Source organism: Xanthomonas sp. NCPPB 3174 (assembly GCF_056725205.1).
On record NZ_CM161517.1, the window covers coordinates 673,610 to 902,913 of the forward strand.

The 229,304-nt window shown below is 69.1% G+C and carries 181 protein-coding genes, 1 tRNA gene, 1 other RNA gene and 1 pseudogene (2 of these 184 running past the window's edge); 100 read left to right on the top strand and 84 right to left on the bottom strand.

The features are described 5' to 3' along the window. The 4 genes from AC1PK7_RS03070 to AC1PK7_RS03085 form a co-directional block, all read right to left on the bottom strand. Positions 1-276, bottom strand: partial view of an alpha-ketoacid dehydrogenase subunit beta gene (locus AC1PK7_RS03070; protein WP_019799772.1) — the beginning only. The gene continues 804 nt to the left of window position 1, outside the view; 276 of the gene's 1,080 nt are visible here — the first part of the coding sequence; its start codon is at positions 274-276; its stop codon lies beyond the left edge, outside the window. Next, positions 269-1,357 (bottom strand): pyruvate dehydrogenase (acetyl-transferring) E1 component subunit alpha, encoded by a 1,089-nt coding sequence (pdhA, locus tag AC1PK7_RS03075; RefSeq protein WP_481099840.1) that lies wholly within the window; start codon positions 1,355-1,357, stop codon positions 269-271. The genes AC1PK7_RS03070 and pdhA overlap by 8 nt, the downstream gene beginning before the upstream one ends. Before the next feature lie 528 nt (positions 1,358-1,885). Then, positions 1,886-5,467: a lamin tail domain-containing protein gene (locus AC1PK7_RS03080; protein ID WP_481099841.1), complete on the bottom strand. Its 3,582-nt coding sequence runs from the start codon at positions 5,465-5,467 to the stop codon at positions 1,886-1,888. Between the two features lie 42 nt (positions 5,468-5,509). Next, positions 5,510-5,585, bottom strand: a non-coding RNA gene (locus AC1PK7_RS03085) — sX9 sRNA. Positions 5,586-5,791: 206 nt separating this feature from the next. Between AC1PK7_RS03085 and AC1PK7_RS03090 the strand changes: the two genes are divergently transcribed. The 3 genes from AC1PK7_RS03090 (at position 5,792) to AC1PK7_RS03100 (ending at position 9,136) form a co-directional block, all read left to right on the top strand. Then, on the top strand, positions 5,792-6,703 hold the full coding sequence (locus AC1PK7_RS03090; RefSeq protein WP_481099842.1) for a tryptophan 2,3-dioxygenase: 912 nt from the start codon (positions 5,792-5,794) through the stop codon (positions 6,701-6,703). Positions 6,704-6,997: 294 nt separating this feature from the next. Next, entirely contained in the window at positions 6,998-8,521 is a 1,524-nt protein-coding gene (locus tag AC1PK7_RS03095; protein WP_420008855.1) for a peptide MFS transporter, read from the top strand. 15 nt (positions 8,522-8,536) lie between these two features. Then, entirely contained in the window at positions 8,537-9,136 is a 600-nt protein-coding gene (locus AC1PK7_RS03100; RefSeq protein ID WP_481099843.1) for a thioredoxin family protein, read from the top strand. A 133-nt stretch (positions 9,137-9,269) separates the two neighbouring features. On the opposite strand, the gene AC1PK7_RS03105 is transcribed toward AC1PK7_RS03100, so the two are convergent. Further along, complete coding sequence (locus AC1PK7_RS03105) at positions 9,270-9,752, bottom strand: MarR family winged helix-turn-helix transcriptional regulator (protein ID WP_010341302.1); 483 nt, start codon at positions 9,750-9,752, stop codon at positions 9,270-9,272. A gap of 182 nt (positions 9,753-9,934) precedes the next feature. On the opposite strand from AC1PK7_RS03105, the gene hppD reads away from it, so the two are divergent. The 3 genes from hppD (at position 9,935) to hmgA (ending at position 12,851) form a co-directional block, all read left to right on the top strand. Continuing rightward, entirely contained in the window at positions 9,935-11,002 is a 1,068-nt protein-coding gene (gene hppD / locus AC1PK7_RS03110; RefSeq protein WP_371183982.1) for a 4-hydroxyphenylpyruvate dioxygenase, read from the top strand. A 202-nt stretch (positions 11,003-11,204) separates the two neighbouring features. Next, the gene (locus AC1PK7_RS03115) at positions 11,205-11,534 is read left to right on the top strand and encodes an endonuclease domain-containing protein (protein WP_420010154.1); all 330 of its coding nucleotides are present in this window, start codon (positions 11,205-11,207) and stop codon (positions 11,532-11,534) included. An 18-nt stretch (positions 11,535-11,552) separates the two neighbouring features. Next, a complete protein-coding gene (gene hmgA / locus AC1PK7_RS03120; RefSeq protein ID WP_481099844.1) occupies positions 11,553-12,851 on the top strand; it encodes a homogentisate 1,2-dioxygenase in 1,299 nt (432 codons plus the stop codon). A gap of 72 nt (positions 12,852-12,923) precedes the next feature. Here hmgA and AC1PK7_RS03125 read toward each other — a convergent pair whose 3' ends face one another. Next, the gene (locus AC1PK7_RS03125; RefSeq protein WP_481099845.1) at positions 12,924-13,430 is read right to left on the bottom strand and encodes a hypothetical protein; all 507 of its coding nucleotides are present in this window, start codon (positions 13,428-13,430) and stop codon (positions 12,924-12,926) included. Between the two features lie 224 nt (positions 13,431-13,654). Between AC1PK7_RS03125 and AC1PK7_RS03130 the strand changes: the two genes are divergently transcribed. Then, entirely contained in the window at positions 13,655-14,341 is a 687-nt protein-coding gene (locus AC1PK7_RS03130) for a lectin (protein ID WP_481099846.1), read from the top strand. A gap of 149 nt (positions 14,342-14,490) precedes the next feature. Here AC1PK7_RS03130 and AC1PK7_RS03135 read toward each other — a convergent pair whose 3' ends face one another. From AC1PK7_RS03135 to AC1PK7_RS03150, 4 genes are all read right to left on the bottom strand, one after another. Next, entirely contained in the window at positions 14,491-17,610 is a 3,120-nt protein-coding gene (locus AC1PK7_RS03135) for an efflux RND transporter permease subunit (RefSeq protein WP_481099847.1), read from the bottom strand. Positions 17,611-17,758: 148 nt separating this feature from the next. After that, positions 17,759-20,992: an efflux RND transporter permease subunit gene (locus tag AC1PK7_RS03140; protein ID WP_010341586.1), complete on the bottom strand. Its 3,234-nt coding sequence runs from the start codon at positions 20,990-20,992 to the stop codon at positions 17,759-17,761. Positions 20,993-21,057: 65 nt separating this feature from the next. Continuing rightward, entirely contained in the window at positions 21,058-21,498 is a 441-nt protein-coding gene (locus tag AC1PK7_RS03145) for a hypothetical protein (RefSeq protein WP_420008862.1), read from the bottom strand. 103 nt (positions 21,499-21,601) lie between these two features. Next, positions 21,602-22,846, bottom strand: coding sequence for an efflux RND transporter periplasmic adaptor subunit (locus tag AC1PK7_RS03150; RefSeq protein WP_420008863.1), 1,245 nt, complete (start codon positions 22,844-22,846; stop codon positions 21,602-21,604). A gap of 289 nt (positions 22,847-23,135) precedes the next feature. On the opposite strand from AC1PK7_RS03150, the gene AC1PK7_RS03155 reads away from it, so the two are divergent. From AC1PK7_RS03155 to AC1PK7_RS03185, 7 genes are all read left to right on the top strand, one after another. Beyond that, the gene (locus tag AC1PK7_RS03155; protein ID WP_481099848.1) at positions 23,136-24,440 is read left to right on the top strand and encodes a M20 family metallopeptidase; all 1,305 of its coding nucleotides are present in this window, start codon (positions 23,136-23,138) and stop codon (positions 24,438-24,440) included. 325 nt (positions 24,441-24,765) lie between these two features. Then, positions 24,766-25,584, top strand: a complete 819-nt coding sequence (gene queF, locus AC1PK7_RS03160; protein WP_481099849.1) for an NADPH-dependent 7-cyano-7-deazaguanine reductase QueF — start codon at positions 24,766-24,768, stop codon at positions 25,582-25,584. Between the two features lie 335 nt (positions 25,585-25,919). Next, positions 25,920-26,213, top strand: a complete 294-nt coding sequence (locus tag AC1PK7_RS03165) for a LysM peptidoglycan-binding domain-containing protein (protein ID WP_209032196.1) — start codon at positions 25,920-25,922, stop codon at positions 26,211-26,213. A gap of 48 nt (positions 26,214-26,261) precedes the next feature. Continuing rightward, positions 26,262-26,786: a hypothetical protein gene (locus AC1PK7_RS03170; RefSeq protein WP_481099850.1), complete on the top strand. Its 525-nt coding sequence runs from the start codon at positions 26,262-26,264 to the stop codon at positions 26,784-26,786. Positions 26,787-27,288: 502 nt separating this feature from the next. Further along, positions 27,289-29,520: an NADP-dependent isocitrate dehydrogenase gene (locus AC1PK7_RS03175; RefSeq protein WP_481099851.1), complete on the top strand. Its 2,232-nt coding sequence runs from the start codon at positions 27,289-27,291 to the stop codon at positions 29,518-29,520. 258 nt (positions 29,521-29,778) lie between these two features. Next, positions 29,779-31,518: a bifunctional isocitrate dehydrogenase kinase/phosphatase gene (gene aceK / locus AC1PK7_RS03180; RefSeq protein WP_481099852.1), complete on the top strand. Its 1,740-nt coding sequence runs from the start codon at positions 29,779-29,781 to the stop codon at positions 31,516-31,518. 61 nt (positions 31,519-31,579) lie between these two features. Continuing rightward, positions 31,580-32,473 (top strand): energy transducer TonB, encoded by an 894-nt coding sequence (locus AC1PK7_RS03185; protein ID WP_481099853.1) that lies wholly within the window; start codon positions 31,580-31,582, stop codon positions 32,471-32,473. A 62-nt stretch (positions 32,474-32,535) separates the two neighbouring features. Here the strand turns inward: AC1PK7_RS03185 and AC1PK7_RS03190 are convergent, their stop codons facing one another. From AC1PK7_RS03190 to trxA, 3 genes are all read right to left on the bottom strand, one after another. Further along, on the bottom strand, positions 32,536-33,336 hold the full coding sequence (locus AC1PK7_RS03190) for a COG4705 family protein (RefSeq protein ID WP_481099854.1): 801 nt from the start codon (positions 33,334-33,336) through the stop codon (positions 32,536-32,538). Positions 33,337-33,462: 126 nt separating this feature from the next. Beyond that, positions 33,463-35,265, bottom strand: a complete 1,803-nt coding sequence (gene rho, locus AC1PK7_RS03195) for a transcription termination factor Rho (RefSeq protein WP_420008871.1) — start codon at positions 35,263-35,265, stop codon at positions 33,463-33,465. A 241-nt stretch (positions 35,266-35,506) separates the two neighbouring features. Further along, positions 35,507-35,848, bottom strand: a complete 342-nt coding sequence (gene trxA / locus AC1PK7_RS03200) for a thioredoxin TrxA (protein WP_420008872.1) — start codon at positions 35,846-35,848, stop codon at positions 35,507-35,509. Between the two features lie 202 nt (positions 35,849-36,050). Here trxA and rhlB point away from each other — a divergent pair, with 202 nt between their 5' ends. From rhlB to rpoH, 6 genes are all read left to right on the top strand, one after another. Continuing rightward, the gene (gene rhlB, locus AC1PK7_RS03205; RefSeq protein WP_481099855.1) at positions 36,051-37,808 is read left to right on the top strand and encodes an ATP-dependent RNA helicase RhlB; all 1,758 of its coding nucleotides are present in this window, start codon (positions 36,051-36,053) and stop codon (positions 37,806-37,808) included. A gap of 73 nt (positions 37,809-37,881) precedes the next feature. Beyond that, positions 37,882-38,568 carry a cell division ATP-binding protein FtsE gene (gene ftsE, locus AC1PK7_RS03210; RefSeq protein ID WP_160945586.1) on the top strand — a complete coding sequence of 229 codons (687 nt, stop codon included), beginning with the start codon at positions 37,882-37,884 and terminating at the stop codon, positions 38,566-38,568. Then, on the top strand, positions 38,565-39,509 hold the full coding sequence (ftsX, locus tag AC1PK7_RS03215; RefSeq protein WP_481099856.1) for a permease-like cell division protein FtsX: 945 nt from the start codon (positions 38,565-38,567) through the stop codon (positions 39,507-39,509). The genes ftsE and ftsX overlap by 4 nt, the downstream gene beginning before the upstream one ends. A gap of 7 nt (positions 39,510-39,516) precedes the next feature. After that, positions 39,517-40,359, top strand: a complete 843-nt coding sequence (locus AC1PK7_RS03220) for a response regulator (RefSeq protein ID WP_017909425.1) — start codon at positions 39,517-39,519, stop codon at positions 40,357-40,359. A 28-nt stretch (positions 40,360-40,387) separates the two neighbouring features. Continuing rightward, entirely contained in the window at positions 40,388-41,119 is a 732-nt protein-coding gene (gene ung, locus AC1PK7_RS03225; RefSeq protein WP_481099857.1) for a uracil-DNA glycosylase, read from the top strand. A gap of 219 nt (positions 41,120-41,338) precedes the next feature. After that, positions 41,339-42,217: an RNA polymerase sigma factor RpoH gene (gene rpoH / locus AC1PK7_RS03230; RefSeq protein WP_029562116.1), complete on the top strand. Its 879-nt coding sequence runs from the start codon at positions 41,339-41,341 to the stop codon at positions 42,215-42,217. A gap of 114 nt (positions 42,218-42,331) precedes the next feature. Here the strand turns inward: rpoH and AC1PK7_RS03235 are convergent, their stop codons facing one another. Together AC1PK7_RS03235 and AC1PK7_RS03240 are read right to left on the bottom strand one after the other, a co-directional pair. Beyond that, positions 42,332-42,949, bottom strand: coding sequence for a trimeric intracellular cation channel family protein (locus AC1PK7_RS03235; RefSeq protein ID WP_019801572.1), 618 nt, complete (start codon positions 42,947-42,949; stop codon positions 42,332-42,334). A 58-nt stretch (positions 42,950-43,007) separates the two neighbouring features. Continuing rightward, positions 43,008-44,312, bottom strand: coding sequence for an NAD(P)/FAD-dependent oxidoreductase (locus AC1PK7_RS03240; protein ID WP_481099858.1), 1,305 nt, complete (start codon positions 44,310-44,312; stop codon positions 43,008-43,010). Positions 44,313-44,504: 192 nt separating this feature from the next. Here AC1PK7_RS03240 and AC1PK7_RS03245 point away from each other — a divergent pair, with 192 nt between their 5' ends. Then, positions 44,505-46,238 (top strand): VanW family protein, encoded by a 1,734-nt coding sequence (locus AC1PK7_RS03245; protein WP_481099859.1) that lies wholly within the window; start codon positions 44,505-44,507, stop codon positions 46,236-46,238. A 392-nt stretch (positions 46,239-46,630) separates the two neighbouring features. Here AC1PK7_RS03245 and AC1PK7_RS03250 read toward each other — a convergent pair whose 3' ends face one another. Beyond that, positions 46,631-48,820 carry a primosomal protein N' gene (locus AC1PK7_RS03250; protein ID WP_481099860.1) on the bottom strand — a complete coding sequence of 730 codons (2,190 nt, stop codon included), beginning with the start codon at positions 48,818-48,820 and terminating at the stop codon, positions 46,631-46,633. Positions 48,821-49,517: 697 nt separating this feature from the next. Between AC1PK7_RS03250 and AC1PK7_RS03255 the strand changes: the two are divergent. From AC1PK7_RS03255 to sppA, 3 genes and pseudogenes are all read left to right on the top strand, one after another. Next, positions 49,518-50,477: pseudogene (locus tag AC1PK7_RS03255) on the top strand (hypothetical protein); the annotation flags it as partial. 655 nt (positions 50,478-51,132) lie between these two features. Continuing rightward, positions 51,133-52,503 (top strand): MATE family efflux transporter, encoded by a 1,371-nt coding sequence (locus AC1PK7_RS03260; protein ID WP_481099861.1) that lies wholly within the window; start codon positions 51,133-51,135, stop codon positions 52,501-52,503. A 76-nt stretch (positions 52,504-52,579) separates the two neighbouring features. After that, positions 52,580-54,478, top strand: coding sequence for a signal peptide peptidase SppA (gene sppA, locus AC1PK7_RS03265; protein WP_019800812.1), 1,899 nt, complete (start codon positions 52,580-52,582; stop codon positions 54,476-54,478). Between the two features lie 82 nt (positions 54,479-54,560). Here sppA and AC1PK7_RS03270 read toward each other — a convergent pair whose 3' ends face one another. Continuing rightward, on the bottom strand, positions 54,561-54,788 hold the full coding sequence (locus AC1PK7_RS03270; RefSeq protein ID WP_234006612.1) for a hypothetical protein: 228 nt from the start codon (positions 54,786-54,788) through the stop codon (positions 54,561-54,563). Positions 54,789-54,854: 66 nt separating this feature from the next. Here AC1PK7_RS03270 and AC1PK7_RS03275 point away from each other — a divergent pair, with 66 nt between their 5' ends. Further along, a complete protein-coding gene (locus tag AC1PK7_RS03275) occupies positions 54,855-55,628 on the top strand; it encodes an SDR family oxidoreductase (RefSeq protein WP_209032181.1) in 774 nt (257 codons plus the stop codon). Between the two features lie 247 nt (positions 55,629-55,875). Here the strand turns inward: AC1PK7_RS03275 and AC1PK7_RS03280 are convergent, their stop codons facing one another. From AC1PK7_RS03280 to AC1PK7_RS03320, 9 genes are all read right to left on the bottom strand, one after another. Beyond that, positions 55,876-56,526 carry a DUF4124 domain-containing protein gene (locus AC1PK7_RS03280; protein WP_420008883.1) on the bottom strand — a complete coding sequence of 217 codons (651 nt, stop codon included), beginning with the start codon at positions 56,524-56,526 and terminating at the stop codon, positions 55,876-55,878. Continuing rightward, the gene (locus AC1PK7_RS03285) at positions 56,526-57,281 is read right to left on the bottom strand and encodes a DUF4124 domain-containing protein (protein ID WP_481099862.1); all 756 of its coding nucleotides are present in this window, start codon (positions 57,279-57,281) and stop codon (positions 56,526-56,528) included. The genes AC1PK7_RS03280 and AC1PK7_RS03285 overlap by 1 nt, the downstream gene beginning before the upstream one ends. Before the next feature lie 848 nt (positions 57,282-58,129). Then, a complete protein-coding gene (gene tsaC / locus AC1PK7_RS03290) occupies positions 58,130-58,690 on the bottom strand; it encodes an L-threonylcarbamoyladenylate synthase type 1 TsaC (protein WP_420008885.1) in 561 nt (186 codons plus the stop codon). A gap of 288 nt (positions 58,691-58,978) precedes the next feature. After that, positions 58,979-61,465 (bottom strand): DNA topoisomerase I, encoded by a 2,487-nt coding sequence (locus tag AC1PK7_RS03295; protein WP_481099863.1) that lies wholly within the window; start codon positions 61,463-61,465, stop codon positions 58,979-58,981. 226 nt (positions 61,466-61,691) lie between these two features. After that, the gene (locus AC1PK7_RS03300) at positions 61,692-62,633 is read right to left on the bottom strand and encodes an RDD family protein (protein WP_481099864.1); all 942 of its coding nucleotides are present in this window, start codon (positions 62,631-62,633) and stop codon (positions 61,692-61,694) included. 39 nt (positions 62,634-62,672) lie between these two features. Further along, the gene (locus AC1PK7_RS03305; protein ID WP_481099865.1) at positions 62,673-63,392 is read right to left on the bottom strand and encodes a pilin; all 720 of its coding nucleotides are present in this window, start codon (positions 63,390-63,392) and stop codon (positions 62,673-62,675) included. A 21-nt stretch (positions 63,393-63,413) separates the two neighbouring features. Next, positions 63,414-63,887, bottom strand: a complete 474-nt coding sequence (locus AC1PK7_RS03310) for a DUF494 family protein (RefSeq protein ID WP_010340686.1) — start codon at positions 63,885-63,887, stop codon at positions 63,414-63,416. A 43-nt stretch (positions 63,888-63,930) separates the two neighbouring features. Beyond that, positions 63,931-65,085 (bottom strand): DNA-processing protein DprA, encoded by a 1,155-nt coding sequence (dprA, locus tag AC1PK7_RS03315; protein ID WP_481099866.1) that lies wholly within the window; start codon positions 65,083-65,085, stop codon positions 63,931-63,933. Positions 65,086-65,166: 81 nt separating this feature from the next. Further along, positions 65,167-66,303 (bottom strand): LysM peptidoglycan-binding domain-containing protein, encoded by a 1,137-nt coding sequence (locus AC1PK7_RS03320; protein WP_209231056.1) that lies wholly within the window; start codon positions 66,301-66,303, stop codon positions 65,167-65,169. Between the two features lie 138 nt (positions 66,304-66,441). On the opposite strand from AC1PK7_RS03320, the gene def reads away from it, so the two are divergent. The 8 genes from def (at position 66,442) to AC1PK7_RS03360 (ending at position 75,617) form a co-directional block, all read left to right on the top strand. Then, entirely contained in the window at positions 66,442-66,954 is a 513-nt protein-coding gene (def, locus tag AC1PK7_RS03325) for a peptide deformylase (protein WP_010340689.1), read from the top strand. A gap of 111 nt (positions 66,955-67,065) precedes the next feature. Then, positions 67,066-67,989: a methionyl-tRNA formyltransferase gene (gene fmt, locus AC1PK7_RS03330; RefSeq protein WP_481099867.1), complete on the top strand. Its 924-nt coding sequence runs from the start codon at positions 67,066-67,068 to the stop codon at positions 67,987-67,989. A 173-nt stretch (positions 67,990-68,162) separates the two neighbouring features. Next, positions 68,163-69,482: a 16S rRNA (cytosine(967)-C(5))-methyltransferase RsmB gene (gene rsmB / locus AC1PK7_RS03335; RefSeq protein ID WP_481099868.1), complete on the top strand. Its 1,320-nt coding sequence runs from the start codon at positions 68,163-68,165 to the stop codon at positions 69,480-69,482. A 25-nt stretch (positions 69,483-69,507) separates the two neighbouring features. Then, entirely contained in the window at positions 69,508-71,223 is a 1,716-nt protein-coding gene (locus tag AC1PK7_RS03340; protein WP_371183812.1) for an ArnT family glycosyltransferase, read from the top strand. 76 nt (positions 71,224-71,299) lie between these two features. Then, entirely contained in the window at positions 71,300-72,334 is a 1,035-nt protein-coding gene (locus tag AC1PK7_RS03345) for a glycosyltransferase (RefSeq protein ID WP_481099869.1), read from the top strand. A 54-nt stretch (positions 72,335-72,388) separates the two neighbouring features. Beyond that, on the top strand, positions 72,389-73,663 hold the full coding sequence (locus AC1PK7_RS03350) for an O-antigen ligase family protein (protein WP_481099870.1): 1,275 nt from the start codon (positions 72,389-72,391) through the stop codon (positions 73,661-73,663). Positions 73,664-73,746: 83 nt separating this feature from the next. Beyond that, positions 73,747-74,580, top strand: a complete 834-nt coding sequence (locus AC1PK7_RS03355; RefSeq protein WP_481099871.1) for a glycosyltransferase family 2 protein — start codon at positions 73,747-73,749, stop codon at positions 74,578-74,580. Continuing rightward, entirely contained in the window at positions 74,580-75,617 is a 1,038-nt protein-coding gene (locus AC1PK7_RS03360; protein WP_481099872.1) for a CDP-glycerol glycerophosphotransferase family protein, read from the top strand. The genes AC1PK7_RS03355 and AC1PK7_RS03360 overlap by 1 nt, the downstream gene beginning before the upstream one ends. 22 nt (positions 75,618-75,639) lie before the next feature. On the opposite strand, the gene AC1PK7_RS03365 is transcribed toward AC1PK7_RS03360, so the two are convergent. From AC1PK7_RS03365 to ribA, 3 genes are all read right to left on the bottom strand, one after another. After that, positions 75,640-77,178: a PH domain-containing protein gene (locus tag AC1PK7_RS03365; RefSeq protein ID WP_481099873.1), complete on the bottom strand. Its 1,539-nt coding sequence runs from the start codon at positions 77,176-77,178 to the stop codon at positions 75,640-75,642. After that, a complete protein-coding gene (locus AC1PK7_RS03370; protein ID WP_481099874.1) occupies positions 77,175-77,714 on the bottom strand; it encodes a PH domain-containing protein in 540 nt (179 codons plus the stop codon). Before AC1PK7_RS03370 ends, AC1PK7_RS03365 begins: the two co-directional genes overlap by 4 nt. A gap of 152 nt (positions 77,715-77,866) precedes the next feature. Then, positions 77,867-78,991 (bottom strand): GTP cyclohydrolase II RibA, encoded by a 1,125-nt coding sequence (gene ribA, locus AC1PK7_RS03375; RefSeq protein WP_481099875.1) that lies wholly within the window; start codon positions 78,989-78,991, stop codon positions 77,867-77,869. Positions 78,992-79,279: 288 nt separating this feature from the next. Between ribA and AC1PK7_RS03380 the strand changes: the two genes are divergently transcribed. Beyond that, positions 79,280-79,801, top strand: coding sequence for a GNAT family N-acetyltransferase (locus AC1PK7_RS03380; protein WP_152182280.1), 522 nt, complete (start codon positions 79,280-79,282; stop codon positions 79,799-79,801). A gap of 25 nt (positions 79,802-79,826) precedes the next feature. On the opposite strand, the gene AC1PK7_RS03385 is transcribed toward AC1PK7_RS03380, so the two are convergent. Beyond that, positions 79,827-80,741 (bottom strand): lauroyl acyltransferase, encoded by a 915-nt coding sequence (locus AC1PK7_RS03385; RefSeq protein ID WP_160945555.1) that lies wholly within the window; start codon positions 80,739-80,741, stop codon positions 79,827-79,829. Positions 80,742-80,915: 174 nt separating this feature from the next. Here AC1PK7_RS03385 and dtd point away from each other — a divergent pair, with 174 nt between their 5' ends. After that, the gene (dtd, locus tag AC1PK7_RS03390; RefSeq protein WP_481099876.1) at positions 80,916-81,356 is read left to right on the top strand and encodes a D-aminoacyl-tRNA deacylase; all 441 of its coding nucleotides are present in this window, start codon (positions 80,916-80,918) and stop codon (positions 81,354-81,356) included. Between the two features lie 114 nt (positions 81,357-81,470). Beyond that, complete coding sequence (rpoD, locus tag AC1PK7_RS03395) at positions 81,471-83,333, top strand: RNA polymerase sigma factor RpoD (protein ID WP_010340704.1); 1,863 nt, start codon at positions 81,471-81,473, stop codon at positions 83,331-83,333. Positions 83,334-83,573: 240 nt separating this feature from the next. Here rpoD and AC1PK7_RS03400 read toward each other — a convergent pair whose 3' ends face one another. The 3 genes from AC1PK7_RS03400 to AC1PK7_RS03410 form a co-directional block, all read right to left on the bottom strand. Beyond that, entirely contained in the window at positions 83,574-84,860 is a 1,287-nt protein-coding gene (locus AC1PK7_RS03400) for an AGE family epimerase/isomerase (protein WP_481099877.1), read from the bottom strand. A 90-nt stretch (positions 84,861-84,950) separates the two neighbouring features. After that, the gene (locus AC1PK7_RS03405) at positions 84,951-86,255 is read right to left on the bottom strand and encodes a sugar MFS transporter (RefSeq protein ID WP_481099878.1); all 1,305 of its coding nucleotides are present in this window, start codon (positions 86,253-86,255) and stop codon (positions 84,951-84,953) included. Continuing rightward, positions 86,252-87,301: a LacI family DNA-binding transcriptional regulator gene (locus tag AC1PK7_RS03410; protein ID WP_043094570.1), complete on the bottom strand. Its 1,050-nt coding sequence runs from the start codon at positions 87,299-87,301 to the stop codon at positions 86,252-86,254. Before AC1PK7_RS03410 ends, AC1PK7_RS03405 begins: the two co-directional genes overlap by 4 nt. 132 nt (positions 87,302-87,433) lie before the next feature. Here AC1PK7_RS03410 and AC1PK7_RS03415 point away from each other — a divergent pair, with 132 nt between their 5' ends. The 4 genes from AC1PK7_RS03415 to glgB all read left to right on the top strand — a co-directional run bounded on the left by AC1PK7_RS03415 (position 87,434) and on the right by glgB (position 99,164). After that, complete coding sequence (locus tag AC1PK7_RS03415) at positions 87,434-89,785, top strand: GH92 family glycosyl hydrolase (protein WP_481099879.1); 2,352 nt, start codon at positions 87,434-87,436, stop codon at positions 89,783-89,785. Positions 89,786-90,472: 687 nt separating this feature from the next. Then, entirely contained in the window at positions 90,473-93,634 is a 3,162-nt protein-coding gene (locus AC1PK7_RS03420) for a maltotransferase domain-containing protein (RefSeq protein WP_481099880.1), read from the top strand. Continuing rightward, positions 93,631-96,984 carry a maltose alpha-D-glucosyltransferase gene (treS, locus tag AC1PK7_RS03425; protein ID WP_481099881.1) on the top strand — a complete coding sequence of 1,118 codons (3,354 nt, stop codon included), beginning with the start codon at positions 93,631-93,633 and terminating at the stop codon, positions 96,982-96,984. Before AC1PK7_RS03420 ends, treS begins: the two co-directional genes overlap by 4 nt. Next, positions 96,981-99,164 (top strand): 1,4-alpha-glucan branching protein GlgB, encoded by a 2,184-nt coding sequence (glgB, locus tag AC1PK7_RS03430; protein ID WP_481099882.1) that lies wholly within the window; start codon positions 96,981-96,983, stop codon positions 99,162-99,164. Before treS ends, glgB begins: the two co-directional genes overlap by 4 nt. Before the next feature lie 49 nt (positions 99,165-99,213). Here the strand turns inward: glgB and AC1PK7_RS03435 are convergent, their stop codons facing one another. Further along, complete coding sequence (locus AC1PK7_RS03435) at positions 99,214-99,270, bottom strand: DUF6053 domain-containing protein (RefSeq protein ID WP_481100832.1); 57 nt, start codon at positions 99,268-99,270, stop codon at positions 99,214-99,216. A 243-nt stretch (positions 99,271-99,513) separates the two neighbouring features. On the opposite strand from AC1PK7_RS03435, the gene AC1PK7_RS03440 reads away from it, so the two are divergent. From AC1PK7_RS03440 to AC1PK7_RS03455, 4 genes are all read left to right on the top strand, one after another. Further along, positions 99,514-99,589 (top strand) — tRNA-Ile (locus tag AC1PK7_RS03440). A gap of 868 nt (positions 99,590-100,457) precedes the next feature. Next, a complete protein-coding gene (locus AC1PK7_RS03445) occupies positions 100,458-101,633 on the top strand; it encodes a hypothetical protein (RefSeq protein WP_481099883.1) in 1,176 nt (391 codons plus the stop codon). Between the two features lie 47 nt (positions 101,634-101,680). Continuing rightward, positions 101,681-103,423: an ATP-binding protein gene (locus AC1PK7_RS03450; RefSeq protein ID WP_481099884.1), complete on the top strand. Its 1,743-nt coding sequence runs from the start codon at positions 101,681-101,683 to the stop codon at positions 103,421-103,423. 12 nt (positions 103,424-103,435) lie between these two features. Further along, the gene (locus AC1PK7_RS03455; protein ID WP_481099885.1) at positions 103,436-104,680 is read left to right on the top strand and encodes a Shedu immune nuclease family protein; all 1,245 of its coding nucleotides are present in this window, start codon (positions 103,436-103,438) and stop codon (positions 104,678-104,680) included. 333 nt (positions 104,681-105,013) lie between these two features. Here the strand turns inward: AC1PK7_RS03455 and AC1PK7_RS03460 are convergent, their stop codons facing one another. The 3 genes from AC1PK7_RS03460 to AC1PK7_RS03470 all read right to left on the bottom strand — a co-directional run bounded on the left by AC1PK7_RS03460 (position 105,014) and on the right by AC1PK7_RS03470 (position 108,802). Further along, positions 105,014-106,321 (bottom strand): hypothetical protein, encoded by a 1,308-nt coding sequence (locus AC1PK7_RS03460; RefSeq protein WP_481099886.1) that lies wholly within the window; start codon positions 106,319-106,321, stop codon positions 105,014-105,016. A gap of 227 nt (positions 106,322-106,548) precedes the next feature. Next, positions 106,549-107,655, bottom strand: coding sequence for a hypothetical protein (locus AC1PK7_RS03465; RefSeq protein ID WP_481099887.1), 1,107 nt, complete (start codon positions 107,653-107,655; stop codon positions 106,549-106,551). 397 nt (positions 107,656-108,052) lie between these two features. Beyond that, on the bottom strand, positions 108,053-108,802 hold the full coding sequence (locus AC1PK7_RS03470) for an SDR family oxidoreductase (protein ID WP_481099888.1): 750 nt from the start codon (positions 108,800-108,802) through the stop codon (positions 108,053-108,055). A gap of 97 nt (positions 108,803-108,899) precedes the next feature. On the opposite strand from AC1PK7_RS03470, the gene AC1PK7_RS03475 reads away from it, so the two are divergent. Further along, positions 108,900-109,850, top strand: a complete 951-nt coding sequence (locus AC1PK7_RS03475) for an AraC family transcriptional regulator (protein ID WP_481099889.1) — start codon at positions 108,900-108,902, stop codon at positions 109,848-109,850. 14 nt (positions 109,851-109,864) lie between these two features. On the opposite strand, the gene AC1PK7_RS03480 is transcribed toward AC1PK7_RS03475, so the two are convergent. Then, positions 109,865-110,545 carry a TetR/AcrR family transcriptional regulator gene (locus tag AC1PK7_RS03480; protein WP_481099890.1) on the bottom strand — a complete coding sequence of 227 codons (681 nt, stop codon included), beginning with the start codon at positions 110,543-110,545 and terminating at the stop codon, positions 109,865-109,867. On the opposite strand from AC1PK7_RS03480, the gene AC1PK7_RS03485 reads away from it, so the two are divergent. Further along, a complete protein-coding gene (locus AC1PK7_RS03485) occupies positions 110,514-111,548 on the top strand; it encodes an NADP-dependent oxidoreductase (protein WP_481099891.1) in 1,035 nt (344 codons plus the stop codon). The genes AC1PK7_RS03480 and AC1PK7_RS03485 overlap by 32 nt on opposite strands. A gap of 85 nt (positions 111,549-111,633) precedes the next feature. On the opposite strand, the gene AC1PK7_RS03490 is transcribed toward AC1PK7_RS03485, so the two are convergent. Then, positions 111,634-112,050 carry a hypothetical protein gene (locus AC1PK7_RS03490; RefSeq protein WP_420008916.1) on the bottom strand — a complete coding sequence of 139 codons (417 nt, stop codon included), beginning with the start codon at positions 112,048-112,050 and terminating at the stop codon, positions 111,634-111,636. A gap of 492 nt (positions 112,051-112,542) precedes the next feature. On the opposite strand from AC1PK7_RS03490, the gene AC1PK7_RS03495 reads away from it, so the two are divergent. From AC1PK7_RS03495 to AC1PK7_RS03520, 6 genes are all read left to right on the top strand, one after another. Beyond that, positions 112,543-115,935, top strand: a complete 3,393-nt coding sequence (locus AC1PK7_RS03495; RefSeq protein ID WP_481099892.1) for a GH92 family glycosyl hydrolase — start codon at positions 112,543-112,545, stop codon at positions 115,933-115,935. Positions 115,936-116,232: 297 nt separating this feature from the next. Further along, positions 116,233-119,334, top strand: a complete 3,102-nt coding sequence (locus AC1PK7_RS03500) for a TonB-dependent receptor (RefSeq protein WP_481099893.1) — start codon at positions 116,233-116,235, stop codon at positions 119,332-119,334. 139 nt (positions 119,335-119,473) lie between these two features. Further along, positions 119,474-121,921: a GH92 family glycosyl hydrolase gene (locus tag AC1PK7_RS03505; protein WP_481099894.1), complete on the top strand. Its 2,448-nt coding sequence runs from the start codon at positions 119,474-119,476 to the stop codon at positions 121,919-121,921. 75 nt (positions 121,922-121,996) lie between these two features. Then, positions 121,997-123,178, top strand: coding sequence for a LacI family DNA-binding transcriptional regulator (locus AC1PK7_RS03510; protein ID WP_481099895.1), 1,182 nt, complete (start codon positions 121,997-121,999; stop codon positions 123,176-123,178). A 184-nt stretch (positions 123,179-123,362) separates the two neighbouring features. Beyond that, on the top strand, positions 123,363-123,806 hold the full coding sequence (locus AC1PK7_RS03515) for a DUF2231 domain-containing protein (RefSeq protein ID WP_481099896.1): 444 nt from the start codon (positions 123,363-123,365) through the stop codon (positions 123,804-123,806). Next, on the top strand, positions 123,799-125,103 hold the full coding sequence (locus tag AC1PK7_RS03520) for a PQQ-dependent sugar dehydrogenase (protein ID WP_481099897.1): 1,305 nt from the start codon (positions 123,799-123,801) through the stop codon (positions 125,101-125,103). Before AC1PK7_RS03515 ends, AC1PK7_RS03520 begins: the two co-directional genes overlap by 8 nt. Before the next feature lie 127 nt (positions 125,104-125,230). On the opposite strand, the gene AC1PK7_RS03525 is transcribed toward AC1PK7_RS03520, so the two are convergent. From AC1PK7_RS03525 to AC1PK7_RS03535, 3 genes are all read right to left on the bottom strand, one after another. Further along, the gene (locus AC1PK7_RS03525) at positions 125,231-127,783 is read right to left on the bottom strand and encodes a polynucleotide kinase-phosphatase (RefSeq protein ID WP_481099898.1); all 2,553 of its coding nucleotides are present in this window, start codon (positions 127,781-127,783) and stop codon (positions 125,231-125,233) included. Positions 127,784-127,800: 17 nt separating this feature from the next. After that, a complete protein-coding gene (locus AC1PK7_RS03530; protein WP_481099899.1) occupies positions 127,801-129,201 on the bottom strand; it encodes a 3' terminal RNA ribose 2'-O-methyltransferase Hen1 in 1,401 nt (466 codons plus the stop codon). A 258-nt stretch (positions 129,202-129,459) separates the two neighbouring features. Next, a complete protein-coding gene (locus AC1PK7_RS03535; protein WP_481099900.1) occupies positions 129,460-130,542 on the bottom strand; it encodes a macro domain-containing protein in 1,083 nt (360 codons plus the stop codon). A gap of 491 nt (positions 130,543-131,033) precedes the next feature. Here AC1PK7_RS03535 and AC1PK7_RS03540 point away from each other — a divergent pair, with 491 nt between their 5' ends. Further along, positions 131,034-131,246: a ParD-like family protein gene (locus tag AC1PK7_RS03540; protein ID WP_010340731.1), complete on the top strand. Its 213-nt coding sequence runs from the start codon at positions 131,034-131,036 to the stop codon at positions 131,244-131,246. Beyond that, positions 131,243-132,019 carry a type I methionyl aminopeptidase gene (gene map, locus AC1PK7_RS03545; protein ID WP_010340732.1) on the top strand — a complete coding sequence of 259 codons (777 nt, stop codon included), beginning with the start codon at positions 131,243-131,245 and terminating at the stop codon, positions 132,017-132,019. Before AC1PK7_RS03540 ends, map begins: the two co-directional genes overlap by 4 nt. 236 nt (positions 132,020-132,255) lie before the next feature. Here map and AC1PK7_RS03550 read toward each other — a convergent pair whose 3' ends face one another. Next, positions 132,256-135,387 carry a multidrug efflux RND transporter permease subunit gene (locus AC1PK7_RS03550; protein ID WP_481099901.1) on the bottom strand — a complete coding sequence of 1,044 codons (3,132 nt, stop codon included), beginning with the start codon at positions 135,385-135,387 and terminating at the stop codon, positions 132,256-132,258. Positions 135,388-135,402: 15 nt separating this feature from the next. Next, on the bottom strand, positions 135,403-136,611 hold the full coding sequence (locus AC1PK7_RS03555) for an efflux RND transporter periplasmic adaptor subunit (RefSeq protein WP_481099902.1): 1,209 nt from the start codon (positions 136,609-136,611) through the stop codon (positions 135,403-135,405). Positions 136,612-136,701: 90 nt separating this feature from the next. Between AC1PK7_RS03555 and AC1PK7_RS03560 the strand changes: the two genes are divergently transcribed. Both AC1PK7_RS03560 and AC1PK7_RS03565 read left to right on the top strand, forming a co-directional pair. After that, positions 136,702-137,433, top strand: a complete 732-nt coding sequence (locus AC1PK7_RS03560) for a response regulator (protein WP_481099903.1) — start codon at positions 136,702-136,704, stop codon at positions 137,431-137,433. Continuing rightward, complete coding sequence (locus AC1PK7_RS03565) at positions 137,430-138,509, top strand: ATP-binding protein (protein ID WP_481099904.1); 1,080 nt, start codon at positions 137,430-137,432, stop codon at positions 138,507-138,509. Before AC1PK7_RS03560 ends, AC1PK7_RS03565 begins: the two co-directional genes overlap by 4 nt. Before the next feature lie 10 nt (positions 138,510-138,519). On the opposite strand, the gene AC1PK7_RS03570 is transcribed toward AC1PK7_RS03565, so the two are convergent. Continuing rightward, a complete protein-coding gene (locus AC1PK7_RS03570; RefSeq protein WP_481099905.1) occupies positions 138,520-139,131 on the bottom strand; it encodes a cytochrome b in 612 nt (203 codons plus the stop codon). 40 nt (positions 139,132-139,171) lie between these two features. Then, positions 139,172-139,765 (bottom strand): TetR/AcrR family transcriptional regulator, encoded by a 594-nt coding sequence (locus AC1PK7_RS03575; protein WP_481099906.1) that lies wholly within the window; start codon positions 139,763-139,765, stop codon positions 139,172-139,174. 399 nt (positions 139,766-140,164) lie between these two features. Here AC1PK7_RS03575 and AC1PK7_RS03580 point away from each other — a divergent pair, with 399 nt between their 5' ends. After that, a complete protein-coding gene (locus tag AC1PK7_RS03580) occupies positions 140,165-140,320 on the top strand; it encodes a hypothetical protein (RefSeq protein WP_019796750.1) in 156 nt (51 codons plus the stop codon). A gap of 43 nt (positions 140,321-140,363) precedes the next feature. Here the strand turns inward: AC1PK7_RS03580 and AC1PK7_RS03585 are convergent, their stop codons facing one another. The 6 genes from AC1PK7_RS03585 to AC1PK7_RS03610 form a co-directional block, all read right to left on the bottom strand. Next, positions 140,364-140,603: a DUF1653 domain-containing protein gene (locus AC1PK7_RS03585; protein ID WP_420008932.1), complete on the bottom strand. Its 240-nt coding sequence runs from the start codon at positions 140,601-140,603 to the stop codon at positions 140,364-140,366. Positions 140,604-141,024: 421 nt separating this feature from the next. After that, entirely contained in the window at positions 141,025-142,014 is a 990-nt protein-coding gene (locus AC1PK7_RS03590) for an MBL fold metallo-hydrolase (protein WP_481099907.1), read from the bottom strand. Between the two features lie 118 nt (positions 142,015-142,132). Continuing rightward, the gene (locus tag AC1PK7_RS03595) at positions 142,133-143,431 is read right to left on the bottom strand and encodes a carbohydrate porin (protein WP_481099908.1); all 1,299 of its coding nucleotides are present in this window, start codon (positions 143,429-143,431) and stop codon (positions 142,133-142,135) included. A gap of 282 nt (positions 143,432-143,713) precedes the next feature. Further along, positions 143,714-144,643, bottom strand: coding sequence for a dihydrodipicolinate synthase family protein (locus AC1PK7_RS03600; RefSeq protein ID WP_010340742.1), 930 nt, complete (start codon positions 144,641-144,643; stop codon positions 143,714-143,716). Positions 144,644-144,752: 109 nt separating this feature from the next. Further along, a complete protein-coding gene (locus AC1PK7_RS03605; RefSeq protein WP_481099909.1) occupies positions 144,753-146,159 on the bottom strand; it encodes an MFS transporter in 1,407 nt (468 codons plus the stop codon). A gap of 103 nt (positions 146,160-146,262) precedes the next feature. Beyond that, positions 146,263-147,117, bottom strand: coding sequence for an IclR family transcriptional regulator (locus AC1PK7_RS03610; protein ID WP_481099910.1), 855 nt, complete (start codon positions 147,115-147,117; stop codon positions 146,263-146,265). Positions 147,118-147,500: 383 nt separating this feature from the next. Here AC1PK7_RS03610 and AC1PK7_RS03615 point away from each other — a divergent pair, with 383 nt between their 5' ends. The 4 genes from AC1PK7_RS03615 to AC1PK7_RS03630 all read left to right on the top strand — a co-directional run bounded on the left by AC1PK7_RS03615 (position 147,501) and on the right by AC1PK7_RS03630 (position 152,278). Further along, positions 147,501-147,971 (top strand): hypothetical protein, encoded by a 471-nt coding sequence (locus AC1PK7_RS03615; RefSeq protein ID WP_481099911.1) that lies wholly within the window; start codon positions 147,501-147,503, stop codon positions 147,969-147,971. A gap of 105 nt (positions 147,972-148,076) precedes the next feature. After that, on the top strand, positions 148,077-148,880 hold the full coding sequence (locus tag AC1PK7_RS03620) for a YiiX/YebB-like N1pC/P60 family cysteine hydrolase (protein ID WP_481099912.1): 804 nt from the start codon (positions 148,077-148,079) through the stop codon (positions 148,878-148,880). 120 nt (positions 148,881-149,000) lie between these two features. Beyond that, positions 149,001-151,283, top strand: coding sequence for a methyl-accepting chemotaxis protein (locus AC1PK7_RS03625; protein ID WP_481099913.1), 2,283 nt, complete (start codon positions 149,001-149,003; stop codon positions 151,281-151,283). A 353-nt stretch (positions 151,284-151,636) separates the two neighbouring features. Continuing rightward, positions 151,637-152,278 carry a DUF6766 family protein gene (locus AC1PK7_RS03630; protein WP_420008941.1) on the top strand — a complete coding sequence of 214 codons (642 nt, stop codon included), beginning with the start codon at positions 151,637-151,639 and terminating at the stop codon, positions 152,276-152,278. A gap of 106 nt (positions 152,279-152,384) precedes the next feature. On the opposite strand, the gene AC1PK7_RS03635 is transcribed toward AC1PK7_RS03630, so the two are convergent. From AC1PK7_RS03635 to fabR, 5 genes are all read right to left on the bottom strand, one after another. Further along, on the bottom strand, positions 152,385-153,287 hold the full coding sequence (locus AC1PK7_RS03635; RefSeq protein ID WP_371183874.1) for a manganese catalase family protein: 903 nt from the start codon (positions 153,285-153,287) through the stop codon (positions 152,385-152,387). Positions 153,288-153,415: 128 nt separating this feature from the next. Further along, positions 153,416-153,922: a YciE/YciF ferroxidase family protein gene (locus AC1PK7_RS03640; protein ID WP_481099914.1), complete on the bottom strand. Its 507-nt coding sequence runs from the start codon at positions 153,920-153,922 to the stop codon at positions 153,416-153,418. A 77-nt stretch (positions 153,923-153,999) separates the two neighbouring features. Then, positions 154,000-154,512, bottom strand: a complete 513-nt coding sequence (locus AC1PK7_RS03645; RefSeq protein WP_019795903.1) for a ferritin-like domain-containing protein — start codon at positions 154,510-154,512, stop codon at positions 154,000-154,002. Between the two features lie 455 nt (positions 154,513-154,967). Beyond that, a complete protein-coding gene (locus AC1PK7_RS03650; protein WP_481099915.1) occupies positions 154,968-155,834 on the bottom strand; it encodes an SDR family oxidoreductase in 867 nt (288 codons plus the stop codon). Positions 155,835-155,982: 148 nt separating this feature from the next. Then, entirely contained in the window at positions 155,983-156,627 is a 645-nt protein-coding gene (gene fabR / locus AC1PK7_RS03655; protein ID WP_017912841.1) for an HTH-type transcriptional repressor FabR, read from the bottom strand. 94 nt (positions 156,628-156,721) lie between these two features. Between fabR and AC1PK7_RS03660 the strand changes: the two genes are divergently transcribed. From AC1PK7_RS03660 to AC1PK7_RS03670, 3 genes are all read left to right on the top strand, one after another. Next, complete coding sequence (locus AC1PK7_RS03660; protein ID WP_420008946.1) at positions 156,722-157,798, top strand: ferredoxin reductase; 1,077 nt, start codon at positions 156,722-156,724, stop codon at positions 157,796-157,798. 11 nt (positions 157,799-157,809) lie between these two features. After that, positions 157,810-158,934 (top strand): fatty acid desaturase family protein, encoded by a 1,125-nt coding sequence (locus AC1PK7_RS03665; protein ID WP_481099916.1) that lies wholly within the window; start codon positions 157,810-157,812, stop codon positions 158,932-158,934. A gap of 168 nt (positions 158,935-159,102) precedes the next feature. Continuing rightward, positions 159,103-159,534 carry a low affinity iron permease family protein gene (locus tag AC1PK7_RS03670; RefSeq protein ID WP_481099917.1) on the top strand — a complete coding sequence of 144 codons (432 nt, stop codon included), beginning with the start codon at positions 159,103-159,105 and terminating at the stop codon, positions 159,532-159,534. Between the two features lie 80 nt (positions 159,535-159,614). Here the strand turns inward: AC1PK7_RS03670 and AC1PK7_RS03675 are convergent, their stop codons facing one another. Next, positions 159,615-159,842 carry a hypothetical protein gene (locus AC1PK7_RS03675; protein WP_481099918.1) on the bottom strand — a complete coding sequence of 76 codons (228 nt, stop codon included), beginning with the start codon at positions 159,840-159,842 and terminating at the stop codon, positions 159,615-159,617. Between the two features lie 199 nt (positions 159,843-160,041). On the opposite strand from AC1PK7_RS03675, the gene AC1PK7_RS03680 reads away from it, so the two are divergent. The 7 genes from AC1PK7_RS03680 (at position 160,042) to AC1PK7_RS03710 (ending at position 168,367) form a co-directional block, all read left to right on the top strand. Further along, a complete protein-coding gene (locus tag AC1PK7_RS03680; RefSeq protein ID WP_481099919.1) occupies positions 160,042-160,380 on the top strand; it encodes a hypothetical protein in 339 nt (112 codons plus the stop codon). A gap of 128 nt (positions 160,381-160,508) precedes the next feature. After that, positions 160,509-162,218, top strand: a complete 1,710-nt coding sequence (gene poxB, locus AC1PK7_RS03685; RefSeq protein WP_481100833.1) for a ubiquinone-dependent pyruvate dehydrogenase — start codon at positions 160,509-160,511, stop codon at positions 162,216-162,218. Positions 162,219-162,336: 118 nt separating this feature from the next. Then, positions 162,337-163,773, top strand: coding sequence for a sensor histidine kinase (locus AC1PK7_RS03690; RefSeq protein WP_481099920.1), 1,437 nt, complete (start codon positions 162,337-162,339; stop codon positions 163,771-163,773). Continuing rightward, on the top strand, positions 163,758-165,095 hold the full coding sequence (locus AC1PK7_RS03695; protein ID WP_481099921.1) for a sigma-54-dependent transcriptional regulator: 1,338 nt from the start codon (positions 163,758-163,760) through the stop codon (positions 165,093-165,095). The genes AC1PK7_RS03690 and AC1PK7_RS03695 overlap by 16 nt, the downstream gene beginning before the upstream one ends. Positions 165,096-165,379: 284 nt before the next feature. Next, a complete protein-coding gene (locus AC1PK7_RS03700; protein WP_481099922.1) occupies positions 165,380-166,177 on the top strand; it encodes a hypothetical protein in 798 nt (265 codons plus the stop codon). Positions 166,178-166,276: 99 nt separating this feature from the next. Next, complete coding sequence (locus AC1PK7_RS03705; protein ID WP_481099923.1) at positions 166,277-166,960, top strand: hypothetical protein; 684 nt, start codon at positions 166,277-166,279, stop codon at positions 166,958-166,960. 147 nt (positions 166,961-167,107) lie between these two features. Continuing rightward, complete coding sequence (locus AC1PK7_RS03710) at positions 167,108-168,367, top strand: MFS transporter (protein ID WP_481099924.1); 1,260 nt, start codon at positions 167,108-167,110, stop codon at positions 168,365-168,367. A 41-nt stretch (positions 168,368-168,408) separates the two neighbouring features. Here the strand turns inward: AC1PK7_RS03710 and AC1PK7_RS03715 are convergent, their stop codons facing one another. From AC1PK7_RS03715 to AC1PK7_RS03725, 3 genes are all read right to left on the bottom strand, one after another. Next, on the bottom strand, positions 168,409-169,662 hold the full coding sequence (locus tag AC1PK7_RS03715; protein WP_481099925.1) for an AbiU2 domain-containing protein: 1,254 nt from the start codon (positions 169,660-169,662) through the stop codon (positions 168,409-168,411). After that, positions 169,659-169,988 carry a DUF5076 domain-containing protein gene (locus tag AC1PK7_RS03720; protein WP_481099926.1) on the bottom strand — a complete coding sequence of 110 codons (330 nt, stop codon included), beginning with the start codon at positions 169,986-169,988 and terminating at the stop codon, positions 169,659-169,661. Before AC1PK7_RS03720 ends, AC1PK7_RS03715 begins: the two co-directional genes overlap by 4 nt. Positions 169,989-170,848: 860 nt before the next feature. Continuing rightward, on the bottom strand, positions 170,849-171,832 hold the full coding sequence (locus AC1PK7_RS03725; protein WP_481099927.1) for an NAD(P)-dependent oxidoreductase: 984 nt from the start codon (positions 171,830-171,832) through the stop codon (positions 170,849-170,851). Positions 171,833-172,158: 326 nt separating this feature from the next. Between AC1PK7_RS03725 and AC1PK7_RS03730 the strand changes: the two genes are divergently transcribed. Together AC1PK7_RS03730 and AC1PK7_RS03735 are read left to right on the top strand one after the other, a co-directional pair. After that, the gene (locus AC1PK7_RS03730; RefSeq protein WP_481099928.1) at positions 172,159-174,048 is read left to right on the top strand and encodes a PEP/pyruvate-binding domain-containing protein; all 1,890 of its coding nucleotides are present in this window, start codon (positions 172,159-172,161) and stop codon (positions 174,046-174,048) included. Positions 174,049-174,332: 284 nt separating this feature from the next. Beyond that, positions 174,333-175,949, top strand: coding sequence for an AAA family ATPase (locus AC1PK7_RS03735; protein WP_481099929.1), 1,617 nt, complete (start codon positions 174,333-174,335; stop codon positions 175,947-175,949). A 178-nt stretch (positions 175,950-176,127) separates the two neighbouring features. Here AC1PK7_RS03735 and glgX read toward each other — a convergent pair whose 3' ends face one another. The 7 genes from glgX to glgA form a co-directional block, all read right to left on the bottom strand. Then, the gene (glgX, locus tag AC1PK7_RS03740) at positions 176,128-178,293 is read right to left on the bottom strand and encodes a glycogen debranching protein GlgX (protein WP_481099930.1); all 2,166 of its coding nucleotides are present in this window, start codon (positions 178,291-178,293) and stop codon (positions 176,128-176,130) included. A 9-nt stretch (positions 178,294-178,302) separates the two neighbouring features. Next, the gene (locus tag AC1PK7_RS03745; protein ID WP_481099931.1) at positions 178,303-178,509 is read right to left on the bottom strand and encodes a DUF2934 domain-containing protein; all 207 of its coding nucleotides are present in this window, start codon (positions 178,507-178,509) and stop codon (positions 178,303-178,305) included. A gap of 14 nt (positions 178,510-178,523) precedes the next feature. Next, positions 178,524-181,139 (bottom strand): malto-oligosyltrehalose synthase, encoded by a 2,616-nt coding sequence (gene treY, locus AC1PK7_RS03750; RefSeq protein WP_481100834.1) that lies wholly within the window; start codon positions 181,137-181,139, stop codon positions 178,524-178,526. Further along, the gene (malQ, locus tag AC1PK7_RS03755) at positions 181,136-183,103 is read right to left on the bottom strand and encodes a 4-alpha-glucanotransferase (protein WP_481099932.1); all 1,968 of its coding nucleotides are present in this window, start codon (positions 183,101-183,103) and stop codon (positions 181,136-181,138) included. The genes treY and malQ overlap by 4 nt, the downstream gene beginning before the upstream one ends. A 147-nt stretch (positions 183,104-183,250) precedes the next feature. Then, positions 183,251-185,038, bottom strand: a complete 1,788-nt coding sequence (gene treZ, locus AC1PK7_RS03760) for a malto-oligosyltrehalose trehalohydrolase (protein ID WP_481099933.1) — start codon at positions 185,036-185,038, stop codon at positions 183,251-183,253. Positions 185,039-185,040: 2 nt separating this feature from the next. Next, entirely contained in the window at positions 185,041-187,287 is a 2,247-nt protein-coding gene (locus AC1PK7_RS03765) for a 1,4-alpha-glucan branching enzyme (protein WP_481099934.1), read from the bottom strand. Next, positions 187,284-188,912 carry a glycogen synthase GlgA gene (gene glgA / locus AC1PK7_RS03770; protein WP_481099935.1) on the bottom strand — a complete coding sequence of 543 codons (1,629 nt, stop codon included), beginning with the start codon at positions 188,910-188,912 and terminating at the stop codon, positions 187,284-187,286. The genes AC1PK7_RS03765 and glgA overlap by 4 nt, the downstream gene beginning before the upstream one ends. Before the next feature lie 379 nt (positions 188,913-189,291). On the opposite strand from glgA, the gene AC1PK7_RS03775 reads away from it, so the two are divergent. After that, positions 189,292-189,537: a hypothetical protein gene (locus AC1PK7_RS03775; protein WP_481099936.1), complete on the top strand. Its 246-nt coding sequence runs from the start codon at positions 189,292-189,294 to the stop codon at positions 189,535-189,537. A 59-nt stretch (positions 189,538-189,596) separates the two neighbouring features. Here the strand turns inward: AC1PK7_RS03775 and AC1PK7_RS03780 are convergent, their stop codons facing one another. Next, positions 189,597-190,073, bottom strand: coding sequence for a response regulator (locus AC1PK7_RS03780; RefSeq protein WP_420008966.1), 477 nt, complete (start codon positions 190,071-190,073; stop codon positions 189,597-189,599). Between the two features lie 25 nt (positions 190,074-190,098). Between AC1PK7_RS03780 and AC1PK7_RS03785 the strand changes: the two genes are divergently transcribed. Beyond that, positions 190,099-191,394 (top strand): two-component system sensor histidine kinase NtrB, encoded by a 1,296-nt coding sequence (locus tag AC1PK7_RS03785; protein WP_481099937.1) that lies wholly within the window; start codon positions 190,099-190,101, stop codon positions 191,392-191,394. Between the two features lie 6 nt (positions 191,395-191,400). Here AC1PK7_RS03785 and AC1PK7_RS03790 read toward each other — a convergent pair whose 3' ends face one another. Continuing rightward, positions 191,401-192,030, bottom strand: a complete 630-nt coding sequence (locus AC1PK7_RS03790) for a cysteine hydrolase family protein (RefSeq protein ID WP_481099938.1) — start codon at positions 192,028-192,030, stop codon at positions 191,401-191,403. Between the two features lie 306 nt (positions 192,031-192,336). Between AC1PK7_RS03790 and mdoH the strand changes: the two genes are divergently transcribed. The 4 genes from mdoH (at position 192,337) to hemC (ending at position 196,808) form a co-directional block, all read left to right on the top strand. Then, on the top strand, positions 192,337-194,286 hold the full coding sequence (gene mdoH, locus AC1PK7_RS03795) for a glucans biosynthesis glucosyltransferase MdoH (RefSeq protein WP_481099939.1): 1,950 nt from the start codon (positions 192,337-192,339) through the stop codon (positions 194,284-194,286). A 39-nt stretch (positions 194,287-194,325) separates the two neighbouring features. Beyond that, positions 194,326-194,991: an alpha/beta hydrolase gene (locus tag AC1PK7_RS03800; protein ID WP_420008970.1), complete on the top strand. Its 666-nt coding sequence runs from the start codon at positions 194,326-194,328 to the stop codon at positions 194,989-194,991. 88 nt (positions 194,992-195,079) lie between these two features. After that, on the top strand, positions 195,080-195,826 hold the full coding sequence (locus AC1PK7_RS03805; protein ID WP_010341065.1) for a LytR/AlgR family response regulator transcription factor: 747 nt from the start codon (positions 195,080-195,082) through the stop codon (positions 195,824-195,826). A 58-nt stretch (positions 195,827-195,884) separates the two neighbouring features. Continuing rightward, on the top strand, positions 195,885-196,808 hold the full coding sequence (gene hemC, locus AC1PK7_RS03810) for a hydroxymethylbilane synthase (protein ID WP_481099940.1): 924 nt from the start codon (positions 195,885-195,887) through the stop codon (positions 196,806-196,808). A 90-nt stretch (positions 196,809-196,898) separates the two neighbouring features. Here hemC and AC1PK7_RS03815 read toward each other — a convergent pair whose 3' ends face one another. Then, complete coding sequence (locus tag AC1PK7_RS03815) at positions 196,899-197,312, bottom strand: ester cyclase (RefSeq protein ID WP_481099941.1); 414 nt, start codon at positions 197,310-197,312, stop codon at positions 196,899-196,901. 280 nt (positions 197,313-197,592) lie between these two features. Next, positions 197,593-198,387, bottom strand: coding sequence for a DUF481 domain-containing protein (locus AC1PK7_RS03820; RefSeq protein WP_010341068.1), 795 nt, complete (start codon positions 198,385-198,387; stop codon positions 197,593-197,595). A 178-nt stretch (positions 198,388-198,565) separates the two neighbouring features. Here AC1PK7_RS03820 and AC1PK7_RS03825 point away from each other — a divergent pair, with 178 nt between their 5' ends. Then, entirely contained in the window at positions 198,566-199,537 is a 972-nt protein-coding gene (locus AC1PK7_RS03825) for a helix-turn-helix transcriptional regulator (RefSeq protein ID WP_010341069.1), read from the top strand. 226 nt (positions 199,538-199,763) lie between these two features. Here AC1PK7_RS03825 and AC1PK7_RS03830 read toward each other — a convergent pair whose 3' ends face one another. Further along, a complete protein-coding gene (locus tag AC1PK7_RS03830; protein ID WP_481099942.1) occupies positions 199,764-200,189 on the bottom strand; it encodes a winged helix-turn-helix transcriptional regulator in 426 nt (141 codons plus the stop codon). A 235-nt stretch (positions 200,190-200,424) separates the two neighbouring features. After that, a complete protein-coding gene (locus tag AC1PK7_RS03835) occupies positions 200,425-201,012 on the bottom strand; it encodes a lipocalin family protein (RefSeq protein WP_019801578.1) in 588 nt (195 codons plus the stop codon). Positions 201,013-201,137: 125 nt separating this feature from the next. Here AC1PK7_RS03835 and AC1PK7_RS03840 point away from each other — a divergent pair, with 125 nt between their 5' ends. The 3 genes from AC1PK7_RS03840 to AC1PK7_RS03850 all read left to right on the top strand — a co-directional run bounded on the left by AC1PK7_RS03840 (position 201,138) and on the right by AC1PK7_RS03850 (position 204,167). After that, positions 201,138-201,437: a hypothetical protein gene (locus AC1PK7_RS03840; protein WP_481099943.1), complete on the top strand. Its 300-nt coding sequence runs from the start codon at positions 201,138-201,140 to the stop codon at positions 201,435-201,437. A 69-nt stretch (positions 201,438-201,506) separates the two neighbouring features. Then, the gene (locus AC1PK7_RS03845) at positions 201,507-203,612 is read left to right on the top strand and encodes a prolyl oligopeptidase family serine peptidase (protein ID WP_481099944.1); all 2,106 of its coding nucleotides are present in this window, start codon (positions 201,507-201,509) and stop codon (positions 203,610-203,612) included. Between the two features lie 75 nt (positions 203,613-203,687). After that, positions 203,688-204,167 (top strand): hypothetical protein, encoded by a 480-nt coding sequence (locus AC1PK7_RS03850; protein WP_481099945.1) that lies wholly within the window; start codon positions 203,688-203,690, stop codon positions 204,165-204,167. A 9-nt stretch (positions 204,168-204,176) separates the two neighbouring features. Here the strand turns inward: AC1PK7_RS03850 and AC1PK7_RS03855 are convergent, their stop codons facing one another. Then, the gene (locus AC1PK7_RS03855; protein ID WP_481099946.1) at positions 204,177-205,388 is read right to left on the bottom strand and encodes a pyridoxal phosphate-dependent aminotransferase; all 1,212 of its coding nucleotides are present in this window, start codon (positions 205,386-205,388) and stop codon (positions 204,177-204,179) included. Between the two features lie 258 nt (positions 205,389-205,646). Between AC1PK7_RS03855 and AC1PK7_RS03860 the strand changes: the two genes are divergently transcribed. From AC1PK7_RS03860 to AC1PK7_RS03905, 10 genes are all read left to right on the top strand, one after another. After that, positions 205,647-207,737 (top strand): S9 family peptidase, encoded by a 2,091-nt coding sequence (locus tag AC1PK7_RS03860; RefSeq protein ID WP_481099947.1) that lies wholly within the window; start codon positions 205,647-205,649, stop codon positions 207,735-207,737. Between the two features lie 494 nt (positions 207,738-208,231). Next, positions 208,232-208,612, top strand: a complete 381-nt coding sequence (locus AC1PK7_RS03865; RefSeq protein WP_481099948.1) for a YbaN family protein — start codon at positions 208,232-208,234, stop codon at positions 208,610-208,612. A 61-nt stretch (positions 208,613-208,673) separates the two neighbouring features. Further along, the gene (lptM, locus tag AC1PK7_RS03870; RefSeq protein ID WP_010341226.1) at positions 208,674-208,925 is read left to right on the top strand and encodes an LPS translocon maturation chaperone LptM; all 252 of its coding nucleotides are present in this window, start codon (positions 208,674-208,676) and stop codon (positions 208,923-208,925) included. Beyond that, complete coding sequence (dapF, locus tag AC1PK7_RS03875; protein WP_481099949.1) at positions 208,918-209,775, top strand: diaminopimelate epimerase; 858 nt, start codon at positions 208,918-208,920, stop codon at positions 209,773-209,775. Before lptM ends, dapF begins: the two co-directional genes overlap by 8 nt. Beyond that, positions 209,772-210,437, top strand: a complete 666-nt coding sequence (locus AC1PK7_RS03880) for a DUF484 family protein (protein WP_481099950.1) — start codon at positions 209,772-209,774, stop codon at positions 210,435-210,437. The genes dapF and AC1PK7_RS03880 overlap by 4 nt, the downstream gene beginning before the upstream one ends. Positions 210,438-210,657: 220 nt before the next feature. Further along, positions 210,658-211,530: a tyrosine recombinase XerC gene (gene xerC, locus AC1PK7_RS03885; protein WP_481099951.1), complete on the top strand. Its 873-nt coding sequence runs from the start codon at positions 210,658-210,660 to the stop codon at positions 211,528-211,530. Positions 211,531-211,639: 109 nt separating this feature from the next. Then, entirely contained in the window at positions 211,640-211,870 is a 231-nt protein-coding gene (locus tag AC1PK7_RS03890; RefSeq protein ID WP_420008981.1) for a DUF3079 domain-containing protein, read from the top strand. 48 nt (positions 211,871-211,918) lie between these two features. Beyond that, the gene (hslV, locus tag AC1PK7_RS03895; protein WP_010341232.1) at positions 211,919-212,470 is read left to right on the top strand and encodes an ATP-dependent protease subunit HslV; all 552 of its coding nucleotides are present in this window, start codon (positions 211,919-211,921) and stop codon (positions 212,468-212,470) included. Between the two features lie 100 nt (positions 212,471-212,570). Beyond that, complete coding sequence (gene hslU / locus AC1PK7_RS03900) at positions 212,571-213,938, top strand: ATP-dependent protease ATPase subunit HslU (protein WP_026144567.1); 1,368 nt, start codon at positions 212,571-212,573, stop codon at positions 213,936-213,938. A 386-nt stretch (positions 213,939-214,324) separates the two neighbouring features. After that, positions 214,325-215,404: an NAD(P) transhydrogenase subunit alpha gene (locus tag AC1PK7_RS03905; RefSeq protein ID WP_481099952.1), complete on the top strand. Its 1,080-nt coding sequence runs from the start codon at positions 214,325-214,327 to the stop codon at positions 215,402-215,404. Between the two features lie 282 nt (positions 215,405-215,686). Here the strand turns inward: AC1PK7_RS03905 and AC1PK7_RS03910 are convergent, their stop codons facing one another. Genes AC1PK7_RS03910 through AC1PK7_RS03920 form a run of 3 tightly spaced genes read right to left on the bottom strand, consistent with a single transcriptional unit; the run spans position 215,687 to position 217,175 of the window. Further along, positions 215,687-216,190: a DUF3106 domain-containing protein gene (locus AC1PK7_RS03910; RefSeq protein ID WP_481099953.1), complete on the bottom strand. Its 504-nt coding sequence runs from the start codon at positions 216,188-216,190 to the stop codon at positions 215,687-215,689. Between the two features lie 5 nt (positions 216,191-216,195). Then, complete coding sequence (locus AC1PK7_RS03915; RefSeq protein WP_481099954.1) at positions 216,196-216,603, bottom strand: hypothetical protein; 408 nt, start codon at positions 216,601-216,603, stop codon at positions 216,196-216,198. Further along, positions 216,600-217,175: an RNA polymerase sigma factor gene (locus AC1PK7_RS03920; RefSeq protein ID WP_209249112.1), complete on the bottom strand. Its 576-nt coding sequence runs from the start codon at positions 217,173-217,175 to the stop codon at positions 216,600-216,602. The genes AC1PK7_RS03915 and AC1PK7_RS03920 overlap by 4 nt, the downstream gene beginning before the upstream one ends. Before the next feature lie 165 nt (positions 217,176-217,340). Here AC1PK7_RS03920 and AC1PK7_RS03925 point away from each other — a divergent pair, with 165 nt between their 5' ends. Together AC1PK7_RS03925 and AC1PK7_RS03930 are read left to right on the top strand one after the other, a co-directional pair. Beyond that, a complete protein-coding gene (locus AC1PK7_RS03925) occupies positions 217,341-217,652 on the top strand; it encodes an NAD(P) transhydrogenase subunit alpha part 2 (RefSeq protein ID WP_010341238.1) in 312 nt (103 codons plus the stop codon). Positions 217,653-217,783: 131 nt separating this feature from the next. Beyond that, positions 217,784-219,226 (top strand): NAD(P)(+) transhydrogenase (Re/Si-specific) subunit beta, encoded by a 1,443-nt coding sequence (locus AC1PK7_RS03930; protein WP_371183988.1) that lies wholly within the window; start codon positions 217,784-217,786, stop codon positions 219,224-219,226. A gap of 197 nt (positions 219,227-219,423) precedes the next feature. Here the strand turns inward: AC1PK7_RS03930 and AC1PK7_RS03935 are convergent, their stop codons facing one another. After that, positions 219,424-219,843, bottom strand: coding sequence for a hypothetical protein (locus AC1PK7_RS03935; protein WP_420008986.1), 420 nt, complete (start codon positions 219,841-219,843; stop codon positions 219,424-219,426). Between the two features lie 105 nt (positions 219,844-219,948). Between AC1PK7_RS03935 and sufT the strand changes: the two genes are divergently transcribed. The 3 genes from sufT (at position 219,949) to AC1PK7_RS03950 (ending at position 224,059) form a co-directional block, all read left to right on the top strand. Then, positions 219,949-220,500, top strand: a complete 552-nt coding sequence (gene sufT, locus AC1PK7_RS03940) for a putative Fe-S cluster assembly protein SufT (RefSeq protein ID WP_010341241.1) — start codon at positions 219,949-219,951, stop codon at positions 220,498-220,500. A 109-nt stretch (positions 220,501-220,609) separates the two neighbouring features. Further along, positions 220,610-221,710 (top strand): branched-chain amino acid aminotransferase, encoded by a 1,101-nt coding sequence (locus AC1PK7_RS03945; RefSeq protein ID WP_019800954.1) that lies wholly within the window; start codon positions 220,610-220,612, stop codon positions 221,708-221,710. A 573-nt stretch (positions 221,711-222,283) separates the two neighbouring features. After that, positions 222,284-224,059 (top strand): S8 family peptidase, encoded by a 1,776-nt coding sequence (locus tag AC1PK7_RS03950; RefSeq protein ID WP_481100835.1) that lies wholly within the window; start codon positions 222,284-222,286, stop codon positions 224,057-224,059. Positions 224,060-224,378: 319 nt separating this feature from the next. On the opposite strand, the gene ybaK is transcribed toward AC1PK7_RS03950, so the two are convergent. The 4 genes from ybaK to wrbA all read right to left on the bottom strand — a co-directional run bounded on the left by ybaK (position 224,379) and on the right by wrbA (position 226,376). Continuing rightward, the gene (ybaK, locus tag AC1PK7_RS03955; RefSeq protein ID WP_209249106.1) at positions 224,379-224,852 is read right to left on the bottom strand and encodes a Cys-tRNA(Pro) deacylase; all 474 of its coding nucleotides are present in this window, start codon (positions 224,850-224,852) and stop codon (positions 224,379-224,381) included. A gap of 9 nt (positions 224,853-224,861) precedes the next feature. Further along, positions 224,862-225,347 carry an asparaginase domain-containing protein gene (locus AC1PK7_RS03960; protein ID WP_010341245.1) on the bottom strand — a complete coding sequence of 162 codons (486 nt, stop codon included), beginning with the start codon at positions 225,345-225,347 and terminating at the stop codon, positions 224,862-224,864. Positions 225,348-225,426: 79 nt separating this feature from the next. Continuing rightward, positions 225,427-225,783, bottom strand: a complete 357-nt coding sequence (locus AC1PK7_RS03965) for a DUF2069 domain-containing protein (RefSeq protein WP_481099955.1) — start codon at positions 225,781-225,783, stop codon at positions 225,427-225,429. Further along, positions 225,780-226,376, bottom strand: coding sequence for an NAD(P)H:quinone oxidoreductase (wrbA, locus tag AC1PK7_RS03970; RefSeq protein ID WP_017909078.1), 597 nt, complete (start codon positions 226,374-226,376; stop codon positions 225,780-225,782). The genes AC1PK7_RS03965 and wrbA overlap by 4 nt, the downstream gene beginning before the upstream one ends. Before the next feature lie 76 nt (positions 226,377-226,452). Between wrbA and AC1PK7_RS03975 the strand changes: the two genes are divergently transcribed. Together AC1PK7_RS03975 and AC1PK7_RS03980 are read left to right on the top strand one after the other, a co-directional pair. Continuing rightward, on the top strand, positions 226,453-227,727 hold the full coding sequence (locus AC1PK7_RS03975) for a YihY family inner membrane protein (protein ID WP_010341248.1): 1,275 nt from the start codon (positions 226,453-226,455) through the stop codon (positions 227,725-227,727). Next, positions 227,724-228,365, top strand: a complete 642-nt coding sequence (locus AC1PK7_RS03980; protein ID WP_420008989.1) for a TlpA family protein disulfide reductase — start codon at positions 227,724-227,726, stop codon at positions 228,363-228,365. Before AC1PK7_RS03975 ends, AC1PK7_RS03980 begins: the two co-directional genes overlap by 4 nt. Positions 228,366-228,829: 464 nt before the next feature. On the opposite strand, the gene ppk2 is transcribed toward AC1PK7_RS03980, so the two are convergent. Next, a protein-coding gene (gene ppk2 / locus AC1PK7_RS03985; protein WP_371181155.1) for a polyphosphate kinase 2 crosses the window boundary here: on the bottom strand, positions 228,830-229,304 show its 3' portion. It continues 314 nt past the right edge of the window; only the last 475 of its 789 coding nucleotides appear in the window; its start codon lies beyond the right edge, outside the window; it ends in the stop codon at positions 228,830-228,832.

Sequence of the window (229,304 nt, forward strand, 5' to 3'; positions counted from 1 at the left end):
GTCCAGCGGGGTATCGAGCACGCGCTGGGCGCCGAAGCGCTGCTGCAGGCCGGCAGTGGCGCGGAACACGCCGCCGTTGACGCCCACGTCCTCGCCCAGTACCAGCACCGACGGGTCGTGCTGCAGTTCCCAGGCCAGCGCCTGCGTCACCGCTTCGATCAGGGTAATGGGCGTGCTGGTCATCGGAGTGTCTCCGCGCGACGTCGCCGCGCTGTGGGCGGTGCCGGCCGCAGACGCGGCCGCGTGGTCGGCGAGGCGAGGGCTGAGCTCATCCATGGCGCTGCTCCAGGGCGATGGCCTCGGCACGCTGCGCGAGCAGGTCCGGCGGCGGGTCGGCGTACAGGTAGTCGAACATGGCTTCCACCGGCTGCACCGGGGTCTCCAGGTAGGCGTTGAGCTCGATGTCGGCCAGGCGCGCGCATTCCTGCTTCCACGCCGTTTCCTCGTCCTCGCTCCACAAGCCCTGCGCGCTCAGCCAGGCGCGCAGGCGCAGCAGCGGCTCGCGTTCCCAGGCCTGCTTGACCTCGGCATCGTCGCGGTAGCGGCGCGCGTCGTCGGCGGTGGTGTGGTCGGACAGGCGGTAGGTCATGAACTCGATCACCGTGCCGCCGTGGCCGGCCAGCGCGCGCTCGCGCGCCTGACGCATCGCTTCCAGCACCGCGATCAGATCGTTGCCGTCCACCTGCAGGCAGTGCAGGCCGCCGGCCAGGCCCTTCTGCGCAAGGGTCTGCGCGCCGGTCTGGGCGTTGCGCGGCACCGAGATCGCCCAGCCGTTGTTGATCACGCACAGGATCAGCGGCAATTGGTAGGCGCCGGCGGAGTTGAGTGCGGCGTAGAAGTCGGTTTTGGACGACCCGCCGTCGCCGCAGGTGGCCACCGCCACCTGTTGCTCGCCGCGCAGCTTGAACGCCAGCGCGGCGCCGGCGGCGTGCAGGCACTGGGTGGAGATCGGCACGCAGATCGGGAAGTCGCGGGCGGCGTCGGAATCGCGCTGATAGTCGTTGCCGCGCTCGTCGCCGCCCCAGTACAGCAGCACTTCGCGCGGGCGCACGCCGCGCATGAACATGGCACCGTACTCGCGGTAGCTGGGCGCCAGCACGTCGCCGCGGCGCATCGACGCGCCGATGCCGACGTGGGTGGCCTCGTGGCCCAGGCAGGAGGCGTAGGTGCCCAGCTTGCCGGTGCGCTGCAGGGCCACCGCCTTGCTGTCGAAGGTGCGCACGTAGAGCATCTGCTTGAACAGCGCCAGCAGCGTCTGCGGGTTGGCCGAATCGGCCGGAAGCGCGTCGCGGACCGGCTGGCCGCCCGCGTCGAGGTACTGCAGGAACTCAATTTCGAACTGGGCGGCGATGGGCATGGCGATGGCGCTCTCGACAACAAGTTTCAAATGATATGAGTCGGCATGTTAAGGAAGCCGTGCACAAAAGCCGTCGTGCACCGCAGCACGCGGCGATGCCGTATCGCACAAGAAAAGCGTGGTCCTCTCGCGTTGCCGATTGATGGCGTTGGGTATCGACGATGTTGCAGTGCGATGCATGCCGTTCATGTGCGCGTGGGTGTCCACCGGTGGCGGTGGCAACGCCGTCGTCCTGGCGCGCATGCAAGCGCGCGGACGCCTAGGAACGGACAGGAGGCAGGCGTGCATGCGCGCCCCAGAGCAGCGCTCAGCGCTGGCGCCGCGCATGGCGCTTGTCCCGTAGGAGCGGCTTCAGCCGCGACGGGCCTTCCCGGGAATGCCCGGTCGCGGCTGAAGCCGCTCCTACGCGATGGCGCCTGGGAGCCGCTGAATGTCGGCAGCACGTGACCAGCACCGGGGTGGCATTGCCCCAAGCAAAAAGGGCGTGGCCTTGCGGCCACGCCCTTGCACTTGCACCGCTTGCCGCGATCAGCGACCGAACAGGCGCAGCCCCTCCACGTAGGTGCTGAAGCGCGCGCTGTTGTCGCTGGGATCGGCGTCGGCCGAGGTCGAGCCGGCGCTGGCGCCAATCACGATCTGGCGGTCGGCCGGCAGCGGCCGCGTCGCCAGGCTCAGGCGGAACGCGGCGCTGGCGCCCGGCGCCAGGTCGGCGCCGCTGCGGCAATGGAAGCGCGCGCTGCGCAGGCCGTGGTTCTGCCGCACGCACTGCCAGCCGCGCGGCGGCACCAGCGCGGTGAGCGCCGACAGGGTGCTGCCATCGATCTCCAGGCTGGCGCCCTGCACCGGCGCATTGCCGTGGTTGCGCACATCGATGCGGTAGTCGGCGAAGAACGCCAGGAACGGCAGCGTGGCCGGGCCGTCGATCGACACCGCCAGGTCGCCGGCCGGACGCGCCTGCACCGCCACCGTGGCGCTGCCGCCGTTGTCGCCAGGGTTGGGATCCTCGGTCTGCGAGGCCACCGACGCGGCCAGGCTCAGGCTGCGCCCGACCAGGGCGGCGCCGGCCGGCACCGCTACCTCGAAGCGCGGCGTGGTGCCGGCGGCGAACTGTGCGGTGCTGCAGGTGACCACGGTCTGCGCGGCCACCTCCGGCGCGGCGCAGTCCCAGCCCGGGGCGGAGGTCACGCTCGGGGTCACCGCCGCGTCCAGGGCGAAGGCGACCGCGGCGGCGCGCGCCGCGTCCGGACCGGCGTTGGCCAGGTCCACGCTGTAGCGGATGGTGTCGCCGGCGTAGACCGACGCGTTGGCGGCGCTCACGCGCAGGCTCAGGTCGGCGCGCTCCAGCGGCTTGAGCTTGATCAGCACCACCGCCGGGTCGTGGTCGGACAGCCGCGCCGGCGAGTTGGCGTCGTTGCGGGCCACGGCCGGGAAGTCGGCGTTGAGCCGCGCGTGGGCTTCGCTGAGGCCGGCGATCTGCACCGAGCGCATCAGCGCGCGGTTGGCCAGGATGTGGTCCAGCGACTGCACGTTGCCGTCGTAGGCGTAGGAGTAGCTCTGGTCCGGCGTCGACAGCAGGGTGAGGTTGTACAGCGCCGGATCGACCAGGGTGGCGCCGTCGCCGGGCACCACGGTCTGCGCGTCCGCCGCCGGCAGGCCGGTGATGGTGCCCATCGCATCGACGTAGCCGTCGTTGAACTCGAAGGCGTTGAAGTCGCCCATCACCAGCAACTGCTCGCTCGGATCGGCGGCCTGGCGCGCCTGCAGCAGGTTGGCCAGGAACACCGCCTGTGCCTGGCGCTTGGCGCGGATGCGCTGGCCGCTGGCGTCGTCGGTCTCGGCGCCGTTGAGCGAACGCTGGTGCACCTCGACCACGGTCAGCGGCAGCGTGCGGCCGTCGGCGAAATGCACCACCGCCTTCAGCAGCAGCGGCGGGCGGTCGTTGAGCAGGCTGACCGTACCGCTGGGCTCGGTCCAGGTGGTGGCCTTGCCTTCCTGGCTCACCGAGACCACCTCGACGCGGGCGATGCCGGCGCCGACCTGCGCGGTCTTGACCAGGAAGCCGACGTCGATGCCGCCCACGTCGTTGCCTTCCTGCAGGTAGGCCACGTACTGCGGATCGGGTTGGCCGGCGGCCACCGCATCGCGGTTGACGCGGTCGGCCAGGGTCTGCAGCACGCTCAGGTTCTCGATCTCCACCGTGCCGAGGATGTCGGGGGTGTTGAGGTAGTTGCGGATCGCCAGCGAGGCCTTGTTGAGGCGCGCCTGGTAGGCGGCCGCGGTCAGCACCGGTTCGCCGATCGCCGGATCGTTCTGGTCGTCGAAGAAGCGCTCCATGTTGTAGGTGGCGATGTTGACGTCGTCGGCCTGCGGCGCTGGGGCCGGCTTGGGCTGGTCGGCGCCGTTGCACTGCACGGTGGGCGCGGTTTCCGGATAGATCGTGTAGCGGCGGAAGCTGTAGTCCAGCGGGCCGCTGACGCCGAGCACGGTGCAGCCGGCGGCCACGTCGATGCGCTCGCCGCCGAGGCCGGCGCTGCCGACCGCGATCACCTGCGGGCTGGTGTTCCAGCGCGGCACGTCGCTTGGCGAGCCGGCCGGCAGCGCGTCGGGCTGCTGCACGCCGGCGGTGCGCCAGGCGCGCGGCAGGCCGGTGACCACGGCATGGAACACGCCGTTGCTGGTGGCGCTGGCGTTGGTCTCGTTGACGTTGCCCAGGGTCGGGGTGTTGACGGTCAGGCTGGGCACGGTGACGCGCATGCCTTCCAGGCGCTCGAGCTGGTCGTAGGCGCCGTTCGGGTCGGGGAAGCGGGTGGTCAGCTCGACCGCGGCCGGCAGCGGATTGCCGGTGGACTGCAGCAGCACCGTCGGCGAACTCAGTTCGGTCAGCGGCGGCTGGCTGGGGTCGGTGCTGGGCACGTATTCGACCACCGTGGCCTGCACCCGCACCGCGTTGCCCACTGCGGCCTCGGCCGGCGGCGCGCTGCCGGTGTAGACGTAGATGCCTTCGGAGGTGAGCGGGTCGGCGTCGGCCTGGGCGTCGGGCGTCTGCAGGAAGAAGCCGGCGCTGCGTCGCGCGGTGACGATGCCGCTGGTGGCGACCACCTGGCCGACCAGCGGCGAGCGCGCGCCGCTGCCCTGGATGCTGTGGATCGGCACCAGGTTGAAGTCGTCGTTGAGGATCACCCCGCTGGCGGTCAGCGTGGCCGGCAGCGCGCCGCTGACCCCGCTGATGTCGAGGTAGAAGGTTTCGTCCGGTTCGTTGCTGGTGTCGCCGTTGACCAGCACGCGCACCTCGGCGCTGCTTTCGCCGGCCGCGATGGTCACCTGGGTCGCGGCCAGCGCCTGGTAGTCGCTGCCGGCGGTGGCGGTGCCGTCGCGGGTGGCGGCGGTGAAGGTGACGCCGGCGCTGCCGGCCGGCTGGCTCAGCGTCACCGTGAACACGAACGCGGTGCTGCCGCTGTCGCCTTCGGCGCGGCTGACGTTGACCACGCTGGCCACCGGCAGGTTGCCGCCGCCGCACAGGCTGACCGGCGCGGCGCTGTTGCGCGGGTTCGGTGCGCCGGTGGCGAAATCGGCGTTGTTGTTGTCGCTGTCGGTGCAGCCGCCGTTGCCGCGCAGCACCGCCAGGGTGTTGCTGGGCGCGGCGGTCGGGGCGCTGCCTTCGGCGCAGCTGGCGCTGCTGCCGTAGCCGACGAAGTCGGCGTTGCCGGCCGGGCAGGCGCCGCTCAGCGCGGCGCTGGCCTTGCTCAGCGCGATCTTGCCGGCGGTGCCGCTCATGGCGATGGTGCCGGTGGCGTCGGGCGTGGGCAGCGCGGTGCTGCCGCCGCTGCCGTCGGCCTGCTTGACCAGGTAATAGCCGCCCGGCGCGATGCTGCCGCTCAGCGTGGTGACCTGCCAGCTGCTGCCGGCGGCCGAGGCGTACTGCACCGACCAGCCGGCCAGGCTCACCGCCTCGCTGCCGTTGTTGTGCAATTCGACGAAATCGCTCTTGTAGGTGGCGCCGCTGTTGCCGCCACCGCCATAGACCTGGCTGATGACCACCTGGGCCTGGGCGTACCCGGCACCCCCCAGCGCGCACGACAACACTGCAGCTCGAAGCAGCATGGTTCGCATGAACAAGATCTCCCCAATCCTTGAAGACGTGGACTCAAGAGTGGCTAACGAAACGTAGCGAGCAGTCGCCAGGTGGGTGCGGACGGCGCGGAGGAACCGCAGTGTACGAGTGGTACATGAGGATTCCGAGCACCGTCCGCGCCCGCCTGGTGGCTGCGCAGTCGTTTCGTTTGCCGCTCTTACGCAGATGACGTGACGGCGCCCCCCAGGCGCCGCCGACGATTGTGCCGGAGTTTGTCAGCCGGTGCTGACCAATGTGTGACATTCGTCGCTGCGGTACCCTTGCCGGCCCGGAACACCCGCGCCACCCCACGCCTGCCGCCCATGCCCGTCGAACAGAACCAGCGCCCGCTCGAAGCCGGCATCCACACCGACCTGGAAGGCCGGCTGACCTACGGCGGCTACCTGCGCCTGGATCGGCTGCTGTCGGCGCAGCAGCCGCTGTCCAACCCGCCGCACCACGACGAACTGCTGTTCATCGTCCAGCACCAGACCTCCGAGCTGTGGCTGAAGCTGCTGGCGCACGAGTTGGGGGCGGCGATCGCGCACCTGCAGCGCGACCAGGTGTGGCAGTGCCGCAAGGTGCTGGCGCGCAGCAAGCAGGTGCTGCGCCTGCTGACCGAGCAGTGGTCGGTGCTGGAGACCCTGACCCCGTCCGAGTACATGGGCTTCCGCGACGTGCTGGGGCCGTCCTCCGGGTTCCAGTCGCTGCAGTACCGCACCATCGAATTCATGCTCGGCAACAAGAACGCGCAGATGCTGCCGGTGTTCGATCACGACCCGCAGGGCCAGGCGGCGCTGCAGGCGGTGCTGGAAGCGCCCAGCCTGTACGAGGAATTCCTGCGCTACCTGGCCCGCTTCGGCCACGCGGTGCCGGCGCCGTACCACGCCCGCGACTGGCGCCAGCCGCATGTGAGCGACCCGCTGCTGCGCCCGGTGTTCGAGCGCATCTACGAGAACACCGACCGCTACTGGCGCGAGTACGCGCTGTGCGAGGACCTGGTGGACCTGGAGACTCAGTTCCAGCTGTGGCGCTTCCGCCACATGCGCACGGTGATGCGGGTGATCGGCTTCAAGCGCGGCACCGGCGGTTCCAGCGGCGTCGGCTTCCTGCAGCAGGCGCTGGCGCTGACCTTCTTCCCGGAACTGTTCGAGGTGCGGACCTCGGTGGGGCTGGAGGGCCGGGACGCGGGACCCGGGGCCGAGGTTCCGGGTGGAGCGACGACCCCGCTGTAACCCGGCGCGTGTGGCGAGTGCCGCCGGCATTGCTGCGTTGCAGGCACGGAGTCTTCTGGCGATGGCGGGGGCCATTGCCGCGCGAGCGCCGTTTTGTCATGGCTCCGCGTCGCGCTCGCGCCGCGTTTTTTCGGCTCAAGGCCCGCTGCTTTTCCGGGTCCCAGGTCCCGAGTCTCGGGACCCGCCTCTCTCGCCACATTTGACGCCACGCCGTCGCTCGGTGATCCTCGTCCGTTGCCCGGCCTGGCCGGCCGCACCGCCCCAGCCCATCCTGAATACGCAAGGGAACACCGCATGAGCGTTGACGTCGTCGCGTCGAACAATCCCGCCTCACCGCAACCGCCGTCAGCGCAACCGCCCGAATTCAAGACCCTGCTGGGCCATCCGCGTCCGCTGTGGCTGCTGTTCATGACCGAGTTCTGGGAACGCTTCGCGTTCTATGGCATTCGCTGGGCGCTGACGTTGTACATCGTGTCCGAGTTCTACCATGGCTCCGGCGCCGGCGAGGCGCCCGCCAACAAGCTCTACGGCGCGTATCTGGCGCTCGTCTACGCGTCGGCGCTGTTCGGCGGCTTCGTTGCCGATCGGTTGATCGGCTATCAGCGCTCTCTGTTGATCGGGGCCGTGGTCATGTCGGTCGGCCTGTTCCTGATCGCGGTACCGAACCAAGAGGTGTTCAAGATCGGCTTGGCCACGATCATCGCCGGCAACGGCCTGTTCAAACCGAACGTGTCCACCATGGTCGGCAAGCTGTATCCGCTCTCCGACCCGCGGCGCGATTCGGGTTTCACCATTTTCTACATGGGCATCAACGCCGGTGGTTTCCTGGCGCCGATCCTGACGGGGTTCCTGGCGGACAAGTTGTTCGGCAGCGAGGCGATGCCGGCCTACAAGTACGTCTTCATCGCGTCCGGCATCGGCATGTTGATCAGCCTGGTGTGGTTCTGGGTGGGTCGTCACCAGCTCGGCCCCGTCGGCAAGCCGCCGGTGGGCGGCGAAGGTATCGGACGTACCATCGGGGTGTTGGTCGCGACGCTGTTGGTCATCCCGCTGGCTTACGGCCTGCTGCTCATCGATGCCGGCATCCTCGGCTGGATTCTGACCACCCTGTTCGTGGCGCTGTGCGCCATGATCCTGGTCGAGGGTATCCGCGAGGGCCGGATACCGCGCGACCGCTCGATCGCGATGCTGATCGTCTTCGTGTTCAACGTCATGTTCTTCATGTTCTTCGAGCAGGCGGGCAGTTCGTTCAACTTCCTGGCGCAGAACATCGTCGAGCGTGACCTGGGCGGCTGGGTGTTCCCGGTCGGCTGGTTCCAGTCCGTCAACACGCTGGCGATCCTGGTGCTGGGGCCGGTATTCGTGTGGTTGTGGGTGGCGCTGAAGTCGGCCAATCCGTCGATTCCTCGCAAGTTCGGCCTGGGCCTGATCTTCAACGGTCTGGCGTTCGCGTTGTTGATGTACGCGCTGTCCTCGCTGGTCGATGGCAGCGGCAAGATTCCTTTCTGGACCTTGTTCATGGTCTACGTGATTCAGACCGTCGGTGAGTTGTGCCTGTCGCCGATCGGCCTGTCGATGACGACGAAACTGGCACCGACCAAGGTGGTGGGCTTCGCGATGGGCGGTTGGTTCCTTTCCACGGCCATCGGCAACAACCTGTCCGGCATCTTCGCCGCGGGCGTCAGCGGCGAGAGCGGCATGACCGTAGAATCGGCGTTGAAGGGCTACACGTTCGGCTTCTGGGCCTTGCTTGGCTCGGGTGTGTTGCTGTTCCTGATCGCGCCGTTGATCAACCGACTGATGCACGGTGTGAAGTAACGTGAGGACCAAGCAATGGCGATGAACAAGACGATCTGCGCTGCCCTGGCGGCGATCCTGGCCCTGGGCGGCTGCAGCCAGACGGCGCCGCCCGACGAGCAGGCGCCGGCCAAGCCGCTGGACACCTCGGTGCAGAAGCCGCCGGTGGCCGATCCCAACCAGCCGGTGGCCTCGGGCAATACCCCGGCCGCCGCCGACATCGCCGCGGCCAAGGCGCTGGGCGCGCAGTTCGACCCGCAGCGCAACCCGGCCGACGACCTGGAGACCGCCATGGTCGAGGCCAAGCGCGGCGGCAAGCGCATCTTGCTCGACGTGGGCAACGAGGCCTGCGACTGGTGCCACACCCTGGACACCTTCATCGAGGGCGATGCGGAGCTGCGCAGCTTCCGCGACGCCAACTTCGTCTGGGTCAAGGTCAACGTCAGCGACGCCAACAAGAACGAGGCGTTCATGGCGCAGTACCCGAAGATCGTCGACTTCCCGCACCTGCTGGTGCTCGACGCCGACGGCAAGCTGCTGCACTCGCAGATACTCGCCGACCTGCAGAAGGGCAAGGACTACGACCGCAAGAAGTTCTCGGACTTCCTCAAGGAATGGGCGCCGCCCAAGGCCTGAGCGGTCGCGAAGCGCGCTTTCGTGATTTCGTAGGAGCGGCTTCAGCCGCGACTGGGCGTTCCCAGTAATGCACGGTCGCGGCTGAAGCCGCTCCTACAGTGTTTCAGGCCCGCCGTTCGCGCCCCCCGACGCCTCAGCGCCCGGTCATGCTCGGCAGGCCCTCGGCCGCCAGGCGGTCGATCAGCCGATTCAGCAGGCGCTGCTCGTCCTCGCTGAAGGGCGCCAGCAGGCGCCGCTCGCACTCCAGCACCATCGGCGCCACCACCTGGTACACCTCCACCCCGGCCGCGGTCAGGTGCAGCACCGAGCGGCGGCGGTCGTCGCCATGGGTCTCGCGCTGGATGAACCCGCGCTCCAGTTGCCGCGCCACCGCCCGGCTCACCGCCACCTTGTCCATCGCGGTGCGCTCGGAGACCTCGCCAGCGGACAGGCCCGGATACAGCGCCAGCACCGCCATCACCCGCCACTCGGTCACCGCCATGCCGTAGCGCTCGCCGTAGACGCGGGCGATGTTGCTGCTGATGCGGTTGGACAGCACGCTGATCCGGTACGGCAGGAACCGTTCCAGATCCAGGGAGGGCGAGTCGGGCGTCGGGGCGGGCGTGGCGATCGTCATGCTGCATTGCACCTTGCTGGTGGTTTCACTTGTAACTATAACGGAGGATACTACGGTCCATTCTCGCGAGTCTGGCGCCCGTCCGCATCCGAAATTTCGGCCCGGCCGCCGCGACTCCCCCCACCAGGAGACGCGTCATGAATGCACAAGCGCAGCATCCGTCGCAGCCGACCAACCTCGGCATGCAGGTCACCACCTTCGAGAACCCGATGGGCATCGACGGTTTCGAGTTCGTGGAATTCGCCGCGCCGGCCGGGCAGGGCGAGCAGTTGCACGCGTACTTCCGCAGCATGGGCTTCACCGCGGTGCTGCGCCATCGCCAGCGCGCGATCACCGTGTACCGCCAGGGCGGGGTCAATTTCCTGGTCAACGAGGAACCGGATTCCTTCGCCGCCGATTTCGCTGCCGCGCACGGCCCCTGCGCCTGCGGCTTCGCGATCCGCTTCCGACACCCGGCCGACGAGGTGTTCGCCAAGGTGCTGGAGAACGGCGGCGAAGCCATCGCCGACAAGGCCGACACCCGCGCAGTGCCGGCGCCGGTGGTCAAGGGCATCGGCGACTGCATGCTGTACCTGGTCGACAAGTACGGCGAGAAGGGGTCGGTGTACGAGGGATTCGAGCCGGTGCCCGGCGCCGAGCAGCATCCGGCCGGCTTCGGCCTGACCTTCATCGACCACCTGACCCACAACCTGTACTTCGGCAACATGCAGCGCTGGTCGGACTACTACGAGCGCCTGTTCAACTTCCGCGAGATCCGCTACTTCGACATCAAGGGCGCCAAGACCGGGCTGGTGTCCAAGGCGATGACCGCGCCGGACGGCGTGGTGCGCATCCCGCTCAACGAATCGTCGGACCCGAAGAGCCAGATCAACGAGTACCTGGACGCCTACCACGGCGAAGGCATCCAGCACATCGCCTGTTTCACCGACGACATCTACGAAACCGTCGAGCGCATGCGCGCGGCCGGCGTCGAGTTCCTGGACACCCCGGACACCTATTTCGACGTGATCGACCAGCGCATTCCCAACCACGGCGAGGACGTGGCGCGGCTGGCGCGCAACAAGATCCTGATCGACGCCGACCCGGAGACCAAGCAGCGCAAGCTGCTGCAGATCTTCACCCAGAACTGCATCGGCCCGATCTTCTTCGAGATCATCCAGCGCAAGGGCAACGAAGGCTTCGGCGAAGGCAACTTCCAGGCGCTGTTCGAGAGCATCGAGCGCGACCAGATGAAGCGCGGCGTGCTTTGAGGGATGACGGCGAGCGGAGGCTGACGGCCAGCGTGCTCGAAGCCGGCAGATGCTGACAGCGCAGCGCGGAGACTTCCGACAGCCGTTGTAGCCCCTCTCCCACCGGGAGAGGGGTTGGGGTGAGGGTACGGTGGGGGTCATGACGATCAAACCGCCGCTACCCACATCGACACTGGCACACGCACGCCACCTACGTCGCACCATGACCGACGCCGAGCGCGCACTATGGGGTTGTCTGAGAAGCGGACAGTTGCAAGGTGCGAAGTTCCGGCGTCAGTACCCGATCCCACCGTATGTCGCAGATTTCTGTTGTGTGGCGGCAAAGCTGATTGTCGAAATCGATGGCGCGCAACATACCGGACCACGCGATGCCACAAGAACGCGTTGGCTCGAGTCGCAAGGTTGGCGCGTCATTCGATTCTGGAACAACGACGTGCTGCTTTCGAAAGATGCCGTGATCCAGGTGATTTGCGACGCCACTGGGTCGCCGTACCCTCACCCCAACCCCTCTCCCGGTGGGAGAGGGGCTTGATATCCAAGGCTCAAGCATATGCATGACCATCATCGCTACATGTCCGGCTTCGGCAACGAATTCGCCACCGAGGCGGTGCCCGGCGCGTTGCCGGTCGGGCAGAACTCGCCGCAGCGCGTGGCCCACGGCCTGTACGCCGAGCAGTTGTCGGGCACCGCGTTCACCGCGCCGCGCGGCGTGAACCGGCGCAGTTGGCTATACCGCATCCGCCCGGCAGTGATGCACGGCGGCTTCGTCGCCTACGACCGTGCCGGTGCGTTCCACAACGACTTCCAGCGTTGCCCGGTGCCGCCGGACCAGTTGCGCTGGAGTCCGTTGCCGCTGCCGGAGACGCCGGTGGACTTCGTCGATGGCCTGTACACGATGGCCGGCAACGGCTCGGCCGAGGCGCAGCATGGCGTGGCGGTGCACCTGTACGCGGCCAATGCCTCGATGCAGGGCCGCTTCTTCTACGATGCGGACGCGGAACTGCTGATCGTGCCGCAGCTCGGCCAACTGCGCCTGTGCACCGAACTGGGCACGCTGGAAGTAGCGCCGCAGGAGATCGCGGTGATCCCGCGCGGGGTGCGCTTCCGCGTGGAGCTGCCCGATGGCAACGCACGCGGCTACGTGTGCGAGAACTTCGGCGGGCTGCTGCGGTTGCCGGACCTGGGGCCGATCGGCGCCAACGGCCTGGCCAACCCGCGCGACTTCCTGACCCCGGTGGCCGCCTACGAGGAAGACGAGGGCGACTTCGAACTGATCGCCAAGTTCCAGGGCCATCTGTGGCGCGCGCCGATCGGGCATTCGCCGCTGGACGTGGTCGCCTGGCACGGCAACTACGCGCCGTACAGGTACGACCTGCGCCGCTTCAACACCATCGGCTCGATCAGCTTCGACCATCCCGATCCGAGCATCTTCACCGTGCTGACCGCGCCCAGCGACACGCCCGGCACCGCCAACATGGATTTCGCGATCTTCCCGCCGCGCTGGCTGGTGGCGCAGCACACCTTCCGGCCGCCGTGGTTCCACCGCAACGTGGCCAGCGAGTTCATGGGCCTGGTGCACGGCGTCTACGATGCCAAGGCCGACGGCTTCGCCCCGGGCGGCGCGTCGCTGCACAACTGCATGAGCGGGCACGGCCCGGACGCGGCCACCTTCGACAAGGCCTCGCAGGCCGATCTGTCGCGGCCGGACGTCATCGCCGACACCATGGCCTTCATGTTCGAGACCCGCGCGGTGCTGCGCCCGACCGCGCAGGCGCTGGACGCCGTGCATCGCCAGCGCGACTACCAGCAGTGCTGGCAGGGTCTGCGCCGGCACTTCCGCGTGCCCTGAGCACGCGCGGGCGCGGCCGCGCCGCTCAGGCTGGTGCCGAGGCAACCGCTGCCGCGGACGTCATCGCGACGCTCAGGCGGCCTCCGCCGCGGTCGCCAGCGCGCGGTGCAGCGATGCCGGCAGGATCTCCAGCACGCGCTCGCGGATGCGTTGCGCGTAGCGCTCGGAGGTCATCTCCGGCATCGTGCGCAGCGCCAGCCCGATCGCGCGCAGGGTGTCGTGTTCCTCGCGCGCTGCACGCAACTGCTGCTGCAGCGCCGGCGAGGCCGGATGGCGCTGCAATTGCAGCAGGTCCAGCAGATACATGCGCGCATTGAGCAGGGCGCGGCGCGGGTCGGCCGGTGGTGGAGGGGCGCTTGTCGCCATCGGTGCGGCGGCGCTGCTGCGGCCGTCGTCCAGATAACCCTGCTGCAGCAGCCCCTGCACGATCGCATCGGCCCCGCGGCCGCCCAGCGTGGCCAGTTCCTCTAGGCTGCGCTGGCCGTCGGCGAGGATCAGCACGCGTCGCTGGCGCATGTCCAGCGGCGCATCGTGCGATTGCAGTGCCGCAAGGGCGAGGGCGGTCTTGCGCGGATGCATGGCGGCGGGGTCGGTAGGCGCGCAGCTTGGCGCGCAGCGGTGAAATGCCGATGACAGGGGCGATGCGCTGGCGTGTCGGTGCCGGCGGCCGGCTTGCCGTCGGTGTGCTCTAACGCCGGTTCGGGACGCGGGTGCTCGGCCGCGTGCCTGGCAGTGTTTCGCCGCTGCCGTGCAGGGCGAGGGCATGCACGCTAGCCTATGCGCTGGTCCAGCGAGGAAGTGCGATGAAGCCGATTCAACCAGGCGTGGCGGTGTTGCTGCTCGCACTCGCCGCCTGCGACCGGCAACCACCCGCGTCGCCGGCCGCGCCTCCTGCACCGTCCGCGCCGGCTCCGGCTCCGACACCCGCCGCAGCCGACGACGGCGCCTTGCCGCCGCCGGACATCGACCAGCCCGACGGCGACGTGCCGCCGGCGCAGGCGCCGGCCTCGGCGTTGCCGCCGGAGCTGGCCGCCGGCGACCGGCAACTGGCGCGCATCGACGGCTACGGCGACCTGCGCCTGGGCATGCGCGCGGCGCAGGCCCGCGCGGCCTGGGGCGGTGAACTCGACGGCCAGCCCAGCGCCGGCAGCAGCTGCTACGTGCTGCGTCCGCGCTGGGCCAAGGGCAACCACCAGTTCGGCCTGATGGTCGAAGACGACACACTGGTGCGCTACGACGTGCGCACCGCCAAGGAAACCGCGCCGGGCGGCGGCAAGGTCGGCATGGACCTGGCTAACCTGCGCGCGCTGTACGCCGGCCGCCTGGAGGAGCAACCGCACAAGTACGTCGAAGGCGCCAAGCTGCTGCGCGTGCGTGGCGAGCCCGGCCAACCCGGCGTGCTGGTGTTCGAGACCGACGCGGCCGGCAAGGTCGTTGCCTGGCGCGTGGGTTTGCCGCCGCAGGTGGATTACGTGGAAGGATGTGGCTGAAGGGCCGGGATTTGGGATTTGGGATTCGCAAAGGCAGCTTTACCGAGTGCCTGAAAGACACGGGCTTACATAAGCCATAACGCTGCGTGTTCCCCGCTTTTACGAATCCCCAATCCCGACTCTCCAATCCCGGCTCATCTCCCGAATCCCTAATGCCGAATCCCGGCCACAAGCTGCCGGCGCTCGCGCCGCCGCGCGCGACGGGCGTACCAGCGTTCGCGCAGGCAGGAGAAGATCACGTACAGCGCCGGGGTGCTGAGCAGGGTCAGGCTCTGCGAGATCAGCAGGCCGCCGATCATCGCGATGCCGAGCGGGCGACGCAGTTCCGAGCCTTCGCCCAGGCCTACCGCCAGCGGCACCGCGGCCAGGATCGCCACCATCGTGGTCATCATGATCGGGCGGAAGCGCACGATGCAGGCTTCGCGTGCGGCCTCCAGCGGGGTCTTGCCATGTTCGCGCTCGGCGACCAGGGCGAAGTCGATCATCATGATCGCGTTCTTCTTGACGATGCCGATCAGCAGCACCAGCGCGATCATCGAGATCACCGACAGCTCGGTGCCGGTGACCCACAGCGCCAGCAGCGCGCCCATGCCGGCGGCGGGCAGGGTGGAGAGGATGGTCACCGGGTGCACCAGGCTCTCGTAGAGCATGCCCAGCACGATGTAGACCACCACGATCGCGGCCAGCACCAGCACCAGCATCGAGTTCGGCTGCAGTTGCACGCCGAAGCCGCCGCCGTCGGCGATGCGGATGTCGCCGGGCATGCGCAGCCCGGCCACCGTGGCGGCGATGATCGCATCGCCTTCGCCGGTGCTCACGCCCGGCGCCAGGTTGTAGCTCAGGTCCATGGTCGTGTACTGGTTCATGTGGCTGATCTGCGACGGCGCCAGGCCCGGGACCTGGCGCGCCACCGCGGTCAGCGGGATCATCGTGCCGCTGCGCGTGGGCACGTAGATGCGGTCCAGTGCCGCCGGCGTGGCGGTCTGGTCCGGCAGCGCGTTGACCACCACGCTGTACTGGTTGAGGTCGGAGTAGATGGTGGAGATCTGGCGCTGGCCGAACGCGCCGTACAGCGCGCCGTCGATGGCGCCGACCGATACGCCCAGGCGCGCGGCCAGGGCGCGGTCGATGACGATGTTCTGGCGCAGGCCGGCGTTGTCCACGTCGGTGCCGACATCGCGCAGCTTGGGGTTCTGCTTCAGCGCGGCCTGCAGCTTGGGCAGCCACTCCTGCAACTGCGCGTTGTCGTTGCCCTGCAGCGAGACGCGGTACTGCGCGCCCTGGCTGGTGCCGCCGCCGCCGTCGCTGGGCAGGTCCTGGATCGCGCGCAGGCGCAGCTGCAGGTCGGGGTAGCGGTCGGCCTTGGCGCTGAGCCGCGCCAGCACCTGCGCGGTGGTATCGGTGCGGCCTTCGTCGCGGCGCTTGAGCTCGATGTTGAAGCTGGCGCTGGAACCCTGGCGGCTGCTGCCCAGGCGTGCACCGACGATCTTCACCGCCGGATCGGACATCAGCATGTCGGTGATGCGGCGCTGGCGGGTGACCATGTCGGCGAAGGACACGGTGGCGCTGGAGGTGGCGCGGCCCCAGATCAGGCCGGTGTCCTGCGCCGGGAACGAGCCCTTCTTGACCGCGCCGGCCAGGAACACCGTGGCCGCGATCAGCAGCAGCGGGGTCAGCGCCAGCAGCAGCGCGTGGCGCAGCGAGAAGTCCAGGGCCACGGTGTACACGCGCAGCATGCGTGCATGCATGCGCTCCAGCCACGCGCCGAAGCGGCCGGGTTGTTCCGGCTCGGCGTGCGCGGACAGGAAGCGGCTGCACAGCGCCGGGGTGAGCGTGAGCGAGACCACCGCCGAGACGCAGATCGCCGCCACCAGGGTGACGGTGAACTCGCGGAAGAACACCCCGATCATGCCGCTGGCGAACAGGATCGGAATGAATACCGCCACCAGCGAGGCGGTGATCGAGACGATGGTGAAGCCGATCTCGCGCGCGCCGGCCAGCGCCGCGTCCAGCCGCGACATGCCCTCGTCGAGGTGGCGCATGATGTTCTCGATGACCACGATCGCATCGTCGACGACGAAGCCGATCGCTATCACCAGCGCCAGCAGGCTCAGATTGTTGAGGGTGAAGCCCATGACGTACATCGCCAGCGCCGCGCCGGCCAGCGACAGCGGCACGGTGGCCGCGGCGATCAGCGTGGGCGCCAGCCGGCGCAGGAACAGCGCCATGGTCAGCACCACCATCGCCAGGCTGATCATCAGCGTGGCCTGCACCTCGTTGAGCGAGGCGCGGATGGTCGGGGTACGGTCGAAGTACGCCGTCATCTTCGTGCCCGGCTGCAGGTAGCTGCGCAGCATCGGGATCTCGGCCTTGACCCGGTCCACCGTCTCCACGATGTTGGCGCCGGCGCGGGTGAACACGTACATCACCACCGCCGGCTTGCCGCCGAACCAGGCCGCCTGGTAGGCGTCCTGCTGGCCGTCGTAGACGTTGGCGATGTCGCGCAGGCGCACTGCGCGGCCCTGCTGCTGGCTGATCACCACCTGGCCGAAGTCGGCGGCCTTGGCCACCGCGTCGTTGGCGACGATGGCCGTGGTGGTGGCGCCGTCGCTGAGGAAGCCGGTGGGCGAGGTGACGTTAGCCGCGCGCACCGCATTGCGCAGGTCGTCCGGGGTCAGGCCCATGGCGTTGAGCGCGCGCAGGTTCACGTCCACCCGCACCGCCGGCGTGGAGGCGCCGCCGATGTCCACCGAGGCCACGCCGGTGATCTGGCGCAGGCGCTGCGCCAGCAGCGAATCGGCGACGTTGTACAACTCGTCGGCCGACTGCGTGTCCGAGGTCAGGGCGATGGCGATGACCGGGTCGTCGTTGGGATTGGCCTTCTGGTAGCGCGGCGTGGCCAGGCCGGAGGGCAGGTCGGCCTGCGCGGCGTTGATCGCGGTCTGCACGTCCTGCGCCGCCGAATCGATGTTGCGGCTGCTCTGGAACACCATGAACACCTGGCTGTTCCCCTCCGAGCTGGAGGAGCGCATGGTGTCGATGCCGGGCACCTGGCCCAGGTGCCGCTCCAGCGGCGCGGTGACCGTGGCGGCCATGGTCGAGGCGTCGGCGCCGGCCTGGCTGGCCTGCACGAAGATCACCGGGATCGAGATGTTCGGCAGCGCCGCCACGCCCAGGCGCAGGTAGCACATCATGCCGATCACGAACAGGCCGATGGCCAGCAGCGCGGTGCCGATGGGACGGCGGATGAAGGGCGCGGAGATGTTCATGGGGCGGGGATTGGGGAGTCGGGATTGGGGATTCGGGAAGCGGCATTCCGGTGTGCTGCCGGCTCATTCACTCCATCCGGGATTCCCGGGAACATGACGCCGCACGCGCGCCACGACTCCCGAATCCCGACTCCCCAATCCCGGCCCCTCACGCCCGCCCCTCCGCCGCCGTCGCGTGCCGCGCGGCGCGGCGCTCACGCCAGGCGCGTGCGCGTTCGGAGGCGCGTTCCATGTACAGGTAGATCACCGGGGTGGTGTACAGGGTGACCAGCTGCGACAACAGCAGGCCGCCGACGATGGAAATGCCCAGCGGGCGGCGCAGTTCCGAGCCGATGCCGTCGCCCAGCGCCAGCGGCAGTGCGCCGAGCATCGCCGCGGCGGTGGTCATCATGATCGGGCGGAAGCGCAGCAGGCAGGCGCGGCGGATCGCGTCGTGGGCGTTGGCGCCCTCGCGGCGTGCGTCGATCGCGAAGTCGATCATCATGATCGCGTTCTTCTTGACGATGCCGATCAGCAGCACGATGCCGACGATGCCGTCCACCGACAGGCTCAGTCCGCACAGCATCAGCGCCAGCAGCGCGCCGACGCCGGCCGGTGGTAGCGTGGAGATGATCGTCAGCGGGTGGATGTAGCTCTCGTAGAGCACGCCCAGCACGATGTAGATCAGCACCACCGAGGCCAGCAGCAGCCACACCACGTCGGTCTGGCTGCCGGTGAATTCGGCGGCCTTGCCGATGAATTCGGCATGCAACTGCGGCGGCAGCTGCAGCTGCGCGCGGGTTTCCTCGATCGCCGCCACCGCCTGCGACAGCGAGTAGCCCTGCGCCAGGTTGAACGACACGGTCACCGCCGGCAGCTGCTGTTGGTGGCTGACCACCAGCGGCGTGGTCGACTGCTTGGCCTCGGCCACCGCCGCCAGCGGCACGGTGCCGCCGCTGCCGACGGTGATGCCGGTGTTCTGCGCGCCGATGCCGGTGGCGGTGGAGGAGTTGCTGGAGGTGGTCTGGCCGAAGCTGGTGGCGTTGCTGGCGGTCAGCGCGCCGCTGCCGTTGCTGGCCACCGCCAGCTGGTTCAGCAGCGCGGTGCTGGTGCGGAACTCCGGCGCCACTTCCAGCACCACGCGGTACTGGTTGAGCTGGGTGAAGATGGTGGAGATCTGGCGCTGGCCGAAGGCGTCGTACAGCGTGTCGTCGATGGTCTGCATCGGCACGCCGAGGGTGCTGGCCTTCTCGCGGTCCACGTGCAGTTCCAGCGCACGGCCCTGGTTGGCCAGGTTGTTGTCCACGTCGGCCAGTTCCGGGCGCTTGCGCAGCGCCTCGGTCAGGCGCGTGGCCTGGGTCGCCAGTTCGGCGCTGTCCACGTCCGAGAGCGAGTACTGGTACTCGGTGGCGGCCACGCGGGTGTCCAGGGTCACGTCCTGCACCGGCTTCAGGTACAGCGCCACGCCGGGCAGCCCGGCCACCGCCTTCTGCAGTCGCGGCAGCAGGTCTTCCAGGCTGTCGCGGTCGCTGCGCGGCTTCAGCACGATGCTGAGCTGGCCCTGGTTGAGGGTGGGGTTCATCGAGCCGGCGCCGATGAAGGCGGCCACGCCGGTCACCGCCGGGTCGCGCCGCAGCGCCTCGGCCACCGCCTGGGTGCGCTGCTCCATCTGCGGGAACGCCACGTTCTGGTCGGCCTGGACCACGCCGGTGATCAGCCCGGTGTCCTGTTCGGGCAGCAGACCCTTGGGGATCACCACGTACAGCAGCACGGTCAGCACCATGGTCGCCAGCGCCACCAGCAGGGTCAGCTTCTGGTGGCCCAGCACCCAGTCCAGGCTGCGCTCGTACACGCCCACGGTGCGCGACCACAGCGTGGTCTTGCCGGCCGCCGCGGTGCGCTCGTGCGCATCCTCGCCCTCGGGCAGGGCGTCGGGCTTGAGCAGGTAGGCGCACATCATCGGCGTGAGCGTCAGCGACACCAGCATCGAGATCACCACCGCGATGCTCAGCACCCAGGCGAACTCGTGGAACAGGCGGCCGGTGACGCCGGGCATCAGGATCAGCGGCAGGAACACCGCCACCAGCGACACGGTCAGCGACAGCACGGTGAAGCCGATCTGGCGCGCGCCGATCTCCGCCGCCTCGCGGCCGCTCTTGCCCTGCTCGATGTAGCGCACGATGTTCTCGATCATCACGATCGCATCGTCGACCACGAAGCCGGTGGCCACCACCAGCGCCATCAGCGACAGGTTGTCCAGCGACATGCCGGCGAAGGCCATCACCGCGAAGGTGCCGGCCAGCGACAGCGGCACCGCCACCGACGGGATCACCGTGGCCCACAGCCGGCGCAGGAACACGAAGATCACCGCCACCACCAGGCCGATGGTCAGGATCAGGGTGAACTTGACCTCGTGCACCGAGGCGCGGATGGTCTCGGTGCGGTCGGAGAACACGTCCAGGTGCACGCCGGCCGGCAGCACGCCCTGCAACTGCGGCAGGATCGCGCGGATCTGCTCGACCGTCTGCACGATGTTGGCGCCGGGCTGGCGGCGCACTTCCAGCAGCACTGCCGGCTTGCCGTCGGCCCAGGCGGCGAGCTGGTCGTTCTCCACCCCGTCCACCACCTTTGCCACGTCCGACAGCCGCACCGGCGCACCGTTCTTGTAGCTGATGACGGTGTCGCGGTACTCGGCGGCGCTGGACAGCTGGTCGTTGGTGCCGATGCTGTAGGACTGGGTCTTGCCGTTGAGCGAGCCCTTCGGCGCGTTGACGTTGGTCTGGGTCAGCGCGCTGCGCAGCGCCTCCAGGGTCAGGCCCATGTTCGACAGCTGCGCCGGATTGACCTGGATGCGCACCGCCGGGCGCACGTTGCCGGCGATCGACACCAGGCCCACGCCCGGCACCTGCGACAGGCGCTGGGCCAGGATCGAGTCGGCGTAGTTGTTGACCTCGCGCAGCGGCAGCGTGTCGGAGCTGAGCTTGAGGGTGAGGATCGCCGCATCGGCCGGGTTCACCCGGTTGTAGACCGGCTGGTAGGGCAGCGACGAGGGCAGGGTGGCCTGGCGGATCGCCGCCTGCACGTCCTGCGCGGCGATGTCGATGTCGCGGTCCATCGCGAACTGCAGCACGATCGTGGACAGGCCCGCCGACGAGTCGGAGGTCATCATCTGCAGCCCGGAGATCTGCCCGAGCTGGCGCTCCAGCGGCGTGGTCACCAGCGAGGCCATGGTGCTGGCGTTGGCGCCGGGATATTGCGTGGTCACCACCAGGCTGGGCGCGTCGATTTCCGGCAGCGCCGACACCGGCAGCTGCCGGTAGCCGAGGATGCCGAGCAGCAGCACGCCTGCCATCAGCAAGGTGGTGGCGATCGGGCGGCGGATGAAGATCGTCGAAAAGCCCACGGGGAGATCCTTGCTGGTGAGATCCCGGGTCCGGACGCTGCCGGAACCCGGGAGAAAGCGTTACGTCAGTCGAGCGTCAACTGGTCGAACAGACTGGTGAGGTCGGTGTTCGGTGTCACCGTGACGAAATTGCCCTGGAATGCGAACCCGTTCGGCCCCCATTGGCCGTAGACGTCGGTGCTGGAGGCGATGACGTTGCGGTCGAGCGTATTGGCGATGCGCTCGGCCGGCGTCAGCAACTCGCTGCCGAAGTCCAGGCTGGCGGCGCTGCACACGATCAGCACCACCTCGAAGGCGACCTCCATCGGGAAGTCCGTGTTCTGCAGCAAATTGCTCAGAAATGCGCTGCCGTCGCCCAGTTCGCTGTCGTGGGCGACGATCCACAGTTGGTTGCCGTTGCCCAGCGGATCCAGCGGCGGGCCGGCGACGAAGCCCTGCTGATTGATCAGGAAGGCCTGCAGGCTTTGCGCGAGCGGATCGTTGGAGGCGATGACGACGTTGGTCATGGTGTGGTTCCTCTGGAGGGTGGGCGGCGGAGAGAAGCTTCTCCGCCGGCCATCCAAACGCGCCGCGACGCCAGATGTGAGGCGCTCGGACCGCGCGTCACGCTCAGCGTGGCCCGCCGCCGCCACCGCCGCGGCGTCCGCCGCCGCGCTGCTGCTTGCCCTCGGCGGCCTTCAGTTCGGCCTCGGTCGGCTCCGGCGGCGCCTCGCCCGGCTTCAGTGCGTTCACCTTGGTGCCGGGCTTGAGCCGGAACTGGCCTTCGGTGACCACCCGCTCGCCGGCCTTCAGGCCCTCGGTCAGCTGCACGTGGCTGTCGCCCACTTCCGCGCCCTGCTTCACCGTCTGCATCTTGACCGTGTTGTCGGCCTGCACCACGTACACGTAGTCGCCGTTGGGACCGCGCTGCACCGCCTGGGTCGGCACCACCACCCCGTCGGGCACGGTGCGCAGGGTCAGGCGCACGTTGACGAACTGGCCCGGCCACAGCGCACGGTCGTTGTTCGGGAACACAGCGCGGACCTTGAAGGTGCCGGTGTCGGCGCTGATCTGGTTGTCGATCACGTCGACCTGGCCGTCGCTGGCGATGGGGTGGGCGTCGGTGCGGTCCAGCGCGGTCACCGGCAGCGGCGCCGCCGCCTGCGCCTGGCGCACGTCCTGCAGCTGGATCTCGGGCAGGTTGAAGGTCACGTAGATCGGGTGCACCTGGGTGATGGTGACGATGGTGCTGCTGGTGCTGACGATGTTGCCCACGTCCACCCCGCGGATGCCGGCGATGCCGTCGCTGGGAGCGACGATGCGGGTGTACTGCAACTCCACCTGCGCCGCGCGCATCTGCGCGTCGTTGGCGGCGACGGCCGCCTCGTATTGCGCCACCTGGTTGCGCTGGGTGTCCAGGTCGGTCTTGGCCACGTACTGGCGGTAGGCCGGCGAGTCGGAGCGCTGGAAGGTGGAGCGCGCGGTGGCCAGCAGCGCCTGGTTCTGGCGCTTGCTCGCCGCGGCCTGATCGTAGCTGGCCTGCAGCGAACGCGGGTCGATCTGCGCCAGCAGCTCGCCCTTCTTCACTTCCTGGCCCTCGCGGAAGTTCAGGCTCATCAGCTGACCGCCGACCTGCGGGCTGACGGTGACGGTGCTCAGCGCGGTCACCGTGCCGGTGGCGGTGGCGTAGATCGGCACTGTCTGGCTGCTTGCGGCGACCACCGTCACCGGCACCGGCGCGTTGTCGCCGTCCTCGCCCGTGCCGTCGCCGCCGCCACCCTTGTGATGCCCGCCGCCGCGCATGAAACGCATGCCCACCAGCACCACGGCCACCGCTGCGAGGATCAGCAGCGCAATCTTCCAGAAACGCGACATCCGGGGAAACTCCTGTGGCGAGGCGGGGTGGGGGACCCTCCCGCGGTGGCTGGTGCAAACGGTCGCGAAAGCATATCGCCGGCGCGTTGCGATTGGACCATGACTGAAGGGACAGACCCCGCGGGCGGGCAAGGCCGGTCGTCCGTTCTCGCAACGCACCGGCGGCGCATCGGTTGACACGGATTCGCAAGGGTTTTTTCCCCGCAGCGGGGTCCGTGGCCGCCCCCTGCCGGTCGCCGATGCACTACAGTGACTGAACGCCCGTTGCGTCCCGATCTGGAGCCCTGCCATGCCGCGCCTGTCCCGCCTGCTGTCCGCCCTGCTGTTCGCCGTCCCCGCCCTGGCCTGGGCGCAGAGCGCCGAGCGCCCGGAAGTGACGGCCGCCGCGGCCAGGCTGCAGGCCAAGGTGGTGGAGTGGCGGCGCGACTTCCACCAGCACCCGGAGCTGTCCAACCGCGAGGAGCGCACCGCCGCCAAGGTCGCCGAGCGGCTGCGCGCGCTGGGCCTGAAGCCGCAGACCGGCATCGCCCATCATGGCGTGGTGGCGATCGTCAAAGGCGCGCTGCCTGGGCCGAAGATCGCCCTGCGCGCGGACATGGACGCGCTGCCGGTGACCGAGCAGACCGGCCTGCCGTTCGCCTCCAAGGCCACCGGGCAGTACCGCGGCGAGACTGTGGGGGTGATGCACGCCTGCGGCCACGATGCGCACACCGCGATCCTGCTCGGCGTGGCCGAGGCGCTGGTGGCGATGCGCGCGCAACTGCCGGGCGAGGTCATGCTGGTGTTCCAGCCCTCGGAGGAGGGCGCGCCGGGCAACGAAGAGGGCGGCGCCTCGCTGATGCTCAAGGAAGGCCTGTTCGGCGACTTCAAGCCGCAGGCGATGTTCGGCCTGCACGTGTTCTCCAGCGTCCAGGCCGGCAAGATCGCGGTGCGCGGCGGCCCGCTGATGGCCGCCTCGGACCGCTTCAGCATCAAGGTGATCGGCCGCCAGACCCACGGCTCGGCGCCATGGAACGGCATCGACCCGATCGTGGCCAGCGCCGACCTGATCGGCACCGCGCAGAGCGTGATCAGCCGCCGCGCCAACCTGTCCAAGCAGCCGGCGGTACTCAGCTTCGGCGCGATCAAGGGCGGGATCCGCTACAACATCATTCCCGACGACGTGGAGATGGTCGGCACCATCCGCACCTTCGACGAGGGCATGCGCCAGCAGATCTTCGCCGACCTCAAGACCGTGGCCGAGCACACCGCCGCCGCGCACGGCGCCAAGGCCGAAGCGCACGTGCCCGACCAGGACGGCAACCCGGCCACGGTCAACGACCCGGCGCTGACCGCGCGCATGCTGCCCAGCCTGCAGGCGGTGGTCGGCGCCGACAACGTCTACGAACCGCCGCTGCAGATGGGCGCGGAGGATTTCTCGTTCTACGCGCAGCAGGTGCCCTCGATGTTCTTCTTCGTCGGCGCCACCGGCCCCGGCATCGACCCGGCGACCGCGCCCAGCAACCACTCGCCGCAGTTCCTGCTCGACGAAACCGCCCTGGACGTCGGCCTGCGCGCGATGCTGGAGGTGACGTTGGATTACTTGAAGCAGTGATTGGGGATTCGGGATTGGGGATTCGCAAGAGCGTGGGTGCGGCGGCGCGGGCGGAATCGTCATAGGTCCGGCCCGATTGACGTCCGTAGGAGCGGCTTCAGCCGCGACGGGCGTTACCGGGAAGGCGGTCGCGGCTGAAGCCGCTCCTACGCCATGCGGCGCTCGATTGCCCCCCTGTGGGAGCGACTTCAGTCGCGACGCACGAAGCCCTGAATCGACGCAGGCGCATCGACGCAAGCAGCGCGATGCGCTTCTGCCAATCCCAAATCCCGAATCCCCGCCCCATACACCTGCCAGCCAGAACCCGCCCGCTACACTGCACCGCATGAACACCCCCCAGGATTCCAGCCTCGGCCGCGAGGTCGCTTACCCCTCGCAGTACGACCCCGCGCTGCTGTTTCCCATCCCCCGCGCCGCCGCGCGCACCGAGATCGGCCTCGATCCCGCGGCGCTGCCGTTCTTCGGCGTGGACCGCTGGCATGCCTATGAACTGAGCTGGCTCGATGCGCAAGGCAAGCCCTGCGTGGCCACCGCGACCCTGCAGGTGCCGTGCGCCTCGCCCAACCTGATCGAATCCAAGTCGCTCAAGCTCTATCTCAATTCGCTCAACGCCATGCGCTTCAACAGCGCCGAAGCGCTGCGCAGCTGCATCGTCACCGATCTGTCGGCGCGCGCCGGCGCCGACGTGGCGATGGAGTTCGGCCTGCCGCCGATGGACACGCTGGGCGAGGGCGAGTCGCTGGATGCGCTGGACATCGCCATCGACTGCTACGGTCCGCCGCGTCCGGACTTCCTGTCCGCCGCCGACGGCGAGGTGGTCGAAGAGACCCTGACCAGTGAATTGCTCAAGTCCAACTGCCCGGTCACCGGCCAACCGGACTGGGCCTCGCTGCACCTGCGCTATCGCGGCGGCCGCATCGACCGCGAAGGCCTGCTGCGCTACCTGATCAGTTTCCGCGAGCACGCCGGCTTCCACGAGCAATGCGTGGAGCGCATCTTCCACGACCTGATGACGCGCTGCCGCCCGCAGTCGCTCCAGGTGGAGGCGCGCTACACCCGCCGCGGCGGCCTGGACATCAATCCCTGGCGCGCCACCGCGGATGTGGCCGAACCGCTGAGCTTCCTGCGCGATCTGCGTCAGTAGGACACCTCCGAAATCGCGATTGCACCGAGCGTGCTGCGTCGGGACTGAAGTCCCTCCCACAAGGAGCGCCCTTAGGGTAGCGCTTTCGTCAACTTCTCTGCAGCAGACCGGGGTTCGCACAGTCGTCGGCTGGACGATGCGCGACATAGCGATGGTGGCGTTTGCTCGCGGTCCTGCTGGCATGCATGGTACTGACCGTGCGAGCGACGCATCTCGCCGCGTTGAAACGCTTGCGATGCGCCTGAACCGCAGCGGCGCAGTTCACGGCCGCGCGATCCTTTTTTAACAAATCCTGTGACACCGTGGCATCGTCCCATCACGCAGGGAGCCACGCGATGAACAGCGACAAGCGCGCCGATTTTTCGGCAGTCACCGCCAAGGTGGACACCACCGCCGACGTCGTGCAGAAGCCGGACTTCTCCGCCGTGCAGAGCAAGGTCGACAGCACCGCCGAGCAGGTGCAGCAGGTGTATGTGGTCAAGCCCGGCGATTCGCTGTCCAAGATCGCCAAGCTGCATTACGGCGACGGCAATGCCTGGACGCGCATCTTCGAGGCCAACCGCGATGTGTTGGTCGATCCCGACAAGATCTATCCGGGCCAGACGCTCAAGTTGCCTGCTGGCGCCTGAGCCGCTGCTGCCGCCTCTCTTCGTTAATCCGACAGGAGTCTTCTACCGATGAAGAATCGCACGATGTCCTCGTTTTCGCCCCTTATGCTCGCCCTGGTCGGCGCCCTGGCGCTGGCCGGCTGCAAGAAGCAAGAGCAGGAGCAGACCACGTCGCCCGATCCCACCTCGTCCGCCCCCACCGAGCAGATGCCGGGTCCGGCCGCCGCCCCGGCGGAACAGCCTGCGCCAGCCGCTGCGGGCGCCAATGCGGTCAACGTCGCTGCAGTCGCGGTCGGCAACACGGCGGCGGCGGACAAGTCGGTCGCACCGCTGACCACGCTCAGCAGCAAGGACAAGATCATCGTGTCGGTGAAGACCGAGGGCTCGGCCACCAACGCCAATGTCGGTGCCAAGCTGCTGTTCCAGGACGGCCAGACCGCTGGCGAGCGCACCGAGACGCTCAATACCAGCGGTGCCGAGACCACCAACTTCGAGTTCACCAATCCCAAGGGCTGGCCGGCCGGCCAGTACAAGGCCGAGGTCACCGTGAACGGCCAGGCGGCGGGCACGCCGCAGACGTTCGAGGTGAAGTGATCCAGGGCTGAGCCCGGGTCACGGGTCGCACGCGCCGCCTCTCTCCCGGCGCGTGCGGCACGCTGGCGCAGCCGTGAGGCTGCGCCTTTTTTATGCGGCTTGATGACGCATAAAGCCGTTGCCGTAGATCGCGCGCCTTGTGGGAGGGACTTCAGTCCCGACGCGGACGGTCGATGGCGACGTTGTCCGGCTTGCACACAGAGCCCTTGTTCGTTTCGATCCACGCCCTTCGTAGGGCGCCATGGCCCATCGCACTGACGACGGCATGCGGGACGTGCAGGTCACTTCGCTCACTCGGGCGACAGGCATCCGCCTGCAATCACGAGGCATGAACCCCGCATACGGATTGCACCACCCCGCGCTTTGCCCGCAGCCGGCAGACACGCGACAATGGACGGCCGATGTCCGGCGGTTGACGGCATCGCGAAACCTACAAGAAAACATACGCCGCCGTACTGTCGGTGCTGCCTATTTCCCCCTGCCAGAGGTCATCCGTCGCGTCATGTCGAATACGCCCAAGATCCTGTACACGCTCACCGATGAAGCCCCGTACCTGGCGACGCAGTCGCTGCTGCCGATCGTCGCCGCGTTCGCCGGCACCGCCGGCATCGCCGTGGAGACCCGCGACATTTCGCTGGCCGGCCGCCTGATTTCGCAGTTCCCCGAATACCTGCGCGACGACCAGCGCATCGCCGACGACCTGGCCGAGCTGGGCCAGTTGGCGACCACGCCGGAAGCCAACATCATCAAGCTGCCCAACATCAGCGCCTCGGTGCCGCAGCTCAAGGCCGCGATCAAGGAACTGCAGCAGCAGGGTTATGCGCTGCCGGACTACGTGGACGAGCCGAAGGACGAGAAGGAGAAGGAGGCCAAGGCGCGCTACGACAAGGTCAAGGGCAGCGCGGTCAATCCGGTGCTGCGCGAGGGCAATTCCGATCGCCGCGCGCCGGCCTCGGTGAAGAACTACGCACGCAAGCACCCGCACCGCATGGGCGCATGGAGCGCCGAGTCCAAGTCGCACGTGGCGCACATGGACGCCGGCGATTTCTACGGCAGCGAGCGTTCGGCGCTGATCGAACAGGCCGGCAGCGTCAAGATCGAACTGGTCGGCAAGGACGGCACGGTGTCAGTGTTGAAGGAAAAGACCGCGGTGCAGGCCGGCGAGCTGATCGATGCGGCGGTGATGAGCAAGCGCGCGCTGGCCGCCTTCGTGCAGGCGCAGATCGCCGATGCCAAACAGCAGGGCGTGCTGTTCTCGCTGCACCTGAAGGCGACGATGATGAAGGTCTCCGACCCCATCATGTTCGGCGTGGTGGTCGAGGCGTTCTACCGTGACGTGCTGGACAAGCACGCCGCCACGCTCAAGCAGGTGGGCTTCGACGCCAACAACGGCATCGGCGACCTGTACGCGCGCATCGCCAGCCTGCCCGAAGCGCAGCGCACTGCGATCGAGGCCGACCTGCAGGCGCTGTACGCGCAGCGTCCGGGCCTGGCGATGGTCAACTCGGACAAGGGCATCACCAACCTGCACGTGCCCAGCGACGTGATCGTCGATGCGTCGATGCCGGCGATGATCCGCGACTCCGGCAAGATGTGGAACGCCGAAGGCAAGCTGCAGGACACCAAGGCGGTGATCCCGGACCGCTGCTACGCCGGCGTGTACCAGGCGGTGATCGAGGACTGCAAGCTGCACGGCGCGTTCGACCCGGCGACCATGGGCAGCGTGCCCAACGTCGGCCTGATGGCGCAGAAGGCCGAGGAATACGGTTCGCACGACAAGACCTTCCAGATTCCGGCCGACGGCACGGTGCGCGTCACCGATGCTGGCGGCGCGGTGCTGCTGGAGCATGCGGTGGAAGCCGGCGACATCTGGCGCATGTGCCAGACCAAGGACGCGCCGATCCAGGACTGGGTCAAGCTGGCAGTCGAGCGCGCGCGTCTGAGCGCCGCCCCGGCAGTGTTCTGGCTGGATCCGCAGCGCGCCCACGATGCGCTGATGATCCAGAAGGTGGAGCGCTACCTGCAGGATCACGACCTCACTGGCCTGGACATCCGCATCCTGCCGCCGGTGGAAGCCACCGCGTTCTCGCTGCAGCGCATCCGCAAGGGCGAGGACACCATCTCGGTCACCGGCAACGTGCTGCGCGACTACCTCACCGACCTGTTCCCGATCATGGAGCTGGGCACCAGCGCCAAGATGCTGTCGATCGTGCCGCTGATGGCCGGCGGCGGCCTGTTCGAGACCGGCGCCGGCGGCTCGGCGCCCAAGCACGTGCAGCAGTTCGTCGAAGAGAACTACCTGCGCTGGGATTCGCTGGGCGAGTTCCTGGCCCTGGCGGCGTCGCTGGAGCATCTGGGCCAGCGCCACCATGACGCCGCCATCGGCGTGCTGGCGCGCACCCTGGACCAGGCCAACGGCCAGTTCCTGGACAACGACAAGTCGCCCTCGCGCAAGGTCGGCGGGCTGGACAACCGCGGCAGCCACTTCTACCTCGCCATGTACTGGGCGCAGGCGCTGGCCGCGCAGGACGAGGACGCCGCGCTGAAGGCGCGCTTCGCGCCGCTGGCCAAGCAGCTGACCGAGCAGGAAGCGGCCATCGTCGCCGAGCTCAACGGCGTGCAGGGCCAGCCGGTCGACATCCAGGGCTACTACCGCCCGAACCTGGACCTGGTCAGCAAGGCGATGCGGCCGAGCAAGACCCTCAACGACGCCCTGGCGACGTTGAACGCCTGATCGCCCGAACTGGATGTGACGCAAGGGCCGCCCCTCGGGGCGGCCCTTTGCGTTTCCGCCACAGGAAGCGTCCGGTAGGAGCGGCTTCAGCCGCGACAGGCCTTACCGGGAACGCCCTGTCGCGGCTGAAGCCGCTCCTACGGCCGACCTGCGTTCGGCTCGATCCTGGCGAAGCAGGCCGCTGGATGTGCCCACGAGGCGGCGCGTGGCAGGGTGCCCGACGCCCGCGTGACGCCACCACCTGGGTACACTGCAGGCATGCCCTCCACGCCGCTGCCGCTGCCGTCCGAACGCCGTGCCCTGGTCATCGGCCGCATCGTCTTCGAAGCGTTCGAGGACTACCACGCGCGCTTCGCGCAGATCTCGTCGCGTGCGCGCCAGCGCTTCGAGGCGCGCGACTGGAGCGCGGCGCGCGAGGATGCGATCGAACGCATCGCCCTTTACGACCAGTGCATCGCCGAATGCATGCTGCGCCTGCGCGCGGTGTTGCTGGGCCAGGCGCACGACCGCGCGCTGTGGATCCGCGCACGCGACCACTACGCCGAGCTGATCGCCGCACTGATCGACCAGGAGCTGTACAAGACCTTCTACAACACCCTGACCCGGCGCTTCTTCCGGACCCAGGGCGTGGACGCGCAGATCGAGTTCGTGGCGCTGGACATCGAGCCCACCGACGCCATCACCCACCCGGTGGCGCGGCACAACTACGTGGTGTCCGAGGCGCGGCCGGTGGACGCGTTCGTGCGCGTACTCGGCGACTACCGCTTCGACGTGCCGTACGCGCACCGCACGCGCTGCGCCGCAGCGATCGCGGTGCGGCTGCAGGACGACCTCGCCCACTGGGGCGAGAACCCGGTACGCGGCATCGAACTGCTGGAGACGGTGTTCTATCGCGAGCGCCGTGCCTACCTGATCGGCCGCGTGTTCGGCGAGCACCGCTTCTCACCGTGCGTGATCGCCCTGGTCAACGACGAACAGGGCCTGCGCGCCGAAGCGGTGCTGACCAAGCGCAACGACGTGGCGCAGCTGTTCGGCATCTCGCGCAGCTATTTCCAGGCCGACCTGTCGACTGTCGGCGACGCAGTGGTGTTCCTGCGCAGCTTGCTGCCGCACAAGCCGATCGACGAGCTGTACACCATGCTCGGCCGCGCCAAGCAGGGCAAGACCGAGCGCTTCCGCACCTTCTTCCGCCACTTCCAGGCGCATCCCAACGAACAGCTGGTGCATGCCGAGGGCACGCCGGGCATGGTCATGGCGGTGTTCACTCTGCCCAGCTACCCGCTGGTGTTCAAGCTGATCCGCGACCGCTTCGCCTATCCGAAGACGATGAGCCGCGAGGAAGTGGAGGAGAAGTACGCGCTGGTGTTCAACCTCGATCGCGTCGGCCGCCTGCTCGATGCCCAGCCGTACCGCTCGCTGCGCTTCCCGCGCGCACGCTTCGCGCCGGCGCTGCTGAAAGAGTTGATGGAGGGCTGCGCGCGCAGCCTGCGCGAGGACGGCGACGACCTGATCGTCGAGCTGTGCTACGTGCAGCGGCGCCTGCGCCCGTTGAACCTGTACCTGCGCGAGCAGGGCGCCGAGGCCGCGCGCGAGGCCGCGCTCGACTACGCGCAGGCGATCAAGGACATGGCCCGCAACAACATCTTCCCCGGCGACATGCTGCTGAAGAACTTCGGCGTGTCGCGGCAGGGCCGGGCAGTGTTCTACGACTACGACGAACTGTGCCTGGTCACCGACTGCAACTTCCGCGACTGGCCGCAGCCGCGCAACGAGGAGGAGGCAATGTCCGCCGAACCCTGGTTCCACGTCGCCCCGCGCGACGTGTTCCCGGAGCGCTTCGCGATGTTCATGGGCCTGCCTGCCGCTTCGCTGGAGGCGGTGCGCCATGCCCATGGCGAATTGTTCGATCCGCAATGGTGGCGCGATCTGCAGGCGCGGCTGCGCGAGGACGACTATCCGGACGCGCCGCCTTACCCGGATGCGCTGCGCCTGGCCTGAGTTGCCGGCGGGCCGCCAGTGCGTTGTAATCGGCGCCTCATCTCAGGCAAAGGAATGCGCGATGCACCGTCGATCCCTCCGTTCGTGGTGGCGCTGGAGCGCCGTGCTGTCGCTGCTGCTGGCATTGACTGCCGTCGCCGCCGACGGAGTCGGGCCTGGCGCGGTGCGCAAGCAGATCGAGAGCAGCATGCTGGTGAGCGGCACCATCGACATCGAGCCCAGCGGCGCGGTGTCGGCGCTGGCGCTGGACCAGCAGGAGCGCCTGCCCGAGGGCGTGGTTGGCCTCGTCCGCAACAGCGTGATGCAGTGGAAGTTCGAGCCGGGCATGCGCGATGGCAAGCCGGTGCCGGCGCGCGCGCCGATGACCCTGCGCCTGGTCGCCAAACGCCTGCAGGGCGATGACTATCAGATCGAGATCCGCAGTGCCGACTTCACCCGCTACGATCCGAGCGAACACAGCGTGGTGACCGCGATTCAGATGAAGCCGCCGGCCTATCCGCAAGCGGCCTACAGCGTCGGTGCCGCGGGCTCGGCGTATCTGGTGCTCAAGGTGGGCCGCGATGGCCGCGTGGCCGATGCCGTTGTCGAGCAGGTCAATTTGCGCGTGGTGGCGTCCGAGCAACAGATGCAGCAACTGCGCGAGGTGTTGGGCAAGAGCGCGCTCGGCGCGGCGCGCAAGTGGACCTTCCGCCCGCCGAGCGAAGGCAAGCACGTGGATGCGCCGTACTGGAACGTGCGCGTGCCAGTCGATTACGCGCTGCTCGACCAGCCCCGCCAGGGTGCGCCGTCGGCTTACGGCCGCTGGATGAGCTACGTGCCTGGCCCGCGCCAGCGCGCGCCATGGAGTGCCGAGGAGGATGCTGCCGGCTTCTCGCCGGACCTGCTGCCGGCCGGTGGCGTGTACATGGCCGGCAACGGCGGCCCGCGCCTGCTGACGCCGCTGCAGGGCAGTTGATCGGCGACGGTGTTCGCCCGGTCTTACAGGCCGGGCTGCCCCGTGTAGACCAGCCGCCGACGTTAGCGCGCCGCGCGGCGGTCGTCGTCGCGGCGTCGCGTCGAGGCGACCAGTACCGCCAGCAATAACGCGGCCAGCAGCAGCGACGCGCCGACCGTGCCCAGGTCCAGTCCGCCTTTGCCGGCTGGCTTGCTCAGCAGGTCGCCGAGAGTCGCGCCGAACGGGCGGGTCAGCACGAACGCCGCCCAGAACAGCGCCGTGCGCGAGATCCGGGTGAACGCATAGGCCAGGGCGATCGCCGCCAGCAACGCCGCGATCAGCAGCGCGCCGCCGGCGAAACCCAGCCCCGAGCTGTCGGCCAGGTAATCGCCCAGCGCGGTGCCCAGAGTGTTGGAGACCAGGATCGCCAGCCAGTAGAAGACCTCGGCACGGCCGCTGCCGATCCGCTCGACCGACAGGCTGCGTTCGCACAGCCACCAGGTCGCCAGTACCGCGACCAGCAGGCTGACCAGCAGCAGCGCGCCCTGCGCGTAGCCAAGGCCCAGGCTGCGGTCCATGTAGTCCGACAGCGTGGTGCCGGCGGTGCTGGTGGTCAGGATCACCCACCAGTACCGCCACGGCTGGAACCGCCGCGCGCGCAGCTGCGCCCATAGCGAAACCAGGAAGACCGCGAGCAGCAGTACGCTGCTCAACGCATAGCCGACATCCAGGGTCATCGACAGCAGATCGCCGCCGGTCTCGCCCAGGGTGGTGGCGCAGATCTTCATCACCCAGAAGCCGAGGGTCACCGGGGCGACCTTACTGACGGCGGCGTTGGCAGTGCTGGACATGGCGGCGGACGCGGCGGGGCGAATGCCGCCCATCTCACCCGCGCCCACGTCGAAAGACCGTCGGACCCACGCCAGTCAGCAGCTGGGCAGCGCCGCACCGCCGCCACAAACGCGAACGCCCCGCCGAAGCGGGGCGTTGCGGTCGAACCGGCGCAGGACTCAGCGCTTCATCGAACCGAAGAACTCGTCGTTGGACTTGGTGTTCTTCATCTTGTCCAGCAGGAATTCCATCGCCGCGATCTCGTCCATCGGATGCAGCAGCTTGCGCAGGATCCAGATCTTCTGCAGCAGTTCCGGCTCGATCAGCAGGTCCTCGCGGCGGGTGCCGGAGCGGTTGATGTCGATGGCCGGGTACACGCGCTTCTCGGCGATACGGCGGTTCAGGTGCACTTCGCTGTTGCCGGTGCCCTTGAACTCTTCGTAGATCACCTCGTCCATCTTGCTGCCGGTCTCGACCAGCGCGGTGGCGATGATGGTCAGCGAGCCGCCTTCCTCGACGTTGCGCGCCGCGCCGAAGAAGCGCTTCGGGCGGTGCAGGGCGTTGGCGTCGACACCGCCGCTGAGCACCTTGCCGGAGGACGGCACCACGTTGTTGTAGGCGCGGGCCAGGCGGGTGATCGAGTCGAGCAGGATCACCACGTCCTTCTTGTGTTCGACCAGGCGCTTGGCGCGCTCGATCACCATTTCGGCGACCTGCACGTGGCGCGCGGCCGGCTCGTCGAAGGTCGAGGAAATGACCTCGCCGCGCACGGTGCGCTGCATTTCCGTCACTTCTTCCGGGCGCTCGTCGATCAGCAGCACGATCAGGTGCACGTCCGGATGGTTGGTGGTGATCGCCGTGGCCACCTGCTGCATCAGCATGGTCTTACCGGCCTTGGGCGGGGACACGATCAGCGCGCGCTGACCCTTGCCCTGCGGCGCCATCAGGTCGAGGATGCGGCCGGAGATGTCTTCCGAGGAACCGTTGCCGCGCTCCAGGGTGAAGCGCTTGCGCGGGAACAGCGCGGTCAGGTTCTCGAACAGGACCTTGTTCTTGCTCGCTTCCAGCGGCTCGCCGTTGATGGTGTCGACGATCGACAGCGCGAAGTAGCGCTCGCCGTCCTTCGGGAAGCGGATGCGGCCGGACAGGTGGTCGCCGGTACGCAGGTTGAAGCGGCGGATCTGGCTGGGCGAGATGTAGGTATCGTCCGGGCCGGCCAGGTAGCTGGCCTCGGCCGCGCGCAGGAAGCCGAAGCCGTCCGGCAGGATTTCCAGCACGCCGTCGGCGGCGACGCCTTCGCCGTGGCGGGTCAGCACCTTCAGCAGGGCGAAGATCACGTCCTGCTTGCGCGCGCGGGCCACGCCGTCCTGGATGTTGAGCTGCTCGGCGATGTCCAGCAGCTTCTGCGCCGGCATCTTCTTCAGGTCGCTCAGCGAGTAGATCGGGAAGCCTTCCGGCACGCTGGCGTGCGGGCGCGGCACGAACGGCTCGTTGCCGCCGTTGTCGCTGGGCAGGCCGTTGTCCTGGAAGCGGTCGCCGCCGCGCTGGTTGCGGTCGCGGTCGCGGCGATTGCGGAAGCGATCGCGGCGGTTACCCTGCTGGTTGTTCTGGTTGTTCTGGTTCTGATTGTTGAAGCGGTTGTTGTTGCCGCCGTCGCGCGGCTCACGGCCTTCGCGTGGCTCGCCGCCTTCGGACGCCTGGCCGCCGCCGCCCTGATGGGCCGGCGCGTCGCCGCCGCCGTGGCTCTGGCCGCCGCTCGAGGCCGGGGCCGGGGCCGACTCCGTGGCCGCGGCGCGCGGCGCCTCGGTCTGGACGGGCGCAGGCGCGGGCGCGGGATTCAGCGGCAGGGTCGGCTGTGCCGGCGCGCCGTGCTCGGCGGCGCCTTCCGCGCCGCTCGCGGCCTTGCTGACGCGCGGCTTGCGCACGCGCTTCTCGGCGGGGGCGTCGGCGCTCCCGGGTTCGGACATGGTGTGATCGGACAAGTGGTGTTCCTCGCTAAGAGTGCGAGCGCCCAGCGTGGGGGCATACGGGGTTGGGAGGAGGTCTGGGAGAGAATCTTCCAGAGGGGGTGCGGTGTGCGAATGCCACCGGATGCATCGACACTATCACCGCCACGCAGGCACGGCAAGCAGGCGTTTGCGGGCGATTCAGCCGCCGGCGATGCAGCGCCGGCGGGACTGCCGCGGCGCCGCTCCGGTTGCGGGGCGGTGCCGGCAGCGGGCGTCAGGCGGCGCTGCCGCCCAGGGTCTTGTCGATCATCTGGGTCAGCTGGCCCTTGCCGACCGCGCCGATCTGGGTGGCCTGGATCTGGCCGTTCTTGAACAGCAGCAGCATCGGGATCGAGCGCACGTGGTACTTGATCGCGGTGGCGCGGTTCTCGTCCACGTTGACCTTGGCGACCTTGAGGCGGCCGTCGTAGGCGTCGGCGAGGTCGTCCAGCACCGGCGCGATCATCTTGCACGGGCCGCACCACTCGGCCCAGAAGTCCACCAGGACCGGCTCGTCGGACTGCAGCACCGTGGCTTCGAAATCGGCGTCGCCGACGTAAAGGACCTTGTCGCTCACTTTGGGGGTTCTCCTGGGCCAATGCGACTGGCCGGACCGGGTGGCCGCCGCATTGCGGTAAACTGGGGCATTGCGCGGCGATCTCAAGGGATTCCCCCTGTCGCGCGACCCGGCATGGAAGACGCCAGTGTGCGACGCTGCCGGGACCGATGCAAGCCGCGACCTTACGCTTCGGGCGGGGTGGCCTCACGAAGATGGAATGATGAGCGACAAACCGCTGACCGATGTGACTTTTTCCGCGTTCGACCTGCATCCTGCGCTGCTCGCAGGCCTCGAAAGCGCCGGCTTCACCCGCTGCACCCCGATCCAGGCGCTGACCCTGCCGGTGGCCCTTCCGGGCCGCGACGTGGCCGGCCAGGCCCAGACCGGCACCGGCAAGACCCTGGCGTTCCTGGTGGCGGTGATGAACCGCCTGCTCAGCCGCCCGGCGCTGGCCGACCGCAAGCCGGAGGATCCGCGCGCGCTGATCCTGGCCCCGACCCGCGAACTGGCGATCCAGATCCACAAGGACGCGGTGAAGTTCGGCTCCGAGCTGGGCCTGCGCTTCGCCCTGGTCTACGGCGGCGTGGACTACGACAAGCAGCGCGAACTGCTGCAGCAGGGCGTGGACGTGATCATCGCCACCCCCGGCCGCCTGATCGACTACGTCAAGCAGCACAAGGTGGTGTCGCTGCACGCCTGCGAGATCTGCGTGCTCGACGAAGCCGACCGCATGTTCGACCTGGGCTTCATCAAGGACATCCGCTTCCTGCTGCGGCGCATGCCCGAGCGCGGCACCCGCCAGACCCTGCTGTTCTCGGCGACCCTCAGCCACCGCGTGCTGGAGCTGGCCTACGAGCACATGAACGAGCCGGAAAAGCTCGTGGTCGAGACCGAGAGCATCACCGCCGCACGCGTACGCCAGCGCATCTACTTCCCCTCCGACGAGGAGAAGCTGACCCTGCTGCTGGGCCTGCTGTCGCGCAGCGAGGGCGCGCGCACCATGGTGTTCGTCAACACCAAGGCCTTCGTCGAGCGCGTGGCGCGTTCGCTGGAGCGCAATGGCTACCGGGTCGGCGTGCTGTCCGGCGACGTGCCGCAGAAGAAGCGCGAGACCCTGCTCAACCGCTTCCAGAAGGGCCAGCTGGAGATCCTGGTGGCCACCGACGTGGCCGCGCGCGGCCTGCACATCGACGGGGTCAAGTACGTCTACAACTACGACCTGCCGTTCGACGCCGAGGACTACGTGCACCGCATCGGCCGCACCGCGCGGCTGGGCGAGGAAGGCGACGCGATCAGTTTCGCCTGCGAGCGCTACGCGATGAGCCTGCCGGACATCGAGGCCTACATCGAGCAGAAGATCCCGGTCGAGCCGGTCACCGCCGAGCTGCTGGTGGCGCTGCCGCGCACCCCGCGCGCGCCGGTGGAGGGCGAGGCCGCCGAGGCCGAGGGTGACGAGAGCATCGGCGAGATCTTCCGCGAGGCCCGTGCCCAGCGCGAGGCCGACGAGCAGCGTCGCGGCGGCGGTCGCGGCAAGCCCGGCGGCGGCCGCAGCGGCCCGGGCGGCCGTGGCGAGTCGCGCAGCGCCGACGGCAAGCCGCGGCGCCCGCGCACGCCGCGTCCGGCCGATGCCACGGCTGCTGCGGCCGACGGCACTGCGCCGGCCGCCGCCGCGCCGGCGCCCGCGCCCAGGCCGCCGCGTGCCGCGCCGGCCGAGGGCGCTGCGCCTGCGGTCGAGGGCGAGCGTGCGCCGCGCAAGCGCCGTCGCCGTCGCGGCGGGCGTCCGCTGGAAGGCGCCGAGGGCGCACAGGTCGGCAACGGCAGCGCCGCCCCGGCGACCGCGGCCCCGGCCAAGCCGGTGCAGGTCGTGGCCACCCCGGTCAAGGCCGCGCGCCATGCCGAGCGTGGCGCGGCGGCGACCAACGATTCGTTCCTGACCCGCCTGGGCCGCAAGCTGCGTTCGCTGGTGTCCAGCTCCTGAGCCGGGCCATTCGTCCGCCGCGTGCGTCGCATGCGGTGGACGAACACCCCAGCCGCTCCGGCATAATCGCCGGATGAGCGTTCTGCGGTTCGACAATGTCAGCAAACAGTACGCCGGCGGCCACGCGGCGCTGGTGGACGTCAGCTTCGAGGTCGAGGAGGGCGAGATGCTGTTCGTCACCGGCCATTCCGGTGCCGGCAAGAGCACCCTGCTCAAGCTGATCCACCTGAGCGAGCGGCCCTCGCGCGGCGCCGTGCTGTTCGGCGAGCGCAACCTGCTGAAGGTGCGCGGCCGCCGCGTGCCGCTGCACCGGCGCGAGGTCGGCGTGGTCTACCAGGACCACCGTCTGCTCACCGACCGCAGCATCGCCGAGAACGTCGCGCTGCCACTGATCCTGCGCGGCACCCGTCGCGCCGAGATCGGCAAGCGCGTGCGCTCGGTGCTCGAGCGCATGGGCCTGGGCCATCGCGAGAAGGCATTGCCCTCGCAGCTGTCGGCCGGCGAGCAGCAGCGCGTCGGCATCGCCCGCGCGATGGTCGGCGAGCCGCGGCTGCTGGTCGCCGACGAGCCCACCGGCAACCTCGACCCGACCCTGGCCGCGGAAATCATGCAACTGTTCGCCGAACTGCCGGCGCGCGGCACCAGCGTGCTGGTGGTCAGCCACGATCTGGCCCTGCTCAAGCAGATGCGCAAGCGCGTGCTGATCCTGGATCACGGCCGCCTGATCGACGACATCTCGCCGCAGGACCTGGCCGAATGAGCGCGCGCAACGCCGGCGCCGCGGCGCCCTCGCGGCTGGGCGTGTGGTGGGACCACCACCTGCACAGCATCGTTTACAGCCTCGGTCGCGCCATGCGCAAGCCGTGGGCGACGCTGCTGACCATGGCGGTGATGGCGCTGGCGCTGACCCTGCCGCTGGGCCTGTCGATCGCCCTGGACAACCTCAAGCAGTTCGCCGGCAGCGTGCAGCAGTCGCGCGACATCAACGTGTTCCTGAAGACCGACGTCGACGCCGCCGCGGCGCAGGCGCTGGCGCAGACCCTCCGCGGCCGCGCCGACGTGGCCGCGGTAACGCTGCGCACGCCCGCCGAAGGCATGGCCGAGCTGCGCGACAGCGCTGGCCTGGGCGAAGCGCTGGATGCGCTGCAGGACAACCCGCTGCCGACGCTGCTGATCGTCACCCCGGCCGCGGCCGACGACACCCCGCTGGCGACGGCGCTGACCGCGCTGCCGCAGGCCGACCTGGTCCAGCACGACGCGCTGTGGCGCAAGCGCCTGGATGGCTGGCTGCATTTCGGCGAACGCCTGGTGCAGGTGCTGTCGCTGCTGCTCGGCGCCGGTGCGGTGCTGGTGGTCGGCAACACCGTGCGCCTGGACATCCAATCGCGACGCGAGGAGATCGGCGTGCTGCAGCTGCTCGGCGCCAGCGACGGTTTCATCCGCCGCCCGTTCCTGTACCTCGGCGCCTGGTACGGTTTCGGCGCCGGGGTGCTGGCGCTGGGCCTGCTCGCCGCCTCCGGCATGGCCCTGGGCCAGCCGCTGGCGGCGCTGGCCGACAGCTACGGCAGCCACTTCGTGCTGCACGGGCTGGACGCGCTGCATGCCGGCTTCGTGCTGCTCGGCACCCTGCTGCTGGGCTGGCTCGGCGCCTGGCCGGTGACCGGCCACTTCCTGCGCCAGACGCGGCCCACCGACACCTGAGGCGCACATGGCCGGGCACGAGCTCAAGCATCTGATCAGCGCCGCCCCCCGGGTGATGGTGGTCGATGGCTCGAAGCTGGTGCGCAAGCTGATCGCCGACGTGCTGCATCGTGAACTGCCCGACGTGACCGTGGTCGGCTGCGCCAGCATCGCCGAGGCGCGCGCCGCGCTGGAGGCCGGCCCGGTCGACCTGGTCACCACCTCGCTGGGGCTGCCCGACGGCGACGGCCTGACCCTGGCCCGCAGCGTGCGCGAAGCCGCCGGCCAGGCCTACGTGCCGGTGATCGTGGTCTCCGGCGACGCCCAACAGCACCTGGTCGAGCGCCGTTTCACCGAGTACGTCACCGACTACTTCGACAAGGCGCTCGGCCACGAGGCGCTGGCCACCTTCATCCGCGGCTACGTGCAGCCGCAGCCGGTGGCCGGCGCCACCGTGCTCTACGTCGAGGACAGCCGGGTGGTGGCCGAGGCGACCAAGCGCATGCTCGAGCGCCAGCAATTGCACGTGGTGCACGTGCTCAGCGCCGAGGACGCATTCGCGCTGCTCACCGCCGAGTCGCTGGGTCGCACCACCCGCCGCATCGACCTGGTGCTGACCGACGTCACCCTCAAGGGCGAACTCAACGGCCGCGACGTGGTCCAGCGCATCCGCGTCGACTTCGCCTACGGCAAGCGGCGCATGCCGGTGCTGGTGATGACCGGCGACAGCAATCCGCACACCCAGTCCGAGCTGCTGCGCGCCGGTGCCAACGACCTGGTGCAGAAGCCGATCGAAGAGCGCCTGCTGGTCACCAAGGTGCTGTTCCAGTTGCGCCTGGCCCGGCTCGACGAGATCGCCGTGACCTTTTGATTGATGTGATGTCCCGAGCCTGCAAGCGATGAGCAACAACGAAGACGAAAGCCGGATCCAGCTGGAGCCGTCGTGGAAGGCGCAGGTGGGCGACTGGCTGCTGCGCCCGGAGATGCGCGAACTGGCCACGTTCCTGCGCCAGCGCAAGGCCGCCGGCGCGCGCGTGTTCCCGCCGGGGCGGCAGATCTTCGCCGCCTTCGACGCCACCCCGTTCGAGCGGGTGGAGGTGGTGATCCTCGGCCAGGACCCGTACCACGGCTACGGCCAAGCGCACGGGCTGTGCTTCTCGGTGCTGCCGGGGGTGCCGGTGCCGCCGTCGCTGCTGAACATCTATAAAGAGATCGAGGACGACCTGGGCATCCGCCGGCCGGACCACGGCTGCCTGCTGCCGTGGGCGCAGCGCGGCGTGCTGCTGCTCAACGCGGTGCTGACGGTGGAGGAGGGCCGCGCCGGCGCACATCAGGGCAAGGGCTGGGAGGGCTTCACCGACCACGTCGTGGAGACCCTCAACCGCGAGCGCGAGGGCCTGGTGTTCCTGCTCTGGGGCAGCTATGCCCAGGCCAAGGGCAAGGTCATCGATACCCGCCGCCACCGCGTGCTGAAGGCGCCACACCCCTCGCCGCTGTCGGCGCACCGCGGCTTCCTCGGCTGCAAGCATTTCTCCGCGGCCAACGAGTACTTGAAGCGCCGGGGCGCCGCCCCCATCGACTGGAGTCTGCCGCCGCGCGCGGAGCTGGAAGCGGCCCTGCGCGGCGCCTGAACCCCGGTTGGACAGGGCGCGGCGTCCACCGGATGTGGACGCCGTTTTCGCGAACTGGATGGTAGTTTGGTGGTCAGAAGATGGAAGCCGCGATGCTTCCCGATTGTTTCAGTGGCTTGTGCTGCAGTGTCATTCCTGATTCATATGTTGCATAAACAGAACACAGGAACTTTTTACTGTACCCAGCAGTCCAATTAGTAGACTGCTAAGATGAGCCCTATGAGCCAGACTCTTACCTCCAACGCTTTGGTTGCCAACAACCTCCCGATTCCCAGTCCGCTCGGTTCGCTGGATGCCTACATCGGCGCCGTGCATCAGATCCCGGTGCTGACGTCCGACGAGGAACGCGCACTGGCGGTGCGGTACCGCGACCAGGAAGACCTGGATGCGGCCCGCGAACTGGTCCATTCCCACCTGCGTTTCGTGGTCCACGTTGCCCGTGGCTACAACGGCTACGGTCTGCCGCTGGGCGACCTGATCCAGGAAGGCAACATCGGCCTGATGAAGGCGGTCAAGCGCTTCGACCCTGACATGGGCGTGCGCCTGGTCAGCTTCGCGGTGCACTGGATCCGTGCCGAGATGCACGAGTACATCCTGAAGAACTGGCGCATCGTCAAGGTCGCCACGACCAAGGCGCAGCGCAAGCTGTTCTTCAACCTGCGCAAGTCCAAGACCCGCCTGGGCTGGATGAATGCGGCCGAGGTCACCGCGGTGGCCAAGGACCTCAACGTGTCCGAGCGCGAGGTGATGGAGATGGAGTCGCGCCTGTCCGGTCGCGACATCGGCTTCGACGCGCCGTCCGACGAGGACGACGACCACGCGCCGCCGTCGCCGGCCGCGTACCTGATGGCCAACGAGGAAGATCCCTCGCAGGCCTACGAACGCGCCGACAGCGAGGACAACCAGCTGCAGCTGTTGCGCGAAGGCTTGGCGGAACTGGATGCGCGTTCGCGCGACATCATCAAGCGCCGCTGGCTGGATGCCGACAGCAAGATCACCCTGCAGGAACTGGCCGATGAGTACGGCGTGTCGGCCGAGCGCATCCGCCAGATCGAGGCGAACGCGCTGAAGAAGATGAAGGCGCTGTTCGTCGCCTGAGTCGCCTGCGGCGATCGCTTGCAACGCGCGAAAGGGCCCGGCATTGCCGGGCCTTTTTCTGTTTGTTCCAGGGCTGGCTCGCGGATCGGCGACTGCGGGCGCGCCCGCGATCGGCTACGACTCCGGCGGCCGCGCCACCGGCAGGTGCCAGCCGTAGCGGATCGCCATGAAGCGCAGGCCGAAGCACAGCACCGCGCCCACTGCCAGGCCCCAGGGCTGCGGCAGGTGCAGCACCTGCGCTGCGGCGACCACGCCGCCGCCGAGCAGGGCCGCCACCGCGTACAGCTCGGCCTGCAGTACCACCGGCGTGCGCGCCACCAGCAGGTCGCGGACGATGCCGCCGCCGATGCCGCTGAGCATGCCCAGCAGGGTCGCGCTCAGCGGGCCCAGGCCGAACGCCAGCGCCTTGCTGGTGCCGTAGACCGCGAACAGCGCCAGGCCCATCGCATCGAAGATCTGCACCGGATTGCGCAGGCGCTCGACCGTGTGGTGGCGGTAGAAGGCCAGCAGCCCGGCCAGGCAGGCGACGCCGAGATAGCGCACGTCGGCCAGCGCTGCAGGCGGGGTGGCGCCGATCAGCACGTCGCGGGCGATGCCGCCGGAGACCGCGGCCGCGCACGACAGCACCAGCACGCCGAACAGGTCCAGGCGATGGCGCACGCCGACGGTGGCGCCGCTGATCGCGAACACGAAGGTGCCCAGGAGGTCGAGCAGGAACAGGAAGGTCGCCAAGACGGGCACTGCGCTGCAGCAAAAAGGCCGGCTAGGATCGCAGCCCGGCCCTGCAGTGTCACCTGTCCGTGGGGGGCGCGGCCTGTGCCTGCGTTGCCTCGGCTGCGGGTGGGTCGCCGAGGATGATGCGCGCAGCACGCTGGTAGCTCCAGTACGCCCAGGCCCAGTTGAGCAGCACCACCACGCGGTTGCGGAAGCCGATCAGGAAGAACACGTGCGCGGCCAGCCAGAACCACCAGGCCAGCACGCCGGAGAGCTGCAGCCGGCCCAGGTGCACGATCGCGGCCATGCGCCCGATGGTGGCCAGGTTGCCGTAGTCGGCGTAGCGGAACGGCACGCTGGCGGTGTCGCCGCGCAGCCGCCGGCGCAGGGTGTCGGCGACGTGCCGGCCCATCTGCTTGGCGGCCGGCGCCACGCCGGGAACCGGGCGGCCGTCGGCCTGCTGCACCGCGGCCAGGTCGCCGGCGACGAACAGTTCCGGATGGCCCGGCACGCTCAGGTCCGGCTGGACCTGCACGCGGCCGCTGCGATCCAGCGGCGTCTGCAGGGTCTTCGCCAGCGGCGAGGCGGCCACGCCGGCGGCCCAGACCACGGTGCGCGCCGGCACGAAGGTGCTGCCGAGGCGGTAGCCATGGGCGTCGATCTCGGCGACCGGCACGCCGGTCAGCACTTCCACGCCGAGCTTCTCCAACTGCTTCTGCGCCTTGGCCGAGAGGTGCTCGGGGAAGGAGGACAGCACCCGCGGGCCGGCCTCGATCAGCCGCACCCGCGCCTCGGCCGGGTCGATGCGGCGGAACTCGTGCTTGAGCGTGTGCCGGGCGATCTCGGCCAGGGTGCCGGCCAGCTCGACGCCGGTGGGGCCGCCGCCGACGATGGCGAAGCTCAGCCAGGCCGCGCGCGCGGCCGGATCGGTTTCCGCTTCGGCGCGCTCGAACGCCAACAGCAGGTGCCGGCGCAACTGCAGCGCGTCGTCCAGGGTCTTCAGGCCCGGCGCGTGTGCCGCCCACTCGTCGTGGCCGAAATAGGCGTGGGTGGCGCCGGTGGCGACCAGCAGGTAGTCGTAGTCCAGCGTCTGCCCATCGGCCAGGCGCACCTGTCGCGCCTGCTTGTCGATGTGGACCACTTCACCCAGGCGTACTTCGACGTTGTCCTGGTGGCGCAGGATCTGCCGCAGCGGCGCGGCGATGTCCGGTGCCGACAAGCCGGCGGTGGCGACCTGGTACAGCAGCGGCTGGAACAGATGATGGTTGCGGCGGTCGATCAGGGTGATGCGCAGCGGCGTCCTGGCCAGGGCGCGGGTGGCCCACAAGCCGGCGAAGCCGCCGCCGATCACGATCAGGTGCGGCACGCGTGTGTTGTCCATGCAGGACTCCAGGAGGGGGAGGGGAAAGGAGGCGTCCGGTGTCGGCGCGACGGTCGTGGGCGCGCGTGGCGCACCGATCCACGACAACGCGCGCGGCCAGTGGGGCGCTGCGCGATCGTCGAGGGCCGGACCTGCATGTCCGTATAGTAGCGCGATGCCAAGCGCGGTCAGCGACAGGGAGGACGCACGGTCATGCCAGCGACAGTGAAGCCGCGCGCGTCGGCGCCGCTCCAGGCGTCACTGCCGTCGCGCTGGCGCAGCCTGCTGTTCTGGGCCAAGACCCGCGCGCTGCAACTGCGCCGCGCACTGCACGATCTGCGCGACGGTCCGCGCCGGCATCGCCGCGACGCCGGCCTGGCGATCGCCGACGGCAGCTGTGCCGAATCGATCACCGCGCTGTGGCCCGACAGCGAGGAGACCGCACCGCAGCTGGTGGCCGGCAAGATCCACAACCTGCGCCTGGCCGCGCGTGCGCTGCACGGCGTGGAAGTACCGGCCGGGGCCACCTTCAGCTTCTGGCGCCAGCTCGGCCGCGCCACCCGCGGGCGCGGCTTCGTGGCTGGCCGCGAACTGCGCGAGGGCTGCCTGGTGCCGTCGATCGGCGGCGGCCTGTGCCAGTTGTCGAATGCGATCTACGACGCGGCGCTGCGGCAGGGCCTGGAGATCGTCGAGCGGCATCGTCACACCCAGGTGATTGCCGGCTCCTTGGCCGAGCGCGACCGCGACGCGGTGGTGTTCTGGAACTACGTGGACCTGCGCCTGCGTGCCGCCGCGCCGTGGCGGCTGGAGGTGTGGCTGGACGGCGCGGCGCTGCACGTGCGCATCCGCGGCGGTGCCGCGATGCCGGCGGCGCTGCCGTTGCCGCCACTGCAGCGACGCACCGCGCCCGCCGGCGTCGACGCCGCCAACGACTGCACCCGCTGCGGCCGCAGCGCCTGCCATCGCCATGTGGCGGCGGTGCCCGACGGCCTGCACCGTACCTGGCTGGTCGACGAGGACTGGCCGGAGTTCGCCGAGGACCGCCGGCGCCGGCAGCAGCCAGGCGACCGCGTGCTGGCGCTGCCGCGCATCAGTGTCGCGGCCTTGCACGCGGCGCTGCTGCGGCGCTGGTGGCTGTGGCGCGGCATGCCGTTGCCGCAGGCGCGTCAGCGTGCGCAGCGTATCCGTCTGCGGGCGCTGCGGCGCCGGCTGGGCGCGCGCGATGTCGATCTGGTGGTCCCGCAGAGCTTGTTGCCGGAGCTGTGGCTGGCCGGCGAGTTGCAGGGCCGACGCTGGGACGTGTGCATGACCGCCTTGCCGATGCACCTGCTGCAGGCGCGGCTGGACGTGGCCGCGCAGCGGCATCCGCACAGCCCCACCCTGCGCGATTTCCGCGCCGATCCGGCGCTGGTCGAGGCCGAGCGTGCGGCGCTGGCGCAGGCGCGGCACTGGATCACGCCGCACCGTGCACTGCTGGCGCTGGCCGGCAGCCGCGCGCTCGCGCTGGAATGGCAACGGCCCGCCGTCCCTGCGGTCGCGGCGGAGCACGCGGCGGTCACTGCGGACACGGCGCCGCGGGTGTTGCTGGCCGCCTCGGCGCTGGCACGCAAGGGCGCGTACGAATTGCACGAGGCGTTGCGTGGCCTGCCGGTGCTGTTGCTGCTGCCGCCCGGCGCGCAGGAGACGCCGGAGTTCTGGAACGGCGTCGCGGTGCAGCGTGTCGCCTCGATGGCGGAGGGCGTGCGTGCGGCCACGCTGGTGCTGCTCCCGGCCTGGATCGAACAGCAGCCGCGCGGGCTGTTGCTGGCGATGGCGCTGGGCAAGCCGGTGATCGCCACCGCCGCCTGCGGCCTGGCCGCGGACGACGGCGCGTGGCGCTGCGTGGAAGCCGGCGACAGCGCCGCGCTGCGCGCGCAGGTGGTCGATGCATTGGGACTGGCGGGTTGAGCGAAACCAGAGGGCGTGGCGGCCGCCCGCTGGGCCAGCGTTTGCTTCGCCACGTCGACGTGCTGTTCGTTAAAGCGGCTTTCAGGCAACCTTGAAGCAACCCCTTTGCGGCGGCCTGGCAACACACGCTATTGCCTCGTAGGAGCGGCTTCAGCCGCGACGGCTTTCCCGGTAACGCCTCGTCGCGGCTGAAGCCGCTCCTACGGAATTGGATCGCGCGGCATCGGATCGCGCATTGGATGGGGGCGATCTGCAGCGTCATCCATGCACGACGGGCACATCACCGGCTCGGCGACGCGCGTCGGCCTGCCGTGGGCGGCGCTGTCCATCGGCTGCGGCTCGCTGTTCTTCGACTCGCTCCAGCAGCTGTCTTGCAGAGATGCGCCGCCGCCTCAGTACAGATCCTGCGGATCCACATCCAGCGACCAGCGCACCCGTCGCGCCTGTGGCAGCGCGTGGATCGCCGGCACCGCTGCGTCCAGCACGGCATGCAGCGCGCGTCGCGTGTTTGCCGACAGCAGCAACTGGGTGCGCTGGAAACCGGCGCGGCGCGGCATCGGCGCCGGCATCGGACCGAAGCGCTGCACCTCGTCCTGTGCCGGCAGCAGCGCGCGCACCGCGGCGAGGAAGGCGTTGGCGTGTTCGACCTGCTTGGCCTCGGCGCGCAGCAGCGCCAGGTGCGCGAACGGCGGGAAGCCGGCGGCCTCGCGCTGCTCCAGTTCCGCCGCGGCGAAGGCGTGGTAGCCGCCGTGCACCAGGGTCTGCAGCAGCGGATGCCCGGGGTGGTGGGTTTGCAGCCAGACCTGGCCCGGCCGCGCCGCGCGGCCGGCGCGGCCGGCGACCTGGATCAACTGCTGCGCCAGCTTCTCGCTGGCACGGAAATCGGCCGAGAACAGGCCTTCGTCGATGCCCACCACCACCACCCGGCTCAGTTGCGGCAGGTCGTGGCCCTTGGCCAGGATCTGCGTGCCGACCAGGATGCCGGGCGCGCTGCCGAGCGTGGCCAACTGCGTCTCCAGTGCATCGCGGCGCTGGGTGGTGCTGCGGTCGATGCGTAGCACGGGAACGTCCGGAAACGCCTGCACCAGGCGTTCTTCCAGGCGTTCGGTGCCGATGCCCTGCGGCTGCAGCGCCAGGCTGCCGCAATCCGGGCAGGCCAGCGGCGCCGGCTGACGCGCGCCGCAGTGGTGGCATTGCAGGCGTCGGCCGCCTGCGTGCACGGTCATCGGCGTGGCGTGCAGCGGCGTGCTGCAGCGCTGGCACGGTGCGGTCCAGCCGCAGTCGTGGCACAGCAGCACCGGCGCATAGCCGCGGCGGTTCTTGAACACCAGCACCTGGCCGCCTTCGGCCAGTGCCGTGCCGATCCCGGCCAGCACCTCCGGCGACAGCCCGTCCTGCAGCGGGCGCTTGCGCACGTCGAGCACGCGCACCGTCGGCGGCCTGGCGTCGCCGGCGCGGCGGGTCAGACGCAGGTGCGCGTAGCGGCCGCCGGTGGCGTTGTGCAGGCTCTCCAGCGACGGCGTGGCGCTGCCCAGCAGCACCGGCACGTCCAGCGCCTTGCCGCGCACCAAGGCGAAATCGCGGGCGTGGTAGCGGATGCCGTCCTGCTGCTTGTAGCTGCCGTCGTGTTCCTCGTCGACCACGATCAATCCGGCCCGCGGCAGCGGCACGAACACCGCCGAGCGGGTGCCGACCACCACCTGCGCCTCGCCACGCCAGGCGGCGGCCCAGACCCGCGCGCGCTCGTTGTCGTTGAGCCCGGAATGCAGCGCATGCACCGGCACCCCGAGGCGGGCGCGGAAGCGCGCCAGGGTCTGCGGGGTCAGGCCGATCTCCGGCACCAGCACCAGCGCCTGGCGGCCGCGCGCCAGGCAGGCGGCGATCGCCTGCAAGTAGACCTCGGTCTTGCCGCTGCCGGTGACGCCGTCGAGCAGGAACGGGGCGAAGCCGGCGGCGCCGACCACTGCGTCGATGGCCGCCTGCTGCTCGGCGTTGGGCACCGGCCCGGGCTGCGGCTGCGGCGCCGCGGCGCTGGCCGGCACGGCGATGCGTTCGGCGTGGCCGCGCTTGGCCAGGGCGCGGGCGGCGCTGCGCCAGTCGTCCATCGCCTGGTCCAGCCGGTCCTCGTCCACGGCGCCGTCCGCCAGCAGCGCGGCGAAGCGGTGCGGGCGGGTGCCGGCGCGGGCGCGGTGGCTGGCGCCGGCCTCGGTCAGGCGCCAGGCCCAGGCGTGGGTGTCAGGCAGCGGTTCGCCGCGGCGCAGCGGCACCGGCAGGGCGGTCGCCAGCACCTCGCCCAGCGGCGCGTGGCTGTAGCGCGCCAGCCAGCGCAGCGACTCGGCCAGTTCGCCGTGCAGCAGTGGCGCCGGGTCCAGCCAGGCCAGTGCCGCGCGCAGGCCATCGGCGTCCTCCACCTGGCCGGTCGCCGCCACCACCCCGCTCAGTTCGCGGTTGCCGAACGGCACCTGCACCCGGCGGCCGACGTCGCCGTCGGCGACCGCGCCGCCGGGCGGCGGCAGGTAGTCGAACAACTGCGGCAAGGGGACGGGCAGGGCGACGCGGAGCGTGGCGACGGGGGAGGGCATCCACCTAGTCTAGGGCGTGTCACCGATCCCCGAGTACGCCGCGTTGGGTCTGGCAGGCGCGCTGCCGGCGTTGCGTGGCGCAGCGCCTGACTGGCCGTCAGGTCAAGCCGCGCGGCGTCGGCAGCGCGCCTGCCAGACCCAACCCGAAGGGCCGCGATTGCGCGCGCCTGTGGCCGCGTCATCGCTCGGGCGTGGACGCACGTCCACTTCCTCGCTCTTCCTTGCCACAAGCACGCGCAACCGCGGCGCGGCATGCTCGGGGATCGGTGACACGCCCTAGCGGCCGTGGCAAGTGGGTTCCGGGCGCCAGGAGTTGCGCGCGATTGCTGCCCGCAAAGTGATAAACCGGTCGTAAATAGCCGCCGCGCTTGGAGAATCGAATTTATCCACATCTGCTGTGGATAAAGCTGTGCATGACGGGCATGCTCCACGCCGTGAAGACGGACTCACAAGCCTCTGCCACGAGTTGGACAAAAAAGCGCCAATCGCATTTATTCTTTTCAGAACAACAACTTGGCCGTGAAACACAGATGCAACATGGTTTCGCGGGGGCTTGACAAGACCTGTCGCAGGCCAATTCCAGGCGCTGTGCACAACCCGCCGTCGCGGTGGCCGCGGATGAGCCGATCGCGGCGCGTCTGTCAAGCGCGCGATGCGGCGGCCGCCTCGCTATCATCGCGCCGATGATGGAGTTCCGATGACCGCCACGTCCCCTTCCGACGGCGTGGCCGCACCGCCCGCCCTGGCCGCGTTCCTGCGCGGGATCGAACGCCGCGCCGCGGTCCTGGCCGACCTGCAGAGCGGCCGTCCCGAACGCGGCCTGCCCGCCCTGGCGGCCGCGATGCGGGCCTTCCGCAGCCACGCCGCGTCGCTGCCGATGGCCGACTGGCCGCTGCGGTTCTGGAAGCTGCTTGGCGCGGTGCCGACACTGCGCCAGGCCGATGCCGCCGAGGGCGCCTGGCCGGTGCCGCTGGCCCATCTGCGCAGCCTGCAGCCGGCCGACCGCCTGGCGCTGCTGCTGCGCATCGTCGCCGGGCTGGACGAGCCGCTCGCCGCACAGGTGCTGCAGCTGTCCACCGAGGACTACCAGCAGGCGCTGGCGCGGGCCTGCCCGCGCGATGCCGCAGGCCGCCCGGATGCGGCAGGCTGGCGCGCGCTGGCCGATGCGGCGCAGCAGTGCCTGCGCGACCTGCCGCCGGCGCGGTTGCAGGCCCTGGCGCAGCTGCGCGATGCGGCGATTGCCGGCAGCACGGCGCCCGCTGCCGCGTCGGCACCCGCGTCGGTACCTGCCGCGGCCGCCTCGCGCCCGCGCCGCCGTGGTGCGCGCCCGGCCCTGCGCACGCGCCTGGCCGGGGCGGTGATCGCCGTGGTGGCCCTGGCCCTGGTCGGTACCGTGTTCTGGGATCGCCTGCCCTGGCACCGTTCCCGTGCCGCGGCCGCGGCCGGCGGCAGTGACGCGAGCTTGGCACTGGGCGATACCGGCCCGGTGCAGGTGGAAGTGCTGCCGCCGGAGTCGGATACCGCCAGCGCGCCGCCGCTGCCGGCCGAGCCGCCGGCGCCGCTGCCGGAGCCGGCGATCTACGACCTGGACTTCTATGCGTGGTACGCGGCCGGTGCGCCACCGCCGCGGATCGAGCGCAGCGCCCCCAGCGCCGCCGACCTGGCCGAGGCGACCGAAGCCACGCCGGCCGCCGCCGTGGCCACGGCCGTCACGCCCGCGGCGGCGACCACGCCACCGGCGCTGACCCCGGCGCAACTGCGCGCACGCCAGGCCGCCTGGGACGCGCTGCCGGCGGCGGCGCAGGCGCGGTTGCGCCAGGTCGCCACGGCCTTCGCCGGCCTGCCGATCGAGCAGCAGCACAGCCTGCATGCGCAGTTCGCCGAGATGGACGTACTGGAGCGCCACGGCTGGTTGCTCGGCCCGGAACTGGGCGCCGAGTTCTGGGCGCTGCAGCCGCTGTTGGGGTACGTGCCCGAGGCGCAGCGGCAGGCGCTGCTGGGCCTGCTGCGCAGCCTGCCGCCGGACCAGCGCGAGCATCTGGCGCTGCTGTCGCAACGCACCCCGCCGCAGGACCGCGCGGCCCTGCGCCGCGACCTGCTCGCCCAGGCCGCCGACAGCCGCGGCGCTTGGCTGAAGCAGCGCGCCGCACGTTGAGGCGACGCTGCGCTTGGCTTTCGCGTGCGCCTGATTCCAGCCGCGGGGCGCGACTCCCAGCAGTCATCCGCCACAGCGGGTAGAATGCGCGGCCTCCGCCACCCGGTGCCGGCGCTGTCTGCGCGGCCGCAGTCGGCGGGATCGCCAGAGTCTTGCAATGTTTTCGTCTTCCACCCCGGCCTCGGTCCGGGGCCGCGAACTGCGCACCACCGCGCAGCTCGCCCTGCCGCTGGTCCTGGGGCACGTCTCCACCGGCCTGATCAGCTTCGTCGACAACGTGATCGCCGGCCACCACGGCACCCGCACGCTGGCCTCGGTGACGGTCGGCACCGCGCTGCTGTGGCTGCCGATGATGATCCCGATCGGCACTCTGATCGCCCTGACCGCCTCGGTGTCGCAGCTCGACGGCGGCAAGCGCCAGGCGCAGATCGGGCCGCTGTTCCGCCAGGCGCTGTGGCTGTCGCTGGGCCTGGGCCTGCTGATGTTCGCGTTCCTCAGCGTGATGCCGATGGCGCTGCCGCAACTGGGCATCGCCCCGGAGATCGTGCCCGGCGCGCGCGACTTCCTGCACGCGATCCGCTGGGGCGTGCCGGCGCTGGTGCTGTATTTCTGCATGCGCTACCTCAGCGAAGGCATGCACTGGACGCTGCCGACCATGCTGCTCGGCTTCGGCGGCCTGCTGCTGCTGGCGCCGCTCGGCTATGCGCTGACCTTCGGCCTGTGGGGCCTGCGCGAACACGGCGCCGGCGGCCTTGGCATGGCGTCGGCGATCACGATGTGGGCGCAGGCGCTGTGCTTCGCGCTCTACCTGGCGCGGTCCAGGCGCTTCGCGCCGCTGCGCCTGTTCGCGCAGTTCGAGGCGCCGGATCTGCGCGCGATCGTCGGGCTGCTCAAGACCGGGTTGCCGATCGGCGTGACCATCCTGATGGAAGGCGGCCTGTTCATCGTCACCGCGCTGCTGATCGCGCGGCTTGGTGAGGTACCGGCGGCGGCGCACCAGATCGCGATCAACGTGGCGCAGCTGTGCTTCATGGTGCCGATGGGCGTGGCCGAAGCGACCACGGTGCGGGTCGGCCGCGCCGCCGGCGCGGGCGATGCGGTAGGTGTGCGCGGCGCGGCCTGGGCCGGCTATGCGATCGTGCTCGGCACCCAGGCGCTGTCGGCGCTGGTACTGCTGGTCGGCCACGACGCCATCGTCGGCATCTACACCAGCGATCTGGCGGTGGCGGCGCTGGCCTCCACGCTGCTGCTGTACGCGGCCACCTTCCAGTTCCCCGACGGCGTGCAGGTGCTGTCGGCCGGGGCGCTGCGCGGCCTCAAGGACACCCGCGTGCCGATGCTGCTGGCCCTGTGTTCCTACTGGGGGCTGGGCATGCCGCTGGGCGCCGGCCTCGGCCTGTGGCTGGGCTGGGGACCGCAGGGCATGTGGATCGGCCTGATCCTGGGCCTGACCGCGGCCGCAGTGATGATGGGCGCGCGTTTCCGCTGGAGCAGCGCGCGGCTGTCGGGCGCCTCGGCGGCCCCCTGACTTCAGACGCATGTGCGGCGCCTGACGCAGCCGGTATGCTGCGCAGGCGCAAGACGCCTACCTTTCGGAGTTTTCCATGAACCAACCCGTGCGTCGCAGCCCCGTCGCCAACTTCTTCGTCGGCCTGTGGGATGTGATGAACTTCACCCGCCGGTTGATCTTCAACCTGGTGTTCTTCGGTTTCCTGTTGCTGATCCTGCTGGCGATGGTGTTCGCCATGGCGCGCGGCGACGGCGGCAAGGCGCTGCGCGACCGCACCACGCTGCTGATCGCGCCGGAAGGCAAGCTGGTCGAGCAGTTCAGCGCCGACCCGGTCAGCCGCGCGCTGGCCAAGGCGATGAACGACAAGGGCGCGCAGGAGATCCAGTTGCGCGACCTGGTGCGCGCGATCGAGGCGGCCAAGACCGATCCCAAGATCGAGCGCGTTGCATTGCGCCTGGACAAGTTGCAGCCCAGCGGCTTCGCCTCGATGCGCGAGGTGGAGAAGGCGCTGCAGGACCTGCGCAGCTCCGGCAAGCAGATCGTCGCCTACAGCGACAACCTGAACCAGTGGCAGTACCTGCTGGCCGCGCAGGCCAACGAGGTCTACCTGGACCCGATGGGCTCGATGACCCTGGAAGGCCTGGGCCGCTACCGCCAGTACTTCCGCGAGGGCCTGCAGGACAAGCTCGGCGTGGACGTGCACCTGTTCAAGGTCGGCGAATACAAGTCCGCCGCCGAGCCGTACGTGCTCGACGCGGCCTCGGCGGCGTCCAAGGAAGCCGACCTGTTCTGGATGAACGATGTGTGGCAGCGCTACGTGGCCGACATCGCCAAGGCGCGCAAGCTGGCGCCGGAGCAGATCAACGCCGGCATCGACACCATGCCCGAGGGCGTGGCCGCCGCCGGTGGCGACCTGGCCAAGTTCGCCCTGCAGCAGAAGCTGGTGGACGGCCTGAAGACCCGCGAGGACGTCGAGCAGTTGCTGGCCAAGCGCGGCGTCGCCGACGACGATGCCGACACCGGCTACCGCAATGTCGACCTGGACGGCTACCTGCAGCAGCTGGACCTGCGCCGTTCGCCGGTGGATTCGCGGCCGCAGGTGGCGGTGGTGGTCGCCGCGGGCGAGATCAGCGGCGGCGAACAGCCGGCCGGCCGCATCGGCGGCGAGTCGACCGCGGCGCTGCTGCGCCAGGCGCGCGACGACGACGCGGTCAAGGCGGTGGTGCTGCGCGTGGATTCGCCCGGCGGCGAAGTGTTCGCCTCGGAGCAGATCCGCCGCGAGGTGGTGGCGCTGAAGGCCGCCGGCAAGCCGGTGGTGGTGTCGATGGGCGACCTGGCCGCGTCCGGCGGCTACTGGATCAGCATGAACGCCGATCGCATCTACGCCGATCCGTCGACGATCACCGGCTCGATCGGCATCTTCGGCATGATCCCCAACATCACCCGCACCCTGGACAAGATCGGCGTGCATACCGACGGCGTCGGCACCACCCGTTTCGCCGGCGCGTTCGACATGACCCGGCCGATGGATCCGGCGGTGGGCCAGCTGATCCAGTCGGTGATCAACAAGGGCTATGCCGACTTCACCGGCAAGGTCGCGCAGGCGCGCGGCAAGTCGGTCGAGGCCATCGACCAGGTCGCGCGCGGCCGCGTGTGGAGCGGTGCGCAGGCCAAGGAGCGCGGGCTGGTGGACGCGTTCGGCGGCTTCAAGGACGCGGTGGCCGATGCCGCGGCGCGCGCCAAGCTGGGCGGCCCGGACAAGTACCGGGTGCGTTACGTGGAGAAGCCGGCCACGCCGTTCGCGCAGTTCGTCAGCGGGTTCGCCGGCAGCCGCCTGGGCGTGTGGATGCTGAGCGACTCGGCGCTGGGCCATGCCCTGCTGGCGCGCAGCATGCCGGAACTGGACACCCAGCTGCGTTTCGTCAAGGACGCGGCCGACACCCGTCCGGGCGCGCCGGTGAAGGCGCTGGCCTACTGCTTCTGCGGTCTGTAAGCCGGTCCCGCGCCGGCAGCGGCGCGCTCATGCGAGCGCGTCGCCTGCTTCCTGCAACGCCGGCCCCCGTGGCCGGCGTTGTTCATTGCGCGGTCGCGGCGTCCAGCGCGGCGTTCTGCGTGGCCGCGGCGCGGTCGAGCGTGGCCTGGGTCTGCCTGGCGCGGTCCAGCGGCTGGGCGATGGCGCTGCGCAGCGCGCTCGCCTTCGGCGGTGGCGGCGCATCGGGCGGTTGCGGCGGTGCCGGCTTGCATGCGGCCAGCAGTGCGAGCAGCGGCAATGCCAACGTCATCCTGCGCAGTGGTGCGGACATGGCGGCGACCTCCTCGAGGGTGGAGGTATCATCCTACGCCTCTCACGTGAGCAGACAGGCACGCGCATGCAGCACCGTTGGCGGCTGGACGGACAGACCGCGCTCATCACTGGCGCCAGCGCCGGCATCGGCCTGGCGATCGCGCGCGAACTGCTCGGGTTCGGCGCCGACCTGCTGCTGGTGGCGCGCGACCTCGATGCGCTGGAGGCGGCGCGCGATGAACTGCGCGAGACCTTTCCCGAGCGCGAGATCCTGGCGCTGGCCGCCGACGTCGCCGACGACGAGGACCGCCGCGAGATCCTGGACTGGGTCGAGGATCATGCCGACGGCCTGCATCTGCTGATCAACAACGCCGGCGGCAACCTCAGCAAGCCTGCGGTGGACTACACCGAGGACGAGTGGCGCGGCATCTTCGAGACCAACCTGTTCTCCGCGTTCGAGCTGTCGCGCTACGCGCATCCGCTGCTGGCGCAGCATGCGGCCTCGGCGATCGTCAACGTCGGCAGCGTGTCCGGGCTGACCCACGTGCGCAGCGGCGCGCCCTACGGCATGACCAAGGCGGCGTTGCACCAGCTCACCCGCAACCTCGCCGCCGAATGGGCCGAGGACGGCATCCGGGTCAATGCGGTGGCGCCTTGGTACATCCGCACCCGCCGCACCTCCGGTCCGCTGTCGGACCCGGACTACTATGAGCAGGTGATCGAGCGCACGCCGATGCGCCGCATCGGCGAACCGGAGGAGGTGGCGGCGGCGGTCGGCTTCCTGTGCCTGCCGGCGGCCAGCTACATCACCGGCGAATGCATTGCGGTGGACGGCGGGTTCTTGCGTTACGGGTTCTAGCGGCTGTGCGGCGGCTGCGTGCGCGCCGTGCGCCGGCCGAAAGCGCAGTGCAGGAGGCACCGGGCGTATGTCGTCGGGACTGAAGTCCCTCCCACAAAGGTGGGTGCGCGCTTACCGCGGTGGATCGGCTGCGGGGGTAATCCGTAGGAGCGGCTTCAGCCGCGACCAGGCTTTCCCGATAACGCCCGGTCGCGGCTGAAGCCGCTCCGACGCAACCAGGCGCACACCCACGCGCGCGCGAGATGGATTACGGCGCGGGCGGCTCTACGCCGCAGTTGCTGGCCTCGAGCAGGTGCTGACGGCGTTCGAACTCCGCGTGCAGCGCTTCGGCATGCTCGGGCACGGCGAAGCGCCAGTGCGTCTCGGCTTCGGCCACATAGTTCTTCCAGGCGTCGCACAGCTGCTCGGCGGGCAGCGGCTGGCACTGGTCGCGCAACACTTCGCAGGCGCTGCCGCCGGCCTGGTTGGGGCCACCGTCCAGGTCCGTCGTGTGCAGCGGCACGCAACGCGGCGGCGGTTCGGCGACCTCGCCGATGTAGGACGATTGCTCGCGGGTGGTGCAGGTGTACAGCGATGGCGGTGGCAGCTTTGGAGGCGGTGGCGGTGGCGTTACAGCCGCCGCGGTGTCGGCCGGGGCCGGCACGTCCACAGGTGTGGCATCGTTCGTGGCGCTCGCCGGGGGCGGCGATGGCGCAGGCTTGGCCGCGAGCGCGGTCGGCAGTGCGGCGCTGCTTACGCCCTGCATGATCTTCTTCTGCTGACGCATGCCCTTGGGACAGGGCTGGTTCTGGATGGTCAGGTTGTCCTGCGCATCGGTGCAGCGATAGAACACCACCGGTTCGGCGCTCGCAGCGCCGGCACACGTCAGCAACGCAATCAGGCCGAGCGCTTGGCGCATCAGGTGCCGCCGCAGTCGCGTGCCAGGCGCGCATCGATGCCGCGCTGTTCGATCTCCATCGCGCGGCGCTCGCTCTGCAGCGCGCTGTTGTAGCGACGGATCAGCTCCCAGCGGCGGTCGCTCAGGCGCGCACAGACCTCCTGCTCGGGCAGCGCCGTGCAGGTGTCGCGGATCATCGTGCTGCCGGCCGGCACGATCACGCCGGCGCCCGCGGCCACCCCCGGCGGCGGCGGTCCGGGCGGGCGCGGTGCACCGGGCGCAGGCGGTCCCGGCGGGGCGGGCGAGCGGCCATCGGGGCCGCGCCCGGACGGCCGCGCGTACGGACCCTCGGCGTAGCCATAGGCCCATAGTGGCACCCAGCGCGGATTGCCGGCGTTGTCGTCGCTGGTGTAGCGCGTGCCTTCCGGGGTGACGCATTCGTACATCGGCTGCGGCGGCTGCACGGTGACGATGCGCAGTTCCCGCTGCGGCAGCGGCGCCGGCGACGCCTCGCCACGCGCCGGATCGGTGCTGATGGTGGTGGTCGGCCGCGGCGGCGGATCGCGTGGACGCTGCATGTCCAGCACCTGCTGCTGGCGCGCGTTCTCGCAGGGCGCGTTCTGCAGGCTGACCGCGCCGGAGGCGGCAATGCAGCGGTAGATGCGCACCGAGGAATTGCTGCCGTCGCTGCTGATCGTCTGCGTCTGTTGCGCCCAGCCGACGCCGATCCAGGGCGAGAGGCTCAGCAGCAGCAACGGGCGAAGAAAGCGGCGCATGCGCGCATCTTGCGCGCCTTGGGCGGCCAGGGAAAGGGCGGGCGAGCGGGGATTCAGGACGCGATGGCGCGGGTGGTGCGCAGCGTGGTCTCGTAGCGCATTGGTGCCGTGGGTTGGCCAGCGCGCTTCCTGCAGCATTTCGCGCAGTGGTTATGCGGCGCCGCCGGCCGTTCAGGGCGCTCGTGAAGTGCCGCGCGTCGATCTGTCGCTGACAGGCGTCGTCCGACCCTCATCCGCCCCTGCGGGGTACCTTCCCCCGGAAAGGGGGCCATGGTCCCGAGGGAAGAAGGGAGGCGCTTAGCCCCTCTCCCGTCGGGAGAGGGGGTGGGGTGAGGGTCCGGCGCGAAGCGACTCGCGTAGTTTGGGTGTACGAGGCTTCGCCCGCACCCTCATCCGGCCCTTCGGGCCACCTTCTCCCAAGGGGAGAAGGGAACAGCTAGCAACTCTCCCTCGGGGAGAGGGGTTGGGGTGAGGGTCCGGCGCGAAGCGACTCGCGTAGTTTGGGTGTACGAGGCTTCGCCCGCACCCTCATCCGGCCCTTCGGGCCACCTTCTCCCAAGGGGAGAAGGGAACAGCTAGCAACTCTCCCTCGGGGAGAGGGGTTGGGGTGAGGGTCCGGCGCGAAGCGACTCGCGTAGTTTGGGTGTACGAGGCTGCGCCCGCACCCTCATCCGGCCCTTCGGGCCACCTTCTCCCAAGGGGAGAAGGGAACAGCTAGCCCCTCTCCCCCCGGGAGAGGGGTTGGGGTGAGGGTACGGCGCGCGAAGCGCTCACGTTGCTCCATCGCGCCATTGCCGCCAGACGCCGACACGGCGGAAGACACGCGTGCCGCGCTGAAGAGCAGCGCCTCAGGCACGCAGGATCTCGCCGCTGGCGGCGTCGCGGATCGGGGTGGGTTGGGCCAGGCCGCCGGTGTCGCCGTCGAGCAGGCCATCGAGCTCTTTCAGCACCAGCGGGTCCAGCTCGCTCCGCTGTCGCGCCGGCGGCTCGCCGCCGCGGTTGGCGCTGGTCGACACCAGGGCGCCGCCCCAGGCGCGGCACAGCGCGGCCACCAGCGGATGTGCGCTGATCCGCACGGCGATGCCCTGGTGCGCGCCGGTGACCCACGGCGGCGCGTGCGCAGCGGCGGGCAGGATCCAGGTGTGCGGCCCAGGCCAGCTGGCCAGCACCGCGGCCAGCCGGTCCGCTGGCAACGCGGACAGGTCCAGCAGCGGGCGCAGCGGATCCAGTTCGGCGGCGACCACGATCAGGCCCTTGTCCACCGGGCGCTGCTTGATCCGCAGCAGGCGGGTCACGGCGGTCTCGTCGTGCGGATCGCAGCCCAGGCCCCACACGGCTTCGGTGGGATAGGCGATCACGCCGCCCTGGCGCAGGACGGCGACGGCATGGCTCAGCGACAGGTCGGTCATGCGCGCATCATGCGGCACGTCCTCGTCTAAGGACAATGAGGGTCGGATGGGCGGGACTCGGGATTTTTCGCAAGTCTCCGGCCGTGCCGCCATTCTGTGGGAGAGGGGCGGCCCCGACACCTTGCCGATAACGCGTCGGGGCTGAAGCCCCTCCCACAGACAGCCGCGGTGGCGCGGTTCTTCAGGCGCTGAGAGACGCCGTGGGCACCGCGAGAAGACGGCTCAGCGGCCGTGCTCGTACTATCCGAGGTGGCGCATTGGGCCACCCTCGGTCATCCGCAGAGCGGCTCAGCCGCCCTTGGCCACCGTCTTCTTGACGGCTTTCTTCACCGCTTTCTTGGCGGTCTTCTTCGCGGCCTTCTTGACCACCTTCTTCGCCGCCGGCTTGGCCGGGGCATCGGTGGCGGCCTTCTTCGCCGCGCCCTTCTTCGGCGCGGCTTCCTTCTTGGTGGCGGCCTTCTTGGCGCCGAAGCCCTTGCGCACCGGCTTGCCGGTTTCCTCCAGCAGCTTCTGCACTTCGTCCAGGCTCAGCGAGGCCGGTTCGCGATCCTTGGGGATCTTGCCGTTGAGCTTGCCGTCGCTGATGTACGGGCCGAAGCGGCCGTTCAGCACCTGGATGTCGCTGCCGGGGAATTCCTTGATGATGCGGTTGCGCGCGATCTCTTCCTTCTCCTCGATCAGGAACACCGCACGGGCCAGATCGATGGTGTAGGGGTCGTCTTCCTTCTTCAGCGAAGCGTAGACGCTGCCGCGCTTGGCGAACGGGCCGAAGCGGCCGATGCCGACGCTGACCTCCTCGCCCTTGTCCTGGCCGAGGCTGCGCGGCATCAGGAACAGCTCCAGCGCCTCCTCCAGGGTGATGGTGTGCATGCTCTGGCCGGGCCGCAGCGAGGCGAACTTGGGCTTGTCCTCGGCGTCCTCGGCGGTGCTGCCGATCGCCGCATACGGCCCGAAGCGGCCCAGGCGCACGCTCACCGGCTTGCCGGTCTTGGGGTCGGTGCCGAGCTCGCGCGCACCGCTGGCTTCGGCGCGGTCGACCGATTCCTTCTTGTCCTCGACCAGTTCCTTGAACGGCTCCCAGAACCGCGACATCAGCGGGATCCACTCCTCCTCGCCGCGCGAGACCGCGTCCAGCTCGTCCTCGAGCTTGGCGGTGAAGTCGTAGTCCACGTACTGGGTGAAATGGCTGGACAGGAACTTGGAGACTGCGCGGCCGACGTCGGACGGGCGGAAGCTGCGGCCCTCCATCTCCACGTACTTGCGGAACAGCAGGGTCTGGATGATCGAGGCGTAGGTCGAGGGACGGCCGATGCCGTACTCTTCCAGCGCCTTCACCAGCGCCGCTTCGGTGTAGCGCGGCGGCGGCTGGGTGAAGTGCTGCTCAGCCAGGATGCGTTCCAGCGGCACCCGGTCGCCGGGCTTCATCGCCGGCAGCTTGCGGCCCTCGTCCTCGTCCTCGGCGCTCTTGTTGTCCTTGCCTTCCTCGTACACGGCCAGGAAGCCGGGCACCACCACGGTGGTGCCGCTGGCGCGGAACACGTGCTCGCTGCCGGCCGACAGGTCCACGCTCACGGTGTTGAGCGTGGCCGGAATCATCTGGCAGGCCACCGCACGCTTCCAGATCAGCTCGTACAGCTTGCGCTCGTCGTCGGTCAGGAAGCGGGCGACCTGCGACGGGGTGCGCAGCGCCGAGGTCGGGCGCACCGCTTCGTGCGCTTCCTGGGCGTTCTTGGACTTGGTCTGGTAGGTGTTGGGCTGGTCCGGCAGCGAGGCGATGCCGTAGTCGCGGGCAATCACGTCGCGGATCTCGGCCAGCGCGTCCTGCGACAGGTTGACCGAGTCGGTACGCATGTACGAGATCAGGCCGACCGTGCCTTCGTCGCCGATCGCCACGCCTTCGTACAGCTTCTGCGCCACCTGCATGGTCTTGCGGGTGGTGAAGCCGAGCTTGCGCGAGGCTTCCTGCTGCAGGGTCGAGGTGGTGAACGGCGGCGCCGGGCGGCGCTTGCGCTCCTTGCTGGCCACGTCGGTGACGTGCAGCGCGCCCTGCGCGGCCTGCTGGATGCGCAGGCGCGCGGCCTCGGCGGTGTCGCCGTCGGTGATGGTGAACTGCTCGAACTTCTGCCCGTCGAGCTTGATCAGCTTGGCGTTGAAGTGCTGCGAGGGATGCGCGCAGTCGGCGGCGATGGACCAGTACTCGCGGGCGACGAAGGCTTCGATCTCCTCCTCGCGCTCGACGATCATGCGCAGCGCCGGCGACTGCACGCGGCCGGCGGACAGGCCGCGCTGCACCTTGCGCCACAGCACCGGCGACAGGTTGAAGCCGACCAGGTAGTCCAGCGCGCGCCGCGCCTGCTGCGCGTCGACCAGGTCGCCGGCGATCTGCCGCGGCTGCGCCATCGCTTCCTTGATCGCGCGCGGGGTGATCTCGGTGAACACCACCCGGTGCAGCGGCTTGCCCTTGAGCAGCCCGCGCTCCTGCAGGATCTCGGCGATGTGCCAGCTGATCGCCTCGCCCTCGCGGTCCGGGTCGGTCGCCAGGTAGATGTCTTCGGCCGCCTTGGCCGCCTTGGCGATGGCTTCCACGTGCTTCTCGTTCTTGTCGATCAGCGCGTAGCGCATCGCGAAGCCGTCGTCCGGATCCACCGCGCCTTCCTTCGGGATGAGGTCGCGCACGTGCCCATACGAGGCCAGGACGTGGAAATCCTTGCCGAGGTATTTGTTGATCGTCTTGGCCTTGGCGGGCGATTCGACGATGAGCAGGTGCTTGGACATGGCGGGTCGGGCTTCGATGGGCGTGGGCGGACGCCCTGGGGGCGGTAGGGTGGCGCAATTGCTCCGGTTAGTGAAGCGTTGCGGTCTCGCAGAGAAGCCGACGCCCGGGGCGGAACCCCCGGGCGTTCAGCAACGGCGCTTATTTATTAGTGGACATGTCCGGCGCCCGCTGTCAAGCCGACGCCGGCCGGACGGGCCGCCGCGCGGCCCCCGGAGGCCGCCGGACTCAGTGCCAGCCGCCCTTGGCGGCCATGCCGATCGCCAGGATCACCACCAGCAGCGAGGCCGCGGCCAGCAGGCCGAACAGCGACAGAATCACCACAGTGACCGTGCCCAGCTTGCGCTGCTGCCACTCCGGGTGGTCGGTGTAGGCCCACTTGTCCACCACCAGGGTGTCGCAGAGCATGTCGTGCAGGGCCTGCTTGCGCTCGGTGAAGGCCGCCATCAGGTAGCCGATGCCCACGGTCAGGCCGCTCAGCATGAAGCCGAAATAGCGGCCGATGCCGCGGGCGACGGTGATGCGGCTGCCATCGGTGCGCACCACCTTGATGCCGACCGCCATCTTGCCCAGCGTGGCCTGCTTGGTGGAGGCGTGGAACAGGCCGTAGTACAGGGCCGAGATCGCCAGCGGCACCAGGTACATCATCAGCAGCATGATGATGCCGGCGGCGGAGGTGAAGTTGGGCTCGCTGCCGACGCGGTTGACCCCCATGAAACCGAGGATCACCACGAACTGGATCACGTTGGAGACGATGCCGACCAGGAACGCGTCGATCAGGTAGGCGGCCACGCGCTTCCAGAACCCGGCCTGCACCACTTCGCCGCCGCCGACCACCCGCGTGCCGCTGTCCAGCATGGCGCTGGGCGCCGCGTAGGGCGACGCCGCCACGGCGGGCGCGGTCCAGGCGTCGGGCACGGCCGGGGGAGGGGCGGGCGGCGGCACGTCCGTACCGATCTCCGAGGGGGGCAGCGCAGGTGCCGGGGGAGGCGCCTGGGCCAGGCCGAGCTCGTCGACGAACTCGGCCAGGGTGCGCCATTCGCTCAGGCCTTCGCGCCAGACCAGGGTGGACAGCCCGATCTCGCTGCGCTGGAAGCGCTGTTGCAGGTCGGCGGCCGCCAGCGGGCCATGGCGCTGCTGCGCCGCATCGGCGTAGTACCACTCAGTCATTCTGTTCCCCGGGAGTTGCAGTCGAAAACGGTGCGCCGGTCAGCCGCCGCGGCAGTGGACCGGCAGGACGCGATCGTCCAGGTCGGAACTGCAGTTCCAGGCGGACGTGCGCTCATCGTAGTCCAGCCACAGCGCTTTGCCATCCAGGCGCTTGGTGCCGGGCAGGTGCAGCGTGGCTTCCAGGCCGCAGTGGCCGTTGTCGAAGCGGCCGATCCGCACTTGCGCGATGGCGTCGCCGGCATAGCTCTGCGGCGTCCCGAAGCCGGTGTCGCCGTTCACTGGACAACGGTGCTCCTGCGCCGTGAATGCGCCGATCTGGTCCTTCAGCGGCGCCAGGGTGCCGAGCGCCTGCGCGACCTTCGCGCGTGCCAGGTAGTCCTGATAGGCAGGCAAGGCGATCGCCGCGCCGATACCGAGGAAGGCCACCAGCAGCACGCCGGCGACGGCGCCGACGATGGCCATGATCGCGCAGCCGGACAGGCCGCTGCGTGGCGGGGCAGCGGCGGGGCCTGCGGGAGCGGCCGCCTGGAGGGTCGGCGGCAACGGCGGCGGGGTGGGGGCGTCGGGCAGGCCCAGTTCGGCGGCGAGCGCATGCAGCGGCCGCCACTCCGGCAGGCCTTCGCGCCAGACCAGGGTGTCGCGCTGCAGGCGGCCGTCGTGCAGGCGCTCCAGCAGGGCCGACGCCGGCAACGGCCCATGCCGCTCGCGGGCGGCATCGACGTAATACCAGACCGCCAATGGGGAGGTGTCTTCGTGCATCCGTGCGCGACCGTCAGCGGCTCAGTGGACCGGCTCCGGCTCGTCGACGAACATCTGCGTTTCCATCCACGCGTACGCCGCCTCGGCACCGGGTTGATTGAACAGCACCATCAGCACCACCCACTTCAGGTCGTCCAGGTCCAGTTCGTCCTGGTCCAGGGCCATGGCCCGGTCCAGCACCAGCTCGCGCTGGTCGCTGTCGAGGATGCCGTGCTGCTCCAGGAACAGCAGGAAGCCGCGGCACTCCACGTCGAGCTTGTCCAGTTCCGGGCCGTGGTAGATGCGGATCGGACCGTCGATGCGCGGCTGCGCCACGGCCGGGCGCTGGTCTGCCAGGGCGTCGAGCCAGTCGAACGCCTTGCTGATCTCGGTGGGGCTGAAACCGGCCTGGATCAGGCCATTCTGGAGGGAGTCGCGATCGCGGACCGGATCCGCGTCTTCGCTGAAATAGTGTTCGAACAGGTACAGCAGGACATCCAGAATGCTCTCTTTCATTGCCCCTCGGCCTGCGTCGCGAGACGCTGTGGAGGTGAAGAAACTAGGGTTTGCGGGTGTAACGACCGCGTTCGACCGCCACGTAGCCATCCAGTTCCATGGCCAGCAGCATGGAGGACGCCGCTGCGGCCGTCAATCCGCTGCGTGCGATGACTGAATCCATACAGATGGGGTCGTGGCCCAGCGCCTGCCACAAGCGCTGGTAGTCGGGGTCGGAGAAGGCCGGCGTGGCGCCGCGCGCGGTGCTGGCTCCCTGTGTGGGGGCGTTCAGGCGCCCGCGCAAGGCGTCGGCCAGTTCGGCGGCCAGTGGGGCGACGCCGGCCACGACCTCCTCGGCGCGTTCCACCAGCCCGGCGCCGTCGCGGATCAGTCGATGGCAGCCGCGTGCCAGCGGGTTGTGGATCGAGCCGGGCAGGGCGAACACCTCGCGCCCGGCCTCCGCCGCCAGCCGCGCCGTGATCAGCGCGCCGGAGCGGGTGGCGGCCTCGATCACCAGGGTCGCCAGGCTCAGTCCGGCGATGATGCGGTTGCGCGCCGGGAAGTGGCCCGCCCGCGCCGGGGTGCCGGGCGGATGCTCGCTGACCACCGCGCCGCGTTCGACGATCTGGTCGCGCAGGGCGGCATGCTGGCGCGGATAGGCCAGGTCGGGGCCGGTGCCGACCACCGCCACGGTCCGTCCGTCGGCGCGCGACAGTGCCGCCCGGTGCGCGGCGGCATCCACGCCGCTGGCCATGCCGCTGGTCACCGCGAAGCCGGCCGTGGCCAGGGCCAGGGCGAAGCCGTAGGCGTTGTCGCGGCCGCCTGCGCTGGGTGCGCGGCTGCCGACCACGGCCACCGCCGGATGCCACAGCGCCATGGGATCGCCGTCCACGTACAGCGCCAGCGGCGGGTTGGGCGTGCGCCGCAGCAGGGCGGGGTAGTCGGGATCGTGGCAACCGAGCAGGTGCCGGCCCGGCTGCGCCAGCCAGCGTTCGGCGGTGTCCAGGGCTGCGCGATCGGGACGCTGCAGTGCGGCGATCTGCGGCACGTCCAGACCGGCGGCATGCCAGGCGGCGGGACCGGCGGCCAGCGCCGCAGCCGGGCTGCCATGCCGCTCCAGCAACTGCCGGCGCGGGGCGCTGGCGCCGCCAGCCAGCGACAGGAGCAGCAGGGCCGGATCGGCGGGTGCGTCGAAGGAGGTGGCAGCCGAACGGGACATGCGCCCAGGCTAGGCCGCAGACGCAGACGGCGCCCTCGGGCGCCGTCTGCAATCGCTGTAGGGGGACTCCCCGGTGGCGGGTCAGCGCGCGTCCGGATGCTTGACGTCGTAGCCGATCCGGGTCGGCTTGATGCCGTCCATCACCAGCGCGTAGCTGACCTTGTCGAAGGTGCGGAACACCATCGCGTGCGCGGCGTACTCGTCCGGCAGCGCCACCGTGGTGCCGCTGCCGCCGGTGAAGCCGTCGTCGGCGCGCGAGGTATTGGGGTGACGCACGCGGTCGTTGACCCGGGTGCCATGGCGCCACAGCGACACCACCGTGCCGTTGTCGATGCCTTCGCGGCGGCCGCCGGAGATGGCGATCACGTCGCGCGGACCGGCCGCGCTGAACGCGTCGGCCACCGCCAGCACCCGCAGGCCGGCGGCCAGCGCCTGCTCGGATGGCGGATGCGGCACGAACTGCAGGTCGTAGGGCTGCGCCTCGACCGGGATCAGGCGGTCGCCGGCGCGCACTTCGCGGGCGTTGTCCTGCAGCAGCAGGGCGGTGGCCTGGCGGCCGTCGGGGGAGACCCGGGCGACGGTGCCGATGTTGACCTGGGCCAGTTCGTAGCCGAGGGTCTCGCGGCGCTTGTCCGGCGGCACGAAGGTCTGCCACAGGTTGCCGCTGCCGGGGGTGCTGCGGCCTTCGGCGTTGAGGTCGTCGCTGAGCTTGGGCAGCAGGTAGCGCACGGTCGGACGGACCACGGCGTAGCGCTGCCCGGCCTGGGCCTGGCCGAGACCGACCGCGTAGACCAGTTGCCCGTCGGTGGCGCGCAGGCGGTTGTCTTCGGTGCCGACCACGTAGGGCAGGTCGTCGATGCGATCGACCACGCGCAGGTTCTTCAGGAACGGCTCCACCTGCGCCAGCGGGATCGCGTCGATCGGCGCGTCCTGGCGCGGGCCCGGCTTGACCTCGGCGTGCGCCACACGGTCCAGGTAGGCCAGGCTCAGCACGTCGCCGGGGTAGATCAGGTGCGGGTTGTGCACCTGCGGATTGGCCTGCCAGATCTCCGGCCACAGCCAGGGCTTGCCGAGGAAACGCCCGGCGATGTCCCACAGGGTATCGCCCTTGCGCACCACGTAGGTGTCGGGGTGTTCGGCAGCCATGCTGGCGGAAGCAGCGTAGGTCGCCACGGTGAGCATCGCCACGGCGACGACCGTACGGAGTCGATTGAACATGAGCGCGGAGCCTGATTCCCCAACAGGTTGGCGCACTATAGTGCAGAACCCTGGTGCGGGCGCAAGCGCCGGGCGCAGAAACGGGTAGAATTCGCAGGCCTTGCCGAATCGTCCGGCGCCCCCATCTTGGGTACCGCTATGGCCCTGCTCCCCATTCTCGAATTCCCCGACCCGCGCCTGCGCACCAAGGCGGTGCCGGTCGACGCCGCCGAGGTCACCTCCGCGGCCTTCCAACGCCTGCTCGACGACATGTTCGAGACCATGTACGACGCGCCCGGCATCGGCCTGGCCGCCAGCCAGGTGGACGTGCACAAGCGCTTCATGGTCATCGACGTCAGCGAGGAGAAGAACGCACCGCAGGTGTTCATCAACCCGCAGATCGTGCAGCGCGACGGCGAACAGGTGTACCAGGAGGGCTGTCTCTCGGTCCCCGGCATCTACGCCGACGTGACCCGCGCCGACGCCATCACCGTGCGCTACCTGGACCGCCAGGGCCAGCCGCAGGAACTGAGCACCGACGGCCTGCTGGCGGTGTGCGTGCAGCACGAGATGGACCACCTCGACGGCAAGCTGTTCGTCGACTACCTGTCCCCGCTCAAGCGCGAAATGGTGCGCAAGAAGCTGGCCAAGGCGCGCAAGCACGTGGCCTGACGGCCGGGATTCGGGAGTCGGGATTGGGGATTCGCCAGAGCGAATCACTCCCTTCCGGCCGCCGATCCCACCGTTGCGAATCCCCAATCCCCAATCCCGAATCTCCACCCAATGAAACTCGTCTTCGCCGGTACGCCGGACTTCGCCGTGCCGTCGTTGCGCGCGGCTGCGCAGCGCCATGAAGTGGTCGCGGTCTACACCCAGCCGGACCGGCCCGCCGGGCGCGGCCGTGGGCTGACCCCATCGCCGGTCAAGCTGGAGGCGGTGGCGCGCGGCATCCCGGTGCTGCAGCCGCAGACGCTGCGTTCGCCGGAGACGCTGCAGGCGCTGCGCGCGCTGCAGCCGGACCTGATCGTGGTGGTGGCCTACGGGCTGATCCTGCCCAAGGCGGTGCTGGAGATCCCGACCCACGGCTGCTGGAACGTGCATGCCTCGCTGCTGCCGCGCTGGCGCGGCGCCGCGCCGATCCAGCGCGCGATCGAGGCCGGCGACAGCGAGACCGGGGTGTGCCTGATGCAGATGGAAGCGGGGCTGGATACCGGCCCGGTGCTGTTGTCGCAGCGGACCCCGATCGGCGCCGACGAGACCGGCGGGCAGTTGCACGACCGCCTGGCCGCGCTCGGCGCGCAGGTACTGGCCGACGGCCTGGGCCTGCTGCGCGCCGGTCTGCGCCCGGTGGCGCAGCCGCAACCGGAGGCCGGCGTCACCTACGCGCACAAGCTGGACAAGGCGCAGGCGCGGCTGGACTGGCAGCAGCCGGCGGCGCAGCTGGCGCGGCAGGTGCGCGCCTTCGATCCGTGGCCGGTCGCCGAGGCGATGCTGGCCGGCGAGCGGGTGCGGGTGCACGGTGCGATCGCGCTGGACCTGGCCCACGGGCAGCAGCCGGGCACGGTGCTGACCGCGTCCAAGCAGGGCATCGACATCGCCTGCGGCCAGGGCGCGCTGCGCCTGCGCGTGCTGCAGCGCGACGGCGGCAAGGCGATCACCGCTGCCGACTACCTCAACGCACGGCGCGACCTGCCGGTCCTGGCGTAAGGCGTCGGCATGCCTGCGTACGCTGTGTCGGGCCTGGCAGGCGCGTCTGTAGGCGCATCCTCGCCGGGGCGTGGACGCGCGTCCACTGCTGCCCCGCGCCTGCGCACCATCCGCGCGGGCGACCACTGTGCGGCATGCGCCCGAAGCGGCGGCCCGGCCTGGAGCGCACGCCGATGACCGCGACGCCCAACGCTGCGTGGCCGCCGGGCGTGGCCCCGCGGGTGCTCGCCGCCCGCGTGCTGACCGCGGTGATCGACCGAGGCCGCTCGCTCAAGGCCGAACTGGCCGCGGCGTTGCCGACGTTGCCGGATCCGCGCGACCGCGCGCTGGTGGAGGCGATCTGCTTCGCCGTGCTGCGCCGCCGACCGGCCTACGAGGCCGCGCTGCGGATGTGGCTGCAGAAGCAGTTGCCGCAGCGCGACGCCGAACTGCGCGGCCTGCTGCTGGCCGGCTTCGCCCAGCTCGATGCGCTGGGCCTGGCGCCGCACGCGGCGCTGTCGGCGACGGTGGAGGCGGCGCGCGCGCTGGATCGGCCGCGCCAGGCCGGCCTGGTCAATGCGCTGCTGCGGCGCGCGCTGCGCGACGGGCTGCCGGCGGTCGCCGCCGACGCGGGCTGGCCGCTGTGGCTGCGCGATGCGCTGCGCGCCGACTGGCCGCAGCAGGTCGAGGCGATCTTCGCCGCCAGCCAGCAGCCGGCACCGCTGTGGCTGCGGGTCAACCGCCAGCGCGGCACCCGCGACGCCTACCTGCAGGAACTGGCCGCGGCCGGTGTCGCCGCGCAGGCCTCGCCGCTGCTGGCCGATGCGATCCGGCTGGAGACGCCGCTGGCGGTGGGGGCCTTGCCGGGGTTCGCCGAGGGGCGCGTGTCGGTGCAGGACGGCGCGGCACAGCAGGTCGCCGACGTGCTGGCGCCGACGCCGGGCGCGCGCGTGCTCGACGCCTGCGCGGCGCCCGGCGGCAAGTCCGCGCACCTGCTCGAACGCGATCCCAGTCTGCGCCTGACCGCGCTGGACGTGGATGCGCGCCGTCTGGCGCGGGTCGGCGAGACCTTCGCGCGCACCGGCGCCGGCGCGCAGGCACAGTTGCAGGTCGCCGATGCGGCGCAGCCGCAGGACTGGTGGGACAGGGTGCCGTTCGACGCGGTGCTGCTCGACGCGCCGTGTTCGGCCACCGGCATCGTGCGCCGCCAGCCGGACGTGCTGCTGCACCGCCGCCGCGAGGACGTGGTGGCGCTGCAGGCGCTGCAGGCGCGCCTGCTCGACGCCGCCTGGCAGGTGCTGCGGCCGGGCGGGGTGCTGGTCTACGCCACCTGTTCGCTGCTGCAGGACGAGAACGCGCGGCAGGTGCAGGCCTTGCTGGCGCGGCAGCCTGATGCAGCGCTGGAGGACCCGGGCGAAGCCTGCGGGCATGCCTCCGGCGGCGGTCGCCAGCGCTTCCCCGGCGAGCAGGACTGCGACGGTTTCTACTACGCGCGGTTCCGCAAGACGGCATGAACCGGCGCCGGTATCATCGCTTCCCATGCTGAAGACCCGCGCCTCCCGAGAGTTCTGGTTGTTGGCCATCCTGGCGGTGCTGGTGCTCGGCGCCGGCCTGGGCCTGCGCGATCCGCATCCGGCCGACGAGCCGCGCTTCGCGCTGGTCGCCAAGCAGATGGTGGAGAGCGGCAACTGGCTGTTCCCGCACCGCGGCACCGAGCTGTACTCGGACAAGCCGCCGATGCTGATGTGGCTGCAGGCCAGCTTCTACACGCTGTTCGGCAACTGGCGGGTGGCGTTCCTGCTGCCCTCGCTGCTGGCCGGGCTGGGCACGCTGGCCTGCGTCTACGATCTCGGCCGGCGCCTGTGGACGCGTCGCGTCGGCATGTACGCGGCCTACGCGCTGCTGTTCGCGTTCCACTTCACCTACCAGGCGAAGAAGGCGCAGATCGATCCGCTGGTGGTCTTCTTCATTACCCTGGCCAACTACGCGCTGCTGCGCCACCTGTTGCGCGGGCCGGACTGGCGGTTGTGGGCGCTGGGCTGGTTCGCCGCCGGGCTGGGCACGATCACCAAGGGCGTGGGCGTGCTGGCGCTGCTGATGCTGCTGCCGGCCGCGGCGGCGTCGCTGGCGCACTGGCGCGGGGTGCGGGTTGGCCTGCGCGATCCGCGTTTCTGGCTGGGACCGTTGGCGTTCCTGGCGGCGGTGTCGATCTGGCTGGTGCCGATGGTCGCCACCGCGCTGTCGAGCAACGCGCCCGAGTACCGCGCCTACCTCAACGACATCCTGTTCCGGCAGACCGCCGGGCGCTACGCCAAGTCCTGGGACCACGCGCACGGGCCGCTGTATTTCTTCGGGGTGATGCCGAGCATGTGGCTGCCGGTGCTGCTGGCGCTGCCGTGGGCGATCCCTGCCTGGGCGCGGCGCCTGCGCCGGCGCGACGCGCGCTACCTGCTGCCGCTGGCCTGGTGGGCGCTGGTGGTGCTGTTCTTCTCGATCCCGACCGGCAAGCGCGATGTCTACGTGCTGCCGGCGCTGCCGATGCTGTGCCTGGCGATGGGGCCGCTCATTCCAGGGCTGTTGCGCAAGCCCGGGATCAAGCGCCTGCTGCTCGCGTTCACCGCGCTGCTGACGTTGGCGCTGGGCGGCGTGGGTGCGGCGATCCTGCTGGGGCACGGTTTCCGCGCGAAGATGATGGAAGACCGCGGCATCGACCTGGCCACCGTGCAGGTGCTGGCCTGGATCCTGCTGGCGATCGGCCTGTGGGGCGTGGCCAGCCTGGCCGCATTCGCGCGGCGCCGCCCGGAACTGGCGACGGTCTCGACCCTGACCATGGTCTGGGTGATGGCCGGCTTGCTGGTGTACCCGCTGATCAACATGTCCAGCTCGGCGCGTGGGGTGATGGAGTCGGTGGGGCGCCGTATCGGCCCGCAGGCCGAACTCGGCCTGGTCGCCTGGAAGGAGCAGAACCTGCTGATGGCCGACCGCCCGGCCACGACCTTCGGCTTCGTGGTGCCGTGGGACGAGCAACTGCGTCGCGGCATCGCCTGGCAGGCGCAGGCGCCGCAGCGGCGCTGGCTGCTGGTGCAGGAGGCGGCGATGCTGGGCTGCGTGGACCGCAACGCCAGCATCCTGGCCGGCGTGTCCAACCGACGCGACTGGTGGCTGGTCCCGGCCAGCGCCGTGCACGGCCACTGCGTGGTCACCCAGGACGACCGCGACCGCCTGCGCGAGCAGGACAAGGACCGCTTCGAATGAGCCGCACCCGCGCACCGCGGCGGTGTGCTGCGACTGCCGGTGGCGGCCAGCGCGTCGCGCGGGCCGGGGAGCGCGCATGCCGCCGCCGCTGATCCGGGTGATCAGCCGCGACAACGGCGGCGGCCTCAGTCGCGACTTGCAGGTGGTCGCCGACCTGCTGCGCGAGACCGGCCGCTACCGCGTGGAGGTGCTGGGTTTCGGCACCGTGCGCATGGCCAATCGGCTGCGCGAACTGCGCCTGTTCCTGCGCAGCCTGCTGTTCGGGCGCGCCGACCTGCAGATCTTCCTGGAGCGGGTGTATCCGCGCTGCCTGGGCAGTGGCCTGCGCAATGCGTTGATCCCCAACCCGGAGTGGTTCCGGCACAAGTGGCTGCGCTGCCTGCCGCGCTTCGCCCAGGTGCTGTGCAAGACCCGCCAGGCCGAGCAGCGGTTCTCCACCATGGCGCCGACCGCCTTCATCGGCTTTTGCAGCGACGATTGCTACCGTCCTGAGGTCCCGCGCGAACGCGCCTGCCTGCATGTGGCCGGGCGCAGTTCGGCCAAGGGCACGGCGCTGCTGCTGCAGACCTGGGCGCGGCACCCCGAGTGGCCGCGGCTGACGGTGGTGCAGAGCGCGAAGAAGTCCCATCCGATCGAGGCCGAGAACATCGACTACCTGACCGGCTACCTGGACCAGCAGGAACTGCGGCGGCTGCAGAACGCGCACCGCTTCCACCTGTGCCCCTCCGAGGTGGAGGGCTTCGGCCACTACATCATGGAAGCGCTGAGCGTGGGCGCGGTGGTGATCACCACCAACGGGGCGCCGATGAACGAGCTGGTGAGCGCCGAGCGCGGCGTGCTGATCGATCCGGTCGGCGAGGGGCCGGACAATTTCGGCGTGCGCTACCGGATCGAGGCCGCCGGCCTCGAACAGGCGATGGCGCAGGCGCTGGCGCTGTCGCCGATGCAGTGCGACGCCCTGGGCACCGCCGCGCGCGGCTTCTTCGAGACGCGCCGGCGCGAGTTCGGCGAGCGCCTGCGCGCGGCCGTGGCCGATCTGCTCGGGGAGGCGCTGCCGCCCGCCGCACCGGCCAGCCGCGGCGCCGATCGCGAACAGGTCAGGCCGGGTTAGGGAAGCGCCCCGGATCATCGCCGACCACCCCCACCCCGACGGCTTCCATCCTTGATGTCCCAGCCCATCGCGCCACGCCATGCCGTTTCCGCGTTCTCGCGCCAGTCCCTGGCCGAGCGAGGCGCGGCGCTCGCGCTGCTGTGCCTGCCGGCGCTGGTGATCAGCATGCCCAGCGGCCTGCTGCCGTTCGGCCTGCTGCTGCTGGCGACCAGCCTGCTGGCATTGCCGCAGCTGCGCCAGGCGGTGGCGCCGATGCAGCCGTCGCTGCGCTGGCTGTGGATCCTGGCGCTGCTGGTGATCGGGCTGTCGCTGTGCTCGGTGCTGTACTTCGGCCAGCCGCTGAAGGACATCGACAACCGCACCCGTTTCCTGGTGCTGCCGTGGGCGGCGCTGTGGACCTATGCGCTGCGGCCGCCGCAGCGCCTGCTGTGGTGGGGCGCGCTGCTCGGCATCCTCGCCGCCCTGGTGCTGGCCAGCGTGCAGGTACTGCAGGGCCAGCCGCGTGCCGAGGGCTGGACCAACGCCATCGTGCTGGCCGACGTGGTGCTGATGCTGATGGTGCTGGCGGTGTTCTGCCGGCCGCGCGGCCAGTGGCCGTGGGCCGCCGCCGCGGTGGTGGCCGGCGGCATCGTCATCCTGCTCAGCGGCAGCCGCGGCGTGTGGCTGGGCGTCCTGCTGCTGTTGGTGGTCAGCGCGCTGTGCCTGCGCTGGCGCGACAGCGCGACCCGGCTGATGATCCTGGGCGCGTGCACCGCGCTGGCGGCGGTGCTGGTGCTGAGCGTGCCGGCGCTGACCAAGCAGACCCGCCTGGCCGAACTGCACCACGACGTGCAGCGCTACGAACGCGGCGACAGCGATTCCTCGGCCGGCGCGCGCATCGAACGCCTGCAGGTGGCGGCGGCGACCTTCGTCGAACACCCCGTGGTCGGGGTCGGCGTGGGCCGTTTCGACAACGCCATGCTGCGCCTGCCCGACTGCCGCAAGGGCTTCGTCGAGCGCTGCCACCTGGGCCACGCGCACAATGACCTGGCCGAGTGGAGCGCGACCCAGGGCCTGCCCGGTACCGTGCTGATCCTGATGGTGTACGGGGTGCCGCTGTGGCTGCTGCTGCGCCTGTACCGGCGCCGGCCACAGCCGCAGTTCCACGGCGCGGCGGCGGCCGGGATCATGGTGGTGGCGGCCTACGTGCTGTGCGGCATGACCCAGTCGATGTTCGCGCACCAGGTGAGCACCGGTTTCTACGTCGCCCTGGTCGGCGTGCTGATCGGGCTGGCCGCGCGCGAGGCGGAGCCGGGCCCGGGCGCTGAAGGCGCCGCGCGAAGCCGGTAGACTGCCGATCCCGCATCGCCGGGCGGCGCGGCGCCGGGCGCCGACCGCCGGCACCGCGCCTGACTTGACGGATACCGCGCGCCATGGCCGACGCTGCCGCCGCCACCCTGCCGCTGAGCCTGGTGGTGATGACCTACAACGAGGCCGCCAACATCGCGCGCTGCCTGGACAGCGTGCCGTTCGCCGCCGACAAGCTGGTGGTGGACTGCGGCAGCACCGACGACACCGTGGCGATCGCCCGCGCGCACGGCGCGCGCGTGGTCGAGCAGGCCTGGCTGGGCTTCGGCCCGCAGCGCAACTTCGCCTCCACCCAGGCCGCGCACGACTGGATCCTGGTGCTGGACGCGGACGAGTTCCTCTCCGACGCGCTGCGCGCCGAATGCCTGGCGCGGCTGCCGCAACTGCTCGCCGAGGACCGCGTGGACGCGGTGTGGCTGCGCCGCAGCACCTGGTACATGGGCGCGCCGATGCGCTGGTACAAACCGATGGTCGGCGAGCGCCTGGCGCGGCTGTACCACCGCGGCCGCGCGCGCTGGAGCGATGCGCGGGTGCACGAATCGCTGCGCTTCGACGGTGCCAGCGCCGCGTTTGCGCCGCCGTTCAACCACCTGCACAACCCGACCCTGGTGCACAAGCAGCTCAAGGTGCTGCGCTACGCCGAACTTAAGGCGCTCGGCTGGCGCGACAAGCGCAAGCCGGTGAGAATGTGGCAGAGCCCGTTCGTGTTCGCCGGCGCCTTCCTCAAGGACTATCTGCTGCGGCTGGCCTTCCTCGACGGCTGGCGCGGCTTCGTGGTGGCGCAGACCGCGGCCAGCTACGCGCTGTACAAGCGCATGCGCTACTACGAGATGCAGATCAACCCGGCCTCGGTGGAACAGGCGCGGGCGCAACTGCAACGGCACGAACTGGAGCACTGATGAGCAAGCACTACCTGCTGTACGGATCCGAGCGCTATGCGCTGGCGATCCTGCGCCCGCTGCAGGCGGCGATCCGCGCACGCGGCGACCAGGCGGCATGGTTCTTCGACGGTCCCGGCGCCGAGGATCTGAGCGCCGACGAGCGCCACCTGGCGACGGTGGAAGAAGTGCTGGCGTGGGATCCGTATGCGGTGATCACCTCCAGCAACGCGGTGCCGCATTTCTTCCCCGGGGTGAAGGTCGAGACCTTCCACGGCTTCGATGCCGGCAAGCCGCGGCACATCTACGTGCGCGGCTTCTTCGACCTGTACTGCACCACCGGCCCGCGCGACACCGCCGCGTTCGGCGCGCTGGCGCGCAAGCTCGGCCACTTCGCGGTCAAGGAAACCGGCTTCCCCAAGATCGACCCGTTCATGCGCGAGATCGGCGCGGAACTGGCGCCGGTCCGGCAGCCGCCGGTGATCCTGTACCACTCCACGTTCTCGCCGTCGTGGAGCGCGGCCGGCATCCTCTACGACGAGGTCGCGCGGCTCTCGCGCAGCGGCGAATGGCGCTGGATCGTCACCTTCCATCCGAAGATGGACCCGGCGATGGTCGCGCGCTACCGCGCGCTGGAGAGCGAGTACCTGCGTTTTGCCGACAACGACAACATCCTGGAACTGTTCCCGCAGGTGGACATGATGTGCTCGGACACCTCGTCCGCGCTCAACGAGTTCCTGCTCACCTACAAGCCGGTGGTGACCTTCAAGAACCGGCGTCCGGGGCCGCAGCTGATCGACATCGACGATCCGGCGCAGTTCGAACCGGCGATCCGTCGCGCGCTGCAGCGGCCGCCGGAACTGATGGCGGCGATCCGCGAATTCGCCGATGGCCTGCATCCCTACCGCGACGGCCAGTCCAGCGAGCGCGTGCTGCAAGCGATCGACGAGTTCGTCGCCGCGGGCGCGCGCAACCCGCGGCGCAAGCCGCTGAACCTGTGGCGCAAGCTGAAGATCCGCCGCCGGATCGGCTACTGGGGCCGCGGCGCGCGTCGCTGACGCGTACCGCCGCCGCACCCGCTCACCAGCGCAGCCGCCGCTGCGCCAGCGCCGCGCCCAGTTGCCGGTACAGCGCTCGTGCCTGCGCGTCCGGCAGCAGCCGCACGCGCAGCGGCGGTTCGCCGTGGCGAGCGCCGGCGGTGTCCAACCACAGCGTCGCGGTGCCGCACCAGCGGTCCAGCGGCGAACGGCTCAGGTGCAGCGTCTGCAGCTTGTCCAGTTCGGCCAGCCGCCACCAGCGCCGCCACCAGCCGCCGCGCACCGCCACGTAGCGCGCGTCCAGCGCATAGCCCATGCGCTGCGCCTGGCGCCAGGACTTGAACGCCGACCACGGCAGCCACAGCAGGCCCAATGCGGCCCAGACGCCGAGCGTGGGCCACAGCCCGGCGCACAGCAGCGGCACCAGCAGCAGCGCCGGCAGCGACAGGCGCCACCAGTGGCGCGTGGCGATCCCGTGCCAGTGCGCTGGCGGCCAGGTGACCTGCGGCAGCAGCCGCTGCAGCAGTGCATCGCAGGCGGCCGGGGTGGCCAGCGGCGCCAGTTCCGTCAGTGCGTGTTCGTGGCCGTGCCCGTGGTGCGACTGGATCACCGCGGTCTCGATGTGCAGGCTGCGCCGCCGCAGCAGCCGCTGCAGCACGCTCTCGTGCAGGGTCCAGGCCTGGATCCGGCGCAGCGCCACGCTGCTGCGCAACCGCGTCAGCAGGCCGCGCTCCACGGTCAGCCGGCGCTCGCTCTCGCTCAGCCGGAAGCCGTGGTACTGCACGATGGCCAGCCCCATCGACAAGGCGCGCATCAGCAGCAACAGCGTCGCCAGCATCAGCGCGAAGGTCACCGCGCCGGCCATCCAGCCCAACTGCAGGTGCGTGGCGTAGCCGAACAGTTGCCGCCCGTAGTGCTCGATCGCGTTGGAGATCATGCGCTCGGGGAACAGGTGGTAGGTGGCGCCGAACGCGGTGAGCAGCACCACCATGCCGCGGTTGGAGATCAGCCCCTGGCGCAGCACCTCGGCGGTGGGCAGGGCCAGCAGCAGCTCGCTGTCCGGCACGGCGGGCGCGGCGCTCGCGTCGTCGCCGGCCCCGGCACGCTCGGCGGCGGGCGCACGGTGGCGGATCTGCTGTTCCAGCGCCAGCGCCTGGTCCAGCCGCAGCACCCGCATCTGCGCCTCGGGCTTGGTGCCGCCGGCCGATTCCAGGCGCACCTCGGCCACGCCGAACAGCCGGTGCAGCAGCGACTGGTGCACCACCACGTTGTGGATGCGCGCGAACGGGATCTCGCGCAGGCTGCGTTCCAGCCAGCCGCTGCGGATGCTCAGGCTGTCGTGGCCGATGCGGTACTGGTAGGTGAGATAGCGCAGCAGCGACACCGCCACCAGCCCGCTGCACACCGCCAGCATCACCAGGTGATCGGCGTGATCGCGGTGGCCGTCGCGGCTGCCGAACACCAGCAGCGCCAGCAACGGCAGCAGGAAGTGCCTGAGGTGCTGCAGCAGCACGAACAGCCACGACCACGGATGCAGGCGCCGGACCGGCGTGGCGTGCTCGGTGTCGGCGAGGTCGCTCACAGCGCGTCGTCGTCGTGGTCGAGTTGGTGCGCCAGGCGTTCGCGCAGGCGCTCGGCATCGGCCTGGTCCAGGCCGGGGACGGCGACCGCGGTGTGCCGGGTGCCGGCGGTGTGCACGACCAGGGTGGACAGGCGCAGGGCGCGTTCCAGCGGACCGCGGCGCAGGTCCAGGTGCTGCACGCGCGAGATCGGCACGTGCGTCTCGCTCTGCCACAGGCGCCCGCGGAACACGTCCAGGCCTTGGGCATTCAGCCGCCAGCGGATGCGCCGGTGGCGGACGAAGCCGACCCAGGCGCCGCACAGGCTGCCCACCGCCGCCGCCACGGCGCCCAGGGCCAGCGCATGCAGGCTGTGCAGGCTGAGGCCGACGATGCCGGCGGCGACCACCAGGCTCAGCCCGAGCATGCAGCCGCCGCCGAGTGCGGCCAGCCAGGCACCGCGCAACGGCACCGGTTGCCAGTCGGCCGGCGGCCAGTCCGCGGGCGCCGGGGTGGCGGCGAAAGCGCTGGGCGCGGGCGCGGCGGGTGAGTCTTCCATGGGCGGCGGTGCGATCACGTCGGGGTCTCGGGGCGCGGGCGCGCGGCGTGGCCTGCGATCCTAACGCGGCGCTGGCGGGCGTGCGCTGTCCGTGGCGCGGTGTCCGTCCCGATCCGGGCAGGCAGTGGAGGGTGCCGAGCCGCGGCGGTGGTTCAGCGCGCCGCGCGCAGCAGCGCGTCCACGTCCAGCGCGTGGCCGGCGCGGGCGGCCTTGGTGCGCAGGTAGCCTTCGTTCTCGGCAGTGATCGTGCCGGTGACCGGAATGCGCTCGGTCACCTCGATACCGGCCGCGCGCAGGCGTTCGGCCTTGTTCGGGTTGTTGGTGAGCAGGCGCACGCGGTCGATGCCCAGTCCGCGCAGCATCGCCACGGCGCTGCCGTAGCGGCGCTCGTCGGCGCCGAAGCCCAGTTGCGCGTCGGCGTCGATGGTGTCCAGGCCGTCGTGCTGGTAGCCGTAGGCGCGCATCTTGGTGGCGATGCCGGTGCCGCGGCCTTCCTGGTCCAGGTACAGCAGCACGCCGCCGCCCAGCGCCTTGAGCTTGGCCAGGCCGTGCCGCAGCTGATCGCCGCAGTCGCACTTGAGCGAGCCGAACAGGTCGCCGGTGAGGCAGGAGGAATGCACGCGCACCGGGACCGGCGCGCTCAGGTCGGGCTGGCCGATCACGATCGCGACCTGGTCGCGCTGCGCCACGCCGCCGCGGAATACCACGAATTCGCCGGGGCCCAGGTCGCGCAGCGGCACCTGGGTACGGGTGACCAGGGTGTAGCTGTCGGAGGCGGCGAGGGCGCAGCCGTGTTCCAGGTCGTCCAGGCGCAGCGACTGGCAGCCCTGGAAGGCGCTGCTGTCCGCGCCCAGGTCCGCCGCGACCATCGCCGGCAGCAGCAGGCCCAGGCGCGCGATCTCGGCGGCGCCGGCATCCAGCGCGTCGCCGGGCTGCCACTGCGCCGGTACCGGTCCGTCGCGCAGGTAGGCCAGCGCCGCCAGCGCGTCGTAGGAGTGCCCGGCCAGGGCGATGCGCGCGCCCTGCGGCGCGTCCAGGCCCAGCACCTGCGCCCGCGGCGGGGTCACGAACAGGTAGTGCCGCTGCCCGCTGGCCTCGGCGAAACCGAAGTAGGACGGTTCGGTGCTGCTGTCCAGCGCCATCACCGCACGGGTGCGGCCGTTACCGTCGTCGAGCAGGACCGGGCGCCCGGCACGCAACTCCGATGCCGCGCGTTCGCTGCGGATCGCGGCAGGATCGCCGAAGGCGTGCGCGGAAGGGGCGGTGGGGCTGGTCATGCACGACTCCAGATGGGGGATCGGCGGCGCCGCTTCAAGGCTGCCGCATTTGGTCGCGGCGGCACCGGCGCGGCGCCGGCAGGCGCATGGCGCCCGGCGCCATTGTCGCGCGCTTTGCCTGTCCCGCCAGCCCGCGGGCGATGGAACGCACTGTGCCCGGCTGCACGGCATCGCCGATGCAACCGGATGCGGCGTTCCCGGCAATGCCGCCGGCGCTGGGCGGGTGTGCACGCGCCGCCGGTTGCTTGCTACTGTGCCGCCTCGCATCCCCTCCGGCCCCCCGCCCGCATGCAGCTCGTCGATTGCACCGAACCGCGCCATGCCATGGCGATCCTGGAGATCTTCAACGACGCCATCGTCCATTCCACCGCGCTGTACGACTACCGGCCGCGCCCGCCGGAGAGCATGGCGGCCTGGTTCGCAACCAAGCGCGCCGGCAACTTCCCGGTGCTGGGCCTCGAGGACGCCGACGGCACCCTGGTCGGCTTCGCCAGCTACGGCACCTTCCGCGCCTGGCCGGCGTTCAAGTACAGCGTCGAGCACTCGGTCTACGTGCACCGCGACCATCGCGGCCGCGGCGCGGGGCGGCGCTTGTTGCAGGCGCTGATCGAGACCGCGCAGGCGCGCGGCGTGCACGTGCTGGTCGGCGGCATCGACGCCAGCAATGCCGGCAGCATCGCCCTGCACGAGCAACTGGGCTTCGTGCACGCCGGCACGGTGCGCGAGGCCGGCTTCAAGTTCGGCCGCTGGCTGGACCTGGCGTTCTACCAGCGCATCCTCGCCGGCCCGGCGCAGCCGCACGACGACTGACGGGGTTCTGCCTGGGGCGAACGCCCTAGTGCGGATGGCGCTCGGTGGCGTAGGGATTGGGCTCGGCCGGGTCTGGGCGCAGGGTGTAGCGCTTGTAGGTCCACTGATACTGCGCCGGGTCGCGCCGCGCCACCCGCTCCACGCCCGCGTTGAGCGCGGTGGCCGCGCGCAGCGGGTCGGCATCGGCGATGTCCGGCGGCGCCGGCTGCACGTGCAGGGCGAACTCCAGGTCGTTGCCGACGCGCTCGCACCAGGCGAACAGCACGGTGGCGCCGGTGCGCTCGGCCAGGCGGTTGACCAGGGTCATGGTCAGCGCCGGCACGCCGAAGAACGGCGCGAACACGCCATCGCCGGCCTTGGGCTGCTGGTCGGGCAGGATGCCGACCGCGCCGCCGTCCTTGAGCGTCTTGAACAACTGCCGCACCGCCGGGCCCTCGGCGCGCACCTGGCGCACCCGTTCGCCGCTGCGGACCAACTGCAGGAAGGCATCGCCGACCGCCGACTCCGGCGCCTTGTAGACGATGGCGATGTCGCCGCGCGAGGCCAGCCACTGGTTGAGCAACTCCCAGTTGCCGAAATGCGGTGCGGCCACGATCACCCCGCGGCCGGCGGCCAGCGCCGCGTCGTACAGTTCCTGCCCGTGGCGCAGGCGCAGCCGCGCCAGGTTCTGTTCCGGCGGCCGGGTCCACAGCGCCAGGGTCTCGAACGCCTGTCGTGCGGTCGAGCGCAGCACGTCGCGCTGCAGGGCCACGCGCTCGCTGGGCAGCAGTTCCGGATAGGCCAGCTCCAGGTTGCGCCGAACCACCCGGCTCTCGCGCGCGTCCAGGCGCAGCCACAGCCCGGCCAGGCCGTCGGCCAGGCGGCGCAGCCACGGCCACGGCAGGCGCGCCACGGCGGCGGCGCAGCGATACAGCAGGGAAGCAAGCGTGGCGGGTTTCATCGGCCCAGTTTATCCGCTCGGCGCGTCGGGCCCGCCCACGGCGTCGCGGAACGCGTCGGTGGCACGCGATCCGGCTTCCCCAATCCAAGCGGTTCGGCGATGATCCTGCGTGATCGCCGCCGTTCGCCAAGCGCGCGGGCGATACCGAATCCCCAATCCCCAATCCCGGCCCTAATGCTCTCGTTGATCCAACGCGTCACCCAGGCCTCGGTCAGCGTCGATGGCGAGGTCGTGGGCCAGATCGGGCCCGGCCTGCTGGCGCTGGTGGCGGTGGAGCCGGGCGACGACGAGGCCAGGATCCGGCGCATGGCCGAGCGCCTGCTCGGCTACCGGGTGTTCTCCGACGACAGCGGGCGCATGAACCGGTCGCTGCGCGACACCGGCGGCGGCCTGCTGCTGGTCAGCCAGTTCACCCTGGCCGCCGATACCGGCTCGGGCATGCGGCCCAGCTTCACCACCGCGGCACCGCCGGCCGAGGCTGAACGCGGCTTCAACCGATTGGTGGAGGTATGCCGGGCGCAGCACCCGCCGGGGGTGGAAACCGGCCGCTTCGGTGCCCATATGGTCGTCAGCCTGGTCAACGACGGCCCGGTCACTTTCCTGCTCCGGCCGTAGACGCCGGCGCGTTCCTGGCGGAGCCGTTCAGGCTCCTCGTCCGGCAAGCGGCGGTCCGGGCTGTTATAATGCTAGGTTCACTCATTCACCTACCTGCCGGTGGCGCGAGCACTCATGGCCAACGAACGTCCTGCCCAGCAATCCGACATCAAGCAACTGATCAGCAAGGGCCTGGAACAGGGCTATCTGACCTACGCGGAAGTCAACGACCATCTTCCCGACGATCTGGTCGACCCCGAACAGATCGAAGACATCATCGGCATGATCAACGGCATGGGCATCGATGTCCATGAAGTTGCGCCCGATGCCGAAACCCTGTTGCTCAACGACGGCAACACCGGCAACCGCGAAGTCGACGACACCGCGGCCGAAGAAGCCGCCGCGGCGCTGACCGCGCTCGACACCGAAGGCGGCCGTACCACCGACCCGGTGCGCATGTACATGCGCGAGATGGGCACAGTAGAACTGCTGACCCGTGAAGGCGAGATCGCCATCGCCAAGCGCATCGAGGAAGGCCTCGGCCAGGTGCAGGCCGCGCTGGGCGCGTTCCCGCTGGCGGTGGAGACCCTGCTCGAGGACTACGAACAGCACAAGGAAGGCAAGAAGCGCCTGGCCGAGATCGTGGTCGGCTTCAACGACCTGATCGAGGAAGAGCCGGCGCCGCCGGTCGCGGTGTCCGACGACGACAGCGCCACCGATGCCGATGCCGACGAGGATGACGACGAAGACGTCGACACCGCCGAAGAGGATGCCGGCCCGACCGGTCCGGATCCGGCCGAGGTCGCGCGGCGCATGGAAGTGCTGGCCACCGAATACGCCAAGTTCAAGAAGGCCCACGCCAAGAACGGCGCCGAGCACAAGCTGGTCACCAAGCTGCGCAACGACATCGCCGAGGTGTTCGTCACCCTGAAGCTGCCGCTGCCGCTGACCGACGTGCTGGTGCGCAAGCTGCGCGACACCATGGCCCAGGTCAAGGACCACGAGCGCCGCGTGCTGCACCTGGCCACCCACGTGGCACGCATGCCGCGCAAGGACTTCATCCGTTCCTGGGAAGGCAACCAGACCAACGTGGCCTGGGTCGACGACGCGCTCAAGCGCAAGCAGAAGTGGTCGTCGGCGCTGCGCGACGTCAAGGACCAGATCATCGCCGAGCAGGAAGCCACCGTGGCGGTGGAACAGGCCACCTACCTGAGCCTGGCCGAGCTGAAGGAAATCAGCCGCGCCATGGCCTACGGCGAAGCCAAGGCGCGCAAGGCCAAGAAGGAAATGGTCGAGGCCAACCTGCGCCTGGTGATCTCCATCGCCAAGAAGTACACCAACCGCGGCCTGCAGTTCCTCGACCTGATCCAGGAAGGCAACATCGGCCTGATGAAGGCGGTGGACAAGTTCGAGTACCGCCGCGGCTACAAGTTCTCGACCTACGCCACCTGGTGGATCCGCCAGGCGATCACCCGCTCGATCGCCGACCAGGCGCGCACCATCCGTATCCCGGTGCACATGATCGAGACGATCAACAAGTTGAACCGCATTTCCCGGCAGATGCTCCAGCAGTACGGCCGCGAGGCCACCCCGGAGGAGCTGGCCAAGGAAATGGACATGCCCGAGGACAAGATCCGCAAGGTGATGAAGATCGCCAAGGAGCCGATCTCGATGGAAACCCCGATCGGCGACGACGAGGACTCGCATCTGGGCGACTTCATCGAGGACACCAACGTGGAGTCCCCGATCGAGAACACCACCAACATCAACCTGTCCGAGACCGTGCGCGACGTGTTGGCCGGCCTCACCCCGAGGGAAGCCAAGGTGCTGCGCATGCGCTTCGGCATCGACATGAACACCGACCACACCCTCGAGGAAGTCGGCAAGCAGTTCGATGTCACTCGCGAGCGCATCCGCCAGATAGAGGCCAAGGCGCTGCGCAAGCTGCGTCACCCGAGCCGCTCCGAGCAGCTGCGCAGCTTCCTCGACATCGACTGATCGAGCGCGGTTCGCGGCAACGAAAAAGCCCCGCCAGGTGCGGGGCTTTTTTGTGAACGGAGGAGTGAGCCGTACCTTCCGCGTGAATGTTGCCATGCGACGCGCCGCCGCCCGGCCTTCGTAGGAGCGGCTTCAGCCGCGACCGGGCGTTCCCGGGAACGCCCGGTCGCGGCTGAAGCCGCTCCTACAACGGGCAACAGGGGCGCAGGATCGCTGCGCCTCTGTGCAGGTCGCATCCGCTTACGCGAACGCCTGGCTGCCGCGCATCACCGCCAGCACGTCGTGGCAGGCGCCCATGGTGTGGTAGTCGGTCTTGCCGGCCGGGCTCTTCTCGTCGCTGTAGCTGCGGTTGTCGCGGCTGAGGATGCGGAACCAGGCGCCGTAGCGGTGGTCGACCAGGTGCTCCCAGGAATATGCCCACAGCGTGTCGTAGGCGTTGCGATACGCCGCATCGCCAGTGGCGGCCAGCAGCCGCGAGGCCGCGGCGATGGCTTCGGCCTGCACCCAGAAGTACTTGTCGTCGTCGCAGAAGTAGGTCGGCGCCGCGGCCACGTCGGGCACGCCGACCACCGGCGCCTCTTCGGTACCGGAGGCGAAGCCGTAGACGATGCCGCCATGCTGCGCGTCCCAGCCGTGCGCCAGGGCGGTGTCGAACAGGTGCCGCGCGGTCGGCAGTAGCCACGCCGGCGCGGTGCCGGTGGCGGCCTGCAGATGCCCATGCAGCAGCACCAGCAGCTTGGACCACTCGACCTGGTGGCCGGGCTGGAAGCCCCACGGCCGGAACAGGTGCTTGGGGTTGTCGCGGTTGTAGTCCCAGTCCACCTGCCAGTCGGCGTCGTAGTGCTCCCACACCAGGCCGCCGGCCAGCGCCGCCTGGCGGCGGGTGATGTGGTCGGCCAGCAGCAGCGCGCGCTGCAGGTAGCGCGGCTCGGCGCTGGCCTCGTAGGCGGCGATCAGCGCTTCGCACAGGTGCATGTTGGCGTTCTGGCCGCGGTAGCTGGAGAACGTCCACTCCGGCGTGGCCTCATCGCGGTACAGGCCGGCGGCGGCATCCCAATAGCGGGTTTCCAGCAACTGCCAGGTCTCGTCCATCCACGCGTCGGTGTCCAGGCCGGCCTTCTTCGCGGTGGCGTAGGCCAGCAGCACGAAGGCGGCGCCGTAGGCATGCTGGGTGCGGTCCTCGGCCACGCCGTCGCGCAGGGTCCACACGTAGCCGCCGCTGGCGCTATCGCGGTGCACCTCGCGCAGGTAGCGCAGGCCGTGGCGCGCGGCGTCCAGGTACTCGGCGGCCAGCACCGAGTCGGCGAACTCGATCGCGGCCATCGCGTAGTTGAAGACGAAGCGGGTGCTGCTGACCAGGTGGCGATGGCCGGCGTCGTACACGCTGCCGTCGTCGCGGAAGTAATGGAAGAAGCCGCCCGCCGGGTCGATCGCGCGCGGGTGGTAGAAGGCCATGGTGTCGGCGATGTGCGCGCGCAGGACGGCGGCGTCGGCGAAGTCGGGCAGGGGCGTGGCGGGCAGATTCATGCGGTTGACTGGCGAGCTGGGTGAGGGAAGGGAAGACAGCGGCGCACGGCGGCAGCGTGTGCACCGCCGTGCCGGGAACGGATCAACGGATCAGTGCATCACGCGCGCGGTCGGCGCGGTGGTCGGCGCGGTCGCCGCCAACTCGGCCGACAGGCGTGAACCGCGCAAGCCGTACCAGACGATGTAGACGTAGCACAGCAGCGGGACCACGAAAGCATGCTGGATGCCGATCGCATCGGCCAGCAGGCCCTGCACCAGCGGCACGATGGCGCCGCCAACGATCGCCATGATCAGCAGGCTCGATGCCTTGCTGGTGAGCACGCCCAGGCGTTCGATGGCCACGGTGAAGATGGTCGGGAACATGACCGAATTGAACAGACCGATCGCGATCACGCTCCACATCGCCACATGGCCGGTGCTGACCATGGTCACGACCAGCAACAGTGCGGCGATGCCGGCGAACACCGCCAGCAGCCGGCGCGCGGGGATGAACTGTAGCAGCGCGGCGCCAGCGAAGCGGCCGACCATCGCGCCGAACCAGTAGTACGGCAGATAGTGGCTGGCAGCGGCTTCGGTCAGGCCGCCGGTGGTCGGGCCGGAGATGTAGTTGATCAGGAAGCTGCCGATCGACACTTCCGCGCCCACGTACATGAAGATCGCCACCACGCCCCACAGCAGGTGCGGGTGGCGCAGCGCGTCGGCGAAGCGGTGGTGCGACTCGGCCCCGGTGTCCTTTTCCTCCCGCAGCGACGGCACCCGCATCACCAGCATGAACACTGCCAGCAGCAGCAGGCCGCCGGCCAGCATCAGGTAGGGGATTTCGACCGTACGCGCCTGTTCGATGCGATAGGCGGACAACTGCTCGGGGTTCATCGCCGCCAGCTGGTCGGCACCGAGCACCGCGCCGGCCAGGATCAGCGGGCCGATCAGCCACGGGAACACGGTGGTGCCAAGCGAGTTCAGCGCCTGGGCGAAGTTGAGCCGGCTCGGCGCCTTCTCCGGCGCGCCGATCAGGCTGATGTACGGATTGGCCGCCACCTGCAGCAGGGTGATGCCGCTGGCCAGCACGAACAGCGCGGTCAGGAACAGCGGATACGACGGCAGGCGCGCGGCCGGATAGAACATCGCCGCGCCGATCGCCGCCACCACCAGGCCGATGACGATGCTGGCCTTGTAGCCGGTCCGCGACACCACCGCGCCGGCCGGCACCGACATCAGGAAGTAGGCGCCGAAGAAGGTGAACTGGATGAGCATCGACTGCGCGTAGTTCATCTGGAACACGGCTTTCAGATGCGGGATCAACACGTCGTTGAGGCTGGTCAGGCCGCCCCAGGTGAAGAAGATCATGCTGACCACCGCGATGGCGGCGGTGTTGGACAGCGGGCGACGGCTCATGCAGCGACTCCGGGAACGGGCGAGAGGGCGACCCGGCTGCTGGCGCGCAGGCACAGCCGGGCGGGGGCGATGGTAAGCGCAGGCAGGGCCTGGCGGTGGCGCAGCGCGTCCAGCACCAGGCGCGCGGCCTGCATGCCGCGCTCGCGCGGGGCGACGGCAACAGTGGACAGCGGCGGGGTGGCGACGGCGGCTTCGGGGATGTCGTCGAAGCCGATCAGCGCGTAGTCGCGGCCGGCGATGCGGCCACGTTCGGCCAGGCCGCTGGCCAGGCCCAGCGCGACCACGTCGTTGTAGCAGACCAGCGCGGTCGGCAGCGGGTCGCGCGCGCACAGCGCGCCGGCCTGGCGCGCGGCTTCCAGCCGGGTCGGCGCGCATTCGATCAGCCACGCCGGGTCGACCGCGATGCCGGCGGCGGCCAGCGCCTCGCGGTAGCCGGCGCGGCGCTCGGCGCAGGAACTGGACTGGCGGTGGCCGCCGAAGAAGGCGATGGCGCGGTGGCCCTGCGCCAGCAGGTGTTCGGTGGCCAGGCGCGCGCCACGACGGTTGTCCAGCGCCAGCAGCGGCCAATCGCCGTCCAGCGCACGATTGAACAGCAGCACCGGCAGGCGCGGCCCCAGCAATTGGCGCAGCCGCGCCGCGTCGGTGTTCTCGGTGGGCGAGAGGATCATCGCCGCGGGGTGGTGTTCGATCAGCGAGGCCAACACGGTCTGCTGGCGCTCCGGCGATTCGCCGGTGCTGCCCATCAGCATCACGTAGCCGGCCTCGGCCAGCGCCGCGTCGACGCCGCCGGCGAACTCGGCGAAGAACGGATTGGCCAGGTCGTTGACCACCAGCGCCACCGCATTGGACGCGCGGCCACGCAGGCTGGCCGCGCCGCGGTGGTAGACGTAGCCCTGGCGGGCGATCTCCGCCGCCACCCGCGCGCGCGTGTCCGCATGCACCAGCGGGCTGTTGCGCAGCACCAGCGACACGGTCGCCCGCGACACGCCGCAGGCGGCGGCGATGTCGGACACGGTGACGCGTTTGTCGGCGGAAGACGGCGCCACGGCGCATTAGACCGGTTCAAAAAGGTCGCTCATCCTGCGCCGTCGTGATCCGATCCGCATTTTGCAGTGCAGCAAGGCATTGCAGTGGCTTTGTGCTATCCGTTTGGATCGATTCGATACGGGGAGCCTGCCATGCGCAGCTCGAGGACGCTGGGCGGCGCTGCCGCACTGCTGCTGGCCGCGCTGTGGCCGATCGCATCCGCCGTCGCGGCGGCGGGCGGTGACGCCGGCGAACGTGCGGTGGCTGCGGTGGACCCCTTCATCGGCACTGGCGGCGAGGGCCACACCTATCCCGGCGCCACGGTGCCGTTCGGCATGGTCCAGTTGAGCCCGGACACGCGCATCCAGCCGCGCAAGGACGCCTACGGCTGGGCGGCCGGCTACCGCTACGACGACCGCAGCCTGGTCGGCTTCTCGCATACGCACTTCTCCGGCACCGGCCATTCCGACCTGGGCGACGTGCTGCTGATGCCGATCAGCGGCGCGGTGCGGCTGGAGCGTGGCGACCCGGACAAGCCCGGCAGCGGCTACAGCGCGCGCTTCCGCCACGACGACGAGCGCGCCGAACCGGGCTACTACGCGGTGACCCTGGACGACTACAAGGTGCGCGCCGAACTCACCGCCAGCGCCCGCGTCGGCGTGCACCGCTACACCTATCCGGCCGGCCAGCCGGCGCACGTGCTGCTGGACCTGCGCACCAGCCTCTACGACTACCCGGGCAAGATCAGCTGGTCGCGGCTGCGCTTGCGCGCCGACGGCACCGTCACCGGTTTCCGCGAGACCCGCGGTTGGGCGCCGGGGCGGCAGCTGTACTTCGCCCTGCGCTTCTCGCAGCCGCTGCGCGGCCATGCCTTCCACAACACCGAGCAGGACATCCCCTACAAGGGCTTCCCGCCGCCGGGCGACAACGACCCTACCCAGCGTGCGCAGATCGAAGGCCGGCAACTGGTGGGATCGTTCGACTTCGGCGACTCCCTGCGCGGGCCACTACTGGTGAAGGTGGCGATCTCGCCGGTCAGCGAGGACAGCGCCATCGCCAATCTCGACGCCGAAGTGCCGGGCTGGGATTTCGACGGCGTGCGCCGTGCGGCGCGTGCGCAATGGGCGCAGGCGCTGGGCGCGGTGGAGGTCGACGCGCCGCCCGCGCAGCGCACTCAGTTCTACACCGCGCTGTACCACAGCCTGCTCGGCCCGACCCTGTTCATGGACAGCGACGGCCGCTATCGCGGGCCGGACAACGCCGTGCACCAGGCGCAGGGCTACACCCACTATTCGACGTTCTCGTTGTGGGATACCTACCGCGCGCTGCATCCGCTGCTGACCATCGTGCAGCCGCCGCAACGCACCAACGACATCGTCAACTCGCTGCTTGCGCACCAGCGCGAAAGTCCCTACGGCGTGCTGCCGGTGTGGGCGTTCCACGGCCTGGAGACCTGGTGCATGATCGGCTACCACGCGGTGCCGGTGATCGCCGACGCGTACATGAAGGGCATCCGCGGCTACGACACCGACGCCGCGCTCAAGGCCATGATGGCCAGCGCCAACTACGGCCCCTACGACGGCATCGCCCAGTACCGCGAACTGGGCTACGTGCCGATAGACGAGGAAGGCGAGGCCGCCTCCAAGACCCTGGAATACGCCTTCGACGACTGGACCATCGCGCGCATGGCGCAGGACATGGGCCGCACCGAAGTCGCCGCCGCCTTCGCCAAGCGCGCCGGCAACTGGCGCAACGCCTTCGACCCGGACACTGGCTTCATGCGCGCGCGCAAGCGCGACGGCAGCTTCCGCACCCCGTTCGATCCGGACGCCAGCGGCTACGGCACCGACTACACCGAAGGCAACGCCTGGCAGTACTCCTGGTACGTGCCGCAGGACGTGGCTGGCCTGGCGCGTGCGCACGGTGGCGACGACAAGCTGCTGGCGCGGCTGGACCAGGTGTTCGACGCCAAGGTCGATCCCAAGGTGTTCGCGCACATGGAGGACATCACCGGGCTGATCGGCTGGTATGCGCACGGCAACGAGCCCAGCCATCACGTCGCCTATCTGTATGCCTACGCCGGGCAGCCGTGGCGCACCCAGGCTCGGCTGCAGCAGATCATGCGCAGCCAGTACGCCGCGCGGCCGGACGGCCTGGCGGGCAACGACGACATGGGGCAGATGTCGGCCTGGTACGTGTTCACCGCGCTGGGCTTCTACCCGGTGGCGCCGGCCAGCAACCAGTACATCCTCGGCCGCCCGTTCCTGCCGCGCGCCACCCTGGCGCTGCCCAACGGCAAGCGCTTCACGGTGATCGCCGACGGCCTGGACGACGCGCATCCCTACGTCGGCAGCGTCACCCTCAACGGGCGTCCGTTGAACCGCGCGTTCCTGCGCCACGAGGAACTCATGGCCGGCGGCGAGTTGCGTTTCACCCTGCAGGCCACGCCCAACACCGCCTGGGCCGCGGCCGGCGCCGAGCGTGCCTATTCGATGAGCGAGTGAAGGGCGCCTCTGATACCTGGGGCCTATGTCCTGTAGGAGCGGCTTCAGCCGCGATGAGGCGTTACCGGTAAAGCCTGTCGCGGCTGAAGCCGCTCCTACAGGGGCTTGCGGTGAGTCCACCGGGTGCACTGTGGGAGGGACTTCAGTCCCGACGCATTGCGCCATCGGAAAGCACAGCACTTCGCGTGGCGCGGCAGCAGGACAGTTAGCTCCCAAAGCGCCAGCGGCATCCGGCTGGGGTGTAGCGGCAGCAAGTTCGGAGAAGCGTTGAAGCCGCGCCGGCAGGCATCTGCGCTTGGATGATGACCAACGCTTGTGCGCGCTGCGCTGTGGCCTCGTGCACGACTCAAGCGCGCGCGTCAGCATCGTGTGAATATCCTGTGTGACATGCGTTGTGCATGGCGCCGCGCAGCGTGCGCCGCTACGCCCGTCACCCCGCGTCGCATCACATGCACGCGTATTTAATGTCATCCACACATTCCATTTGCGGCGTTCGTGGTCTTGTAGCGCGGCTGCATCGCATCGCGCGGACCGGGTGCGCCGGCACCGTCGCGACGACTGCAAGCGCGACCGCGTGCAGGCCTGTCCCATTCCGATGCCGTTGCCATGCGACGGCGCGATCGGCGCTGCCGGCAACGGCGCGCAGAGGCGACGTGTCCTTCTCATTCGTCGAACGGGATCTTCCGAATGCATGTCTGCCTGCTGTCCCTCTTTCCTCCTCACGATGCGGCCGCGCTGGACGCGGCCATGGCGGCGGCGCAGGCACAGGGCTGCGATCACGTCGTCTTGCCCAATCCGTTCGCACAGGATGCGCAGGGCCGTCTGCACGACCCCGCAGCCGACGACGCGGCGGGCCAGACACAATTGCGCCACTGGCTGCAGCGTGCCGAGCAGCATGGGCTGCGCGTGCTGCTGGACCTGCGCATCGACGAGATCGGCGGCGGCAGCCGCCTGCTGCAGGAACATCCGCACTGGTTCCGCGCACGTAGCTCGGCGCTGCCGGATCCGCGCGCCGAACGCGCCGCGCCGGACATCGCGGTGGGCCGCTTCGCCTCTGCGGAAGAAGGGGCGGGCCTGGCGCAGTGGTGGAGTGCGCGCCTGGTCGACTGGCTGCGCAGCGGCGTGGCGGGCTTCCGCGTGCTGCAGCCCGAGCGCATTCCGGCGCCGTTGTGGCGCACGCTGATCGAGGGGGTCCACGCACAGGCGCCGCAGGCGCGGCTGTTGGCCTGGACGCCCGGCTTGGGCCTGGACGCCTTGCGCGGTCTGGCTGGCGCCGGCTTCGATGCCGCGTTCTCCTCCCTGGCCTGGTGGGACGGCCGCGGCGACTGGTTCTTCGATGAAGACAGCGCCCTGCGTGCGCTGGCGCGTTGCGTGATCGCCACCGTCGATGCCGAGACGGCCTCGGATACGCCGCTGCCCTTGCCGCGCGCGCAGCGGCAGCGCCTGGCCGCCGCCTTCGGTGGGACCTGGGCGATCGCCGCGCAGGACACATCGACGGAACACGGGCAGACCGCGCCTGCGCAGCACGGCACCTCCGAGAGCGATGCGTCCACGCCGGTCGCATCGCTGCCCGACGCCACCGCATCGCTGCGCCTGCGCCCGCTGCTGCGCGACGGCGCGCTCACCGCGGTGGCGGTGGAACCGCTGGACGCCGCGCCATGGCTGGTGCTGCTCAACAGCGACCGCGACCACTTGCTGCCTGTACCGGGGTCGGCGCTGCTGCGCCTGCTCGGCGACAGCGAGGGCCTGCTCAGCGATCATGGCGAGCCGATCCAGGGCGAGCAGGGCGGCACCCTGGAAGCGGGCGAGGTGCGCATCTATCGCAGCCTGCCGGCGCGCCCGGTGCTGACCGCCGCGCGCGCACGCACACCGGCCGAGGTCGCCGCTGGCGAGGCGCGGGTGTGCATCGAGGCGGTAACACCGTCGGTGGACGACGGCCGCTTCCCGGTCAAGCGCACCGTCGGCGACCGCGTGTGCGTGGAAGCCGATGCGTTCTGCGACGGCCACGACCGCATCGCCGTCGCCTTGCTGTGGCGCGCCGCCGACGCGCGCACCTGGTCCAGCACGCCGATGCGCGCCCTGGGCAACGACCGCTGGCGCGGCGAGTTCCCGCTGCAGCGTCTGGGCCGCTACGAGTTCCGCATCGAAGCCTGGCGCGATGTGTACGCCACCACCCATGCCGACCTGGAAAAGAAGCGCGCCGCCGGCACGCTGCTGCCGGTGGACGTGCAGGAGGCGCTGGCCCAGGTCGAGGCGGCGCGCGGGCGCAGCCGCGGCGCGCTGGCCACGCGGCTGAAGGCCATCGCCACCCGCATCGCCCGCACCGACGACCTGGCCGAGAAGGCGCAGTTGCTGCTCGAACCCGACACCGCCGAGGCGATGGCGCGCGCCGACGCCAAGCCGTTCCGCACCGAGTACCCGATGACCTTCCGGGTCGAGGCCGAACGCCGCGCCGCGCACTTCGCCAGCTGGTACGAACTGTTCCCGCGCTCGCAGAGCGGCGATTCGCAGCGCCACGGCACCTTCGACGACGTGATCGCGCGGCTGCCGCACATCCAGGCGATGGGCTTCGACGTGCTGTACATGCCGCCGATCCATCCCATCGGCGAGAAGAACCGCAAGGGCCGCAACAACGCCGTGACCGCCGAGCCGGGCGAACCCGGCAGCCCGTACGCGATCGGCTCGGCCGAGGGCGGGCATACCGAGGTGCATCCGGAGCTGGGCGGGCTCGACGGTTTCCGCCGCCTGCGCGCGGCCGCGGCCGAGCACGGCATGGAGCTGGCCCTGGACTTCGCCATCCAGTGCGCACCGGACCATCCGTGGCTGCGCGACCACCCCGACTGGTTCACCTGGCGCGCCGACGGCTCCATCCCGTACGCGGAGAACCCGCCGAAGAAGTACCAGGACATCGTCAACGTCGACTTCTACGCCAGTGGCGCGGTGCCGGCGCTGTGGAACGCGCTGCGCGATGCGGTGCTGTTCTGGGTCAACGAAGGCGTCACCCTGTTCCGCGTCGACAACCCGCACACCAAGCCGTTCCCGTTCTGGGAATGGCTGATCGCCGAAGTGCGCGGGCGCCATCCGCAGGTGGTGTTCCTGTCCGAGGCCTTCACCCGGCCCAAGCCGATGTACCGGCTGGCCAAGGTCGGCTTCTCGCAGTCCTACACCTATTTCACCTGGCGCCAGCACAAGGCCGAACTGCAGGCCTACATCGAGGAACTCAACAGCGGCGCGCCCAGCGAGTGCTTCCGCCCGCACTTCTTCGTCAACACGCCGGACATCAATCCGCTGTTCCTGCAGCACAGCGGCCGCAGCGGGCACCTGATCCGCGCCGCGCTGGCGACCACGCTGTCCGGGCTGTGGGGCATGTACCAGGGCTTCGAACTGTGCGAGGCCACGCCGCTGCCGGGCAAGGAGGAGTACCTGGATTCGGAGAAGTACCAGTTGCGCGTGTGGCCGGAGCGCGCCCCGGGCGACATCGTCGAGGAGATCACCCGCCTCAACCTGCTGCGCCGCCAGCATCCGGAACTGCAATCGCACCTGGGCACGCGCTTCTACGTCGCGCACAACGAGCAGGTGCTGTACTTCGGCAAGTTCCTCGACGCCGCGCACCTGGCGCGCGGCCGCAGCCTGGTGCTGGTGGCGGTGAGCCTGGACCCGTATGCGCCGCAGAACGCGGAGATCGAAGTGCCGCTGTGGGAACTGGGCCTGCCCGACCATGCCAGCGTCGCCGTGCGCGACCTGTGGGACGGCCACGACTTCACCTGGTACGGCAAGACCCAACACATCCGCCTCGATCCGTCGCGGCCGTTCTCCCTGTGGCGCATCCGCGCCGGAGCCCCTGCATGAATGTCGCCGCGCCGTCGTCCCCCCAACTCGAGCCGCGCGCACCGGCCGGCGATGCGCGCTGGTACAAGGACGCGATCATCTACCAGGTGCACGTCAAGTCGTTCTTCGACTCCAACGACGACGGCATCGGCGACTTTCCCGGGCTGATCTCCAAGCTCGACTACATCGCCGACTTGGGCGTGGACACGATCTGGCTGCTGCCGTTCTACCCCAGCCCGCGCCGCGACGACGGCTACGACATCGCCGAGTACATGGCGGTGCATCCGGACTACGGCAGCATCGCCGACTTCCAGCGCTTCGTGGAGCAGGCGCACGCGCGCGGCATCCGCATCGTCACCGAACTGGTGATCAACCACACCTCCGACCAGCATCCCTGGTTCCAGCGTGCGCGCATGGCCCCGGCCGGCTCGCCGGAGCGCGCGTTCTACGTGTGGTCGGACAGCGACCAGGACTACGCCGGCACCCGCATCATCTTCTGCGACACCGAAAAGTCCAACTGGACCTGGGACCCGGAAGCCGGCCAGTACTTCTGGCACCGCTTCTACTCGCACCAGCCGGATCTGAACTTCGACAACCCGGCGGTCATGGAAGCGGTGCTGGAAGTGATGCGCTTCTGGCTGGACCTGGGCGTGGACGGCCTGCGCCTGGACGCGGTGCCGTACCTGATCGAGCGCGAGGGCACCTCCAACGAGAACCTGCCCGAGACCCACGCCATCCTGCGCCGCATCCGCGCCACGCTCGATGCCGAATACCCCGACCGCATGCTGCTGGCCGAAGCCAACATGTGGCCGGAAGACACCCAGCAGTACTTCGGCGAGAACGCCGACGAATGCCACATGGCGTTCCACTTCCCGTTGATGCCGCGCATGTACATGGCGATCGCCCGCGAAGACCGCTTCCCGATCACCGACATCATGCGCCAGACCCCGGAGATCCCGGAGAGCTGCCAGTGGGCGATCTTCCTGCGCAACCACGACGAGCTGACCCTGGAGATGGTCACCGACTCCGAGCGCGACTACCTGTGGCAGACCTACGCCGCCGACCGTCGCGCGCGCATCAATCTCGGCATCCGCCGGCGCCTGGCGCCGCTGCTGGAGCGCGACCGCCGCCGCATCGAACTGATGACCTCGCTGCTGCTGACCATGCCCGGCACGCCCGTGCTGTACTACGGCGACGAGATCGGCATGGGCGACAACATCCATCTCGGCGACCGCGACGGCGTGCGCACGCCGATGCAATGGTCGATCGACCGCAACGGCGGTTTCTCGCGCGCCGATCCCGCCGCGCTGGTGCTGCCGCCGATCATGGATCCGCTGTACGGCTTCCAGGCGGTGAACGTGGAGGCGCAGCAACGCGACCAGTATTCGCTGCTGACCTGGACCCGCCGCGTGCTGTCGGTGCGCAAGCGCTACCGCGCGTTCGGCCGTGGCGCGCTGCGCTTCCTGTATCCCGGCAATCGCCGCCTGCTCGCCTATCTGCGCTGCCACGAGGACGAGACCGTGCTGTGCGTGGCCAACCTCTCGCATACGCTGCAGGCGGTGGAACTGGACCTGTCCGAGTTCGAGGGCCGGGTGCCGGTGGACATCCTCGGCGGCGGCAGCTTCCCGCCGATCGGGCGCCTGACCTACCTGCTCACCGTGCCGGCGTTCGGTTTCTACGCCTTCCAGTTGGTCGGCAATGCCACCCTGCCGGACTGGCACGTACCGGCGCCGGTGCCGCTGCCGGATTACCAGACCCTGGTGCTGCGCAACGGAACCGATAGCGCCGGCCTGCAGGCGCATCTGCCGACGCTGGAGCGCGACATCCTGCCGACGTGGCTGTCCACGCGGCGCTGGTTCGCGGCCAAGGACCGCGCGCTGCGCAGCGTGCGCATCGCCCGGCGCACTCCGCTGTCCGGCGGCGACGGCCTGACCCTGCTGGAGATCGAGGCGGAGCTGGACGACGGCGCACACGAGCGCTACATCCTGCCGCTGGGCATCGTCTGGGAGCGCGAGCAGCCGAGCGTATTGGCCGAACAACTGGCGCTGGCGCGCGTGCGCCACGGCCGCGAGGTCGGCTACCTGACCGATGCCTTCGCACTGAAGCCCTTCACACTGAGCATGCTCGCCGCGCTGCGCGACAAGGCGGAGCTGCGCGTGGACGGCGAGGCCGGCGCCGAGGCGACCGCGGAGCGCATCCGCTTCTGCCCGACGCCCGCATTGCAGCGTGTTGACATCCCCGCCGATCCGGAGATCCGCTGGCTGTCGGCGGAGCAGAGCAACAGCTCGCTGATCGTCGGCGACGCGGCGGTGTTCAAGCTGCTGCGGCGCGTGTCGGCCGGCATCAATCCGGAGATCGAGATCGGCGAGCGCCTCACCGCGCTGGGCTATGCCAACGCCGCGCCGCTGCTGGGCCATGTCGCCCGCGTCGAGGCCGACGGCAGCGAGACCACGCTCGCCTTGCTGCAGGGCTTCGTGCGCAACCAGGGCGATGCCTGGCGCTGGACGCTGGACCACTTGTCACGCGGTGCCGAGGAATACGACGCCGCCCAGGACGACGCCGCGCGGCTGGAAAGCGTGGCCGGCTACGACGCCTTCGCCGCCCTGGTCGGCCGCCGCTTGGCGGAACTGCACGCGGTGCTGGCGCAGCCCAGCGACGCGCCCGCGTTCGCGCCGCAACCGGTGGACGCCGCCGCCGCGCAGCAGGTGGTGGACGGCGTGGTGCACGAAGTGCAGGCCATGTGGGACACGCTGCTGGCGCATCGCGACGCCAACGACGACCCGGCCGAACACGCCGCAGTGGACAGCCTGCTGGCCGAGCGCGCGCGCCTGGATGCCTGGCTGCAGCAGGCGCCGTCGCTGTTGTCCGGTGCGCTGCTGACCCGCGTGCATGGCGATTTCCACCTCGGCCAGATCCTGGTCGCGTTCGACGACGTGGTGCTGATCGACTTCGAGGGCGAGCCGGCCAAGTCGCTGGACGAGCGCCGCGCCAAGGCCAGCCCGCTCCACGACGTGGCCGGCTTCCTGCGTTCGCTCGACTACGCCAGCGAAGTGTCTGCACGCGGCGAGGAGGGCACTGCCGCGCGTGTGGGCGCAGGTTTGGATACCGCGCAGGAGGCGTTCCTGGCCGCGTTCCGCAGCCATGCCAGCGCCGCGTTCCTGGCGGCCTACCGTACGGTGCTCGATGCGAGCCCGCATCCGTGGGTGGCGCCGGCCGCGTTCGAGGCCACCACCTTGCTGTTCCTGATCGAGAAGGCCTGCTATGAAATTCGCTACGAGGCCGCCAACCGTCCGGCATGGATCATGGTGCCCATACAGGGACTGTTGCGCATACTCGACCGCTTTCCCGCGCCCCAGGAGTCGATTCGATGAGTGATGCCGTCCACGTCTGGGACGACGCGACGCAACGCGCCTTCGCCACTGCCCGCCACGGCGACCCGTTCGCCGTGCTGGGCGCGCATCGCCTCGGCGAGGCGCGGGTGCTGCGCAGCTACCAGCCGGGCGCCGATGCGGTGCTGGCGGTGCTGGAGGACGGCAGCGAAGTGCCGCTGCAGCAGGGGCCGGAAGGCTTCTTCCACGCCGAACTGCCGGGCGAGGGGCGCTACCGCCTGCGCATCCGCTGGCCCGGCGGCGAGCAGGACACTGCCGACGCCTACGCCTTCGGCCCACAACTCAGCGACTTCGACCTGCACCTGATCGGCGAAGGCCATCACCTGCACCTGGCCGACGCGCTGGGCGCCAACGTGGGCGAGGTCGACGGCGAACGCGGCACCCGCTTCGCGGTGTGGGCGCCGAACGCCTCGCGCGTGGCGGTGATCGGCGACTTCAACAGCTGGGACGCGCGCCGCCACCCGATGCGCCTGCGTCACCAGGCGGGCGTGTGGGAACTGTTCGTGCCCGGCGTCGGCCCCGGCGCGCGCTACAAGTTCGCCCTGCGCGGCCCGCGCGGCGAAGAGCTGCCGGCCAAGGCCGACCCGGTCGCGCGCCAGGCCGAATTGGCGCCCGGCACCGCCTCCATCGTCGCCGACCCCACGCCGTTCCAGTGGCGCGACGATGCCTGGATGGCCACACGCGCGCGCCGCCACGCCCCGCAGGCCCCGATCAGCGTGTACGAAGTGCACGCCGGCTCGTGGATGCACGCCGCCGACGGCAGCATGCTGGACTGGGACGCGTTGGCCGAGCGGCTGATTCCCTACGTGGCCGACATGGGCTTCACCCACATCGAACTGCTGCCGGTCACCGAGCATCCGTTCGGCGGCTCCTGGGGCTACCAGCCGCTGGGCCTGTTCGCGCCGACCGCGCGCTTCGGCAGCCCGGAAGGCTTCGCCCGCTTCGTCGATCGCTGCCACCGCGAAGACATCGGCGTCATCGTCGACTGGGTGCCAGCGCATTTCCCCACCGACGCGCACGGCCTGGCCCACTTCGACGGCACCGCGTTGTACGAACACGCCGACCCGCGCGAAGGCTTCCACCGCGACTGGAACACGCTCATCTACAACCACGGCCGTCGCGAAGTCTCCGGCTTCCTGATCGCCAGCGCCCTGGAGTTCCTGCAGCGCTACCACGTCGATGGCCTGCGCGTGGACGCCGTCGCCTCCATGCTCTACCGCGACTACAGCCGCAACGCCGGCGAGTGGGTGCCCAACATCCACGGCGGCCGCGAGAACTACGAGAGCATCGCCTTCCTGCGTCGGCTCAACCAGGTGGTGGCCGACCAGGCGCCCGGCGCCATGACCATCGCCGAAGAATCCACCGCCTGGCCCGGCGTCACCGCCGACCTCGCCCACGGTGGCCTGGGCTTCGACTACAAGTGGAACATGGGCTGGATGCACGACAGCCTGCACTACATCCAGCTGGACCCGATCTACCGCCGCTACCACCACGGCGAGATGACCTTCAGCATGGTCTACGCGTATTCCGAGCGTTTCATGCTGCCCATCTCCCACGACGAAGTGGTGCACGGCAAGCGCTCCCTGCTTGGCCGCATGCCCGGCGACGACTGGCAGCGCTTCGCCAACCTGCGCGCCTACCTCGGCTACATGTACACCCACCCCGGGCGCAAACTGCTGTTCATGGGCTGCGAGATCGCCCAGCCCACCGAGTGGAACCACGACGCCGCGCTGCCCTGGCACCTGCTCGACCAGCCCAACCACCGGGGCATCCAGCGCCTGGTCCGCGACCTCAACCGCCTCTACGCCGAACACCCGGCGCTGCACGCCCGCGACGACGAACCCGAAGGCTTCGCCTGGGTCATCGGCGACGACGCCGGCAACAGCCTGTTCGCCTACCTGCGCAAGGCCCGCAGCGGCGACACCCCGCTGCTGGTGGTGGCCAACCTCACCCCGCAGGTCCACCACGGCTACCGCATCGGCGTGCCCCGTGCCGGCCGCTGGCGCGAACTGCTCAACTCCGACAGCGAGATCTACGGCGGCAGCAACACCGGCAACGGCGGCAGCGTGCGCACCGAGAACGTCGGCGCGCATGGGCATCCGGCGTCGCTGTCGTTGACCATCCCGCCGCTGGCGGTGCTGGTGCTTGGGGTCGAGGAGTAGGGCGAGAAAGCGAGGGGGCCGCGGCTAGAGGGTGGAAAGAGCCGGCTGTTCAGAAGAAGCCGGCTGTTGTGGGAGGGACTTCAGTCCCGACGCTTTCCCGACCCATTGTCAGCACCTGAGCCGCAACCCCACGAGATGCCAAGGATTCGCACCGATCAGGTGCAGTCCTTGGCGCTCAACTCGCTAAGCTCGCAGGCCGAGAGCAATTCTCGGCCCCGTCTACCGCCCCGGGCAGACAGCCCACCGCCCCGACCGGTAAACTCACGCCCGCCTCGGCGCCTTCCTCTGTATGCACGCCAGGGGCGCCAAGCCGGCGGCCGACGCATCGCCCGCCTCTCCGGACTCGTCCGGGCCTATAGCTCAACGGTTAGAGCAGAGGACTCATAATCCTTTGGTTCCAGGTTCGAATCCTGGTGGGCCCACCAGAAGATTCAATGAGTTATATGATTTTTGTTCTTGTAAGCATAAGTTGGCCGGATCGGACAACTTATGATGTCAATGTAGGCATAAGTTGTCCGCTGCAACCCGCGACACTAGTGGCGCAAGGCTAGGCCAGCGCCACCAATTCGCGAAGAAATCACAGTAAAGACAATTGCTTACGGAATTCTGGTTGGCGGTCCCGAGAGCCGAACGGCGAATTCTGTACCAGCGAATTGGCCATGTGCCCGCGAAAGATCTTAGGGATCCGCTGGATAGGATCTTCCCAGATCGTTCGCCAAGCTTTGGCGTAGTAAGGGCTGGAGACTCCCCTAATCTCCCATGCGACGATGCCGCGAAACGCTCGTTCGACGATCTTCGCGACTTCTTCCTGTCACATCGCGGCAAGGTCCGATGCAATCTGACGAAGGATGCTTCGCAGCACTCGGTAGCGTGACTTGGACTACTCGACGGCAAGCCGACGCTCCGCCACACCGGGTGATTCGTCCCCACACGCTTCAATATTTCCACCACATCGCGCCGAGATAGCATCTGGAAAAGCTAAGGCGAGCCATGACAGCGCACAAGCCCAAACGCCCCCTACGGACCGAAATTTTTGTATCGAAGTGGATAGCGCATGCATCAACGTACATGGCCACTTCCGACCCCAAGCAGTCACTCGAGACATCAGTCTAATCACCGCTTGCGACCAGACAGTGGCCATCGCCTGTCGATCTGCGCAGTAATATGGGTGCGACTGCTTCGTCGTTTTCTGTTGTGGCCTCAAGATAATCAAGCCTTCCGGACCCATTGGCCGCTCCATATACGGCTATGGCACCATTTCGGTACCCAAGCAAAAGCGCAAGAGATAAGCGAGTGATCTCACTTGAAGACATTTACAACCAGGACATCAACTTCCTGTTCGGGGCAGGGGCCTCCTTTGGTCTACTTCCGACTCTCCAATTGCAATTGCAGACCGGTGTCGAAGAGCGTCGCTACACCCTCGAACAACTAGCAACCAAGTTCGAGCGTGAGAAGGACCGGCGCCTGATCCCGTTGTTCATGTACTACTACGCTAACTGTATCCGGCCGGCTGAAGAGCTGCTGCCGAACGCCGTGACCACTGAGCCGGGAGCTACGGTCATCAAGAACTACCGCACCTTCCTGCTCACGGCACTGGAGATGGTGAAACGACGCAAGGCGCTGGACAGGCGCTGCAACGTGTTCACAACCAACTACGACGGTTGCTTCCCCTTCGTGGCCGACGCCCTTATCAAGGACGGCAATATCGACTTCGTACTGAACGATGGTGCTAGAGGGTTTACGCGTCGCATCGTGCAGGCTCGGAACTTCGGGTCTTACCTGTGCCACGCTGGCGTCTTCGGGCGCTACCAGAGTAGCGTCCCGCAAATAAACTTGATTCACTTGCATGGATCCGTTTACTGGAGCAAGCTGGACGCGACGATCAAGGTCGACTATGACTTGAAAGAGAGGGGCGATTTGCTGGATGCCGACGCTCTAGCGCTTCTGCAGCCGTTTTCGGATGCGTTGAACAACCCGGCTGCAACGCTAGACGACGTGCCCGATACGGGATTTACCGACGAAGCGCTAAGTGTGTTCTGGGCCAAGTACGAGTTGATGCCTATTGTTAATCCGACTAAGTGGAAGTTCCACGAGACTGTCTACGAGGAGCACTACTACCAAATGCTCCGCCTGCTCAGCTACGAGCTGGAGAAGCCTAATGCTGTCCTAATCTCCTTCGGCTTTTCGTTCGCCGATGAGCACATCCTCAACCTCGTCATGCGCTCGTTGTCCAACCCGCGGCTACAAGTGTTCGTCTGCTGCTTCGACGGAGCGGAACATGCGTCGATGGAGCAGAAGTTCAAGGGTTACCGCAACGTGAGGTGCCTAGTGCTTGACGATGGAGTTATGGACTTCACCGCCTTCAACGAGCAGGTCTTGACGTGGCCGGATGCGGTAGATACGCCGGACGCTGCAGCCCCGGCGCCCGAAGCTGCCGCCGTGGAGGGCGGTACCCGGGGGCTGTCATGAGCATAAGGGTTGGCGAGGTTATCGCTGTCCATGGCACCAAGGTCGTCTTGAAGATCGACGAACAGTCGAGCAAGGAGACGCTGTTCTTCGAGGGCGAAAAGTACAAGGGTGTGTCGATCCGAGAGTACCTGTCCATCCAGCGAGGCTTCCGGGATATCGTCTGCATGGTCGAGGGTGAGTTCCTGGACGAGAGCCGGACGGAGCTGCAGGATGGAAAGCAAATCTTCGTGCGTAAGGTCGAGGTTAGGCCGATCGGATATTTCGACCATGCAGGCTTCACGCAGGGTATCAAATATCTGCCGATGATCCAGGATTCGGCATACCTCATGCCGGAGGAGAAGATCAGGTCAATCTTCGACCGCAATGCAGATAGCGACTTCAGAATCGGGCAGATGCTCAAGGAAGAGATCGCGGTCGGCCTTCCCTGGCGGCGGCTTTTCAATAGCCATCTCGGCATCTTCGGCAACACCGGCAGCGGTAAATCCAACACCTTGGCAAAGCTATACACGGTCCTGTTCGACAAAAAGCTTCCGCTGATCGCGGGCAAAAGCCGGTTCGTCATCTTGGATTTCAACGGCGAATACGGCGGCGAGCAGCTGGCGCCAGCGGTCAGCAAGACGGTCTATCAGCTCTCCACCCTGACCACTCCTGACCCGAACGACCGGACGGCTAGGTTCCCTCTGGCACCGCAGGAATTCTGGGAGCTAGAGACGATGGCGATGTTATTCCAGGCCACGCCGAACACGCAGCGCCCCTTTCTCAACCGGGTCATTTCGGGTAAGCATCGATTCGGTGCGAACCCCGCGTCGTTGGCAAGATATGCCAAAGCCAAGTTTAAGCAGTCCTTCTGCGCTGGCGAGGTGAGGCCGGCCACACTGGACCTGATGCGTGCCGTCGCGAAACAGATAGGCAACCAGGATGTGGTCAACATGCTCAGCGACGTTACTTGGTACCGCAATGGCCGCTTCAACTACCGCGGCGCTTTTATTGATCCGGACGGTATCCAGTATGACGCGCATATCGCGCGTATCGTGGATGCTCTGGATACCCAAGATCTCGATGAGTTCGATCAGCTAGTGCTACGGGTCAACCTCCAACTGATCGCCGATCTAAACGCGGGATATGTGCAGTTTGAGTACATCCAGCCACTCCTCAGGCGCGTCGAATCGTCGCTGGCCGGCCTACGCAAGGTATTGACAATTTCGGAAGCCCCTCCGAACGAGCGGCTGCTAACGGTCATTGCAATGCGTCGCTGCAACAACGAGATCAAGAAAGTCCTCCCGCTGCTGTTCGCTAAGCACTATTACAACAGCCAAAAAAGCACGGTGGCCACCCCCCCGGACCGCACGATTCATCTCATCGTCGACGAGGCGCACAACATCCTGTCAGATCAGTCCGCGCGCGAGGCGGAAACTTGGAAGGATTACCGTCTTGAGCAGTTCGAGGAGATCATCAAGGAGGGGCGAAAGTTCGGCATGTTCATCACGATCGCGAGTCAGCGACCTGCCGACATCTCTCCCACCATCGTCTCGCAGCTACATAACTTCTTCATCCACAGGCTGGTAAACGACCGGGATCTCTATCTTATAGACAACACCATCTCGACGCTGGACGCTTTGTCTCGCGGTCTCATCCCAGGCCTTTCGCAGGGCTGCTGCGTCGTAACCGGTACGGCCTTCGAGCTGCCGATGGTGATCCAGGTGGATCGTCTACCTAGCCACAAGCAGCCAGCCAGCGAAGACGTCGACCTCGAAAGGCTCTGGAGCACGCAGCTTGGGGCAGCTAACTGAGAATTAGACACCATGGCCGATCCCGCCATCACGTTCACTGTCGCCGGCGATGAGCTGCACATGCACTACCAGCCCCGCGATGGGGATGAGTGGGTCTATCGCCGGTTCGAACAAGGGGAGGACTTGCGAGTCAAACGAACTTTCCGACTGACGAAGCAGCTTCTCGTCGACCCGACCGTGGCCGCGCTACAGGTGGATAGAGAGGGCGCAGAGGAATTAGAGAACGGCTATGACAAGCCGATCCTCACGTTTGTCGTGGCGCGGGCAGTCGACAACGAGTACTTCGAGTTCGACGATCGCGTTTTAGAAATAGGCATCCCGGTCTTACTAGACCGGAATGCCCAGCCAACATGGAAATGGTTCACTGCCGAGGAGCGAATCTCGGTCATGCGCGTCATCGCCGGCTTGCGACCATCACGAATTACCATTGGCGGCGGCTCACCTGATGCGATCCCCATCGACGTTTACGAAGGTCTCATCGCGCAGTTTCCGACCAAGATCGAGCGCGCCAAGTACGTCCGCGCACGAATCAGTGGCGTGGTGCGGCAGTACACCGACGCTGAGGTCGATGCGGTCGCTGACCTCGGAACCTATGTTGATCGACGCACGAGTCATGAACCGCGCGACCTGCGACGATTGCTGCGCGAGGCTGAAATTCACAAGTTCGAATTGCTGCTTGAACACCTGGCTCGGATGCTTGAGGCACCCGTAGGCACTTACAACGAGAGAGCCTGGCAGAACGAGATCCTGCAGATCATTCGATTGCTGTATCCCAAGTACGTCGCAACATTTCCAAGCGTTTCAGTGAAGGACTTCGAGTCATCCACGACGCGCCAGTTGGACTTCATGCTCGTCGACGTTTCAGGCTATGTGGACGTGTTGGAAATCAAGCAGCCGTTCGACGACTGCGTCATCACTTCCAGCGTTTACCGGTCCAACCATGTACCGTATCGCGAGCTGAGTGGCACCGTGCAGCAGCTCGAAAAATACTTATACCACCTAACCCGATGGGGTCGAGATGGGGAGGTCGCCTTAACCAAGCGTTTCGCGAGCAGCTTACCTACCGGGCTCAAAGTCCGCATTACCAGTCCGTCGGGCTTGGCCATCCTCGGTCGCGATCACAATCTCACGCTGGCGCAGCGTCATGACTTCGAAATAATTCGCCGCCAGTACAAGCACATCGCTGACATCATCACTTACGACGATCTGCTACGGCGCCTGAGATTCGTGCTCGAGCAGCTTCGTGCGGGTCGATAAAGCTTGCGCGGCCTGGCCAGCCGACAGCCGCTTATAGGCTGGCAGTACCTATTGCCCCGGGGGAAGTCCAACACAGCGGCGTCCATGCCTGGTGCAAGGGTCGGGCTGCCAAGTTGGGACAGATTGCCGGAGGCCCTGGGCGGTGTCAGCTCGCGCTGGGATACCGCCCACCGATCGAGTTCGAGCAGCGCTACTAAAGAACAGGTGTCCACCTTCTCCCCTGCGAGGAAACCGGGCGTGATCGACCCATAGCCGCCGCTCACGGTTACGTCCAACATTGCCCCGAATCTCATTGCTACTCAAAACCGGGGGCACGTCGGGTGGCAGGTCGGCCTACGGTGCCGGCCCCTCTTCGTCAGCCTCCTCGTCGTCAACAACACCATCTGCCTCCCCGGCAACGAACCCGCACATCTCCATGAACATCCAGGCGCGCATCCAGTTGTTCACCTCGTCGACTTTCAGGGTGCTAGCGTCTTCGTCGCTTCCGGCCGACTTGCGGGTGTACAACGCTTGTAGGGAGGCCACGTACGCCTCGCGGAAGATGCCGGTCGGGCGAAAGCCAAAGTTGTGCGTCAAGACCACTTCTTGAAGCTCGTGAACCATACCCTCCCATAGAGGCACCTCGCGCTCGCATTTGGTTCCGTGCGCCAGGCAATCGTCAATAGCGCGCTTGGCGAGGCGCAGCAGCCGATCATTGAAGGCGTACCGCGGGCTCTCCATGAAAATGTCGCGATGCTGTTCTTCCATCTGCCCCAACATCGGAACTGAACGCTCGGGATCGGCCACCAGGAACGGGTTGACGGCACACACAATCAGGCTGTTGCGGTAGTAACGAGGGAGCTCTTTCCAGGGCTTGCGGACGAACACGAATCCGTGCAGCTGCTCGGCCTCCATTAACTGCGCGGCATACGTACTCATGGCGCCCAACGCCTCGCGGGTGTAATCGTTGAGGTTTCCCTCATCCTCCTCACTGTCGTACCAGCCTTTTAGGTCGTGGAACGAGGCGACAACGCAGCCCATCGCCTGGTGCGATAGCAGCCTATTTGCGAAGTAGCGGAAATCCTCATCTGTAGGGACGTACAGCTCCAGCTTCAAGCTTTCAAGCGTCTGCTCCGGAAAGATTGGGCGGTAAGCGATGACGTCCCGATTGGAGATGAGCAGGTCATACAGGTAAGCATGGCGAGTAATTTTCGCCGCCATGGGCGCCACCAAAATGTTGGCGATGTCTGCCGGCCCCGAAAGCGCGAACATTTGGGCGATGTAGTTGCTATAGGCTAGTAACTCAGAGAACGCGTTCCGTTCGGATGAACTGCCGACCTTGAGCTCAAGTACGAAGATTCCGTCTTCGTGGTAACCCAACAAGTCGAGCTGCATCGGCTTGGTACTGTCCGTGGGCAGGTCGACTTTGCTACCGACGAAAGTTCCGTATCGAACGCTATCGTGGATGCGATCGATGCGCTGCAAAGCGCGCTGCTTGATGATGCGCCACAGCTCGAAGCTGCCCACCTTATCTTCTACTTCGGGCAGCAAGGCGGGGCCTTCCAAGGCTTGAGTCAGCTCGGCCGAGTCCATCACGACCGTTTCCATGCCCATCGCCAGCAACTGCTCGTGTACTTGTTCTTCAGAAAAGGGGATGGCCACTCAATCGCTCCCGTTGTGATTCGCCGATGATGACATCATCGAATGCATCCATGGCACCGCCGAGCGGCTGACGACATCCGACGCTCGCTGGCGCAGCAGCGGCTCAACACGGCATTCGATGTCTCCTTTGGCCGAGAGCGGACTTGACGTTGAAGTTCACCATACGATTGCAACGCCCCGCGAGCTTCACTCGTGCTTAGGATGCGACTATGGACCGCTCACCCGGTCTAACGGACGACTCCAGTGGCAAAGTGCTCAATTATTCGGCGTGCCACAGCGGAGTGTTGATGGCCGAAGAAGCTAAGAAGCTTTGCGAGCTCCCGGCTGCCGCTCGGCGCAAAGGCCAAATTGTTTACCTGTGTCTGGACGCGATCGAACCTAGGCATCCAGCGGCCAACATCGATTTTCGCGCCTAGCTTGAACCACCCCCAGCCGATGGTGAGCGTGGATGCGTCATCCGGCACCTTGCCAATTGCACGCTGCACATCGCGGCCCAAGGTTTTGAGCCGCCTACGTTCAGCAGCAATGGCCTTGAACTCACCAGCGGACACGGCCTCTTGGAACTGGCTTAGCCAAGCACGCAGTTCTGACAGCTGGTCACGCATCTGCGAAGCCACTACAAACACGTCACCGATCGAAGTGGCATCCCGGAGGATCAAGGCCGGCAAGGCAGGGAGGATGACGCGGATACCAAAGACTCCATCTTCTGCCACGGACGTTGGGTAGAGCGTGTCCCGCTGCTTGGCGACCTCCGCTTTGAACTCACCCAACGCTGTCGGCGGTGCCGGTAAGCAGAGCCCAGCCCGCTGGAACAGTCGCCTTCTGAGCGGATGAGGTGTGTAGGGGCTGGCATAGACCCATGCGCGCGCCAACATGCCTGCTCCTCCCCACACCAGCTGCGAAGTGAATCCGTGGGGAGTTGTCCCACTCTCCTTCCAGGCTGCTTCGTTGATTGCCTGCTCATTCGCTATGACCTCGTTGAGGAGCAGCCGCCCAAGGAAGTCCGTCCTTGGTGCCTCAAGTCGCTCGGGATGCTCAAGGAAGCCGTGGGGCCTCACGATCGAGCGCCGTGCCAGCTCACTCAATGCGTCTCCGCGGCCGAACCAGGCATCATGGAACCGGTCATCGACCAGGATCTGGTCGCGCAGGACGACATCGGTCAGCAAATCGAACAACGCCTCGAAATCGATGGCGGCCTGCGGTATCGCTTTGGTCGGCAGCCCGGGGTCGGTCAGCGGTGCAATACCGGGGTTGTCATCTAGATCAAGTCCCTGCGCCATGAGGTCACTGACAGCCTGCAGCGACCAGTTGTCGGCAATAACCCGCTGTCCCATCAGCCATCCTTTGCCAGAAGAAAGTGAACCAAGAGCCTAAAGCCACCTCACCGCCGTCCGGCTAGGCAGGTCTTGAACGCGACTTCTGCCCACCGCGCGCACTGCCATCGAGAACGCCGCCAGAGCTACCGCATCTATCGGCGCGCCCGGTGTGCGCTGGAGGTGAGATCCTAACTGTAGCCGACTGAAGGCAGAGGTGTTGCCACGGAGATAGCGGTGAGCCATGCCTATGGCTGACACTCGCCGCGCTCTGGGTCGGCAGTGGGCTTCGGCTTTTTTGCATTGTCGTGCTTGCGAAGAAAGCACTATGGATCCTGCCCTGTAGCGTCTGCAAATAAATAAAGAGAGCCGGAGACCGACATGGATCAAAGCGAACGCACCTGAGGCGGCCGTCGGCTCATCCCGCCTCCGCCGCCCACTGCACGGCATCCGCGCCGGCCGGCAGATACAGCGGCGCCGACGGATCGGTGGCCGCGCGCCAGACGGCTTCGGCGACGTCCTGCATGCGCGTGCCCGCGCCGGTGGAGTCGGTCATCCGCGCGATGGTGTGGCGCATGAAGTCGCCATAGACCGCGTCGTCCATGCCGCGCAGCCGGGTGCGGGCGGTGTCGCGAAAACGCGTCTCGCCCGAGGATCCGGGCAGCACGAGACGCACGCGCACGCCAAACGGTTCGACTTCGCTCGCCAACGACTCGGTGAAGGCATTCACCGCCGCCTTGGCCGCACGGTAGATGCCGACCAGCGGCAGCGGCTTGTAGGTGACGCTGGAGGTGACGTTCACCACGACGCCGGAACCGCGCGCCCGCATCTGCGGCAACACCGCCTGGGTGAGCGCCATCGTGCCGAAGGTGTTGGTGTCGAACAGGGCGCGCACGGTGTCCATGTCCATCAACTCGAACGGCGCGGGTGCGCCGAAGCCGGCGTTGTTGACCAGCACGTCGATCGGGCCGGCCGCCGCCACGGCCGCACGGATGCTCTGCGCGTCGGTGACGTCCAACGGCAGCACGCGCAGCTGTGCCGATGGCGGAAACAGGTCGTCGCGCGGGGTGCGCATGGTGGCGAGCACCCGCCAGTCGCGGGCGAGGAAGTGGCGGGCGGTTTCCAGGCCGAAGCCGGAGGAGCAGCCGGTGATCAGGACGGTCTTCAAGGGAATTCCTTTACGCGTGGACGAGTCACGACGATAGATTGCCGCTCCCGTACTCGCTACGATTCAAAGTCCTTGATTCGTTTGCGAGCGTCCAGCGATGGTGGATCCCCTTGCCGAGGTGGTGACGCTGCTGCAGCCGGCGGCCCGGTTCTCCAAGCAGGTGGTCGGTGCCGGTGCCTGGCGCATCCGGCGGTCCGACGCCGGGCAACCCTTCTACTGCGCGGTGCTGGAGGGCGGCTGCCACATGGCGCTCGACGGCGGCGCGCCGATCCTGCTGCAGGCCGGCGACTTCGTGCTGGTGCCCGCGGCTTACAGCATCACGATGTCCAGCCTTGCGCCGCACGCGGACGTGGCCGAGACCATGCCGACCGCATTGGGGAACGGCGTGTTCCGGATCGGCACGCAGGAAGGCCCGGCCGACCTGCGGATCCTGGCCGGCCACTGCAGTTTCGGCTCGCCGGACGCGGCGCTGCTGGTCTCGCTGCTGCCGCAGATGGTCTATGTGCACGGCGAGCACCGGCTCGCCACGCTGGTGCACCTGGTGAGCGGGGAGTCGCGCGAGGCGCGCCCCGCGCGTGAGGTGGTGCTCTCGCGGTTGCTGGAAGTGCTGCTGATCGAAGCGCTGCGTTCGGCCGCTGGTACGGCGGCGTCGCCGGGCCTGGCGCGCGGGCTGGCCGATGCGCGCCTGGCCGCGGCGATCCGCGCGATGCATGCGCAACCCACACGGGCGTGGACGGTGGCGGCCTTGGCGAAGGAAGCCGCCTTGTCGCGCTCGGCGTTCTTCGAGCGCTTCGGCCGCACGGTGGGCATGGCGCCGATGGAATACCTGCTGGCCTGGCGCATGGCCTTGGCCAAGGACCTGTTGCGCCGCAACGAGTTCGGCATCGCCGCGATCGCCGAGCGCGGCGGCTACAGCTCCGCGAGCACCTTCAGCGTCGCGTTCGCGCGCCATGTCGGACAGCCGCCGACGCAGTACGCGCGGGCAAGCGGCCGCGGCGCGGGGCGCGGTGAACCGTCGTTCTCCGAAGAGGTCGAGGGCGTGCAGTAGGCACCCGGCGTGGCCTACCGCTTCCGGGCCGACGGCTTCGGGGGAGGCGGTGCGGGTTGCGCAAGGATCGCACCGGTCACGAGTTCGAACAGGCGCTCGGCGCGCTTGGCATGCGACGGCTGTTCGCGCAGCCAGGCCAGTGCCGCGATCAGGTCGAACAGTTCGTCGCCGTCCATGTCGGTGCGTGCCTTGCCATCCGCCTGCGCGCGCGCCAGCAACGCGGAGCCGGCAGAGCGCAGCCGCACGCACGAGGCGTGCAGTGCGGAGGCGTCGTCTTCGATGGCGGACATCATCGGGGCAAGGAGGCCGCGCTGGCGATGGGTGAAGGCGATGATCTCCTCCAGCCAGGCCAGCAACGCCTGGTCCGAGGCCGCGGCCGTGCGCAGGGCGTCGGCCTTGGTCGCCAGGTCCTCGAAGTCGTTGCGCAGCAGGGCTTCGAGCAGGGCCTCGCGGGTGGGGAAGTGCCGATACAAGGTGCCCAGGCCGACTTCGGCGCGGCGCGCGATGTCGCGCAGTGAGGTGTCCGCACCAGTTTCGGCCAGGGCCTCGCGGGCCACGCCCAGCAGGCGTTGGTAGTTTTTTTGGGCGTCGGCGCGCATGCGGTCCTTTACAAGTGGAGCGGTGCTCCGTATATTCGGAGCACTGTTCCGATCAGGATACGTCATGCACAGTTCCAAAGAAACGCCGCTCACCATGAAAGCGGTCCGCCAGCGGGCGTTCGGCGGTCCCGACGTGCTGCAGTACGAGGACGCGCCCGTGCCCGTTCTGCGGCCCGGCGAAGTGCTCATCCGGGTTCATGCCATCGGACTGAACCCGCCCGACCTGTACCTGCGCGAGGGCTACAGCCGCCTGCCGCCGGAATGGCGACCGCCGGTGGCGTTCCCGTTGATCCTGGGCACGGACGTGTCGGGGGTGATCGCGGCGGTGGCGGAGGATGTGGACGGGTTTTCGCCAGGCGACGCCGTGTACGCGATGGTGCGCTTTCCGGACGGGTTGGCCGGCGGCAGCCAGGCGTATGCGCAGTACGTTGCCGTGCCCGCCAGCGAGGTTGCGCGCAAGCCGGCCGGGATCGACCACATGCACGCGGCGGGCGCGCCGATGTCGTTGCTGACGGCGTGGCAATTCCTGATCGCGCAGGGCCACGACGTGGCCAATCCGCTGCAGCCCATGCCGCATGTGCCGGTGCCGTTGCAGGGCAAGACCGTGGTGGTCAACGGGGCGGCCGGCGGCGTCGGCCACTTCGCGCTGCAACTGGCCAGGTGGCAAGGTGCGCGCGTGATCGCGGTCGCGTCCGGCAAGCATGAGGCGTTCGTGCGCGGGTTGGGTGCCGAGACCTTCATCGACTACACCAAGACAGCGCCGGAGGACGTGCTGCACGACGTGGACCTGGTGGTGGACGCGGTCGGCGGCGCTGGGGCCGGCAAGTTCCTGCGCACGCTCAAGCGCGGCGGCGCACTGTTCCCGATCTTTCCGCTCGGCTTCGATGGGCACGATGCGGCGGTGGCGCTGGGCGTGAAGGTGTCCACCACCCAGGTGCGCTCCAGCGGCGCGCAACTCGGCGAACTCGCGGCACTGCTGGACGCCGGCACGGTGCGCGTAGCCATCGACAGCACCTTCGCGCTGTCGCAGGCGCGGCAGGCGCACGAACGCGCGGAGCAGGGGCACGTCCAAGGCAAGATCGTGATGACGGTCGAGTGAGACCGGGATCGCGGCGTTGCCGCAGGCATCGAATGGCTCAGCGGTTCGGCGATCCGTCGACCGCCGAGCCGCGAACCACGTTGCCCTAGTCGCTACGGGTTGTGGTATTGCCGTAGGAATCTGTCGAGGTGCGAGTGACGCTTCCGTCGTCGCCGCGGCAGGTTTTGTTGCCGTACGAGTCCGAGGAGCAGCGAATCGTGTTGCCCCGGTCGTCACGGGTCGTGGTATTGCCGTAGGAGTCCGTGCTGCTGCGCGTCACGCTTCCGTCGTCGCCGCGACAGGTTTTGTTGCCGTACGAATCCGAAGAGCAGCGAATTACGTTGCCTTGGTCGTCGCGGGTTGTGGTATTGCCGTAGGAGTCGGAGCTGGTGCGCGTCACGCTTCCGTCGTCGCCGCGGCAGGTCTTGTTGCCGTACGAGTCCGTCGAGCAGCGTGTTGTATCGGCAAGTGCGCTCGAAGTGGCCAGCAGTCCAGCCAAAAGTGCGAGTGTGGTCATTTTCATTTTGAAACCCCCTGAGTGTGTGGAGCGATCCAGCGCTTGTCAGTGTAGCGGCTGAAGACGGTCAGGCAGATCGCTCTGTCGTCTCCCATCGCTCCTCGTCGCGGGACGGTTCAGCGTCATTCTTCTTCGCATTCAACGCGGCGCAGTGACGCCAGATCGCGTATCGATCCGCAGACGAACTGTTGCGCAGCAGCATGCAACCCCACGACGGGCGTGTTACATCTAGCTGCGTTGGATCGATCCAAAGCCGTTGATGCAGCGCATCCTTGGGGGAGACGGCGGGTAGGGATCGCGTGCGACGAGTTTGTTGACGCCTGCTCTCCAGTCCGCATGCATCTGCGGCCGTGAAGCTGTGCTGGATGCCGACTCAAGCGGCGATCCCTCTGGCGATCCGGTCCACGTTGCGCGCCTTCGCTGTGCGCCGTTGCCACCGGAAGTGCGTGACGCCACGCGTCGCGGCACAACCGATCGAGAGAGTTTGGGGAGCCTGCCATGCCAATCCGTCTGCGCTTCGCGCACCTGTCTGAATCGTCTTGCAGGTGGGTGGCGTCGCTCCTTGCCTCGGCGTTGCTGTGCGCGGGAACTGGCGCGGCACGCGCGGCCGATGCCGATTTTGCGTCCTCGTTCGAGCGGGGCGAACCTGCGCCAGCTTCGGCGGCGCAGTCCGGCAAAACAGGCGTGAGCGTCGCCATCGGCAACGGCCCCGAACAACCCTACGCGGCCAAGGCCGGCATGGGCTACACCGGGCTGCATGCGCTGCACTATCGCGCCAATGCGGCCGGGCGCGCACAACTGTTCGCGGTCGATCTGCCGGTGGAGCCGGACACGACGCTGTCGTGGATGGTGCTGCCGGAGATCGTCGATGGCGATACGGTGGCGTCGACCGGTGTGGCGGTGGATCTGTTGTTCGACGATGGGCGCCGCCTGTCCGAGTTGGGCGTGGAGGATCAGCACGGTGCGCTGGTCAGTGCGGCGGGGCAGGCGGCGTCGAAAACGCTGTATCCGCAGCAGTGGGCATTCAAGCAGGTGCGGCTGGGTGAGGTGGCGGCCTTGCGCGGCAAGCGCATCCGTGCGATCGAAGTGCAGGTGCAGCCCGGCGCCGGCAAGGTGGCGGCGGGCTGGATCGACGATGTCGCGGTGCGCCGCGAACCAGCGCCGCAGGCGGCACGGCGGCCTAGCGACGAGGTGGTGACCACGCGCGGCACGCAGTCCAACGGCACGTTTTCGCGCGGCAACAACATCCCCGCCACGGCGATGCCGCATGGCTTCAACTTCTGGGTGCCGGCGACCGATGCGGGGACGCTGAGCTGGCTGTACCGCTGGAACGAGCAGAACGGCGAGGACAACCGGCCGCGCTTGCAGGCGCTGTCGATCAGCCATGAACCCAGCCCGTGGATGGGCGATCGCCAGACCTTCCAGGTGATGCCGTCGACCACGCGCGGGGTGCCGGAGGCGGACCGCGCCAAGCGCGCGTTGTCGTTCGGCCACGACCACGAGGAGGCGCGCCCGCATCTGTACCGGGTGGACTTCGACAACGGCATCCGTGCTGAGCTGACGCCGAGCGAGCGGGCGGCGATCTTCCGTTTCCGCTTTCCCGAGGGCGGCGATGCCAATCTGCTGTTCGACAATGTCGACGCGCGCGGCGGGCTGACCCTGGACGCGGCAACGCAGACCCTGCGTGGCTACTCCGACACGCGCAGCGGCCTGTCCAACGGCGCCACGCGCCTGTTCGTGTATGCGCGCTTCGACCGCCCGTGGACCGCCAGCGGCAATATCGCCACGGGCCGGCCGACCGGCTACGTGAAGTTCGCGCCGGGCGCGGACCGCACGGTGGTGATGCGCATCGCCACCTCGCTGATCTCGGTGGAGCAGGCGCAGCGCAATCTGCAGCAGGAGATCGGCGACGCCGGGTTCGAGGTGGTGCAGTCGCGTGCGCAGGATGCGTGGGACGCGGTGCTGGGCCGGGTACAGGTGCAGGGCGCCAGCCACGACCAGCGGGTCACGGTGTACTCCAATTTGTACCGGCTGTTCCTGTATCCCAACATCGCCCACGAGAATGTCGGCGACGCGGCGCATCCGGATTGGCGACATGCCGACCAGAACAGTTGGTCCAAGGACAACGCGGATGGCGATGCCGAGCGTACGTCGGCACCGATCCTGCCGGGCAAGGTCTACGTCAACAACGGCTTCTGGGACACCTTCCGCACCAGTTGGCCGGCGTATGCGTTGTTCGCGCCGGAACAGGCCGGGGCGATGATCGATGGCTTCCTGCAGCAGTACCGCGACGGCGGCTGGGTGGCGCGCTGGTCCTCGCCGGGCTATGCGGACCTGATGGTCGGCACCAGTTCCGATGTGGCCTTTGCCGATGCCTGGCTGAAGGGCGTGCGCGGGTTCGATGCGCACGAGGCCTATGCGGCGGCGCTGCGCAACGCGACGGTGGTGCCGCCGGTGTCGAATGTGGGCCGCAAGGGCCTGGCCCGCTCGATGTACCGCGGCTACGCAGCCAACGACGTGCACGAGGGGCTGTCGTGGACGCTGGAGGGTGCGCTCAACGATTTCGGCCTGGCGCAGATGGCGCAGGCACTGGCGGAGCAGGAACAGGAGCCGCAGCAGGCACAGCGTTACCGCGAGGAAGCCGAGTACTTCCGGGCGCGTGCCACCGATTATGTGTTCCTGTTCGACCCGGCCACGCGTTTCTTCCGCGGGCGCACGCCGGCTGGCCAGTGGAGTACGCCTGCGTCGAAGTTCGATCCGCGCGTGTGGGGCGGCGACTACACCGAGGCCAATGCCTGGACCTTCGCCTTCACCACGCCGCACGACGCGGCCGGCCTGGCGGGGTTGCTGGGCGGCGAGGACGCCATGGCGGCGCGGCTGGACGAACTCTTCGCCACGCCGGAGACCGCAGACAAGCGTTTTGCCGGCAGCTACCGCGGCGTCATCCACGAGATGACCGAGGCACGCGACGTGCGCATGGGCATGTATGCGCACAGCAACCAGCCCTCGCACCATCTGCCGTGGATGTATGTGGCGGCGGGGCAGCCCTGGAAGACCCAGCGCCTCACCCGCGAGGTGTTGCGCCGGCTGTACCTGGGCAGCGAGATCGGCCAGGGCTATCCGGGCGACGAGGACAACGGCGAGATGTCGGCGTGGTACCTGTTCGCCATGCTCGGGCTGTATCCGCTGCGGATGGGCGCGCCGGAGTACGTGATCGGCTCGCCGGCGTTTCCGCGCGCGGAGGTCGATCTCGGCAACGGTCGCAAGTTGGTGGTGATCGCGCGCAACAACAGTGCGCGCAACGTGTACGTGCAGTCGCTCACGCTCAACGGCAAGCCGTGGAAAAAGGCCTGGCTGCGCCACCAGGACATCGCCGACGGCGCCACGCTGGAGTTCGTGATGGGTGCGGCGCCCTCGCGCTGGGGCAGTGGTGCCGACGCGCTGCCGCCGTCGTTGACGCCGCCGGGCAGTGCGCCCCGCGGGCTGGAGGATGTGGCGTCGCAGACCGTGGCGGTGTCGTTGGAAGGGCAACCCAAGGCCGCGGCCTTGATCGACGACGATGCGACGACGGCGCTGCCGCTGCCGGCCGGGCGCAGTGTCGACCTGCGCTTCGACACGCCGATGCATGCCACGTACTACACGCTGACCAGCGGCGATGCCGCGGTGTCCGGCCTGGCGTGGACGCTGGAAGGGCGCAACGGCGATGGCGCGTGGACCACGCTGGACCAGCGGCGTACGCAGGCGTTCGCCTGGGCGCGGCAGTTGCGGCCGTTTCGCATCGCCACGCCGGGCGCGTACAGCGCGTACCGGCTGCGCCTGGAGGCGGGCGAAGGCGTGGCGCTGGGCGAGATCGAGCTGCTGCGGCCGATGACACGGCAGGCCATGCCATGAACACGCGACAGCCCCGCGCCTGCGCACTGCGCATCGCCCACTGCAGCACTCGTCGAATGCATTAGCGCTGTTGCGCGGCAGCATGCGCTGCGCGAGGCGCTGTGATACTTAGTTTTCCAACGGATTAGAACGATCCAATTAAACGGGATCGTCGCGAGGGGAGGGACCGCACGACCGGCATGCTGCGATGGCGCCGGATGTTTTCACTACAACGACGCACGCATGTTCGCTCGGTCTGGATCGAGCGACACCCATGCGTGCCGCAAGCCGATCAATCTTTGGGAGAGGATGATTGACATGAATTGCAAACCATATGCACGCCACCGCAGCGCCTTGTCTGCGGGTATCGCCATCGCGCTGTTCGCCAGCGCCGCCTCCACCACCGCCCTCGCCCAGCAGGCCGACGGCACGCCGGCCCCCACGGGGCAGGCCGAGGTCAAGGCCACCGACCTGGACGCGGTGACGGTCACCGGCTATCGCTACGCGATCGAGAAGAGCCTGGAGCAGAAGCGCAACGCCAACGCCGTGGTCGATGTGATCACGGCGGAGGACGTCGGCAAGTTCCCAGACAAGAACGTGGCCGATGCGCTGCAGCGCGTGCCCGGCGTGGTCATCACCCGCGACGGCGGCGAAGGCAAGAACGTCAGCGTGCGCGGCCTGTCCTCGGAACTGGTGCTGACCGAATTGAACGGCAACTACATCGCCACCGCCGAATCCAACGGCGACCCGACGCGCTCGTTCAACTACACGCTGCTGCCGTCGAACCTGTTGGGCAGCGCGGAGCTGTACAAGACGCCGGAAGCGCGCATCGACGAAGGCGGCATCGGCGGCACGGTGATCCTGCAGACGCGGCGCCCGCTGGAGCTGGAGCCCAATTCCGGCTTCCTCTCTGCCGAAGGCGTGTGGTCGGACAGCAGCAAGAAGACCGATGGCCAGTTCTCCGGTTCGTACTCATGGCACGACCAGGACAACCGCTTCGGCGTGTTCGTCGGCTACACGCAGCAGAAGCGCACCGCGCGCACGCTCAACGCCAGCACCGAGAGCTGGCAGTGGTACGGCCGCGACGAAGGCGGCCCGGCGGTCGACGTCAACGGCAATCCGTCGGACTTCAACGCCAACTGGTGGGGCGGCACCGGCTTCTGGGACCAGAACGGCAAGTACTACACCCGCTTCATGATGCCCACGGCCGTCAGCCTGGACGTCAAGCAGGAGGAGCGCGAGCGCAAGGGCGGCCAGTTGACCTTCCAGTTCAAGCCCACCGACGACCTGACCCTGACCGCGAACTACTTCCGCTTCGATCTGTCGCAGAACTCGCAGACCAACACGGTCAAGATCCCCGAGTGGAACATCGCGCGCTACTACGGCGACGGCAACTGGCGCGGCGGCCGCCTGCTCGACGGGCTGCAGTTCGATCCCAGCGGCACCATCGTCACCGGCGCCAACTACAGCCTGCATCCAGGCAAGGCCTACTACTGCAGCGAGGCCCAGGCCGCCGCGGCTGGCCTGCCGCCGGGCGGTTGGGGCTCGGACGACTGCACGGTGCCGACGCCGCAGATCACCGGCAGCTACAACATCGAGAAGTCGCTGTCGCAGACGGTGGACTTGGGCGGCGAGTGGCGCGGCGAGAAGGTGGATGTGTCGTTCAAGGCCGGCCGCACCTGGGCCAAGGGCGGACCGGAACTGCAGTTCTCGCTGCCGATCAAACCGCGCCGGCAGAACGCCGACGGCAGTTGGAGCAACGGCAACTTCGCCAGCGCCTGGGACCTGACCGGCACGCCGACCATGACCTTCTCGCCGGAGCTGATGCAGAACCTGCGCGACGGCATCCTGCAGGTCGACCTGGGCTCGACCGGCTCGTCCTGGACCCGCAACACCAACCAGCAGCAGTACGCGCAGATCGATACCACCTGGCACATGGACGGCGAGTTCTTCGACTCGCTGCAGTTCGGCCTCAAGCGCCGCGACGGCGGCATCCACCGCAACACCGGCAACAACTACTGGGTGTGCCCGGGCACCGACCCGAGCGACTACAACAACCGTTACTGGAACGGGCGCTGCAATGCGCTGGCCACGCAGTTCTCGCCGGATCTGCTGTTCCCGCTGGACAACCTGGCCGGCGGGGTCAGGTCCAGCGCATTCCCGGCGATCAACTTCCCAGGCTACATCGGCTACTTGAACCAGACCTACGGCGCGATGCAGACCCGTAACGAAGACAACTTCGTCTACAACGTCGACGAGAAGATCTATTCGACCTACCTGCAGCTCAACTTCCACACCGAGCGCCTGCGCGGCAACGTCGGCGTGCGGGTGGCACGCACCGGGCAGCATGCCGATTCCACCGACAAGGTGACCGCCTACAACGATTATTTCTTCGATGGTGCCGACGGCAATCCGCTGGCCTGCCAGCAGGGCGCGGCCATGCCTGCGGGCGCGCCGGCCGATACCTACTGCGGTACCGAAGGCTATTGGCGGCTGTCCGACACCGAGCAGCGCACCGAGTCGTTCGTGGTCAGTGCGCTGGACCGCAAGTACACCGACGTGCTGCCGAGCTTCAACCTGGCCTACGACCTGACCGAGAACCTGCTGCTGCGCGCGGCGGCGTCGAAGGTGATCGCGCGGCCCAGCTACAACGCCATCGCCGCGCCCGGCAGCCTGGAGTACTACAGCCCGGAATACGTGGCCGACCGACGCCTGACCGGCGGCGCCAGCGAGCAGGGCTGGTACGGCTCGGGCAGCAACAAGAAGCTGGAGCCGTACAAGGCCAACCAGTTCGACCTGGGGCTGGAGTGGTACTTCCAGCCGGGCTCGGTGGCGGGCCTGGGACTGTTCCGCAAGAACGTGGAGAACTTCTCGGTCGATGTGATCAGCGACGTCAACATGCTGATCAACGGCCAGACGGTCACGGTGCAGAACTACAGCACCAAGGCCGGCGGCCAGGACGCGGTCTCGCAGGGCGTGGAGCTGTACGCGCAGCACACGCTGCCCTCCGGCCTCGGTGTGCAGTTCAACTACACCTACAACGATGCCAGCAAGGCCGCGGTGCGGCTGGAGGATGGCACCGAGGTCGGCAAGACCTCGATGCCGGGCAGCGCCAAGAACCAGACCAACCTCACCGTGTTCTACGAGACCGACCGGCTGCTGCTGCGCGCCTCGTACAACCGTCGCGGCGAACTGGTGCAAGGCCTGGTCAACGGCTTGAACGTGTACGAGGAGCCGTACTACCAGATCGATCTGAATGCGGCGTACAACATCACCCCGGCGCTCAGCCTCACCGCGTCGGTGCTCAACCTGACCAAGCAGGAGTCGCGCCAGCACCTGGGCGACGACACCCGGGCGCGCTTCTACACCGGCGGCTACGCCGGGCGGTTGGCGTACCTGGGGTTGACCTACAAGTTCTAAGCTAGCGCGTGTCGTGCCCATGTCTGCCGCGCGGCGGATGGCATGGGTGCGACGGTCCGGCGATGGCCGGGCCACCGTTTTCGCCGTCCACGACCGCGCCGTCGCGCCGGTCGCGGTCGTTCACCACAGGACCCATCGCATGACGCGTTCCCCGTTGCCTTCCCTGCTGCGCACGCTCGCTCTGTCCTTGCTGCTGGTGACGCCGGCACTGGCCGCCGCGCCGCGGCTCAGTGCCGAGGTCAACACCTTCATCGGTAGCAAGGACGACGGCAACACCTTCCCGGGGGCGTCGGCCCCGTTCGGGATGATCCAGGTCAGCCCGATCGGCGCGCACTACGCCGGCTGGCGCTACGACGATCCGCAGATCCGCGGCTTCGGCCATTCCTTCCTGTCCGGTGCCGGCTGCTGGGAGCAGGGCGGCCAGGTCTCGGTGCTGCCGGTGACCGGGCGTATCGGTCCCGGCGGCGCGTTCGATACGGGCGACCCGAAGGCGTTCGACCACGCCCGCTATGGCGCGCACTACCAGCACGACGGCGAGCGCGGCCAGGCCGGCTACTACAAGGTGCGGCTGACCGATTACGGCGGCATCGACGCCGAAGCCACTGCGCTGACCCGCGCCGCGGCCGAGCGCTACACCTTCAGCACCTCGGGCGAGGGCCACGTGCTGGTCAACATCGGCCAGGCCAACGCCCGCCACACGGTCACCGGCAGCACCCTGACCGTGGTCGGCGACCGCGTCGTGGAAGGCAAGCTGGTGACGCAGAGCTTCTGCGGCGGCCACCAGTACACCACCTGGTTCCGCCTGGAGTTCGATCGCCCATTCAAGGCGTTCGGCACCTGGGGCGAGGCCGGCGGCGTGCCGGGCTCGCGCCATGGCATGGAGGGCGAGGGCAAGCCCAGCGGCGCGTGGCTCACCTTCGACCTGAGCAAGGGCCGCGCGGTGACCGCCATCTCGGCGATCTCGCACGTGGACGCCGAGGGCGCACGCAACAACCTGCGCCGCGAAGGCATGGTCAATGGCCGCCTGCTCGGCTTCGATGCGATGCGCGCCCGCGCGCAGCAGGCCTGGGACAAGGAACTGGCCAGCGTGCGCGTGCAAGGCGCCAGCGGCGACGACCGCGTGGTGTTCTACACCGCGCTGTACCACGCGCTGCTGCAGCCGCTGACCGGCAGCGACGCCGATGGCCGTTACCGCGGCTACGACGACGGCATCCACCACGCCGACGGCTGGATCTACCACGAGTTCTTCTCGCTGTGGGACACCTATCGTGCGCAGAACCAGTTGCTGGCGTTGTTGCGGCCGCAGCGCGCCGCCGACATCGGCCGCTCGATCCTGGCGATCGATGCACAAGGCGGATGGCTGCCGCGTTGGGGCTATGCCAACTTCGAGACCAACGTGATGACCGGCGATCCGGTCACGCCGTTCCTGGTCGACCTGTGGCGCTTCGGCGCGCTGCAGGGGCGCGAGGCCGAGGCCTACACCGCACTGCGCCGCAATGCGTTCGAGATGCCGCCGTTGAATTCGCGGCACGCGGGGCGTTCCGGCAATGCCAACTACCTGGCGCAGGGTTTCGTGCAGTACGACCGCGCGTTCCCGTCCAAGGGCATGGATGTCGACCCGCACCACGGCGGCTCGGCGACGCTGGAGTACGCGCTGGCCGATTGCGCGCTGTCGACCATGGCCGGTGCGCTCGGTCATGCCGAGGACGCGGCCGTGCTGAACCGCCGCGGGCGCAACTGGCATTCGATCTGGGATCCGTCGGTGCGCGATACGCAGACCGGCTTCACCGGCTTCCCACGGCCGCGCACCGAGGACGGGGCCTGGTACACGCCGCCGGACGGTCATTACGACCCGCGCTCGCAGCATGGCTTCCACGAGGGCACGGCCTGGCAGTACCAGTGGCTGGTGCAGCAGGACGTGCCGGGCCTGGTGGAGGCGATGCACGGGCCGGAACAGACCGCGCGGCGCCTGGATACCTTCTTCGCCTACGACGCGTTGCTGGCCGATCCGGCCGGCGCCGCACGCAAGGAGTGGGTGATGGGGCCGTACAGCTACTACAGCCAGTTCCGCTACAACCCCAACAACGAGCCTGACCTGCATGCGCCGTGGATGTACACGCTGATCGGCCAGCCGTGGAAGACCAGCACCGTGCTGCATGCGGCGCAGACGCTGTTCACCAATGCGCCCAACGGCGTCACCGGCAACGACGACCTGGGCACGATGTCGGCGTGGTATCTGTTCAGCGTGATGGGCCTGTATCCGGCGGTGCCCGGCACCGGGCAGTTCCTGCTGCACGCGCCGCGCTTCTCGCGCATCGAACTGGACGTGGGGCCGGGTCGCACGCTGCGCATCGATGCGCCGCAGGCCGGCGACGGCAAGCTGCGCTACGTCGGTGGCGTGTCGCTGGATGGCCGCGCGCATGCGCCGGTGTGGCTGGATTGGGCGCAGTTGCGCCAGGGCGGCCGCCTGCGCTTCGACCTGCGCGATGCGCCGCAGCCGCAGGGCTGGGGCACGCAGCCGCAGGACCTGCCGGTGTCGCCGTGCGCCGCGCCGGCCACCCCCACCGCCAGCCTGGGCTGGCGCTGAGTCCCTGCGGTCTCGCGGCGGCGGCGTGCAGCCGATGGTTTAGGCTGCGCGTCTCGTCCGAAGGGAATCGATCCGATGCGCCAGAAGCGTCCATCCCGTGCCGGATCCGCAGGCTCCAAGCCGACCAAGGCAGCCAAGATCGCGCCGCGCAGGGCGGCGCCGGCGGCGGAGCGCGCGGACAAGGCGAGCACGGCCACAAAGACCGCACCGGCCGCCGCCGCACGCGACCGCCAGCGGGTGGTGACCGTCACCGACATCGCCGATGCGGTCGGCGTCTCGCGCGCGACCGTGTCGCTGGTGCTGCGCGGCAGTCCGCTGGTGCATGCCGACACCCGTGCGCGGGTGGAAGCGGAGCTGAAGCGGCAGCGCTACGTCTACAACCGCGGCGCCGCCAATCTGCGCCGGCGCACTTCGACCTGCGTGGCCCTGGTCATCAACGACCTGGCCAACCCGTTCTTCGCCGAGTTCGCCGCCGGCGTGGACGAGGCGCTGGGCGAGCAGGGCTACGTGACCCTGCTCGGCAGCACCGGCGAATCGCCCGCACGGCAGCAGGCCGTGCTGGCCTCGCTGATGGAACACACCCCGGCCGGGGTGATCCTGTCGCCGGCCGAGGGCAGCGACGCCGCCGAACTGCACACGGTGCTGGACGCACGCGCGAACGTGCTGCTGTTCAACCGCGAACTCGCCGGTGCCGACGACTGGGGTTTCCTCGGCCTGGACAACCAGCGCGGCGCGCAACTGGCCACCGAACACCTGATCGCGCTCGGCCACCGCCGCATCGCCTTCTATGGCGGCCATGCCGACTCCAGTTCCTGCCGGCAGCGTCGCGCCGGCCACGCGCAGGCGATGCGGCAGGCCAGGCTGCCGGTCGACCCGGCCTGGCTGATCGAGTCGGCGCCCAATCGCCTGGAAGCGGCAGCGCGCCACGGCGAACTGTTCGCCCACGACGCGCCGCCCACGGCAGCGGTCTGCTACAACGACACGGTCGCGCTGGGCCTGATGCTGGGCCTGCTCGCACGCGGCATCCGCCCCGGCCAGGACTTCGCGATCACCGGCTTCGACGACATCCCGGAGGCTGCGGTGAGCACGCCCGCGCTGACCACGCTCGCCGCGCAACCGCGCGCCCGTGGCCGCCAGGCGGCGCAGCTGGTGCTGGAGCGGCTGGATGCGGCCGTACCGCCGCGCAGGACGATCGTGCCGGTGCGCCTGTCGGTGCGCGAGAGCAGTGGCGCGCCAGTCACGCGTACGCGCAGCTAGCACTGCGAACGCGGCTGCGGCCGCAGCGACGATGCGCGATGGCACTCGGCGCGGGCAGTGCCATCGCGACGCCCTCTAGACAGAGGCGGGCAGATAGTGGGTCGCACCCTCACAGCGGCGCGTTCAGCGGGTTCGTGCTGAGCGAGCGCTTCGCCCCCTTTTTCCTTTCGTCGAGAGCCGTCTCATGCATCTGCAGACTGCACCGCGCCGTTCCGTGGTGGCCAACGCCTTCTACGGGCTGCTCAATCCCATCCCGTTCGGCTGCTTCGTCGCCGCGCTGATCTTCGACATCGTCTACGTCCGTAGCGGGGTGATCCTGTGGACCAAGGCGGCGGCCTGGCTGATCGCGATCGCGCTGGTCATCGCCATCGTGCCGCGCCTGATCAACCTGGTGCAGGTCTGGATCACCGCGCGGCGCTCCACGCTGCCGGTGGAGCGGCTCGACTTCTGGCTGAACCTGCTCGCGATCGTCGCCGCCATCTTCAATTCCTTCGTGCACAGCCGCGACGCGTATGCGGTGGTCCCGGTCGGGCTCTGGCTTTCGATCGTCACCGTCGCGCTGTTGGCGATCGGGCATGTGCTCATCGCCATCCGCACCACGCCGCGCGAGGGTTACGTTCATGGCTAAGCGCCTGTGCCTGTCCGTTTTCGCGCTGAGCGGCGCAGTGGCCCTGGCCGCCTGCGGCGGCAAGGCCTCGCTCGAGCCGACCCAGCAGGCGGGCAACGCGCCGCCGCTGCCGCAGCCGCGCAACTTCCTGCTGCCGCCGATGCAGGTTCCCGAGGGTGTGGGCTGGAAGGAGGGGCAGGCGCCCACGGTGGCGGCTGGCCTGAAGATCGAGAAGATCGCCGGCGGTCTGCAACATCCGCGTCAGCTTTACGTGCTGCCCAACGACGACGTGCTGGTGGTGGAGGCCAATTCGCCGGGGATGGAACCCGTCACCACGCCCAAGCAACTGATCGCGGGGCTGGTCCAGAGCCGCTCCGGCAAGAGCGCCAAGGGCGGCAACCGCATCACCCTGCTGCGCAGGACCGCGGACGGCAAGTGGGAGCAGCATACGTTCCTGAAGGGGCTGCACTCGCCGTTCGGGGTGCAGCTGATCGGCGATGCGCTGTACGTCGCCAACACCGACAACATCATGAAGTTCCCCTACGTCGCCGGCCAGACCGAGATCACTGCGCCCGGCACGCTGTTCGCCGATCTCCCGGGCACGATCGAGCACCATTGGACCAAGGCGCTGCTGGCCAGCCCCGACGGCCGCAAGCTGTACGTCGGCGTGGGCTCCAACAGCAACATCGGCGAGAACGGGCTGGACGTGGAGTACCGCCGCGCTGCCGTCCTGGAAGTGGACGTGGCCACGGCCAGCAGCCGCATCTTCGCCTCAGGCATCCGCAATCCGACCGGGCTGCAGTGGGAGCCGCGCACCGGCAAGCTGTGGGCGATCGCCAACGAGCGCGACGAGATCGGCGCCGACCTGGTGCCCGACTACCTGACCTCGGTGCAGGACGGCGGCTTCTATGGCTGGCCGTACAGCTACTACGGACAGAACGTGGATGTGCGGGTCAAGGATCAGCGCCCGGACCTGGTGGCCAAGGCGATCAAGCCGGATTACGCGCTGGGCTCGCATGTGGCCGCACTCGGCCTGTGGTTCTCCCGCGGCGATGCGCTGCCGGCGAAGTACCGCGAGGGTGCGTTCGTGGCCGAGCACGGCAGCTGGAACCGCTCGCCGCTCAGCGGCTACCAGGTGGTGTACGTGCCGTTCCAGCAGGGCCGGCCGGTCGGCCCGCCGCAGACCGTGGTCAGCGGCTTCCACTCGCAGGACGAGTCGCAGCTGTTCGGCGCCCCGGTCGGCCTGGCGCAGGACAAGGACGGCGCGTTGCTGATTGCCGACGATGTCGGCAACAGCGTCTGGCGCGTGCGCTTCTGACCGGTCGCACGACGCCGCCCACCGGTATGTGGGTGGCGTCGTCTGTACGCGATGCCGCCTCGCCGCGGTACGGTCTGTGGATCGCCCCGGCGCGCGGCTGGATGGCGGAACAGCACGGACATGGGGATTAGAGCCGCACGTCCACCGGCTCGCTTTCCAGCGCCAGCACGCCGAACACGCATTCGTGCACGCGGTAGAGCGGTTCCTGCGCGACGAAACGCTGCAACGCTTCCAGGCCCAGCGCGAACTCGCGGATGGCGAGCGACTGCTTGGTGCGCAGACCTCGCTGGCGTAGTCGATCGAGGTTCTGTGGTTCGGTGTATTCGGGTCCGTAGATGATGCGCAGATACTCGCGGCCGCGGCACTTGATCGCCGGTTGCACCAGCCCGCGCTTGCTGCGCGCCAGGCCTTCGACCGGCTTGATGACCATGCCTTCGCCGCCCTGTGCGGTCAGTGCCTCCCACCAGGCGATGGCGTCGGCCACGCTGGCCTGGTCGGCCAGGTCGACGAATACGTGCCGGGTCAGCCGCACCAGCGATTCGACGTCGGCCAGGCGACGGGCGATGTCCAGGTGCCAGCGGTGGTCGCGCTCCAGGCCGACCACGCCTTCGCAGGCCAGCACGTGGAACGGCGCGATCTTCAGATCCTCCAGGCCGTTCACTGCCCAGCAGTAGCGGCGGTAGGCGTCGACGAAGCGGCTGGCGTCGCCGTGGCGCGCCTGCGCCTGCTGCTGCCAGGACTGTACGTCGAGGCCAAGCGCGGCAGCCGCGTCCAGCCAGGTGCGGGCGGTGGCAAGCGCCGCGGTGGCGGCGGCGCCGGTCGGTGCGTACTGCTCGCGCAGCAATTCCTGGGCCTTGGCCGACCACGGCAGTAGTTCCGCATCGAGCACGATCCAGTCGGTATGCAATTCCTCCCAGAGGCCCGCGCGCTGCAGTGCCGCGTCGAGGCGGTCGAGCAGGGCGTTTTCCAGTTCGCGCTCGCCGAAGAAGCGGCGGCCGGTGCGGGTGTAGACGACGCCACGGCCGTCGTCGCCGATGCCGAAACGTCGCTGCGCGACACCGGCATCGCGGCACAGCACGACGACCGCACGCGAGCCCATGTGCTTCTCTTCGCACACCAGCGTGGCGATGCCTTCCTGGCGATAGAAGTCGAGTGCCTCCTGCGGGCGTTCGAGCAGGTCGCCGGACTTGGCGGTCTCCGGCGGCGCCATGGTCGGCGGCAGGTACACCAGCCAGCGCGGATCGATGGCGAAGCGGCTCATCACCTCCAGCGCGGCGATGCTGTTCTCCTCGCGGATGGTGACGCTGCGGAAGGCGCGGGTGTCGATCACGCGCTTGCCGGCGACATCGTCCAGGTCGAGCAGCAAGGCCTCGCGCGGCGTGGTGGCCGTGGCACTCGTGTCCTCGGCCGGAAGCAGCGGCTTGACCGGCGCGTAGTACTCGCGCGCGGCCGCGACCGACACCAGGTCCTTCTCCGGATAGCGCAGCGCGGTGAGCTTGCCGCCGAACACGCAGCCGGTGTCGAGGCAGATGGTGCGGTTGACCCATTCCGGCTCCGGCGTCGGCGTGTGGCCATACACCACCATCGCCGGGCCGCGGTAGTCGCGCGCCCAGTCGGAACGGACCGGCAGGCCGAACGCGTCGATCTCGCCGGTGGTCTCGCCGTACAGCGCGAACTCGCGCACGCGTTGCGAGGTACGACCCTGCAGTTCCTGCTTGAGACCGGCGTGGGCGACCACCAGCTTGCCGTCGTCGAGCACGTAGTGGCTGACCAGCTTGTCGATGAAGGCGGCGACCTCGCGGCTGAACTCTTCCGGCTCGGCCTGCAGTTGCTCCAGCGTCTCGGCCAGGCCGTGGCTGATGCGCACGTCGCGTCCGGCGAGCTTGCGCTGCAGCTTCACGTCGTGGTTGCCGGGCACGCACAATGCGGTGCCGTTGCCGACCATGTGCATGACCAAGCGCAGCACGCCGGGTGAATCCGGACCGCGGTCGACCAGGTCGCCGACGAAGACTGCCTTGCGTCCTTCCGGCGCGGCGACCTCGGGTGCCTCGCGGGTGCCGCCGACGGTGTAGCCCAGGCGGTCGAGCAGGGCGACCAGTTCGTCGCGGCAACCGTGCACGTCGCCGATCAGGTCGAACGGCCCGTGCTCCTCGCGGCGGTCGTTCCAGACCTTGATGCGTTCGATCGCGGCGGCCGCCACGTCCTCCACCGAGCGCAGCACGCTGACGTGGCGGAAGCCCTCGCGCTCCAGACCGCGCAGGCCCTTGCGCAGCGCCTGCTGCTGATTGCGGATGACGTGCGGGCCGAAGTTGCGGTCCGGGCGCGCGCTGTTGCGCTCCTGGCACACGCGCTCGGGCAGGTCGAACACGATGGCGCAGGGCAGGACATGGAACTCGCGCGCCAGTTCGACCAGGCGCTTGCGGTCTTCCGGACGCACGTTTGTCGCGTCGACGACGGTCAGGCGGCCGGCGGCCAGGCGCTTGCGCGCGATGAAGTAGAGCACCTCGAAGGCGTCGCCGGTGGCGGTCTGGTCGTTCTCGTCGTCGGCGACCAGGCCGCGGCAGACGTCGGAAGAGATCACCTCGGTCGGCAGGAAGTGGGTGCGGGCGAAGGTGGACTTGCCGCTGCCCGACGGGCCGATCAGGGCGACCAGGCTGAGCTTGGGAATGCGTATCGTCATGAGGGTGCCGAAAAGGGTCAGGCCACGTCGCGGGTGAACACCGCCATCTGGGTCGGAGGACCGACCTCCGGATCGTCCGGGCCGATGGGGGCATGGCGCACGCTGTAGCCGTTGCGCTGCGCCACGCCGTCGGCCCAGGTACGGAATTCCGCACGCGTCCACTCGAAGCGATGGTCGGGGTGGCGGAAACGCCCGGCGGGCAGGGTCGGAAAGCGCACGTTGTACTCGCTGTTCGGCGTGGTGATCACCACCGCCGGCGGCCTGCCGAAACCGAACAGGGCGCGCTCGAATGCGGGCAGGCGCGGCGCGTCCATGTGTTCGATCACCTCGATCGCGCAGGCCGCATCGAAGCCTTCGATACGCCGATCGCGGTAGGTCAGCGCGCCGTGGGCCAGGGTGATGCGCTGACGCTGCAGCGGCGGCAGACGTTCCAGGTGCAGCCGATCGGCGGCATGATCCAGCGAGCGCAGCGACACGTCGATGCCGAGCAAGTGCTCGATCTGTGGCTCCTTGAGCAACAGGCCGAGCAGGCGGCCTTCGCCACAGCCCAGGTCGACCACCCGCCGCGCGCCGAGGGTGCGCAGCGCCTCGACCACGGCCTGCATGCGCTGGTCGTTGAGGCTGAGCGGACGTTCGATCGCGTCCTCGGCCGCTTCCTTGCGCTCTTCCTGCGCGTCGATCGCCTCCTCTTCATCATCGAGCAGGCGTGCCAGCGCCGCACGCACCAACGGCTTGTGGCGGCGCAGGTAGCGGCCGACGATCGCCTCGCGTTGCGGGTGTGCGGACAGCCAGGTACCGCCCTTGTCGAGCAGCTTCTCGATTTCGTCGTGGCCGACGTAGTAGTGCTTGTCGCCGTCGATGGCCGGCAGCAGCACGTACAGATGGGTCAGCAGGTCCTGCAGGCGTACGGTTCCGGCGAGCTGCAGGCGGACGTACGGGCTGTCGCCCCACTCGGGAAAGCGCGGATCCAGCGGCAGGCGCTCGACCGTCACCGTATAGCCAAGCGGCTCGAACCAGGCATGCAGCACCTGTTCGCTGCCGCGACACCGCAGCACGGGGATCTCCGCCTCCAGTGCAATGGCCGTGTCCGCCAGCGCCTGGCGGCTCCTGCTGGTGCCGGCCATGGCGGTGCCGAACACGCGCTTGAGCGCGACCGAGAGGAACGAACTGGCGACGTACGGGCGGTCGTTGACGTACTGCGACAGGCTGCCTTCGGCCTCGCCGCGCCCGCGCACCAGCCCGACGGGGTCGATGTCGAGCATCAGCACCGCGGTGCAGCGGGTGTCGTCGGCCTGGGGGTAGAACACCCGGGCGGTACCGAACGGCAGGTCGACCTCGTGGGCACGCTCGGGATGCTTGACCAGCAGGTAGCCGAGATCGGTGGCGGGCTGGGTGGTGGTGGAGAGGGACAGCAGCACGGTGATGGCTTCGTGAGAAAGGCCGTGAGTCTAACGTGGTGCCACTGCCGCTGTGCCGCGGCTGTGCGGGTGGGCGGGCGACCGCTGGCGCGGCACGGCGCGAGTGCATGGGGGGCATGGTGTGCGCCGCGGGCGACCCGGCGGCGCCTGCAGGCCGATCATGGATGCGGGTGTCGGCACCCCGTCGCCGCGCCGCGATGTTGCCTTGCTCCGAGCCGCGTTGAACCAGGCATGGCGATGCGCTTGGCAGCGCGGCGCTCAGCCCAAGCGGATCCAGTCCAGCGCCAGCAGCATGTCGATCGCCGCTGCCGCCGGCTGTTGCGCGTTTTCCAATGGCTCGATCGCGTGTGCGTCATTCAGATGGGCAAGAAGCTGCTCGGCCTCGCGCAACTGCCCAGGATGCGCCGCCTGGAGGCGGCGAGCAGCCTGGAACACCGTCATGATGTCCTCGGCGTGGTCGGTGTTCCTGATCCGCGCGAACAACTCCACCGCCTTGCCGATCTCTGCATCGTAGGGCGCGTACGCCGCTGCGAACCGGGCGTGCTCCCGGATGTACTGGGGCGACGCGTGCAGTGCCATCGTCCGCCCCTGCGGCTGTTCCTGCAGCCAGTTGCGGTTGGCCAGGTCGGCCAGGATGGACCGGACATCGCCCTGGCGCGGCCCGCGGCCGGCATTGCCGAACGCCAGCCCGGTCGGCACGCCGAGTTCGGTCATGGCCCAGCAGAGCGTCTGGAACAGCGTACGCCCGATCGGCCGTGCCTCCGATCGGGCCTGCAGCCGCCGCAGCACTTCCATTATCGCGATCCAGCCGGGCTGGGGCGCGACCCGCGTGCCGGTGCCCTCGGCCGACCCATGCGCAGGCTGCGACAGGAAGGCGGACTCAAGCTGCGCCAGCGGCGTGCCGTACGGCGCATAGACCTCGATGTCGACCGGCAGGTGCGCGAGTCTGCGGTAGATCAGCGGACCCACCTCGCTCCAGGCCAGGCCGCCATTGCCGCAGCCCAGCGGCGGCAGGGCGAGGCTGCGCACGTCCCATTCGCGCAGATGCGCGGCGAGGTAGTCCAGCCCTTTCGCGATGTCCTCCAGCCGCGACGGTGAGCGCCAATGGCGCTTGGTCGGGAAGTTGAGAATGCGGATGCCGCTGGCGCCGTCGTACAGATAGGGCTCGCCGATGCGCACGCGGCCTTCCCGGCAGCGCACGGCATAGTCCTCGAACATGGCCGGATAGCGCCGCTTGAATTCCTGCGCGATGCCCTTGCCCATGATGCCGGCGCAATTGACCGCATTCGCGTAGACCTGGGCGTGGCTGGCGAACAGGTCGCCGATTCGTGCCTTGAACATGGTGCGATCCGTCGATGAAGGAATTCCCGCGGCAGTGCTGATCGGTCGCCCGCCATGGGCAGGTCGCGCTGCGTGTGCGGTGCGGCGACATGCATGGCCTGGCCCAGGACAGGCCGACGCGGCCGCGGTGATGACGCGTCAGCGCGTGTGCGCAAGCAGCGTCCTGCAGCGAAAAGGCGGCCATGGCAGCAGCGGGAAGCGCGCGAGCATGCGGCGGCGGCGTCTCATGTCTTGAGATTGGCGAACCTGGGCGGGCGGTGCGGGTTGCATGTGATCGCCGACGCAAGACCCTCCCATCGACGGCAACGATCCTCGGCCGTAGGAACGGCTTCAGCCGCGACGGGTGACCGGTGATGCCTCGTCGCGGCTGAAGCCGCTCCTGCGGAGGCGGCTGCTCTGATGATGTCCTGCGCGGAACAGCAAATGGGTAGCTTGCTGGACGTATATGAATCATATACGATCCATATACATTCGCCACGTCGGAAGCCACCATGGGCATCGTCAACATCGACGACGACCTGCACGACCAGCTGCGCCGCGCCTGCACGGTGACCAGCCGGTCGATCAATGCGCAGGCCAATTTCTGGATCAAGGTCGGCATGCTGTGCGAGATGAACCCGGAGCTGTCGTTCCAGGACATCGTGGCGCGCGAGTTGCGTGCGGCGGGGGTGCGGCCGCAGGCGGTGACACCGGGGCGGACGTGATCAAGCAGCCGGACGAGCTGGCGCGGCTGGCCGAGTCCGGGCGCCTGTTGGCGCAGGTGTTCGCGCGGCTGGACGGGATGTCGCTGCTGGGCCGCAGCACGCTGGAGCTCAACGACCTCGTAGAGCGGATGATCGTGGACGAGCTGGGTGCGCGGCCGGCGAGCAAGGGCCAGTACGGGTTCCCGTTCGTGCTCAATGCTTCCATCGACGACGTGGTCTGTCACGGTGTGCCGTCGGCCGACGCGGTGCTGCGCAACGGGCAGATCGTCAATCTGGACATCACCCTGGAGAAGCACGGCTATATCGCCGACTCCAGTACCACTTACCTGGTGGGCGAGGTGGCCTATCCGGCGCGGCGCCTGGTGCAGGCCGCGTACCAGGCGATGTGGAAAGGCATCGCCGCGGTGCGTCCTGGCGCGCGGCTGGGCGACATCGGCCACGCCATTGCGCGGCATGCGCGTGCGCACGGCTACACCGTGGTCAAGGAGTATTGCGGCCACGGCATCGGCCGCGCCATGCACGAGGAACCGCAGATCCTGCACTACGGGCATGCCGGCACCGGCCTGGAGTTGCGCGAGGGCATGGTGTTCACCATCGAGCCGATGCTCAACCAGGGGCGCGCGGCGATCCGCTCGCAGCCGGAGCAATGGCCGGTGCACACGCGCGACGGCAAGCTCTCGGCGCAGTTCGAGCACACCGTGGCGGTGACCGCCAGCGGCGTGCAGGTGCTGACCTTGCGGCCCGGGGAAGTGCCGTTGTGCCGGGTGGGGTGAGGACGGCGATCGACGCTGTGGTGTGGATGCGAACGATGCGGCGCAACGATGGGAGACGACCTTCTCGTCATGCCTGGTCGCGTCGCGGCTGAAGCCGCTCCCACAGGGGCTTGCGGCGAGTTGGTCGGGCGCATTGTGGGAGGGACTTCAGTCCCGACGCATTGCGCCATCGGAAAGCACACCGCTTCGCGCATCGCGGCTTAAGCCGCTCCTACTATTAGAGCGACAGCGCCGGTCTAATTCTCAGCCGGTGCATCGCCACCGCGCCGCGCACGCCAGCGCACCACCCGCTCCTGCAGCCCCACCACGCAGACGAAGAATGCAGGCACGAAGAAGATCGCCAGCACGGTGCCGCTGACCATGCCGCCGAACACGCCGGTGCCGATGGCGTGCTGGGTTTCGGCGCTGGCGCCGCTGGCCAGCATCAGCGGCACCACGCCCAGGGCGAAGGCCAGCGAGGTCATCAGGATCGGGCGCAGGCGCAGGCGCGCGGCATTGGTCGCGGCCTCCACCAGGCCCTGGCCGTCGCGGTGCAGTTGCCGGGCGAACTCGACGATGAGGATGGCGTTCTTCGCCGACAGGCCGATGATGGTGATCAGCCCGACCTTGAAGAACACGTCGTTGGGCAGGCCGCGCAGCATCACCGCGGCCACCGCGCCAAGCAGGCCAAGCGGCACTACCAGCAGCACCGACAGCGGGATCGACCAGCTCTCGTACAGCGCCGCCAGAACCAGGAATACCACCAGTGCCGACAGCAGCATCAGCAGCGGCGCCTGCGCAGCCGACTGCCGCTCCTGCAGCGATTGCCCGGTCCAGGCCAAGGCGAAACCCGGCGGCAGTTGCGCGGCCAGCCGTTCCATTTCGGCCATGGCCGCGCCGCTGGATACGCCGGGTGCGGCGCCGCCGGCGATGCGCACGGCCGGGAAGCCCTGGAAGCGCATCAACTGCTGCGGGGCGTCGGTCCAGCTGGCGCGCACCACTTCGCGCAGCGGCACCATGCCGCCGCCGTCGCTGCGCACGCGCAGGCCCAGCACGTCGTCCAGTTGCATGCGCGACGCGGCGTCGGCCTGCAGGATCACCTGCTGCATGCGCCCGGCATTGGGGAAATCGTTGACGTACAGCGAGCCCATCGCCGCCGACAGCGTGTTGCTGACCGCGGCGAACGACAGGCCCATGGCCTCGGCCTGCTGGCGGTCGATCTCCAGGTGGATGCTCTTGCCCGGCGGCAGGCCGTCGGCATAGACGTCGCTGACCACGTCGCTGCGCGCCGCAAGTTCCAGCAGTTGCGCCTGCGCGGCCATCAGCGCCGCCTCGCCGCGGTTGCCGCGGTCCTGCAGGTACACGGTGAAGCCGGAGGAGGTGCCGAGCTCGTCGATGGCCGGCGGCAGCAGGCTCATCACCGTGCCTTCGGGCAAGCTCGCCATCGCCTGCTGCGCGCGCTCGGCTTCGTCGCGCGCGCTGGCGCCGTCGCGCTGGTTCCAGTCCTTGAGCATGGTGAAGGCCATGGCGGCGTTCGTGCCGGAGCCGGAGAAGCTGAAACCCAGGATCACCAGGTTGGAGGCCAGCGCCGGACGCGTGGCGACATGGCGCTCGAACGCCTTGACCACATCCAGGGTGCGCTCGCTGGTGGCGCCGGTGGGCAACTGGATCGAGGTCATGAAGTAGCCCTGGTCCTCTTCGGGCAGGAACGCCGAGGGCAGCACGCGCATCGCCAGAACCAGCGCCACGCACAGCGCCGCGAACACCGCCATCACCCGCCCGCCGCGGCGCAGCAGCCAGGTCACGCGCGCGGCGTAGCCACCTGCAAGGCGCTCGAAGCTACGGTTGAACGCGCCGAAGAAGCCGCGCCTGGCGTGATGGCCGGGCGCGACCGAGCGCAGCAGGGTGGCGCACAGCGCAGGCGTCAGGGTCAGTGCCAGGAACGCCGAAAACAGGATCGACACCGCCATCGCCAGGGTGAACTGCTGGTAGATCACGCCCACCGAACCGCTGGCGAAGGCCATGGGGATGAACACCGCGGTCAGCACCAGGGTGATGCCTACCACCGCGCCGCTGATCTCGCGCATCGCCTTGGTGGTGGCCTGCCGCGGCGGTAGGCCTTCGCTGGCCATGATCCGCTCGACGTTTTCCACCACCACGATGGCGTCGTCGACGATGATGCCGATCGCCAGCACCATGCCGAACATGGTCAGCACGTTGATCGAGAAGCCGGCCAGCAGCATCACCGCGAAGGTGCCCAGCAGCGCGATCGGCGCGACGATCGCTGGGATCAGCGTGTAGCGCACGTTCTGCAGGAACAGGTACATCACCAGGAACACCAGCACCATCGCTTCGAGCAGGGTCTTGAGCACCTGCTGGATCGACAGCTTGACGAATGGTGCGGTGTCGAACGGGATCGAGTAGGCCATGCCGGCCGGCATGCTCGCGGCCAGTTCCGCCAGCCGCGCCTGCACCGCCTGCGCGGTGCGCAGCGCGTTGGCGCCGGGCGAGAGCTGGATCGCCGCGCTGGTGGCGGCGGCGCCGTTCTCGCGGTTGGAGAAGCCGTAGGACTGCGCGCCCAGTTCCACCCGCGCCACGTCGCCCAGGGTCACCCGTGCGCCGCCGCTGTCGGCGCGCAGCACGATGGCTGCGAACTGCGCGGGCGTGGTCAATTGCCCGGCCACGGTCAGCGGCACGGTCAGGCGTTGCCCGCGCACGGCCGGCTCGTCGCCGAGGCGGCCGGGCGCGATCTGCGCGTTCTGCTGCTCGATCGCCTGCGCCAGCTCGGTCATGGTCAGGCCGTAGGCGATGAGCTTGTCCGGGTCCACCCACACGCGCATGGCCTGCTCGGCGCCGAACAGCTGCACGCGGCCGACGCCGTCGATGCGCCGCAGTTCCTGCACGATGTTGCGGGCCAGGTAATCGTTGAGCGCCACTTCGTCGTAGCGGCCGTCCGGCGAGGTCAGGCCGACCAGCATCAGGAAGCCGGAGGCGGCCGATTCCACCTGCAGGCCGTTCTGTCGCACCGCCTGCGGCAGCCGCGGCTCCACTGCCTTGAGGCGGTTCTGCACGTCCACCTGCGCCAGCTCCGGGTCGGTGCCGGGCTTGAAGGTGGCGGTGATCTGCGCGCTGCCGGCGCTGTCCACCGAGGACTCGAAGTACAGCAGGTTCTTGACCCCGGACAGTTCGCGCTCGATCAGGCTCACCACCGAGTCGTTGAGCGTCTGCGGCGTGGCGCCGGGGTAGACGGCCATCAGCGACACCGAGGGTGGCGCCACCGACGGATAGCGTGCCACCGGCAACTGGCCGATGGCCAGGGTGCCGAACAGGACGATGAACAGCGCGATGACCCAGGCGAAGACCGGGCGTTCGATGAAGAACTGCGGCATGGCGGCGCCCCCGGCTCAATCCGTGCCCGCGGTCGCGACCGCTGGCGGTTGCCACGCGCGTGCGGTCACCCGCGCGCCGGCGCTGAGCCGATCGATGCCTTCGACCACCACCCGCTGCCCGGCCTGCAGGCCGGCGACGACGCGGTAGTGTCCCTGCACCAGCTCGCCCAGTTGCACCGTTGCGCTGCGCACGCGCGCGTCGGCGTCCAGCACCCACACCTGCGCGCGCCTGCCGACATGGGTGACCGCCTGCTGCGGCACGCGCAGCGCCTGCGCGTAGTGGGCGCGCGGCACTCTTGCGCGCACGTACATGCCCGGCAGCAGGCGCCGCTGCGGGTTGTCGACGAGGATGCGCAGCAGCACATCGCCGGTGGCGGCATCGACGTTGATGCCGGAAAACAGCACGCGCCCGCTCAGCCCCGAGGGCGTGCCGTTGCGGTCGAGGATCTGCGCCGACAGGCCGTCGCCGGCGGCGGCCTTTACGCGCGCGGCCGGGTCCAGCGGGTCCTGGTCGGCGGCGGACTGGCGCACGTCGACGTAGACCTGGTCGATCTGCTGGATCACCGCCATTGGTGCGCTGTCGCTGGGCGAGACCAGCGCGCCCTCGGTGAGCAGCGCCTGGTCGATGCGGCCGGCGATCGGCGCATCGACGGTGGCGAAGGCCAGGTCCAGGCGCCGCCGCGCCAGCGTCGCCTGCGCCTCGGCCACCGCCGCGGCGGCCTGCGCGCGCTGCGAGGCGGCATCGTCGTACATCTGCCGGCTGACCATGCTGGATTCCAGCAGCCGCTGCAGCCGGGCGTGCTGCACGTCGGCCAGCACCTGCGCGGCCTGGGCGCGGTGCAGCGCGGCCGCCGCCGTGTCCATCTCGGCCTTGAACGGCGCCGGATTGATCTGGAACAGTGCATCGCCACGGCGCACGTCGGCGCCCTGCTCGAAGAAGCGGCGCTGCACGATGCCGCCGACCTGTGGGCGGATCTGCGCGCTGCGCACCGCGGCCACGCGTCCGGGCAGATCCACGCTCACCGTCATCGACCCCGGCTGCAGGGTCACCGCGGTGACCTGCGCCGGCGCGGCCGCCGGCGGCGGTTGCGTGCCGCCACCGCAGCCGGCCAGGACCAACGCCAGCGCCCCACCGATGCCCAGAGTCCGTCCCTGTTGCTGCATGCCCATACGTCGTGCCTCGTCGCTGCCGCCGCGGATGCGGCGGACGCCAAAGCCGCGCATGGTCGCGGCCGCGGGTTGCGCGGCGTTCGATGCGATGTGGAGATATGATGGAGATCCGCCCGTTCGGGCCGACGCGCCTTCGCTGCCACCATGTCCGTTTCCTCTCCGGGCGCCGCCGTGCCCGCGTCCGCGCCGCTGGTCCTGATCGCCGAAGACGAGAGCGAGATCGCCGAGATCCTCAGCGCCTACCTGGCACGCAGCGGGTTGCGCAGCGCCCACGCCGCCGACGGCCGCGCCGCGCTGGACCTGCACCTGGTGCTGGACCCGGACCTGATCCTGCTTGACGTGCAACTGCCGGCGGCGGACGGCTGGAAGGTGCTGGCCGAACTGCGCCACCGTGGCGAGACGCCGGTGATCATGCTCACCGCGCTGGACCAGGACATCGACAAGCTGATGGGCCTGCGCCTGGGCGCCGACGACTACGTGGTCAAGCCGTTCAATCCGGCCGAGGTGGTGGCGCGGGTGCAGGCGGTGCTGCGGCGCATCCGCGGCAACGGCACCGAGGAGGCGCGCAGCCTGCGCGTGGGCGCCTTCCATGTCGATCTCGACCAGCACGCAGCCAGCGTGCGCGTGGGCGAGCAGCGGCACGCACTGGACCTCACGCTCACCGAGTTCAAGTTGCTGGTGCGGCTGATGCGCGCGCCCAAGCGGGTGTTCAGCCGCGCCGAACTGCTCGACGCCTGCCTGCCGGAAGGCGACACCCAGGAGCGCACCATCGACAGCCACATCAGCAAGCTGCGCAAGAAGCTGGAGGCGCTGGGCGTGCAGGGCACGCCGGCCAGCGTGCGCGGCGTCGGCTACCGGTTCGGAACCGGCGTGTGAGTCGCGCCCCCGGCCTGCGCCGCCAGGTGATCCTGTCGCTGGGCGCGCTGGCGCTGTGGATCATCCTGCTGTCGGTGGTCGGCTCCTACGTGTTCTATGCGCTGGCGGCGGCGTACAAGCCGGACAGCATCTCCGACACCTGGGTGCCCTCGCGCGTGGAGATGCTGTGGATCGGCGCCACCGCGGCATTGGCGGTGGCGATCGCGGTGGCGGTGGCGGTGCGGCTGTCGCGGCGCATCCTGACCCCGTTGAATTCGGTAGCGCACAGCCTGCGCGAAGTGGCCCAGGGCAATTTGAGCGCGCGCGCGAGCATGGACGCGCATGCGCTGGGCGAGACCGCGCAGCTGGTGCGCGACTTCAACGCCATGGCCGATCGCCTGCAGGCGATGACCCGCGAACGCGCGTTCTGGAATGCCGCCGTCGCCCACGAGTTGCGTACACCGGTGACGATCCTGCGCGGGCGCCTGCAGGGCCTGGCCGAAGGCGTGTTCGCGCCGGACGTGGCGGCCTTCGAGAGCCTGCTGCGGCAGGTGGAAGGCCTGAACCGGCTGATCGAGGACCTGCGCGTGTTGAGCCTGACCGACAGCGGTCACCTGGAGTTGCAGCCGGCGCCGACCGACCTGGTCCAGGAAGTGGCCGCGGTACTGCATGCGTTCGACGCCAGCCTGGCCGCGCGCGGGCTGCTGCTGGAACCCGCGCTGGCGCTGCGCACGCCTGTGCTGTGCGATGCGGTGCGCATCCGCCAGGCACTGATGGCCTTGCTGGAGAACGCGCAGCACTACGCCGAGCCGGGCCCGCTGCGGGTGGGCGTGCAGGCCGACGCGGGCCAGTGCGTGCTGTTCGTGGAAGACAGCGGCCCCGGCATCGCGCCGGAAATCGCCGCGCGGGTGTTCGATGCGTTCCGCCGCGGCGATCCCTCGCGCTCGCGCAAGAGCGGCGGCAGCGGCCTGGGCCTGGCGGTGGTCAAGGCCATCGCCGTGGCGCATGGCGGCGACGCGCTGTGCTTGCCTGCCGGCAGCGGGACGCGGTTCGAGGTGCGCTGGCCGCTGGCGTCGGCGGAGGCCGCGCCGCGCTAGGCGCGTGGCCTCAGGCTGAGGGTGCGTCGCCGGATACGCGCGACGCGCGCCCCGGCAACATGCGGGTCAGTACATCGTCGCGCCGTACCCAGTGATGGAACAGCGCGGCGGCCACGTGCAGCAGCACCACCACCCACGCGATCCATTTGCCGATGAAGTGGTGGATCACGTCGATCGGCGCTTCGAACGCCTCCCAGCTGAGGTGCCAGGTGCGGCTGATCCAGGCGAACAGCGCCGTTTCGTTGAAGCCGGGAATGCGGAACAGGCCGACATCGGTCGGTGCGCCGGTGCCGATGTAGCCGGTCAACGGCATCACGATCAGCAGCGCATACAGGCCCCAATGCGCCAGGTGCGCGAGGCGGTGCTCCAGCGCGGAGCCCGGCGGATCGTCCGGTTGCACGTCCAGCCAGCGCCACAGCAGCCGCGGCAGCACCAGGAATCCCACCAGCAGGCCCAGCACCCAGTGGATGTTGAGCACCGGCAGCGAGGTGTCGGAGGTGTCGTCCATGAACCAGATGACGTAATACACCACCGCATACGCGCCGATGAAGGCGGCCGCGGTGGTCCAGTGGAACAGCTTGGCGAGGGCGCCGAAGCGCTGTGCAGTGTTGCGCCAGTGCATGCGTTTGATCCAGTACGGGGCGAGGTAGGGCGTTGCGCGCTCAGCGGGTGCGCAGGCTGTCGAGCAGCCGGTCCAGTGCGTGGAGCGCATCGGCCAGCCGTGCATGCAGGTCGGCGTCCGGCTCGGCGATCCAGAACGCCGCCTCGGTGATGGCGCCATAGAGCATGCGTGCCATCACCCCGGCATGCAGTGGCACCACCGTGCCGGCGGCGATCAACGCGTCCAGCGCGTCCTGCAGCGCGGCGATACCTACCGACTGCGCCGCAGGCGGCACGTCGCCGAACACGGCGCGCGCGTCCTGCAGGATGATCCGGCGAATCTCCGGTTCCAGCGCCAGTTCCAGGTAGGTGCGGCAGCGGCGGCGGAAGCCGTCCCACGGTGTCGGCGCGGCATCGGACACCGCCTGCAGGCGAAGGCCGACTTCGGCCTCGATCTGCTCGATGACCGCGATGAGCAGGCCGTCCTTGCTGCCGAAGTGGTGATACAGCGCGCCGCGGGTGAAACCGGCCTCGGCGGTCAACACGTCCATCGAGGTGTGTGCGAAGCCGTGTGTGGCGAACGCCTGCCGGGCCGCGGCCAGCAGGCTGGCGCGGGTGGTCTCGATCATCTCGCGGCGGCTGCGGCGCTGGTGCATGGGTGGCCTCATTCACATACGCGACGTACGTTATTTGCGTACACGGCGTATGTCAATGCGTTTGGTTCGGTTTGTGCTGGATGGCCAGGCGCTCTGGAAGCTCGCCGCCTGCACCCCGTTGCACCTTCAAGGCGTGCGGTGCGGGTGGCTTTGCCTATTCGCCGCCAACGCCGCCAAGAGGCGTCCAGTCACTACGGCGCAGACGCCGTGGCGTGTGAGTGCGATGGGGTGCAACTGGATGCTGTAGCAATGGGCCGATCAGACCGGTCAGGATCGACTGGCGCATCCGGTTGTCGTGCGCACGCGACGCGCGTGGTTTGGACGTCGCGTACGCACTACCCAAGTCCTTCACTGCGTCTGTGGTCTGGTGACCGCTGTGCAACCGAATTGGAGTGTCGAATGGACACCACGCTGATGCCCTGGGTCGCCGGACTGTTCGTCCTGCTCATCGCCGCGATGCTGTATCTGGTGACTCGCGCCAAGAAGAACCGCAACCGCCCGGCGCAGGATCACGCCGCCACCAAGAGCGACGTGGACAGCGCATCCAAGCGCTAGCGCGTCTCGGCGGGAGTGGCGGCGACCATTGCCTGCATCCCGGTCAGGCGTCCGTGTCGATCGGTGCGAAGCGCAGACGGCGCACGCCGTCGACCTCCACCTGCTCGACGAACATCGGATATGGCCGCACCCACAACTCGCCTTCGCCGTACAGCGGCCGGTACAGCACCAGCGGTTCCAGCGTCTCGCTGCTGCGGACTACGCCCAGTACCTCGTATTCTCCGCCCTTGAAGTGACGGTAGCGGCCCTGGGCGATGGAAGGCAGGGGGCTGAGGTCGCGCATGACGGAGTCCTGTTGGGCGGGGGAGCGCGAGTGTAGCTGGCTACGTCTGCGCGCTCTCGGCGTCGCGAGGGCGAATTGCGCGGACCGCGACGGTTCGCCGCTTCGTCTGGCCCACGGAAAGCATCTCTCGTAGGAGCGGCTTCAGCCGCGACGGGCGTTCCCGATCATGCCCGTCGCGGCTGAAGCCGCTCCTACAGGGTGGCTCCCAGACAATCAGACAACCGGCGCTCGAGAGACCTCGTCCATCGTAGCCAGCACGCTGTACGTCGGCGCGGGCGCAGCGCTCATGTTGCGCATGACCCGCAAGCAGATGACCGGCGCGTCGTTGGGCGCCCGGCCCGCGATGTCATTGCCGAGGATGTCGGGTGGACGATGTCCGCCGCTGTACGCCGTGTGCAGGTTGATCGAGCGCGCGCAAAGGTTATGGCGCCAAATCGGCGAAGTCGAACGCCTGCCCGGGCTCGGCCGCGACGAAATCCACTGCGGCGATGCCTGCCAAGTGCAGTGCAGCGGCCAGCGCTTCGCGCGGCGCCTCACGGCCTTCGTCGGTGAGCTGGAAGGTGCCCCAGTGGATGCCGAGTGCGCGCCGTGCGCCGGTGTCCTGGAAGATCCGCACCGCTTCGGTCGGGTCGATGTGCTGCGGCGCCATGAACCAGCGCGGCGCGTAGGCGCCGATCGGGATCAAGGCCACGTCGGGCGCGCCGTGCCGGTCGCGGATCTCGCGGAAGATGGCGCCATCGCCGTAGCCGGTATCCCCCGCGAACCACACCGATCCCCGCGCGGTCTCGATGAAGAAGCCGGACCACAGCGCCATTCTGCGGTCGGCGATGCCGCGGCTGGACCAATGGTTGGCGCGGGTCAGCGTCGCCGTGGCGCCCCCGCCGATGGGCAGCCGGTCGTGCCAGTCGCCGGTGGCGATGCGCGCATCGGGCACGCGCTTGCGCAGCAGGACGTCGTTGCCCAGCGGCATCACGAACAAGGGGTGGTGCGCATCGTGCAGCATGCGCAGGGTCGCCAGGTCGAAGTGGTCGTAGTGGTTGTGGCTCAGCAGCACCGCATCGATGGGCGGCAGGTCCGCGAAACGGATGCCCGGTGCCGTCACCCGCTTGGGCCCGGCGATCTGCGAAGGGCTGGCCCGCCGCGACCACACCGGGTCGGTCAGCAGGTTGAGGCCGCCGGCCTGGATCAACAGCGTGGCGTGGCCGACCATGGTGATGCGCAGGCCGTCGTGCCGCGGCGCAGGCACGGCGGGTGTCACCGCGACCTTTGCGGGCCAGCGCACCGCGCCCATGGCGGCCTTCCAGCGCAGGACCTTGCTCAGCGCGTTGTCGATGGTGGGCTGGCCGGGGTTGAAGAAGCGTACGCCGTCGAAATGGTCGCTGACGGGGCCGCGGTAGTAGGGGTTGGCCATTGAGGCGCGATCCAGACGATGCAAGGGGGAAGGTGAGGTTACCCGCAGCGGCGCAGGCGTGCGTGCGCGCCTGCCTCGGCTGCCGCGATGCCGGTCCCGGCCCGTGCCACACGCGGCTTCACTTCGGCGTGCCCAGCCCACCCATGTTGAGCATCACCCGCAAGCCGATCACCAGCGCATCGTCGGGCGCGCGGCGCGCCGCGGGATTGCCCAGGATGTCGGGATGGACGATGTACTGCACGTTCGGCACCAGGAACAGCGGTGTCTGCGCGATGCGGTAGCTGTAGTTGAGTTCGAACATGAGTTCGTTGCGCGCGATGTCCGGGGCGGCGCCGCGCTTGCGCAGCACGTCGTTCATGTAGCCCTGCTGGTCTGCACTGAAGCGGTAGTAGTGCGCGATCGCGCCCATGCCGTCGCCGGGCCGCGCCGCGAACGGACCGCTGTAGTACAGGCCGGCGGTGACCTGCAGGTCGTAGACCTGGTGCTTGTCGAACGGGGCGGCGATGTTGCCGAAGGCGACCAGCATGCGCTTGCTCGCCATGCCCTGCGGCCGGTACAGCGCGCGTTCGCCGAGCGCGTAGGCGCCCCAGCGCCCGCCGTCGTACAGGCGCGCGGGGCCGCCGACCAGCCCGCGCAAGCCGCCGGCCTGGTTGTAGCGCAGGTCGCTGTAGTCGGCCGAGTTGTACCAGAGGCCGGCGAGGTAGCGCGGTGCGCCCTTGCCCAGTGCGGGGTCGGGCTCGTAGCCGACCTCGAGCGTGCCCAGCACGCCGGTGCTGTCGGCGGTGCTCCAGTCCAGGCCGTGGTTGTTCTTGCGCTGCGGGTTCAGTTCGAACGCGCCCACCGAGACATAGGTGGCGTCGGGCTTGTAGCGCAGCTTCGCGCCCCAGTTCACGTAGGGAAAGCCGACGAAGCCGCCATCGGCCTGGCTCAATTGGAACGGGCAATCCGATGCACTGACGAAGCGGCAGCCGTAGCGGCTGCGCGCGAACTGCCAGGTGGTGTTCATGCGTCCGGCGACCAGTTGCCAGCGCCCGTCGGCGAAGGTCTGTTCCCAGGTCAGTTGCGCCAGTTGCGCCTGCTGCTGCGGATACCAGTAGCCCTGCACCTTGACGCCGTTGCCGATCTGCCGCTGCGACAGGCTGTCGCCGTAGTACCAGGCGCCGGTGGCGTGTAGCGTGGCGCCGGGAATGCCGAACAGGCGCTGCAGATCCAGGTCCGCGCCGGCAACCACACCGCCGGCATTGCGGTCGCCGCGCGACAGGCCGCCGTCGACGTTGCGCGCGTAGTCGTTGGACCAGACCAGGCGCGGGGCGATGCCGTGGTCGTCCAGCCATTGCGCGGTGTCGGCGGCAATGGCGGTGGCCGGCAGGGCGGCAGCGGCCGCCAGCAACGAGACGCAGGAAAGAGAACGGGACATGGGACGCTCCACGGACGAGACGAAGCACTCGCCGGACGTGCGCGGTGGGTACGCGGCGACGCGGCAGTGCGCGAAGGGAAGACACCTTCCGGTCGTGGAGCCGCAGCATGGCGTCGCGTCCGTCGGCGACGGGCACGCCTGTGTGCAGACCTGTGGGGGGACCGGCAAAGAAACGCGAGGGCAGACTTGAACGCGTTGCGCGGCGCCGAGGCGCACGCCATCGCCGCAGCGGATGGGCCGCGCAACTGCGCGGCCCATCGAGCTGGAGGCAACCCGTGCGGGTCAGCCCACCTTGCCGAGGCCGGCGGCGGCCATCGCCGCGGCGATCTCCTTGTCGGCGCCTTCGGCCAGCGGCAGCAGCGGCGAACGCACCGTGGCGTGGTCGAGCAGGCCGCGCGCGACCAGCGCCCACTTCAGCGCCACCGAGCCTTCCATGTGCGAGCCGCGGTGATAGACGCTCTTGGTCACCGGCAGCAGGCGGTCGTGCAGTGCGCGCGCCTTGGCGTAGTCCTTGGCCTTGCCGGCGGCGATCATCTCCAGCAGCGGCTCCGGGGCGATGCAGCCGTAGCCCACCAATGCGCCATCCACGTCGAACATGGTGTGCAGCAGATACTCGTCGTGGCAGGTCAGCACCGGCACGTGCGGGCGCTCCTTGCGGAACACCGGAATCTCGGTGTCCCAGCGCTTCATGTTGCGCACGCCGTTCTTCATCGCGACCACGCCCGGCAGCGCGGCGATTTCCAGCAACGTCTCCAGGTCGTAGGTGGCCTTGGTCGCGTCCGGGTACTGGAACAGGATCATCGGCAATCCGCTGGCCTCGTGGATGGCCTTGTAGCGGTCCTGCGGCGCGCCTTTCTGGTAACCGAAGCGCAGCCAGCCGTGCGACGGATAGATCAGGCCGGCGGAGGCGCCGGCGGCGACCGCGCGCTTGGCTTCGTCGGCGGCGACGCGGGTGCCTTCCAGGGTGATGCCGGCGATGATCGGGATGCGGCCGTCGACGGCGTCGCGGAACGCGGTGATCACCTTGGCCTGTTCGTCGCGCTCCAGGAAGGTGCCCTCGCCGGCGTGGCCGAGCACGGTCAGGCCCTTGACCCCGTCGATGCCGCCGAGCCAGGCGCCGATGCGCTTGATCGCGGGGTAGTCGACGGCGCCGTCGCGGGTGAACGGGGTGACCGGGGCGGGGACCAGGCCTTTCAGGTCGAGAGTGCTCATGCTCATTTCCTCTTCTTCGGATCAACGGGGGATGGAATCGAACGCGGGGTCCGACGGGGGTGGTGCGGAGGTGTTGCGCGATGCGCCGGCGGCAGTGCCGGCGATGCGCTCAGGGCGACAGCTGTTCCAGCGATTTGCCCTTGGTTTCCAGGGCGAAGCGCCAGGTCACGACGGCGCCGGCCAGCAGCACGGCGGCGAAGGCGGCGAACACGTAGCGGATGCCGAGTCCGGCGATCACCACGCCGACCAGCAGCGGCCCGCAGGCCGAACCCAGGCGCAGCCAGGCGCTGCCCAGTCCGGTGCCGATGGCGCGGATGCGGGTGGGGTAGAGCTCGGCCGAATACAGGTACAGCGAGAAGGTGATGGTCTGCACCGCGGCATAGCCCAGCGCCGCGAACACCAGCACCTGCGGCGCCGAGGTGCCGCCGAGCGCCGCCAGCGCCAGCAGCGGCACCCCGCCGGCCACGAACGCCAGCCCATACCAGCGCTTGCGTCCGACCTTGTCGATCGACAGCGCGCAGGCCACCGCGGCGGCGACGCCGGCCAGCGAGGTGAAGAAGCCATAGGCGATGCTCTGCTGCAGCGACAGCCCGAAGTGCGTGCGGTACAGCGTCGGCAGCCAGGTGATGATGCCGTTGGCCACCAGGTAGGAGCAGAACCACAGGCTCCAGATCACCAGCGTGCGCTTGCGATAGACGCTGCCGAACAGCTCGCGCCAGTCCGAGCGCTGCGCCTTGGGCAGCGCAGTGCGGTCGAACGCTGGCGCCGGCAACGGGCCATGCTGGCGCTCGGCGCTGCGCTCGAGGTCGGCCACGATCGCATCGGCCTTGGCGTAGCGGCCCTTGGAGGCCAGCCAGCGCGGCGATTCGAACATGAAGAAACGCAGCGGAATCATGATCGCCGCCGGGATCAGCCCGACCATGAACATCGCCTTCCAGCCATAGGCCGGCACCAGGAAGTAGCCGATGCCGCCGGCGGCAACCAGGCCCAGCAGGAACATCACCTCGTACAGCAGGAAGAAGCGGCCGCGCTTCTTCGAACCGATCAGTTCGTTGATGTAGGCGCTGGCCACCGGCACCTCGCCGCCGGTGCCGATGCCCTGGACGAAGCGGAACGCGATCATCGCCGCGGCGCTGCCGGCGAACAGGCAGGCCACGTCCATCGACACGAACAGCAGGATGGTGAACAGCAGCACGTGCAGGCGGCCGACGCGCTCGGCCAGCCAGCCGAAGAACACCGAGCCCAGCAGTTGGCCCAGGTAGCCGGCCGACAGGATCGTGCCGATCTGTGCCGGTGACAGCTGCCATTCCTTGGTCAGCACCGGCATCGCGTAGGCGATGGCGATCACCGTGTAGCCGTCGAAGAACGTCGCGGCGCCGACGATGTTGCGCGCCCACCACACCTTGCGGGTGATCGGCAGGCGTTCGAGGCGTGCGCCGATCTCCGCCTGCGCCTCGGCGATGGACGGCGCGTGGGCGGTGGTCGTGGCGGTGGTGGCAGGGGCAGGGGTGGACATGAGCATCGTGGCTGCCTTTCGCAGGACAAGGGGCGCCTGGCGCGGGCGCCGAAGCGTCCACGAGGCGAGACGGACAGGGAGAGCCGGGCGGCGCCCGGGCGGATCAGGTGCTGGGCGCGGTCACGGCAACGCTCCCGCTGGCCTGGATCGCGAAGGCGATGTCCTTGGCGGCCAGCAACGTGGGCTGCAGGGCGGTGTCGAGCAGTTCGGCGTGGCTGGTGCGCACCGACGGCGCGGCGACGCTGATCGCGCCAAGCGGATAGTCGTCCGCATCCAGCACCGGCACCGCCAGCACGCGCAGGCCTTCGGTCAGCATCGACTCCAGGATCACGTAGCGGTCGCGGCGGATGCAGTCGAAGGTGCGCCGCATCGTGGCGATCTCCGGGGTCTGCGGACCATCCACGTCGACCCCGGTCACCCGCGTCACCTCCGCCGGCGCCAAGTGCGCCAGCATCGCCAGGCCGATCGCGGTGCGGGTGCTGGGCACCGTGGTGCCGATGCGGATGTCCACGCCCAGGCGAGTGATGCCGGCGCGCACGCGTTCGATGTAGAGCACGTCCGGGCCCTGCAGCACCGCGAAGCTGGCCGCTTCGTTGACGTCGCTGACCAGCGTGCGCAGCAGCGGCCGCACCACGCTGCGCAGGTCGCGGCGGGCGATGGCATGGAAGCCGAGGTCGAGCACCTTCAGAGTCAGGCGGAAGCGGCGGCTCTCCGGCACGCGATGCACGTAGCCCAGTTCGACCAGGGTGTTGAGCATGCGGAAGGTGGTGCCGGGATCGAGCCGGGCCAGGGCCGCGATCTGACTCAGCGACAGTTCCTCGTGCTCGGACGAGAACGCCTCGAGCACGCGAAAGCCCTTGGCCAGCGACTGCACCGTGCTGCGCAGCTTCTTGTCCCCGGCCTCGTCGCCGTCGTCGGGTGCGGCGCTGGCCGCGCGCTGGGAAATCGTCTTGATCATCTGCAGTTCCTGGAGAACCCGGGGAATCGCCAGCTTGCTGGACCCGCCCGGTGATGTCGCTTGACAAGTGAATTTCGGATTGCGAAAATTATTTCGTAATTTCAAGCCAAGATTCCGCCTGGGCGCTCGATGCGTCAAGTTGCGGCGCAACATGCTGCGTGGGCTATGCGTGCTGCCCGGCGCCACGCCGGTGGCTGCGAAGGCGCCGAAGGCACAGACCGCAGTGGTCGCACGGGCGTGGCGCCAAGTCGTGGCGATGTGCAGCGCAGCCGTCGTCCCAAGGCGCGGCCACGTCTGTCGCGCCAGGTAGACGAACGCGGCCGTGCGCGGCGATGTCAGCCCTGCTGGCAGACATCGAGACGATCGCGCCGATACCGTGATGCATGGCTCGAACGACCCGACAGACGCCGCCCCCGCCGGCGCAGACATGGTGGCAAGGACTCTCGTTCAAGCGCACCGCCGCCGAGGTCTCGGCAGTGCTGGTGGTGATCGGCGCGACCTACGGCTTCGTGCAGTACGTGGAGGTCAAGCCGCTGCAGCGGCAATTGGCCGAGGCGCAGGCCGCGGCATGCAAGTCGGAGGCGGCCGCGTCGTCGGCGATCATGACGCTGCTGCCGGGCGAAAGCCGCACGCTCTTCGACGGTGCGCTGACCGTCGCCAACCTCACGCCAGCACAGGACGACGCCAAGGTGCGGCTGCGCATCGCGCCGTTGGGTGCGGCCACGGTCGACAAGCTTCAGCCGGCCCCGGGAGACCGCTTCCTGGTGCAGGCGCCGGGCCGTGGCCGCTATGCGGTCTACCTGCGTTCCAGCAGCGCGCAGTTCGTGGAACTGTCGATCCTGCGGCAACCGTGAGCGTGGCGCTGGCGCTGCCGCGCCATTCAAGAAATCCCGCGGATGGCCGCCATTGCGGATAGAGAAGCCGTTTCGCCGGAACGGCCGCCGCTCGGGGGAACGCGCATGCTGTCCTTGCCACGCCTGCTGGGTCGCCACCTGGCCAAGTTCCTGTCCAAGCCGCGCCGCCACGGCTCGCAGTTGCCGACCAGCCCGCCGCAGCTGTTGCGCGCCACGCTGCGCAAGGGCGACGTGCTCCTGGTCGAGGGCAACAGCCGCTTCTCCACCGCCATCAAGTACCTGAGCCAGTCCACCTGGTCGCATGCGGCGCTGTACATCGGCGACCACGTGGCCGCGGTTCCCGGCGAAGAAGCGCCGCTGTTCTGCGATGTCGACATCAATGTCGGCGTGCGCCTGGTGGGGTTGAGCGAGTTCGCCGGCCTGCATACGCGCATCTGCCGCCCGGTCGGGTTGAGCGCGCAGGAGATCGAGACCGTGGTGGAGTACATGGTCACGCGGGTCGGCAACAGCTACGACCTGAAGAACATCTTCGACCTGGCGCGCTACCTGATCCGCACGCCGCCGCTGCCGTCGTCGGTGAAGCGACGCTTCCTGGAGCTCGGCAGCGGCGAGCCGACCCGGGCGATCTGTTCGACGCTGCTGGCGCAGGCCTTCGGCGCAATCCGCTATCCGATCCTGCCGGAGATCGACCGTGCGCCGCTGGCGGACGCCGACGCCGCGGAGGACGCGGAAGTCCTGCATCCGCGCCACCACAGCCTCACCCTGCCGCGCGATTTCGACGTCTCGCCGTACTTCAACGTGGTCAAGCCACGCTTGCAGCACGGTTTCGATTTCCATCGCCTGGTGTGGGAGCCGCATGCCGCCACACCGCATGCGGCCGCGACGCCGCTCGATGCGGCGATGGCCTGACGGGGAGCGTCTCCAGCGCAGAACTGTGGTGCGCGTTCATCTTGCGCCACCCGCTGCGGTTCAAGTTCGAATGCCGGTGGGCCGATACAAGAGTCCGTTTTTAGGGTTTTTCCTGACACCATGAATCCCATCCAGTTCCTTCGTCGCCATATCGCCAACCTGCCCATGGCACGCAAGTTCGTCGTGCTGTGCACGTTGATCGCGCTCGGCGTGATCCTGTTGGCCGTTGCCGCGGCACGCCTGCAATATCTCGATTTGATCGACGCGCGCAAGCAGACCGTGAAGACGCAGGTCGACATGGGCCTGAGCGTGATGCAGCACTACGCCGACCTGGCCAAGCGCGGTGAGATGACGCAGGCGCAGGCGCAGGCGGCGGCCAAGGGTGCGCTCGCCGACATGAAGACCAACCGCGGCGTGGACTACTTCTTCATCGTCGACCCGCAGATGCGCATCGTCATGCATCCCAAGCGCGCGGTCGGCACCGACATGAGCGGCTACAAGAGCGACGCCGGCGAGTACGTCTATCGCGATATCCAGACCGCGGTGCGCAGCGGCGACGGCTTCAGCTACTACACCGCGCCCAAGCCCGGCAAGAAAGAGCAACTGCCGAAGATCAGCTACGCCGCGCTGTACCCGCAATGGAACTGGGTGCTGGCGATGGGAGTGTACGCCGAAGACATCCAGGCCGAGGCGATGGGCTTCACCAGGATCCTCACCGTCATCGGCGCGGCACTGGTGGCGCTGGTGGTGGGCCTGTGCTGGCTGATCGCCGGCGCCATCGTCGCGCCGCTGCGCGGCGCCACGCGGACCGCCGAGGCGATTGCCTCCGGTCGCTTCGACAATCCGATCAAGGTGGAGTCGCGCGACGAGACCGGGCAGTTGATGACCAGCATGCAACAGATGCAGACCCAGCTGCAGCGCTTCAACGGGGAGATGCAGACCCTGGTGCGGCTGCAGCAGGGCGAGGACATCAGCCATCGCATGCCGGAAGACTTCCCGGGCGACTACGGCACGCTGGCGCACGGCATGAACACGGCGCTGTTCGAACACCTGGACGCCATCGTCGAGGCGATGGCGATCATGGACGAGTACGGCCGCGGCGACTTGCGCCGCGACATGCGCCGGCTGCCGGGGCAGCGCGCCGCGCTGCACGAGGCGCTGGACGTGGTCAAGGCGAACCTGTCGGCGGTCAACGGCGACATCGCGCGCCTGGCCGATGCGGCCGCGCGCGGTGACTTCAGCGCCCGCGGCGACGAGGCGCGCTACGAGTTCGCGTTCAAGGAAATGGTGGAGGCGCTGAACCGGCTGATGCGTCAGGCCGACAGCGGCCTGGCCGACGTCGGCCGGATCATGGGCGCGATCGCCGATGGTGACCTGTCGCAGCGCGTGGACGTGCGCTACGAAGGCGCGTTCGGCACCCTCGCCGACGCCGCCAACCGCACCGCCGAGCAACTGACCGGCATCGTGCAGGGCATCCAGCGCGCGGTCGGCTCGATCAACACCGCCGCCAGCGAGATCGCCAGTGGCAACAGCGACCTGTCGGTGCGCACCGAACAGCAGGCGGCCAGCCTGGAAGAGACCGCCGCCTCGATGGAGGAGCTGACCTCCACGGTCAAGCAGAACGCCGACAGTGCCCGCCAGGCCAATCAGCTGGTGCTGAGCACCGGCGAAGTGGCCGAGAACGGCGGTCGCGCGGTCGAGGAAGTGGTGGCGACCATGGCCTCGATCAGCGCTGCGTCGGCGCGTATCGCCGACATCATCGGCGTGATCGACGGCATCGCGTTCCAGACCAATATCCTGGCGCTCAACGCCGCGGTGGAAGCGGCACGCGCCGGCGAACAGGGCCGCGGCTTCGCGGTCGTGGCCTCGGAAGTGCGCTCGCTGGCGCAGCGTTCGGCAGCCGCGGCCAAGGAGATCAAGACCCTGATCTCCGATTCGGTGCAGGAAGTGGAACAGGGCTCGACCCTGGTCAACCGCGCCGGCACCACCATGACCGAGGTGGTCGCCTCGGTGAAGCGGGTCACCGACATCATGGCCGAGATTTCCGCGGCCAGCGCCGAGCAGAGCGCGGGCATCGACCAGGTCAGCAAGACGGTGATGCAGCTGGACGAGGGCACCCAGCAGAACGCGGCACTGGTGGAAGAAGCCAGCGCGGCGGCCAAGAGCATGGAAGACCAGGCGGCGGAACTGGCGCGGGCGGTGGCGGTGTTCCGCCTCGCCGGCGGCGCCGCCGTCAGCGCGGCACCGGCCCGAGTGACGAAGCCGCAGCCGGCCAGGCCGCCGGTGCGTGCCGCCGTTGCCGCCTCCAAGCCCAAGCCGGTGACCCCCGTGCGGCAGCCGGCGACCAAGCCACGCCCGATCCAGGGCGTGCCGGCGGACAGCGCGGAGTGGGAAGAGTTCTGAGCCAGTGCGGCGTGGTGGCATCCGCCGCCACGCCGTGTTCGTCTGGTCTTTGCGGGAGCGGCTGCGGTCGCGACGGGCTTTTCAGGGAAGGCTTCGTCGCGACCGACGTCGCTCCCACATTGCATTCCGGGATGCTGGCGAACGCGCGATGACATTGTCGTAGGAGCGGCTTCAGCCGCGACCGGGGCGTGCCCAGGAATCCTGGCCGCGGCTGAAGCCGCTCCTACAAGTGATGGCACCGCCTGGCAGGAGAGGCGCGTCCGCTAGCTTCTTCATCCACTCTTTGCCCGTCGCTGCCTATGGTCGCAGCGACGGCGCGCCGGCATCGCGGCGCGTGGAGGAGAGCCGATTGCATGTTCTGGAAACGCAATAGCCTGTCGATCGTATTGCTGGCGCTGAGCCTGCTGTTCATGGCCGGCCAGGCGCTCAGTGGCCACCAGGCCTATAACGAGGAATTGCGCCAGCAGGGGCTGGCGGTCTTGCCGATGTGGGAGTACCTGCACAGCGGGCATTTCATCGGCGCGCTGTTCGAGAACTGGGAGAGCGAGTTCCTGCAGATGGGCATGTACGTGGTGCTGACGGTGAAGCTGCGCCAATGGGGCTCGGCCGAGTCGCGGCCTCTGGCGCCCGGCGAGGAAGACGACGCCGTCGCGCCCGGCCCGGTGCCGTGGCCGGTGCGCGCCGGCGGCATCTGGCTGGCGCTGTACGAGCGCTCGCTGGCGCTGGCCTTCGGCGCCCTGTTCCTGCTCAGCTTCGTCCTGCATGCGCTGGGCAGCTGGCGCCACGAGGTGGCCGAACAGGCGATGCAGCATCGGCCGCCGCCGTCCTTCTGGGAACACGTCAGCGGCGCGCAGTTCTGGTTCGAATCGATGCAGAACTGGCAGAGCGAGTTCCTGGCCGTGTTCGCGCTGGTGGTCCTGACCATCTGGCTGCGGCAGAAGGACTCCCCGCAATCCAAGCCGGTGCATGCGCCGCACCGGCAGACAGGCGACTGAGCGGGGGTGTGCCGCGAAAGGGGCGATCACCGCCCATGCCCAGACACACGAACGCCGCAATGCTTGCGCATCGCGGCGTTCGTGCGAGGGGACCCGCAATGGCGCGTTAGCGCGCCACGCTGCCCTTGGTCGAGCCGGCGCCGGGGCCGGCGCCCAGGTCGGCGCCCGTGGTCGGGTCGCTGTCCGGTTGCGACAGCGTACGCGCCGCCAGCGCCTGCAACGCGCTCTGTTCCAGTTCGCTCAGACCCACGCTGGGCATGCCGCTGCCGCCATCCACCGCCACCTGGCGATTGCGGTCGGCAATGGACTCCCACTGGCTGCCGCTGTTCCAGGGACCGTGCATGTCGCCATCGCCCTGCGACATGTCGTAGTAGCGATCGGTGAAGGACGGATCGCCCGGCAGCTTGCCCGGCGGGAAGTTCGGCTCGATGGAATACAGCGCCTTTTCGAAGGACTTCTGGTGCGCCACTTCGCGTGTCATCAGGAAGGTCAGCGCATCGACGATGCCGGGATCGTCGGTCACGTTGATCAGCCGCTCGTACACGATCTTGGCGCGCGCTTCGGCGGCGATATTGGAACGCAGGTCGGCGGTGGGTTCGCCGATGCTGTCCACGTACGCCGCGCTCCACGGCACGCCGCTGGAATTGACCAGGGCCGGACCGCCGCCATAGAGGATCTGCTGAGTCTGGCTGGTGTTGTTGTTGCGGGTGAGGTTGCGCATGTCCTCGGCTTCGGCCATGCCTTCGGACAGCACCGCCTTCGGCCCCTGGTTGAGCATGGCGATGATCGAACCGATGATTTCCAGGTGGCTCAGTTCCTCGGTGGCGATGTCGTACAGCAAATCCTTGCGGCCGGGGTCGACCTCGCCGATGGCCTGGGTGAAATAGCGCATGGCCGCAGCCAGTTCGCCCTGCGGGCCGCCGAATTGCTCCAGCATCAGCGAGGCCAGCGCCGGGTCGGGCTGCGCTACGCGCACCGTGTACATCAGCCGCTTGTTGTGCATGAACATGAAAAATCTCCTGGAGTGCCGCCCGAACGTCGCGACGACGCAGTGGCGCGGCCGCTGGCCGCGCGTGGGGGATAGGCGTCTGGGACGCCGCGGTCCGATTTCGCTTCAGCGGACCGCGGCGAGGGCGGTCAGGCCGCCTTGCGCTTGCGCGCTGCTTCTTCGTTGCCGCCCTGTTCGGCGAGCAGGGTCAGCTTCTCGTCGGTGGACTTCTCTTCATTGAGCGTTTCCAGCAGCAGGGTCAGCGCATCGTCCATGCCCAGTTGTTTGGCCATGGCGGCGAGCGTGCCGTAGGACGCGATCTCGTAATGCTCGACCTTCTGCGCACCGCCGATCAGCGCGGCATCGCGCACCGGGCCAGCCTCGATCGAGTCGATCACTTCCTTACCTTCTTCCACCAGGCCTTCCATGGCGGCGCACTTGATCCGCTTCAGGCGCAGGTTGCCTTTCTCGACGATCTGGTCGATGCGTTCGATCTGGCCCTGGGTTTCCTCCAGGTGCGCCTCGAACGCCGCGCGCAGCGCCGGGTTGGTGGAGGCGCGCGCCAGGCGCGGCAAGGCCTTGGTCAGCTGCTTCTCGGCGCTGTAGATGTCCGACAGCTCGTGGATGAACAATTCGTCGATGGTCTTGACGGCCATTGGGAGTCTCCGGTCGGTGATGGATGGTGGTGCTGCTGTGGGGGAATGCGCGCGCGTCGTGTCGTGTGCGACGGCGCTCAGTGCTTGGCGGTTTCGCCTTCGGTGCGCTCGCGCTTCAGGAACGCCAGGATCGTGGCTTCCTGATGTTCGATCAGCCATTCGGCCATGGCGATCTCCTGGTCGAGGATGGCGGCGCAGATGTCGGCGATCTCGGTCTGCCCGGCCTCCTTGGCGGCGATGACCAGGGAGCGGTAGCTGGCGATCTCCATGTGCTCGAAGGCATAGCTCACGCCCAGGCTCTTGGCGACTTCGTCGCTCATCATCGAGTTGCCGGCGGCGTGCACCGACGCCATCACACTGGCGACCGTGCCCTTGATCGTGGGGATCGAGCCATCGAGCATCTCGATGCAGCGCTTGACCTGTTCGGACTGATCGCGGGTTTCGTTGACATGCTGCTCGATGCGCGCCTTCAGCTGCGGGTAGTGCTCCAGGCGACCGGCGGTAGCGGTGAGCATGGTGTTGGCCTCCTGCTCCATCGCATAGGCGTCCTGCAGCCACTTCAACAAGCGTTCGGTGTTGCTTCGGGTCATGGATATCGCTCCAGATGGTGTGCGCGACGCACCTGCATCGCATCGCGCGTCCGTGTGTTTTCCCCTGTGCGATCAACCTAGACCCCTCGCCGTTAGAGCAGTTGCAGCGCAGGGTGAATGCCATGCGAGATGCGGCGTGAGGAGATGTACACGGTGGCGATACGCGTGATGCGCGGGTGCTGCGTGTCTTTCGCGGTCGCGCGCTCATAGGAGCGGCTTCAGCCGCGACAGGCCTTCATGGGAATGCCTGTCGCGGCTGAAGCCGCTCCTACGCGGGAGAGTGCAACGGAACTGTGGCCTGCTACCGAGACAGCAGCAGGCGCAATGCGTGTGTTTGCGTGAGGATCACAGCGACAGCATCAGGGGAAATCCTCTCGCGGCTGAAGCCGCTCCTGCAGCACCGCCAGTCCGCGGCGCTTTTCCCATTCCCGATTCCCCACTCCCGATTCCCAGCCTTACAGCGTCACCGCTCCGCCCGAAATCGTCAGCAGCGTGCCCGAGGTGTAGCTCGAGGTATCCGCGGCCAACAGCACATAGGCCGAGGCCAGTTCCGCCGGTTGCCCGGGGCGGCCGAACGGGGTCTGCTCGCCGAACGTGCGCACCGATTCCTCGTCCATGCCGGTGGGGATGAACGGGGTCCAGATCGGGCCCGGCAGCACCGCATTGACGCGGATCTTCTTCTCGGCGAGCAGGCCGGCCAGGCCGATGGTCAGGTTGGCCAGCGCGCCCTTGGTGGCCGAGTACGGCAGGATGTTGGGCGTGGGCTTCTTCGAATTGACCGAGGCGGTGTTGATGATCGATCCGCCCTCGGGCATGTGCGGCAGTGCCAGCCGCACCAGGTGGAACGGCGCGTGCACGTTGGTGGCGAAGGTCTTCTCCCACTCGTCGAGCGTGATCTCGTCGAAACTGTGGAAGTAGCGCTGGTAGGCGGCGTTGTTGACCAGCACGTCGATGCCGCCGAAGGCCTCGGCCACGGTCTTGATCAGGGTCTGGGCTTGCGTGCGGTCGCTGATGTCGCACGGATGCAGCAGCACGCGCACACCGGCGGCCTCGACCAGCTTGGCGATGCGCTCGGCATCGTCCTGTTCGTCGGGCAGATAGGCGATGGCGACGTCGGCACCTTCGCGCGCATAGGCGATCGCCACCGCCGCGCCGATGCCGCTGTCGCCGCCGGTGATCAGGGTGCGCTTGCCCTGCAGCAGGCCATGGCCGACGTAGCTGTCTTCGCCGTGATCCGGTTTCGGATCCATGGCCTGGGTCTTGCCGGGGAAAGATTGCTGCTGGGCCTTGAAGGGCGGCGACGGGTAATTGGGAACGGCCATGTGCGTACCTCGTTGGGGGAGTGTCCAACGAGGGTGAGCAGGCGTCGGTAAAGCCGGGGCCAAGGCCATGTGCGCGGCATGTCACGACGCCGGCCCATGCACGCGCCGGACAGCGCGCGGCGGCAGCGGGCGCTGCCGCACTGCGCACTCAGCCGGCGGCGAGCGTGCGCGCGCCGACGATGATCATGCGCAGCATCGCGGTGATCTGCCGGATCAGTTCAGGATCCTTCTCCGGCGGCAGGTCCATCGCGGTGGCGCCCATTGCGAACACCAGCCGGGTGATCGCCTTGGACACCAGCGCGGGCTCGTGCAGCGGCGCGCCTTCCAGCGCGGCCAGGCGGATCAGGTCCACGCGCAGTTCGTCCTCGAAATAGTTCAGCTCGCGATCGACCGCGTGCTTGAACGCGTCCGAACCGACCGTGCCCTCGCGTAACAGGACGTGCAGCAGCTTGTCGTCGGCGCGCAACTGTTCCATGAAAGTCTCCACGGAACTGAGGATGATGCTGCGGCGGTTGCCGGCGGCGCGCTGCCGCGCCTGGCCGATGATGGTGCGCAGCGAGCTGCCGGCCAGGTCGATCAGCGCCACCGCCAGTTCGTCCATGTCGCGGAACTGGCGGTAGAAGCTGTTGGGGGCGATGCCGGCCTCGCGGGTGACCTCGCGCAGGCTCAGCGTGGACACGCTGCGGTGCGGCCCGATCAGTTTGAGTGCGGCGGCCAGCAGGTCTTCGCGCGAGATGGCGCCCTTGCGGGCGTTCGGCGTGTCCGCGGACGGGGGAGGGGAGAGCGTCGTCATGGGCAGACCGGGCCAGGCAATGCGGGATGATAGCGTCTTCAATGGATGCACAAGTGTATAGACATCTGTCTCTGCGCCTGTATAGTGGACACCCATGAACGCTGCCCGCCGTCCCGCCAAACTCCGCCCTGCCGCCCGCGCCCTGCGCGCCTGGGTCAAGCCGGACGTGTTCGATTTCTGGTCCACCCGCCTGCATCCGCTGTGGACCTGGCAGCGCCCGCGCGCCCGGCTGGTGCAGCGCGAGGCGGCCAGCAGCGACTCGGTGACCCTGGTGCTGCAGCCCAACCGCCATTGGCGCGGCCTGCGTGCCGGCCAGCACGTGGAGCTGGGCGTGGAGATCGACGGCCGCCGGCTGCTGCGCAGCTACAGCCCCACGCCGTTGCCGGGCGGGCGCCTGGCGATCACGGTCAAGACCGTCGACGGCGGCCGGGTCAGCCAGTACCTGGCCGGCGCGGCGCGCATCGGCGAGGTGTTCGAGCTCGGCCAGGCCTATGGCGAGATGGTGCTGCCGACCGCGCCGCACGGCCGCTGGCTGCTGCTGGCCGCCGGCAGCGGCATCACCCCGATGCGTGCGCTGCTGCGGCAACTGGCCGATGCCGGCATGCCGGCCGACGTCGACCTGCTGTACTGGGCGCGGCGCCACGACCAGGTCTGCTTCCGCGAGGAACTGCAGGCGCTAGCTGCCGCACATCCGCGTTTCCGCCTGCATTTGGCCATCACCGGCGAGGGCGAAACGCCGGCGCCGCGCGTGGACACGCTGCCGCTCGACGCCCTGGGCGGCCTGGAGCAGGCGCAGGTGCTGGCCTGTGGCCCGGGCGGCTTCGTGCAGGCTGCGCGCGCGCGCCTGCAGCATCAGGTGGCGCGCTTCCAGGCCGAGGCGTTCAGCCCGCCGCCGGCGCCTGCCGATGTCGAACAGGGCACCGTGGCGGTGACCCTGGCGCGCAGCGGCCGCGTGCTGCAGCTGCCGCGCGGCCAGTCGCTGCTCACCGCGCTGGAAGCCGAAGGCCTGCGTCCCAAGCACGGCTGCCGCATGGGCATCTGCAACAGCTGCGCCTGCGGCAAGCAGGCCGGCATCACCCGTGATCTGCTCAGCGGCGCGCACGCCGCCGAACCCGGTTCGCTGAAGCTGTGCGTCAACAGCGCCAGCAGCGACCTGACCCTGGACCTCTGAAGGACTTCCTCATGGCGGCTCCCCGCAACCGCGCACTGACTCCGGCCGAACTGCAGGCCTTCGGCGACGAACTCGATGCACTGCGCGCCCGCACGCTCACCGAGCTGGGCGCGCGCGACGCGCGCTACATCCGTCGCATCGTGGCCGCCGTGCGCTATACCGGCGTGGCCGGCCGCGCGCTGCTGTTCCTCGGCGCGTTCGTGCACAGCGTGCTGGTGCCGGCGTGGATCGCCGGCGTGCTGCTGCTGACCCTGTCCAAGATCCTGGAGAACATGGAGCTGGGCCACAACGTGATGCATGGCCAGTACGACTGGATGGGCGATGCGCACCTGAACGGCAACACCTACGAGTGGGACATCGTCGCCACCGGCGACAACTGGCGCAAGACGCACAACTTCAAGCACCACACCTACACCAACGTGCGCGGCATGGACGACGACATCGGCTATGGCCTGCTGCGCATCTTCCCCGAGCAGCGCTGGCGCCCGTTCTACCTGGCGCAGCCGTTCATCGCGGTGGTGTTCGCGCTGCTGTTCGAATGGGGCGTGGCGATTCAGGACCTGCGCCTGGGCCGCTGGCTGGCCGGCAAGATGAAGCGCGGCGAATTGAAGCGGACGTTCCTGCCGGTCGGGCGCAAGATGGGCCGGCAGATCTTCAAGGACTACATCCTGTTTCCGGCGCTGGCCGGCCCGTTCTTCCTGCCGGTGCTGCTGGGCAACCTGGCCGCCAACGTGCTGCGCAGCATCTGGACCTTCGTGATCATCTTCTGCGGCCACTTCACCGCCGACGCCGAGACCTTCCCCAAGGAGTCGATCAAGAACGAGTCGCGCGGCCATTGGTACCTGCGGCAACTGCGTGGTTCCTCCAACCTGGCCGGCGGCAAGCTGCTGAACGTGCTGTCGGGCAACCTCAGCCACCAGATCGAGCACCATTTCTTCCCGGATATCCCGGCCAACCGCTACGCGGCGCTGGCGGTGCAGGTGCGCGAGATCTGCGCGCGCTACGGCCAGCACTACAACACCGGTTCGCTGCCCAAGCAGTTCGGCCAGGTGGTGTGGAGGATCCTGCGCCACGCCTTCCCGAGCCGGCCACGCCCGGTGCGCGCGCTGCAGGCGGCGACGCAACAGGCCGGCTGAGCGCCGCGCCAGGGACAGCAAGAAAGGCGGGGGCGACCCCGCCTTTTTCGTTGGCTCGGCACTGGCGCGGTGTGCACGTCTCGCTCACGGCGCGCTTCAGATCATCCTGGGCGCCTGCACATGCCGGGCACGGCGTTGCAGGCATCTCCCGTTGCGCGAGGGCCTGCGATGAAACCTGCCAAGCTGTTCAATGTCGTCGCCAAGAAGGCGTCCTATGCGGCCGGCACGCCATGGACGTTCTGCATTGCCGTGGCGATCGTGCTGATCTGGGGCATCAGCGGGCCGGTGTTCGGCTTCAACGACACCTGGCAACTGGTCATCAACACCGGCACCACCATCATCACCTTCCTGATGGTGTTCCTGATCCAGCACACCCAGAACGCCGACACCGCGGCGATACAGATCAAGCTCGACGAACTGATCCGGGTCAGTGCCAAGGCCAACAACGAACTGCTGGATCTGGAAGAACTGGACGAGAAGCGGCTGGAAGAGATCCGCAAGCAATACGAGGAACTGGCGCGCAAGGCCGGGGAGGAACTGCGTGCGCGCAATTCTCGCCACGGCGATGGCCGCGAGACCCACGATCGCCCCAAAGGTTGAGCTGACGTCCACGTCCCTGCGAACGGCGGAAGCAGCGTGTCGGCGGTGAGCGCGTGACACGCCGCTGTGCGTTGCGGGGATCAGGCCGGCACGGCGCCGCCCGGATCGTTCGGGGCCGCAGTCGCCGAGGCACGCTCGGCGCCCTGCAGAGTGTCGCCGTGCGGCGGCGTGGCCCGGCCGTCATCCAGTTCGGCTGGTGGCATGGGCGAGGCCGTGTCGGCCACGGTGGTGTGGGCGTTGCGGCGATAGGCGCGGATGGCGGCATAGGCCGTGCCGGCCAGCGCAAGTTTCCAGAGTAGACCGGACATCGCAGGACTCCAATGCGGAAGGAACGGCCAGCGTCGGTCAGCGCGGGTGGCGCAGACGTGCAGGTCGCGTGCGTGCGGCGTGGTCGCGCCGGTCGGCATCCTGGCTGTTGCTCGCGCGGCCTTCATCGCAGTTTGCATGCCGGCTAACGTACGCCGGCCTAGCGTAAGCCGCTCACACGCTTCTGCAGGAGACGTCGTCATGGCCCAGCGCAACGCACCTCCCACCGGCACGCACGATGTCCGCCAGGCTGCCTACCGCGGCACGCAAGGCGATGTGTCGTCCGACAGCGGCGTGCCGCGCGGTCGCGACCGCGATGTGCCGTCGCAGCCCATGCCATCGCCGCACGCACGGACACCGCAGGACCACGGCGAGGACCGCAGCGGGCGCAGCCAGCCCAACCTCGGCCAGGCCGGCACCTACGGCGCCACCGGCGAGCATGCCGGCGGCGCACACGGCAAGGCGGCCACGCCCGGCGGCTATCACGAGGACGATGGCGATGCGGCGCGCGAAGCTCCCACTGCACGCGGCGAAGACTAGCCGCACCGTGCGCTGAACACGCGTTCTGCAGGCGCGGGCGTGTGCTGGCTGCGCCACGCGTCGGTAACGCGCGCGGTGCGACCATGCCGCTCCCCACCCGGAGATAAGCGCGTATGTCCAAGCAGACCATGGCCCGCCTGCTCGCCGAAACCCTGCACAGCGCGGGCGTGGAGCGGATCTGGGGCGTCACCGGCGACAGCCTCAACGGCCTGACCGACGCGCTGCGGCAGATGGACAGCATCGAGTGGATGCACGTGCGCCACGAGGAAGTGGCCGCCTTCGCCGCCGGCGCCGAAGCCGCAGTCAGCGGCAAGCTGGCGGTGTGCGCCGGCAGCTGCGGCCCCGGCAACCTGCACCTGATCAACGGCCTGTTCGATTGCCACCGCAGCCATCAGCCGGTGCTGGCCATCGCCGCGCACATCCCGTCCTCGGAAATCGGCCTGAGCTATTTCCAGGAGACGCATCCGCAGGAACTGTTCCGCGAGTGCAGCCATTACGTCGAACTGGTGACCAACCCGGCGCAGATGCCGGAAGTGCTGCAGCGGGCGATGCGCACGGCGATCCTGCGCCGCGGCGTGGCGGTAGTGGTGATTCCCGGCGACGTGGCCCTGCAGGAGATGCCCAAGGGCACGCCGACGACCTGGCCTGCGCTGGCCACCCCGCGCATCCTGCCGGCCGAGGCCGACGTGGCGAAGCTGGCCGATCTGCTGCAGGCGAGCAAGGCCACCACCTTGCTGTGCGGCAGCGGCTGCGCCGGCGCGCACGACGAGGTGGTGGCGCTGGCCGACGCGCTCGGCGCACCGATCGTGCACGCGCTGCGCGGCAAGGAACATGTGGAGTGGGACAACCCGTTCGACGTTGGCATGACCGGCCTGATCGGCTTCAGTTCCGGCTACCAGGCCATGCTCAACTGCGACACGCTGCTGATGCTCGGCACCGATTTCCCGTACCGGCAGTTCTATCCCAAGGACGCCACCATCGTGCAGGTCGATAACGACCCGGCCGCGCTGGGGCGGCGCACGCCGCTGCAACTGGGCATCGCCGCCGACGTGCGCGAGACCATCGCCGCGCTGCTGCCGCGCCTGCAGCGTCGCGAGGACCGCGGCTTCCTAGAGAAGTCGCTGGCTCACTACCGCAAGGCGCGCGAAGGGCTCGACGATCTGGCGGTGGCCTCGGCGCCCGGCGAGCCGCTGCATCCGCAGTTCGTCACCCGCATGGTCGATGCGCTGGCCGACGCCGATGCCATCTTCACCTGCGACGTCGGCACGCCGACGGTGTGGGCGGCGCGCTATCTGACCATGAACGGGCAGCGCCGCCTGCTCGGCTCGTTCAACCACGGCTCCATGGCCAATGCGATGCCGCAGGCATTGGGCGCACAGGCGCAGTTCCCGCGCCGGCAGGTGATCTCGCTGTCCGGCGATGGTGGTTTCACCATGCTGATGGGCGATTTCATCACCCTGGCGCAGCTCGGCCTGCCGGTGAAGGTGGTGGTCTACAACAACGGCTCGCTGGGCTTCGTCGCGATGGAAATGAAGTCGGCCGGCTACCTGGACACCGGCACCGACCTGAGCAATCCGGACTTCGCCGCGATGAGCAACGCGATGGGCATCCTGGGCCTGCGCGTGGACGAATCGGCGCAACTGGAACCGGCGCTGCGCGAAGCGTTCGCGCATCCCGGCCCGGCGCTGGTGGACGTGCGCGTGGCCAGCCAGGAGCTGGCGATCCCGCCGGCGATCAAGCTGGAACAGGCCAAGGGCATGGGCCTGTATCTGCTGCGCGCAGTGATGAGCGGACGCGGCGACGAGGTGCTGGAGTTGGTCAAGACCAACCTGCGCTGAGCGCGGCCCACACCGCGGCCCGCGGCGGTCGTTCGCCACGTCGGGTCGCGGGACCGCGACGACCCGGCTACGATCGCCGCGGTTCGCCCCGCCTCTTCCGTTGCGCCCAAGGTAGGCCATGCCCCGTTCGCTGCTGCGGCAACTGCTGTTGATCTGGATCGTCATCGTCGCCGCCTGCGTCGGCATGGCGGTGGTGCTGGTCGGGCTGTACCGGCACAGCGAGGGCGTGCGCGCGGAACGTGCGCAGACCGGGTTGCGCGAGGTGTGCACGCGCATGGTGCAGCGCTACAACGGCGCCAGCGCCGCCGCCCACGGCAGCGACGGCACCGGCCTGGCGGCGGTGGTGTCGCAGTTGGTGCTGGCCGATGCCGCCGGTGTGGAAGGCGGCTTCTGGGACCACCAGCGTGGCTTCCTCGCGTACGCCTACCCGACCTACGACGGAACCGAGCACAAGACCGACGTGCCCTCGGCCGAGCGCAACGTCATCGTCGCCACCGTGCAGCGCGGGGTGGAGGCGCAACACACGGTCGACTACCGCCGCGACGGGCAACGCGAGAGCCTGCTGATCGCGGCCTGCCCGCTGGACCGCAACGCCGCGGCCTGGGCCATGAGCCGCGTGGCTTCCAGCGACGCCGCGGCCAGCCTGCCGCTGGCGCTGGGGATGGCGCTGATCCTGGCGCTGGTGGTGGTGTCGGCGCTGGCGCTGGGCTGGGTGGTACGGCGCTGGAGCCAGCGCCTGCAGGGCATCCAGCAGGCCCTGGCGACGCCGGCCGATGTGCCGCAGATCCCCAAGACCGGCGCGCCGGAACTGGACCGGCTCGGCGCCGCGGTCACCGACTACGCGCAGCGCAACGCGCAGGCGCTGGCCGAGACCCGCCGGCTCGGCGAGGAACTGTCGCGGCACGAGCGCTTGGCCGCGCTGGGGCGCATGACCGCGACCGTGGCGCACGAAATCCGCAACCCGATCGCGACCCTGCGCCTGGCGCTGGAGAACCAGATCGCCGCGCACGCGCACGGTGCCGACGATGCCCAGGCGCAGTTGATGCTGGCGCAGATCCAGCGCCTGGACGGCGTGGTGGAAAGCCTGCTCGGCATGGTCCAGCCGATCCGCCTGCACCGGCAGACGGTGGCGCTGCAACCGTGGCTGCAGGCGCTGCTGGACCCGGCCGACTGGGATGGGCAGACGCCGCCGATCGCGCTGCGCCTGCAGGCGGCACCGGAGCAGTGGATGCTGGATCCGCAGCAGGCCGCGCGCGCCCTGCACAACCTGCTGCGCAACGCCCTGCAGCACGCCGCGCCCGGCACCGAGGTGATCCTGGCCGCCCAGGCCGAGGACGATCTGCTGCAGTTGCGCGTGCGCAACCAGGGCGAGCCGGTGCCGGCGCCGGTGGCCGCGCACCTGTTCGAACCGTTCGCCAGCGGCCGCAGCGACGGCAACGGCCTGGGCCTGGCGCTGGTGCGCGAGATCGCCCGCGCCCATGGCGGCGAGGCGCACTACGCGCACTGCGACGGCATCACCGAGTTCAGCCTGGAGCTGCCATGGCGCGCATCCTGATCATCGACGACGACCTGGCGTTCCTCAGCACCCTGCAAGCGACGCTGCGCTCGTTCGGCCACGACGTCGTGGCAGTGGCCGATCCGCGCGAGGGCCTGGCGCGGCTGCGCGAGGGCGGCCTCGACCTTGCCTTCGTCGATTTCCGCATGCCCGGCATGGACGGCATCGCGCTGATGCGCGCGCGCCAGGACGACGCGCAGGCCATGCGCGTGCCGCTGGTGATGCTCACCGCGCATGCGTCCAGCGGCAATACCATCGAGGCGATGAAGCTCGGCGCCTTCGATCACCTGGTCAAGCCGGTGGGCCGCGCCGATATCGCCGAGGTGGTGGAGCGCGCATTGCGAAGCCGCGGCGACGACATGCCGGATGCCGCACCGGCGATGCCGGCGGAGGAGGACGACGCGCTGCTCGGTCACAGCGCGGCGATGCGCACCGTGCACAAGCGCATCGGCCTGGCCGCCGCCTCCGACCTGCCGGTGCTGATCACCGGCGAGACCGGCACCGGCAAGGAACTGGCGGCGCGCGCGCTGCACCGCGCCAGCGCCCGCGCCGCGCAACCGTTCGTGGCGATCAATTGCGCGGCCATCCCCGCCGAACTGATGGAGAGCGAACTGTTCGGCTACCGCAAGGGCGCGTTCTCCGGCGCGGTGAGCGACCGCAACGGCCTGATCCGCGACGCCGACGGCGGCACCCTGTTCCTCGACGAGATCGGCGACATGCCCTTGCCGATGCAGGCCAAGCTGCTGCGCTTCCTGCAGGAAGGCGAGGTGTCGCCGCTGGGCGGGCGCGGCGCGCAGAAAGTGGACGTGCGGGTGATCGCCGCCACCCACCGCGACCTGCTGCAGGCGGTGGACGCCGGGCGCTTCCGCAGCGACCTGCGCTACCGGCTCAACGTGGTGCCGATCGAACTGCCGCCGCTGCGCGAGCGCGGCGACGACATCCTGCTGCTCGCCCAGCACTTCCTCGCCGCCGGCGCCAGCGCCCCGCAGACCCTGTCGCCTTCGGCACAGGCGCGCCTGCGCGCCTATCCCTGGCCGGGCAACGTGCGCGAACTGCGCAACGCCATGCAGCGCTGCCAGGTGCTGGTGCGCACGCCGGTGGTGGAGGCGCACGATCTGGATGAGCTGCTGGCCCAGCCCGCCGAGACGCCCACGACGCTGGACACCGAGGCGCTGACCCTGCCGCAGGCGATCGCGCAACTGGAACGGCAGATGATCCAGACCGCGCTGACCCAGGCCCACGGCAACCGCGCCGAGGCCGCGCGCCGGCTCGGCATCCATCGCCAGTTGCTGTACCGCAAGCTCGACGAGTATGGGTTGTAGCGGCGCGCTTTGCGCGCCGCCGGGATTGGGGATTGGGGATTCGGGATTCGTAAAAGCGCCAGACATCATGTGGCGACACTCGCTTTGACCAATCCCCAATCCCGAATCCCCAATCCCGTTCCATCCACACCTGTCCGCAAAGCGGACAGGTGTGGATGGAACGGAGACACCACCGATGCCGTGTCAGCAAAAGATTCATCTAAAAATCAATGACTTAAAAGTTGGCATGGCCTCTGCATTATCCCTCCTGCGAGCGGCGCCCCTGCCGCTCAGGAGGAACTCCCATGATCCGTCGTAGCGCACTCGCTCTGTCCCTGGTGCTGGCCACCGCCGCTGCCGCTGCCACCGCGCAGGTGCCGGCGCCCCCCGCACCTCCCGCTCCGCCGGCGCCCGGCAGCGTTCCGGCTCCGCCGCCGCCGCCCGCGGCGTCCGTCGCCGCCACGCCGGTGCGCGTGGACGGCACCGTCGAGCGGTTCATCCTCAACCCCAATGGCGACGTCGATGGCCTGTGGCTGATGGACGGCACCCAGGTCAGCTTCCCGCCGCACCTGTCGGCCGACCTGCAGGCCGCGGTGCGCCGCGGCGATGCGGTGTCGGTGCAGGGATATCGCCTGGGCAGCCTGCCGCTCCTGCAGGCCAGCAGCATCACCGCACGTCGCAGCGGCAAGCAGGTGGTCGACCGTCCGCCGAACCCGATGACGCCGCCGCCGGCCCCTCCGGCGCCGCCGTCCCTGACCCCGCTGCAGGCCGATGGCCGCATCGAGCGTCTGGTCTACGGCCCGCGCGGCGACACCGCCGGCGTGCTGCTCAGCGACGGCACCGTGGTGCGCATGCCGCCGCCGGCCGCCCAGCAGTACAGCGAACTGCTGCGGCCCGGCGCGCGCCTGAGCGTCAACGGCTTCGGCGTGCTGACCCAGGTCGGCCGCTCGGTGGAGGCCACCCAGGTCGGCCGCGATCGCAATTCGCTGCAGGCAGTGTTCGCGCCGCCGGCCCCGCCTGCGCCGCCGGCCGCCCCGCCGCCGCCGGCCCAGCCGGGCGCACCGGGTGCGCCGGCCACCCCGCCGCCGCCGGCTCCGCGTTGATCCGGGCGCTGCTGCAAAGCGCCTGACCCCTGCGCCCGCCGTTCGCGGCGGGCGCCGCCGGCCCCCGCCGGCATCCCCCTTGTTCGTCTGGAGAATGCAATGCATTGGGTCGATCCCGATTCCCTGCCGGAAACCCGTGGCACGCTCGCGCGCTTCCTGCTCAACCCCAAGGCCGACGTCGACGGCCTGCTATTCGACGACGGCACCGAAGTGCACACCCCGCCGCACCTGTCGGCGCAACTGCTGAAGGCGCTGCGTCCGGGCGCCGGCCTCGGCGTGCGCGGACTCAAGCCGCGCGGCGCCGATGTGCTGGTGGCGCTGGCGGTGGATCCCGACGGCGCCGAGCGCATCGTCGACGAAGGCCCGCATGCCGCGCCGCATCAGCCCAAGCCCAAGCCGCCGGCCAAGCCCACGTCCGCGCAGGACGCGGTGCACCACACCGGCACCATCGCGCGGCTGCTGCACGGCCCGCACGGGCAGGTGCATGGCGCGCTGCTGGAGGACGGGCTGATCGTGCGCTTCCCGCCCCACGCGGTGCCGGAATCGGCGCGCTGGCTGGCCGCCGGCAAGTCGTTGGCGGCGAAGGGCGAACTGCTTGAGTCCGCGCATGGCCGGGTGCTGCATGCGCAGGCGCTGGGCGCCAGCGCGGCGACGCTGCAGCCGTTGCCGCCGAAACCGAAGCCGCCCAAGCCTCATCACAAGCCGTTGCAGGCGCATGCGGATGATGCTGCGCCGAAGCATGGGCCGAAGGCGAAACCGAAGCCCAAGCCGAAGTCCCACTAAGTGCCGCGTCGTCGCGGCGGTGCGCCCCCTGGCCACCGCCGCGGCTGTGTTCCCACCGCTCCTCCAGGACACCGTCATGCCGCCCGTCGCGCCTGCGCAGCACCACGTTTTCCTGTCCCTGTCGCCGCGCTCGTCGGCGGTGCGCGCATGAGCGGCGCCGGGAAGCGCCAGCGTCCCCGCGGCACGCGCGCGCTGGAAGCGCTCAACTTCACCATGGCCGACGTGCAGGACGGGCTCGGCCCGTTCCTGAGCGTGTTCCTGCAATCCAAGGGCTGGTCGCTGGGCGCGATCGGCTCGGTGATGACCGCCGGCGGCATCGTCGGCATGCTCGCCACCACGCCAGGCGGTGCGCTGGTCGATGCGACCAAGCGCAAGCGCAGCATCGTGGTGGTCGGCTGCAGCATGATCCTGCTGGCCTCGGCGCTGCTGTGGTGGTCGCCGACCCTGCCGGGCGTCATCGCCGCGCAGGTGATGACCGCGCTCGCCGCCGCCGCGCTGGGGCCGGCGCTGTCCGGCATCACCCTGGGCCTGGTGCGGCAGGCCGGCTTTGATCACCAGATCGCGCGCAATCAGGTCGGCAGCCACGCCGGTAACGTGGTGGCCGCGGCACTGGCCGGTGTGCTCGGCTGGAAATTCGGTTTCGGCGCGGTGTTCGTGCTGACCGGCTGCTTCGGCGTGCTGGCCATCGTCTCGGTGTTGATGATCCCGCGCGATGCGATCGATCACCGCGCCGCCCGCGGCATGGCCGAGTCAGAGGACGACAACGGCGCCCACGTCAGCGGCTGGTCGGTGCTGCTGACCTGCAAGCCGTTGCTGGTGCTGGCCGCGGCGCTGGCGCTGTTCCACCTCGGCAATGCGGCAATGCTGCCGCTGTACGGCATGGCCGTGGTGGCCGCGCACCAGGGCGACCCGAACGCGCTGACCGCCACCACCATCATCGTCGCCCAGGCCACCATGGTGCTGGCCTCGCTGTTGGCGATGCGGCTGATCCGCGTGCGCGGGCACTGGTGGGTGCTGCTGCTGACCTTCCTGGCGCTGCCGCTGCGCGGGCTGATCGCCGCCAGCTTCATCCACACCTGGGGCGTGTTCCCGGTGCAGATCCTCGACGGCGTCGGCGCGGGCCTGCAGAGCGTGGCGGTGCCGGCGCTGGTGGCGCACCTGCTGCAGGGCACCGGCCGGGTCAACGTCGGGCAGGGCGCGGTGATGACGATGCAGGGCGTCGGCGCGGCGCTGAGCCCGGCACTGGGCGGCTGGATCGCACAGGGATTCGGCTATCGCGCCGCGTTCCTGCTGCTGGGCGGCATCTCGCTGCTGTCGCTGGCGTTGTGGGTGGGGATGCGCAAGCACCTGGTGACGGCGAAGCGCGACCGCGCAGCCGACGAACCGGTGCCGCCGCTGCCGGCCTAATCCCTAATCCACGTTGCGTGGCCTCGTCGACGACGCTGCGCTTACGCGATACCGGCAGCGGTAGCTGAATGCGCGATGCGCAGGATGGACCGCGCCGTGGCGAACGAGGTATCGATCGACCGGCAAGCAGAAGATCGCGGACTACTCGCGGGATCTGGAGAGAAGCCGGATCCTGCGCCGCGAGTTCCCCATGCGCTGCTGAGATCAGTGGCTAAAAGGCCGGCTTGATCTACTCCATGCTTTCCGATGCCTCGCGCCCTCGTTACGCCAGGTATGCCGTCGATCGCGAATGGCTGATCGCGAACTAGAGTAGGTGCGGATATTTCGATTGCCCGCTTAAGCTGTTCTATATGGTGGACGTGCGCGAGGACTGATTGTGTGTTTGTTCTGGGAGCGATGCCGCCACGATGAGGGCTGTCGATGGAGAAGATACGGTGCCTGCGCACTTCGGCAAGCGAGTGCCGCTCGCTAGCTGTGACGAACCAGTGTCGCTTGATCGACCTATCGATCCGTTGCGAGCGAACACTCGAACTAAGCAGCGCTGCGAAGCGGCTTCGGCTTGGACGAATTATTAGCGTGCACCCGTTTCGGCCAGCCAGAAGCCAGAAGAAGTTCGGGAGAGTTGGAAATCTAGTGCTTCCCAGGCAAAGCTCGCGTTTCGAACGAGAAGCCCGCATAGCTCCACTAGACGCTCCATTCTCCTGGCGGTCTCTCCAATCTGGTTCCACCTGATACCGAGTGAACTGATATCCACAGGCGCGTACTGGTCTGCAACCTGTCGGATCTCGGCTGTGAGCAGTGACCCTGTCGCGTACTTGGCGGAACGCACCAAGGACGGCGGACTGGTTCAGCTCTTCCCACCGTGATTCCAGTTCAACGTGGAGCTCATCGAATTGCTCCTTGCGCTGGGCCTGTTCGCTTAGGTTGATGCGATGCAATGCCTCCAGAATAAGAGGATCCGTTTCTGGCTCGGCCGGCGGTGGTGCCCAAACAGAGAAATTATTGCGAAGTTCTTTGCAAATGGCTCCATCTCGCAGTGTGCGCACGACGTTATAAATGCTTGGGGAACGTGCATCGGCGTCTTTGCATATTTTAGCAATGTCTTGAACGCAACTTAGGAACAGTGTGTGCCTCAGTGTGTTGAAGCCGCGTCCGGCGAAGCCCTGGCCGTGACGAGTCACCACATTTTGATCAAATAGCATGGGCTCTAGCAGTGCCACCTTTTCGCGAAGCAACAGGTAGCCGTCAAGAAGATGGGATGCGATGGCTTCTACCTTCGATGTGCGGGGAGTCATCTTTGCACGCTAATGCCTGATTTAACCATGCCGCGAAGCGGTATAGATTCGAACGAATAGTTACATGACCTGTTAGTCAGTATAGCCGTCAGAGATATTTTTTCGTAGGCCATGTTTTCTAGGAAACATAGCTTCATTTGAGCAAGGGTCGCCCGAGAATCCTGCTCATTACTCTTTGCCATGCTATTGGCGATGTGTTGTGCGGTGTCTGTCAATAGATTTCCTCGAAGTTCGTGCTCATCTACGTCATGGTCCTCGGCATCAGCCCACATGCTGAGGAGTAGAGAGGCATGCGCATAGTTATGCGCGAGCCGCACGCGAATCATCTCCGCCACTCCAGGGTCGCCACCGATTTCAAACGGTGTCTCCAGCGAGCAAATTGCCGTGCTTTCTCCAATTTCGCCTGATAATTTAAGTCAGCCGCGCAGCGAGGCGGCATCGGAATCGACGAATTGTAGGCGGCACCGGGCTCCGCTGGGTCATGGGCAACGATTCAAAAGGATAGCTCTGACCCGGGGCGACGTGGTCCCAGTCAGCCGGCTCTGAGCGTGCGGGAACAAGCAGTTATTTAATGCGAACGACGTGATATTTTGAGTAATTCGTGCCAACTCTTGGTCGAGAATTGCTTCAATGCTTACTATAAAGATTCGCATGAGGCCTAGCATCTAAGTCAGACCGAATTGCAGCGTGTAGGCGGACAACTTGTAAGCTCGTGCTGCCATGTGGCTGGCGTAGCGGTTCATTTCTGCTTGAACGATTGTTGGGTCGCGTGTCAGTTGGCGCGACAATATGTCTCCACCACGATCCTGTCAGCTGGGTCACGTGATGGTGCGTCCTGCATCTCGATGGCTATCGGGCCGTTGGCTTCTTGCGGCCATCTGTCGCGGGTCTTTGGGCCATAGATCAGCATAATGCCGGCAGGGGGGTCTCCAAGCAGGAAAGAATCTCTAGGCTTACCCATCGCCGCGGTCACCTGGGAAAGGGTCATTCCAGGCTTAACCTTACGACAGCGCTCCCGGGCCTGATCGCACCCGGTCAAGAGAAGCAGGAAGCCCAGCGCGGGAAGTAGTCGGTTCACGGATCTCTAGTGCTGCCTGACATGGGGAACGCCGAGCTGCCGCCGCGGTGTGCAGAGTCTGCGCCGTGCGACGGTCTTCGCCAAGTGCGCCAGCTACGCTGCCATGCCTCAATCCAATGCCACCCCAGGCACCACCTCGCAGGCGATCCCAGCGGCGGCCAACTGCGCCGCCAGCGCCGCGTGCGGCGGCTGCCGGAACGCATCGCCCGGCAGCAGGCTGACCACGCGCTGCCCGGCCTGCGCCTGTTCGATCAGCAGCGCCAGATGGGCGGCCGGATCGTCCGGCAGCGGCTGGCGGCTGGCATCGCGGCGCGCCAGGCTCAGCACCGCCGCGCTGACCTGCGCACCGCACAGCAACAGGTCGGCCTGGTTGAGCGCGCGCAGCGCCTTCAGGGTCAGCGCGCCGGGGTCGCCGCTGCCGGTGCCGACCAGCCACACGCTGCCTTGCCGAGGTGCCTCGTCGCTGCGATGCAGGCTGTCGGCGAAGGCTTGCTCGGCGGCATCGCATTGGCCGCTCTGCAGCAGCGTCTGCACCGGTCCCTCCAGTACCTGTTCGAACCAGCGCCGGCGCTGCGGCAGGTCCGGCAGACGCGCGCGGATTGCGGCGCGGTGGCGCGCGAACAACTGCGCCAGCTCGGCATAGGAATGGTCCAGTTCGGTTTCCCAGCGCTCGCGCAGGCGCCGCGCCAGCATCGGCGCCGCGCCGCTGGAGGAGATCGCGATCAGCAGCGGGTCGCGGTCGATGATCGCCGGCACCTGGAACGTCGACAGCGCGGCATCGTCGACCACGTTGACCCACTTGCGCCGCGCCCCGGCCTGTTCGGCCAATTGCCGGTTGAACGCGTCGTCGTCGGTGGCCGCCACCACCAGCCAGGCGGCGTCCAGCCACTGCGGGTTGAAGGCGCCATCGGCGCGCTGCAGGCGGCCCTGCGCCAGCCACTGCGCCACCGTGGGGTTGAGCGCATGCGCATAGACCAGCACGTCGGCGCCGGCGTGCAGCAGCGCCTCCATCTTGCGCATCGCCACCTCGCCGCCGCCCACCACCAGCACACGGCGCCCGGCCAGGTCGGCGAACAGGGGATACAGCGGCATGCGGACTCCTTTGGGGGCGAGATGCGCCAGGTCGCGAAGCAGTGCGTGCGGCAGGCCGCATTCGACTGCAACAACGCCCTGTCGGCCAACGATACCGAAGGACGGTCCGCTGGCAAACGAGCGCCGCTGCGCTTCTGCCGCCCTGCCAACGCTGATGCCGCCACCAAGCGCCTAGCCGCGCAGCCAAGGTGCAGACGCTGGCGTATGATCCGCGCTCGTCGCCCTCCCGAACCGGCATCATGGATCGAGCCCGTCCGCCGTTTGTCTGGCCCCACCTCTCGGTGTGGGTTCTCTTCATCGTGTCGCTGTGGTGCGCATCGTCCGCAATGGCGCAGACCGCGCGCAAGCCCTCGGCCTACGAGCAACGCGAAGGCGGCGACGCCGCGACGCAGCCGGCGACCGGACCCGATTCCCTGCCGCGCCTGGACAGCCGCGCGCAGTTCCTGCAGCTCGCGCGGGTCTACAACGCCGGCACCGCGCTGGAACTGCCGCATCTGCTGTTCGTGATCGACCGGCAGCAGGGCGGGCGTGTTTATTACCTCAACACCCCGCGTTTCGCGCTGCACGAGCAGTTCGTGCGCCAGCGCCTGGCGCCGCGCATAGGCAAGGCGGCGCTGAAGGCGCAGTACCGCGATCCGCAGCGGCGTTTCTTGTTCGGCACCCTGAGTTGGCAGCAGGATCTGCCGGGCTACACCTACGAGTTCTGGGAGGGCGACCTTCTCACCGCGCCCTTGTTGCAGCAGACCGACGCCGCCTTGCGCGCCTCGTTCTACGACACGCTGCGGTTCAAGACCAACTCCACGCTGCACGAACAGGTGGCCAAGTCAGCCGGGTTGGCCTTCGTGACCCAGGAGGCGCTGCTGCGCGAGCAGCGCTTCCTGCCGTTGAACACCGGCCATGCGGAGGGGCGGCTGCGCATCGTGCGCTCGGAGGCGCAGTTCCGTACGCTGTCGCCGCGCGACATCCCCGTCCTGGACGAGGTGCCGATCGCGTTGGCGCCGGTCGCCGGCCTGGTCACGCAGCGCCCGTCTACGCTGCTGTCGCACGTCAACCTGCTGGCCAAGGGCTGGGGCATTCCCAACGTGTACGTGCGCGATGCGCAGGCGGCGCTGCGCCAGTACGACGGCCGCTGGGTGCAACTGGACGTCACCCACAACGACTACCGGGTGACGCCGCTTGCAGGCCCGCCGGCAGCCATGTCATCCACGGCCCCGCGCGCGGCGTCACGCGCGCTGCCACGTCCGGACCTGAGCGTGGACGCGCTCAAACCGCTGGCGGCGCTGCGCGCCCGCGACAGCCGCGCCTGCGGGACCAAGGCGGCCAATCTCGGCACGTTGAAGGCGGTGTTGCCGCCCGCCGCGCGCGTGCCGGACGGCTTCTGCATCCCGTTCGCGTTCTATCAGTCGACGCTGCAACGCCTGCAGGTCGATCAGCGCCTGCGCGACCTGCAGCGCCGTCCGGGCTTCGCCACCGACGCCGACGTGCGCCGCGCCGCGCTGGCGACCCTGCGTGCCGAGATCGCCGACGCCGCGCCCGATCCCGCCTTCGTGCGTGCGCTGGAGGCGCAGTGGCGCGAACAACTGCATGGTGCCGGTGTGTTCGTGCGCAGCTCGTCCAACTCCGAGGATCTGCCCGGCTTCAGCGGCGCCGGCCTGTACACCACCGTGCCCAACGTCACCCGCGCCGATGCATTGGCCAAGGCGGTGCAGACGGTGTGGGCGTCGGTGTACAACTTCGAGGCCTACGAAGCGCGCGCCGCCGCTGGCCTGCCGCAGGACGCGGTGGCCATGGCGGTGCTGGTGCAGTTGGCTGCCCCGTCCGACAGCTCCGGGGTGATGATTACCCGTGACCCCTTCGATGCCGCACGCCGCCATGTCACCTACATTTCGGCCAAGCGCGGCCTCGGTATCCGCGTGGTCGAGGGCAAGCGCCAGGCCGAACAGGTGATGTATTCGAGCTGGTCCAAGGCGGTGCAGGTGCTGAGCCGTTCGGCCGAGGACACCCAGCTCGTGGCCAACGCCGCCGGTGGCGTGCGCGAGGTCCCCATCACCGGCACCCGCCAGGTGCTGACCGATGCGCTCATCGCGCGATTGGCCAGGGTCGGCGCGATGACAAAGCAGGCGCTGGGCGGCGCAGACCAGGACATCGAGTGGGCCGTGGTCGGCGACGAGGTGGTGATCCTGCAGTCGCGGCCGTATGTGGAGCGGGGTGGGTAGATTTCATCTTTAACCATTGTCCACTTTTTTGTGCAAAGTAGTATTTAACTATTTGACATGTGGGTTTGATTTGCCAGGTGCGTTTCGCATTGGAATAGCGGCCCGGATCATTACATCTCACCAGAAATCATGCGAATGGATGCTAGTTCGCTAATGAGCTAAATTTTCACAGTGCGTTTGACATTGATGATGGTTGCCTAAAGTATCCAGTGATATACCGGTAAATAGGAAGGCCAAAGGTAGATGCGAAATTCTTGAATCGGCATCAGTATAGGGGGTCTTAGATGGCATTTAATTTTGAAATTCCAAGTTCAGCGGGTTTGGCATCGATAGCTGTCGAGCCTGGCTCGTCAATGATTTTTATTGGTGCGAATGGCTCGGGGAAAACTCGTTTAGCTGTATTCATCGAAGAGGCTGTCGGCGAAAAAGCCCATCGCATTTCGGCGCACAGGGCTCTTGAGCTCAATCCAGCTGTGCCAAAAATTCGTGGTGCTGAAGCTTTGAGAAAGCTTCGTTATGGATTGGATATTGAGAGCGCATCCATTGCTCATCGACAGGGATTTCGGTGGAAGAATTCGAAGCCCGCAGTTGCAATGCTGAATGACTTTGATAGCTTGCTTCAAGCGCTATTCGCTGACCAGTCTGTTACGACCTTGAAGACGCACACTAGTTACAGGTCAGGCTCGTTGAAGGAGGCGCAAGCAACGAAGTTTGAAACCCTCTCTGAAATCTGGCAGCGCCTCCTTCCTCATAGGCGATTGCATATTTCGGGAGATGACATTCAGGTGTCGATAGCTGAGGGGGCTGAAAAATATCCAGCATCGGATATGAGCGATGGGGAGCGCGCCATATTCTATCTTATAGCGCAAGCGTTGGTTGCAGATGATTCATCTCTCCTTGTGATTGATGAGCCTGAATTACACGTTCACCCCTCTATTATGTCAAATCTCTGGGATGAAATTGAGGCTGCACGTAGCGACTGCGCATTTATATTTATTACACATGATTTGAACTTTGCTGCAGCTAGGGCTGCTCAAAAATATTTCATAAGGTCATATATTTCGACGCCGGCATGGGAGATAGAAAATGTCCCAGATGACGTCGGGTTTAGTGAGCAACTGACGACTCTAATTCTTGGTAGCCGTCGTCCCATCTTGTTTGTAGAGGGCACTGGGAATAGCTTGGATGTTGCCATCTATCGTTGTTGCTATGCGCAATGGACAGTAGTTCCTCGAGGCTCGTGTGAGCAAGTCGTGCATGCAGTGGCCACGATGCGCGCGAATGCGCAACTCACACGTATTACCTGTGCGGGGATTGTTGATGCGGATGACTATACGGTAGATGATGTGCAGTACTTGAATAGCCTCGGTGTATTTCCTCTACCAGTATCTGAAGTGGAGAATCTGATTCTTCTGCCTGAAGTTAGTCGTGTTATTGCTCAGCATGAGGGTTTTTCTGGTGTGGATATCGATCAGCAGTTGTCCAGGTTGAAAGATGCTATCTTTGCTACCTTGCAATCGGATGCCGCAATCGAGGACGTTGTTGTTAGATACTGCCGTCGTCGAATCGATAGAGCTCTAAAGCAAATCGATCTCTCTGGTCCAAAAAGTATCTTCGATCTAGTCGCTGAGTACAATAAGCGGACTGCTAACCTGAATATTGCAGAGCTTGCTGCTTACGCTAGTTGCAAGATCCGTGGCGCATTAGAAAATGAAGACTTACCTGGCCTGCTAGCCATCTATGACAACAAAGGACTGCTCGCCTTTGCAGCCCAGTACCTCAAACAGATGAAAATGGCTGCATTTGAGGCGTGGCTTACAAGGATTCTTCGAGATGAAGCAAAGGTACCGGGTTTGGCTGGAGCGTTGCGGGCCGTTTTACCCACTGTGCAAGCGGACTGATATCGCTGGCTTTTATCCAAGCTTCCTGCGGCAAGAGGCTTTTGGTGCCGAGTCGACATCTGATTGATATACGCTCCGGGCAGCGGCGCAGTCCGCCAGCCTGCCGTCGGGGTTGAGCGTCTCACAATTACATCCGCGACGCGCAGCGCCCGGCAGATCGCCGGGCACTCCCATCAGCTCACGCCGTCGGCGCATCCGCATTGCGGTGATGCGCCGGGCTGGACTTGCTGTCGCGCTCGGCCGCCAGCAGGGTCAGCGAGCGGCCCAGGCCGTGCCATTGCGAACCGCCGGGCAGGCCGTGTTCGCCGTTGCGCTCGGCGGTGTCGATCAGCACGCGCCAGTGTTCGCCTTCGACCAGCGGCAGGGTGAACGACACGTCCTCGACCGCGCCGTTGACGATCATCAGCAGGGTCACGTTGGACGCGGCCTGGCGCAGGCCGCTGGACGGGGCGCGGCCGTCCAGGCGCATCATCAGCGCGCGGGCGTGCGGATCGTGCCAGGAGGCCTCGGTCATTTCCTCGCCGTCCGGCGCCAGCCAGGTCACGTCCTTGATGCCCAGTTCCTCGTCGTAGGCGCCGTCGAAGAAGCGTGCGCGGTGCAGCAGCGGGTAGTGTGCGCGCAGGTGGGTCAGGCGCGAGACGAAGGCGCTGAGCTGGTGCGCGCGCGGGCCGGTTTCCCAGTTCAGCCAGGTCAGTTCGTTGTCCTGGCAGTAGGTGTTGTTGTTGCCGCCCTTGCTGCGGCCGAACTCGTCGCCGGCCAGCAGCATCGGCGTGCCCTGCGACAGCAGCAGGGTGGCCAGCATGTTGCGCATCTGCCGCAGGCGCAGGGCGTTGATCTGCTCGTCGTCGGTCTCGCCTTCCACGCCGTAGTTGGCGGAAATGTTGTTGTCCGAGCCGTCGCGGTTGTGCTCGCCGTTGGCTTCGTTGTGCTTGTGGGAATAGCTGACCAGGTCGTGCAGGGTGAAGCCGTCGTGGGCGGTGACGAAGTTGACCGAGGCGGTCGGGCGGCGGCCGCGATGGTTGAACAGGTCGGCCGAGCCGGTCAGGCGTGTGGCCAGTTCGGCCAGCTGGCCTTCGTCGCCGCGCCAGAACGCGCGCACGTTGTCGCGGAACTTGTCGTTCCACTCCGACCAGCCCGGCGGGAAGCCGCCGACCTGGTAGCCGCCGGGGCCGACGTCCCACGGCTCGGCGATCAGCTTGACCTGGCTCAGCAGCGGGTCCTGGCGGCAGGCGTCGAGGAAGCCGCCCTTGGGATCGAAGCCGTGGTGCTCGCGGCCGAGGATGGTGGCCAGGTCGAAGCGGAACCCGTCCACGTGCATCTCCGACACCCAGTAGCGCAGCGAGTCGTTGACCATGCGCAGCGCGCCGGCGTTGGTGAGGTCGAAGGTGTTCCCGGTGCCGGTGTCGTTGATGTAGAAGCGGCGGTCCTCGGCCAGGCGGTAGTAGCTGGCGTTGTCGATGCCCTTGAACGACAGCGTCGGCCCCAGTTCGTTGCCTTCGGCGGTGTGGTTGTAGACCACGTCCAGGATCACTTCCAGCCCGGCGCTGTGCAGACGCGCCACCATCTGCTTGAACTCGGACACGGTGCGCGTGGCCATGTAGCGCGGGTGCGGGGCGAAGAAGCCGATGGTGTTGTAGCCCCAGTAATTGCGCAGGCCCTGCTTGAGCAGATATTCGTCGTCGACGAAGGCGTGCACCGGCAGCAGTTCCACTGCGGTCATGCCCAGGCGCTTGATGTGCTCGACAACCTCGTCCACCTTCAGCCCGGAGAAGGTGCCGCGCCAGGCCTCGGGCACGGACGGGTGGCGCATGGTGGTGCCGCGCAGGTGGGTCTCGTAGATCACCGTGCTGTCCCACGGCGTCTGCGGGCGCTGGTCCTTGCCCCAGGTGAAGGCCGGATCGATCACCGCGCACTTGGGCATGTAGGCGGCGCTGTCGCGGCGGTCGAAGCTGAGGTCGGCATCCTTGTGGCCGATGGTGTAGCCGAACAGGGCCGGCGCCCATTTCAGTTCGCCGACCAGTTGCTTGGCGTAAGGATCGAGCAGCAGCTTGTTGGGATTGAAGCGATGCCCGGCATCGGGCGCGTACGGGCCGTACACGCGGTAGCCGTAGAGCTGGCCCGGGCGCGCGTCGGGCAGGTAGCCGTGCCAGATCTCGTCGGTGTACTCGGGCAGGACGATGCGCTCGATCTCGCGGCCGCGATCGTCGAACAGGCACAGCTCCACCTTGGTGGCGTGCGCCGAGTACAGGGCGAAGTTCACCCCCAGGCCGTCCCAGGTGGCGCCCAGCGGATACGGCAGGCCCTCGCGGATACGCGAACGGCGGGTGAGCTTGCGCACAGGCATGAAGGATCCTTAGGAAGAAGTGCTGCCGTTGCCGGCGCTGCGTCGCGGTGCCGGCTGTGGCAGCGCTTCGTCATCGGCCTCGGCGGCCGCTTCCGCGGCCACCAGGCGCTCGGCCATGGCCCAGTGGCGGGCGGCGTGGCCGTCGGGTCGCCCTTCGGCTTCCCAGATTTCGTGTGCGAGTTGGCGGATGCGGCGTTGGCGTGTTTCTGCGTCCATGGCTTCTTGCGGGATCAGGGGGAGGCGACCAGCACGGCGATCGGGAATGCGGCGAACAGGGCCGACACCGGAACGGCCGACGTGGCGTCGACGGTAGCACTGGCCAGCACCGGACGATACTGTGCCTGCGGCAGTGTCAGAACCGTGTCACGCCAGTCCAGTTGCGGCCGCAGCGGCGCGTCCGGGCGCAGCGCCTGCGCGGCCGCACTCAGCCGCGGCACCACTACCACCAGCGAGGTTCCCTCGTGCTCGCGCACGAAGCCGAGCACGTGCGGCGCCTGTGCGCCCTGCGCCTGCAGCGGCGTGTAGCTGCCGTGGGCGAACAGCGCCGGATGCGCGCGCCGCAGCTGCAGCAGCTGCGCGGTCAGCCAGGCCTTGACGTGGCCGCTGTGCCAGTCCTGCAGCAGCGCGTCCGCTGCGGTGGCGTCGCCCAGCCAGGCCTGGCGCAGCGCGTAGTCCACCGGGCGGCGGTTGTCCGGATCCACCAGCGACAGATCCCAGCCTTCGCTGCCCTGGTACAGGTCGGGCACGCCGGGCAGGGTCAGGCGCAGGGCGGTCTGGACCAGGCTGTTGAGCGCGCCGGCCGGGGCCAGCGCCGCGGCCGCCTGCGCCAGCGCCTCGCGCAGCGCGGCACCGGCCGGCTGCAGCAGCGCGGCGTCGAGCAGGGCACGCGCATTGCGCTCGTAGTCCTCGTCCGGCCAGGTCCAGTGGGTGCGCAGCTTGGCTTCGCGCGCGGCCTTGAGCTGCCAGGCGCCGATGCGCTCGGCGTAGTCGCGCAGGCCGTCGGCGTCGTCCACCGCCAGTTCCAGCGGCCACGCCGCCACCAGCATCTGCCACAGCATCAGCAGGTCGCCGGGCAGCGGCGCGGCGCTGCCGGCCGGCAGCAGGTCGGCCGACAGCGCCTGGAACCGCGCCACCTGCGCCTCCCACCACGGCGCCTGCGCGCTGAGCGTGGCCAGGCGCATGCGCACGTCTTCGCCGCGCTTGTGGTCGTGGGTGGCGGTGGCCAGCAGCGCGCGCGGATAGCGCTGCGCGCGCACGGCGTTGGCCGCGTGGAACGCCTCCGGCGTCAGCGCGAACACGTCCGGCTCGCTGCCCACCTCGTTGCGCGAGAGCAGCACGCCGTGGCGGTAGAAGGAGGTGTCCTCCACCGACTTGGCGTTGAGCGGCGCCGACAGTTGCTCCAGGCGCCGGCGCACGATCCGCCGCAGCGCCACCTGCGCCTTGCCGGTGCCGCGGCCGTCGCGGCTCCAGCGTTCGATCGCGTCGATCGCCGCGCACACCCGCGGTTCGGCGCCGGCACGCGCGCGCTGCGCGGCCTCGGCCAGGCGTGCCGCGTCGTCGTCTTCCAGGCCATCGGGTCCGGCATAGGTGCGGTACACCTCGAAGTGCCGCAGCAAGGCCATCAGCCCGCGCGCCAGCATCTGCGGGCTGAACTCGCGGGTCAGCGGATCCAGGTGCGCGGCGGCGCCCAGCGCCTGCACGGTGCGCACGAACTCGGCCTGCAGCGACCCCTGCAGGATCTCGTCGCGCGCGGCGCGCTGCTCCTGGCCGAAGTCGCCGCTGCGCCCGCTCCAGCGCCGCCACAGCGCGGTCAGCGGTTCGGCGCCGGCCGGGTCGTGCAGCACCGCGGCGACCTGGTCCATGAAGTCGTAGCCGGTGGTGCCATCGCAGGGCCAGTCGCTGCGCAACTGCTCGTGCGGCGCCAGGATCTTTTCCAGGTACAGGGCGATGCCGCCCGGGGCAATGCCACGGCGGCGGCCGGCGCGGTCCAGTTGCGTGCGCAGCCGCTGCACGTAGCCGGTGGGGTCGGCCAGGCCATCGACATGGTCGACCCGCACGCCATCCAGATGTCCCTCGGCGACCAGCCGCAGCGGCAACTCGTGGACCGCGGCGAACACGTCGTTCTGCTCCACACGCAACGCCGCCAGCGAGGTGATGTCGAAGAAGCGGCGGTAGTTGAGCATGTCGTTGCCGACCCGCCACCAGGCCAGGCGATAGCACTGGCGTTCGATCAGCCGGTGCAGGGCGTCGTCGCCCAGCCGCGCGGCGTCGTTGAGCCGCGCCGCCCACGCCGGGCGCGCGCTGGCCGGTTCCTGGGCGATGGCGCCGTCCAGGCGGATCGGGAAGCGCTGGTCGTGGTGCAGCAGGACGACGCTGCCGTCGTCGACGACCTGCAGTTGCAGCGCGCCTTCGCTCAGCGCCTGCGCATAGGGGCGGTCCAGCACCGGCAACCACAGCTTGCCGTCGCGCCCGGGCGCGCGCCAGTCGATGTCGAACCAGCCGGCATGACGGCTGCGCCGACCATGCGTGAGCACGTCCCACCACCACGGATTGCTTGGGTGGGTGGCCATGTGGTTGGGCACGATGTCCAGGATCAGGCCCATGCCGTGGCTGCGCGCGCGCTCGGACAGGTGCAGCAGCGCCGGCTCGCCGCCGAGTTCGGGATTGACCTGGCGCGGGTCGGTGACGTCGTAGCCGTGGGTGGAACCGGGCACCGCGGTGCCGATCGGCGACAGGTACAGGTGGCTGATGCCCAGCCCGGCGTAATACGGCACCTGCGCGGCGGCGTCGAGCAGGGTGAAACCGGCATGCAACTGCAGGCGGGCGGTGGCCCGCAGGGGAATCATGCGCATGCGTCGGCTCCTTGCGCGGCGGTGGCGGTGGATTGGCGGGTCTGGGCGAATGCGTCCAGGCGCGTAGCGAGGGTGGCGGCGGATGCGGCGGCGTCGGGCGCGGGCAGGCGCCGGCGCCAGTTCGGATGGCCGTCGACGGTGCCGGGCAGGTTGGGTTGCTGGTCCAGGCCCAGCGCGTCCTCGGCCGGCAGCAGCGCCAGCGGCGAGGGCGTGGCAGCGACGAAGCGCAGCGCGCCCAGTTCCGGATCGGCGGCCTCGGCGGGCGGCAGCGCCGCGGCGACCGCCTGGTCCATGCGCGCGACGTCGTCGGTGCGTGCCTGGTGGTCGGCGTGTTGCTGCGCGGCGTCGCTCAACTGCAGGCGCCGGCGCCAGTCGATGTCCTCGCCGCGGCGCCAGCCGCGCAGGGTCGGCAGGTCGTGGGTGGTGGTGGTGGCGAGGGCGTCGGGGCGCCACTGCGCCGGCGGCAGGAACGCGCCGTCGCGGTCGCGGGTGAACAGCAGCACGTCGATGCCCATCACCCCGCGGCGCGACAGTTCCGCGCGGATGCCGTCCGGCACCACGCCCAGGTCCTCGCCGATCACGATCGCGCGGTGCCGCCAGGACTCCAGCGCCAGCAGGCGCAGCAGGTCGTGCAGCGGATAGCGCAGATACACGCCGGTGGACGAGGGCGCGCCGCGCGGGATCACCCACAGCCGCAGCAGGCCGAGGATATGGTCGATGCGCACGCCGCCGCGATCGCGCATTACCGCGCGCAGCAACTCGATGAACGGCGCGAAGCCGGTGGCGCGCAGCGCGGTCGGCGCATAGCCGCAGATGCCCCAGGCCTGGCCGTCGCCGTTGAACGCGTCCGGCGGCGCGCCCAGTTCCAGCCCCTGCAGCACCGCCTGCGGCCACGCCGCGGCCTCGGCGCCGTGCGCGTCGAAGCCCACCGCCAGGTCGGCGATCAGGCCGATGCCCATGCCGTCGGCGCGCGCCTGCCGCTGCACGTCGGCCCAGCTGCGTGCGGCCAGCCACTGCGCGAACCGGTGCAGGCCCGGATCGGCATCGCCGAAGTCCTGTGCGGCGAACGCGGCATGCGCGTGCAGGGCGCTGCCGCCGTCGCGTTCGAACGCGGCCAGGTCGGCGTGCAGCGCGGCGTCGGCCTGGCCGAAGTCGGCGTGCAACTGCCGCAGCCACTGCCACTTCAGCGCAGCCGAGGCCGGCCAGTCGATCAGCGGCCGCGCCTGCGCCTCGGCGAACGCCGGCGCCAGCCCGGCCGCGTCCAGCGCGCGCTGCGCGGCGTCGGCGCCCAGCACGCGCGCCGGCGCTGCCTGCAGCGGATCGAGGAAGCGGCGGTCGCTGGGCGAATACGGGCTGTAATGCGCGCCGACCGGACGCGCCGCATGCACCGGGCTCAGCGCGATGGCGTCGCCGCCGGCCGCGGCGATGCGCGTGGCCCAGGCGGCGGTGCCGGCGGCGTCGCCGATGCCGGCGTCGTAGGGGCCCGGCGCCGAATACACCTGCAGCGACAGGCCCCAGCGCCGCGGTTGCGCCGCGCCCACCGCGTCGGCGACGCCGTAGCAGCGCGATGGCGCCACCGCCAGGGTGGTGCGGCGGTCGCCGTGCTGCAGGGTCCAGTAGCCGGCGGCATCGGGCGCGATGAGGCGGCCATGCGCGTCGCAGTGGCCGTGCAGTGCCTGGCCATCCTCGCTCTGGAGCTGGTACGCGGCACCGGCCGCGGCGCCGACCTCGACCGGCGCGCCTGCGTCGGCGGTCAGCAGCGGCGGCAGTGCGGCATCGGCCTGCAGCCGGCGCAGGCTGTCGCGGCAGGCGGCCGCGTCGCGCGCGTCCAGGTCGAGCGCACCGAGCACGTGGCGCAGGGTGTCGTCGGCGACCGTACGCGGCGTGTCGCTGGCGTCGATCCAGTCGACCAGCAGGCCCGCGGCGTCGGCCAGGGTGTGCAGGGAAGTGTCGGTCATGGGCAGGGCGAACCGGGCAGCAGGGCGGAGGAAGAGGTATCCGCCGCGGTCCCGCGCGCGCCGACGGCGCGTGCGCGGCGGTGGGCAGCGAACGAGGCGGCCAGCGTGCCGGGGACGCTGTCGCGATGGCGTCGCGACAGCGGGCGCTCATGCGGCGTTGCCGGGCCGGTAGCGCGCGACGAAGGCGTTGGGCGGCAACTGCGCGGCGTCGTCGCCGGCGTTCTCCGCGTGCACGGTGTCGCCGGGCAGGTCCAGCGCCACTGGTGCGTCGCCGAAGTTGGCGGCCACGTGCCATTCGCCATCGCCCAGGCGCCAGCCGGCGGCGATCGCCTTCGGACCGAGGACGCGCGCGCCCAGCGCGCTGGCCTGGGTCAGCGCCGGCACCAGGTGCTGGCGGCGCAGCGCCATCAGCGCCGCGAACCAGTCGCGCCAGCGCGCGCCGTCGCCGTGGGTGGCGTCGCTGATGTCGGCGATGGAGGCCTGAAAGGTGCTCGGCGCGTTGGGATCGGGGATGGTGGCGCGCTGCTCCGGGTCGGCGAAGGCGGCGAAGTGCGCGAACTCGCGGCGCCGGCCCTCGCGCACCGCCTCGTCCAGCGGCGGCGCGAAATCGGTGAAGAACTGGAACGGGGCGCGGCTGCCCCACGGCTCGCCCATGAAGAACAGCGGGATCATCGGGGTCAGCGCGGTCAGCGCCAGCGCCGCACGCAGCGCCGATTCGCTCACCTGGGTGATCAGCCGGTCGCCACGCGCGCGGTTGCCGATCTGGTCGTGGTTCTGCGCGAAGATCACGAACTTGTGCGGCGGCAGGTGGCCGCTGGGCTCGCCGCGCGCGTGCCCGCGGTGGTCGGCCTGGCCCTGGAAGGCGAAGCCCTCGCCGAGCACCCGCGCAAGGTGCTGCGCCGGCGCGTCGGCAAAGCCGGCGTAGTAGCCCTCGTGTTCGCCGGTCAGCAGCACGTGCAGGCTGTTGTGGAAGTCATCGTCCCACTGCGCGCTGTAACCGCGTTCCAGCACGTCGGCCTGGTTGGCCTCGTTCTCCAGCACCAGGTGCACATGGCGCCCGTCGGCGACGCTGGCCATGATCGCCTCGCGCAAGGTGTCGAGGAAGGCGTTGGGCACGATCGCGTGCACCGCATCCAGGCGCAGGCCATCGAAGCGGTACTCGTGCAGCCACATCAGCGCGTTGTCGATGAAGTAGCGCTGCACCGGCGGCAGGCGGAAATCGATCGCCGCGCCCCACGGGGTCGGTGCGTCCTCGCGGAAGAAGGTCGAGGCGTATTGGCCCAGGTAATTGCCGTCCGGGCCGAAGTGGTTGTAGACCACGTCCAGGAACACGCTCAGGCCCAGGCCGTGGGCCTCGTCGATCAGTGCCTTGAGTTCGTCCGGATGGCCGTAGGCCGAGGCCGGCGCGTACGGCAGCACGCCGTCGTAGCCCCAGTTGTGGCGGCCGGGGAATTCGGCCAGCGGCATCAGTTCGATCGCGGTCACGCCGAGCGCGGCCAGCGTCGGCAACTGCGCGCGCAGCCCGGCGTAGCCGCCGCAAGTGCCCACGTGCAGCTCGTAGAACACGGTCTCGGCCCAGGGCCGGCCGCGCCAGTCGCCGTGGCGCCAGGCATGGCCGTCGGTGGCCAGCACCGCGCTGGGGCCATGCACACCGTCGGGCTGCCAGCCCGAGGCCGGATCCGGCACCGGCGTGCGGCCGTCGATGGCATAGCGGTAGCGGGTGCCGGGCGCGCAGGCCAGGGTGGCGGCGAAGTAGCCGTCGCCGACCGCCTGCAGCGGCTGCCGCCGATCGTCGCCGAACACCAGCTCCACGCGCTCGGCATCCGGCGCCCACAGCGCGAAGGCGACCTCGCCGTTGGCGCCTGGCCAGGCGCCGGGGCGCAGGACCGCGCGCAGGGCGGCGGAGGATTCGGTCGAGACAGCGGTCGTGGCCATGGTCAAAGGTCCGGTTGCAGCCAAAGGGTGGACAGCGGCGGCAGCGTCAGCGCCAACGCCTGCGCATGCCCGTGCATCGGCTGCGGCAGGGTCGACAGCACGCCGCCGTTGCCCTGGTTGGAGCCGCCGTAGTAGCCGCTGTCGCTGTTGAGAAGCTCGCGCCAGCGTCCGCTACGCGGCACCCCCACGCGGTAATCGTGGTGTACGTTCGGCGTGAAGTTGCTGACCGCCAGCAACGGTGGCGCGTCGCCGTCGCGGTCGTGGCGGACGAAGGCAAAGACGCTGTTGCGGTGGTCGTCGGCGATGCTCCATTCGAAGCCGTCGCTGCTGCGGTCGCTGCGGTACAGCGCGGGCAATGCGCGCAACTGCCGGTTGAGGTCGGCGACCAGCCGCGCCACGCCGCGGTGCTCGGGCTGCTGCGCCTGCGCCCAGTCCAGTGGCCGGTCGTGGTCCCAGTCCTGCCACTGCCCGAACTCGCAGCCCATGAACAGCAACTTGCGCCCGGGATGCGCCCACATGAAGGCCAGGTAGGCGCGCAGGTTGGCGAAGCGCTGCCAGGCGTCGCCGGGCATGCGCGCCAGCAACGAGCCCTTGCCGCGCGCCACCTCGTCGTGCGACAGCGGCAGCACGAAATGCTCGGAGAACGCATACACCAGGCCGAAGCTCATCTCGCTGTGGTGGTGTTGCCGGTACAGCGGATCGCGCTGCAGGTAGCGCAGCGTGTCGTGCGCCCAGCCCATGTTCCACTTGTGGCTGAAGCCCAGCCCGCCCTGCTGCGTGGGCGCGGTGGCGCCCGGCCAGGCGGTGGATTCCTCGGCGATGGTGCGCACGCCGGGGAAACGCTGCGCGATCTCGTCGTTGAGCCGGCGCAGGAAGGCGATCGCCTCCAGGTTCTCGCGGCCGCCGTGGGCGTTGGGGATCCACTCGCCGGCGTTGCGGCCGTAGTCGCGGTACAGCATCGCCGCCACCGCATCCACGCGCAGGCCGTCGACGTGGAAGCGCTCGATCCACTCCAGCGCGCTGCCGATCAGGTAGGCCACCACTTCCGGGCGGCCGTAGTTGTAGACCAGCGTATTCCACTCGCGATGCACGCCTTCGCGCGGGTCGGCATGTTCGTACAGGGCGCTGCCGTCGAAGTGGTGCAGGCCGTGCGGGTCGTCGGGGAAGTGCGCACCGACCCAGTCCAGCAGCACGCCGATGCCGGCCTGGTGGCAGGCGTCGACGAAGCGCGCGAAGCCGTCGGCGTCGCCGTGGCGCGCGGTCGGCGCGTACAGCCCCAGCGGCTGGTAGCCCCAGGAGCCGCCGAACGGATACTCGGCGATCGGCAGCAATTCGATGTGGGTGAAGCCGAGCCCGCGCACGTAGGGAATCAGTTCCGCGGCCAGCGCATCCCAGTGCAGCGGCTGGCCATGGCGGTCGTGGCGCCAGGAGCCGGCGTGCAGTTCGTAGATGCTCAGCGGCTGCGCGCTGCCCGCCTGCGCCTCGCGCTGCGCCAGCCAGGCCGCATCGCCCCAGGTATGGCTGTCCGCGTACGGCACCACCGAGGCGGTGGACGGCGCCGGCGCGCTGCAGCGCGCCACCGGATCGGCCTTGCGCGGCAGCACGCTGCCGTCGGCGGACTGCAGTTCGTATTGATAGTGTTCGCCGCCGTGCAGCCCCGGCACGAACAGTTCCCAGACCCCGGCCTCCGGATGCAGGCGCAGCGGATGCCGGCGTGCGTCCCAGCCATTGAAGTCGCCGACCAGCGCCACGCGCCTGGCATTGGGCGCCCACACCGCGAAGCGCACGCCCTCGACTTCGCCGACGCGGGCGTGATGGGCGCCCAGTGCGGTACGCAGCGCGGCGCCGTCGCCGGCGGCCAGGTCCTGCAGCCAGGCCGGATCGAGCAGCGGCCCGAAGGCATAGGGGTCGTCGCATTCCTGCACCGCATCCGGCCACACGATGCGCAGCCGGTAGGGCATGGATTGCTTCAGCTCGCCCTCGAACAGGCCCTCCGCCTGCGGGTGGGCGCGCATCCGCGCGATCAGCTTGCCCTGCGCGTCGAGCAGGCCCAGCGCCTCGGCGCCGTGCGCCAGCACGCGCACCCGGACCGTGCCGTCGGCCTGTGGATGCGGCCCCAGCCAGGCAAAGGCATCGACAGCCTCGCCGCGGGCAAGCGCCTGCAGCGCAGGGCCGTCGCTGTCGTCTTCTGTTTCTTCCACCGGGTCCCGGCCGGCGGCCGGGTCCACGGCGTGTTCCCGATCGCTCATGCGCTCGCCAATGCGCTCGCGCTGGCCACGGCGGTGGTCGCCTGCAGCGGCACGCCGCCGGTTGCCGGCCGCGCCCCGGCGGTGCGCTCGTACAGCGCCATGTACTTGCGGCCGGCCAGTTCCCAGCCGCTGGGCCGCAGCATCGCCGCGCGGCGCATCGCCTGCAGCAGGCCCGGCAGGCGGAAGGTGCGGAACACCCGCTGCAGGCAGCGGCGCAGGCCGTCGGCCGAGGCTTCCTCGAACAGGAAGCCGGTGACGCCGTCGTCCACCGTGTCGATCAGGCCGCCGGTGGCGTGGGCGATCGGCAGGCTGCCGAAGCGCTGCGCGTACATCTGGCTCAGTCCGCACGGCTCGAAGCGCGAGGGCATCAGCAGGAAGTCGGAGCCGGCGAACATGCGCCGCGCCAGCCGTTCCTCGAAGCCGATGTGCGCGCCGACGTGGCCCGGGTAGCGCCGTGCCAGCGCCGCCACCGCCTGCTCGATCTGCGGCTCGCCGCCGCCGATGATCACGATCTGGCCGCCGGCGGCGACGATCTGCGGCGCCACCTCGCAGATCAGGTCCAGGCCCTTCTGGTGCACCAGCCGCGAGACCACCGCGAACAGCGGGCCATCGCTGTCGAGCAGGCCGAACGCCTGGCGCACCTGCGCCGCGTTCTCGCGCTTGCCCTGGATCTGGCCGACGCCGAAGTGGGCCGGCAGGTGCGCGTCGGTGCGCGGATCCCAGCTGGCGTCGATGCCGTTGACGATGCCGCTCAGGCGGCCGCTGGCGGCGCGCCGCGCCAGCAGCGCGTCCAGGCCGCAGCCCTGCGCCGGGCCGGTGATCTGCGCGGCATAGCTGACGCTGACCGTGTTGACGTGGTCGGCGTGGACGATGCCCGCGCGCAGGAACGACATCTGCCCGTAGAACTCAAGGTCCTGCAGGCCTTCGGCGGGGATGCCCAGGGCGCCGGCCATGGCGTAAGGAAACAGGCCCTGGTAGGCCAGGTTGTGGATGGTCAGCAGGCACGGCGTGCGGCCGCCGGACCAGCGCACGTAGGCGGCGGCCAGCGCGCACGGCCAGTCGTTCAGGTGCAGCAGCTCCGGCGTCCAGTCCAGCCCGGCCTGGCCGCCGGCGATCTGCGCGGCGGCGTGGGACAGGGTGGCGAAGCGCAGCGCGTTGTCTTCCCAGTCGCGGCCTTCGCTGGAGACGTAGGGCGAACCCTGGCGCTCGAACAGCTGCGGGCACAGCAGCACGTAGACGCACAGGCCGTCCGGGCGCTCGGCCCGGCCCAGCGCGCAATCCGGCAGTCCCGCATGCGCGGCAATGCGGCCGACGATCTCCAGCGGGCCGGTGGTGCGCAGGACCGCCGGGTACCCGGGAATCAGCACGCGGATGTCGCAGCTGCCGCGCAGCGCCCGCGGCAGGGCCGCAGCGACGTCGCCCAGGCCACCGGCCTTCACGAAATCGGCCATTTCCGAGGTCACGAACAGGCTGGTGCGGCGCGGCGCCGGGTTCAGCTTGACGGTCACCTCGGCATTGCGGACGAAGCGGCCGCGCGCATCGCGATAGCGGCGGCGCGGCGCGTGCAGCACCGGATGGGTATCGCGTTGTCTCTCGGTCAGGTCGGCGGGGGTGGGGGGCGACATGGCGGTTCCGTCTGGGAAGGGGGAGGACGGGGCACACGGAAAGCGACTGCCGCCGCGCGTCCTGGCAGGCGCGCGACGTGAAGCAAGGAAAGAGGTACAGCAGCGTCGAAACGGAACAACGATGTTGCAGTGCGATAATGCAGGAGCAAAGTACGAATGGCGCGATAAAAGACGCGTGAAGCGCACGCTTGTCTACGGTGAAGCGAGGAATGCGGCGCATAGTCGATGTCGCCGAACGCCAGATGCCGCAAGCGCTGGATCGCGGCATCGGCGCCTATGAATCGTTTAGCTTCCAGTGCCGCCCATGTGTCGTGCTTCGGTGCGACCGGGGGTCACCTCCGTTGTGCGAGCTTCATGCGATCTATGGTGCAGTGTGCTCATGACAGTCCTGAAACCGCAGATGCGCCGCGAGCTGGACGGCTTCGTCCTCGACGCCTTGCTGCGTCCGCGCGCCGACGGCGTGCTCGAGCCGCAGATCCGGATCACCGGCGACGATGGCGTGGTGCGCGGCCGGCACGCGTTCGACGGGGTGTACTTCCGCGATGCGCACGCCGGCGCCTACTTCGTCGCCGAGCGCCTGGCGGCGATCCGTTCGGCACGGTACGGAAAGCTGGTCTTCGCCTGATCCGCGCGCGATGTCGGCGCCGCATGCGATCGTCGCGGCGCAGGCACGGCGCGCTGCCTTCAGTGTTCGGTCTGTAGCCGGTCCAACGCCGCCAGCAAGTCGGCGCGACGATACGGCTTGGGCAGGAAGCCGGTCCGCGGCGGCAGTGTCCCGGGATCGGGCGTATGCAGGCCGGAGGTCAGCAGGGTGGGGATGGCGATGCCGCGGCGGCGCAATTGGCGCACCATGCTCAGGCCGTCGCAGCGGGGCATCTGCACGTCGCTGAAGATCAGCGCCACGTCGGGGTGCCGTGCCAGCACGTCCAGCGCGTCCTGCGCGGTCGCCGCCGACAGGACCCGGTAGCCGTCGGCGGCGAGCATGGCAGCGGCCAACTCCCGGATCGTCTGGTCGTCCTCCACCAGAAGAATGGTGGTGGAGGCGGAGGTGACGCGCATAATTCCGTTATCGCTTTTATAAACAATCCACGTCAGCTTCACGATTACTCGGTGAAGCGCTGGTGACGCCCGGGCAATCCCGATATTCTCGTCCTCATTCATTGTGAGATTCACTGCGAGACGCGGCTTGACCACTCACGCTCACTATCGGCAGATCGTCGAGCTCTCGCACGACTGCATCAAGGAAGTCGGTCGCGACGGCATCGTGCGCTCGATCAATCCGCACGGTCTGACGTTGCTGGGCGTCTCCGACCCCGCCGATATCGTCGGCCACCCCTGGGCGGAGCTGTGGCCCGAGGACATGCGCTCGCTGACCCAGGGCGCCTTTGCTGCGGCGCTGGGCAACGAACAGCGTGAATTCTGGGCCGAGCGCCCGTCGCTGGATGGGCGGCGGCGCTGGTGGCACGTGATGGTCAGTCCGCTGGCCAACGCCTCGGCGCGGGTCGAGAGCGTGCTGGTGATCAGCCGCGACGTCACCCAGCAGTACCAGATCGAGCAGGCCCTGCGCGCGCTGGGCGATCTGGCCCCGATCGATGCCGAGGAGGTGCCGCTGGGAGCGACCGATGCCGCCGCGCTGGGCCGCCATTGGCAGGCCGAGCAGTCGCAGTTGCGCGGGCAACTGGACATCGCCCTGGCCGCGCAGCGCGTGGCCGAGCGCGCGATGACCCAGGCGCAGAAGGGCGAGGCGATCGGGCAGATGCTCGCCGGCGTGGTGCACGACTTCAACAACATGCTGCATACCGCGATGACTTCGGTCAGCATGGTGGCCGACCACCCGCAACGCCTGCAGCCGGACCAGCGCCGCCTGCTCGGCATCGCCAACGAGGCCCTGCAGCACGGCGCAGGGATGACCCGGCGCCTGCTCGGCTTCGCCCGCGCGCATCCGGTCAAGCCGGCCTGGCTGGACCTGAACGCGCTGGTGACGCAGATGCAGCCGCTGCTGGCGCAGGCGCTGGGCGGCGAGATGCGCCTGCAGCTGCTGCCCTGCGCCGAGGTGGCGACGACCTATGCCGACCGCAACGCGGTCGAGCAGGCGGTGATGAACCTGGCGCTGAACGCGCGCGACGCCAGCCGTCCCGGCGACGCGGTGACGATCCGCTGCAGTGCCCTGGAGGTGCCGCCCTCGCGTGCGGCAGCGATGCGCCAGCCCGGGCGCTATGTGACCCTGGCGGTCGGCGACCAGGGCGAGGGCATGTCCGACGAGGTGAAGTCGCGCCTGTTCGAGGCGTACTTCACCACCAAGCCCGAGGGCAAGGGCACCGGGTTGGGCCTGGCCCAGGTCTACGGCGTGGTGCGCCAGGCGGGCGGCTTCGTCGATGTCGATTCGGAATTGGGGCGCGGCACCACCATCACCCTGGCGTTTCCGTTCGTGGCGCAACCGCCAGGCGACGAGGGCGATGACCTGGTGCCGGCGGCCGAGTAGCCCCGCTCATCGGCTCGCGCGCGCCGGTAGCCGCTCGCTGATGTGCACCGCAAACGCCTCGCGCAGCAGCCGCAGCGCCCGCTGCTGGCGCCCGGCATCCAGCGCCGCGCAGCACGAGGGCGGCACCTGCACCTGGAAATCGCGCATGCGCGCATCGATCGCGGTGGCCAGCACGCAGGCATCGGTGGCGATGCCGGTGACCAGCAGGTGGGTGGTCTGCAGCCGCGCCAGCAGCAGGGCCAGGGCCGAGCCGAGGAAGGCGGAGTGCTTGGGCTTGAGCACGTAGTAGTCCTGCGGGCGCGGCGCCAGGCAGGCGGCGATGCGCGCGCCGCGCTGTTTCGGATCGGCGCATAGCGTCCACAGGCCTTCGAAATCGGTGCGCCAATCGGCGAAGTTGTCGTTGGCGAACAGCACCGGCCAGCCGCGGCGATGGAAGCGTCCACGGACCTGGGCGATGCGCTCGGCCACCGGCAGCGCCGCAGCGGCCAGGCGCGCGCCGCCGGGGAAATCGAAGCGGCTGATCATGTCCACGATCAGCAACGCCGGTTGGCCGGGCTGCGTCGGTGCCGGGGCGGCCGTCGATGGCCGTTGCTGGTCGTCAGGGGTGTCAGTGCGTCGCCGGGCCGGGTGCCGCATGCGCCGATCCTCCATTGCCGGACAGGGCTTCATGGTCGGCGCGCGCGGTGAAACCAGGGTGAGCGCGAGTGAAGGCGTGGCTGAACGGACGGGCGGGCAGCGCCGCCACGGCGCCAATGGCCGCCTTCGCGAAAGCTTACTATTTAAGGTTTACATTGACGGGCGTCTTTGCCCGTCGACAGGAGAGCACGTGGTAGCAACTGGCGTACATGACAAGGCGCGCGTGGCCGCAGCGGCATTCGCCGCGCAGGCCGCCCGCGGCACTTCCCGATGGCGCTGCGGCGCCGGATGCGATCGGCGGATCGCATGAGCGCGGTCGCCCCCACACCGGCCGTGCACGTCGATGCGCCCCTGGATGCCGGCCAGGCGGTCCTGCCGCCCGAAGCGCCGCTGGACATGCCGCTGCAGTCGCTGCAGGAAGGCAAGCTGCGCAACAAGCGCCTGCCCAGCACCCCGATGGGAATCGGCTGGCGGCGCTTCTACGTGTTCGGTACCACCGCGGCGATGACCGCCTACGCCAGTTGGCTGATCTGCAAGGTGCTGCTGATCGGCGGCGTGAGCGTGCTCGAAGCCTGCCTGATGGTGCTGTTCATCCCGTTGTTCGCCTGGATCGCGCTGTCCTTCGTCAGCGCCCTGGCCGGCTTCTTCACCCTGGTGTTCGGCAAGGGCCGCAAGCTCGGCATCGACCCCGACGCGCCGCTGCCGGTGGTGCGCAACCGCACTGCGTTGCTGATGCCCACCTACAACGAGGACCCGCACCGGCTGATGGCCGGCCTGCAGGCGATCTACGAATCGGTGGAGGCCACCGGCCAGATCGAGCGCTTCGATTTCTTCATTCTCAGCGACACCACGCGCCCGGCGATCGGCGCGGAGGAAGAAAAGGTGTACGCCGAGCTGGTGGAGCGCGTCGGCGGCCACGGCCGGCTGTTCTACCGGCGCCGCGCCAGCAACGCCGGGCGCAAGGCCGGCAACATCGCCGACTGGGTGCGCCGCTTCGGCGGTGCCTATCCGCAGATGCTGATCCTGGACGCCGACAGCCTGATGACCGGCGACAGCATCGTGCGCCTGGCCGCCGGCATGGAGGCCAACCCCGATGTCGGCCTGATCCAGACCCTGCCGGAAGTGGTCAACGGCAATACGCTGTTCGCGCGCATGCAGCAGTTCGGCGGCCGCGTCTACGGCCCGGTGATCGCCTTCGGCGTGGCCTGGTGGCACGGTTCGGAAAGCAACTACTGGGGCCACAACGCGATGATCCGCACCGAGGCCTTCGCCGCGCAGGCCGGCCTGCCGTCGCTGCCCGGGCGCAAGCCGTTCTGCGGCCACGTGCTCAGCCACGATTTCGTCGAGGCGGCGCTGATGCGCCGCGGCGGCTGGGCCATGCACATGGTGCCGTACCTGCAGGGCAGCTACGAGGAAGGCCCGCCGACGCTGACCGACCTGCTGGTGCGCGACCGCCGCTGGTGCCAGGGCAACCTGCAGCACTCCAAGGTGGTGCGCGCGCGCGGCCTGCATTGGGTCAGCCGCATGCACATGCTGATCGGCATCGGCCATTACTTCACCGCGCCGATGTGGGGCATGCTGATGCTGATCGGCATCGCCATTCCGCTGCAGAACGGCGGGTTCGACCTGGTCGCCTCGGTGATCTCGCCGTTCTCGCCGGCGCGCTACTGGCATCAGCAGGATTCCACGCGGGTGGCCTGGGTGTTCGCGGTGACCATGTTCGTGCTGCTGGCGCCCAAGGTGATGGGCTACTTCGCGATGCTGCTCAAGCCCGGCGAACGCCGTGGCTGCGGTGGCGGGGTGCGCGCCTTCGTGAGCATGCTGCTGGAAACGCTGCTGGCCGCGCTGATGGCGCCGGTGGTGATGTACGTGCAGTCGCGTGGCGTGGCCGAGGTGCTGGCCGGTAAGGACTCGGGCTGGGACGCGCAGCAGCGCGACGACGGCCGCATTTCGTGGTCGGCGCTGTTGCGCAGCTACGGCGGACTCAGCGCGTTCGGCCTGCTGATGGGTGGCATGGCCTATGCCGTGTCGCCGTCGCTGGCGGCATGGATGGCGCCGGTGGTGATCGGCATGGCGCTGGCGGTGCCGGTGGTGGCGATCAGCTCCTCGCGCGCCGCCGGCCTGTGGCTGCGCAAGTTGCGCATCCTCGCCATTCCCGAAGAGTCGCAGCCGCCGGCGGTGCTGCTGCGCGCCGCCGAACTGCGCCGCGAGGCCGCCGCACGCCGTGCCGAGGCCGAGGCGCAGGCCGCGGGCTGAGGTCGGCATACTATCCGGCCTCATTCATCGGGAACCGACATGCTGGAGACAGTGGAACACGAGACCGGCGCCGCGCCGACCTGGACCGTCCTGTGGCTGCACGGCCTGGGCGCCGACGGCAACGACTTCGCGCCGCTGGTGCCGGAGCTGGTGCGGCCGCACTGGCCGGCGCTGCGTTTCGTGTTCCCGCACGCCCCGGTGCGGCCGGTGACGATCAACAACGGCGTGCGCATGCGCGCCTGGTACGACATCGTCAGCATGGACTTCTCCAACCGCGCCGACAGCGCCGGCGTCGCCGAATCGGTGGCCCAGGTCGAAGAGTTGATCGCGCGCGAGGACGCGCGCGGCGTGCCGGCCGAGCGCCTGCTGCTGGCGGGCTTTTCCCAGGGCGGGGCCATCACCCTGGCCGCCGGCCTGCGCCGCGAGCGGCCGCTGGCCGGTCTGATCGGTCTGTCCACCTATCTGCCGGAACTGGAGAGCGTCGCCCGCTGGCATGCGCCGGCGGCCCTGCGGCAACCGCTGTTCATGGCCCATGGCCAGGGCGATCCGGTGATCCCGCAGCCCTACGCCGAGCGCACCGCGCAGACCCTGCAGGCGCTGGGCATGCCGGTGCAGTGGCGACGCTACCCGATGGCGCACCAGGTCTGCGCCGAGGAAATCGCCGACCTGGGCGACTGGATGGACGCCTGCCTCACCGGCAACTGAGGACGCCGGCCGCGTGGCGGCGTGGTGCGATACCCGTGGCGGGCGCCCTGAACCGGGGCTAGTATCGGCCGCAGCGCACGCCAGTCGAGTGAGGGAGACCTGGGTGAAGGTGCTGATCGCCGACGACGAACCCCTGGCGCGCGAACGCCTGCGCACGCTGCTGGCCGCGCATGCCGGCGTGGAAGTGGTGGCCGAAGCCGACAACGGCATGGACGCGCTGCACGCCTGCGCCGCGGCGCGACCGGACCTGGTGCTGCTGGACATCGCCATGCCCGGGCTCGACGGCCTGGAGGCCGCACGCCACCTGGCCACCTTCGAGCCACGCCCGGCGGTGGTGTTCTGCACCGCCTACGATGCGCATGCGCTGTCTGCGTTCGAGGCGGCGGCGATCGACTATCTGATGAAGCCGGTGCGCGCCGAGCGCCTGGCCGCGGCCCTGCAGCGCGCCCGCACCTTCATGGCCGGCCGCGTCAACGGCGATGCCGCCGCGCCAGCGCCGCAGCGGCGCACCCACCTGTGCGCGCGCCTGCGCGGCAGCCTGCGGCTGATCCCGGTCGACGACATCCACTACCTGCAGGCCGAGGAAAAGTACGTGGTGGTGCACCACGCCCGCGGCGAGGACCTGATCGAGGAATCGCTGCGCGCGCTGGAGGAGGAATTCGCCGAACGCTTCGTGCGCATCCACCGCAACTGCCTGGTCGCGCGCCACGAACTGGTGGAACTGCGCCGGCTCGGCGAGGGCCAGGTGCAGGCGGTGCTGCGCCATGGCAAGCAGCCGCTGGAAGTCAGCCGGCGCTGCGTGGCGCAGCTGCGCAAGGAGATCCACCAGCGCTGATGCCGCAAGGACCGCGCGCGTGCAGCGGCGGACCGCGGCTTTCCGCGATAATGCGCGCATGAAGATCCTGCGCATCGCTACCCGCAAGAGTCCGCTCGCCCTGTGGCAGAGCGAGCATGTCGCTGACTGCCTGCGCCGCGCGCACCCGCACCTGGACGTGGTGCTGGTGCCGATGAGCACCCGCGGCGACGAAGTCCTGGACCGCTCGCTGGCGGCGATCGGCGGCAAGGGCCTGTTCCTGAAGGAACTGGAGCTGGCGATGCTGCGTGGCGAGGCCGATTGCGCGGTGCATTCGCTCAAGGACGTGCCGATGGAACTGGACCGGCCGTTCGTGCTGCCGGCGATCCTGCCGCGCGCCGATCCGGCCGATGCGCTGATCTCCAACCTCTACGCCTCGCTGGACGCGCTGCCGCTGGGCGCGCGCGTCGGTACCTCCTCGCTGCGGCGGCAGGCGCAACTGCGCGCGCGGCGCCCGGACCTGGAACTGCTGGACCTGCGCGGCAACGTCAACACGCGCCTGGCCAAGCTCGACAACGGCGGCTACGACGGCATCGTGCTGGCCTGCGCCGGCCTGCAGCGGCTGGGCCTGGAGGGGCGCATCACCCAGCGCCTGCAGGCGCCGGACTGGTTGCCGGCCCCGGCGCAGGGCGCGATCGCGGTGGAATGCCGCGAGGACGCCAGCGCAGCGCTGGCGCTGTTCGCCGCGCTGGACGACGCGCCGACCCGCCGCTGCGTGGAGGCGGAGCGGGCGATGAACCGCGCCCTGCACGGCAGCTGTCACGTCCCGGTGGCGGCGTTCGCGCAATGGCGCGGCGAGGATCTGCTGCTGCAGGGCCTGGTCGGCGGCGTCGCCGACGGGCGCCTGGTGCGCGCGGAGTTGCAGCGCAGCGCCCAGGATCCGGAGGCGCTGGGCCAGGCCGTGGCCGAGGCCCTGCTCGGCGCCGGCGCGCGCGAACTGCTGGATGTCGATCTGCCGGCCTGAGGGCGCCCACCGCTCCGCGCCGTCCGTCGTAGGAGCGGCTTCAGCCGCGACGGGCGTTCCCGGGAAGGCCCGTCGCGGCTGAAGCCGCTCCTACGCGCGCTGCAAGCCAGCGAGCACGGTCGGCAGGGTGTTGAGGCCCCAATGCTCGACATAGCGGCCATTCTCGACGCGGACGATGTCGATCACCTCGATGCTGACCGTCTTTCCCGTCGGTTCCACCCCGAACAGCGTCCCCGTGTGCCTGCCCGAGACGGTCTTGCGGGTCGTCACCTTGTCGCCCTCGGCGACCTGGTCGTGGATCGTCACCGTCAATCCGGCCAGTGCGGGCCGGAGGATGTCGTGGAAGGTGCTCCACATGCTCTCGCTTCCTGCAGGAGCGCCGGGCGGAGCGGAGCGATTGACGAACCCCGGCGCCATCAGCGCCTCGAATGCGGCGCGATCACCGCCTTCGATCACCTCTTTGTTGAAGCGGCGAACCACCGTCTTTGGATCGGATGCGGTCATCACAGCCTCCGTTTCGAACACCGCGATACAGCGGTATTGGACATCCTAACGGTCGCGGGGGCGGCGCTGCTTCCCGATGGCGCATCCTTCAAAAGGACGCGACCGGTGAACTCCACCATTGGGCAAGGGTGTTCACATGTCCTGCAGGGCTGGCAGATCGAGTAACGGACTGTCCCGCCTTGCGGAATGGGCGAAACCGCGCGGCGACCGGCACCGCCCTTTCGCCGAACCAGGCATCCCTGCCTCTACCAATCCCCAATCCCGACTCCCGAATCCCCGCTCACTTGAACTTGTAGACCAGGTTCATCGTGGCCAGGGTATCGGTCTTCTTCTTGTCGTCGCTGACGTCGCTGTTGTAGCGCGCCTGCCAGCCGGCCTTCAGCGCCAGACGCTCGTTCATGCTGACCGAGATGCCCAGGTCGTTCTGCGCGAAGGTGTTGTACGCGCCGGATTCGACCAGCAGGGTGTTGCCCAGTTCGGTATTGCTGGTCAGGCCGTACTTGAAGTCGACCAGGCCGCGGCCGATCAGGCCGGTCTCGGTGCGGTTCTCGACCACGTCGTGGGCGCGGCGCACGCCGGGACCGATCTGCACGTCGATGCTGCGGCGGTCGCCGTCCATGATCCGGGTGCCGTAGCCGATGCCGATCGTCGCCAGGCGGTCGTAGGTGGCGAAGTCGTCGCGCTCGTAGCGCAGCGAGGCGGTCAGCTGGCGGTGCTCGCCGAGCTGCAGCGCGCTGCCGGCGCTGCCGGTGTAGCGGTTGGAGGTGGTCTGGCGCTTGCGCGTGGTGGTGCCGTCGGGATTGGTGTCGACGTACTCGGCGCTGGCGTGCAGGGCGAGCAGGTCCAGGCTGTGGATCCAGTCGCCGTCCACGTACTGTCCCTTCAGGCGGCCGTTGAGGCTTTCGTTGCTGCTGTTGCCGTGCGAGGACGCGAAGCCCAGTTCGCCCGATCCGCTCCACGGCGAACTGGCCGGGTCCGTGGCTGTCGGTGAGGTGGCGACGTCGGCGGCCCAGGCCGGGGACGTGCTCAGCAGCAACATGGCGATGGCGGATACGAGGGTGGCGCGGCGGGACATGGCTTCTCCGGGAATGAGGACGCAGCCTTCGGCTAACGAAATGGAAACGATTTCATCATACCGGATCCACATGACACCCTGGCCGGCCGGGGACGCCGGCTTCATCGGCGGTTCGGGCGCTGCATCGGCCGCCATGCCGGCAGGCGTTTTCCGCCCGCGACTCAGACATAATCGGACCATGGACCGCTACGAACGCATCAACGCACTGCACCGCCTGCTCAAGTCCGCGCGCTACCCGGTGACGGTGGCGCGGCTGCAGGACGAACTGGGCTGCTCCCGCGCCACCGTCTACCGCGATCTAGCCTTCCTGCGTGATGCGCTGATGGCGCCGGTGGAGGGCGACGGCGAGGCCGGCTTCCGCTACGAATCCGGCGAGAGCGACCGTTTCGAGCTGCCGGGCCTGTGGCTGAGTTCGGAGGAGCTGCATGCGCTGCTGGCCTCGCAGCAACTGCTGGCGCGTACCGGGGGCGGGGTGCTGTCCTCGGTGCTGGCGCCGCTGCAGCAGCGCATCGAGAGCCTGCTCGCCGCCCAGGCCGGGGCGACCCATTGGCCGGTGGAGCGGGTGCGGGTGATCCCGCACCGCGGCCGCAAGCTCGACGAAGCCAGTTTCCGCACCGTCGCTTCGGCGGTGCTGGAGCGCAAGCGGCTGTCCTTTGACTACCGCGCCCGTTCCACCGACGAATCGACCAAGCGCACGGTGTCGCCGCAGCGCATCACCCACTACCGCGACAACTGGTACCTGGACGCTTGGGACCATGGCCGCGACGCGGTGCGCAGCTTCGCGGTGGACCGCATCAACCATGCGCGCCTGCTCGACCAGCCGGCGCAGGACGTGGCCGACGCCGAACTGGATTCGCAGCTGGCGGCCAGCTACGGAATTTTCTCCGGCGCGCCCAAGGGCTGGGCCACCATCGTGTTCAGCCCCAAGGCCGCGCGCTGGGTCGCCGACGAGCATTGGCACTCCAAGCAGCAGGGCCGCTTCCTGGCCGATGGCCGCTACGAACTGAAGGTGCCCTACAGCGTCTCGCGCGAACTGCTGATGGACGTGCTGCACTACGGCTCCGATGCGGAGATCGTGGAGCCGCGGTCGCTGCGCGAGCAGGCCAAGGCGCTGCTGTCGCTGGCATTGAGCAATTACAGCGACGACTGAGGCGCCGCTGTGCGCGGCGCGATGGCCCGTGCGGGAATGGCTTCAACCTGCGCGTGGCCGACATGGCGCGTCGCGGCTGAAGCCGCTCCTACGGGGAAATTGGCGTCGTCGCCGAGGCGTGCACTGGTGCGGGAGGCAGTCGCTTGTCGCGCAACGCAGCGGCCGCCGTCTTCAGCCGCGACCGTGGCATTGCCGCACCACGCCCGTTGCATCCTGGAGGTCTCCCCTACGCCGCATCCAGCGGCGCGCCGCCGCCCAGGATCACGCCGATGTTGCGCTCGATCCAGTCCACCAGCGCGTGCACGTGGGCCGCGGCTTCCTCGCCGAGTGGGGTCAGGTCGTACTCCACGTGCGGCGGCACCACCGGATAGGCGGTGCGCTGCACCAGGCCATCGGCCTCCAGCGCCTGCAGGGTCTGCGACAGCATCTTCTCGCTGACGCCCTCCAGGCTGCGGCGCAGGTCGCCGAAGCGATGGGTGCCCTTGCGCAACGCCACCAGCACCAGCACGCCCCAGCGGCTGGTGACGTGGCTCAACACGGCGCGGGAAGGGCAGTTCTGCGCGAACACCTGGCCGCGCAGCTGGGTCGCGTCCGCGCAGCCGCGCGGTGCTTCGTCGAGAGGTTCGGAGAGGACGCTGGCCAAACGGGGCACCTGTCTGTGGGGGAAGGCGTCCCGATCATACGGGCCACGCCGGGTGCTTCGCTGAGCGAAGTATGATCGTGCTGTCGGTGCAGGCCACGCCCGGTGCGATGGCGTGGCGGCGTTGGATGGGCGCAGTGGCAGTGCCTGGCCTGGCCCGGACGGCATCCGGTCACGCGGAGTGCGCCGGCCCAGCGCAATGCGGATCGGGTTGTCCGCGTCGCAGTCGGCTGCGACGGGAACCGCTTCAGGGCTTGTTCGGCACTTCGAAGCCGAGCTTGCCGACCTGGTCGCGGCGCTGCGCCACGCGCTTGAGCTTGTCGATGTTGACCCCGTACTGGTGGTCCAGCTTGTCGACCAGTTCGCGGTACTGCTTGTGGCTCATGTCCGGCGAGCGTGCGAACACCCAGGCCAAGTCTCGGCCGGGGTAGTCGATCAGCGCCCAGGAATAGTCCGGCGCCACTTCCAGGATGCGGTACTTGGTGGGCACCATCCTGAAGAACCAGGTGGTCCAGCGGCGGTTGCCGGTGCCCTCCTTGACCGTGGCGCGCGAGTTGAGCTCCTTGACCGGCTCGTCGAAGCCGTTGCGGTACTCGTAGCGCACCGCGATCTTGCCGTCTTCCTTGAGGGTGTACTCGTCGCTGCTGGCGACGTGGCCGCGCTCGGCAAAGTAGGGGATGTGGGCGATCACGTACCAGCGGCCCATGAAGCGCTGCAGGTCGATCGGCGGCTGCGCCGGCTCCTGTTCCGGATCCGGCGCCTTGGCGCGGGCCGTCGGCAATGGGACGGCCATGCCCAGCAGCAGCACGGAAGCGAACAGGGAAAGCAGGCGCATAGGAGATTCCGGGGCGAAGGGCGAACGCCGGTGAAGTATGCGCGTGCGCCATGTCAATGATGCGTCGCAGCCCCTGAGATGTCCCGGCGGCACCCTGCACGCCTCGACTTCCAGGAGCTGCCGTCATGCCGATCGTTCCGTCCTCCCCGCGCCGCCACGTCCCGCACCCCGGCCTGCGTCGCCTGCTGCGCCAGGCGATCCTGGCCGGGCTGGCCCTGATCCTGGTGTGGCCGGCCGCGCGCGGCCACAGCGAATGGCTGGGCTGGCGGCCGTTGTGGCTGCTGGGCATGCCGCTGAGCGCCTGGTGGGCCTTGCACCGCTTCCCGCTGCCGCCGCTGCGCCGCCTGTGGGGGCAGTGGCGGACCCGGCCGCGGGCGCAGGCGCGGCGGCGCGGACCGGCGGCGCGCGCGGCGCGTCCTGCCTGACCTTCGGCAGGGGAGGGCGGCGAGGACCGCATGCTACGGTGCGGCGCTGTCCTTCCCGGATCCGAACCAATGTCCCCACTTGCACACGCCTGCCTGCTCGCCGGCCTGCTCACCGCCGGCACCGCCGCGGCCAAGGAAACCGCGATGCCCCAAGATCCCTATGCCTGGCTCGAAGACGTCACCGGCGCCAAGGCGCTGGACTGGGTCAAGGCGCAGAACGCCAAGACCGAGGCGCGGCTGGCCGAGACCCCGGCCTTCAAGGCCCGCGAGACCGGCATCCGCGAGGTGCTGGATTCGGACGCCAAGATCCCGGCCGTGCAGAAGATCGGCGCGTACTACTACAACCTGTGGAAGGACCGTGCGCACGAGCGCGGCCTGTGGCGCCGCACCACGCTCGAGGAATACCGCAAGCCCGAGCCGAAGTGGGAGACGGTGCTGGACCTGGACGCGCTGAATAAGGCCGAGGGCGAGAACTGGGTGTGGCACGGCGCCAACTGCCTGCGCCCGGACTACACGCGTTGCCTGATCGCGTTGTCGCGCGGAGGCGCCGACGCCGACGTGACCCGCGAGTTCGACCTGGGCAGCAAGCAGTGGATCAAGGACGGCTTCTTCCGTCCCGAGGCCAAGGGCGGGCTGAGCTGGATCGATGCCGACACCGTCTACCTGTACACCGACTTCGGCCCCGGCTCGCTGACCAGCTCCGGCTACCCGCGCATCGTCAAGCAGTGGAAGCGCGGCACCCCGATGAGCAGCGCCACGCTGGTCTACGAGGGCAAGCCGGACGACATGTACATCGCCGCGATGCACGACGACACGCCCGGCTACGAGCGCGATTTCGTCAGCCGCACGCTGGCCTTCTACAACGACGAGATGTACCTGCGCGGCGCCGATGGCCGCCTGACCAAGATCGACGTACCCAATTCGGCCAACAAGGGCGTGCACCGCCAGTGGCTGACCCTGGAACTGCGCGATCCGTGGACGGTGGGCGGCACGACCTATCCGGCCGGTGCGCTGCTGGCGACCAGGTTCGACGACTTCATGGCCGGCAAGCGCGACTTCCAGGTGCTGTTCACGCCGACCGAGACCGCCTCACTGGCGTCCTTCGCCTGGACCAAGTCGCGGCTGGTGCTGAACGTGCTCGACGACGTCAAGAGCCGGCTTTGGGTGCTGACCCCGGGCGAGGGCGAGTGGGCGCGCACGGCGTTCCCGGTCGGCGACCTGGCCTTTGGCAGCACCAGCGTCGATGCCGTCGATGCCGACGAGAACGACCAGGTGTGGCTGACCTCCACCGACTTCCTGACCCCCACCACGCTGATGCTGGCCGACGTGCAGCGCGGGCCGAAGAGCATCGAGACGCTGAAGGCGATGCCGAGCTTCTTCGACGCGTCCAAGGACGAAATCGAGCAGCACTTCGCCGTGTCCAAGGACGGCACCAAGGTGCCGTACTTCCTGGTCCGGCCCAAGCAGCTCAAGGCCGACGGCAGCGCGCCGACCCTGCTGTACGCCTACGGCGGCTTCGAGATCTCGATGACCCCGTTCTACTCCGGCAGCCTCGGCCGCGCCTGGCTCGACCAGGGCGGCGTGTACGCGCTGGCCAACATCCGCGGCGGCGGCGAGTACGGCCCGCGCTGGCACCAGGCGGCGCTGAAGCAGAACCGGCACAAGGCCTACGAGGACATGGCGGCGGTGGCGCAGGACCTGGTCGCGCGCAAGATCACCTCGGCCAAGTACCTGGGCGTGCAGGGCGGCAGCAACGGCGGGCTGATGGCCGGCAACATGCTGATGCAGTACCCGCAGCTGTTCGGTGCGGTGGTGGTGCAGGTGCCGCTGCTGGACATGAAGCGCTACAGCCACCTGCTGGCCGGCGCCTCGTGGATGGCCGAGTACGGCAACCCGGACACCGACGACTGGAAGTTCATCCAGACCTTCTCGCCGTACCACCTGTTCGACCCGAAGAAGACCTATCCGCCGGTGATCTTCCTGACCTCCACCCGCGACGACCGTGTGCATCCGGGCCATGCGCGGAAGATGGCGGCGAAGATGATCGACGCCGGCAAGGACGTGACCTACTACGAGAACATCGAAGGCGGTCATGGCGGTGCAGCCAACAATGCGCAAGCTGCGCATATGCAGGCGCTGGCGTACAGCTTCTTGTGGGAGCGGTTGTCCAAGTAAGTGGTGCGGTCCGCGTCCCGGTCGGGGCGCGGATCACCGCACGGGTTCCAGTGTGTCGCCTGCGGAGGCGTGGTCATGATGGTCAGTCTGGTGCTCGCGCTGGCGGCCAGCCAGTGCACGGTCGAACACGCGCGCTATGCCTTGCGCCACGATCCCGCGCTCACGGCGCGTTTCGTGGCGGTGGACAGCGGACCGGACTGGCCTGCACAGCTGGCGCTGCGCCTGCACTCCACGCGCAGCGGCCAAGATCACTGGTTCCTGCCGGCCGATGGCGGCAGCGATGGACGCCAGACCCTGGTGTCCATCGCCGATCCGACCCAGCCCGGCTGGCAGCCGCCTGCTCCCGACGGCGGTGACCGCCCGCTCGGCGAGGCCGAGTATCTCGGCGCCGATGCCGCCTACGATCTGCTTGATGGCGTGCCGCGCCGCGGCACGCCGGCGCCTGCGCATTTCCTGGTGCCGGACTTGCGGCAACTGCTGTGGTACCGGGCACCTGCACAGCAGCGCGAGCCGAGTGCGCGGCAGTTCTTCGACCGGGTGGGATGCGACGCCTGACGCGATGCGTCAGCGTACCCAGCGGCCCAGCCCGCGCGCGATCCGCGCCACCGCCTCCTGCAGCCGCGGCAGGCTCTGGGTGTAGGCGATGCGCACGTGCTGGCCGGCGCGATGGCGGCCGAAATCCACGCCCGGGGTAAAGGCGACATGCTCGGTTTCCAAAAAGTGCGCGCAAAAGGCCTGCGCATCGTCGGTGAACTCGGCGACGTCGGCGTACAGGTAGAACGCGCCTTCCGGTTCGACGTCGATGCGGAAGCCGAGCGCACGCAGCGCCGGCAGCAGATAGTCGCGGCGCTGGGCGAACTCGGCGCGGCGCGCTTCCAGGATCTGCAGCGTTTCCGGCAGGAAACAGGCCAGCGCCGCGTGCTGGGCGATGCTGGGCGCGCTGATGTACAGGTTCTGCGCCAGCTTCTCCAGCGACGGCACCGCCGCGCGCGGCGCCACCAGCCAGCCCAGGCGCCAGCCGGTCATGCCGAAGTACTTGGAAAAACTGTTGAGCACGTAGGCGTCGTCGTCGACCTCCAGCACGCTGGGTGCGTCGATGCCGTAGCTCAGGCCATGGTAGATCTCGTCCACCACCAGGTGCCCGCCGCGGGCGCGCAGCGTCTGCGACAGTGCGGCCAGTTCGGCGCGCGACAGCACGGTGCCGGTGGGATTGGCCGGCGAGGCCACCAGTGCGCCGACGCTGTCGGCGTTCCAGTGCCGCTGCAGCAGCTCCGGGGTCAACTGGTAGCGGCTGTCCGGGCCGACCGGCACCAGCTGCGCGGCGCCTTCGACCAGGCGCAGGAAATGGCGATTGCACGGGTAGCCGGGATCGGCCATCAGCCAGTGGCGGCCGGGATCGACCAGCAGCGCGCTGGCCAGCAGCAGCGCGCCGGAGCCGCCGGGGGTGATCAGGACGCGCGCCGGGTCCAGGTCGACGTCGTGGCGCTGCCGGTAGAAGTCCGCCAGCGCCTGGCGCAGGGCCGGCAGGCCGCGCGCAGCGGTGTAGCGGGTATGGCCGGCAGCCAGCGCGGCCTGGCCGGCGGCGACGATCGGCGCGGCGGTGGTGAAGTCCGGCTCGCCGATTTCGAGATGGATCACGTCGTGGCCGGCGTGTTCCAGTTCGTTGGCGCGGGCCAGCAAGGCCATCACATGGAAGGGTTCGATCTCGCGGCTGCGCTGGCTGTAGCCGGACGCGGCGGGCGAGGCGCTGAGGGTGTCGCCGGGAAGGGAAGCCATGCCGCCGATGATAGAGGAGCGTGCTTTCGTGCGTGTTAGCGATGTCGGGCGGGTTGCGAAACGGCGGTGTCGTGCCGCATCGCACCCATGCCCCTCGGCACGCTTGCCACGGCGCAGCGTTGCAGGGAGACTCGGCCGGCACTGCGCGGCGTCCGCCCGCTGCCGCTGCCCGCGCGGGTAGCGCGTCCCGTTGCGTTACCGCCGCCGGAGCCCCATTAGATGCCCCACCGCCCCTTGCTAGCGAGCCTTGTCCTGCTCATGACCGCCTCCTTCGCTTCCTCCGCCTCCGCCGCCGCGGCCACCCCGCCGCATCCGGCCAAGCAGCCGCACGCGGTCAAGGCGCCGTTCGGCGCCGTTCGCCAGGATGCCTACTACTGGCTGCGCGACGACACGCGCAAGAACCCGCAGATGCTGGCCTATCTCAATGCCGAGAACGCCTACGCGGATCAGGTGCTGAAGCCGCTGCAGCCGCTGGAAGACCGGCTGTACGAGGAGATCGTCGGCCGCATCAAGCAGGATGACAGCAGCGTGCCGTACCGCGAGCGCGGCTACTGGTACTACACCCGCTACGAGAGCGGCAAGGACTACCCGATCCAGGCGCGTCGCAAGGGCAGCATGGAGGCGCCGGAGGAGATCCTGCTCGACGTCAACGCCATGGCCGCCGGCAAGGGCTACTTCAGCGTCGGCGACGCGGCGGTCAGCCAGGACAACCGCATCCTGGCCTGGACCGAGGACGACGTCGGTCGCCGCCAGTACGTGGTGCGCTTCAAGAACCTGGACACCGGCGAGGTCTATGCCGACCGCATTCCCGGCGTGTCGCCGGACGTGGTCTGGGCCGACGACAACAAGACCCTGTTCTACGTCGAGAACGACCCGGAGACGCTGCTGACCGTGCGGGTCAAGAAGCACGTGCTCGGCACGCCCGCCGCGCAGGACGCGCTGGTGTACGAGGAGAAGGACGACAGCTTCTACATGGGCGTGGGCCGTACCCGTGACGACAAGTACATCGTCATCGGCGTCGAAAGTACCGTGTCTTCCGAGCAGCGCTATGCGCCGGCCGCCGATCCGCAGCGTTTCACCGTGCTGGCGCCGCGCGAGCGCGACGTCGAGTACCACGCCGACCACTTCGACGGCCGCTGGGTGATCCGCACCAACTGGAAGGCCAAGAATTACGCGCTGATGACCGCACCCGACGGCGCCACCTCGCGCAACCAGTGGCAGAGCTGGCTGCCCTACGACGAGAAGGTGTTCATCGACGGCTTCGAGCTGTTCGACGGCTTCACCGCCATCGCCGAGCGTTCCGACGGCCTGGAGCGGATCCGCCTGCACTTCGCCGACGGCAAGGAGGAGTACGTCAAGGCCGACGAGCCGGCGTATTCGATGGGCCTGGCGATCAACGCCGAGCCGGACACGCCGTGGCTGCGCTACAGCTACACCTCGCTGACCACCCCGGCCACCACCTACGAACTCAACACCCGCACCGGCGAGCGCAAGCTGCTCAAGCAGCAGCCGGTGATCGGCTACGACGCCAGCAAGTACCAGACCGAACGCGTCTGGGTGACTGCGCGCGACGGGGTCAAGGTGCCGGTGTCGCTGGTCTACAAGAAGGGCTTCAAGAAGGACGGCAGCGCCGCGCTGTACCAGTACGCCTACGGCAGCTACGGCATGTCCACCGATCCGGCGTTCAACCTGCCGGTGGTGAGCCTGCTCGACCGCGGCGTGGTCTACGCCATCGCGCACATCCGCGGCGGCCAGGAAATGGGCCGCGACTGGTACGACCAGGGCAAGCTGCTGCACAAGAAGAACACCTTCACCGACTTCATCGACGTCACCCGCGGGCTGGTGCAGCAGGGCTACGCCGCACCGGATCGCGTCGCCGCGGCCGGCGGCAGCGCCGGCGGCCTGCTGATGGGCGCGGTGGCGAACATGGCGCCCAAGGACTACCGCGTGCTGGTGGCGCAGGTGCCGTTCGTGGACGTGGTCACCACCATGCTCGACCCGAGCATCCCGCTGACCACCAACGAGTACGACGAGTGGGGCAATCCCGAGCAGAAGGCGTACTACGACTACATGCTCAGCTACTCGCCCTACGACAACGTCACCCGCCAGGCCTATCCGGCGATGTACGTCGGCACCGGCCTGTGGGATTCGCAGGTGCAGTACTGGGAGCCGGCCAAGTGGGTGGCCAAGCTGCGCGAGAACGACACCGGCAACCAGCCGATCGTGTTCCGCGTCAACATGGAAGCCGGCCACGGCGGCAAGTCCGGCCGCTTCCGTCGCTACCGCGAAATGGCCGAGTCGTATGCCTTCATGCTGGATCAGTTGGGCGTGGAGCAGCCGGCCAAGTGAGTGCGGTGCGCGTCGGCTGGCCTGCGGGCCGGCCGATGCTGCTGTCCTGTGGGCGTGGTGCCGGCTTGGCCTGCGCTGACGCCTGAAGGCACGCTGGCTCGGTTCGTCGCCATGACGGATCTGCCAAATGAGAGCCCAGATACATTCGGAAGAACGGGGCTGGGTGGCCCAATCGCCCCTGCTGTCGTGGTTCGTTGAGACGCGCCGTCGCCTCGTAGGAGCGGCTTCAGCCGCGACGGGCATTCCCGGTAACGCGTCGCGGCTGAAGCCGCTCCTACAGCGGCACATTGCCTGGTTCCATTGCGCGAGAAAGTTGGCGCCAGCGCTGATGGTCTGGCAACGCCCTGTGGGAGGGACTTCAGTCCCGACTGCAGTGGGACCGGACGCCCCGATGGCGCCTCGCGTCGCGGCTGAAGCCGCTCCTGCAGCCACCCGGCGTCGCGCCAATACCGGGTCGACGCCTGCCTGCACCTGCGCAGGCTTATCATGCCGCGATGCGCGCGCACTCCCGTTTTCGCTGGGCCTGGTGGCTGCTGGCCTACGCCAGCCTGGCGACCGGCATCGTCGGCATCTTCGTGCCGGGCTTGCCGACCACGGTGTTCGTCTTGATCGCCGCCTACGCCGCCGCGCGCGGTTCGCCGCGGCTGCGCCGGCGCCTGCTGCGCGATCCGCGCTTCGGCCGCAGCATCCGCGACTGGGAGCGACATGGCGCGGTCAGCCGGCGCGGCAAGTGGATGGCGACGCTGGCGATGGCCGCGTGTGCGCTGGTGTTGCTGCTGTTCGTGCATCGATTGTGGGTGCAGGTGCTGGCGATCGGCTGCATGAGCGCGGTGGCGCTGTGGCTGTGGTGGCGGCCGGAACCGCCGCAGGCGTGAGCGCGCCGCGGCGTGCGACCGCGGCACAGCCGGTTCATGGCGGTATGGCTATACTCGGGGCATGAGCACATCGTCCTCTTCTCCGATCCGTCTCGTCCTCTCCGCCGCTGCGCTGCTGGCCCTGGCCGGCTGCGGCAACAAGGGCCCGCTGGTGATGCCGCAGAAGCCGGTGCCGGTGGAAGCCGCGCCCGCCACGCCCGCGCCGGACGCGACGCCGCCGGCGACCACCGATCCCGCCGGGCAGGCGCAGCCGGTGGACGGGCAGCGCCCGCCGGCCAACGACACCACCACGCCCACCAATGGGAATGAGTGAGGCCCGCCACGCCGCGCGCCTGCGTTTCAGCAAGATGCAGGGCGCGGGCAACGATTTCGTGGTGCTCGACCTGCGCGACGGCACCCCGCCGCCGGATGCCGCACTGGCGGTTCGGCTGGCCGATCGCCACTTCGGCGTCGGCTGCGACCAGATCCTGACCATCGAGGCGCCGCGCGATGCCGCGGCCGTGGCCAGCTACCGCATCTGGAACACCGACGGCAGCGCCGCCGGACAATGCGGCAACGGCGCGCGCTGCGTCGCGGCCTGGCTGGTACGCGACGGCAGTGCGCCGGCCACGGACGATTTCGTCATCGAAAGCCCCGCCGGCAGTCACCACATCACCCGCAGCGCCACCGGCGAATTCGCCGTGGCGATGGGCGTGCCGCGCTTCGCGCCCGAAGACGTGCCGCTGGTCGGCTTCCCGCGCGCACGCGAGGAGTACGTGTTGCCGCTGCAGGGCGGCAGCGTGCGCTTCGGCGCGGTGTCGATGGGCAACCCGCACGCGGTGCTGGAAGTGGGCCTGGTCGATGCGGCGCCGGTGGAGCGCCTGGGGCCGTTGCTGCAGCAGCACGCCTCGTTCCCGGATTCGGTCAACGTCGGCTTCGTGCAGGTGATCGACCGCGGCCACCTGCGCCTGCGCGTGTACGAGCGCGGTGTCGGCGAGACCCTGGCCTGCGGCAGTGGCGCCTGCGCGGCGGCGGCGGTGATGATGCAGCGCGGCCGGGTCGAGCGCGACGTGCGCGTCAGCCTGCCCGGCGGCGAACTGCGCGTGCAGTGGCCGGACGACACCGCACCGGTGGTGATGTCCGGGCCGGCGACGTTCGTCTTCGATGGAGAATGGATCCGATGAGCGACAGCCACGACAAGCTCGGTGCGCACGAGGTGGCGGCGTGGCTGCGGCGCCATCCCGGTTTCCTGAAACAGTTTCCCGACCTGGCGCTGACCCTGGTGGTACCGCGCGACGACGGCCCGACCGCGTCGCTGGCTAGCTACCAGCTGGAAGTGCTGCGCGACAAGAACCGCGAACTGTCGCGGCGGCTGGCCGATCTGGCCGCCAATGCGCAGGTCAACGAACGGCTGGCGGTGCGCACCCATCAGTTGACCCTGGCGTTGATGCGTCAGCACAGCGCCGCCGACAGCGTGCGCGCGATGGCCGCGTCGCTGCAGGAGGATTTCCAGGGCGACCTGGTCAGCATCGTGCTGCTGCAGCCCTTGTCCGGCCTGGAGCAGGCGCCGTGGTTGCAGGTGCTGGCGGCCGACGATGCGCGATTGGCGCCGTTCCGCGATTGCCTGAAGGATGGCGAGCCGATCTGCGGCCGCCTGCAACCGGAAAAGCAGGCGCTGCTGTACGGCGAGCGCGTGGACGAGGTGCAATCCACCGCGCTGCTGCCGCTGCCGGGCCTGGGTCTGATCGCGGTGGGCAGCCGCGACCCGAACCGGTTCTATCCCGGCATGGGCACCTTGTTCCTGCGCATGATGGGCGAAGCGCTGGCGGTGGCGTTGCAGCGATGAGCCGGGCCGGGACGCGGAGCCCCGGGCCCGCAACCCGGGATGACCTTGCCGCCGCTGCGGTGCGCCTGCGCTGCGCCGCCGCCGTGATCCGTCCCGCGCGGCGTCCCGCCGCTGCGGTCGCGACATGGCAGCGGGCACGCCAGCGAAACCCCGTTGCAAGGCGATCGCATTGCGTTGCGAGGACGGCGATCCGACATCCGGCGCACCTCGGTCGCGTCGCATGATCCAGGCCTTCCTCGCCTACCTGCAGGTCGAGCGGCGCATGTCCGCGCATACCCTGGACGCGTACCGGCGCGACCTGGCGGCGCTGGAGGCGTGGGCGGCTGCCAACCTGCTCGGCGAACCCGCCGCGCTCGATGCCGCGCAACTGCGCAACTTCATCGCCGCCGAACACCGTCGCGGGCTGTCGCCCAAGAGCCTGCAGCGGCGCTTGTCGGCGTGCCGCAGTTTCTATGCGTGGCTGCTCAAGCACGGTCACATCGCCACCAGCCCGGCCGCGGCACTGCGCGCGCCGAAGGCGCCGCGCAAGCTGCCACAGGTGCTCGACGCCGACGAGGCGGTGCGCCTGGTCGAAGTGCCGACCGATGCGCCGCTGGGCCTGCGCGATCGCGCGCTGCTGGAGCTGTTCTATTCCTCCGGCCTGCGCCTGAGCGAACTGTGCGCGCTGCGTTGGCGCGATTTGGATTTCGTCGCCGGCATGGTCAGCGTGCTGGGCAAGGGCAACAAGCAGCGGCTGGTGCCGGTCGGCTCGCATGCGCGCAACGCGCTGCTGGCGTGGCGCGAGGAGAGCCGAGGCGAGGCTGCTGCGCCGGTGTTCCCGGGCCGTGGCGGGGCGCCGATCGGTGCGCGTGCGGTGCAGATCCGCATCAAGCAACTGGCCGGGCGCCAGGGCCTGTTCAAGCATGTGCATCCGCACATGCTGCGGCACAGTTTCGCCAGCCACATCCTGGAATCCTCCGGCGACCTGCGCGGCGTGCAGGAACTGCTCGGCCATGCCGACATCGCCACCACGCAGATCTACACCCACCTGGATTTCCAGCACCTGGCCAAGGTCTACGACGCGGCGCACCCGCGCGCCAAGCGCAAGTCCTGAGCGCTGCATCGCGACCGCACGGTTGCCATCGCACCCGCGCTTGTTCTGGATCAAGGCGAGTCGGCAAAGGAGGGACGACACTGCCCTCCCACGTTGCGAGGGCTCACCGATGGCCAAACCCTTTCCGCTGGCGCCGCGCCACCCCGAACGGCTGTGCTGGGGCTGCGACCGTTATTGCGCGGCAAACGATCTGGCCTGCGGCAATGGGGCCGGGCGCACCCTGCACCCGATCGAGACCGAGGGCGAAGATTGGCATCTCGCCTGGGGCATCGCTGCCGATCCGGCGCGGCCAGCGCATGCCCGGCTCGGCGATGACCCGCCCGCTCACGGCGACGCTTGAACCGCGCGCCGCCAGCCCCCACACCTGAGTCATCGCTCCGGAGGCCGCATGGATCCCAGTCAGAACCCCAATGTTTTCCACGCCACCACGATCCTGTCGGTGCGCCGCGATGGCCGCGTCGCCGTGGCCGGCGACGGCCAGGTGACCCTGGGCCACACCGTGATGAAGGGCAATGCGCGCAAGGTGCGCCGGCTCGGCCGCGAGGGCCAGGTGCTGGCCGGGTTCGCCGGCGCCGCTGCCGATGCGTTCACCCTGTTCGAGCTGTTCGAGGCCAAGCTGGAGAAGCACGGCCAGTTGACCCGCGCCGCAGTCGAACTGGCCAAGGATTGGCGCACCGAGCGCCGCCTCGGCAAGCTCGAGGCGCTGCTGGCGGTGGCCGACAAGGAGACCTCGCTGATCATCAGCGGCACCGGCGACGTGATCGAACCGGAGGACGGCATCATCGCCATCGGCTCCGGCGGCTCCTACGCCCTGTCGGCCGCACGCGCGCTGCTCGGCCATACCACGCTGGACGCGCGCACCATCGCCGTCGAAGCACTGAACATCGCCGGCGACATCTGCATCTACACCAATCGCAATGTGGTGGTCGAAGAGCTGTGATTCGGGAGTCGGGATTGGGGATTCGCAACAGCGCTCCTTTCCCTGTGCCTGACATTGCATCGATCGTTCCTACTCCGCTTCTACGAATCCCCAATCCCCAATGCCAAATCCCGATACCTCCACCATGACCCCGCGCGAGATCGTGCAGGAGCTGGACCGCCACATCGTCGGCCAGCACGAGGCCAAGCGCGCGGTGGCGATCGCGCTGCGCAACCGCTGGCGGCGCATGCAGTTGCCCGACGCGCTGCGCAACGAAGTGATGCCGAAGAACATCCTGATGATCGGCCCCACCGGCGTCGGCAAGACCGAGATCGCGCGGCGCCTGGCGACGCTGGCCAATGCGCCGTTCGTCAAGGTCGAGGCCACCCGCTTCACCGAGGTCGGCTATGTCGGCAAGGACGTGGAGCAGATCGTGCGCGACCTGGCCGATACCGCGGTCAAGCTGTACCGCGAGCAGGCCAAGACCCGCGTGCGCACGCAGGCCGAGGAGCGCGCCGAGGACCGCATCCTCGATGCGCTGTTGCCGCGGCGCAGCGCCGGCATCGGCTTCGATCCGGAAGCGGCGCGCAACGAACCGTCGGCGCAGGACAGCGACACCCGCAGCAAGTTCCGGCGCATGCTGCGTGCCGGCGAACTGGACGAGCGCGAGATCGAACTGGATGTCGCGGTCAACGTCAGCATGGACATCATGACCCCGCCGGGCATGGAGGAAATGGGCCAGCAGCTGCGGCAGATGTTCTCCAACCTGGGCGGCGGCAAGTCGCAGTCGCGCAAGCTGACCATCAAGGCCGCGCGGCCGCTGCTGATCGAGGAAGAGGCCGGCAAGCTGGTCAACGAGGACGACGTGCGCGCCGCGGCGATCGAGGCCTGCGAACAGCACGGCATCGTGTTCATCGACGAGATCGACAAGGTGGCCAAGCGCAGCGAGGCCGGCGCCACCGGCGGCGACGTCTCGCGCGAAGGCGTGCAGCGCGATCTGCTGCCGCTGGTGGAAGGCTCCAACGTCAGCACCAAGTACGGCACGGTCAAGACCGACCACATCCTGTTCATCGCCTCCGGCGCGTTCCACCTGGCCAAGCCCAGCGACCTGATCCCGGAGCTGCAGGGCCGCTTCCCGATCCGCGTGGAGCTGTCGGCGCTGTCGAAGGACGACTTCATCCGCATCCTCACCGAGCCGAAGGCGGCGCTGACCAAGCAGTACGAGGCGCTGCTGTTGACCGAAGGCGTGAGCCTGCGCTTCACCGACGACGCCATCGCGCGCCTGGCGGAGATCGCGTTCCTGGTCAACGAGCGCCAGGAGAACATCGGTGCGCGGCGCCTGCACACCGTGCTCGAGCGCCTGCTCGACACGCTGAGCTACGAAGCCCCCGACCGCGATGGGCAGAGCGTCACGGTGGACGCGGCCTATGTCGACGCGCACCTGGGCGAACTGGTGCAGGATCCGGACCTGAGCCGGTACATCCTGTAAGCCCAGACGCGATCCACGACGGCAGGCGCCTTGCTGGCGTCTGCCGCTGTGCCGTCCGATCTAGGGCAGCATGTCGTTGCCGCGCTCGTCTTCCACCGCGACGAGGCGGCAGGTCGCGCCTGCGGTGGTTCCCCGTTGGTGACCGCATGTCGCCGCTGCACATGTTCCTGGCCGGCCAGTCCCTTCCCGACGCGCTGATGCGCGCGGGTGCATCGGGAGATGCCTCGCCCTCAAACATCGGCGTGGAGCGCGGCTGATGCCAGCGCATCCGAGTTTCCGACATGCCGACCCGCCGACCCGCGCCGTCCGGCAGGGGGCGAGCCTCCACCCGGCGTGCGGACGCTGTAGGATCGGCGCGGACGACGGACTCAGGCACGGGGAATCGCATGGCAGTGCAGGTGCTGGTGGTGAAGGAATCGGCGCAGGGCGAACGCCGCGTGGCGGCCACGCCGGAGACGGTCAAGAAACTGGTCGCGCTGGGCGCGCAGGTGCGGGTCGAGCCGGAGGCCGGCGTATCGGCCGGGTTCGTCGATGACGCGTATCTGGCCGCCGGCGCCAGCCTGGCCGATGCCGACAGCCCGGCGCAGGCGGATCTCGTGCTGTGCGTGCAGCCGCTGCCGGCGCTGGCGCTGGAGCAGTTGAAGGAGGGCGCCGGCGTGGTCGGCATCCTGCAGCCGCAGGCCGATCCGGCGCGCGCGGCGGCGCTGCAGGCGCGGCAACTGGTCGCCTTTCCGCTGGAGCGGCTGCCGCGCACCACCCGTGCGCAGGCCATGGACGTGCTCAGTTCGCAGGCCGGCATGGCCGGCTACAAGGCCACCCTGATCGCCGCGCAGCTGGCGCCGCGCTTCTTCCCGATGCTGACCACCGCGGCCGGCACCATTCGCCCGTCAAAGGTGCTGATCGTCGGCGCCGGCGTGGCCGGCCTGCAGGCCATCGCCACCGCTAAGCGCCTGGGGGCGCAGGTGGAAGGCTTCGACGTGCGCCCGGAAACCCGCGAGCAGATCGAGTCGCTGGGCGGCAAGTTCCTCGACCTGGGGGTGAGTGCCGCCGGCGAGGGCGGCTACGCGCGGCAACTCACCGACGACGAACGCGCGGAGCAGCAGCGGCGCCTGGCCGAGCACCTGAAGGGCATCGACGTGGTGGTGTGCACCGCCGCGGTGCCGGGGCGACCGGCGCCGAAGATCCTCAGCGCGGCGATGGTCGCCGGCATGAAGCCGGGCAGCGTGGTGGTCGACCTGGCCGCCGAGACCGGCGGCAACTGCGAACTGACCCGACCGGGCGAGACCATCGAACACGCCGGGGTGACCATCTCCGGTCCGCTGGATCTGGCCAGCATGGGCGCGGTGCATGCCAGCGAGATGTACGCGCGCAACGTCTACAACTTCGTCGCGCTGTTCCTGAAGGACGGCGCGATCGCCTACGACTGGAACGACGAACTGCTGGCGAAGACGCGCTGGACGGCGTGAGCGCGGCCGCGATGGTCGGGCGCCGGTTCGGTCGTCGCTGATCTGCGGGCACGGTCGCCCATGTATGGGCGACGGGCGCCACCGAAAACGCCGCATCGCGACTGGAGGGCGACTTCCGTAGGAGCGGCTTCAGCCGCGACAGCCTTCCCGGTAAACCCGGTCGCGGCTGAAGCCGCTCCTACGCGAGGTGCTTTATGCGGCGCTGGAGTCCATGCGCCGCCCACGGCGATGCGACGAGGTGCGCGCCATGCGCATCAGGCTTGGACCGGCGCCGCGGTTCGCTTACCTGGAAGCATCCGGCGGCGGCCGCTCGTCCGGGCCGGCATTGGCGCGGATCCAGGCGGCGCGTTGCGCCGGCGTCATCGCTTCCCAGCGGTCGCGCAGCGCCTTGCGCTGCTCCGGCGGCAGCGCACGCATGCGGTCGAACAGCACCCGCGCCTCCTCGCGCTGTCGCGGGTTCATGTCCTCGTAGCGGCGGGCACCCTTGCGCGCTTGCTCGCGTTGTTCCGGGGTCATCGACTGCCAGCGCTGCGCATGCTCAAACATGCGCCGGCGTTGCTGCGGGGTGTCGTTCCAGCGCTGGCGCAGCGGCGCGATCAGCAACTCGCGCTGCTGCGGGCTCAGGTGTTCCCAGTCGGGCAGCGGCGGGCCGGTATCGTCGTCGCGATCTGCGGCGAAAGGCGGTGGCGGGGGCGGCGGCCCCGGCGGGGGCGGCGCGGCGAAGGCCGGGACGGCGCTGCCGGCCAGCAGCGCCAGCGCCAGGGAATATCGGATCAGGCGAGTCATCGGGTTCATTCCATTGCCAGCGAGGTATCGGACCCCAGCCACAGGTACAGGTCGGGATTTTCGTCCAGCATCGCGGTCGCGCTCGCGGCCTGGTCGCTGTCGGTGCTTGCGCTGGCGCCCGTCGGCGTGGGTGCCACCGCAGTCGTGCCGGCAACGACGCTGGCGGTGGTGATCGGTGTCGACGGTGCCGGGCGCAGCAGCAGGTGCACGCCCAGCGCCGTACCGAGCAGCGCCGGCACCGCCGCCAGCAGCCAGCCCCGGTGCAGGAATGGCGCCGTGCGCGTCTGGCTGGCCTGCTGGCGCGCGGCGCGCAGCCGCGCCAGGGTCGGCGCGGGCAGGGCCTGCAAACTGGCCTGGTGGACGGCACGCAGGCGCGCGTCGAAGTCCGCGGAACGGATGGGATCGGATGTCATCGGACGTCCTCCAGTTGTTTCTGCAGCGCCTCGCGGGCGCGCGACAGATGGGTTTTCACCGAGCCTTCCGAACAGCCCATCGCGCGTGCGGTGGTGGCCACGTCCAGCTCTTCCAGCACGCGCAGGGTGAAGGCCTCGCGTTGCCGCGCCGGCAATGCGCGCAGCGCCGTCACCAGGCGCGCATGGGTCTGCCGACGCTCGTGCTGCTCGGACGGATTTGGGCCGTCGTCGGCCCAGTCCGGCGGGCTGTCCGCGTCGCGCTCGCTGCTCGGTGCCCAGAAGCGCAGGCGGAAATTGCGGCGGCGCTGCAGGTCGATGATGCGCCGGCGCAGGATGCTCCAGAACAGCGGCGTCCATTCCTGCGCCGGGCGCTCGCGGTAGGCCAGCAGCTTGATCATCGCGTCCTGCACCGCATCCAGCGCGTCCTCGCGCTGGCGCAGGCCGGCTTCGGCGAAGCGGAACGCGCGCGGCCCGATCTCGGCCAGGAACGCATCCAGCGACGCCGGCAGCGGGCGCTGCGCGGTGTCGGCATCGGTCGACGGCGGTGCGAGGGCGGGCGTGCTCACCAGCACAGCTTAGCTTCCTGGCGGGGGGATGCCGTGGTTAACGCGCCGCGGCGGCCGCGGTTGACCGGCCGGACGCCGCGGTCCTGGTGGAACGGCGCGGCGGCATCGCACAGCGGTTCAGCAGACGGTTATGATGCGGCGGACGGGCGCGGCGCCCGGGAGAACAGTGCGATGAGCGACGGGTTCGTGGCCTTGTACATCTTCATGCTGGCGGCCATCGCCGGGCATGTGATCATCTCGCGGGTGCCGGTGATCCTGCACACCCCGCTGATGTCCGGTTCCAACTTCATCCACGGCATCGTCCTGATCGGCGCGATGGTGGTGCTGGGCCATGCCGACACCACCCTCGAAAAGGCCATCGGCTTCGTCGCGGTGCTGCTCGGCGCCGGCAATGCCGCCGGCGGCTACGTGGTGACCGAGCGCATGCTCGACATGTTCAAGTCCAGCAAGCCGGACGCCGCCAAGACCAAGGCGAAGGATTGAATGCGCGGCAGCGGCGCATCGCCGCGGCGCTGGCCGTGTCCGCCTTGCTCGCGTTGCTCGGCATCGCGCTGGTCTTTCTTTCCTACTTGCTGCCGCTCGGGCAGATGTCCTTTTTCGGAGCACGCCTGCTGATGGAACTGTTGCCGATCCTGATCAAGAGCAGCTATCTGGTCGCCGCCACCCTGTTCCTGCTCGGCCTGCAGCGCATGGCCTCGCCCAGGACCGCGCGCAGCGGCATCCGCTGGGCCGGCTTCGGCATGCTGCTGGCGACCGCCGCCACCTTCCTGCTGCCGGGCCTGCACAACCTGCCGCTGATCGTGCTGGCGATCGCGCTCGGCACCGCTGCGGCATGGATCTCGGCCAAGAAGGTGGCGATCACCGACATGCCGCAGATGGTGGCGCTGTACAACGGCATGGGCGGCGGCTCGGCGGCGGCGATCGGCGCGGTGGAACTGCTGCGCTTCTCGTTCCTGATGCGTCGCGACACCACCCACTGGAGCGAGGCGGCGATCGCCGCGCTGGCCGCGCGTCAGCCCGACGCCACCACGCTGGCGCTGGCGGTGATCGGCTCGGCGATCGGCGCGGTGTCGCTGTCCGGCTCGATCATCGCCTGGGCCAAGCTCGACGGGCGCCTGGACAAGCGCGTCACCTTCCCCGGGCAGCAGGCGTTCAACCTGCTGGTGTGCGTGGCGATGCTGGGCGTCGGCGCGTGGGCCGCGATCAGCCTGAGTCCGCTGGCGATCGTGCTGTTCTTCGTGCTGGCGCTGGCCCTGGGCGTGCTGATGACCCTGCCGATCGGCGGCGCCGACATGCCGGTGGTGATCTCGCTGTACAACGCCTTCACCGGCCTGGCGGTGGCGTTCGAGGGCTACGTACTCGGCAACGAGGCGCTGATCATCGCCGGCATGATGGTCGGTGCGGCCGGCATCCTGCTGACCCGGCTGATGGCCAAGGCGATGAACCGGCCGATCCGCGGCGTGCTGTTCTCCAACTTCGGCGGTGGCGGTCAGGCGCAGGCGATCGCCGGCAGCCAGAAGCCGATCGAGGCCGGCGACGTGGCGGCGATGATGGCCTACGCCGAGCGCGTGGTGATCGTGCCGGGCTACGGCATGGCGGTGGCGCAGGCGCAGCACAAGATCTGGGAACTGGCGCAGCGGCTGATCGAGCGCGGGGTCAAGGTCAAGTTCGCGATCCACCCGGTGGCCGGGCGCATGCCCGGGCACATGAACGTGCTGCTGGCCGAGGCCGGCGTGCCCTACGACCTGATCGCCGACATGGACGACATCAACCCCGAGTTCGCCAGCACCGACGTGTCGCTGGTGATCGGCGCCAACGACGTGGTCAACCCGGTCGCCAAGACCGACCCGGCCAGCCCGATCTACGGCATGCCGATCCTGGACGTGGTCAATTCCAGGAACGTCATCGTCATCAAGCGCGGCAAGGGCACCGGCTTCGCCGGCATCGAGAACGCGCTGTTCTATGCCGACAACACCCGCATGCTCTACGGCGACGGCGCCGAGGCGGCCGGCGCCCTGGTCAGCGAACTGAAGGCGCTGGACGGCGGCGGGCACTGAGCCGTTGCAGGTGGGGCAGGGGTGACGTAAGCCGGAGTCGTAGGAGCGGCTTCAGCCGCGACCGGACCTTACCGGTAACGCCCATCGCGGCTGAAGCCGCTCCTACAAAAAGCGATGCGCTTCAGCGCGAGGGCGGATGATCGGGATGCCCTCAGGCCGCGCCATGCCAGCGGCGTCCGCCGCGCCCCGGCCTTGGCTCAGCGCGCGCTGAAGTACGCCGCGGCCACGCCGATGCCCAGCCACAGCAGATCGCCGGGGCTGTTGGCCAGCAGGGTCAGGGTCCAGGCGTAGTAGGCGCCCATCTTCAGCGACGAGTCCCACACGTTCAGGCCCAGCCCCGCGCCCATCTGCGCGGCGGCGATGCCCCAGTTGGCGGCGACGATCACCAGCACCGTGGCGACCATCGCCACCGCGATGCGCAGTGGCCCGCGCGGCAGGCCGCCCAGGCGCAGCATCCAGGCAATCTCCAGCGCCACCACCACGGCCATCCAGCCGGCCTGGCGACCCAGCGACAGCGCCACCAGCAACCAGGCGATCAATGCGGTGAAACAGCCCATGGCGAGCAGCAGGGGCCACAGCCAGTGCGAGGACCTGGCCGGCGTGGAGGAAGGCGGCATTCGATGTTCCCGGAGAAGGCGTACAGGATACTTCCGGCGCGCGCCCCGCGCACTCGGATAAACTGCACGACTTGCACCGGCGGGGCCTGGCCCCATATCGCCCCCATGTACTCACGCAGCAGCGAACCTGTCCAATTCGAACGCGATTGCGCCGCGGTGATGGTGCCGCAGGGCGACGCGGTGACCCTGCCGGCCGGCAGCTATGGCTATATCACCCAGGCCCTGGGCGGCAGCTACACGGTGTTCGTGGAGGGCAACCTGTTCCGCATCGCCGGCAAGGACGGCGACGCCATCGGCAAGGAGCCGCCGCCGGGGCTGGAACTGCCCGAGGGCGCCGGCGACGAGCAGGTGGAAGCCTTGATCTGGCAGCAGTTGCGCACCTGCTTCGACCCTGAGATCCCGTTCAACATCGTCGATCTGGGGCTGATCTATGACGTGACCATGCACGCGCGCGACGATGGCCAGCGCACCGTCGAGGTCAAGATGACCCTGACCGCGCCCGGCTGCGGCATGGGCGAGATCCTGGTCGACGACGTGCGCAGCAAGCTGGAGATGATCCCGACCATCGCCGAGGCCGACGTCGAGCTGGTGTTCGATCCGCCGTGGGGCCGGCATATGATGTCCGAGGCCGCGCGTCTGGAAACCGGCATGCTCTGACCCGCGCGCGACGCCTCGCGCGTCGCGGTGGGAGGCCGATCGGGCGCCGCCGCTGCTGTCGCCACGACGCTGCGGCCTGGCCATCCCTCGACTACCACAGGAATTCCCGGTGTCCGCTACCGAGCCGTCCACGCAGTTCCGCCTGACCCCGTCCACCGCCGCACGCAGCGCCGAGGCGCGCGCGCAGATCCTCGCCGCGCCGGGCTTCGGCAACTATTTCACCGACCACATGGTCGCCATCGAATGGAGCCGCGAGCAGGGCTGGCACGACGCCGAAGTGCGCGCCTACGGCCCGCTGGCGCTGGACCCGGCCGCCTCGGTGCTGCACTACGGCCAGGAGATCTTCGAAGGCATCAAGGCCTACCGCCATGCCGACGGCTCGATCTGGACCTTCCGCCCGGAGGCCAACGGCAAGCGCCTGCAGCGCTCGGCGCAGCGCCTGGCGCTGCCGGAGCTGCCGGTGGACCTGTTCGTGGAATCGCTGCGGCAGTTGATCGCGGTCGACGCGGCCTGGGTGCCGTCGGCACCTGAGACCAGCCTGTATTTCCGTCCGTTCATGATCGCCAACGAGGCCTTCCTGGGCGTGCGCGCCGCGCAGAAGGCCGGCTACTACGTCATCGCCAGCCCGGCCGGCGCCTATTTCGCCAAGGGCGTGGCGCCGGTGGCGATCTGGCTGTCCACCGACTACGCGCGCGCCGCCAAGGGCGGCACCGGCGCGGCCAAGTGTGGCGGCAACTACGCCGCCTCGCTGCTGCCGCAGCAGCAGGCGCAGGCGCAGGGCTGCTCGCAGGTGCTGTTCCTCGACCCGGTCGAGGGCAAGTACATCGAGGAACTGGGTGGCATGAACGTGTTCCTGGTGATGCGCGACGGCAGCCTGGTCACCCCGGCGCTATCGGGCAGCATCCTGGAAGGCATCACCCGCGACAGCATCCTGCAACTGGCCCGCGACCGCGGCATGCAGGTGGTGGAGCGGCAGGTGAGCATCGACGAGTGGCGCGACGGCGTCGCCTCGGGCGAGATCGCCGAGGTGTTCGCCTGCGGCACCGCCGCGGTGGTGACCCCGATCGGGCAGCTCAAGGGCAAGGACTTCGCGGTGGGCGATCTGACCGCCCCGACCGGCCCGGTGACCCTGTCGCTGCGCCAGGAACTGACCGACATCCAGTACGGCCGCGTCGCCGACCGCCACGGCTGGCTGGTGCGGCTGGGCTGAGCCGAACGCCCAACGCTGGGGCGGCTGTCGGCCGCCCTGGCGAATGGACCTCATGCCCCTTGGCGCATGGTCCGACAGCGTTGGCCATCGCCGGCGACGTCCGCGCTGGTGCGCCGGGGCGTGCGATGCGTCGCCGCCCCCGCCTCCGCGCCTTCCTTGGAGTCCGCTCCCCGGACATTTCGTGTCCGTCCCGATGATGGGGCTGCCATGCAGGCGACCTCTGTCGTCTGTATCCACTGTCTCCTTTTCTTGTCCCGTGTGTCGCGCGGGAGCCAAAAAGCTGCCCCTGATTTGCCAAGTTTGGCGTCTTTCTATGCTGCATTGCAGCAAAAATGAGGTCAAGTTCTCTTTATGACATAGACGATTGTTGCATTTCGTCGTTTTGTACAACGGATTTCCGTCACGCCCTGCTCCATACGCGCTTGTACTGAGCTAGCGTCGATGAATGGTCGGCAACACGCCATCCGACCGGGCTCGCAACGCACGCCAGGTTCAGGTTTCGACCGGACCGGTGCGGCGCGGAACACCGCCATCAGGCGGCTACTCAACCGAAAGGAAGTCCGAATGTCCGAAATGTCGCATCGTGGGTCGCGCCAGCGTCCGTGGCTGGTCGTGCTGGGCGCCTCCGCTCTCACCTCGCTGCTGTTGGCCACCCCAGCCTTCGCCGGTGACGTGAACCTCTCCGGCCTGTCTTCCGAGCCGACCATACAGCGCTTCATCGTCAAGACCCGCGATGCCGCGCCGGTCAGCATCTCCAGCGCGTCCGCCGCCGCTGCGGCGCCCTCGGCGGCGCTGCGCGCGACGCTGCAGTCGGCCGCCGCCGCGCTGCCGGCCAAGAACGGCCGTGCGCTCGGCCTGACCAGCCTGCGCCGCCTGGCGGTGGGGCCGGAAGTGGTCAAGGCCAGCCGTCCGCTGGACCGCGCCGAGGCCGAGACGCTGATGCGGCAGATCGCCGCCGACCCGAACGTCGAATACGTCGAGGTCGACCAGCGCATGACCATCGCGCTGACCCCGAACGATCCGCGCCTGGGCGACCAGTGGGCCTTCGGCACCACCAACGCCGGCATCAACGTGCGCTCGGCCTGGGACAAGGCCACTGGTGACGGCGTGGTCGTGGCGGTGATCGACACCGGCATCACCAGCCATCCCGATCTCAACGCCAACGTCCTGCAAGGCTACGACTTCATCAGCGATGCGGATGCCGCACGCGACGGCGACGGCCGCGACAGCAACCCGGCCGACGAAGGCGACTGGGCCGCCGCCGGCGAGTGCTATTCCGGCTCGCCTGCCTCCAATTCCAGCTGGCACGGCACCCACGTGGCCGGCACCATCGCCGCGGTCACCAACAACGGTACCGGCGTGGCCGGCACCGCGTTCAAGGCCAAGATCCTGCCGGTGCGCGTGCTCGGCAAGTGCGGCGGCTACACCTCCGACATCGCCGATGCGATCACCTGGGCCTCCGGTGGCACCGTCAGCGGCGTGCCGGCCAACCAGAACCCGGCTGAAGTGATCAACATGTCGCTGGGCGGCAGCGGCACCTGCTCGACCACCTACCAGAACGCCATCAACGGCGCGGTCGGCCGCGGCACCACGGTGGTGGTGGCGGCGGGCAACAGCTCGACCAACGTGTCCAGCTCGGTACCGGCCAACTGCAACAACGTGATCGCAGTGGCCGCCACCACCTCGTCGCGGGCCAAGGCCAGCTACTCGAACTACGGCGCGGGCATCGACATCTCCGCGCCGGGCTCGAGCATCCTGTCCACGCTCAACGACGGCACCACCACCCCGGGCAACCCGAGCTACGCCTCCTACAACGGCACCTCGATGGCGACCCCGCACGTGGCCGGTGTGGTCGCGCTGATGCAGTCGGTGGCGCCGACCGCGCTGACCCCGGCGCAGGTGGAAAGCACCATCAAGAACACCGCGGCCAGCTTCTCCTGCTCGCAGGGCTGCGGCGCCGGCTTGCTCGACGCCAACGCAGCGGTCACCGCGGCGCAGAGCGGCGGCAGCAGCGGCGGTGGCGGTGGCGGTGGTGGCAGCAGCAACGAGCTGCAGGACGGCGTGGCGGTCACCGGCCTCAGCGCCAGCAGCGGCTCCTCGCTGAACTACACCGTCAAGGTGCCGTCCGGTGCCAGCAGCCTGGTGGTCACCACCTCCGGCGGCAGCGGCGATGCCGACCTGTACGTGCGCTTCGGCAGCGCGCCGACCGATTCGGCCTACGACTGCCGTCCGTACAAGAACGGCAACAACGAGAGCTGCACCTTCAACTCGCCGCAGGCCGGCACCTACTACGTGCGGGTGAAGGCGTACAGCACGTTCTCCGGGCTCAGCCTGAAGGCCGACTACTGAGGCACTCCGTCGCGGCGGCCGCACCATGGCCGCCGCGCACCTCCCGGTGCCGGATCGCAGCGGTCGGCCAGGATGCCGATGCTGCCGCTCTCGGTCGCCCCGCGCTTCGGCGCGGGGCTTTTTTATGGGTAAACGGCGCGCGCTATCGCATGGCGCGGCATGGCGCTACGTCCTGCGCGCCATCGCCGCAGTGGTCGTGTGGATCCGCTTGCTGGCACGAGCATGTGAATCCCGGTGTCCGCCAATGCCACGGCGCAGGCGCGGTGGGACGCGGCGATCGGCAGGATCGCGCTCTACGCCACCCGCGCCGACGCCGCCATCACTCGCACAGATCGCAGGCACGCGCCTGCAGCGCGTCGAGCACCTGCGCGGCGTCCATCTCCAGCAGCAGGCCGCGCTGCCCGGCGTTGAACCAGACGCTGCCTGCGCCCAATGCCGATTGCTCGATCAGCACCGGCGCCGGCCGCTGCTGGCCCAGCGGGCTGATGCCGCCGACCTTGTAGCCGGTGCGGCGCTCGGCCTCGGCGGCCTCCATCATCCGCGCCGCCTTGCCGCCCGCGGCGGCGGCCAGTTTCTTCAACTGCACGCGGCGGTCGGACGGGACCACCACGCAGACCGCGCGCGTATCGACCCAGGCCATCAGGCTCTTCAGCACCCGCTCCGGCGGCAGGCCCAGCGCCTGCGCGGCCTGCAGGCCCTTGGCGCCGGCTTCGGCTTCGTAGTCGTAGGGATGCAGCCGGTAGACGATGCCGGCCGCATCCAGCGCCTTGGTCGCGCGCGTGGCCTTGGACATCGCGGTCGCTCAGGCGGCTTCGAAACGGTTCGCCGCCACGTTCTTGCGCACCTTCTGCGGATCCCAGATGCGCCCGTTCATGGCGATGTAGACGCCGGCCGGCAGCGACTGCACCGCGCCGACCGCGCAGCCGATGTTGAACTCGGCGTCGGAGCCACGGAAGCGCGCCGGGTTCAGCGCGCCGGTCATCACGATGGTCTTGCCCTCGATCGCCTGCAGCACCTTGCCGGTCTGCACCATCGAGTCGGTGCCGTGGGTGATCAGCACATGCCGCGCCGACTGCGCGGCGATGGTGGCGCGGATCAGTTCGCGGTCGTCGTCGGTGATGTGCAGCGAATCCTTGCGGATGATCGGGATGACGGTGAAGCGGAAGGTCACGCCCAGTTCCTTGAGGATCTGGCCGATCTGCGGGTCGCCGATCTGGTAGTCGGACTTGTCGTCGAAGTAGATCTTGTCGATCGTGCCGCCGGTGGTGACGATCAGGAGTTCTTCCATTGCCGTTCCTAGAAGCATGTCGGGACGCGGCGGTGGCCGCGCAGGCCGTCCATGATACCGGGCGCGGCGGGGCGGCCGCTCAGTCGCGCCCGGCCGCGTCGCGGCGACGGGCGAAACGCGCGCGGATGCCCGGCGCGCTGGACAGGCCCACCACCAGCAGCGCCAGCAGCAGTTCCGCCCAGCCGTAGCCACGCTGTGGCGGGTGGCTCCAGGCGATCATCACGCCGTGGCTGAACCACAGCAGCGCGCCGACGCCGCTCCAGAACCGCGCCAGCGCCGAGCCGCGCAGCACGCCCACGGCGAGCAGCAGCGGCGGCAGCGCGAACACCAGCAGGGCGGCCAGGCGGTGGCGATCGTCGTGGAACCAGGCCGCGAACAGCGCCGCCAGCGCCAGCAGCGTCGCCCCCAGCGCCATCTGCAGGCGCCCGCCGCTCATGGCGCCGCCAGTCGCTGCGCGATCTCGGCCAGGCGCCGGCCGAGCGCACGCGCCAGCTGCGCTTCTTCCTCGCTGGGCTGCGGATCGTCGTCGGCACCGGCGACGTGGCTGGCGCCGTACGGCGTGCCGCCGCTGCGGGTGCTGCTGAGCAGCGGTTCGGTGTAGGGAATGCCGACGATCAGGCAGCCGTGGTGCAGCAGCGGCAGGTGCATCGACAGCAGGGTGGCTTCCTGGCCGCCGTGCAGCGACGCGGTCGAGGTGAACACCGCCGCCGGCTTGCCGGCCAGGGTGCCGCTGGCCCAGTCGGCGCCCAGGCCGTCGATGAAGTGCTTGACCGGTGCGGCCATATTGCCGAAGCGGGTCGGGCTGCCCAGCGCCAGGCCCACGCACTCGCGCAGGTCGCTGGCATCCACGTACGGCGCGCCGCTGTCGGGCACCGGCGGTGCGCTGGTCTGGGTGACCGCCGCCACCGGCGGCACGGTGCGCAGGCGCGCGGCCATGCCCGGCACCTCGCCGACGCCGCGCGCGATCTGCCGCGCCAGGCGCGCCACCGAGCCGCCGCGGCTGTAGTACAGGACCAGAATCTCGGCCATGCGGCCCTCTCGTGGATCGGAACGGCTGCCAGTATCGACGATGCCGGCGTCCATGCGCATCGGGTACCCTTGCCCGATGCAGCCGCTGGACACCGTCAATCTCTGGGCCGATCGCCTGCGCGACCGCGCGCGCATGCGCAGCTTCGCCGGCTTCCTGTGGCGGCGCTTCATCGACGACCGCCTGTTCCAGGCCGCAGCCTCGCTGGCCTACACCACCATCTTCGCGCTGGTGCCGCTGGCGGTGGTGGTGTTCGGAGTGCTGTCGGCGTTCCCGGTGTTCGACAAGTGGAGCGACCAGCTCAGCGACTACATCTTCTCCAACTTCGTGCCGGCCGCGGCGCGCTCGGTGGAGTCCTACCTGCGGCAGTTTTCGGCCAGCGCCGGGCAACTGACCACCGCCGGCGTGATCGCGCTGGTGGTCTCGCTGCTGATCACCCTCAACAGCGTCGAGCAGACCTTCAACCAGATCTGGCGGGTGGTGTCGGCGCGGCCGCAGCTGACCCGCTTCCTGGTGTACTGGACCGTGCTGACCCTCGGCGCGCTGCTGGCCGCGGCGTCGCTGGCGGTGTCGGCGCGGTTCTTCGCGCTGCCGCTGTTCAAGACCAGCGAGGGCCGGCTGCTGGCGCAGGTGGTGCTGAGCGTGGCGCCGGTGCTGATCGAGTTCGTGTGCATCACCCTGGTGTACCGGGTGGTGCCGCACCACACGGTCAAGCTGCGCCACGCGGTGCCGGGCGCGCTGCTGGCGGTGCTGCTGCTGGAACTGGTGAAGTGGGGCCTGAGCCTGTACCTGGGCAGCTTCCAGTCGTACCAGCGCATCTACGGCACGGTCGCGTTCGTGCCGATCTTTTTGCTGTGGATCTACCTGAGCTGGATCGCGATCCTGCTCGGCGCCTCGGTGTCCTCCTCGATCGCCGCCTTCCGCTACCAGCCGGCCTCGATGCGCCTGCCGGCCGGCTACGAGATCTATGGCCTGCTGCGCCTGCTCGGGCGTTTCGCGCAGGCGCGCAAGCAGGGCAGTGGCCTGCAGGAGGACCAGATCCTGCAGCTGGAGCCGATGCTGACCGACTCGCTGATGCAGCAACTGCTGTGCGAACTGGAACGCATCCGCCTGCTCCGCCGTACCGAGCAGGGCGACTGGCTGCTGGCCCGCGACCTGAGCGACCTGCCGGTGGCCGAGCTGTACGAGAATTGCCAGCTGCGCATCCCTGTCGTCGAGACCTATCTGCCGTGCCGCGACGACGCCCTGGGCCAGGCGGCGTGCCGCGCGCTGGACGAACTGCGCCTGCCGTTGCGCGACGTGCTCAAGCGTCGCGTCGGCGACCTCTACACCGAGATCGGAGACCTTGCATGACCGCCATGCGCCTGTTGTTCCCGCTGTTCGCCGCCGCCGCCCTGCTGGCGGGATGCGACCGCCAGCCCACGCCGAAGCCGGCCGACGGCGCCGCGACTACTGCGCCATCCTCCGCGCCGAAGGCGCCGTCCGCCCCTGCCGCGCCGGAGGCGCCCGCCGCACCGGCGGCCGGACCGTCGGTGGTGCAGGAGACCCGCCCCGAGCCGACCCTGAAGATGAAGGCGGTGGACGGCCGCGAGTACGACCTGGCCGCGCACCGGGGGCAGTGGGTGGTGGTGAATTTCTGGGCGACGTGGTGCGCGCCATGCCTGAAGGAGATGCCGGAGCTGTCGGCGCTGCACGTGATGCGCGACAACATCGAGGTGGTGGGCCTGGCCTACGAGGACATCGAGCCGGCGGAGATGCAGGCGTTCCTGAAGCAGCACCCGGTCGCCTACCCGATCGTCATCGTCGACACCTATGCGCCGCCGGCCGACTTCGCCACCCCGCGCGGCCTGCCGATGACCTACCTGATCGCGCCCGACGGCAAGCTCGCCAAGCAGTTCCTGGGGCCGGTCACCGCCCACGACATCGAAACCGCGATCGCCGCCGCCGGTGGCCCGGCGCCTGGGCAGGGCAAGGGGAAGGCGGCGGGCTGAGGCTATCGGTGGCCTGGGTGGCGCGGCCGCCGCCCGGGATTGGGGATTCGGGATTGGAATGCGCGCTTCCGTGCGTGCTGAAGCGCCATGAGGGCGCCGTCGAATCGCTATCGAATCGCTGTAGGAGCGGCTTCAGCCGCGACGTGGAAGGCTGACCGCTGGTGTTGCCGCGGCTAAACCCGACCTCCATCCGATGCGTCCGGAATGGAGTGCAGTTGTTGTGGGAGGGACTTCAGTCCCGACGCCTTGTGCGATGAGAGGCTTGGACGGCTTCGCCCGTCGCGGCTGAAGCCGCTCCTACCGGAGGCAGGATCTGCTTTGCATTCGGTGAGCCGCGATCCAGCGTAGGAGCGGCTTCAGCCGCGACCTGTTCCCACCGAATCGGCTAACGGCGCCGCCCAACAACGTGCGATCGCATGACGACCGCACGCCGCACGCCGCACGCTTCACCCAATCCCGACGCCCTAATCCCCATTCCCGACGTCATACGACGGAATCGGCTGCAGCAGCCCGAACTTTTCCTTGTGCAGCTTGTGCTTCAGCGGCGGCAGGTCCAGGTCTGGTTCGTGCAGGCGGGTTTCCGGCAACTGGTCGAGCAGGTGCCGGATCAGGGTCAGGCGGCCACGCTTCTGGTCGTTGAAATCGACCAGGGTCCACGGCGCGTAGTCGCGGTGGGTGGCTTCCAGCATCGCCTCGCGCGCGCGGGTGTAGTCGGCGTACTGGCTGCGCGATTTCAGGTCCACCGGCGACAGCTTCCAGCCCTTCAGCGGGTCGTGCAGGCGCTCGGCGAAGCGCTTTTCCTGCTGCGCCTGGTCCACGCACAGCCAGTACTTGAACAGGCGGATGCCGTCGTCCACCAGCAGCCGCTCGAACAGCGGAGTCTGGCGCAGGAAGGCGTGGTATTCGGCATCGCTGCAGTAGCCCATGACCCGCTCCACG

What these genes read in the sequence shown, in the direction of transcription:
- pdhA (WP_481099840.1), bottom strand. Translation starts at nt 1,357, where the DNA reads ATGCCCATCGCCGCCCAGTTCGAAATTGAGTTCCTGCAGTACCTCGAC.
- AC1PK7_RS03080 (WP_481099841.1), bottom strand. Translation starts at nt 5,467, where the DNA reads ATGCGAACCATGCTGCTTCGAGCTGCAGTGTTGTCGTGCGCGCTGGGG.
- AC1PK7_RS03090 (WP_481099842.1), top strand. Translation starts at nt 5,792, where the DNA reads ATGCCCGTCGAACAGAACCAGCGCCCGCTCGAAGCCGGCATCCACACC.
- AC1PK7_RS03095 (WP_420008855.1), top strand. Translation starts at nt 6,998, where the DNA reads ATGAGCGTTGACGTCGTCGCGTCGAACAATCCCGCCTCACCGCAACCG.
- AC1PK7_RS03100 (WP_481099843.1), top strand. Translation starts at nt 8,537, where the DNA reads ATGGCGATGAACAAGACGATCTGCGCTGCCCTGGCGGCGATCCTGGCC.
- AC1PK7_RS03105 (WP_010341302.1), bottom strand. Translation starts at nt 9,752, where the DNA reads ATGACGATCGCCACGCCCGCCCCGACGCCCGACTCGCCCTCCCTGGAT.
- hppD (WP_371183982.1), top strand. Translation starts at nt 9,935, where the DNA reads ATGCAGGTCACCACCTTCGAGAACCCGATGGGCATCGACGGTTTCGAG.
- AC1PK7_RS03115 (WP_420010154.1), top strand. Translation starts at nt 11,205, where the DNA reads ATGACCGACGCCGAGCGCGCACTATGGGGTTGTCTGAGAAGCGGACAG.
- hmgA (WP_481099844.1), top strand. Translation starts at nt 11,553, where the DNA reads ATGCATGACCATCATCGCTACATGTCCGGCTTCGGCAACGAATTCGCC.
- AC1PK7_RS03125 (WP_481099845.1), bottom strand. Translation starts at nt 13,430, where the DNA reads ATGCATCCGCGCAAGACCGCCCTCGCCCTTGCGGCACTGCAATCGCAC.
- AC1PK7_RS03130 (WP_481099846.1), top strand. Translation starts at nt 13,655, where the DNA reads ATGAAGCCGATTCAACCAGGCGTGGCGGTGTTGCTGCTCGCACTCGCC.
- AC1PK7_RS03135 (WP_481099847.1), bottom strand. Translation starts at nt 17,610, where the DNA reads ATGAACATCTCCGCGCCCTTCATCCGCCGTCCCATCGGCACCGCGCTG.
- AC1PK7_RS03145 (WP_420008862.1), bottom strand. Translation starts at nt 21,498, where the DNA reads ATGACCAACGTCGTCATCGCCTCCAACGATCCGCTCGCGCAAAGCCTG.
- AC1PK7_RS03150 (WP_420008863.1), bottom strand. Translation starts at nt 22,846, where the DNA reads ATGTCGCGTTTCTGGAAGATTGCGCTGCTGATCCTCGCAGCGGTGGCC.
- AC1PK7_RS03155 (WP_481099848.1), top strand. Translation starts at nt 23,136, where the DNA reads ATGCCGCGCCTGTCCCGCCTGCTGTCCGCCCTGCTGTTCGCCGTCCCC.
- queF (WP_481099849.1), top strand. Translation starts at nt 24,766, where the DNA reads ATGAACACCCCCCAGGATTCCAGCCTCGGCCGCGAGGTCGCTTACCCC.
- AC1PK7_RS03165 (WP_209032196.1), top strand. Translation starts at nt 25,920, where the DNA reads ATGAACAGCGACAAGCGCGCCGATTTTTCGGCAGTCACCGCCAAGGTG.
- AC1PK7_RS03170 (WP_481099850.1), top strand. Translation starts at nt 26,262, where the DNA reads ATGAAGAATCGCACGATGTCCTCGTTTTCGCCCCTTATGCTCGCCCTG.
- AC1PK7_RS03175 (WP_481099851.1), top strand. Translation starts at nt 27,289, where the DNA reads ATGTCGAATACGCCCAAGATCCTGTACACGCTCACCGATGAAGCCCCG.
- aceK (WP_481099852.1), top strand. Translation starts at nt 29,779, where the DNA reads ATGCCCTCCACGCCGCTGCCGCTGCCGTCCGAACGCCGTGCCCTGGTC.
- AC1PK7_RS03185 (WP_481099853.1), top strand. Translation starts at nt 31,580, where the DNA reads ATGCACCGTCGATCCCTCCGTTCGTGGTGGCGCTGGAGCGCCGTGCTG.
- AC1PK7_RS03190 (WP_481099854.1), bottom strand. Translation starts at nt 33,336, where the DNA reads ATGGGCGGCATTCGCCCCGCCGCGTCCGCCGCCATGTCCAGCACTGCC.
- rhlB (WP_481099855.1), top strand. Translation starts at nt 36,051, where the DNA reads ATGAGCGACAAACCGCTGACCGATGTGACTTTTTCCGCGTTCGACCTG.
- ftsE (WP_160945586.1), top strand. Translation starts at nt 37,882, where the DNA reads ATGAGCGTTCTGCGGTTCGACAATGTCAGCAAACAGTACGCCGGCGGC.
- ftsX (WP_481099856.1), top strand. Translation starts at nt 38,565, where the DNA reads ATGAGCGCGCGCAACGCCGGCGCCGCGGCGCCCTCGCGGCTGGGCGTG.
- AC1PK7_RS03220 (WP_017909425.1), top strand. Translation starts at nt 39,517, where the DNA reads ATGGCCGGGCACGAGCTCAAGCATCTGATCAGCGCCGCCCCCCGGGTG.
- ung (WP_481099857.1), top strand. Translation starts at nt 40,388, where the DNA reads ATGAGCAACAACGAAGACGAAAGCCGGATCCAGCTGGAGCCGTCGTGG.
- rpoH (WP_029562116.1), top strand. Translation starts at nt 41,339, where the DNA reads ATGAGCCAGACTCTTACCTCCAACGCTTTGGTTGCCAACAACCTCCCG.
- AC1PK7_RS03240 (WP_481099858.1), bottom strand. Translation starts at nt 44,312, where the DNA reads ATGGACAACACACGCGTGCCGCACCTGATCGTGATCGGCGGCGGCTTC.
- AC1PK7_RS03245 (WP_481099859.1), top strand. Translation starts at nt 44,505, where the DNA reads ATGCCAGCGACAGTGAAGCCGCGCGCGTCGGCGCCGCTCCAGGCGTCA.
- AC1PK7_RS03250 (WP_481099860.1), bottom strand. Translation starts at nt 48,820, where the DNA reads ATGCCCTCCCCCGTCGCCACGCTCCGCGTCGCCCTGCCCGTCCCCTTG.
- AC1PK7_RS03260 (WP_481099861.1), top strand. Translation starts at nt 51,133, where the DNA reads ATGTTTTCGTCTTCCACCCCGGCCTCGGTCCGGGGCCGCGAACTGCGC.
- sppA (WP_019800812.1), top strand. Translation starts at nt 52,580, where the DNA reads ATGAACCAACCCGTGCGTCGCAGCCCCGTCGCCAACTTCTTCGTCGGC.
- AC1PK7_RS03270 (WP_234006612.1), bottom strand. Translation starts at nt 54,788, where the DNA reads ATGTCCGCACCACTGCGCAGGATGACGTTGGCATTGCCGCTGCTCGCA.
- AC1PK7_RS03275 (WP_209032181.1), top strand. Translation starts at nt 54,855, where the DNA reads ATGCAGCACCGTTGGCGGCTGGACGGACAGACCGCGCTCATCACTGGC.
- AC1PK7_RS03280 (WP_420008883.1), bottom strand. Translation starts at nt 56,526, where the DNA reads ATGCGCCAAGCGCTCGGCCTGATTGCGTTGCTGACGTGTGCCGGCGCT.
- AC1PK7_RS03285 (WP_481099862.1), bottom strand. Translation starts at nt 57,281, where the DNA reads ATGCGCCGCTTTCTTCGCCCGTTGCTGCTGCTGAGCCTCTCGCCCTGG.
- tsaC (WP_420008885.1), bottom strand. Translation starts at nt 58,690, where the DNA reads ATGACCGACCTGTCGCTGAGCCATGCCGTCGCCGTCCTGCGCCAGGGC.
- AC1PK7_RS03295 (WP_481099863.1), bottom strand. Translation starts at nt 61,465, where the DNA reads ATGTCCAAGCACCTGCTCATCGTCGAATCGCCCGCCAAGGCCAAGACG.
- AC1PK7_RS03300 (WP_481099864.1), bottom strand. Translation starts at nt 62,633, where the DNA reads ATGACTGAGTGGTACTACGCCGATGCGGCGCAGCAGCGCCATGGCCCG.
- AC1PK7_RS03305 (WP_481099865.1), bottom strand. Translation starts at nt 63,392, where the DNA reads ATGCACGAAGACACCTCCCCATTGGCGGTCTGGTATTACGTCGATGCC.
- AC1PK7_RS03310 (WP_010340686.1), bottom strand. Translation starts at nt 63,887, where the DNA reads ATGAAAGAGAGCATTCTGGATGTCCTGCTGTACCTGTTCGAACACTAT.
- dprA (WP_481099866.1), bottom strand. Translation starts at nt 65,085, where the DNA reads ATGTCCCGTTCGGCTGCCACCTCCTTCGACGCACCCGCCGATCCGGCC.
- AC1PK7_RS03320 (WP_209231056.1), bottom strand. Translation starts at nt 66,303, where the DNA reads ATGTTCAATCGACTCCGTACGGTCGTCGCCGTGGCGATGCTCACCGTG.
- def (WP_010340689.1), top strand. Translation starts at nt 66,442, where the DNA reads ATGGCCCTGCTCCCCATTCTCGAATTCCCCGACCCGCGCCTGCGCACC.
- fmt (WP_481099867.1), top strand. Translation starts at nt 67,066, where the DNA reads ATGAAACTCGTCTTCGCCGGTACGCCGGACTTCGCCGTGCCGTCGTTG.
- rsmB (WP_481099868.1), top strand. Translation starts at nt 68,163, where the DNA reads ATGACCGCGACGCCCAACGCTGCGTGGCCGCCGGGCGTGGCCCCGCGG.
- AC1PK7_RS03340 (WP_371183812.1), top strand. Translation starts at nt 69,508, where the DNA reads ATGCTGAAGACCCGCGCCTCCCGAGAGTTCTGGTTGTTGGCCATCCTG.
- AC1PK7_RS03345 (WP_481099869.1), top strand. Translation starts at nt 71,300, where the DNA reads ATGCCGCCGCCGCTGATCCGGGTGATCAGCCGCGACAACGGCGGCGGC.
- AC1PK7_RS03350 (WP_481099870.1), top strand. Translation starts at nt 72,389, where the DNA reads ATGTCCCAGCCCATCGCGCCACGCCATGCCGTTTCCGCGTTCTCGCGC.
- AC1PK7_RS03355 (WP_481099871.1), top strand. Translation starts at nt 73,747, where the DNA reads ATGGCCGACGCTGCCGCCGCCACCCTGCCGCTGAGCCTGGTGGTGATG.
- AC1PK7_RS03360 (WP_481099872.1), top strand. Translation starts at nt 74,580, where the DNA reads ATGAGCAAGCACTACCTGCTGTACGGATCCGAGCGCTATGCGCTGGCG.
- AC1PK7_RS03370 (WP_481099874.1), bottom strand. Translation starts at nt 77,714, where the DNA reads ATGGAAGACTCACCCGCCGCGCCCGCGCCCAGCGCTTTCGCCGCCACC.
- ribA (WP_481099875.1), bottom strand. Translation starts at nt 78,991, where the DNA reads ATGACCAGCCCCACCGCCCCTTCCGCGCACGCCTTCGGCGATCCTGCC.
- AC1PK7_RS03380 (WP_152182280.1), top strand. Translation starts at nt 79,280, where the DNA reads ATGCAGCTCGTCGATTGCACCGAACCGCGCCATGCCATGGCGATCCTG.
- AC1PK7_RS03385 (WP_160945555.1), bottom strand. Translation starts at nt 80,741, where the DNA reads ATGAAACCCGCCACGCTTGCTTCCCTGCTGTATCGCTGCGCCGCCGCC.
- dtd (WP_481099876.1), top strand. Translation starts at nt 80,916, where the DNA reads ATGCTCTCGTTGATCCAACGCGTCACCCAGGCCTCGGTCAGCGTCGAT.
- rpoD (WP_010340704.1), top strand. Translation starts at nt 81,471, where the DNA reads ATGGCCAACGAACGTCCTGCCCAGCAATCCGACATCAAGCAACTGATC.
- AC1PK7_RS03400 (WP_481099877.1), bottom strand. Translation starts at nt 84,860, where the DNA reads ATGAATCTGCCCGCCACGCCCCTGCCCGACTTCGCCGACGCCGCCGTC.
- AC1PK7_RS03405 (WP_481099878.1), bottom strand. Translation starts at nt 86,255, where the DNA reads ATGAGCCGTCGCCCGCTGTCCAACACCGCCGCCATCGCGGTGGTCAGC.
- AC1PK7_RS03415 (WP_481099879.1), top strand. Translation starts at nt 87,434, where the DNA reads ATGCGCAGCTCGAGGACGCTGGGCGGCGCTGCCGCACTGCTGCTGGCC.
- AC1PK7_RS03420 (WP_481099880.1), top strand. Translation starts at nt 90,473, where the DNA reads ATGCATGTCTGCCTGCTGTCCCTCTTTCCTCCTCACGATGCGGCCGCG.
- treS (WP_481099881.1), top strand. Translation starts at nt 93,631, where the DNA reads ATGAATGTCGCCGCGCCGTCGTCCCCCCAACTCGAGCCGCGCGCACCG.
- glgB (WP_481099882.1), top strand. Translation starts at nt 96,981, where the DNA reads ATGAGTGATGCCGTCCACGTCTGGGACGACGCGACGCAACGCGCCTTC.
- AC1PK7_RS03455 (WP_481099885.1), top strand. Translation starts at nt 103,436, where the DNA reads ATGGCCGATCCCGCCATCACGTTCACTGTCGCCGGCGATGAGCTGCAC.
- AC1PK7_RS03465 (WP_481099887.1), bottom strand. Translation starts at nt 107,655, where the DNA reads ATGGGACAGCGGGTTATTGCCGACAACTGGTCGCTGCAGGCTGTCAGT.
- AC1PK7_RS03475 (WP_481099889.1), top strand. Translation starts at nt 108,900, where the DNA reads ATGGTGGATCCCCTTGCCGAGGTGGTGACGCTGCTGCAGCCGGCGGCC.
- AC1PK7_RS03485 (WP_481099891.1), top strand. Translation starts at nt 110,514, where the DNA reads ATGCACAGTTCCAAAGAAACGCCGCTCACCATGAAAGCGGTCCGCCAG.
- AC1PK7_RS03480 (WP_481099890.1), bottom strand. Translation starts at nt 110,545, where the DNA reads ATGGTGAGCGGCGTTTCTTTGGAACTGTGCATGACGTATCCTGATCGG.
- AC1PK7_RS03490 (WP_420008916.1), bottom strand. Translation starts at nt 112,050, where the DNA reads ATGAAAATGACCACACTCGCACTTTTGGCTGGACTGCTGGCCACTTCG.
- AC1PK7_RS03495 (WP_481099892.1), top strand. Translation starts at nt 112,543, where the DNA reads ATGCCAATCCGTCTGCGCTTCGCGCACCTGTCTGAATCGTCTTGCAGG.
- AC1PK7_RS03500 (WP_481099893.1), top strand. Translation starts at nt 116,233, where the DNA reads ATGAATTGCAAACCATATGCACGCCACCGCAGCGCCTTGTCTGCGGGT.
- AC1PK7_RS03505 (WP_481099894.1), top strand. Translation starts at nt 119,474, where the DNA reads ATGACGCGTTCCCCGTTGCCTTCCCTGCTGCGCACGCTCGCTCTGTCC.
- AC1PK7_RS03510 (WP_481099895.1), top strand. Translation starts at nt 121,997, where the DNA reads ATGCGCCAGAAGCGTCCATCCCGTGCCGGATCCGCAGGCTCCAAGCCG.
- AC1PK7_RS03515 (WP_481099896.1), top strand. Translation starts at nt 123,363, where the DNA reads ATGCATCTGCAGACTGCACCGCGCCGTTCCGTGGTGGCCAACGCCTTC.
- AC1PK7_RS03520 (WP_481099897.1), top strand. Translation starts at nt 123,799, where the DNA reads ATGGCTAAGCGCCTGTGCCTGTCCGTTTTCGCGCTGAGCGGCGCAGTG.
- AC1PK7_RS03525 (WP_481099898.1), bottom strand. Translation starts at nt 127,783, where the DNA reads ATGACGATACGCATTCCCAAGCTCAGCCTGGTCGCCCTGATCGGCCCG.
- AC1PK7_RS03535 (WP_481099900.1), bottom strand. Translation starts at nt 130,542, where the DNA reads ATGTTCAAGGCACGAATCGGCGACCTGTTCGCCAGCCACGCCCAGGTC.
- AC1PK7_RS03540 (WP_010340731.1), top strand. Translation starts at nt 131,034, where the DNA reads ATGGGCATCGTCAACATCGACGACGACCTGCACGACCAGCTGCGCCGC.
- AC1PK7_RS03550 (WP_481099901.1), bottom strand. Translation starts at nt 135,387, where the DNA reads ATGCCGCAGTTCTTCATCGAACGCCCGGTCTTCGCCTGGGTCATCGCG.
- AC1PK7_RS03555 (WP_481099902.1), bottom strand. Translation starts at nt 136,611, where the DNA reads ATGCGCGGCTTTGGCGTCCGCCGCATCCGCGGCGGCAGCGACGAGGCA.
- AC1PK7_RS03560 (WP_481099903.1), top strand. Translation starts at nt 136,702, where the DNA reads ATGTCCGTTTCCTCTCCGGGCGCCGCCGTGCCCGCGTCCGCGCCGCTG.
- AC1PK7_RS03570 (WP_481099905.1), bottom strand. Translation starts at nt 139,131, where the DNA reads ATGCACTGGCGCAACACTGCACAGCGCTTCGGCGCCCTCGCCAAGCTG.
- AC1PK7_RS03575 (WP_481099906.1), bottom strand. Translation starts at nt 139,765, where the DNA reads ATGCACCAGCGCCGCAGCCGCCGCGAGATGATCGAGACCACCCGCGCC.
- AC1PK7_RS03580 (WP_019796750.1), top strand. Translation starts at nt 140,165, where the DNA reads ATGGACACCACGCTGATGCCCTGGGTCGCCGGACTGTTCGTCCTGCTC.
- AC1PK7_RS03585 (WP_420008932.1), bottom strand. Translation starts at nt 140,603, where the DNA reads ATGCGCGACCTCAGCCCCCTGCCTTCCATCGCCCAGGGCCGCTACCGT.
- AC1PK7_RS03590 (WP_481099907.1), bottom strand. Translation starts at nt 142,014, where the DNA reads ATGGCCAACCCCTACTACCGCGGCCCCGTCAGCGACCATTTCGACGGC.
- AC1PK7_RS03595 (WP_481099908.1), bottom strand. Translation starts at nt 143,431, where the DNA reads ATGTCCCGTTCTCTTTCCTGCGTCTCGTTGCTGGCGGCCGCTGCCGCC.
- AC1PK7_RS03600 (WP_010340742.1), bottom strand. Translation starts at nt 144,643, where the DNA reads ATGAGCACTCTCGACCTGAAAGGCCTGGTCCCCGCCCCGGTCACCCCG.
- AC1PK7_RS03605 (WP_481099909.1), bottom strand. Translation starts at nt 146,159, where the DNA reads ATGTCCACCCCTGCCCCTGCCACCACCGCCACGACCACCGCCCACGCG.
- AC1PK7_RS03610 (WP_481099910.1), bottom strand. Translation starts at nt 147,117, where the DNA reads ATGATCAAGACGATTTCCCAGCGCGCGGCCAGCGCCGCACCCGACGAC.
- AC1PK7_RS03615 (WP_481099911.1), top strand. Translation starts at nt 147,501, where the DNA reads ATGGCTCGAACGACCCGACAGACGCCGCCCCCGCCGGCGCAGACATGG.
- AC1PK7_RS03620 (WP_481099912.1), top strand. Translation starts at nt 148,077, where the DNA reads ATGCTGTCCTTGCCACGCCTGCTGGGTCGCCACCTGGCCAAGTTCCTG.
- AC1PK7_RS03625 (WP_481099913.1), top strand. Translation starts at nt 149,001, where the DNA reads ATGAATCCCATCCAGTTCCTTCGTCGCCATATCGCCAACCTGCCCATG.
- AC1PK7_RS03630 (WP_420008941.1), top strand. Translation starts at nt 151,637, where the DNA reads ATGTTCTGGAAACGCAATAGCCTGTCGATCGTATTGCTGGCGCTGAGC.
- AC1PK7_RS03635 (WP_371183874.1), bottom strand. Translation starts at nt 153,287, where the DNA reads ATGTTCATGCACAACAAGCGGCTGATGTACACGGTGCGCGTAGCGCAG.
- AC1PK7_RS03640 (WP_481099914.1), bottom strand. Translation starts at nt 153,922, where the DNA reads ATGGCCGTCAAGACCATCGACGAATTGTTCATCCACGAGCTGTCGGAC.
- AC1PK7_RS03645 (WP_019795903.1), bottom strand. Translation starts at nt 154,512, where the DNA reads ATGACCCGAAGCAACACCGAACGCTTGTTGAAGTGGCTGCAGGACGCC.
- AC1PK7_RS03650 (WP_481099915.1), bottom strand. Translation starts at nt 155,834, where the DNA reads ATGGCCGTTCCCAATTACCCGTCGCCGCCCTTCAAGGCCCAGCAGCAA.
- fabR (WP_017912841.1), bottom strand. Translation starts at nt 156,627, where the DNA reads ATGACGACGCTCTCCCCTCCCCCGTCCGCGGACACGCCGAACGCCCGC.
- AC1PK7_RS03660 (WP_420008946.1), top strand. Translation starts at nt 156,722, where the DNA reads ATGAACGCTGCCCGCCGTCCCGCCAAACTCCGCCCTGCCGCCCGCGCC.
- AC1PK7_RS03665 (WP_481099916.1), top strand. Translation starts at nt 157,810, where the DNA reads ATGGCGGCTCCCCGCAACCGCGCACTGACTCCGGCCGAACTGCAGGCC.
- AC1PK7_RS03670 (WP_481099917.1), top strand. Translation starts at nt 159,103, where the DNA reads ATGAAACCTGCCAAGCTGTTCAATGTCGTCGCCAAGAAGGCGTCCTAT.
- AC1PK7_RS03675 (WP_481099918.1), bottom strand. Translation starts at nt 159,842, where the DNA reads ATGTCCGGTCTACTCTGGAAACTTGCGCTGGCCGGCACGGCCTATGCC.
- AC1PK7_RS03680 (WP_481099919.1), top strand. Translation starts at nt 160,042, where the DNA reads ATGGCCCAGCGCAACGCACCTCCCACCGGCACGCACGATGTCCGCCAG.
- poxB (WP_481100833.1), top strand. Translation starts at nt 160,509, where the DNA reads ATGGCCCGCCTGCTCGCCGAAACCCTGCACAGCGCGGGCGTGGAGCGG.
- AC1PK7_RS03690 (WP_481099920.1), top strand. Translation starts at nt 162,337, where the DNA reads ATGCCCCGTTCGCTGCTGCGGCAACTGCTGTTGATCTGGATCGTCATC.
- AC1PK7_RS03695 (WP_481099921.1), top strand. Translation starts at nt 163,758, where the DNA reads ATGGCGCGCATCCTGATCATCGACGACGACCTGGCGTTCCTCAGCACC.
- AC1PK7_RS03700 (WP_481099922.1), top strand. Translation starts at nt 165,380, where the DNA reads ATGATCCGTCGTAGCGCACTCGCTCTGTCCCTGGTGCTGGCCACCGCC.
- AC1PK7_RS03705 (WP_481099923.1), top strand. Translation starts at nt 166,277, where the DNA reads ATGCATTGGGTCGATCCCGATTCCCTGCCGGAAACCCGTGGCACGCTC.
- AC1PK7_RS03710 (WP_481099924.1), top strand. Translation starts at nt 167,108, where the DNA reads ATGAGCGGCGCCGGGAAGCGCCAGCGTCCCCGCGGCACGCGCGCGCTG.
- AC1PK7_RS03715 (WP_481099925.1), bottom strand. Translation starts at nt 169,662, where the DNA reads ATGACTCCCCGCACATCGAAGGTAGAAGCCATCGCATCCCATCTTCTT.
- AC1PK7_RS03720 (WP_481099926.1), bottom strand. Translation starts at nt 169,988, where the DNA reads ATGATTCGCGTGCGGCTCGCGCATAACTATGCGCATGCCTCTCTACTC.
- AC1PK7_RS03725 (WP_481099927.1), bottom strand. Translation starts at nt 171,832, where the DNA reads ATGCCGCTGTATCCCCTGTTCGCCGACCTGGCCGGGCGCCGTGTGCTG.
- AC1PK7_RS03730 (WP_481099928.1), top strand. Translation starts at nt 172,159, where the DNA reads ATGGCGCAGACCGCGCGCAAGCCCTCGGCCTACGAGCAACGCGAAGGC.
- AC1PK7_RS03735 (WP_481099929.1), top strand. Translation starts at nt 174,333, where the DNA reads ATGGCATTTAATTTTGAAATTCCAAGTTCAGCGGGTTTGGCATCGATA.
- glgX (WP_481099930.1), bottom strand. Translation starts at nt 178,293, where the DNA reads ATGCCTGTGCGCAAGCTCACCCGCCGTTCGCGTATCCGCGAGGGCCTG.
- AC1PK7_RS03745 (WP_481099931.1), bottom strand. Translation starts at nt 178,509, where the DNA reads ATGGACGCAGAAACACGCCAACGCCGCATCCGCCAACTCGCACACGAA.
- treY (WP_481100834.1), bottom strand. Translation starts at nt 181,139, where the DNA reads ATGATTCCCCTGCGGGCCACCGCCCGCCTGCAGTTGCATGCCGGTTTC.
- malQ (WP_481099932.1), bottom strand. Translation starts at nt 183,103, where the DNA reads ATGACCGACACTTCCCTGCACACCCTGGCCGACGCCGCGGGCCTGCTG.
- treZ (WP_481099933.1), bottom strand. Translation starts at nt 185,038, where the DNA reads ATGGCCACGACCGCTGTCTCGACCGAATCCTCCGCCGCCCTGCGCGCG.
- AC1PK7_RS03765 (WP_481099934.1), bottom strand. Translation starts at nt 187,287, where the DNA reads ATGAGCGATCGGGAACACGCCGTGGACCCGGCCGCCGGCCGGGACCCG.
- glgA (WP_481099935.1), bottom strand. Translation starts at nt 188,912, where the DNA reads ATGTCGCCCCCCACCCCCGCCGACCTGACCGAGAGACAACGCGATACC.
- AC1PK7_RS03775 (WP_481099936.1), top strand. Translation starts at nt 189,292, where the DNA reads ATGACAGTCCTGAAACCGCAGATGCGCCGCGAGCTGGACGGCTTCGTC.
- AC1PK7_RS03780 (WP_420008966.1), bottom strand. Translation starts at nt 190,073, where the DNA reads ATGAATGAGGACGAGAATATCGGGATTGCCCGGGCGTCACCAGCGCTT.
- AC1PK7_RS03790 (WP_481099938.1), bottom strand. Translation starts at nt 192,030, where the DNA reads ATGCGGCACCCGGCCCGGCGACGCACTGACACCCCTGACGACCAGCAA.
- mdoH (WP_481099939.1), top strand. Translation starts at nt 192,337, where the DNA reads ATGAGCGCGGTCGCCCCCACACCGGCCGTGCACGTCGATGCGCCCCTG.
- AC1PK7_RS03800 (WP_420008970.1), top strand. Translation starts at nt 194,326, where the DNA reads ATGCTGGAGACAGTGGAACACGAGACCGGCGCCGCGCCGACCTGGACC.
- hemC (WP_481099940.1), top strand. Translation starts at nt 195,885, where the DNA reads ATGAAGATCCTGCGCATCGCTACCCGCAAGAGTCCGCTCGCCCTGTGG.
- AC1PK7_RS03815 (WP_481099941.1), bottom strand. Translation starts at nt 197,312, where the DNA reads ATGACCGCATCCGATCCAAAGACGGTGGTTCGCCGCTTCAACAAAGAG.
- AC1PK7_RS03820 (WP_010341068.1), bottom strand. Translation starts at nt 198,387, where the DNA reads ATGTCCCGCCGCGCCACCCTCGTATCCGCCATCGCCATGTTGCTGCTG.
- AC1PK7_RS03825 (WP_010341069.1), top strand. Translation starts at nt 198,566, where the DNA reads ATGGACCGCTACGAACGCATCAACGCACTGCACCGCCTGCTCAAGTCC.
- AC1PK7_RS03835 (WP_019801578.1), bottom strand. Translation starts at nt 201,012, where the DNA reads ATGCGCCTGCTTTCCCTGTTCGCTTCCGTGCTGCTGCTGGGCATGGCC.
- AC1PK7_RS03840 (WP_481099943.1), top strand. Translation starts at nt 201,138, where the DNA reads ATGCCGATCGTTCCGTCCTCCCCGCGCCGCCACGTCCCGCACCCCGGC.
- AC1PK7_RS03845 (WP_481099944.1), top strand. Translation starts at nt 201,507, where the DNA reads ATGTCCCCACTTGCACACGCCTGCCTGCTCGCCGGCCTGCTCACCGCC.
- AC1PK7_RS03850 (WP_481099945.1), top strand. Translation starts at nt 203,688, where the DNA reads ATGATGGTCAGTCTGGTGCTCGCGCTGGCGGCCAGCCAGTGCACGGTC.
- AC1PK7_RS03855 (WP_481099946.1), bottom strand. Translation starts at nt 205,388, where the DNA reads ATGGCTTCCCTTCCCGGCGACACCCTCAGCGCCTCGCCCGCCGCGTCC.
- AC1PK7_RS03860 (WP_481099947.1), top strand. Translation starts at nt 205,647, where the DNA reads ATGACCGCCTCCTTCGCTTCCTCCGCCTCCGCCGCCGCGGCCACCCCG.
- AC1PK7_RS03865 (WP_481099948.1), top strand. Translation starts at nt 208,232, where the DNA reads ATGCGCGCGCACTCCCGTTTTCGCTGGGCCTGGTGGCTGCTGGCCTAC.
- lptM (WP_010341226.1), top strand. Translation starts at nt 208,674, where the DNA reads ATGAGCACATCGTCCTCTTCTCCGATCCGTCTCGTCCTCTCCGCCGCT.
- dapF (WP_481099949.1), top strand. Translation starts at nt 208,918, where the DNA reads ATGAGTGAGGCCCGCCACGCCGCGCGCCTGCGTTTCAGCAAGATGCAG.
- AC1PK7_RS03880 (WP_481099950.1), top strand. Translation starts at nt 209,772, where the DNA reads ATGAGCGACAGCCACGACAAGCTCGGTGCGCACGAGGTGGCGGCGTGG.
- xerC (WP_481099951.1), top strand. Translation starts at nt 210,658, where the DNA reads ATGATCCAGGCCTTCCTCGCCTACCTGCAGGTCGAGCGGCGCATGTCC.
- AC1PK7_RS03890 (WP_420008981.1), top strand. Translation starts at nt 211,640, where the DNA reads ATGGCCAAACCCTTTCCGCTGGCGCCGCGCCACCCCGAACGGCTGTGC.
- hslV (WP_010341232.1), top strand. Translation starts at nt 211,919, where the DNA reads ATGGATCCCAGTCAGAACCCCAATGTTTTCCACGCCACCACGATCCTG.
- hslU (WP_026144567.1), top strand. Translation starts at nt 212,571, where the DNA reads ATGCCAAATCCCGATACCTCCACCATGACCCCGCGCGAGATCGTGCAG.
- AC1PK7_RS03905 (WP_481099952.1), top strand. Translation starts at nt 214,325, where the DNA reads ATGGCAGTGCAGGTGCTGGTGGTGAAGGAATCGGCGCAGGGCGAACGC.
- AC1PK7_RS03910 (WP_481099953.1), bottom strand. Translation starts at nt 216,190, where the DNA reads ATGACTCGCCTGATCCGATATTCCCTGGCGCTGGCGCTGCTGGCCGGC.
- AC1PK7_RS03915 (WP_481099954.1), bottom strand. Translation starts at nt 216,603, where the DNA reads ATGACATCCGATCCCATCCGTTCCGCGGACTTCGACGCGCGCCTGCGT.
- AC1PK7_RS03925 (WP_010341238.1), top strand. Translation starts at nt 217,341, where the DNA reads ATGAGCGACGGGTTCGTGGCCTTGTACATCTTCATGCTGGCGGCCATC.
- AC1PK7_RS03930 (WP_371183988.1), top strand. Translation starts at nt 217,784, where the DNA reads ATGGAACTGTTGCCGATCCTGATCAAGAGCAGCTATCTGGTCGCCGCC.
- AC1PK7_RS03935 (WP_420008986.1), bottom strand. Translation starts at nt 219,843, where the DNA reads ATGCCGCCTTCCTCCACGCCGGCCAGGTCCTCGCACTGGCTGTGGCCC.
- sufT (WP_010341241.1), top strand. Translation starts at nt 219,949, where the DNA reads ATGTACTCACGCAGCAGCGAACCTGTCCAATTCGAACGCGATTGCGCC.
- AC1PK7_RS03950 (WP_481100835.1), top strand. Translation starts at nt 222,284, where the DNA reads ATGTCGCATCGTGGGTCGCGCCAGCGTCCGTGGCTGGTCGTGCTGGGC.
- ybaK (WP_209249106.1), bottom strand. Translation starts at nt 224,852, where the DNA reads ATGTCCAAGGCCACGCGCGCGACCAAGGCGCTGGATGCGGCCGGCATC.
- AC1PK7_RS03960 (WP_010341245.1), bottom strand. Translation starts at nt 225,347, where the DNA reads ATGGAAGAACTCCTGATCGTCACCACCGGCGGCACGATCGACAAGATC.
- AC1PK7_RS03965 (WP_481099955.1), bottom strand. Translation starts at nt 225,783, where the DNA reads ATGAGCGGCGGGCGCCTGCAGATGGCGCTGGGGGCGACGCTGCTGGCG.
- wrbA (WP_017909078.1), bottom strand. Translation starts at nt 226,376, where the DNA reads ATGGCCGAGATTCTGGTCCTGTACTACAGCCGCGGCGGCTCGGTGGCG.
- AC1PK7_RS03975 (WP_010341248.1), top strand. Translation starts at nt 226,453, where the DNA reads ATGCAGCCGCTGGACACCGTCAATCTCTGGGCCGATCGCCTGCGCGAC.
- AC1PK7_RS03980 (WP_420008989.1), top strand. Translation starts at nt 227,724, where the DNA reads ATGACCGCCATGCGCCTGTTGTTCCCGCTGTTCGCCGCCGCCGCCCTG.